This window comes from Bacteroides sp. AF29-11 (genome assembly GCF_003602895.1).
Classification (GTDB): Bacteria; Bacteroidota; Bacteroidia; order Bacteroidales; family Bacteroidaceae; genus Bacteroides; species Bacteroides uniformis.
This window is the reverse complement of the sequence record NZ_QTLY01000005.1, coordinates 416-231,101: the sequence shown is the minus strand read 5'-3', so window position 1 is coordinate 231,101 and position 230,686 is coordinate 416. Positions and strand designations below refer to the sequence as shown.

192 protein-coding genes, 3 tRNA genes, 1 other RNA gene and 3 pseudogenes (1 of these 199 only partly in view) are annotated in these 230,686 nt (G+C 47.5%); 128 read left to right on the top strand and 71 right to left on the bottom strand.

Annotation, left to right across the window (positions count from 1 at the left end; genetic code table 11):
- Both DWZ03_RS10375 and DWZ03_RS10370 read right to left on the bottom strand, forming a co-directional pair.
- A protein-coding gene (locus DWZ03_RS10375; protein WP_120129894.1) for a heavy metal translocating P-type ATPase crosses the window boundary here: on the bottom strand, positions 1–1,440 show its 5' portion. The gene continues 777 nt to the left of window position 1, outside the view; only the first 1,440 of its 2,217 coding nucleotides appear in the window; the start codon lies at positions 1,438–1,440; its stop codon lies off the left edge, out of view.
- A gap of 81 nt (positions 1,441–1,521) precedes the next feature.
- Positions 1,522–2,094: a helix-turn-helix transcriptional regulator gene (locus tag DWZ03_RS10370; protein ID WP_229105993.1), complete on the bottom strand. Its 573-nt coding sequence runs from the start codon at positions 2,092–2,094 to the stop codon at positions 1,522–1,524.
- A gap of 289 nt (positions 2,095–2,383) precedes the next feature.
- Here DWZ03_RS10370 and DWZ03_RS10365 point away from each other — a divergent pair, with 289 nt between their 5' ends.
- From DWZ03_RS10365 to DWZ03_RS10335, 5 genes are all read left to right on the top strand, one after another.
- Positions 2,384–3,490 carry a hypothetical protein gene (locus tag DWZ03_RS10365; RefSeq protein ID WP_057318680.1) on the top strand — a complete coding sequence of 369 codons (1,107 nt, stop codon included), beginning with the start codon at positions 2,384–2,386 and terminating at the stop codon, positions 3,488–3,490.
- A 704-nt stretch (positions 3,491–4,194) separates the two neighbouring features.
- Positions 4,195–4,452, top strand: coding sequence for a hypothetical protein (locus tag DWZ03_RS10355; RefSeq protein ID WP_016274270.1), 258 nt, complete (start codon positions 4,195–4,197; stop codon positions 4,450–4,452).
- A gap of 546 nt (positions 4,453–4,998) precedes the next feature.
- Positions 4,999–5,352, top strand: coding sequence for a hypothetical protein (locus DWZ03_RS10345; protein ID WP_016274271.1), 354 nt, complete (start codon positions 4,999–5,001; stop codon positions 5,350–5,352).
- Between the two features lie 185 nt (positions 5,353–5,537).
- The gene (locus tag DWZ03_RS10340) at positions 5,538–6,539 is read left to right on the top strand and encodes a beta-ketoacyl-ACP synthase III (protein WP_016274272.1); all 1,002 of its coding nucleotides are present in this window, start codon (positions 5,538–5,540) and stop codon (positions 6,537–6,539) included.
- Positions 6,540–6,680: 141 nt separating this feature from the next.
- Positions 6,681–8,183: a glutamine synthetase family protein gene (locus DWZ03_RS10335; protein ID WP_005832480.1), complete on the top strand. Its 1,503-nt coding sequence runs from the start codon at positions 6,681–6,683 to the stop codon at positions 8,181–8,183.
- Between the two features lie 61 nt (positions 8,184–8,244).
- Here DWZ03_RS10335 and DWZ03_RS10330 read toward each other — a convergent pair whose 3' ends face one another.
- From DWZ03_RS10330 to rho, 7 genes are all read right to left on the bottom strand, one after another.
- A complete protein-coding gene (locus tag DWZ03_RS10330) occupies positions 8,245–9,939 on the bottom strand; it encodes a B12-binding domain-containing radical SAM protein (RefSeq protein ID WP_016274274.1) in 1,695 nt (564 codons plus the stop codon).
- Between the two features lie 460 nt (positions 9,940–10,399).
- Positions 10,400–10,473: transfer RNA gene (locus DWZ03_RS10325), tRNA-His, on the bottom strand.
- 90 nt (positions 10,474–10,563) lie between these two features.
- Positions 10,564–11,709: a CapA family protein gene (locus tag DWZ03_RS10320; RefSeq protein WP_005831561.1), complete on the bottom strand. Its 1,146-nt coding sequence runs from the start codon at positions 11,707–11,709 to the stop codon at positions 10,564–10,566.
- Positions 11,710–11,716: 7 nt separating this feature from the next.
- Positions 11,717–12,598 (bottom strand): bifunctional methylenetetrahydrofolate dehydrogenase/methenyltetrahydrofolate cyclohydrolase FolD, encoded by an 882-nt coding sequence (folD, locus tag DWZ03_RS10315; protein ID WP_005831560.1) that lies wholly within the window; start codon positions 12,596–12,598, stop codon positions 11,717–11,719.
- 11 nt (positions 12,599–12,609) lie between these two features.
- A complete protein-coding gene (ffh, locus tag DWZ03_RS10310) occupies positions 12,610–13,932 on the bottom strand; it encodes a signal recognition particle protein (RefSeq protein ID WP_005831559.1) in 1,323 nt (440 codons plus the stop codon).
- 193 nt (positions 13,933–14,125) lie between these two features.
- The gene (locus DWZ03_RS10305) at positions 14,126–15,592 is read right to left on the bottom strand and encodes a sulfatase (RefSeq protein WP_005831557.1); all 1,467 of its coding nucleotides are present in this window, start codon (positions 15,590–15,592) and stop codon (positions 14,126–14,128) included.
- A 133-nt stretch (positions 15,593–15,725) separates the two neighbouring features.
- Positions 15,726–17,771, bottom strand: coding sequence for a transcription termination factor Rho (rho, locus tag DWZ03_RS10300; RefSeq protein WP_120129892.1), 2,046 nt, complete (start codon positions 17,769–17,771; stop codon positions 15,726–15,728).
- Between the two features lie 292 nt (positions 17,772–18,063).
- Between rho and DWZ03_RS10295 the strand changes: the two genes are divergently transcribed.
- Entirely contained in the window at positions 18,064–18,897 is an 834-nt protein-coding gene (locus DWZ03_RS10295; protein ID WP_057253123.1) for a 4Fe-4S binding protein, read from the top strand.
- Between the two features lie 3 nt (positions 18,898–18,900).
- Here DWZ03_RS10295 and tilS read toward each other — a convergent pair whose 3' ends face one another.
- A complete protein-coding gene (gene tilS, locus DWZ03_RS10290) occupies positions 18,901–20,169 on the bottom strand; it encodes a tRNA lysidine(34) synthetase TilS (protein ID WP_005832470.1) in 1,269 nt (422 codons plus the stop codon).
- Positions 20,170–20,515: 346 nt separating this feature from the next.
- On the opposite strand from tilS, the gene feoB reads away from it, so the two are divergent.
- The 4 genes from feoB (at position 20,516) to DWZ03_RS10270 (ending at position 24,008) form a co-directional block, all read left to right on the top strand.
- Positions 20,516–22,987 (top strand): ferrous iron transport protein B, encoded by a 2,472-nt coding sequence (gene feoB / locus DWZ03_RS10285; protein WP_057282104.1) that lies wholly within the window; start codon positions 20,516–20,518, stop codon positions 22,985–22,987.
- The gene (locus tag DWZ03_RS20200; protein ID WP_369739527.1) at positions 22,987–23,202 is read left to right on the top strand and encodes a hypothetical protein; all 216 of its coding nucleotides are present in this window, start codon (positions 22,987–22,989) and stop codon (positions 23,200–23,202) included. Before feoB ends, DWZ03_RS20200 begins: the two co-directional genes overlap by 1 nt.
- Positions 23,203–23,270: 68 nt before the next feature.
- Positions 23,271–23,342, top strand: a tRNA-Cys gene (locus DWZ03_RS10275).
- Between the two features lie 129 nt (positions 23,343–23,471).
- Positions 23,472–24,008, top strand: a complete 537-nt coding sequence (locus DWZ03_RS10270) for a TlpA family protein disulfide reductase (RefSeq protein WP_005831535.1) — start codon at positions 23,472–23,474, stop codon at positions 24,006–24,008.
- 74 nt (positions 24,009–24,082) lie between these two features.
- Here the strand turns inward: DWZ03_RS10270 and DWZ03_RS10265 are convergent, their stop codons facing one another.
- The 7 genes from DWZ03_RS10265 to DWZ03_RS10235 form a co-directional block, all read right to left on the bottom strand.
- Positions 24,083–24,820, bottom strand: coding sequence for a class I SAM-dependent methyltransferase (locus tag DWZ03_RS10265; protein WP_016274284.1), 738 nt, complete (start codon positions 24,818–24,820; stop codon positions 24,083–24,085).
- On the bottom strand, positions 24,817–25,002 hold the full coding sequence (locus DWZ03_RS10260) for a hypothetical protein (protein WP_008664928.1): 186 nt from the start codon (positions 25,000–25,002) through the stop codon (positions 24,817–24,819). The genes DWZ03_RS10265 and DWZ03_RS10260 overlap by 4 nt, the downstream gene beginning before the upstream one ends.
- 29 nt (positions 25,003–25,031) lie before the next feature.
- On the bottom strand, positions 25,032–25,409 hold the full coding sequence (locus DWZ03_RS10255) for a VOC family protein (protein WP_025834860.1): 378 nt from the start codon (positions 25,407–25,409) through the stop codon (positions 25,032–25,034).
- Between the two features lie 49 nt (positions 25,410–25,458).
- Positions 25,459–26,604: a DUF4468 domain-containing protein gene (locus DWZ03_RS10250; protein WP_120129889.1), complete on the bottom strand. Its 1,146-nt coding sequence runs from the start codon at positions 26,602–26,604 to the stop codon at positions 25,459–25,461.
- Positions 26,605–26,643: 39 nt separating this feature from the next.
- Positions 26,644–27,378, bottom strand: coding sequence for an MBL fold metallo-hydrolase (locus tag DWZ03_RS10245; RefSeq protein WP_005831526.1), 735 nt, complete (start codon positions 27,376–27,378; stop codon positions 26,644–26,646).
- A gap of 82 nt (positions 27,379–27,460) precedes the next feature.
- Complete coding sequence (locus DWZ03_RS10240) at positions 27,461–28,165, bottom strand: pirin family protein (RefSeq protein ID WP_120129886.1); 705 nt, start codon at positions 28,163–28,165, stop codon at positions 27,461–27,463.
- Positions 28,166–28,264: 99 nt separating this feature from the next.
- Positions 28,265–29,266 (bottom strand): 2-hydroxyacid dehydrogenase, encoded by a 1,002-nt coding sequence (locus DWZ03_RS10235; RefSeq protein WP_005831522.1) that lies wholly within the window; start codon positions 29,264–29,266, stop codon positions 28,265–28,267.
- 235 nt (positions 29,267–29,501) lie between these two features.
- Here DWZ03_RS10235 and DWZ03_RS10230 point away from each other — a divergent pair, with 235 nt between their 5' ends.
- A complete protein-coding gene (locus tag DWZ03_RS10230) occupies positions 29,502–30,827 on the top strand; it encodes an OmpP1/FadL family transporter (protein WP_005831520.1) in 1,326 nt (441 codons plus the stop codon).
- A gap of 80 nt (positions 30,828–30,907) precedes the next feature.
- On the opposite strand, the gene DWZ03_RS10225 is transcribed toward DWZ03_RS10230, so the two are convergent.
- The 5 genes from DWZ03_RS10225 to DWZ03_RS10205 all read right to left on the bottom strand — a co-directional run bounded on the left by DWZ03_RS10225 (position 30,908) and on the right by DWZ03_RS10205 (position 39,507).
- On the bottom strand, positions 30,908–32,188 hold the full coding sequence (locus DWZ03_RS10225; RefSeq protein WP_009038185.1) for a hypothetical protein: 1,281 nt from the start codon (positions 32,186–32,188) through the stop codon (positions 30,908–30,910).
- 176 nt (positions 32,189–32,364) lie between these two features.
- Positions 32,365–33,492 carry a glycosyl hydrolase family 18 protein gene (locus tag DWZ03_RS10220; protein WP_061412175.1) on the bottom strand — a complete coding sequence of 376 codons (1,128 nt, stop codon included), beginning with the start codon at positions 33,490–33,492 and terminating at the stop codon, positions 32,365–32,367.
- A gap of 12 nt (positions 33,493–33,504) precedes the next feature.
- On the bottom strand, positions 33,505–34,440 hold the full coding sequence (locus DWZ03_RS10215) for a hypothetical protein (protein ID WP_016274291.1): 936 nt from the start codon (positions 34,438–34,440) through the stop codon (positions 33,505–33,507).
- A gap of 27 nt (positions 34,441–34,467) precedes the next feature.
- Positions 34,468–36,258 carry a RagB/SusD family nutrient uptake outer membrane protein gene (locus tag DWZ03_RS10210; protein ID WP_005832449.1) on the bottom strand — a complete coding sequence of 597 codons (1,791 nt, stop codon included), beginning with the start codon at positions 36,256–36,258 and terminating at the stop codon, positions 34,468–34,470.
- A 15-nt stretch (positions 36,259–36,273) separates the two neighbouring features.
- Entirely contained in the window at positions 36,274–39,507 is a 3,234-nt protein-coding gene (locus DWZ03_RS10205) for a SusC/RagA family TonB-linked outer membrane protein (RefSeq protein WP_016274293.1), read from the bottom strand.
- A 622-nt stretch (positions 39,508–40,129) separates the two neighbouring features.
- Between DWZ03_RS10205 and DWZ03_RS10200 the strand changes: the two genes are divergently transcribed.
- The 3 genes from DWZ03_RS10200 (at position 40,130) to queF (ending at position 42,066) form a co-directional block, all read left to right on the top strand.
- A complete protein-coding gene (locus tag DWZ03_RS10200) occupies positions 40,130–40,810 on the top strand; it encodes a queuosine precursor transporter (RefSeq protein ID WP_005831504.1) in 681 nt (226 codons plus the stop codon).
- 112 nt (positions 40,811–40,922) lie between these two features.
- Positions 40,923–41,579: a 7-cyano-7-deazaguanine synthase QueC gene (gene queC / locus DWZ03_RS10195; protein ID WP_035458131.1), complete on the top strand. Its 657-nt coding sequence runs from the start codon at positions 40,923–40,925 to the stop codon at positions 41,577–41,579.
- Between the two features lie 31 nt (positions 41,580–41,610).
- Complete coding sequence (queF, locus tag DWZ03_RS10190) at positions 41,611–42,066, top strand: preQ(1) synthase (protein ID WP_008664917.1); 456 nt, start codon at positions 41,611–41,613, stop codon at positions 42,064–42,066.
- 355 nt (positions 42,067–42,421) lie between these two features.
- Here the strand turns inward: queF and eno are convergent, their stop codons facing one another.
- Positions 42,422–43,702 (bottom strand): phosphopyruvate hydratase, encoded by a 1,281-nt coding sequence (eno, locus tag DWZ03_RS10185; protein WP_005831501.1) that lies wholly within the window; start codon positions 43,700–43,702, stop codon positions 42,422–42,424.
- 364 nt (positions 43,703–44,066) lie between these two features.
- Here eno and DWZ03_RS10180 point away from each other — a divergent pair, with 364 nt between their 5' ends.
- The 8 genes and pseudogenes from DWZ03_RS10180 (at position 44,067) to DWZ03_RS10145 (ending at position 54,762) form a co-directional block, all read left to right on the top strand.
- Positions 44,067–46,373 carry a TonB-dependent receptor gene (locus tag DWZ03_RS10180; RefSeq protein WP_243634955.1) on the top strand — a complete coding sequence of 769 codons (2,307 nt, stop codon included), beginning with the start codon at positions 44,067–44,069 and terminating at the stop codon, positions 46,371–46,373.
- 43 nt (positions 46,374–46,416) lie between these two features.
- Positions 46,417–47,820 carry a DUF4374 domain-containing protein gene (locus tag DWZ03_RS10175; RefSeq protein ID WP_005831492.1) on the top strand — a complete coding sequence of 468 codons (1,404 nt, stop codon included), beginning with the start codon at positions 46,417–46,419 and terminating at the stop codon, positions 47,818–47,820.
- 7 nt (positions 47,821–47,827) lie between these two features.
- Complete coding sequence (locus DWZ03_RS10170) at positions 47,828–49,021, top strand: PepSY-associated TM helix domain-containing protein (RefSeq protein WP_022402016.1); 1,194 nt, start codon at positions 47,828–47,830, stop codon at positions 49,019–49,021.
- Between the two features lie 197 nt (positions 49,022–49,218).
- Positions 49,219–49,809 (top strand): cytochrome c nitrite reductase small subunit, encoded by a 591-nt coding sequence (gene nrfH / locus DWZ03_RS10165; RefSeq protein WP_061412181.1) that lies wholly within the window; start codon positions 49,219–49,221, stop codon positions 49,807–49,809.
- Between the two features lie 21 nt (positions 49,810–49,830).
- Positions 49,831–51,312 (top strand): ammonia-forming cytochrome c nitrite reductase, encoded by a 1,482-nt coding sequence (gene nrfA, locus DWZ03_RS10160; RefSeq protein WP_120129881.1) that lies wholly within the window; start codon positions 49,831–49,833, stop codon positions 51,310–51,312.
- Positions 51,313–51,441: 129 nt separating this feature from the next.
- Complete coding sequence (locus DWZ03_RS10155) at positions 51,442–52,686, top strand: cytochrome c biogenesis protein ResB (RefSeq protein ID WP_005832426.1); 1,245 nt, start codon at positions 51,442–51,444, stop codon at positions 52,684–52,686.
- Positions 52,683–53,474 carry a cytochrome c biogenesis protein gene (locus tag DWZ03_RS10150; protein WP_009038192.1) on the top strand — a complete coding sequence of 264 codons (792 nt, stop codon included), beginning with the start codon at positions 52,683–52,685 and terminating at the stop codon, positions 53,472–53,474. Before DWZ03_RS10155 ends, DWZ03_RS10150 begins: the two co-directional genes overlap by 4 nt.
- Positions 53,475–53,481: 7 nt before the next feature.
- Positions 53,482–54,762: pseudogene (locus DWZ03_RS10145) on the top strand (alginate export family protein).
- Between the two features lies 1 nt (position 54,763).
- Here DWZ03_RS10145 and DWZ03_RS10140 read toward each other — a convergent pair.
- Together DWZ03_RS10140 and DWZ03_RS10135 are read right to left on the bottom strand one after the other, a co-directional pair.
- A complete protein-coding gene (locus tag DWZ03_RS10140; RefSeq protein WP_005832420.1) occupies positions 54,764–55,453 on the bottom strand; it encodes a Crp/Fnr family transcriptional regulator in 690 nt (229 codons plus the stop codon).
- A 52-nt stretch (positions 55,454–55,505) separates the two neighbouring features.
- A complete protein-coding gene (locus tag DWZ03_RS10135; RefSeq protein ID WP_120129878.1) occupies positions 55,506–56,144 on the bottom strand; it encodes a Crp/Fnr family transcriptional regulator in 639 nt (212 codons plus the stop codon).
- Positions 56,145–56,327: 183 nt separating this feature from the next.
- Between DWZ03_RS10135 and hcp the strand changes: the two genes are divergently transcribed.
- A complete protein-coding gene (gene hcp, locus DWZ03_RS10130; protein ID WP_005832415.1) occupies positions 56,328–57,977 on the top strand; it encodes a hydroxylamine reductase in 1,650 nt (549 codons plus the stop codon).
- A 35-nt stretch (positions 57,978–58,012) separates the two neighbouring features.
- Here the strand turns inward: hcp and DWZ03_RS10125 are convergent, their stop codons facing one another.
- Positions 58,013–58,888, bottom strand: a complete 876-nt coding sequence (locus DWZ03_RS10125; protein ID WP_005832412.1) for a PfkB family carbohydrate kinase — start codon at positions 58,886–58,888, stop codon at positions 58,013–58,015.
- 144 nt (positions 58,889–59,032) lie between these two features.
- On the opposite strand from DWZ03_RS10125, the gene DWZ03_RS10120 reads away from it, so the two are divergent.
- Both DWZ03_RS10120 and DWZ03_RS10115 read left to right on the top strand, forming a co-directional pair.
- Positions 59,033–60,091 carry an MBL fold metallo-hydrolase gene (locus DWZ03_RS10120; RefSeq protein ID WP_005832409.1) on the top strand — a complete coding sequence of 353 codons (1,059 nt, stop codon included), beginning with the start codon at positions 59,033–59,035 and terminating at the stop codon, positions 60,089–60,091.
- A gap of 75 nt (positions 60,092–60,166) precedes the next feature.
- Positions 60,167–61,000 carry a DNA-formamidopyrimidine glycosylase family protein gene (locus tag DWZ03_RS10115; protein WP_005832407.1) on the top strand — a complete coding sequence of 278 codons (834 nt, stop codon included), beginning with the start codon at positions 60,167–60,169 and terminating at the stop codon, positions 60,998–61,000.
- Between the two features lie 179 nt (positions 61,001–61,179).
- Here the strand turns inward: DWZ03_RS10115 and DWZ03_RS10110 are convergent, their stop codons facing one another.
- Together DWZ03_RS10110 and DWZ03_RS10105 are read right to left on the bottom strand one after the other, a co-directional pair.
- On the bottom strand, positions 61,180–61,755 hold the full coding sequence (locus DWZ03_RS10110; protein WP_008664890.1) for a DUF4251 domain-containing protein: 576 nt from the start codon (positions 61,753–61,755) through the stop codon (positions 61,180–61,182).
- A 125-nt stretch (positions 61,756–61,880) separates the two neighbouring features.
- The gene (locus DWZ03_RS10105; RefSeq protein WP_005832400.1) at positions 61,881–62,606 is read right to left on the bottom strand and encodes an RDD family protein; all 726 of its coding nucleotides are present in this window, start codon (positions 62,604–62,606) and stop codon (positions 61,881–61,883) included.
- Between the two features lie 100 nt (positions 62,607–62,706).
- On the opposite strand from DWZ03_RS10105, the gene DWZ03_RS10100 reads away from it, so the two are divergent.
- From DWZ03_RS10100 to DWZ03_RS10055, 10 genes and pseudogenes are all read left to right on the top strand, one after another.
- Complete coding sequence (locus DWZ03_RS10100; RefSeq protein WP_005832397.1) at positions 62,707–63,669, top strand: stage II sporulation protein M; 963 nt, start codon at positions 62,707–62,709, stop codon at positions 63,667–63,669.
- Positions 63,650–64,594: a hypothetical protein gene (locus tag DWZ03_RS10095; RefSeq protein ID WP_022402021.1), complete on the top strand. Its 945-nt coding sequence runs from the start codon at positions 63,650–63,652 to the stop codon at positions 64,592–64,594. Before DWZ03_RS10100 ends, DWZ03_RS10095 begins: the two co-directional genes overlap by 20 nt.
- Positions 64,595–64,603: 9 nt before the next feature.
- The gene (locus DWZ03_RS10090) at positions 64,604–65,218 is read left to right on the top strand and encodes a DUF4129 domain-containing protein (RefSeq protein ID WP_009038199.1); all 615 of its coding nucleotides are present in this window, start codon (positions 64,604–64,606) and stop codon (positions 65,216–65,218) included.
- Positions 65,215–66,438, top strand: coding sequence for a DUF4350 domain-containing protein (locus DWZ03_RS10085; protein ID WP_117866752.1), 1,224 nt, complete (start codon positions 65,215–65,217; stop codon positions 66,436–66,438). Before DWZ03_RS10090 ends, DWZ03_RS10085 begins: the two co-directional genes overlap by 4 nt.
- A gap of 11 nt (positions 66,439–66,449) precedes the next feature.
- Positions 66,450–67,424 (top strand): AAA family ATPase, encoded by a 975-nt coding sequence (locus tag DWZ03_RS10080; RefSeq protein ID WP_120129876.1) that lies wholly within the window; start codon positions 66,450–66,452, stop codon positions 67,422–67,424.
- Complete coding sequence (locus DWZ03_RS10075) at positions 67,421–68,731, top strand: DUF58 domain-containing protein (RefSeq protein ID WP_120129873.1); 1,311 nt, start codon at positions 67,421–67,423, stop codon at positions 68,729–68,731. The genes DWZ03_RS10080 and DWZ03_RS10075 overlap by 4 nt, the downstream gene beginning before the upstream one ends.
- A 156-nt stretch (positions 68,732–68,887) precedes the next feature.
- The gene (locus DWZ03_RS10070; protein ID WP_005831452.1) at positions 68,888–69,787 is read left to right on the top strand and encodes a helix-turn-helix domain-containing protein; all 900 of its coding nucleotides are present in this window, start codon (positions 68,888–68,890) and stop codon (positions 69,785–69,787) included.
- A gap of 44 nt (positions 69,788–69,831) precedes the next feature.
- Positions 69,832–70,614: a Cof-type HAD-IIB family hydrolase gene (locus tag DWZ03_RS10065; RefSeq protein WP_120129870.1), complete on the top strand. Its 783-nt coding sequence runs from the start codon at positions 69,832–69,834 to the stop codon at positions 70,612–70,614.
- A gap of 44 nt (positions 70,615–70,658) precedes the next feature.
- Positions 70,659–71,233: pseudogene (locus DWZ03_RS20195) on the top strand (Crp/Fnr family transcriptional regulator).
- Positions 71,234–71,295: 62 nt separating this feature from the next.
- Complete coding sequence (locus DWZ03_RS10055; RefSeq protein ID WP_120129868.1) at positions 71,296–71,718, top strand: GNAT family N-acetyltransferase; 423 nt, start codon at positions 71,296–71,298, stop codon at positions 71,716–71,718.
- 667 nt (positions 71,719–72,385) lie between these two features.
- On the opposite strand, the gene DWZ03_RS10045 is transcribed toward DWZ03_RS10055, so the two are convergent.
- A tRNA-Asp gene (locus DWZ03_RS10045) sits at positions 72,386–72,459 on the bottom strand.
- A 359-nt stretch (positions 72,460–72,818) separates the two neighbouring features.
- On the opposite strand from DWZ03_RS10045, the gene purU reads away from it, so the two are divergent.
- The 9 genes from purU to DWZ03_RS10000 all read left to right on the top strand — a co-directional run bounded on the left by purU (position 72,819) and on the right by DWZ03_RS10000 (position 80,737).
- Positions 72,819–73,676, top strand: a complete 858-nt coding sequence (gene purU, locus DWZ03_RS10040; protein WP_005831431.1) for a formyltetrahydrofolate deformylase — start codon at positions 72,819–72,821, stop codon at positions 73,674–73,676.
- 89 nt (positions 73,677–73,765) lie between these two features.
- Positions 73,766–74,356: an imidazole glycerol phosphate synthase subunit HisH gene (hisH, locus tag DWZ03_RS10035; RefSeq protein ID WP_120129865.1), complete on the top strand. Its 591-nt coding sequence runs from the start codon at positions 73,766–73,768 to the stop codon at positions 74,354–74,356.
- Positions 74,357–74,376: 20 nt separating this feature from the next.
- Positions 74,377–75,099 carry a 1-(5-phosphoribosyl)-5-[(5-phosphoribosylamino)methylideneamino]imidazole-4-carboxamide isomerase gene (gene hisA / locus DWZ03_RS10030; protein ID WP_005832375.1) on the top strand — a complete coding sequence of 241 codons (723 nt, stop codon included), beginning with the start codon at positions 74,377–74,379 and terminating at the stop codon, positions 75,097–75,099.
- A 42-nt stretch (positions 75,100–75,141) separates the two neighbouring features.
- A complete protein-coding gene (gene hisF / locus DWZ03_RS10025; RefSeq protein ID WP_005832373.1) occupies positions 75,142–75,897 on the top strand; it encodes an imidazole glycerol phosphate synthase subunit HisF in 756 nt (251 codons plus the stop codon).
- Between the two features lie 121 nt (positions 75,898–76,018).
- Positions 76,019–76,624: a bifunctional phosphoribosyl-AMP cyclohydrolase/phosphoribosyl-ATP diphosphatase HisIE gene (gene hisIE / locus DWZ03_RS10020; RefSeq protein ID WP_009038209.1), complete on the top strand. Its 606-nt coding sequence runs from the start codon at positions 76,019–76,021 to the stop codon at positions 76,622–76,624.
- 23 nt (positions 76,625–76,647) lie between these two features.
- The gene (locus tag DWZ03_RS10015) at positions 76,648–77,355 is read left to right on the top strand and encodes a cell division ATP-binding protein FtsE (protein WP_005831420.1); all 708 of its coding nucleotides are present in this window, start codon (positions 76,648–76,650) and stop codon (positions 77,353–77,355) included.
- Positions 77,356–77,478: 123 nt separating this feature from the next.
- Entirely contained in the window at positions 77,479–78,798 is a 1,320-nt protein-coding gene (locus DWZ03_RS10010; protein ID WP_005831418.1) for an aspartate kinase, read from the top strand.
- A 153-nt stretch (positions 78,799–78,951) separates the two neighbouring features.
- A complete protein-coding gene (gene lysA / locus DWZ03_RS10005) occupies positions 78,952–80,112 on the top strand; it encodes a diaminopimelate decarboxylase (RefSeq protein WP_005831416.1) in 1,161 nt (386 codons plus the stop codon).
- 142 nt (positions 80,113–80,254) lie between these two features.
- Positions 80,255–80,737 (top strand): ferritin, encoded by a 483-nt coding sequence (locus DWZ03_RS10000; protein WP_005831414.1) that lies wholly within the window; start codon positions 80,255–80,257, stop codon positions 80,735–80,737.
- A gap of 154 nt (positions 80,738–80,891) precedes the next feature.
- On the opposite strand, the gene kbl is transcribed toward DWZ03_RS10000, so the two are convergent.
- A complete protein-coding gene (gene kbl / locus DWZ03_RS09995; RefSeq protein WP_057282069.1) occupies positions 80,892–82,079 on the bottom strand; it encodes a glycine C-acetyltransferase in 1,188 nt (395 codons plus the stop codon).
- 153 nt (positions 82,080–82,232) lie between these two features.
- On the opposite strand from kbl, the gene DWZ03_RS09990 reads away from it, so the two are divergent.
- The 5 genes from DWZ03_RS09990 (at position 82,233) to DWZ03_RS09970 (ending at position 87,607) form a co-directional block, all read left to right on the top strand.
- Entirely contained in the window at positions 82,233–83,189 is a 957-nt protein-coding gene (locus DWZ03_RS09990; protein WP_005831407.1) for an NAD-dependent epimerase/dehydratase family protein, read from the top strand.
- Positions 83,190–83,209: 20 nt separating this feature from the next.
- Positions 83,210–84,058, top strand: a complete 849-nt coding sequence (locus tag DWZ03_RS09985; protein WP_044467695.1) for a DUF4348 domain-containing protein — start codon at positions 83,210–83,212, stop codon at positions 84,056–84,058.
- A gap of 17 nt (positions 84,059–84,075) precedes the next feature.
- The gene (murB, locus tag DWZ03_RS09980) at positions 84,076–85,062 is read left to right on the top strand and encodes a UDP-N-acetylmuramate dehydrogenase (RefSeq protein WP_005832367.1); all 987 of its coding nucleotides are present in this window, start codon (positions 84,076–84,078) and stop codon (positions 85,060–85,062) included.
- Positions 85,063–85,132: 70 nt separating this feature from the next.
- Positions 85,133–85,900, top strand: a complete 768-nt coding sequence (locus DWZ03_RS09975; protein ID WP_034529604.1) for an MBL fold metallo-hydrolase — start codon at positions 85,133–85,135, stop codon at positions 85,898–85,900.
- A gap of 72 nt (positions 85,901–85,972) precedes the next feature.
- Complete coding sequence (locus DWZ03_RS09970; RefSeq protein WP_005831393.1) at positions 85,973–87,607, top strand: DUF3352 domain-containing protein; 1,635 nt, start codon at positions 85,973–85,975, stop codon at positions 87,605–87,607.
- Between the two features lie 167 nt (positions 87,608–87,774).
- Here the strand turns inward: DWZ03_RS09970 and DWZ03_RS09965 are convergent, their stop codons facing one another.
- Entirely contained in the window at positions 87,775–88,143 is a 369-nt protein-coding gene (locus tag DWZ03_RS09965; RefSeq protein WP_005831391.1) for a DUF3127 domain-containing protein, read from the bottom strand.
- Between the two features lie 187 nt (positions 88,144–88,330).
- Here DWZ03_RS09965 and dnaN point away from each other — a divergent pair, with 187 nt between their 5' ends.
- From dnaN to DWZ03_RS09930, 7 genes are all read left to right on the top strand, one after another.
- Entirely contained in the window at positions 88,331–89,455 is a 1,125-nt protein-coding gene (dnaN, locus tag DWZ03_RS09960) for a DNA polymerase III subunit beta (RefSeq protein ID WP_005831387.1), read from the top strand.
- 138 nt (positions 89,456–89,593) lie between these two features.
- On the top strand, positions 89,594–90,364 hold the full coding sequence (locus DWZ03_RS09955; RefSeq protein ID WP_005831385.1) for a 3'-5' exonuclease: 771 nt from the start codon (positions 89,594–89,596) through the stop codon (positions 90,362–90,364).
- Entirely contained in the window at positions 90,365–91,594 is a 1,230-nt protein-coding gene (coaBC, locus tag DWZ03_RS09950) for a bifunctional phosphopantothenoylcysteine decarboxylase/phosphopantothenate--cysteine ligase CoaBC (RefSeq protein ID WP_005832361.1), read from the top strand.
- Positions 91,595–91,620: 26 nt separating this feature from the next.
- Entirely contained in the window at positions 91,621–93,291 is a 1,671-nt protein-coding gene (gene recN / locus DWZ03_RS09945; protein ID WP_120129862.1) for a DNA repair protein RecN, read from the top strand.
- A gap of 28 nt (positions 93,292–93,319) precedes the next feature.
- The gene (gene rlmB, locus DWZ03_RS09940; RefSeq protein WP_005831382.1) at positions 93,320–94,060 is read left to right on the top strand and encodes a 23S rRNA (guanosine(2251)-2'-O)-methyltransferase RlmB; all 741 of its coding nucleotides are present in this window, start codon (positions 93,320–93,322) and stop codon (positions 94,058–94,060) included.
- Between the two features lie 3 nt (positions 94,061–94,063).
- A complete protein-coding gene (locus tag DWZ03_RS09935; protein WP_120129859.1) occupies positions 94,064–95,767 on the top strand; it encodes a serine protease in 1,704 nt (567 codons plus the stop codon).
- Positions 95,768–95,993: 226 nt separating this feature from the next.
- Positions 95,994–96,368: a RidA family protein gene (locus DWZ03_RS09930; protein WP_005831379.1), complete on the top strand. Its 375-nt coding sequence runs from the start codon at positions 95,994–95,996 to the stop codon at positions 96,366–96,368.
- On the opposite strand, the gene DWZ03_RS09925 is transcribed toward DWZ03_RS09930, so the two are convergent.
- Positions 96,336–97,589, bottom strand: a complete 1,254-nt coding sequence (locus DWZ03_RS09925) for a bifunctional folylpolyglutamate synthase/dihydrofolate synthase (RefSeq protein ID WP_120129856.1) — start codon at positions 97,587–97,589, stop codon at positions 96,336–96,338. The two genes, DWZ03_RS09930 and DWZ03_RS09925, sit on opposite strands and share 33 nt — an antisense overlap.
- A 168-nt stretch (positions 97,590–97,757) precedes the next feature.
- Between DWZ03_RS09925 and DWZ03_RS09920 the strand changes: the two genes are divergently transcribed.
- Together DWZ03_RS09920 and DWZ03_RS09915 are read left to right on the top strand one after the other, a co-directional pair.
- On the top strand, positions 97,758–99,083 hold the full coding sequence (locus tag DWZ03_RS09920; protein WP_005831374.1) for a PhoH family protein: 1,326 nt from the start codon (positions 97,758–97,760) through the stop codon (positions 99,081–99,083).
- 184 nt (positions 99,084–99,267) lie between these two features.
- Positions 99,268–101,172: a polysaccharide biosynthesis protein gene (locus DWZ03_RS09915; protein ID WP_005831372.1), complete on the top strand. Its 1,905-nt coding sequence runs from the start codon at positions 99,268–99,270 to the stop codon at positions 101,170–101,172.
- A 93-nt stretch (positions 101,173–101,265) separates the two neighbouring features.
- On the opposite strand, the gene DWZ03_RS09910 is transcribed toward DWZ03_RS09915, so the two are convergent.
- The 3 genes from DWZ03_RS09910 to DWZ03_RS09900 form a co-directional block, all read right to left on the bottom strand.
- Positions 101,266–102,243, bottom strand: coding sequence for a dihydroorotate dehydrogenase-like protein (locus tag DWZ03_RS09910; protein WP_009038219.1), 978 nt, complete (start codon positions 102,241–102,243; stop codon positions 101,266–101,268).
- Positions 102,244–102,261: 18 nt separating this feature from the next.
- Positions 102,262–102,927, bottom strand: coding sequence for a YggS family pyridoxal phosphate-dependent enzyme (locus DWZ03_RS09905; RefSeq protein ID WP_120129853.1), 666 nt, complete (start codon positions 102,925–102,927; stop codon positions 102,262–102,264).
- 79 nt (positions 102,928–103,006) lie between these two features.
- The gene (locus DWZ03_RS09900) at positions 103,007–103,471 is read right to left on the bottom strand and encodes a DUF4494 domain-containing protein (RefSeq protein WP_005831367.1); all 465 of its coding nucleotides are present in this window, start codon (positions 103,469–103,471) and stop codon (positions 103,007–103,009) included.
- Positions 103,472–104,865: 1,394 nt separating this feature from the next.
- On the opposite strand from DWZ03_RS09900, the gene DWZ03_RS09890 reads away from it, so the two are divergent.
- The 16 genes from DWZ03_RS09890 (at position 104,866) to DWZ03_RS09815 (ending at position 122,840) form a co-directional block, all read left to right on the top strand.
- Positions 104,866–105,399, top strand: coding sequence for a UpxY family transcription antiterminator (locus DWZ03_RS09890; RefSeq protein WP_035448818.1), 534 nt, complete (start codon positions 104,866–104,868; stop codon positions 105,397–105,399).
- 49 nt (positions 105,400–105,448) lie between these two features.
- Positions 105,449–105,931, top strand: coding sequence for a UpxZ family transcription anti-terminator antagonist (locus tag DWZ03_RS09885; protein ID WP_120129847.1), 483 nt, complete (start codon positions 105,449–105,451; stop codon positions 105,929–105,931).
- Positions 105,932–105,980: 49 nt separating this feature from the next.
- Complete coding sequence (wecC, locus tag DWZ03_RS09880) at positions 105,981–107,186, top strand: UDP-N-acetyl-D-mannosamine dehydrogenase (RefSeq protein WP_120129845.1); 1,206 nt, start codon at positions 105,981–105,983, stop codon at positions 107,184–107,186.
- A gap of 15 nt (positions 107,187–107,201) precedes the next feature.
- On the top strand, positions 107,202–108,359 hold the full coding sequence (gene wecB, locus DWZ03_RS09875) for a non-hydrolyzing UDP-N-acetylglucosamine 2-epimerase (protein WP_120129842.1): 1,158 nt from the start codon (positions 107,202–107,204) through the stop codon (positions 108,357–108,359).
- Positions 108,356–109,543 carry an EpsG family protein gene (locus tag DWZ03_RS09870; protein WP_120129840.1) on the top strand — a complete coding sequence of 396 codons (1,188 nt, stop codon included), beginning with the start codon at positions 108,356–108,358 and terminating at the stop codon, positions 109,541–109,543. Before wecB ends, DWZ03_RS09870 begins: the two co-directional genes overlap by 4 nt.
- Positions 109,533–110,984, top strand: coding sequence for an oligosaccharide flippase family protein (locus tag DWZ03_RS09865; protein WP_120129837.1), 1,452 nt, complete (start codon positions 109,533–109,535; stop codon positions 110,982–110,984). The genes DWZ03_RS09870 and DWZ03_RS09865 overlap by 11 nt, the downstream gene beginning before the upstream one ends.
- Positions 110,984–112,081, top strand: coding sequence for a glycoside hydrolase family 99-like domain-containing protein (locus tag DWZ03_RS09860; RefSeq protein WP_120129834.1), 1,098 nt, complete (start codon positions 110,984–110,986; stop codon positions 112,079–112,081). Before DWZ03_RS09865 ends, DWZ03_RS09860 begins: the two co-directional genes overlap by 1 nt.
- A gap of 133 nt (positions 112,082–112,214) precedes the next feature.
- Positions 112,215–113,207 carry a glycosyltransferase gene (locus tag DWZ03_RS09855; protein WP_165859859.1) on the top strand — a complete coding sequence of 331 codons (993 nt, stop codon included), beginning with the start codon at positions 112,215–112,217 and terminating at the stop codon, positions 113,205–113,207.
- Between the two features lie 118 nt (positions 113,208–113,325).
- Positions 113,326–114,240 carry a glycosyltransferase family 4 protein gene (locus DWZ03_RS09850; protein ID WP_229122525.1) on the top strand — a complete coding sequence of 305 codons (915 nt, stop codon included), beginning with the start codon at positions 113,326–113,328 and terminating at the stop codon, positions 114,238–114,240.
- Positions 114,241–114,242: 2 nt separating this feature from the next.
- Positions 114,243–116,366 (top strand): bi-domain-containing oxidoreductase, encoded by a 2,124-nt coding sequence (locus DWZ03_RS09845; protein ID WP_120129826.1) that lies wholly within the window; start codon positions 114,243–114,245, stop codon positions 116,364–116,366.
- A 13-nt stretch (positions 116,367–116,379) separates the two neighbouring features.
- Complete coding sequence (locus DWZ03_RS09840; protein WP_120129992.1) at positions 116,380–118,251, top strand: alginate lyase family protein; 1,872 nt, start codon at positions 116,380–116,382, stop codon at positions 118,249–118,251.
- Between the two features lies 1 nt (position 118,252).
- Positions 118,253–119,470 (top strand): glycosyltransferase family 4 protein, encoded by a 1,218-nt coding sequence (locus DWZ03_RS09835; protein ID WP_120129823.1) that lies wholly within the window; start codon positions 118,253–118,255, stop codon positions 119,468–119,470.
- 84 nt (positions 119,471–119,554) lie between these two features.
- Complete coding sequence (locus DWZ03_RS09830; RefSeq protein WP_008664828.1) at positions 119,555–120,163, top strand: sugar transferase; 609 nt, start codon at positions 119,555–119,557, stop codon at positions 120,161–120,163.
- 9 nt (positions 120,164–120,172) lie between these two features.
- Positions 120,173–120,763: an acetyltransferase gene (locus DWZ03_RS09825; protein WP_120129821.1), complete on the top strand. Its 591-nt coding sequence runs from the start codon at positions 120,173–120,175 to the stop codon at positions 120,761–120,763.
- 13 nt (positions 120,764–120,776) lie between these two features.
- Positions 120,777–122,018, top strand: coding sequence for a DegT/DnrJ/EryC1/StrS family aminotransferase (locus DWZ03_RS09820; RefSeq protein WP_120129818.1), 1,242 nt, complete (start codon positions 120,777–120,779; stop codon positions 122,016–122,018).
- A 228-nt stretch (positions 122,019–122,246) separates the two neighbouring features.
- Entirely contained in the window at positions 122,247–122,840 is a 594-nt protein-coding gene (locus DWZ03_RS09815; RefSeq protein ID WP_005831322.1) for a master DNA invertase Mpi family serine-type recombinase, read from the top strand.
- Positions 122,841–122,903: 63 nt separating this feature from the next.
- Here the strand turns inward: DWZ03_RS09815 and DWZ03_RS09810 are convergent, their stop codons facing one another.
- Entirely contained in the window at positions 122,904–123,509 is a 606-nt protein-coding gene (locus DWZ03_RS09810) for an HdeD family acid-resistance protein (RefSeq protein WP_044468654.1), read from the bottom strand.
- 126 nt (positions 123,510–123,635) lie between these two features.
- Here DWZ03_RS09810 and tpx point away from each other — a divergent pair, with 126 nt between their 5' ends.
- Entirely contained in the window at positions 123,636–124,136 is a 501-nt protein-coding gene (gene tpx, locus DWZ03_RS09805; protein ID WP_005831317.1) for a thiol peroxidase, read from the top strand.
- Positions 124,137–124,226: 90 nt separating this feature from the next.
- On the opposite strand, the gene DWZ03_RS09800 is transcribed toward tpx, so the two are convergent.
- From DWZ03_RS09800 to DWZ03_RS09785, 4 genes are all read right to left on the bottom strand, one after another.
- Positions 124,227–124,865, bottom strand: a complete 639-nt coding sequence (locus DWZ03_RS09800; protein ID WP_005831315.1) for a DedA family protein — start codon at positions 124,863–124,865, stop codon at positions 124,227–124,229.
- Between the two features lie 28 nt (positions 124,866–124,893).
- The gene (locus DWZ03_RS09795; RefSeq protein ID WP_120129815.1) at positions 124,894–126,306 is read right to left on the bottom strand and encodes a tetratricopeptide repeat protein; all 1,413 of its coding nucleotides are present in this window, start codon (positions 126,304–126,306) and stop codon (positions 124,894–124,896) included.
- Between the two features lie 4 nt (positions 126,307–126,310).
- Positions 126,311–128,050 carry a glutamine--tRNA ligase/YqeY domain fusion protein gene (locus tag DWZ03_RS09790; RefSeq protein WP_117703160.1) on the bottom strand — a complete coding sequence of 580 codons (1,740 nt, stop codon included), beginning with the start codon at positions 128,048–128,050 and terminating at the stop codon, positions 126,311–126,313.
- 74 nt (positions 128,051–128,124) lie between these two features.
- Positions 128,125–128,943: a PstS family phosphate ABC transporter substrate-binding protein gene (locus DWZ03_RS09785; RefSeq protein ID WP_120129812.1), complete on the bottom strand. Its 819-nt coding sequence runs from the start codon at positions 128,941–128,943 to the stop codon at positions 128,125–128,127.
- Positions 128,944–129,200: 257 nt separating this feature from the next.
- On the opposite strand from DWZ03_RS09785, the gene pstC reads away from it, so the two are divergent.
- The 6 genes and pseudogenes from pstC to DWZ03_RS09755 all read left to right on the top strand — a co-directional run.
- Positions 129,201–130,385 carry a phosphate ABC transporter permease subunit PstC gene (gene pstC / locus DWZ03_RS09780; RefSeq protein WP_120129809.1) on the top strand — a complete coding sequence of 395 codons (1,185 nt, stop codon included), beginning with the start codon at positions 129,201–129,203 and terminating at the stop codon, positions 130,383–130,385.
- 12 nt (positions 130,386–130,397) lie between these two features.
- Complete coding sequence (gene pstA / locus DWZ03_RS09775) at positions 130,398–131,258, top strand: phosphate ABC transporter permease PstA (RefSeq protein ID WP_057089507.1); 861 nt, start codon at positions 130,398–130,400, stop codon at positions 131,256–131,258.
- A gap of 17 nt (positions 131,259–131,275) precedes the next feature.
- Complete coding sequence (gene pstB, locus DWZ03_RS09770; protein WP_055288615.1) at positions 131,276–132,031, top strand: phosphate ABC transporter ATP-binding protein PstB; 756 nt, start codon at positions 131,276–131,278, stop codon at positions 132,029–132,031.
- Positions 132,032–132,091: 60 nt separating this feature from the next.
- Positions 132,092–132,787: a phosphate signaling complex protein PhoU gene (gene phoU, locus DWZ03_RS09765; RefSeq protein WP_035448804.1), complete on the top strand. Its 696-nt coding sequence runs from the start codon at positions 132,092–132,094 to the stop codon at positions 132,785–132,787.
- Positions 132,788–133,139: 352 nt separating this feature from the next.
- Positions 133,140–133,742 (top strand): riboflavin synthase, encoded by a 603-nt coding sequence (locus tag DWZ03_RS09760; protein ID WP_005832292.1) that lies wholly within the window; start codon positions 133,140–133,142, stop codon positions 133,740–133,742.
- 12 nt (positions 133,743–133,754) lie between these two features.
- A pseudogene (locus tag DWZ03_RS09755) lies at positions 133,755–133,835 on the top strand (NAD(P)H nitroreductase); the annotation flags it as partial.
- A 136-nt stretch (positions 133,836–133,971) separates the two neighbouring features.
- Here DWZ03_RS09755 and DWZ03_RS09750 read toward each other — a convergent pair.
- Both DWZ03_RS09750 and rnpB read right to left on the bottom strand, forming a co-directional pair.
- Positions 133,972–135,291, bottom strand: coding sequence for a YihY/virulence factor BrkB family protein (locus DWZ03_RS09750; protein WP_005832288.1), 1,320 nt, complete (start codon positions 135,289–135,291; stop codon positions 133,972–133,974).
- 30 nt (positions 135,292–135,321) lie between these two features.
- Positions 135,322–135,735: RNase P RNA component class A (gene rnpB / locus DWZ03_RS09745), an RNA gene on the bottom strand.
- A 200-nt stretch (positions 135,736–135,935) separates the two neighbouring features.
- On the opposite strand from rnpB, the gene DWZ03_RS09740 reads away from it, so the two are divergent.
- From DWZ03_RS09740 to DWZ03_RS09695, 10 genes are all read left to right on the top strand, one after another.
- On the top strand, positions 135,936–137,141 hold the full coding sequence (locus DWZ03_RS09740) for an NlpC/P60 family protein (protein WP_044468207.1): 1,206 nt from the start codon (positions 135,936–135,938) through the stop codon (positions 137,139–137,141).
- Between the two features lie 130 nt (positions 137,142–137,271).
- Positions 137,272–138,444, top strand: coding sequence for a dipeptide epimerase (locus tag DWZ03_RS09735; protein WP_008664809.1), 1,173 nt, complete (start codon positions 137,272–137,274; stop codon positions 138,442–138,444).
- Entirely contained in the window at positions 138,441–139,775 is a 1,335-nt protein-coding gene (locus tag DWZ03_RS09730) for a transglutaminase-like domain-containing protein (protein ID WP_120129807.1), read from the top strand. The genes DWZ03_RS09735 and DWZ03_RS09730 overlap by 4 nt, the downstream gene beginning before the upstream one ends.
- A 347-nt stretch (positions 139,776–140,122) precedes the next feature.
- Positions 140,123–141,652, top strand: coding sequence for a Do family serine endopeptidase (locus tag DWZ03_RS09725; protein WP_035458138.1), 1,530 nt, complete (start codon positions 140,123–140,125; stop codon positions 141,650–141,652).
- Between the two features lie 192 nt (positions 141,653–141,844).
- A complete protein-coding gene (locus DWZ03_RS09720) occupies positions 141,845–142,705 on the top strand; it encodes an RNA polymerase sigma factor RpoD/SigA (protein ID WP_002561589.1) in 861 nt (286 codons plus the stop codon).
- Positions 142,706–142,825: 120 nt separating this feature from the next.
- Positions 142,826–143,224, top strand: coding sequence for a hypothetical protein (locus DWZ03_RS09715; protein WP_119957826.1), 399 nt, complete (start codon positions 142,826–142,828; stop codon positions 143,222–143,224).
- Positions 143,225–143,234: 10 nt separating this feature from the next.
- A complete protein-coding gene (locus DWZ03_RS09710; protein ID WP_120129804.1) occupies positions 143,235–144,449 on the top strand; it encodes a clostripain-related cysteine peptidase in 1,215 nt (404 codons plus the stop codon).
- Positions 144,450–144,627: 178 nt separating this feature from the next.
- Positions 144,628–147,105, top strand: a complete 2,478-nt coding sequence (locus DWZ03_RS09705) for an FAD-dependent oxidoreductase (RefSeq protein ID WP_120129801.1) — start codon at positions 144,628–144,630, stop codon at positions 147,103–147,105.
- 11 nt (positions 147,106–147,116) lie between these two features.
- The gene (locus DWZ03_RS09700) at positions 147,117–147,473 is read left to right on the top strand and encodes a MarR family transcriptional regulator (RefSeq protein ID WP_005831273.1); all 357 of its coding nucleotides are present in this window, start codon (positions 147,117–147,119) and stop codon (positions 147,471–147,473) included.
- Between the two features lie 423 nt (positions 147,474–147,896).
- A complete protein-coding gene (locus DWZ03_RS09695; RefSeq protein ID WP_229122489.1) occupies positions 147,897–150,806 on the top strand; it encodes a bifunctional fucokinase/fucose-1-phosphate guanylyltransferase in 2,910 nt (969 codons plus the stop codon).
- A gap of 6 nt (positions 150,807–150,812) precedes the next feature.
- On the opposite strand, the gene rlmH is transcribed toward DWZ03_RS09695, so the two are convergent.
- Positions 150,813–151,286, bottom strand: coding sequence for a 23S rRNA (pseudouridine(1915)-N(3))-methyltransferase RlmH (rlmH, locus tag DWZ03_RS09690; RefSeq protein ID WP_117601274.1), 474 nt, complete (start codon positions 151,284–151,286; stop codon positions 150,813–150,815).
- A 94-nt stretch (positions 151,287–151,380) separates the two neighbouring features.
- Here rlmH and DWZ03_RS09685 point away from each other — a divergent pair, with 94 nt between their 5' ends.
- The 9 genes from DWZ03_RS09685 (at position 151,381) to DWZ03_RS09645 (ending at position 158,316) form a co-directional block, all read left to right on the top strand.
- On the top strand, positions 151,381–151,773 hold the full coding sequence (locus DWZ03_RS09685; protein WP_119962138.1) for a DUF4783 domain-containing protein: 393 nt from the start codon (positions 151,381–151,383) through the stop codon (positions 151,771–151,773).
- Entirely contained in the window at positions 151,766–152,614 is an 849-nt protein-coding gene (gene nadC, locus DWZ03_RS09680; protein ID WP_117866338.1) for a carboxylating nicotinate-nucleotide diphosphorylase, read from the top strand. Before DWZ03_RS09685 ends, nadC begins: the two co-directional genes overlap by 8 nt.
- Positions 152,615–152,844: 230 nt before the next feature.
- Positions 152,845–153,555, top strand: a complete 711-nt coding sequence (locus tag DWZ03_RS09675) for a hypothetical protein (protein WP_117965814.1) — start codon at positions 152,845–152,847, stop codon at positions 153,553–153,555.
- A 6-nt stretch (positions 153,556–153,561) separates the two neighbouring features.
- Positions 153,562–154,266, top strand: a complete 705-nt coding sequence (locus DWZ03_RS09670) for a hypothetical protein (RefSeq protein WP_119962137.1) — start codon at positions 153,562–153,564, stop codon at positions 154,264–154,266.
- A gap of 50 nt (positions 154,267–154,316) precedes the next feature.
- Positions 154,317–154,925 carry an RNA polymerase sigma factor gene (locus DWZ03_RS09665; protein ID WP_117601269.1) on the top strand — a complete coding sequence of 203 codons (609 nt, stop codon included), beginning with the start codon at positions 154,317–154,319 and terminating at the stop codon, positions 154,923–154,925.
- On the top strand, positions 154,912–156,012 hold the full coding sequence (locus DWZ03_RS09660; RefSeq protein ID WP_120129796.1) for a porin family protein: 1,101 nt from the start codon (positions 154,912–154,914) through the stop codon (positions 156,010–156,012). The genes DWZ03_RS09665 and DWZ03_RS09660 overlap by 14 nt, the downstream gene beginning before the upstream one ends.
- Before the next feature lie 19 nt (positions 156,013–156,031).
- Positions 156,032–156,589 (top strand): DUF4943 family protein, encoded by a 558-nt coding sequence (locus DWZ03_RS09655; protein WP_009038260.1) that lies wholly within the window; start codon positions 156,032–156,034, stop codon positions 156,587–156,589.
- 35 nt (positions 156,590–156,624) lie between these two features.
- Positions 156,625–157,287, top strand: coding sequence for a DUF4858 domain-containing protein (locus tag DWZ03_RS09650; RefSeq protein WP_016274375.1), 663 nt, complete (start codon positions 156,625–156,627; stop codon positions 157,285–157,287).
- A gap of 78 nt (positions 157,288–157,365) precedes the next feature.
- Positions 157,366–158,316 carry an NAD(P)H-dependent flavin oxidoreductase gene (locus DWZ03_RS09645; protein ID WP_005831206.1) on the top strand — a complete coding sequence of 317 codons (951 nt, stop codon included), beginning with the start codon at positions 157,366–157,368 and terminating at the stop codon, positions 158,314–158,316.
- Positions 158,317–158,408: 92 nt separating this feature from the next.
- Here DWZ03_RS09645 and gadC read toward each other — a convergent pair whose 3' ends face one another.
- The 4 genes from gadC to DWZ03_RS09625 all read right to left on the bottom strand — a co-directional run bounded on the left by gadC (position 158,409) and on the right by DWZ03_RS09625 (position 163,476).
- Positions 158,409–159,995, bottom strand: coding sequence for a putative glutamine/gamma-aminobutyrate antiporter GadC (gene gadC, locus DWZ03_RS09640; protein WP_005832260.1), 1,587 nt, complete (start codon positions 159,993–159,995; stop codon positions 158,409–158,411).
- A gap of 103 nt (positions 159,996–160,098) precedes the next feature.
- The gene (locus DWZ03_RS09635) at positions 160,099–160,842 is read right to left on the bottom strand and encodes a potassium channel family protein (RefSeq protein ID WP_005832258.1); all 744 of its coding nucleotides are present in this window, start codon (positions 160,840–160,842) and stop codon (positions 160,099–160,101) included.
- A gap of 109 nt (positions 160,843–160,951) precedes the next feature.
- Positions 160,952–161,917: a glutaminase A gene (glsA, locus tag DWZ03_RS09630; protein WP_009038262.1), complete on the bottom strand. Its 966-nt coding sequence runs from the start codon at positions 161,915–161,917 to the stop codon at positions 160,952–160,954.
- A gap of 122 nt (positions 161,918–162,039) precedes the next feature.
- On the bottom strand, positions 162,040–163,476 hold the full coding sequence (locus tag DWZ03_RS09625; protein WP_005831197.1) for a glutamate decarboxylase: 1,437 nt from the start codon (positions 163,474–163,476) through the stop codon (positions 162,040–162,042).
- Between the two features lie 202 nt (positions 163,477–163,678).
- Here DWZ03_RS09625 and DWZ03_RS09620 point away from each other — a divergent pair, with 202 nt between their 5' ends.
- Complete coding sequence (locus DWZ03_RS09620) at positions 163,679–164,893, top strand: MFS transporter (RefSeq protein ID WP_120129794.1); 1,215 nt, start codon at positions 163,679–163,681, stop codon at positions 164,891–164,893.
- A gap of 47 nt (positions 164,894–164,940) precedes the next feature.
- Here DWZ03_RS09620 and ald read toward each other — a convergent pair whose 3' ends face one another.
- From ald to DWZ03_RS09590, 7 genes are all read right to left on the bottom strand, one after another.
- Positions 164,941–166,047, bottom strand: coding sequence for an alanine dehydrogenase (gene ald, locus DWZ03_RS09615; protein WP_016274378.1), 1,107 nt, complete (start codon positions 166,045–166,047; stop codon positions 164,941–164,943).
- 118 nt (positions 166,048–166,165) lie between these two features.
- Positions 166,166–167,167: a fimbrillin family protein gene (locus DWZ03_RS09610; protein WP_057089516.1), complete on the bottom strand. Its 1,002-nt coding sequence runs from the start codon at positions 167,165–167,167 to the stop codon at positions 166,166–166,168.
- 32 nt (positions 167,168–167,199) lie between these two features.
- Positions 167,200–169,479: a leucine-rich repeat domain-containing protein gene (locus DWZ03_RS09605; protein WP_057282086.1), complete on the bottom strand. Its 2,280-nt coding sequence runs from the start codon at positions 169,477–169,479 to the stop codon at positions 167,200–167,202.
- 87 nt (positions 169,480–169,566) lie between these two features.
- Positions 169,567–169,743, bottom strand: coding sequence for a hypothetical protein (locus tag DWZ03_RS20000; RefSeq protein ID WP_165859858.1), 177 nt, complete (start codon positions 169,741–169,743; stop codon positions 169,567–169,569).
- 53 nt (positions 169,744–169,796) lie between these two features.
- Entirely contained in the window at positions 169,797–171,857 is a 2,061-nt protein-coding gene (locus DWZ03_RS09600; RefSeq protein WP_165859857.1) for a leucine-rich repeat protein, read from the bottom strand.
- A gap of 225 nt (positions 171,858–172,082) precedes the next feature.
- Positions 172,083–173,645, bottom strand: a complete 1,563-nt coding sequence (locus DWZ03_RS09595) for an ATP-binding protein (protein ID WP_016274383.1) — start codon at positions 173,643–173,645, stop codon at positions 172,083–172,085.
- A gap of 119 nt (positions 173,646–173,764) precedes the next feature.
- Positions 173,765–175,561, bottom strand: a complete 1,797-nt coding sequence (locus DWZ03_RS09590) for an AraC family transcriptional regulator (RefSeq protein WP_022400816.1) — start codon at positions 175,559–175,561, stop codon at positions 173,765–173,767.
- A 78-nt stretch (positions 175,562–175,639) separates the two neighbouring features.
- On the opposite strand from DWZ03_RS09590, the gene DWZ03_RS09585 reads away from it, so the two are divergent.
- From DWZ03_RS09585 to DWZ03_RS09575, 3 genes are all read left to right on the top strand, one after another.
- Positions 175,640–177,358: a M23 family metallopeptidase gene (locus DWZ03_RS09585; protein WP_016274385.1), complete on the top strand. Its 1,719-nt coding sequence runs from the start codon at positions 175,640–175,642 to the stop codon at positions 177,356–177,358.
- 167 nt (positions 177,359–177,525) lie between these two features.
- Entirely contained in the window at positions 177,526–179,169 is a 1,644-nt protein-coding gene (locus DWZ03_RS09580; RefSeq protein ID WP_120129788.1) for a C69 family dipeptidase, read from the top strand.
- Between the two features lie 81 nt (positions 179,170–179,250).
- Positions 179,251–180,993, top strand: a complete 1,743-nt coding sequence (locus DWZ03_RS09575; RefSeq protein WP_057282089.1) for a phospho-sugar mutase — start codon at positions 179,251–179,253, stop codon at positions 180,991–180,993.
- Positions 180,994–181,282: 289 nt separating this feature from the next.
- Here DWZ03_RS09575 and nudC read toward each other — a convergent pair whose 3' ends face one another.
- Both nudC and DWZ03_RS09565 read right to left on the bottom strand, forming a co-directional pair.
- Entirely contained in the window at positions 181,283–182,089 is an 807-nt protein-coding gene (gene nudC / locus DWZ03_RS09570) for an NAD(+) diphosphatase (RefSeq protein WP_120129786.1), read from the bottom strand.
- A gap of 104 nt (positions 182,090–182,193) precedes the next feature.
- Positions 182,194–182,832: an HU family DNA-binding protein gene (locus DWZ03_RS09565; protein ID WP_022400812.1), complete on the bottom strand. Its 639-nt coding sequence runs from the start codon at positions 182,830–182,832 to the stop codon at positions 182,194–182,196.
- A 528-nt stretch (positions 182,833–183,360) separates the two neighbouring features.
- On the opposite strand from DWZ03_RS09565, the gene DWZ03_RS09560 reads away from it, so the two are divergent.
- The gene (locus DWZ03_RS09560; RefSeq protein WP_057282091.1) at positions 183,361–184,914 is read left to right on the top strand and encodes an AAA family ATPase; all 1,554 of its coding nucleotides are present in this window, start codon (positions 183,361–183,363) and stop codon (positions 184,912–184,914) included.
- A gap of 22 nt (positions 184,915–184,936) precedes the next feature.
- Positions 184,937–186,388: a hypothetical protein gene (locus DWZ03_RS09555; RefSeq protein ID WP_120129989.1), complete on the top strand. Its 1,452-nt coding sequence runs from the start codon at positions 184,937–184,939 to the stop codon at positions 186,386–186,388.
- On the opposite strand, the gene DWZ03_RS09550 is transcribed toward DWZ03_RS09555, so the two are convergent.
- The 6 genes from DWZ03_RS09550 to cdd all read right to left on the bottom strand — a co-directional run bounded on the left by DWZ03_RS09550 (position 186,385) and on the right by cdd (position 194,514).
- Positions 186,385–188,256, bottom strand: a complete 1,872-nt coding sequence (locus DWZ03_RS09550) for a TonB-dependent receptor (protein ID WP_394801234.1) — start codon at positions 188,254–188,256, stop codon at positions 186,385–186,387. The two genes, DWZ03_RS09555 and DWZ03_RS09550, sit on opposite strands and share 4 nt — an antisense overlap.
- A 153-nt stretch (positions 188,257–188,409) precedes the next feature.
- Positions 188,410–189,813, bottom strand: coding sequence for an aldo/keto reductase (locus DWZ03_RS09545; RefSeq protein WP_120129781.1), 1,404 nt, complete (start codon positions 189,811–189,813; stop codon positions 188,410–188,412).
- Positions 189,814–189,861: 48 nt separating this feature from the next.
- Positions 189,862–191,358 carry a 4Fe-4S binding protein gene (locus DWZ03_RS09540; RefSeq protein ID WP_120129778.1) on the bottom strand — a complete coding sequence of 499 codons (1,497 nt, stop codon included), beginning with the start codon at positions 191,356–191,358 and terminating at the stop codon, positions 189,862–189,864.
- Positions 191,359–191,390: 32 nt separating this feature from the next.
- Positions 191,391–191,930: a flavodoxin family protein gene (locus DWZ03_RS09535; protein WP_120129775.1), complete on the bottom strand. Its 540-nt coding sequence runs from the start codon at positions 191,928–191,930 to the stop codon at positions 191,391–191,393.
- Positions 191,931–192,035: 105 nt separating this feature from the next.
- Complete coding sequence (locus DWZ03_RS09530) at positions 192,036–193,673, bottom strand: ABC-F family ATP-binding cassette domain-containing protein (RefSeq protein WP_120129773.1); 1,638 nt, start codon at positions 193,671–193,673, stop codon at positions 192,036–192,038.
- Between the two features lie 358 nt (positions 193,674–194,031).
- Positions 194,032–194,514, bottom strand: coding sequence for a cytidine deaminase (gene cdd, locus DWZ03_RS09525; RefSeq protein WP_005831168.1), 483 nt, complete (start codon positions 194,512–194,514; stop codon positions 194,032–194,034).
- A 101-nt stretch (positions 194,515–194,615) separates the two neighbouring features.
- Between cdd and DWZ03_RS09520 the strand changes: the two genes are divergently transcribed.
- The 13 genes from DWZ03_RS09520 (at position 194,616) to DWZ03_RS09460 (ending at position 211,537) form a co-directional block, all read left to right on the top strand.
- Positions 194,616–195,539: a glucosaminidase domain-containing protein gene (locus tag DWZ03_RS09520; protein WP_120129770.1), complete on the top strand. Its 924-nt coding sequence runs from the start codon at positions 194,616–194,618 to the stop codon at positions 195,537–195,539.
- A gap of 143 nt (positions 195,540–195,682) precedes the next feature.
- On the top strand, positions 195,683–196,930 hold the full coding sequence (locus DWZ03_RS09515) for an efflux RND transporter periplasmic adaptor subunit (RefSeq protein ID WP_016274396.1): 1,248 nt from the start codon (positions 195,683–195,685) through the stop codon (positions 196,928–196,930).
- A complete protein-coding gene (locus tag DWZ03_RS09510) occupies positions 196,927–198,246 on the top strand; it encodes an ABC transporter permease (protein WP_120129767.1) in 1,320 nt (439 codons plus the stop codon). The genes DWZ03_RS09515 and DWZ03_RS09510 overlap by 4 nt, the downstream gene beginning before the upstream one ends.
- Positions 198,247–198,262: 16 nt before the next feature.
- Positions 198,263–199,558, top strand: coding sequence for an ABC transporter permease (locus DWZ03_RS09505; RefSeq protein ID WP_117866827.1), 1,296 nt, complete (start codon positions 198,263–198,265; stop codon positions 199,556–199,558).
- Positions 199,559–199,717: 159 nt separating this feature from the next.
- A complete protein-coding gene (locus DWZ03_RS09500; RefSeq protein WP_022400800.1) occupies positions 199,718–200,383 on the top strand; it encodes an ABC transporter ATP-binding protein in 666 nt (221 codons plus the stop codon).
- 51 nt (positions 200,384–200,434) lie between these two features.
- Positions 200,435–201,709 (top strand): ABC transporter permease, encoded by a 1,275-nt coding sequence (locus DWZ03_RS09495; protein WP_120129764.1) that lies wholly within the window; start codon positions 200,435–200,437, stop codon positions 201,707–201,709.
- A 13-nt stretch (positions 201,710–201,722) separates the two neighbouring features.
- The gene (locus DWZ03_RS09490; protein WP_016274401.1) at positions 201,723–202,985 is read left to right on the top strand and encodes an ABC transporter permease; all 1,263 of its coding nucleotides are present in this window, start codon (positions 201,723–201,725) and stop codon (positions 202,983–202,985) included.
- 147 nt (positions 202,986–203,132) lie between these two features.
- Positions 203,133–203,747 (top strand): GIN domain-containing protein, encoded by a 615-nt coding sequence (locus DWZ03_RS09485; protein WP_016274402.1) that lies wholly within the window; start codon positions 203,133–203,135, stop codon positions 203,745–203,747.
- Between the two features lies 1 nt (position 203,748).
- Entirely contained in the window at positions 203,749–205,047 is a 1,299-nt protein-coding gene (locus DWZ03_RS09480; protein WP_005831154.1) for an ABC transporter permease, read from the top strand.
- Between the two features lie 31 nt (positions 205,048–205,078).
- Complete coding sequence (locus DWZ03_RS09475) at positions 205,079–206,317, top strand: ABC transporter permease (RefSeq protein WP_057282098.1); 1,239 nt, start codon at positions 205,079–205,081, stop codon at positions 206,315–206,317.
- A gap of 6 nt (positions 206,318–206,323) precedes the next feature.
- On the top strand, positions 206,324–207,556 hold the full coding sequence (locus DWZ03_RS09470; RefSeq protein ID WP_120129761.1) for an ABC transporter permease: 1,233 nt from the start codon (positions 206,324–206,326) through the stop codon (positions 207,554–207,556).
- 36 nt (positions 207,557–207,592) lie between these two features.
- Positions 207,593–208,840 carry an ABC transporter permease gene (locus DWZ03_RS09465; protein ID WP_117681026.1) on the top strand — a complete coding sequence of 416 codons (1,248 nt, stop codon included), beginning with the start codon at positions 207,593–207,595 and terminating at the stop codon, positions 208,838–208,840.
- Positions 208,841–208,933: 93 nt separating this feature from the next.
- Positions 208,934–211,537, top strand: coding sequence for a PAS domain-containing sensor histidine kinase (locus DWZ03_RS09460; RefSeq protein WP_117878526.1), 2,604 nt, complete (start codon positions 208,934–208,936; stop codon positions 211,535–211,537).
- Here DWZ03_RS09460 and DWZ03_RS09455 read toward each other — a convergent pair whose 3' ends face one another.
- Positions 211,538–212,773, bottom strand: coding sequence for a fucose isomerase (locus tag DWZ03_RS09455; RefSeq protein ID WP_005831144.1), 1,236 nt, complete (start codon positions 212,771–212,773; stop codon positions 211,538–211,540).
- A gap of 262 nt (positions 212,774–213,035) precedes the next feature.
- Here DWZ03_RS09455 and DWZ03_RS09445 point away from each other — a divergent pair, with 262 nt between their 5' ends.
- The gene (locus DWZ03_RS09445) at positions 213,036–214,241 is read left to right on the top strand and encodes a pyridoxal phosphate-dependent aminotransferase (protein ID WP_120129759.1); all 1,206 of its coding nucleotides are present in this window, start codon (positions 213,036–213,038) and stop codon (positions 214,239–214,241) included.
- A gap of 10 nt (positions 214,242–214,251) precedes the next feature.
- A complete protein-coding gene (locus tag DWZ03_RS09440; protein WP_120129756.1) occupies positions 214,252–215,496 on the top strand; it encodes an ABC transporter permease in 1,245 nt (414 codons plus the stop codon).
- Between the two features lie 5 nt (positions 215,497–215,501).
- Here the strand turns inward: DWZ03_RS09440 and DWZ03_RS09435 are convergent, their stop codons facing one another.
- The 8 genes from DWZ03_RS09435 to DWZ03_RS09395 form a co-directional block, all read right to left on the bottom strand.
- Entirely contained in the window at positions 215,502–216,674 is a 1,173-nt protein-coding gene (locus DWZ03_RS09435; RefSeq protein ID WP_055288608.1) for a glycosyltransferase, read from the bottom strand.
- A 29-nt stretch (positions 216,675–216,703) separates the two neighbouring features.
- Positions 216,704–217,351: a dethiobiotin synthase gene (gene bioD, locus DWZ03_RS09430; protein WP_005831133.1), complete on the bottom strand. Its 648-nt coding sequence runs from the start codon at positions 217,349–217,351 to the stop codon at positions 216,704–216,706.
- A complete protein-coding gene (gene bioC, locus DWZ03_RS09425; RefSeq protein WP_120129753.1) occupies positions 217,351–218,127 on the bottom strand; it encodes a malonyl-ACP O-methyltransferase BioC in 777 nt (258 codons plus the stop codon). The genes bioD and bioC overlap by 1 nt, the downstream gene beginning before the upstream one ends.
- Complete coding sequence (locus DWZ03_RS09420) at positions 218,112–218,801, bottom strand: pimeloyl-ACP methyl esterase BioG family protein (RefSeq protein WP_120129750.1); 690 nt, start codon at positions 218,799–218,801, stop codon at positions 218,112–218,114. The genes bioC and DWZ03_RS09420 overlap by 16 nt, the downstream gene beginning before the upstream one ends.
- A 6-nt stretch (positions 218,802–218,807) precedes the next feature.
- Positions 218,808–219,998, bottom strand: a complete 1,191-nt coding sequence (locus DWZ03_RS09415) for an 8-amino-7-oxononanoate synthase (protein WP_119958271.1) — start codon at positions 219,996–219,998, stop codon at positions 218,808–218,810.
- A 34-nt stretch (positions 219,999–220,032) separates the two neighbouring features.
- Positions 220,033–222,267, bottom strand: coding sequence for an adenosylmethionine--8-amino-7-oxononanoate transaminase (bioA, locus tag DWZ03_RS09410; RefSeq protein WP_120129747.1), 2,235 nt, complete (start codon positions 222,265–222,267; stop codon positions 220,033–220,035).
- Positions 222,264–222,743: a hypothetical protein gene (locus tag DWZ03_RS09405; protein ID WP_057089547.1), complete on the bottom strand. Its 480-nt coding sequence runs from the start codon at positions 222,741–222,743 to the stop codon at positions 222,264–222,266. Before DWZ03_RS09405 ends, bioA begins: the two co-directional genes overlap by 4 nt.
- Positions 222,744–222,889: 146 nt before the next feature.
- Positions 222,890–224,911, bottom strand: a complete 2,022-nt coding sequence (locus DWZ03_RS09395) for an LruC domain-containing protein (protein ID WP_117749809.1) — start codon at positions 224,909–224,911, stop codon at positions 222,890–222,892.
- 536 nt (positions 224,912–225,447) lie between these two features.
- Here DWZ03_RS09395 and DWZ03_RS09390 point away from each other — a divergent pair.
- From DWZ03_RS09390 to DWZ03_RS09360, 7 genes are all read left to right on the top strand, one after another.
- Complete coding sequence (locus tag DWZ03_RS09390) at positions 225,448–225,885, top strand: hypothetical protein (protein WP_005831111.1); 438 nt, start codon at positions 225,448–225,450, stop codon at positions 225,883–225,885.
- A 320-nt stretch (positions 225,886–226,205) separates the two neighbouring features.
- On the top strand, positions 226,206–226,508 hold the full coding sequence (locus DWZ03_RS09380; protein ID WP_005831107.1) for a DUF4248 domain-containing protein: 303 nt from the start codon (positions 226,206–226,208) through the stop codon (positions 226,506–226,508).
- Between the two features lie 187 nt (positions 226,509–226,695).
- Entirely contained in the window at positions 226,696–227,352 is a 657-nt protein-coding gene (locus tag DWZ03_RS09375) for a hypothetical protein (protein ID WP_008664714.1), read from the top strand.
- Positions 227,342–228,721 carry a replicative DNA helicase gene (dnaB, locus tag DWZ03_RS09370; RefSeq protein WP_005837398.1) on the top strand — a complete coding sequence of 460 codons (1,380 nt, stop codon included), beginning with the start codon at positions 227,342–227,344 and terminating at the stop codon, positions 228,719–228,721. Before DWZ03_RS09375 ends, dnaB begins: the two co-directional genes overlap by 11 nt.
- A gap of 252 nt (positions 228,722–228,973) precedes the next feature.
- Complete coding sequence (locus DWZ03_RS09365; protein ID WP_005837397.1) at positions 228,974–229,486, top strand: HU family DNA-binding protein; 513 nt, start codon at positions 228,974–228,976, stop codon at positions 229,484–229,486.
- 156 nt (positions 229,487–229,642) lie between these two features.
- Positions 229,643–229,744, top strand: coding sequence for a smalltalk protein (locus DWZ03_RS19995; protein WP_005837396.1), 102 nt, complete (start codon positions 229,643–229,645; stop codon positions 229,742–229,744).
- A gap of 46 nt (positions 229,745–229,790) precedes the next feature.
- Positions 229,791–230,264: an N-acetylmuramoyl-L-alanine amidase gene (locus tag DWZ03_RS09360; protein ID WP_120129744.1), complete on the top strand. Its 474-nt coding sequence runs from the start codon at positions 229,791–229,793 to the stop codon at positions 230,262–230,264.
- The last annotated feature ends 422 nt before the right edge of the window (positions 230,265–230,686 follow it).

Sequence of the window (230,686 nt, the reverse complement as noted above, 5' to 3'; positions counted from 1 at the left end):
TTTTTCATTCTGCAAAGTATTGACTACGGCATCCGAAAGAGGATGTTCCGATAGCTTCTCTAAACTGTACAGTATTTTTCGGCTATGTTCAAAGCCGTTTTCCCATAGGCTTTCGACGACTACCGGATGCCCTGCTGTGATAGTCCCTGTTTTATCAAGAATTATCGTATCTATCTTTTGGGCAATCTCCAAGCTTTGGGCATCTTTAATTAAAATCCCTTTTTCAGCACCTTTTCCAATGCCTACCATGATGGCAGTGGGAGTAGACAAGCCTAATGCACAAGGGCAGGCAATTATCAATACAGTGACCATTGCCAACAATCCATTGGTGAAGCCGTTCGTTGGTGCTAAAAATATCCATGCAATAAAAGCTATAATTGAAATACTAATAATAGCCGGGACAAAGAATCGGGCTATTCTATCCACTAACTTTTGAACGGGAGCTTTGCTGCCTTGCGCATCCTGCACCATGCGGATGATTTGTGCCAGCATCGTGTCAGAACCTATTTTATCGGCAATAAACCGGAATGTCCCCTTTTGATTGATGGTTCCGGCAAATACCTTTTCGCCGGATTGCTTGTGCATGGGAACAGGCTCGCCATTCAACATACTTTCATCCACGTATGATTCTCCTGTAACAACCACGCCATCTACTGCAATGCGTTCTCCGGGTTTAACAAGAATTGTATCACCTTTTTGTACGGCTGTTATCGGAACGGTACGTTCATCAGAATCTACGATAATAATTACCGTCTTAGGTTGCAGCCCGATTAACTTTTTTATGGCAGATGAAGTATTTTGTTTAGCACGCTCTTCGAGTAACCGTCCCAATAAGATAAATGCAATGATAACACTTGCCGCTTCAAAATAAATATGCGGTTCAATCCCTCTTGACAACCAAAAATCAGGAAACAACAGATTAAAAACACTGAATGTATAGGCTATTCCGGTACTAACAGCTACAAGGGTGTCCATATTGGAAGTGCCATGCTTTAATTGCCGCCACGCATTGATATAAAACTCACGTCCCAAACCGAAAACCACAGGCGTGGCGAGAATCCAAAGTACATATTTTAAAGAGGATATATCTTCAAAAAACATACTGATAATCATAATTGGGAGAGATAACAGCAGGGCTGCCACTGTACGCCTTTTTATCTTCCGGTATCTTGTCAAGCGAATTTCTTCCGCTTTATCGGCTACGTCTTCGCCGGTATCAACCAGTAAATCATATCCTGCATCTTGTACGGCAGATTGCAGTGTTGCATCGGAACATACTTCCGGATTATATTCTACCTGTGCTACCGCAGTCGCATAATTCACTGTTGCTTGATATACTCCCGGCAAACCATTTAATGTTTTATCCACACGAGCCGCACATGAAGCGCAACTCATACCCAAAACCGGATATGTATTTTTTATGTTCTTACCTTTTCCCATATTGATGATTTTTATATGCTGCAAAGGTAGGATGCTTTTATCTTCCGGCTCTTACATAATTATGGATATGACTTATATCTTTCAGACTTCATCCAAAGGTTTCAACTTGTGTCCTTTTAAACGCTTGAACTGGCTTGGAGAAATACCAGTCATATTGCGGAATTGCGTACTTAAATGTGCTGCGCTTGAGTAATTAAGCTTATCGGCAATTTCGCTAATGGATAATTCATCATATACCAACAGTTCCTTTATACGTTCTATTTTCTGGATGATGTAGTATCTTTCTATACTTATGCCATTCACTTCGGAAAACAACTTGCTAAGGAAACTGTAATCGTGATGGCACTTATCCGTAAGATAATCAGACAGGTTTGTCTTGGACGAATTATCGTTATAATGCACTAATTCAATCACCGCAACTTTTATTTGTTCGATAATCCGCATCCGTTTATCATCTATCAACTCAAATCCGTATGCTTCAAGAACAGGCTTTATGGTAGCACGTTCCTCTGCATTTATCGGTTCTTGCAAAATAGCTGTCCCCAGTTCAACACTAAGTGGAGTAAACCCCATTCTTTTCAGTGCTTCTGTAACAACCATAATGCAACGGTTACAAACCATATTTTTAATGTGAATAGTATTGTTTTTCATCATATATCCATCGTTTCCGCAAAGTTAATAACAATACACTGCTTATCGTTTGGCAAGCTCTGAATATTCTCAATATTTAAGGCTTGCAATTTATTGATAGCGTTTATTGTTTCTTCATTTTTTGCAAATTTACGAATCGGGTAGTGCAACCTAATTGCAAAGTTGAGTAACCTAAAACTGGAGTATTTATATTAGGATTTTTTTATGCATAGAAAAAGTGGCTATGTTTTTACATAGTAAGATAGCCTGTTAATATTTTGAGATGTTGTATCTTTGTGAAAAAATTAATATAATGGGAAAAGGAGATAGAAAGACTCGTAAAGGAAAAAGATTTGTTGGCTCTAGCAGAAAGAGAACTAAACTTAATTGTTACGGGATAAATAAGAAGGAACAAAAAAAAATAATAGACTACCAGCAAGAAGCCGCTTATGCAATAAAACATAATATTGTTCCATATGGTGATATATTTGATTTTGAAGGTACTCCTAATGAAAAACAATATAAAGTTTTATATCTTTTTTGTAGAGAGAACCTAAATATTCACTACAGAAGAAAAAGTATATCACACACTTCATTCTTGTTTTCCAATGATTTTAGTATAAATGCGAAAGCACGAAAAAAAAACAATCAAAATGTAATCCTTATTAATATTGGACTAATTCAAAACTGCATAGATAAATATTTATATAATTATGCCTTGAATGATTTTATAACATCTAAAGAACCTTATTTAGTTGATAGGTTTGATAGTTCTCTAAGTTATTTGGCATTTCAAATAAATACTCAATTTACTTATTATCATGAATTAGCTCATTTATTTCAATTTTCAACTATTTCGAAAGAACAAGAGTTGCAAGAAATAGGTGGCGATGATAAATTTGATATTATAAAACATAAATTAGAAATTAATGCAGATACATATTCATCTATATGTATTTCAACCCATATATATCAGTATATTAATAAAACTTTTGGTAATGATATTAATCAAGATTTTGCCTCTAAAACAATAACTATATTTGGAGTATGTCTTTTAGAATACATTATAAATTTTACGAGTGAGTATGATTTGTATTTTGATAAATACTCCCATCCTCACCCTTTAATAAGATTGTTGAACATTATCTTAAATATAACTAATCATTTCTCCCAGATTCCTATATGGAGAGAGAAAGGAATTATACTTAATGTAAATTCTCTTTTTAGAGATATTATTGATTTTCATAAAGAGTTAGAAGACAATAAAGTATTTAAATCAGGTTTTTCAAACTTTATTTCCCAATATATTGTGAATATGGAAAAAATTGTATCATATACCTCTAAGATAATCCATTGGGATAATAGTGAATTTACTGATGCTATGTCTATTTGGAACAAACATGTAGAGACGTTAGATTAACAATTAGGTGTAAGGTGCAAGTATATATCTATATATATAGCTTGCACCTTACACCTAAGCTGAAATATTTATATTCAGACATTTGCGTAATTCAAAAGGAAGCTGTATCTTTGAACCGAAGTTTTAGGCAGACAATGAACAGCCAAAGGACGACAGATAAACGTCTTTTTTGAAACCTAAATTGTACCCCCTAAGGCATTGACATATTAATAAAGAGTTGAATTAAAGCGACATAAGGAGATAGGTTCATTACCCTGTCTCTCCGCTGAATTAACCGGGAAAAACCGGACAGTAAACATACAAGTCCCACAAATTCAATGATTTGTGGGGCTTTTTTTATCCCCTTGTGCCTGCCTTAAAGTATTTATCTATTAAAAACTTAATCCTACGAAGCAGGTCAGAAAACAACATAAAAAAGGCCATCTATCCCAGACAGCCAATCTTTTGTTAACCTTAAATCTAATACTATGAAAAACACATTACAAATGTACATGTTTTCCACTAACCTCCAAACCGGCAGCGGTTAATATTATATTATATAACAACCCTTAATGCTCATTAAGGCTTTATCAGCGAAAACGCAACGTGCATTTGCTCCCAACGCATCATCCGTTTGCCCGGTGTGCATTATGCATCCGGCACAGATGGATGATGCGTTCTGCAAATCCGTCACATCAACAGTCAATTCTAAAATAACCATTACAATGAAAGCAACCCCAAACAAAGGAATGAAACTCTCCGCTGAAGATGTCAGAGCCTGCCTTCAGCACCGCTTGCACCGTAGCTTGAACTATAGGTTCTACCTCGTGCTGTGCTCCCGCTACACCTTTCAGAGTCGCCTGAAAGGCGTGGAACGCTGCCGTCTCACGCCAGCCACGGTGCTGGGCTACTTCAAGGAGGAAGGGGAGGAGTTGGGGGTAGGAAGTAAATTGGTTAGTTCGGATGGAAAAATTCGTATATAATGCATAAGCCGCATCCGTCGAATATAATGAAAGGAGATGTGATGAACAATTACTAACTTATATTCGTGAGAATAGACTGATTGAGAAATATTAATAAAGTAAAGAACAAAAGATAACAAAATAGTATAGGACAGTTAAAGTACAAAGGACATTTCGGTAGCGTGGAATACGGTGAAGAAGACAATTGCTTGTTTGGCAAAGTTCTTGGTCTTAAAAAGGATTGTATTACCTATGAAGGTGAAATCATTAGTGAATTGAAAAGTGACTTTGAGGGTGCTATCCTTCATGGCATGGCAGCCGCCAACGTCTCTCCCATTCTAACTTTGCAACATGTTTTATTAATAAAAATATGCAAAATAGAGAATGTATTTCTAATACATTCTGATTATTTTAGTATATTATATATAGGGTGGTGGAGGATGAGGTGAGTCCCTCTTCCGCCACCTTATTTATTTCATTAATTTTTAGCCGATTCTAACTGTTTATTTGTATCCCCTTGGCTGGTCCCTTACCTTTGTCATGTTATCGAATTAAGAATAGACAAAGATGGAAAAAGAAATGAGCCCCATGACAACGGAGATACTGAAGAAAGGTTATCTCCTCTTCCCCATTCCCCGCCGGTATACACGGTTTGGTGTTTCTTTGTGGGATATGCCAGACCCGGATAATGGGAATGTAGACACGCATTGGACGTATGGCGGTTATGAGTATGTGAGTAATCAAAACTTCCATCCAACCGCCTGCGATGCTCCATTCGCTGGAAAAGGAAATGTGGCCGGTTGTGCGGCCAATCGTGCGTCATCGTTGCAGGTAGCGGATTTTTTGTTCTTTGTTTGCAGAAAGGTTATACGGAAGTACTCCTGCAGGGTTCGGATAGTAGTGAATCCCGTTGTGTTTTAAAGTGTTATTATTTGTAGACAGTTAATGTCTTTTTGTTGTCAGATTCATTGATTTCTATTCTCTTTTCGTATATTTGCGCCCATTAATTAAAGATTGTCACACGACTGTTCTGAAAAAAGTGTGATATTCTGATAACATATTTAAATAGGGTTATTCCTGATTTTACACTAAACTGGATAGGATTAATGGAGAATTTGAATGCAGTGATTACGGGAGTTGGAGGATATGTTCCGGACTATGTCTTGACTAATGATGAAATATCTAAAATGGTGGATACCAATGATGAATGGATTATGGGGCGCATTGGTATAAAGGAAAGACGCATTTTGCATGAGGAGGGGCTTGGAACTTCATATATGGCTCGTAAGGCTGTGAAACAACTGATGCAGCGCACAAAGACCAGCCCGAATGACATTGACTTGGTTATCGTAGCTACTACTACTCCCGATTATCACTTTCCTTCTACCGCATCCATCTTATGTGACAAATTGGGCCTGAACAATGCTTTTGCTTTTGATATGCAGGCTGTTTGCAGTGGATTTCTGTATGCAATGGAGGCGGGGGCGAATTTTATACGTTCCGGAAAATATAAGAAGGTTGTCATAGTAGGAGCTGATAAGATGTCATCGGTGATTGATTATACAGACCGCGCTACCTGTCCTATTTTTGGTGACGGTGCTGCCGCTTTCATGCTGGAACCCACCCGGGAGGATATGGGAGTAATGGATGCCGTATTGAGAACAGACGGGAAAGGTCTGCCCTTCTTACATATCAAAGCGGGAGGCTCCGTATGTGCTCCATCTTACTATACACTGGACAATCGGATGCATTATATTTATCAGGAAGGACGTACAGTCTTTAAATATGCTGTGGCCAATATGGCGGATGCTTGTGAGGCGGTCATGGAGAGGAATCACTTGGCGAAGGAGGACATTGACTGGGTGATTCCCCATCAGGCAAACATGCGTATAATTACTGCAGTTTCGCAACGCTTGGGAGTATCTCCCGAAAAGGTAATGGTCAATATAGAACGGTATGGAAATACAAGTGCCGGCACGCTTCCATTGTGTGTATGGGATTTCGAGGATAAGCTGAAAAAGGGGGATAAACTGATTTTTACAGCATTCGGAGCAGGATTTGCTTGGGGGGCTATTTACGTGAAGTGGGGATACGACGGAAAAGGTTGAGGCTCTCTGATAAGATTTAGGTTGTTTGTTTTTTTTCTGATACAACTTTTAGTATCTTTGCGAAACAGCAGTTTTTTATTGTGACAGAAAATTGCATGTGTTTTGTTAACCATATAGAAAACTAAAAACAATCAGCGTATTATGAACCAGGAATTATCCATGAGCCCCAATCTATTGGTGGCTGCCCTTCAAAAACCGGCTTCCGAATTTACGAAAGCAGACATTGTTTCCTATATAAAGGAGAACGACATTCGTATGGTGAACTTCATGTATCCTGCGGCAGACGGGAGACTGAAGACACTGAACTTTGTCATCAATAATGAAGCATACCTTGATGCCATACTTACATGTGGTGAACGCGTAGATGGTTCCAGCTTGTTTCCGTTTATAGAGGCCGGTAGCAGTGATTTGTATGTAGTGCCGCGTTTCCGGACCGCTTTTATAGACCCTTTTTCTGAATTGCCCACACTGTCAATGCTCTGTTCTTATTTCAATAAGGATGGTGAACCGCTGGAAAGTTCTCCGGAATATACCCTGCGTAAGGCATGTCAGGCATTCACTACGGTTACGGGGATGGAATTTCAGGCTATGGGAGAATTGGAATATTATGTCATTTCTGAAAATGACGGATTGTTTCCGGCTACCGACCAGCGTGGTTATCACGAATCGGCCCCTTATGCCAAGTTCAATGATTTCCGTACGGAATGTATGTCATATATTGCGCAGGCAGGCGGACAGATAAAGTATGGGCATTCTGAAGTCGGTAATTTTACGCTGGACGATAAGATTTATGAGCAGAATGAAATAGAGTTCCTGCCGGTGCGTGCCGAGGAGGCTGCTGACCAACTGGTGATAGCAAAATGGGTTATTCGTAATCTGGCTAGCCAGTATGGATATAACATTACTTTTGCACCGAAAATCACGGCAGGAAAAGCCGGTTCCGGATTGCATATACATATGCGTATCATGAAGGACGGGCAGAACCAGATGCTGAAAGATGGGGCACTCTCTGAAACAGCCCGTAAGGCCATTGCGGGCATGATGAAGCTGGCTTCTTCCATTACGGCTTTCGGTAATACAAATCCTACTTCCTATTTTCGTCTGGTTCCTCATCAGGAAGCACCGACCAACATTTGCTGGGGCGACCGCAACCGTTCGGTATTGGTACGCGTTCCGTTGGGCTGGTCGGCAAAAACGGATATGTGCATGTTGGCAAATCCGTTGGAGACCCCAAGTCATTATGATACTACACAGAAACAGACGGTGGAAATGCGTTCGCCTGACGGTTCGGCCGATTTGTATCAATTGATTGCCGGACTTGCTGTAGCTTGTCGTTATGGATTTGAGATAGACGATGCTTTAGGAATTGCAGAAAAAACATATGTCAATGTAAATATCCACAAGAAAGAAAATGAAGATAAGTTGAAACAACTGGAACAGCTTCCTGACAGTTGTGCCGCTTCTGCCGATTGTTTGGAAAGACAGCGTGCTGTCTTTGAGCAATATCATGTGTTCAGTCCTGCAATGGTTGATGGGGTTATTTCCAAACTGCGTTCTTACGAGGATAGAACCTTGCGTGCAGAGATACAAGACAGTCCGGAGGAGATGCTGAAACTGGTCGAGAAGTATTTCCACTGCGGATAGGAGAAGAAATGAGGGCATAACTCACCGCAGGTTACACAGATTGCTATAGAATTTCTGATAATCAAGAACTTTTATCTGTGTTAATCTGCGGTGATTGTGTATTTTGACACCTCTCCATTATTCCTTTGGCTTTGAATACTGGTTCTGCTTTTTGTATTTCCGATTCGAAGCCGAACCAATAACCATTTTGGGTATTGTCGTCAATGGGTAGAAAACATAAGCGGAGGCTTTCTTTGTAGTTTCCATAGATGACTTCCCAATATTCCGGTGGCATCTGGCGCTTGGTCTTGACTTTCTCTGCTGGTTTTTTCTTTAATGACATGCCTGCCTCTATCCAGGCAATGGTGACCATGATTTTATAGGCCGGATAATGCATACTGCAGAATTCATAGAGTACGAGGCCTCGCTTTTCCAGGCTCATGGGCTGGTCTATAAGATTTTTATCGATTAAAAATTCCAGAAAGCGACGTAGGAAGTCGTTGTCATCCAGAATCAGCTTGCGGGTGATGGCTTGCCAAGCAGTTGTGTTATAGAATCCATCCAGAAGACGTGACAGTTGCCGGGCTGTTTGAAGCTCGTTGACACTGATTTCATTTGTTTGAAGCACTTCATAAGGGGGGAGAGGAGAATATCGGATGCCTAGTTCTTCCGCTCTTCTTCTCATTTCTGTGCCGGGAAGTAACTTTAGGGATTCAAGTTGTATCTCGCCGGCATTGTATCCGGCAAGTGTACGCACATCTTCAAATATTTCGGATAGGCGGTATAGAGGCAAGCCGGCAATGAGGTCGGCGTGTGTTTCCATATTGGGTAGGGAACATAGGAAACGAAGACCTTGCAGTGAGTCCTCTAGGCTTCCCATCCGACGGCTTTTCTGGAGGACCGGTTCGCGCAGGCTTTGAATACCGGCCTCGAGATGGAGCAATCCTTTAGGTAGCTTTTTCAATTCATTTTTCAGCTCTTCGGATAATAGTGCAGGGTGTATTTCTAAGTGAAAGCATATGTCCGGGTTGAATTCCAGGAAAAGTTGCAGTAATTCTTTAGCACGGCGCGGATTATAATTAAAGGTCCGGTCGAGGACGCGTACGTTTTTTATTCCATGACTGTGGATAATTTGAAGGCGTTCACGGATACTTTCAATGGACAGTGTGCGCACCGGTTTTTCTTCACCGCTGACGCAGAATGCGCATGTGTTGAAACAGCCTCGGGTAGTCTCCAGTTGTACGAATGGTTTGCTCCAGTTGAAAAAACAGCTGTTTTCCGGTGGTACGAGCCGTGAAAAGTTAAGTACACGGGCTATGCCGTTGTCTATATATTGCTTTTGAGGATTCATATAGCAGAGTCCCGGAATACTGTTCCATTTTTCCGGCTGGTTCCAGCAAGACAGCCATTGGGGGAATGCTTCTTCTCCCTCTCCCCTGAATACACAGTCGATGAAAGGGTTTTTATGCAGAAAGTCTTCATTGTTTCCTAAGAATTCAGGTCCACCCAAGATGAAGTAGCTATTGGGAAGCAATGCTTTTAATCTCGCTGTGATGTGCAACAGTTGTTCGTGGTTGAACAACCATGTCGTTGCGGCAATGATGTCGGGTTGGTGCCGGTATATTTCGTCGACAATCATTCCTACGTTTTCATTGATGGTGGCAGATACGATTTCCCATTTTACGGAATTGTTCTTTGCTATTTGTGCGTGCAGTGCAGGGAGTGCCAACGAAGAGTGTGCATACGAGCTATTGAGGTCTATCCAGAGAATTTTCATATTTGATTGAATTTCATCTTTGCAAAGATAACTGATTTTGCTTTTCGTATAAACAAAAAGGGTTATATTTGCATGTCGGAAATCGAAAATAGTAGAGTTATTGGTATAGAATGTTTTTTGAAAGATGAAATATTCTTTTTGTATTCTTATTTCTATAAGGTGATAACGGGTTGTCTTATCACTGGCTTGATAAAGTAAGGAAGGAAGTACTATTAAGTGTGATTGATACAGAATGCAAAATATCGGAATAAGTTTCCAGCTATTTTGAACATTTTGAGAAAGTAAACTCTTTTGTACAAGGACTGGTTTAGGTAATTGATTCCTTCCTATGATGTAGGGATACTCTGTGAGGAGTATCCCTACAATTTTTTACATTGATTCCACGTTGCCTCCCTTTGGGGGATTGTTTGGACAATAACAAAAAAAGAGGAATATTCTTTCGAATTTCCTCTTCTTTGCGGGTGGCAGATGGGACTCGAACCCACGACATTCAGAACCACAATCTGACGCTCTAACCAACTGAACTACAGCCACCATGTTAGTGCATTTCTTAAATGCGGTGCAAAGATAGGGATAATCTTTAATATTGCAAAGAATGAGACGAAAATTTTTGAGATTTCTGCATTATTTTTTCTTCTCGTAGATACCTATATTGTGCTGCTGGAGCAGCTTTCGAGAGCTTTTGACAAAGATTTCCAGGTGTTTACGAGCTTCCGGCGTTAAATGTTCTGTAGGAAAACTGGCAGGATAAAGAATGTAATTTTTTTCTTTAGTAAGTTCCGGCCGGCCGGTCCAGACCAGATTATATCCACAATAGGAAACACGACAGTATGGAAAAGGCAGAGGATTGGAGTCTGGCAGGGGCGTCTGACTCTGACCGGTGTAAGAGGGACGGATGGGTTGGGGGAGAGGATGTTTCTCCAACTGCAAAGTGAAGATGAGGCCGCCGTCAGTGTTGGCCTTGCTCATATTGGAAATGAAGTTTCCCAAGGAGTAGACTATGATGTGCTGTTCGGTACCGTTGGTACGTAGTTCCATCGGTTGAATGACGTGAGGGTGTGAACCGATAATATGTGTTACGCCTTGTTGGAGCAACCAGTTGGCCAGTTCGCGTTGCTCACGGTTGGGAAGGGACTGATATTCCTCTCCCCAATGCATGCAGGCAATAATGGCATCCGGTTGGCGTGCCTTGGCACTTTGGATATCTTGCAGGATGGTATTCTTATCAATATAGTTTACGATATTGGGAGAGGTAGCCTTGATACCATTGGTGCCGTAAGTATAGTTGAGTAGGGCAATGCGAAAGCCGTTTCTGTTGATGAACAGGGGATAGCGTTGCCTGCGCTCCGACAGATTCTTGTAGGTGCCTGCGTAACGAATACCGGAGGAGTCAAGCAATTGTATGGTACGCTCCATTCCCTTTTTTCCACGGTCCAGACAGTGGTTGTTGGCTGTCAGTAAAATATCGAATCCGGCGTCCTTTATGGCCTGAAGATATTCATCGGGGGCGCTGAACATAGGATAGCCCCGATAGGGCCTGCCCCCCAATGTGACTTCCAGATTTCCTATGGCGAGGTCTGCCTGGGATATTTGCTCTTTTATGAGGGAGAAGCAGGAGGAGTAGTCATATTTTCCTTCAGATACATGTGCAGCGTCTATTTGTGCCTGGTGCTGCATCAGGTCGCCGACAAATAATAGCGTAATCCTTTCCTGCGAGGAAAGGGTTACGCTATACAGTAGGACAACAATGAAGACGGCGAGCGTTTTCATCGCCTTGTTATTGGTAGATTGCTTTCTTGCCGGCGAGCAATGTATTCTTCATAAGGGAAACGATGGTCATGGGACCTACGCCTCCCGGTACGGGGGTAATGAATGAACATTTGGGAGCTACTTCGTCGAATTTCACATCACCGGTCAACTTGAATCCGGATTTCTTGGAGGTATCGGGCACACGGGTAGTACCTACATCAATAACGACAGCGCCTTCCTTGACCATTTCCGCCTTAACAAAGTTCGGTTGTCCCAACGCAGCAATGATGATGTCCGCTTCCTGGCATTCCTTTACCAGGTCTTTGCTGCGGCTGTGGCATACGGTCACTGTGGCATCGCCGGGATAAGCCTTCTGCATCATCAGGGCAGCCATGGGTTTGCCGACAATGTTACTGCGTCCCAATACCACGCATTTCTTGCCTGAAGTCTCTATCTGATAGCGCTTCAGCAGTTCGAGGATACCGTTGGGAGTAGCGGATACATAGCAGGGAAGGCCAATGGACATCCGTCCCACGTTGATGGGATGAAAGCCGTCCACATCCTTGCGGTAGTCGATGGTTTCAATCACTTTCTGCTCGGAGATGTGCTTGGGCAAGGGAAGCTGTACGATGAAACCGTCCACATCCGCATCCTCGTTCAATTCGCGTACCTTGGCGAGCAGTTCCTTTTCGGTAACGTCTGCCTCGTAACGGATAAGTGAGGACTTGAATCCGCAAACTTCGCATGCTTTTACTTTGGCGGCAACGTAGGTTTCGCTACCTCCATCGTGTCCTACAAGAATGGCGGCCAGATGCGGGCGTTTACCCCCACGAGCCACTATCTCGGCTACTTCTGCTGCAATCTCTTGCTTTACTTGCTCTGAAATTGCTTTTCCATCAATCAGTGTCATAGGCTGTTATCTTATCTTTTAAGTTTCGGCATCATCTTACCCATCTTGCTGCCAGTGACCATCTTCATCATCTTGCGGGTCTGGTCAAACTGTTTCAGCAGGCGGTTTACTTCCTGAATATTCGTACCGCTACCTTTGGCAATGCGCTGGCGGCGTGAACCGTTCAGAATGGCCGGATTGCTGCGTTCTTCCGGAGTCATGGAGTAGATGATGGCTTCAATGCTCTTGAAGGCATTGTCGTCAATGTCTATATCCTTGATGGCTTTGCCTACGCCCGGTATCATGGAGGCAAGTTCCTTCAAGTTACCCATTTTCTTGATTTGTGCAATCTGGCTCAGGAAGTCGTTGAAGTCGAACTGGTTCTTGGCAATCTTCTTTTGCAGGCGTTTGGCTTCTTCCTCGTCATATTGTTCCTGTGCACGTTCCACCAAAGATACGATGTCACCCATACCGAGGATACGGTCGGCCATACGTGAGGGATGGAACTGGTCTATGGCATCCAGCTTTTCACCGGTACCTACAAACTTGATGGGCTTGTTTACCACCGAACGGATAGAAAGGGCGGCACCACCGCGGGTATCACCATCCAGTTTGGTCAATACTACACCATTGAAGTCGAGCCGTTCGTTGAATTCCTTAGCGGTGTTCACTGCATCCTGACCGGTCATTGAATCCACTACGAACAGAATCTCGTCCGGATTGATGGCCTTCTTGATGGCGGCAATCTCGTTCATCATCTCCTCATCCACTGCCAGACGACCGGCTGTATCGACAATTACAAGGTCGTAACCTTTGGCTTTGGCTTCTTGGATGGCATTTTGGGCAATGGCTACCGGATTTTTGCTGTCCGGTTCCGAGTACATCGGTACGTCAATCTGTTCAGCCAGTACACGCAACTGCTCGATAGCGGCAGGACGGTACACGTCACAAGCCACCAATAACGGCTTTTTGTTCTTCTTGCTCTTCAGCATGCGGGCCAGCTTTCCGGAGAAAGTTGTTTTACCGGAGCCTTGCAAACCGGACATTAGGATAATGGCAGGCTTGGAGTCGAGGTTTATTTCAGAAGTCTCGCCGCCCATGAGCTGGGTCAGTTCATCGTGTACGATTTTTACCATCAGCTGGCTGGGCTTAACGGCTGTCAGCACGTTTTGTCCCAAGGCTTTTTCCTTAACGGTATCGGTGAAGTTTTTGGCTACCTTATAGTTCACGTCGGCATCCAAAAGTGCCTTACGTACGTCTTTCAGGGTTTCCGCAACATTGATTTCGGTGATTTTGCCCTCACCTTTCAAAATTTTAAACGACCTTTCAAGTCTCTCGCTTAAATTATCGAACATAGTATCTAATTACAATTACTAAATTACAAATTACTCTTATTGAGGCGCAAAAGTACAAAAAATCCCTTTAACTGCCTTCTTTTGAAGCAGAATATTATTGAAGACTTGCAGCGGGATGGGCGAAAAGAATGGAAGTGCCGGTCAAGGCACTGATAATCATCTATATTATTCTGTTTTTTTTAGTTCTTTTTGCTTACTTTCTATTGATAATGTCTCTGGCGCAGGGTCCTTCGTGGTTGGGATATCCCGGTGCGTGGCTGCGCCATCTCTTGTCGGCTTCAACTTTCAGGCTTCGGTAGTCGTCCTGTGTGCGGCGGATGTAGTCGTCCAGCAGTGCCCGGTGCTCGGCCAGAATCTTTGAGTATTTGGGGTCATGGGCAAGGTTTCGTCTTTCTCCTTTATCCTTCAGCATATCATACAGTTCTTCCCCGTTGCCTTCCAGATAGTGTGTGTATTTGTATCTGGGACTGCGTATCATCCGTCCCGGGCTGACGGTCACTTCGTATTCACTGTGCCATTCGGAGGCTGCATAGGGGTGCTGTCTCTTTTGCTTCTCGCCTTTCAGGAAAGGGGCAAGGCTGATGCCGGGCTTGGAGGAAGGCACCGGAATGCCTGCCAGTTCACAGAGAGTGGGCAGCAGGTCGATAGTGGGTTGGGTCAGTAAATCTTCCACCGGTTTTTGACGGGGATGAATACCGGGACCGGCTATGATGAAGGGCACATTTGTCATTTCTTCGTAAAAGCTGACCTGCTTGGTTACCATGCGGTGTGACCCCATTCCGTCTCCGTGGTCTGCCAGTACAATGACAATTGTATTTTTGCCGGCGGGAGTGGAGTAGAGGGCTTCCAGTACACTCTCTATCTGTCTGGCCACTATCCGCGTGTAATGCTGGAAGGCGGCGACGTAGTGCCGGTAATTGTCCTCGTTCCAGTGGGCGGCTTGCATCATCCTCCGGTGGCTGCAGCAGATGTACTGAATGGGCAACGGAAGTTTTTCCCAGTCTTCCACTTCAAAGTTTTCGGGTAGTAGCGGGAGTGGGGTACTGATGGGGCTATCTATGTGCTCCCCTTTATTTTCGCCTACATATCCGCAGATATTGTGCGGGTTTTGGAAATCGGCTATGCAGATGAAAGGTTCTTGCGGCGGATTGCTGAGATAGGCCACGGCATCCTCGCAGGTTCCTACATCCAGAAAGCTGTCATTGTTGACGGGAAATTCGGGGTCGGTGAAGGGCTTGGCAACCGGTTCCTTGTGGCGGAATCCCCTTAGGGAACCCATGTCATGGGTTTTGCCAAAGTGGACGGCCTCATAACCGTTGGCGGTGAAGAGGCTTCCCAGGGTCGGAATGCTGTCGGGCAGCGGAGGATTGATGTGTTCGGCCGAGTTGGAACGTACATTGGTTTGATGCGGCATCAGTCCACTCCATAAGGCAGCGCGTGACGGTTGGCTGAGGGGGCATCCCACGTATGCGTTGGCAAATGTTACACCTTGGGAGGCAATTCGGTCTATAGGTGGAGTGCAGCTGGGGTCGGCACCGTATGCGCCTACTACCCGCTGGGTCAGATGGTCGCATTGGATAATAAGAAAATTGGGCGATTGCTGTGCCATTACCGGAAAGCTGCACAATGCCATTCCCATAAAAGAGTGAATCGTTTTCATCAGATTTGGATTTTATTTGTTCAAGGTTATTGTATGGTGGCAAATGTATGAAAAAACGGATATAAAAAAAGCTTCCACCTACGTTTATGAACGTAAATGGAAGCTTTTGTACAATATCTGTATGCAGTTGCTGTTAACTGTTCATGCTCATCAGGAATTCGTCGTTGTCTTTGGTCTTCTCCAGACGGTCTTTTACGAAGTCCATGGCTTCTATCGGATTCATGTCGGCAAGGTACTTGCGGAGAATCCACATGCGGTCCAGTGTCTGCTTGTCTTGCAGCAGGTCGTCGCGGCGGGTGCTGGAGGCAACGATGTTGACAGCCGGGAAGATACGCTTGTTGGACAAGTTGCGGTCGAGCTGCAACTCCATATTACCTGTACCCTTGAATTCTTCGAAGATAACCTCGTCCATCTTTGAGCCAGTGTCAATCAAGGCAGTGGCAAGGATGGTCAGTGAACCGCCGCCCTCGATGTTACGTGCTGCACCGAAGAAGCGTTTGGGCTTATGCAATGCGTTGGCATCCACACCACCGGAAAGCACTTTGCCGGAAGCCGGGGATACGGTGTTGTAGGCACGTGCCAGGCGGGTGATGGAGTCGAGGAAGATGACAACATCGTGTCCGCATTCCACCATGCGTTTTGCTTTTTCAAGGACGATGCCGGCAATCTTCACGTGGCGTTCTGCCGGTTCGTCGAAGGTAGAGGCGATTACTTCCGCATTGACGGTACGCGCCATGTCGGTAACTTCCTCCGGGCGTTCGTCGATGAGCAGCATAATCATGTAGACTTCCGGATGATTGGCGGCAATGGCGTTGGCTATGTCTTTCATCAAGATGGTCTTACCGGTTTTGGGCTGTGCCACAATCAAGGCACGCTGACCTTTGCCGATGGGGGAAAACAAGTCTACGACACGGGCCGACATAGAGTCGGAGTATCCGCCTTTGCAAAGCTTGAACTTCTCGTCCGGGAAGAGGGGGGTGAGGTGCTCGAACGGTACGCGGTCGCGTACGAAAGCCGGGTCACGTCCGTTTATTTTGGATACTTTTACCAGCGGGAAGTACTTTTCGCCTTCTTTCGGGGGACGGATTACGCCTTCTACCACATCACCGGTTTTCAGGCCGAACAATTTGATTTGTGATTGTGATACGTAAATATCGTCCGGTGAGGACAAATAGTTGTAATCGGAGGAACGGAGGAAGCCGTAGCCATCCTGCATGATTTCCAGTACACCGGTTCCGGTGAGGATGTCATCGAATTCGTACGTCTTCTCGCGTTCTATTACGGGTTTGCGTTCCGGAGCGGCGGGATAGTTCTCTCCGTTGTTATACGGTTGTGCAGGGCGCTGCTGCACGGGGCGCTGTTGGTTATAGCCACCGTTGCGGTTGTTATTGTTGTTGTTATTGTATGGGTTGTTGTTGTCGCGGGCGCGGAGGCGCGGGCGTTGTGGCTGTTGCGGTTCGGCTGGGGCAGCGGCAGGAGTGGGAGTGGGAGTGGCGGGAGTTTCTGCTTTGGTCGCTTCGAATTTGCCGATGAGTTCGGATGGCAATTCTATTTTTTCCGTAGGGAGGTCTTCAATGGGGATGAAGTCATCTGCCGCTTCGGCCAGGATAGGGCTTTCGTCCGGTACGATATTCTTTTCTGCTTTGGCTTCTGCCTGAGGTTCTGTTTTCGGAGCTTTAGCCTCGAAATTCAATTCCGGTTCGGCAACCTTCGGGGTTTCTGTTGCTTGGGGTGCAGCAGTCTCTTCCTTTACCTTGCGGGGGCGTCCCGGTTTGCGTTTGGGTACGGCGGCTTCTTTGGCTGGCGCCGGCGTTGCAGCTTCTATGGTCGGTTCTTGGGGTGCTTCCACAGTTTTGGGTTGTTCTTTCGCAGCCGGTGCTTCCTCTGTTTTGGCTTTGGTGAGGTCTCCGTTTTTATTGGCTGAGAACACTTTGTCGGCACCTTCCTTTTTTACGGTCTTTACAGTGACGCGCGAGCGTTTTTGCTTTTCCCCTTTACGCTCTTCCTTCAGCTTGTCGGCGGCAACTTTCTTGGTAGCGCCTGCGATAGCTTGTTCGTCAAGTATCTTGTAAACAAGTTCTTCTTTTTTGAGTGAGTCTGTTTTTTTTATACCCAGTTCTTGGGCAATAGTTTGTAGTTCCGACAAATTTTTGTCGTTCAGTTGAATGATGTTATACATACAGTATATATGTGAATGGTTTAAAATTTACTTTTATTGAAAGGCATAAGTGCACAGTTGCAGTTGTTGTAGGAAGCAACTTGGGCAAGTTTACCTTGTGATATATGATTTATATGGGATATTTATTATTGAACCGGAAATCTGATAAACAATTCTTGCCACAGCAAGAAGTCGCAGAATGTTTCAACGGTGCAAAGGTAATAAATATTTTTGGTTTCATAAACAAATCATCTTTTTTTTAAATTTAAAACTTTATCTTTGCTGTATTAACAACAACATGAAGGATTGGTTTATGAATATAGATGAAGTACAGTTGATAACTTTTTCACCTACTTGTACCTCTAAACAAGTGGGAGAGGCAATTGTTCACGGAACGGGAATTTCGTCTGTCTCCAAAGTGGACCTCACCTTGGAGGCGGCGGGTAAAAGGGAGGTACCTTCCCATGCTTTGGCGGTCATCACGGTGCCCGTATATGGCGGTCATGTGGCTCCTTTGGCATTGGAGCGGATGAAGGAGCTTCATGCTGACGGTGCACCTGCCGTGGTTGTGGTGGTTTACGGCAACCGGGCCTATGAGAAGGCTTTGGTGGAATTGGATGCTTTTGTCACGAAGTTGGGCTTCAAGGTAATTGCAGGCGCCACGTTTGTAGGCGAGCATTCTTATAGCAGTGAGAAATATCCGGTGGCGGCCGGACGTCCGGATGCGGACGACTTGGAGTATGCAAAGCTTTTTGGTGAAAAGATACGTGCTAAAATAGCAGCGGCCGAAGATATGGAGAAACTGTATGGGGTGGATGTGACCCGTATCCAGCGTCCGCGCCAGCCTTTCTTCCCGTTGCTCCGCTTTTTGCGCAGAGTCGTCAAGTTGCGTAAGAGTGGGGTGCCTATGCCCCGCACTCCGCAAGTAGATGCGGAACGTTGTACGCATTGCGGATATTGCGTGAAGCATTGTCCTGCAGGAGCCATTATAAAAGGAGACGAGTGTAATACGGTTGCAGAGAAATGCATCAAATGTTGTGCTTGTGTGAAAGGCTGTCCGCAGAAGGCGCGCACGTATGACACGCCGTTTGCCGTATTGCTTTCCGATTGCTTCAAGAAACAGAAGGAGGACAGAATCATTCTGTGATGGCTACTGGTCGATGGTTGATACGACCAACACTTTCCGGGTTTTTTCGTCTATTCTGAAACGGTTGTCCACCCGTTCTCCCACCAGCCAGATGATGTCATCTCCGCAGCAAAGCACCCATTGCCGTTCTTTGCGCAGAAGGGAGAACTTGCGGTCGGTCAGGTAGTCGCTTACCTTCTTCCGGCCTTTCATGCCGAAGGGCACGAAGCTGTCTCCCTGCCTGCAAAGGCGCAGTGATAGGGGATGCTGGAGTTTGTCGGCATCAAAGCAGGCGGTAGCTTTGTCGCGTGGAATCATGAAATCCGGTGCATAGGGATGCTCTTTCATTTCCAATAACGGCTTTACGGCTTCCTGTACGGGTTCTATCAACAACGAGCCGCGGTCTTTGATGACACGCCAGCCGGGGGTGGCAAAGACTTTGCCGGGCTGTCCGTCCAATGTCCGGCAGATGTCCCTTACTTGTGCGGCGTTGAATCCAAGCGGATGCAGAATTTCAAATAAGACCGTTTCCGGTGCCGCTTCTTGCCTCAGGGCGCCGATACTTATGCCTTCCGGTGTCTTGACTCGCAGTTTGGCTTCTTCTATACCTATATTATATATAGAGGCGGCATCGTCCAGATGCTCTGCCGTTTTGAGGATGCTTTCCTTGACGGAGGGGTTTATCTCCTGCATCATGGGAAGCAGGTTCAAGCGTATTTTGTTGCGGGTATATTCGTCCTGCAGATTGGTGCTGTCCGTCACGTAGGCTTGCCCGATACTTTCCAGATAACCGACGATTTCCTTTCTGTCCAGGCAGAGCAAGGGGCGGACTATATGTCCGTTTCGGGGGCGTATACCCCGCAATCCGTTGATGCCGGTACCGCGAATCAGATTGAGCAGCAATGTCTCTACACTGTCATCTTGATGGTGGGCGACGGCAATGACAGCTGCACTGCATGCTTCCCTTGTTTTTTCGAACCACGCGTAGCGCAATTCCCTTGCAGCCATTTCGATGGAGATATGCCGTTCCTTTGCTTCCTGCTCCGTGTTGAAGTGGACGGTGTGCAGCGTCACCCGGTGCTCCAGGCAGAGCTGGCGTACAAAGTGCTCGTCGCGGTCGGATTCCGCTCCGCGCAGATGGAAGTTGCAATGGGCGGCTTCGCATGTGTATCCCAGGCTGAGGAGCAGGCGCAGCAACGCCACGGAGTCCGCCCCGCCGCTCAGTGCCACAAGTATCTTGTCGTCCAGCGAGAAGAGCTTGTGGCGCTCGATGTATTGTACTACCTTCTGCATATTCAACTATAGAGTGGTGCAAAGATAGTGCAAACGATTTTTATTGCCATATCTGCAAGTATCTATTTTCAGAATCTCTATCGGCTAAGGTCGTATTTGCTAAAAGCTAATCTTACCACAGCTGTGTTTTATGCATACCACACCTTTGTTCTTTTCTTACCACAGCTGTGGTAAGAAAAGAACAAAGGTGTGGTGAAGTTACGATTTAGTATCTCTGGAAGTAGTGTTTTGCCTTCTGGGCATTATTGTTTAGTGTCTCTTATTTAAAAACATTCTAAATTATTTGTGCCTTGCGGACATAAGTATTATCTTTGCCCCCAAAATAGAAAAGAAAGGCAGAAAGACTATGCGTTTGTCCGAATTGAATACCGGTGAAAAAGGTGTAATCGTAAAAGTGCTGGGACACGGTGGTTTCCGCAAACGGATTGTGGAAATGGGATTTATTAAAGGTAAAACAGTGGAGGTCTTGCTGAATGCCCCACTACGCGACCCTATCAAATACAAAGTAATGGGATATGAGATTTCTCTTCGTCGGCAGGAGGCTGAGATGATAGAGATTATCAGTGAGCAGGAAGCTAAGGAGCAGGCTGTGCAGCCCGATTACCACGAGGGGTTGGGCGAAAACATGCATCTGGGCGAAGATGAGCTGAAGCAACTGGCCCTCGGCAAACGCCGCACCATAAATGTGGCTTTGGTGGGAAATCCCAACTGTGGTAAAACTTCTCTTTTCAACATCGCTTCCGGTTCGCACGAGCATGTGGGCAATTACAGTGGCGTTACGGTAGATGCCAAGGAGGGGTATTTTGATTTCCAAGGTTACCACTTCCGTATTGTCGACCTTCCCGGAACCTATTCCCTCTCGGCCTACTCCCCTGAAGAAATCTATGTCCGCCGGCACATTATCAATGAAACGCCGGATATCATTATCAATGTTGTGGACTCTTCCAACCTGGAACGCAATCTCTATCTCACCACCCAGCTGATTGACATGAACGTGCGCATGGTGATTGCACTGAACATGTACGATGAGCTGGAAGCCAGTGGAAACACGCTGGACTATGTAAAGCTCAGCCAGTTGTTCGGAGTTCCGATGTTGCCTACGGTCAGCCGTAGCGGAAAAGGCATTGAACAGCTGTTCCATGTGATTATCAATATTTACGAAGGCGGCGACTTCCTCGACCATAAGGGCAGGATGCGCAGCGAGATATTGAGTGACCTTCGCAGCTGGCATCAGGAGTATGTTCCCGACCATGACTTCGGCAGCCATAAAGAAGAGATAGAACAGCCGCGTGGCTTCTACCGTCATATCCATATCAATCACGGTCCCGAGCTGGAACGTAGCATTGAGGAGGTGAAGCGCGTCATCAGCGTCAATGAGAACATCCGCCACAAATATTCCACGCGTTTCCTTGCCATCAAGTTGCTGGAGAACGACGAAGACTTGAAAAAGATTGTGGAGGAGTTGCCCAATGGAAAGGAGATTCTTGCTGTCCGCGACCGGGAAGAGGCACGGATTGCCGAGGTGGTGAACGAGGAGAGCGAGCAGGCCATCACCGATGCCAAGTATGGTTTTATAGCCGGTGCCCTGCGCGAGACCTATGTGGACAATCATCAGGATACGTCGCGGACCACTCAAATCATAGACTCAATCGTTACCCACCGCGTATGGGGCTATCCCATTTTTTTCCTTTTCCTTTATCTGATGTTCGAAGGAACCTTTGTGCTGGGCGACTATCCTATGCAGGGGATTGAATGGCTGGTAGGCGAATTGGGCGACCTGATACGCGACAACATGTCCGAAGGACCGCTGAAGGATCTTCTGGTGGATGGCATTGTCGGAGGTGTGGGAGGCGTCATTGTATTCCTGCCGAATATTCTGTTGCTCTATTTCTTCATTTCCTTGATGGAAGACTCGGGCTATATGGCACGTGCCGCTTTCATTATGGATAAGATTATGCATAAAATGGGGCTGCATGGAAAGTCTTTCATTCCGCTGATTATGGGCTTTGGGTGTAATGTGCCCGCCATTATGGCTTCGCGTACCATTGAGAACCGCAAGAGCCGTCTGGTGACGATGCTCATCAATCCGCTGATGTCGTGCAGCGCTCGTCTACCCATCTATTTATTGCTGGTAGGCGCCTTCTTCCCGAACAATGCGAGCTTTGTGCTGTTAGTAATCTATGCCATCGGCATTCTGTTGGCAGTGGTCATGGCACGTCTTTTCTGCCGCTTTCTGGTGAAAGGAGACGATACGCCGTTTGTCATGGAGCTGCCGCCTTATCGTATGCCGACGTCCAAGGCCATCTTCCGCCATACGTGGGAGAAGGGGGCGCAGTATCTCCGCAAGATGGGAGGCATCATTATGGTGGCATCCATCGTTATCTGGGCATTGGGATATTATCCCAACCACGATGAATATGAAAGTGTGACGGAACAGCAGGAGAATTCCTACATCGGCCGGATTGGTAAAGCCATGGAACCGGTCATCGAACCGTTGGGATTCGACTGGAAGCTGGGCATCGGCATCCTTTCCGGCGTGGGCGCCAAGGAGCTGGTGGTAAGCACGCTCGGAGTGCTTTATGCCGACGATGCCGAGGCAGATGCCGTAAGCTTGGGTGAACGCATTCCGATAACGCCCCTGGTGGCTTTCGGTTACATGGTGTTTGTGCTGATTTATTTTCCGTGCATCGCCACGTTGGCAGCCATTAAAGGGGAGTCGGGCAGTTGGAAGTGGGCCGTGTTTGCGGGGCTTTATACTACTGCGCTGGCCTGGCTGATGTCTTTCGCAATTTATCAGATAGGAGGTCTGTTTTTATGATGAATAGTTGGCAGGAGTGGGTAGTAGCCTTATTGTTGTTGCTCTGCGCTGTGCGGATTGGCATGAGTATTTATTCTTTTTCTCATCGGGTCAAAGAAAATGGTAATCCGTGTGATAGTTGTGCAAGTGGCTGTGAACTAAAGAATTTGTATGATAAGAAGCGTGCGGAGTGCAGTGGAGTGACGAAAAAAAAGAAGAAAAGTTGTTGCGGATAGTTGGTAGTTTCAAAAAAAGTGCTACCTTTGCATCCGCAAACGAGAAATAAAGAGTTCTTGTAAGAACCGGTACCTTGGATGAGTGGCTTAGTCAGCGGTCTGCAAAACCGTGTACGGCAGTTCGAATCTGCCAGGTACCTCGAAGAATAAAACTCCGAAACTGCTTTTTAAAAGTGTTTCGGAGTTTTTTGTTATAGGGAATTGTTTGCCCATTCTATAAAATATCATTCGCTGAATAGTTACAGCTTACTTATTAAAGATTGAATAAAATGAAAAAAGTTGGATTTCTGATTTTCTGTCTGTTTGCTATGTGCAGCATGGCAGGCAAGGCGCAGGATGTAGTGGCGGACAGTACCGGCTACATCGTTAAGGTAGGGGAGATGGCTCCAGATTTTACAGTGAAGCTGACGGATGGGAAAAGCATTACCCTTTCGGGACTTCGTGGGAAGGTGGTCATGTTGCAGTTTACCGCGAGCTGGTGTGGGGTATGCCGTAAGGAGATGCCTTTCATTGAGAAGGATATATGGCTGAAGCATAAGTCGAATCCGGATTTTATGCTGATTGGCATCGACCGTGACGAGCCGTTGGAGAAAGTGATTGCTTTTGGTAAGTCAACCGGAGTGACCTATCCTTTGGGTCTGGACCCGGGAGCGGATATATTTGCGAAGTATGCGCTTCGCAAGGCAGGTATCACACGCAATGTCCTGATTGATAAGGAAGGGCGTATTGTGAAGCTGACACGTTTGTATAACCCTGAAGAATTTGCTTCTCTGGTGAAGGAGATTGACGGAATGCTTTCTGAATAGCAGGCATAGGCAAGATATAAAAAAACGAAGTGCCCCCTAAAAGTTTTTGTCTAACCTTTAGGGGGCACTTCATTTTATGCTTGTCGGGACAGTTTGGCAAGATAGTCATAATGTGTACCCTCTTTCACCAGTTCTGCTTTGAAGCCGTTTTCGGCAGCATAGAGGCTCAGGGTCTGGAAGTCGATGTAGAGCCAGTCAAAGGAGTCGCCTTTGACATTCTTGTATTGCATCTGGAAGTCTACCTCTCCGTAGTAATCACCGGCAAGGTCGATAACAATACTGCCATCTTCCTCTTCGAACAGATAGCTCAGGTTGCTGGAATCCATTAAAACACAGCCTCCAGGCCGGAGCAGCAGCTTCATCTTCCGGAAAAAATCAGGCAGATTCTCCAACTTTCCGATAATGCCGGAACCGTTCATCAGCATCAGGATAGTATCGTATTCATCGGCAAACTGTTCATTGAACAGATTGGTTTGTGACACGCTACGCACACCTCGCTGCTTCATCACCTCCACGGAAAGCGGGGAAATGTCGATGGCATGGACCTCTTTTCCGGCTTCTTGCAGGGCAAGGCTATGGCAACCGCTGCCGGCACCCACATCCAGAATCTTTCCGGTTGCCATTTGCAGAGCAGTACGCTCCAGCAAGGGCATTTGCTTTTCTGTGCGGAACAGCTCTTCGACGGGAATTTCGTCCTCATCGAATTGTGAAGAGAACACGCGTAGGCGGTCGGCTTTATGCCGTTTGAAGTAATCGGCTATGGCTGCGCCCATCGGGTCCTTGTCGGCAGGCAATAAGGCTGTATTTATCATTTCTTATGTCTGTTAGCGCGTTTGCGGCGGATTTCTGCTTTCATTTTGGCTGAGGCGGAACCGTGTTGCCCGGTAATGTAGGTTTTCTTCTTGGCTTTGGTCTTTATCTTGTTTTCTTCTTTAGGTTTGTCCTTTTTGCCTTTGAAGACAATACCACCCATCATCGCTTCTTCTATACTCATATATTTCGTTGTTTTAATAAAGTAGAATATCATTTCTCCGGCAGTACCTCAATCCAATAGTCATCCGGGTCATTGATAAAGTACAGTCCCATTGCTGTGTTTTCGAAGCATACCCATCCGTTTTCCTTATGGTATTGGCGTATGGCGTCGTAATCGCCGGATACGCGGAAGCAGAGGTGGCTCTCGTTCTCTCCTAATTCGTAGGCTTGTGGGTGCTCCTTCAAGCAGGTCAGTTCCAGCAGGAAGCCGGTACTGCCGTCGGTCAGATAGACCAGAGTGAAAGAGCCGTCGGACGACTCTTTCCTATGATGTTCTTTCAGGCCCAGTGCCTTTTCGTAGAATGCGATGCTACGTTCCAGGTTGGTGACATTGATATTAAAATGGTCGAATTTACTTTTTATTTCCATTTGTTTATTTCTGATTTGATTATTTACAATTTACAGTCTGCGTGTGCGGTCATTTGACCATTGCTTTCAGAATTTCGCCTACATACGTGCGTGGCATACCTTCCATCGTTGCCGGTGAAGGCAGCTTCTTACATTCCAGAATGACCGTAGGCTCTGTCTGTCCCGTAGGATAGAAACGGATGGTATAGCTTTCTGCTTTTTCCATTTGTTCATACGGCTGGTCGGGCGACAGTATGCTGAATACAACTGGTTTGCCGTTGACTTTGCCCAAAGAACCTCCGGAGTTTGCTGTCATCATGGTCATGTTGAAAGGCTCTTGGCCGATGACGATAACCAATTTGCCTGCTCCGGTCTGGATGGCATCGGCTGATAATTGCTCGGGGGCTATGGTCGTATATTCTTGTTGCTGGCTCTTTTGGGCAGGAACCAGTGCGGCAGGTTTCTTGACTTGGGGCACTTCGATGACTTGGGCATTTCCCACGATGCCTTCGGATGCCTTTTCAGTAGCCTGGGCGGGTTCCACGGTAACTTGTTTCTTCGGGGTGATTACCGTCGGACCGGAATTGACGACAGCCTTCACCTCTTTCTTTTCTTCCTTCTTTTCTTCTACCGGAGCTTTGGCAGTGGTGGCGCTCAATGCTTCTGCTGCTCCCAGGCAAAGGTCATCAACGAAGTCTACGGTTTTTCTGCGCCACTTGGCAAGTCCGCGTACCAGTTTGGTCTTCGCCTTGTTCAAGGCATACTTGTCTACAATCCACTCCTCGGCGGTATATTTTTCTTTTCCTTCGCGGTAGTTAAACCGTATCTTTTCTACTTCGAGCACGCTCTTTTCGGGTTGGCAGGTCACAGTCAGCTGGTAAAGGATTTTGGTACGGTCTAATGACAGAGCCGTAGAACTGAATACAATCCATTCATCCCCGATACCTACAATTTGTCCTTTCTCTTTGTCTGAGAATACTACACGGCTGGTATTTTCATTCTCTTTCAGACGGGCATCCATCCAGCCGAGCAGACGTTCGTAGATTTCATCCTGAGACATGCCGGGGATGCTGAATTCTTTGGTGAATACCACTTTGCCGTCCACCTCGGGAACAGCACCGGCCAGATATTTACTGTCGTCCTTATCCTGCGCCTGCAGCATGGCCGGCAAACAAAGGCAAAACAGTGTAAAAAGAAGTTGTGTCAAATTTTTCATAATAGTATGTGTTTTAATTATTAATTTACGAATTATGGGCTACAAGTTGGGGAGTTCGAAACTTTCACCACGGTGTGCAATGCTCAGAAAGCGGCATCCCTTGCTCTCGGCAAACTGCCGGAAGGCGTTGCCTCCCTGATAATCTTCGCTGAAGTGCATCGGTACAAATATAGTGATTTTTATTCGTTCCACGAATTGTTCTGCTCCACGCATATAATCTTTTCCGATACGGCTGTCCACCGGAAACATGGCTACATCTACGGCAGGTGCAGTTTGCTGCAGCTCTCTCACTTCGGCCAGAAAGTCACCTTCGGCCTTGCGTATTTCCTGCGGAGTAGATTCCTCGCTCCAGTGCCAGTTGTTCAGGTCACCGGCATGGAACAGCCGTCTGCCCTGCAGGTCTATCAGGAAGGAGATACCCACATCGGTAGAACCGAAGGCCTGGATACGGATATGTTCGTCTTCGTAGGTGTCGCCCTTATTGATGTAGGTGGCATCTTCCGCTGAAGCGCGGCGGTGCTTCAGGATGTCTTTGGAGAATATGTAGCGGATGTCGGGCCGCAGTTTTTTCCATGAAAGAACTTCGCGATTGAAGTGGTCGGGATGGAAATGCGAGCATAGTACGTAGAGTACGCCCGGCTTTTCCAAGAGATAGTCGTGCACGATACCTTTATTGAAAACCTCTTCCGAGGAATCTTTATAGTAATCGATAATGACCGTCACTCCGTCCGCTTCAATCGCGAAGCCGCTATGGTAGATGTAATCAAGTTTCATTTACGGATTGAATTATAGCGCAATATTACAAAAAACGCTACACAAACTTCCGGTTTAAGCTGTTATTTTATGCAAAAGCACGCTACATCGGTACTTCTATGAAGAGAATGTGAGAGTCTTTCAATGTTTCCAGCTCAAAACTGCCGGTTTCGTATACTCCCATTCCGTCACGGCGTGAGAGTATTGTGCCGTCCACTTTGACTTCACCTTCCATTACGAAGATGTATGCACCGGAATGCGATTGGTGCATGTGGTAGTCAATCTTCTTTCCGGCTTCTATTTCACCGATAGAGAACCAGGTCTGTTGTAGCAGTCTGGCAGGAGCATCGCCGTCAGGGGATACTATTAGTGCCATTTCATTTTTGCGCAGGAGTGGACGTACGTCGAAGTCCTGGTATGCGGGTGGTGTGTTCAGCTTTTCGGGCATCACCCAGATTTGCAGGAATTCTACCGCTTCAGTGTCACTGCCGTTCATTTCGCTGTGGTAGATGCCGGTGCCGGCGCTCATGGTTTGTATATCTCCCGGAATGATGATGCGGCTGTTCTGATGATTGTCCCCATGTTTCAGTTTCCCTTTCAGGGGAATGGAGATGATTTCCATATTTTTATGAGGATGTGTGCCGAAGCCCTTTCCCGGAGCCACACGGTCGTCGTTCAGTACACGCAAGGCGCCGAAATTCATCCGGCGGGGATTGTAATACTCGTCGAAACTGAAGGTGTGGTGGCTGTCAAGCCAATCATATAGGGAATGACCTCTGCTGTCTGATTTGTCTATAACTTTTTTCATAATTTATTCCTTTTCTTAAAATGGTTTATGTACTAGTAACGCTTTGGAAAGCTATAAAGTTTAAAAACCGATGTCTAAGAATTTATAAATGAGTGGGGACTATGCCTTGACCTCGTTCTCCAGTGGCTTATGGTTCATAAAATCTTTGATGTTCTGCAAGGTTGTCGAAGCAATGTTTGCCAGTGCCTCGCGTGTGAAAAAGGCCTGGTGCGAAGTGACGATGACATTATTGAAGGACAGTAGCCGCGCCAGGGTATCGTCATCAATGATTTTGTCCGATTGGTCTTCATAGAAGTATTCGCTTTCCTCTTCGTACACATCCAGGCCGGCAGAGCCGATTTTCTTGTTTTTTAGTCCTTCAATCAGGGCGTTGGTATGGATGAGTTGTCCACGTCCGGTATTGATAATCATTACTCCGTCCTTCATTTTACTGATGGAATAGTCGTTGATGAGATATTTGGTCTGTTCAGTCAGCGGGCAGTGCAGGGAGATGATATCCGAATTGTGATATAGCTCATCCAGGCTGGTATATACCACTTGATGTTCACGGGCGAAATTATAGTCGGGATAGAGGTCGTAGGCAAGAATATTCATGCCGAATCCACGCAGGATACATATCAGTTTCTTGGCTATTTTTCCCGTGCCGATGATGCCTGCAGTTTTTCCGTACATGTCGAAGCCCAGAAGTCCGTGCAGCGAGAAGTTTCCGTCTCGTGTCCGCCAGGTGGCACGTGGAATTTTACGGTTGAGGGATAACATCAGGGCAACGGTATATTCTGCTACGGCATAAGGGGAGTAAGCTGGGACACGCACTACGGTAATGCCACGGTCGGCAGCTGCCTTTAAATCTACATTGTTGTAGCCGGCGCAGCGCAACGCCAATAATTTCACGCCGTTGTCTGCCATCAGACGGATAACTTCGGTATCGGCCGTGTCGTTCACGAAAATACAGACTGCATCTACTCCTTGGGTTAAAATAACGTTGTGCTTGTTAAGATGCCCTTTATAGTAGCGGAGCTCAAAACCATATTCCTTGTTTTTTTCGTTGAAAGACGCTTCATCATAAGGTTTGCTGCCAAAAAATGCGATAGTGTATGCCATGGGATTTGTTGTTTTTTAAAATGTTACATAATTATAGGGAGATAACAAGTGGAAAGTTGATATGGTTCAGTGGCCGGAAGGATTCATAAAATGATAATTATTTCTATTTGTTTCATCAGAAACTATTTGGTATTTCAATTAAAGTTCTATATTAGGATAACTTTATGCACAAAATTCTTTTTCATGTGCAATATTATTGTACCTTTGCGCCCGAAAACAATTAAAAAAGATTTAGATGAGAAAATTTTCGTTGATTGGCATTGCGATGTTAATCGTTTCAATTCCAACTTTTGCGGGTGGTATCCTAACAAATACAAATCAGCATGTATCTTTTCTTAGAATGTTAGCGCGTGGTGCTTCCATTGATATTGACGGTGTCTATTCTAATCCGGCCGGTTTGGCCTTCTTGCCGGAAGATGGTCTCTATTTGTCTTTGAATGGACAAAGTGCTTATCAGACCCGTAACATAAAAGCGACATTTCCCTTGTTTATTGAAGATGGGAATACACGTTATTATAAAGGAAAAGCTTCTGCTCCTTTCATTCCTAGTTTTCAAGGTGCATATAAAAAAGGAGACTGGACTATTTCCGGTAGCTTTGCTGTTGTAGGTGGTGGCGGTAAGGCATCGTTTGATGATGGTTTGGGTATGTTCGATTCAATGGTGATGGGACAAGTCCATACTATTTCGGGTGGTCAAATCACTCCCAATATGTATTCTATCAATAGTGCAATGGATGGAAGCCAGTTTATTTATGGTGTGCAATTGGGGTTGTCGTATCAAGTTAATGATTGGTTAGGTGTGTTTGCCGGTGGACGTATGAATTATTTTACCGGTGGGTATGAAGGATTTCTGACTGCAACAGCACACAGTAATATTCCTACTTATGGTGGCATGGAATTGGTTGGTATCGATTTAGACTGCGACCAGACCGGCTGGGGATTGACCCCTATCTTGGGAGCTGATGTGAAGTTGGGCAAATGGAATATTGGGTTGAAGTACGAGTTTATGACAAGTCTTAATCTCGAAAATAAAACCAAAAAAGCTGAAGTGCGTGCAATGGGAACTGCTATGGGAGATGAAGGGAATCCTTTGGCTGACTATAAGGATGGTGTGAATACTCCGAGTGATATCCCTGCATTATTGACTGCAGCTGTTGGTTATGAATTCCTTCCTACGCTTCGTGCAACGCTGGAATATCACCATTTTTTTGATAAAGCGGCAGGGATGGCCAATGATAAGCAGAAAGCGTTGAAGCATGGCACACATGAAATTTTGATTGGTGCAGAATGGGATATAGCTAAACAGCTGACCATCAGTGGTGGTTATCAGCGTACAGATTATGGCTTGGCTGATGATTTTCAGAGTGATATAAGTTTTTCATGTGACTCTTATTCACTGGGGTTTGGTGCTGCCATCAAAATGACAAAGCATTTGACTATGAATATAGCCTATTTTTGGACAAACTATGATGATTATACAAAGAAGATAAGTGAAACCACCAAGAATGTTTATAGCCGTACTAATAAAGTGTTTGGTCTTGGTGTTGACTATAAGTTCTGATTTCACAATCCTACCTTTATATATTAAGAAGCCGTCTCAAATATCGATTTGAGGCGGCTTCTTTCTTATTTTATATTGGATTAGAAAGAATACTGTACAAGCAGGTTCATACGGTTGGCATGGTTGGTGGAATTGTCGAAGTTGGTGCGCCAGCCACGCAGATATTCAGCGCCTACCTGCATGTTCGGGGTTACGTTCCAGAATACGTTGGCTACGAAATACTGTCCGTAGCGGTAGGTACTTGGCAGGTCGTTGGGATAACCGTCTTCAGAGTAAAGGCGGGACATGCTGTAAGTGCTTGAAAGGAATACCTTTGGAGAAATGTTATATTGTAGACCTGCATACCAGCCCAGCATGGGCAATGCCTGCATTTTGCCTTCCTTTTCGGGATTGGGGACAATATCGACGTTCAGATTACTGATGTCATTCAGGTATTGCCCGATACCTTTACCATAGTTGATTTGTCCGAATGCCTGCCATTTTTTACCGAGGTTAAAGGTCGTTGAGGCTTGTACACCGTATCCGGTGACGCTGGAAGCCTTGTCCCTTTCCGTGCTGGTATATGTCATGCTGCGGATGATACCTCCTACACGCAGATGACTGCTGCTGTTCCAACTGTATTGTGCCGAAGCTGTGAAGTCCGGCATGCGTTGCTGGGCAATTTCGAATTGGCTGCTTGTTGTGCCGTCAACGGCAGGCGCCTCGATGGAAGCTTGGAAACGAAAGTCTTTCAGCCCTTTATAAGTATATGACAATTGTGTAGCGCGGTAGAACGTGGCACCGTTGGGCCCCTGGAAGTCAATGGTGGAGGGGAGGGCGCCTAAGTCCATGAAACCGCCGTAAGTATATCCCACCGTTATATTTCGGAATGACATATAAGCATTCCGTAGCTGGAATGTTTTGTCTCCTCCTCGGAAATTTCCGGCTGTATAGACTGTGAAGTCACCCAATAGCCGGGTGTGTCCGACTAATTTCAGAAAGATAGTGGCCGTACTGGCATCCATTTGAAATTGATTTTTGATTTTACTAATGCTTGGAATGTTGGCAGGAACAAAGTCAATATCATCCACAATACCTCCAAAATCATACTCGCCGGTGGCACGGACATACCCTCCGATACCCAGGGCGAATTTGCCTTGTTTGTCCATCAATAGGAAGCGGGGAGCTTTCGGGTCATGGATGTAAGGCAATTGTGACTCATTCATGATGCGGATAATCTCGTCGCCCGCTTTGTCGATGGTAACTATGACAATGCCGTTGGGGGCTTCGTCATCGATGATCTCTTTTTTTTGTGCATGGATAGTGGACAAGGGAAGTCCGGCTACGCACAACAGAAACATTGCTTTTAAGATTGTTTTCATTTAAGTTAGGTTTTGATGAATGTGCTTTCAACAACTTAAATGAAAAAAGGTTTTGTAGTCTTGGAGGAAGAAAGGAGGTTATTCCGTCAGTATTCTTGCCTTGAATGAAGATCGTATGCAAAATTACCCTTACCCTAATTTCCGGAATAACCTCCTGAGGATGTGTGTTAAGTTACTTATTTTTTCATGACGGCATTCCATAGCGCTTTGCGTAGGGTTCCCATGGTGTCGTCACCTTCATAATCCCAGAACATCATGCCTTTCATGCCGTTTTTTAATATCCATTCACCTTTGGCGGCAATACTGCGGGGATTGTCGTAGCCACAGTAGAAACTGCCGTTTTTGGTGACATAGGGGACATTGCCTTCGGCATCCCAATTATCGATGACATAGCCGTCGTCTTTGCTCAAGTTGAGAATATCCCGATAATTGATACTGCCGCCGGAATTGAAATCTGCCCTTCCATAGAATGGAATCCCCAATACTAATTTGTTGGCAGCTACACCTGCATTCAGGTATTCGTCTACGGAACGCTGGCAGTCCCAGTAATTACTAGGCTTGTTCAATGCTGATTGATGCTGGGGGGCACCAACCAGATCATAGGCCATGATATTGACGAAATCTACATACGGGTCTACAGCCTTTACATCAATATATTTGTAGCCTTCGCCTTGGGGACGCTTGTCCATGCAATAACCTGCATAGGTCAATAGGGTGGACTGCCCCAACGCTGCACGCAGGTCTTTCATCAATAGGGTGAAGTTTTCCACATCTACCAACTCGTCATAGGCATTGCTGCCGAAGGTCATACCGGGAAATTCCCAGTCAATGTCAATACCGTCTATGCCCTCACTCGAAACAAAGGCTTTGCAGTCTTGTGCGAATTGCTTGCGCATTTCCGGACTCTTCGCCAGGGCGGAGAAACCTCCGTCCTGGGAATTGTCAGTATTGGAAACGCTATTGGTAAAAGAGAGTAATATCTTCACATGTGGATACTGGCTCTTTATTTTCTTTACCTTATCAAAACGGGATTTATCACCTTGCAGGCCAAACTTTTCATAAATTCCGTTTTTAACATATAATTCTGCAAAAGCGTAGTTTATGTGGGTCAGGTATTTGGCATCGGGTATGGATGTGCCATAATAAGTGACGTAGCCCAATGCAACCCGGCCTGCAACCTGCTCGGCCATTTCGGTCTCGTTGTCTTCATTTCCCGGAGCTGGCAGTCCGGGCATGTAGTCGTCATTGTGACATGCGGCTACTAGAAAGACAGTAGCTATTATAAATAGCAGTTTCCTTTTCATAGAGAGTGCATATTATTCAGAATCGGTTTCTGCTTCAGTCTTGAAATAAGCATACCAGCCGCTGTCGTCCCAATCCACACCACCGCTATACTTGCCGGGATGATAGATTGTGATATAGTTCTCATCCAGTGTCAGCAGCCAAAATTTGTTGCTGCCTACGCTTTGTCCGTTGTCGTCATAATTTCCTCCGATGGTGGGGATACTTGTTATCAGTTCACCCAGTACTCCGTCTTCCGGTTTTTCGTGTGTGAAGGAGAAAGTACCTTCTGCCTTCAGGTTTCCGCTGGCATCATAGGTTTTCATCTTGTTTCCGTCGAATTCGAATACCATGGACTGGTCTCCCGCTTCGGCGGCAGTGACATTGGCCCACCAGGCAAAATTTGATTCGGGAGTATAGCCTGCACTGGTATATTTCCAGCCTCCATGAGCCCCCATATTGCAGACGGAACCCCAGCTGACTTCACGGAATTTCCAGGTCTTCTTGGCAGATTTGTCACTCTTGTCGGTTGCACCGGTGAAGTAAGTGGACCAATCGTCGAATACATTGGTCACAGTCACTACAACCGGATCTGTCTTGATAATCTGATTGGCGGAAATGCCCATATAGTAGATGGAATAGTCCGCATTGGACTCCATGATGACCGTAGCGTTGTCCGTGACCAGAGTCTTACTTTGTTTACTTCCTTCGCCCCCCCATTCTATGTGCCATGAACCGCCAATGTCCGGGCGGGAGTTTTTCAGGGCTATATACTGGTCGCCTTCCACTACTCCGTCTTGGTTGGGGAAGGGTTGGGTAATGGATATGGCGGCTTGTAATGCCTCTTTGGTTATGGGTGTACCGGCATCAGTCACATATTTGTCTCGCAAGTCTTCGTCTTCGATAGGATCGCATGCAGTAACGATGAAGGCTGAAGCAAGCATTGCTATCAATATTTTTGTTACTTTCATATTGTCTTTATTTATAGGTTAATACTCTTACATATTGTTCCAATCCGAGAACTGGGCAGATGCATCCCAGCCTGGATTCTGCTCAAGGACTCCATTGGAGATGTCGATTTCGTCTTGCGGAATGGGCCAGTAGCCTTGGGTTGCTTGTAGGCGTTTCTTATAGTCGAATTTTACCATCGGTACCACCGTAGCGGCATTTATTATATTGAACCCGGTCTGTTTGTTGAGTATGTCACCGGCTTCCTCAAGCGAAGGACCCGACCAGCGAAGGATATCCCACCAGCGGATGGACTCGAATGCAAGTTCCCAGCGGCGTTCCTGCTTGATGGCTTCCAGGGAGTAGGCCACCGGAGCCAAGTGGGAGCGGGCACGTACCTTGTTCAGACCCGTAGCGTCTTGTTTCAGCTCGGACTGCATGAGCAGGACGTCGGCAAAACGGATATGAATCAAGTCGGCAATTTGGAGTAGCTGTTGGGATGTCTGCGAAGATATTCCGGGGAACATCTGCTTGCCGAAAGGTTCGATTTTGCCTTCATTGTAGGAATTGATATTGATGTATTTTTTCTGGAAATAGCCGGTTTGTTCATAGTAACGATAGGATACGGTATATTCCGGTTCACCCTCGTCCATGGTGCAGTCCATCAGCACATTGCCGGCAACATTCGGATCAAGTGCTTTGTACGACCATATGGAACCGGTCAGACGGGGATCCTCCTTGTAACCGTCCGTATAGGTCTGCTTGGCGGCCCAGTCTTTCCATTCGTTGACCATAGCCGGAGATACGGGGCCAGCTCCCCAACCGGTGCCGAAGGGATAACTGTCTTTGTTGGAATAGTTGTCGGCAGACGGTGAATAGAATTGCGCGCATGTGTTGGAGAACCAGGTATAGGTCCAGTCGGATTTCAGGTTATGCTTGTTGGCGAATAAAGTTTCGTCGGAACTGTTTCCTTCCCATTTCAGGTTATGGTTGATAACGTATTGGTAACGGAACCCTTCGGTATTGTCTTCGGTAGCATCGTTGGTGTAGGCCCAGATGTTGCGTTGGTCGGACACCAGTTTATGACCGGAGTTGTTTACACAGTCATCTATCCAAGAGATGACCTCCTCTTTGGTAGTTCCGTTGGGAAGCTCGGTTTTTTCGTAGCGTCCGGTATAGAAAAGGAATACACGTGCCATCATGGCTTCGGCAGCATATTTTGTAGCGTGTCCGGTCATGTCTGAGCCTTTCGGATAAATCTTTGCCGGCATCATTTCGATAGCGTTTTTCAAGTCGGCTGCAATCTGGGCGTAGATTTCGTCTACGGATGCACGCGGCAGGTTGGTACTTTCCAGTGTGGTGCGTAAAGGAACTCCGCCAAAGACTTGTGCCAGCTCATAATAAGCCATGGCACGCAGGAAGTAGGACTCACCGAAAAGTCGGTTACGTTCGCTCTCGCTGGACCATGATTTCACATTCTCCATTGTGTTGATGGCATTGTTGGCACGGTTGATAAGGGTGTAGCAACGGTCCCAGATGCCGGCAAATGTATTCAGATTGCCACTGTACATAAGGAAGTTGGTGGCACAGTTGTTGGAGTAGGAGAGGTTGCCTCCCAGACAGTCGTCACCTGCCAACTGGGCAATGTAATACTGGGAAGAGGTTTCAGGACTTTCAAACAACAGATGGGCGTATATGGCCGTCACCATCTCTTGGGCATCCTTTTCTGTCTCCGGGAAGTTGGCGGTTGTCTTTTCGGTCAGAAGTTCCGAATCGAGGAAGTTTTCGCATCCTGAAAGAAGAATCAGTATTGCTGATGCTATGAATAATATCTTTTTCATAATTTCTTCGGTTAATTAGAATTTTACATTTAAGCCTATCATATAGGTACGTGCACTGGGGTAGTAGCCCAGGTCGATGCCTGATGCCCAACCATAATCGTCGCCGCCGTAACCGATTTCCGGGTCCATACCGGAATAGCCGGTGAAGGTAAAGAGGTTCTGTGCGGTCAGATATAGGCGCAGCTGTTGTACCGGTAACTTCTTGAATGCTTTCTTGAAGTCGAATCCCACAGTGATGTTCTTTATCTTGAGATAGTCTCCATCTTCGATATAAATGTCTGATACTCTGTTCCAGTTGGAGCTGGAAGCGCTGGACAGTCTCGGGAACTTGTCGGACGTACCTTCGCCGTGCCAGCGTTGGAATATCTCTGCTGTATAGTTATTCAAGGGTGAGGAGGAGAAGTCACGATAACACTTCAGAATCTGCTGGCCGAATGCGCCGTAAGTAGTGATTGAGAAGTCAATGGCCTTCCAGCTGGCATTCAGGGAAAGTCCCATTGTCAGGTCGGGATTCGGGTTACCTATCATAGTACGGTCATTGGCATCGAGCGTACCGCTATTGTCGGTGTCTGCCCAGATTACGTCACCCGGCTGTGTCTTGTCGCCGTTCAGTTTCGGACCTTTGTAGTTGTCTATCTGTTCCTGGTTCTGGAATATGCCGTTACTCTTGTAGCCGTAGAAGTAGCCGATGGGTTTGCCTACTTCAGCACGGAAGCACTCTTCGGCTCCTTCCCACAGAACGCTGCCGCTACCGTGGATGATTCCGTCTTTGTTGGCAATCTTGGTCACTTCATTCTTGTTGTGAGCAAGGGTCAGGTTGGCTCCATATTGGAAATCCTTTCCGATGTTGTCGTTCCAGTGGAGTCCTACTTCAATACCCGTGTTTTTTACATTACCGCCATTGACGGACACTGCATTGGCACCGAAGGAAGAGAGTACCGGAGCCGTAACCAGCCAGTCTCTGGTATTTTTGTTATACCAGTCGAATTCAAAGCCCAGGCGGTTGTTCAAGAAGCGTGCATCGATACCGAAATTCAATTGCTCCTGTGTTTCCCAGGTAAGGTCCGGGTTGGTCAGTCGGTAGGCGTATGAACCGGTACTGATGAGGTCCATGGAGTCGCCGAACGTATAACCGCCATATCCGTTGTTGGAAGTTATCAGTGAAAGATATTGGAAAGTAGATACATTACAGTTACCGTTTTGCCCCCAGGAAGCGCGTAGCTTTAAGAAGTCCAGCCATTTGATTCCTGACATGAAGGACTCGTTGCTGATAACCCATCCTGCGGATACTGAAGGGAAGTATCCCCAGCGGTGTCCGCGGGCAAAAGTGGAGGAACCGTCCGCACGCATGATGACAGAAGCCATGTATTTCTCCTGGTAGTTGTAGTTGACGCGTCCGAAGAAGGAAGCGATGGAACCTTCCCCGTTAGGCTTGCCAGTCAAGGAGGACACACTGTTGGCGGTCAATGGAACATTGGACAAATAAGCGTGCTTGAAATCATAGAAGTTTGAGCCTATGGCTGAACCGCTCATTTCTTCTCCCATACCCCATTTTTCAATACTCTGACCTACCAGGACGTCGATGTTATGGTCATCGATATTGAAGATGTAGTTGGCTGTATTGTCCCATGACCAACGGTTATACATGGACATGGATTGGGTTACCTTGTCTTCTGCGTTGTTGAGTGACGCACTCAGATAATCGAATCTCGGCAAATAGGAACGATAACTGGAGGCTCCCATGATGTAACCGAACTGGCTCTTGATACGCAGGTTCTTGATGGGTTGCAGTTCTGCATAGAAGCTGCTCTGCATGTAATGGGACTTGCTTAGGTTCTGGTTCATATAGTAGTCCAGATAAGCTATCGGGTTTTTATTGGCTCCGTTGGAGATATCCCATTTGTAGTTGTCCTTTTCCTGGTCTGCGTAGAGGTAGTAGTCTCCGTCTGAATTGTAAGGGTGCATCAACGGGCTCATGATGAGCATATTGTGCACTCCGTTCCAATAAATGCCGCCGGTTCCGAATGAACCTTGTGTTTGCGAATATTTGTAGTTGATGGTTTCGCCCACTTTCAGGAAGTCAAGATTGCCTTTTTTCATGACTACGTGGTCCGAGTTGACGCGGAAGTTGTAGCGGTTCATTTCTGGAAATTCGCCGGGAACTCCCATGGTGGCTTCTTGGTTGGTGTATGAAATACCTATGGCATATCTGGAACGGTCTGTTCCTCCGGTGATGTTGACTGCGTGGTTCTGTACCAATGCATCTTCATTCAGTACTTCCTTCAGCCAGTTTGTCCCTTTCCATGTTCCGTTCTGTATGGCCTGCAAATCCCTTTCCGGAATATAGGTCGCCCAGTTGTACGGACTCAATCCGTCCATTACACGGCCTTCATCCTGCATCATCATGTACTCTTGGGCATTGAGGATAGTAGGGATTTTGTAGAGGTTCTGCACGCCGACATAGCCGTCGTAACTGACTTCGGCAACGCCGGTTTTACCTCGTTTGGTGGTAATCAGGATAACGCCGTTGGCAGCACGCGCACCATAGATGGCGGCAGAAGCGGCATCCTTCAAGACGTCCAAAGATTCAATGTCACTCGGGTTCAGCCCGTCGATGCTACCGTTGGCAACTCCATCTACCACATAAAGCGGGGAGAAGGTTCCGGTAGTACCGATACCGCGGATATTCACCTTAAAGCCCGAACCCAGGAAGCCGTTGTTCTGTGTGATGTTGACACCCGGTGACTGGCTCTGCAAAGCGCCCAGGGCATCCACAGTGTTCAGCTTGGCTATGTCTTCCCCTTTCACTTGTACAGTGGCGCCGGTGACAAGTTTCTTTTTCTGTACACCGTAACCGACAACAACTACTTCATCCAGTAGTTCGGAATCTTCTGTAAGGGTGATTTTCATGTTGGCATCTGCTTTGGCTTCCTGCGTCTTATAACCGATGTAGGAAATGACCAGGGTGGCACCTCTTTTTACGTTTAGCGAGAATTTACCGTATAAGTCGGTAGTAACTCCATTGGTAGTACCTTTTTCCAAGATACTTGCTCCGATGATAGGCTCTCCATTCTGGTCGACAATGATACCGCGGGCTGTTTGTGCCTGCATCTGTTCTGTCACTCCGAATGAATTTTCCGAATAGGTCTCTATTGCCATGATTTTGCTGCTTCCTATAAATAGGGAGGCGATGGCAATTGCTGTGAGGATTTTGTTGTTCGATGTTCCTCGTTTACGATTTTCATTCATAATAGATGTTTTTTGTTTAAGCTAATGGATCTCAAAATAAATAGGTTGAATAGAAGATGACACTAATAGTGTCTTGGGGCTTTCGGGTAAATCATAGGCATTCATTGTTTTTCTAAGGTTACTATATATAATATGGTATATTCTTGGTTAATATCAATGTGCTTTCCAGAGCTTCCGGATTGTTGTTATCAAATATAATCCTAATTTTCATTATTTAAAATATAGAATCGTATGTATTAAAATATGTTGTCCATTATTTTATTTGCTTAAGAAATTTGCGTGAATGAAATCTTGTTTGAGAGCAAACTTGGTTGCATGTTTTTGATTTTGTGCTAAAATCAGTTAATATATTGATTTTTATGCTATTGGTTTATGTTTTTTAAAACTATTGTAAATAATATTCTTGGTTTGGGAAATCTTATTTAAGTCTCGTTAACTAAATATGCACTGTCTGTAATTACTTCGAATAAAAAAAAGGAGCTTTGTCTTGCTTGAGTTTTAGTTAAAATATATGTTGTTTGTTCATTTGCAAAACTTGTTGTACCTTTGCAACCGGATTTAAAATGTATGATGCCGTGAATAGCGGTCGTGTATTCTAGAACACCACGTAAAAAACAGGAGTATGAAACAAAAAGTATCTGTACCTTTTATGTTGCTGGGCATTCTGTTCAATGTATGCCTGATTGCAGCCAATCTTCTTGAGACTAAAGTTATCCAGGTTTTTGGTATTACCGTAACAGCCGGATTGCTGGTCTTCCCGATTTCTTATATTATCAACGATTGCATTGCCGAGGTTTGGGGCTTTCGTAAAGCCCGCCTGATTATCTGGAGCGGTTTTGCCATGAACTTTTTTGTGGTAATGCTGGGACTGATAGCCGTGGCGTTGCCTGCCGCCCCTTTCTGGGATGGTGCCGCGCATTTCAATTTTGTTTTTGGAATGGCGCCCCGTATTGTCATAGCCAGTCTGACGGCATTCTTGGTGGGCTCTTTTCTGAATGCCTACGTAATGAGCCGCATGAAACTGGCAAGCAACGGGCGTAATTTCTCCGCACGTGCCATTTGGTCGACGGTGGTTGGTGAGACGGCAGACTCGTTGATTTTCTTTCCGGTGGCGTTCGGAGGAATCATTGCATGGCGGGAGTTGCTGGTGATGATGTGTATCCAGATTCTGCTGAAGTCCATGTACGAGGTATTGATACTGCCTGTGACTATCCGTGTGGTAAAAGCTATTAAGCGGATAGACGGTAGTGATGTCTATGATGAAGGCATCTCCTATAAAGTATGGAAAATAGGCGATATTTAAAGCCCCTTACCCGTAGTGAGGGGAAATCAGTTATTATGTCAAACAAATAATTAGCAATGCCCTCTCTGTTTCCCTCCCTACGGGGGAGGGAAACAGAGAGGCTTTTAACAAGATGAATAGGGACACTGCTTTGGTGGTATTCAGTGGCGGGCAGGACTCGACCACTTGCCTCTTTTGGGCAAAACGTGAATTTAAGAAAGTGTATGCGCTGAGTTTTCTGTATGGACAGAAACATCAGAAGGAAGTGGACTTGGCGAGGGCCATTGCCCGTAAGGCAGGTGTGGAGTTCGAAGTAATGGATGTTTCCTTTATCGGCCGGCTGGGACGTAACTCATTGACAGATGCCGGCATGGAGATGGACCAGGAGAAGCCGGCAGACAGCTTTCCGAATACTTTTGTGCCGGGACGCAATCTGTTTTTCCTGAGTATAGCCGCCGTCTACGCCCGCGAGCGGGGGATTAATCATATTGTGACGGGGGTGTCGCAGACCGATTTCAGCGGTTATCCCGATTGCCGGGATGCTTTCATCAAGTCGCTTAACGTGACGCTGAACCTGGCTATGGACGAGCAATTCGTACTGCACACACCACTGATGTGGATTGACAAAGCGGAGACCTGGGCGCTGGCAGACGAGCTTGGAGTGCTCGAACTTATACGTCACGAAACGCTGACTTGTTATAACGGTATCCCGGGAGACGGTTGTGGACACTGCCCGGCATGCACGTTGCGCAGAGAAGGATTGGAAAAGTTTTTGGCTTCTACTAAATGAGGCACACTTGTATCACTAAAAATATATGGCTATGACAGAATTGAAAGACCAACTTTCCCTTTTGGGGAGAAAGACAGAATACCGTCAGGACTATGCCCCCGAAGTATTGGAGGCATTTGATAACAAGCATCCCGGCAATGACTACTGGGTGCGTTTCAACTGCCCCGAATTCACCAGCCTCTGTCCCATCACGGGGCAACCGGACTTTGCGGAAATCCGTATTTGCTATATCCCCGATGTCAAGATGGTAGAGAGCAAGAGTTTGAAACTCTACTTGTTCAGCTTCCGCAATCATGGTGCTTTCCACGAGGATTGCGTGAACATCATAATGAAAGACCTCATTCATTTGATGAACCCTAAGTATATTGAGGTGACGGGTATCTTCACCCCGCGCGGAGGCATCTCCATTTATCCGTATGCCAATTACGGACGTCCCGGCACGAAGTTCGAGCAGATGGCGGAGCATCGTTTGATGAACCGTGAATGAGGACTGTTTTTGAAGGCCTCCGTAAATAATAAAGGGAAGCTTTGGGAGCAAATGATTGTTGCGCCGCTATATTTTATATTCTTGCTTACTAAAAACTATTCGTCCGACATATGTTTAATTATCGTCCGACAGCTATCGGACGATAATTAAACATATGTCGGACGATAATGTATCGACTGTCGGACGAATAGTCTTTAGTCAATGAAACATTAACCTGCTACCATCTTGGAAAGAATCTTTCCTATAGAGGATAGTAGGGGATGACTTTTGCAAAGATATAGACGATTCTTTAATAAAAATAGCGCCTTTTCCCAAAGACGCTATTCCCTCTTTATGACTTATTCACTACAAAGGGTTATTTTATTCTTTTGTAGCCATAGACAGCAAGGTTACCCAGTTCTTCTTCGATGCGCAATAGTTGGTTGTACTTCGCCATGCGGTCGGAGCGGCTCAGAGAACCGGTCTTGATTTGTCCGCTGTTGGTGGCAACGGCAATGTCTGCAATGGTGGCGTCCTCGGTTTCGCCGGAACGGTGAGAAGTCACTGTGGTATAACCGTGGCGGTGTGCCATTTCGATAGCATCCAGCGTTTCACTGAGTGAACCGATTTGATTGACTTTGATAAGGATGGAATTGGCGCAGCCCATGGCAATACCTTTTTCAAGGAATTCCACGTTAGTCACGAACAGGTCGTCGCCAACCAGCTGGCAACGGTTGCCGATGCGTTCGGTCAACTTCTTCCAGCCTTCCCAGTCGTTTTCGCTCATGCCATCCTCGATGGAGTCAATCGGGTAGTTATTAATCAAATCTTCCAAGTAAGCTATTTGTTCGTCGGCAGTACGTTTTTTACCATTTTCGCCTTCAAAGATGGAGTAGTCATAGATACCGTTCTTAAAGAACTCGGATGAGGCACAGTCCATACCGATTTTCACATCCTTGCCCGGTTCGTAGCCGGCAGCCTTGATGGCGCTCATGATGGAGTCCAGCGCATCTTCTGTTCCTGCCAGTGCCGGTGCAAAACCGCCTTCGTCGCCTACAGCAGTGCTGAGGCCGCGGTCGTGCAACACTTTTTTCAAGGCGTGGAATACTTCGGCTCCCATGCGCAGGCCTTCACGGAAGGAAGAGGCGCCTACCGGCCGAATCATAAATTCTTGGAAAGCGATAGGAGCGTCGCTGTGTGAACCTCCATTGATGATATTCATCATCGGGACCGGCATTACGTAGGTATTTACTCCACCGATATATCTGTATAAAGGTATATCGAGATAATTGGCGGCGGCTTTGGCTACTGCCAGTGAGACACCCAGAATGGCGTTGGCACCCAGCTTGGATTTGGTAGGCGTGCCGTCCAACTCAAGCATCTTGTGGTCGATGGTACGCTGTTCCAGTGACGACCAGCCAATCAGTGCCGGTGCGATTATCTTGTTGACGTTTTCTACTGCTTTTAGTGTACCTTTACCACCGTAGCGTTGCTTGTCGCCATCGCGAAGTTCCAGCGCTTCGTGCTCGCCGGTAGAAGCACCGGAAGGCACTGCTGCGCGTCCCATAACACCGCATTCCAGAATAACGTCCACTTCTACTGTGGGATTGCCGCGTGAATCAAGGATTTCACGGGCTACAATCTTTTCAATTTTCATACTTAAACTTTAATAATTTATTGTCCGTTGTCTTGTTTTAATTTGCAGCAAAGGTCGTACAAAAAGGCATATTGGGCAATACCTATAAATAGGGGTTTTTCATTTCCCGGCTCCTCTTTTTTTAGATTTATTATTGATAATACCTATCAATGGTGATTGCATAATATGATATATACGATAAATCCACTCCATATAATTACCTACAATAAGCGATTGCACAGCTGGCTGTTAATAATGACCTTTGCACCGGTTTACTAACAACATTATAATTATTATAAAATTGAAAGCATATACACTTAAATTCTCGCTGCTGTTTTTCCTTCTGTTGGCTTCTCTGTCTGTACATGCGCAGAGGAGAGGAGGGATGATTTCGGGTAGAATCATTTCTACGGAAAAAGAAACGGTGGATTTTGCGACTGTTTATCTGAAAGGGACGAGTTATGGAGGAACCACGAATCAGGAAGGCCTCTATCACATCAAGGCGCCTGCCGGCGACTATACGCTGGTGGTGTCTGCCGTAGGTTATACAAAGGTGGAGAAAAAGGTGAAACTGGTCAATGATGAGCGGATGAAGCTGAACATAACCATCGCTCCCGAAACGCAACAGCTGGACGAGGTGACTATCGTTTCTACCGGAGTAAGCCGGGTGAAGAGGTCGGCATTCAATGCTGTGGCAGTCGATACAAAGGAACTCCAGAACACCACGAAGAATCTGAGCGATGCCTTGACCAAGGCTCCGGGCATGAAACTCCGTGAGTCGGGTGGGGTAGGTTCGGACATGCAGTTGATGCTGGACGGTTTTAGCGGAAAGCACGTCAAGGTGTTCATTGACGGTGTGCCGCAGGAAGGTGTGGGAAGCTCCTTCAGCCTGAACAATATTCCGGTGAGCTTTGCCGACCGTATAGAGGTATATAAGGGTGTAGTTCCCGTGGGCTTCGGTACGGATGCCATTGGCGGTGTCATCAATATTGTTACCAACAAGAAACGCCGGAACTGGTTCCTGGATGCTTCTTATTCTTACGGCTCGTTCAATACCCACCGCTCATACGTTAACTTCGGACAGACTTTCAAGAACGGTTTCAGCTATGAAATCAATGCCTTTCAAAACTACTCGGACAACGATTATCATGTAGATGCGCCGGTAAAGGATTTTGAGACGGGCAGTTTCAACGAAAGTGAGAAGGTGCGCGTGAAGCATTTCAATGATACTTACCACAACGAAGCCATTGTGGCCAAAGCGGGTATTGTGGACAAAAGTTGGGCAGACCGGCTGATGTTCGGTTTCACCTATTCGCACATGTACAAGGACATACAGACCGGTGTACGCCAGAAGACAGTCTTCGGAGAAAAGCACCGCTTCGGCCATTCACTAATGCCTTCGATGGAATACAGCAAACGCAACTTGATAATCAAGGGGCTGGATATGGTGTTGACAGCCAACTACAATCGCAATGCCACTACGAATGTGGATACTGCCCGCTATGAATACAACTGGCTTGGTGAGAAACATCCGCTGAACAGTCCCGGCGAACAGTCCCGCCAGTATTCCCGTGCCGATAATGACAATTGGAACGGTACATTGACCTTGAATTACCGCATTGCCAGAGTCCACATGCTGACTTTCAATCATGTGTTGAGTACATTCCAGCGTGATAATACTTCACTGTTGGCGGTGGAAGAACAGACGGATGCCATTGCCAAGCAGACCCGCAAGAATATCTCCGGTTTGTCATACCGCCTGATGCCTTCCGAAAAGTGGAACTTCTCGGCATTCGGCAAATACTACCGCCAGTATGTGGCAGGACCTATGGCCGAGGATGATACCGGTAGTAATTATGTACGCACCAGCCGTACGGTAGACTCTTGGGGATATGGTGCTGCCGGAACCTACTTCATCCTGCCCGGTTTGCAGGCGAAGCTCTCTTATGAAAAAGCTTACCGCCTGCCCACTATCGAAGAGATGTTTGGTGACGAAGACCTGGAGAGTGGAGACATCGGCATCCGTCCCGAGAAAAGTGACAACATCAACTTGAACCTGAGTTATTCCCGGAGTTTTGGAAAACATTCTGTCTACGTGGAAGGCGGTGTGGTATACCGCAATACGAAGGATTATATCCAGCGCAATATCCAGGACTTGAGCGGAGGAAAAGAAGGGGCCACTTATACCAACTACGGCAAGGTGCTGACGAAGGGATACAATGTATCGGCACGCTATGGCTTCGGACGCTGGCTGAGTGTGGGCGGCAACTTCACGCAGATGAATGTGCGTGACAATGAGAAGATGCAAATCGGCAGTACCGGCAACTCTGTGGAAAATCTCGGTTACAAGGCACGCATTCCCAATGTGCCCTATCAGTTTGCTGATTTTGACGTAAACTTCTATTGGCGCGACCTCTGGAAGAAAGGGAATATACTGTCCGTGACTTACGACAACCAGTACATGCACAGCTTCTCCTACTATTCGCAGGCCATCGGTAGCAAGAACAAGGATTTCATGGTACCCGACCAGTTCTCCCATAACCTGACATTGAGCTATAGTCTGAAGAATGGCCGCTATAATATCTCGTTTGAATGCCGCAACTTCACGAACGAGGATTTGTACGACAACTTCAGCCTTCAGAAAGCCGGGCGTGCGTTCTATGGCAAGATACGTGTACATTTTGGTGATTAATAAATATAATGGTTTTAATAGGTGTAATTAATAAGAAGAACAAATGAAGAAGAATTATCTTTTGTCCGGCCTCTTGGCAATGGCAATGACCGGAATGGCTTTAATTTCTTGTACAGACACAGACGAACCGGGTTCCGGCTCCGGTTCCGGTTCAAAGGGTAACTATGTGATAGCTGCCACGGCTACAGTTTCAGGTAGCTCCGTTCCTGTCCTGCTGACAGCCGAGTCACTGGAAAGCGGTGAAATTACTGCTGCCGGCAATGGCCTTGTGAACGATGGGGCTACTTACTGGGTGTTCTACGGAAACAAATATCTGTATGCCTTGAACTATCACCAGGGAAATGCAGGCACTACCCAGTCGTTCATTATGAATACAAACGGTGAACTGGAAAAACGTAGCCAGGAGTATAACGTCAATCGTTTCACTACCTACGGCTATTATGACCAATTTATAATGACGACTTCTACCGGCGACGGCCCTACGGAACTGAATGATGCAAATGGATATACTCCCCAATCTTTTTTGATTTCCTATCTGGATGTCGAGAAACAGACTTATACAAAGAACTCGGTAACAAAGGATACTCCATTTCTTGCCGAAAATTTCCTTGAAAATGGTGAATACGTAACACTGGCCGGTATAGAACAAGTGGGCAGTAAGGTTTATGCAGCAGCCATTCCCATGGGGCTTAGCCAGTATGGTTGCATGCAGAAGAACGAAGACGGTAGCTACAAGTGGGTGCTTTCCGGTAATGAGGATTTAATAAAGACAGAATCCGGCGGGCAGGGTAGCGGTGCCTATGAGAAGGACGAATTGCAATGGACCCAGTATCCTAATGAATGCCATATCGCTATCTTTGGTGATCAGACACTGAATTCTCATAAGGTCATCACTACAGACAAAATCAGTTATGCTGCCGGACGTAACCGTTCACAGTACTACCAGATGAACTGGCTTGCCGACGACGGCTATGTATATGTATTTTCTCCGAGCTATGCCAAGACCATGAGTGATTCGCGTCAGCAGACTACATTGCCTGCTGGAGTTGTACGCATCGATACCAAAGCAGAAGAATTTGATGCCGCTTATTACTATAATCTTGAAGAGAAAGCCAATGGCGCCTCTTTCTTGCGGACTTGGTATATTTCAGGTAATTATTTCCTGCTGCTGATGTATGATAAGGCAATTACGGCATCAGACAAGGTTGCCAACCAACTTGCCGTCTTCAATGCCTCCACTGGAGCTTTGACTTATGTGAACGGCCTTCCAAGCGATGTCTCTGGCTTTGGTAATACCCCGTACATGGAAAATGGCAACGCATATGTGGCAGTCACTACCTCTTCCGGCTATCCTGCCATCTATAAGGTAGACCCTGCCAATGCAACAGCTACCAAAGGTCTGGTTGTCAATGCAACCCAACTGAACGGTGTAGGTAAACTGGAATAAAGCTCCTATGAAGAAAGTTTTTCGTAAGATACATTTATGGCTTTCAGTCCCCTTCGGGCTACTGATTACCCTTATCTGTTTTTCCGGAGCCATGCTGGTATTCGAGACGGAGGTGATGGAGCTCTGCCACCGCGACCTCTACTATGTGGAGAAAGTCGGGCCGGCACCGCTTCCCATGGGCAAGGTGGCCGAAAAAGTGGCCGCTACTCTGCCGGATAGTGTTTCTGTGACGGGTGTCACAGCCTCGTCTGCTCCGGAGCGTGCCTGGCAGGTGAACCTTTCCAAACCTCGTCGTGCTTCCGTCTATGTAGACCAGTATACGGGTGAGATAAAGGGCAAGTATGAGCGTGCGCCGTTTTTCACGACCATGTTCCGCCTGCATCGCTGGTTGCTGGACAGCATGAAGCCCGATGGAGGCATCTTCTGGGGGAAAATGATTGTGGGCACTGCCACGCTGATGTTTGTCTTTGTCCTGATATCGGGCATTGTCATCTGGTGGCCCCGTACAAAAAAGGCTTTGAAGAACAGTTTGAAGATTGTTTCCGGTAAGGGTTGGCGTCGGTTCTGCTATGACCTGCATGTGGCAGGCGGTATGTACACGCTGGTTCTTCTGTTGGTAATGGCGCTTACGGGACTGTCATGGTCTTTCTCCTGGTACCGCACCGGCTTCTACAAAGTTTTCGGAGTGGAAACCACGCAAGGGGGTGGAGGACATGGTGCTTCGGCACAAACTGCTGCCCAGGGAGGAGAACGGGCTCAAGGCCGGTCTGGTGGCAGACCGGGAGGTGAGCATCGTGAAAGAAATTCTTTCTCTCCTTTTACAAGCTGGCAGAAGGTTTACGAAGAACTGAAGGAACTCAATCCTGATTATAAACAGATTACCGTGTTCAAAGGCTCTGCTACGGTTTCTTTCAATCGGTTGGGCAACCAGCGTGCTGCCGACCGCTATACGTTCAATCCCCGTAGCGGTGAAATCACCGGGGCTACCTTATATAAGGATGCCGACGCTTCAGGAAAAATCCGTGGCTGGATATTCTCCGTTCATGTAGGCAGTTGGGGAGGGCTGACCACCCGCATATTGAGTTTCCTTGCCGCTTTGGTAGGGGCCAGCTTGCCGCTGACGGGCTATTATCTTTGGATTCGCAGATTGATTCGGAAGGGCAGTAGGAAAGCGAACATACAATTAAAGAAAGTTGCTTAGAAAAAGCAGGCAGTTTTATAAAAGGATGAAGATGTCCACAAGATGCGCAGGCGTGCGTGTTTTGTGGACGTTTTCATATAGGTATGTCTGGAGAATGAATGCTTTATTAAAAATACTGAAAAATAAATGGAAAAATGTAATCATGATTACACTTTTTTAGATTGTAACTGCCTATTTTTGCTGAAAATATTCATTTTATGGCGAAGCTACCAATCATAAGTAAACTATTTCCGTCCTACAGATGGAAAGTAACGGCACTCATTGTATGCGGTGTCCTCGTCGGCGGCGGAGGCTTGTTTATGTATCTTCTCCGGGCGCACACTTATCTGGGAGATGACCCTGCGGCATGTGTCAACTGCCACATCATGGCTCCTTATTATGCAACCTGGATGCACAGTTCCCACAGCCGGGATGCCACTTGTAACGATTGCCATGTCCCTCATGAGAATATAGTAAAGAAATGGGCTTTCAAAGGCATGGACGGCATGAAGCACGTGGGTGCCTTTCTCACTAAAAGCGAACCGCAGGCTATCCAAGCCGAGGCAGCAAGTGCGCAGGTCATTATGAATAATTGCATCCGTTGCCATACGCAACTGACCAACGAGTTTGTGGATGCTGGTAAAATAGACTACATGATGACCCTCACCGGCGACGGAAAGGCATGCTGGGATTGCCACCGCGACGTGCCTCATGGTGGAATGAACAGTCTTTCGTCTACACCCGCTGCATTGGTACCCTATCCGGAATCTCCCGTGCCGGAGTGGTTGCAGAAACTGATAAAGGAATAATAACAATAAATCTTCATAGATATGGAAAAGAGATTAAAATCGTGGCAAGGATGGCTGTTGTTCGGTGGTTCAATGGTCGTTGTATTTGTCTTGGGGCTATGTGTTTCTGCCTTGATGGAGCGCAGGGCCGAGCTGGCAAGTGTATTCAATAACCGCAAAACAGTGATTGAGGGAATTGAGGCACGCAACGAAGTCTTTAAGAGTGATTTCCCCCGTGAGTATCAGACATGGACTGAAACTGCCAAGACCGACTTCCAGAGTGAATTCAATGGAAATGTGGCTGTGGATGTATTGGAACAGCGTCCCGAGATGGTAGTGCTCTGGGCGGGATATGCCTTCTCCAAGGACTATTCCACTCCGCGCGGACATATGCATGCCATCGAGGACATTACGGCAACTCTTCGTACCGGTGCGCCTGCCACTGCTACGGATGGCCCGCAGCCTTCTACTTGCTGGACTTGCAAGAGCCCCGATGTGCCCCGCATGATGGAAGCTATCGGTGTGGATGCTTTCTATAACAATAAGTGGGGCGCTTTGGGCGATGAAATTGTAAACCCGATTGGTTGTGCCGACTGCCACGAACCGGAAAACATGAACCTGCATATCAGCCGTCCGGCTCTGATAGAAGCTTTTGAACGTCAGGGCAAGGATATTACCGAGGCCACTCCGCAGGAGATGCGCTCGCTGGTATGTGCACAGTGCCACGTGGAATATTACTTCAAGGGTGACGGCAAGTACCTGACTTTCCCCTGGGACAAAGGTTTTACGGTGGAAGACATGGAAGCCTATTATGATGAGGCCGGTTTCTACGACTATATACATAAGTTGAGCCGTACCCCCATCCTGAAAGCGCAACACCCCGATTTTGAAATAGCCCGGATGGGCATTCACGGTCAGCGTGGCGTATCGTGTGCGGACTGCCACATGCCCTATAAGAGTGAAGGTGGCGTGAAGTTCAGCGACCACCATATACAAAGTCCGTTGGCTATGATAGACCGTACCTGCCAAACCTGCCATCGCGAAAGTGAGGAGACTTTGCGCAACAATGTCTACGAACGCCAGCGCAAGGCCAATGAAATCCGCAACCGCCTTGAACAGGAACTTGCCAAAGCTCATATCGAAGCTAAATTTGCCTGGGACAAGGGAGCTACGGAAGAGCAGATGAAAGAAGTGCTGGCACTGATTCGCCAGGCGCAATGGCGTTGGGACTTCGGTGTGGCATCTCACGGAGGTGCTTTCCATGCACCACAGGAAATCCAGCGTGTCTTGTCTCACGGCTTGGATAGAGCTATGCAGGCGCGTTTGGCTGTCTCCAAAGTGCTGGCAAAGCATGGATATACGGACAATGTTCCCATGCCGGATATCTCTACCAAAGACAAGGCGCAGGAATATATCGGCCTCGATATGGATGCCGAAAGAGCTGCAAAGGACAAATTCTTGAAGACTACCGTACCGGCTTGGTTGGAAAAAGCCAAAGCCAACAACCGGTTAGCACTAAAATAAATTTATTTACGATTGGACGATTTACGATGTACGATTGGGATTACTCCCCGATATGTACATCCCGGATTGACTCTATCAACAATCTAACTCCAATCGTACATCGTACATCGTCAAATCGTAAATCAGAAGATGTGGAAGAAACCGTGGAGGTATAAGGAAGGTTTTATCTGTGGGGCAGGACTGTTCGTCACGGGCTTGCTGTTGCAGTGGAGCGTTGGAGATATTCGTTGGGGCTTGTTTGCGTGGCCGGTCAATGTCATCGTTCTGGTGTTGTTCCTGCTATTGTTGGCATGCATGCATGGATTTCGTAGACGGGTGTACTGTTTCGGATGGCTCAGTCATTATACGGCTGCAGTTTCTTCCCTGGTATGTGTGGCGGTTGTCACTGTCGTTATGGGATTGGTGCGGCAGGTTCCTTCTACCCAGCCTTCGGCAGATGTCATCGGCTTTTCGAAGATGCTTTCTTTCTGGCCGTTCGTGTTGCTTTATATCTGGCTGGTTACTGTCTTGGGACTGACCATTCTCCGTGTATGTATTCCTTTAAAATTGCGTAAGATTCCTTTTCTGCTGAATCATGTCGGCTTGTTTGTCGCCCTCTTGACGGCAACGCTGGGCAATGCAGATATGCAACGACTGAGAATGATTACCCAATTGGGCAAGACTGAATGGCGTGCCACGAATGAGGATGGCAAGCTGACGGAGCTTCCGCTTGCCATTGAACTGAAAGAATTCACCATACATGAATACCCTCCCAAGCTGATGCTGATAAATAATGAGACCGGGCAGGCACTGCCGAAGGATGTGCCGGAACATTTGCTGTTGGAAGAGAAGGTAGAACGGGGGAGGTTGCTGGATTGGGACATCTCTATCCTTCAATCCATTCCGATGGCTGCCTCTGTAGCTGCGGAAGATACCTTGAAGTTTACCGAATTCCATTCGATGGGAGCTACCTATGCTGTTTATCTGAAGGCGGTGAATGCTACCTCCGGACAGTCGAAGGAGGGATGGGTGAGTTGCGGTAGTTTCATGTTTCCTTATAAGGCATTGCGCTTGTCGGAACAGACCAGTCTGGTGATGCCCGAACGTGAGCCGCAGCGATTTGTTTCTGCTGTAACGGTTTATACGCAGTCAGGAGAGGTAGTGGAAGACACAATCGAAGTGAACCGTCCTTTGAAGATATTCGGATGGAACATTTATCAATTAAGCTATGACGAAACGAAAGGACGGTGGAGTGATGTCAGTGTTTTTGAACTGGTACGCGATCCCTGGCTTCCGGCTGTATATGCCGGCATCATAATGATGGTGCTGGGGGCAGTCTGCTTGTTTGTCAATGCACCGAAAGGAACAGAAGAAAGAAAGGAGGAGACGGTATGAGTTGGGATTATTTTGCTCTGTTTGCCATTGTCGCTTTACTTTTCTGGGGATTGGGAGCTTTCGCTGCATGGCGTGGTAAACGTCCGGTAGTGGTATACACTTTGACTTGTCTGGGCTTGGCTGTCTTTTTCAGCTTCATTGTCGGCATGTGGATTTCTTTGGAGCGTCCTCCGATGCGGACGATGGGGGAGACGCGTTTGTGGTATTCATTCTTTCTTCCATTGGCAGGAATCATCACTTACAGTCGTTGGAGGTACAAATGGATTCTCGGTTTCAGTTCCGTCTTGTCCTTGGTGTTTGTCTGCATCAATATTTTTAGGCCCGAAATACACAACAAGACGTTGATGCCCGCTTTGCAGAGTCCGTGGTTCACTCCTCATGTCATTGTCTATATGTTTGCCTATGCCATGCTGGGTGCCGCTACGGTGATGGCTGTCTACCTGCTGTGGTTCAAGAAAAAAGGAATTGAACGGCATGAGATGGCTTTGTGCGATAATCTGACTTATGTAGGACTTGCCTTCATGACACTGGGTATGCTGTCCGGTGCTGTCTGGGCGAAAGCTGCTTGGGGACACTATTGGGCATGGGATCCCAAGGAGACTTGGGCGGCGGCTACCTGGTTCTCCTATCTGGCATATATCCATTTCCGATTGGGATGCCCCGCGGCCTATCGTAAGGCACTGTTTGGCTTGCTTGTATCTTTTCTGTTGTTGCAAATGTGTTGGTATGGCATCAATTACTTGCCCTCGGCACAAGGAGTGAGTGTACATACGTATAACTTAAATTAAAATACTTATGAAAACAGTTTATTTGGCATTAGGCTTATTGCTGTTGCCCGGAATGTTGTGGGCACAAGGTTCGGAGAAAGAGAACGAATTCACCATGTCGATGCAAATCAGACCCCGTGCAGAATACCGTAACGGAGCACAGTTACCACGTTTCGAGGGAGACAAGGCTGCTTCATTTATCAACAACCGTGCACGTCTTTCCATGGAGTATAAACGTTCGGATTTGAGTATGAAGATTTCGGCCCAACATGTAGGCGTATAAGGGCAGGACCCGCAGATAGACACTAACGGGCGTTTCATTATGAACGAAGCATGGGCAAAACTCAACTTTGGTGCCGGTTTCTTTGCACAACTGGGGCGCCAGACCTTGTCTTATGACGACGAACGTATTTTGGGAGGGCTGGACTGGAATGTGGCCGGTCGCTATCACGATGCATTGAAGTTGGGCTATGCCAAGAATGCCCACCAACTGCATTTCATTCTTGCCTTCAACCAGAACAAGGAAAAGGCAAAAGGCGGTACCTATTATTATGACGGTGCACAACCTTATAAGAATATGCAGACCCTTTGGTATCATTATGCGGCGCAAACCCCCAACCTTGATGTCTCTTTGTTATTCATGAATCTGGGCCTGGAAACCGGTGATGCAGAAACAGAAACTTCCCATACCCGCTATTTGCAGACGTTCGGTACTTACGTGACTTATCAACCGGAATCGGGAAACTGGCTGCCCGTGCAGGCTGCTTTCTATTACCAGACCGGAAAGAACAAGAATGCGCAGAGTGTATCTGCCTTTATGGTAAGCGTGAAGGCTGCCTATGCCATAGACAAGCAATGGAGTGTGAGCTTGGGTTATGATTATCTGAGTGGCAGTGACGGGAAAGGTGACAAGTTCAAAGCATTCGATCCTCTTTACGGAACACATCATAAGTTCTATGGAGCGATGGACTATTTCTATGCTTCTGCTTGGCAGGGAGTAGCTCCCGGTTTGCAGGATGCCCAGTTGGGTGTTAACTTCAAGACATCCAAGCAGGTGAGTATGCAACTGAATTATCACTATTTTGCTACTGCTGCCAAGCTGGATGATGTAAAAAAGGGATTGGGTTCGGAGATGGACTATCAGCTTGACTGGAATGTGATGAAGGACGTGAAGCTTTCTGCCGGTTACTCCATTATGCGGGGTACGAAGTCTATGGACGTGGTGAAAGGCGGCGACCATAAACGCTGGCAGGATTGGGGCTGGGTATCTGTCAACATCAATCCGAGAATCTTGTTTGTAAAATGGTAGTTTAGATATACTCTTTCAGAGCTGCTTCATTCAATACCTCAATTTTCTTACCCGTCATTAGGATAATACCTTCTTTGGTCATCTTATTGATTTCCTTTGAAAGTGCCGGGCGGGTTACATTGAGGTATTCTGCCAGCTCAGATTGGGTATGCGCAATGGTGATGCTGGTAGAGTTGGAAATTCTGTTTTCAAACAGATAGACGACAAACCTTTCGCGGACTGTTTTGCGGGAAAGGGTTTTTAATCGCGAAACCGTGCAGGCATTGCAATTTCCCGTTATGCAAAGGAAGTTGTGCAGCACTTTGGGATCCTGGCTGATAAGCTTGAAGGTGGATTCTTTGGTGGCAGTGAATAGGATACAGTCTTCAATGGCAGTAAAAGTTGCCGGCAGTGTGGTGTTGCTGCCGAAGAGATGGGGAGTGGCAAAGGCCCGGGGGGCAACGATGTATTCTACCATAACTTTATTGCCCAGACCGTCTATAATATCTACACGCAATTTACCTTCCAATAGTATATATAGCTTCTTGCAGGGGGTGCCTTGCCGGGCAACTATATCTTTCTTGTCTATAGAATAGACTGAATATTCCAGTTTCTCAAGCAGCGATTGCTTGATATTATGTGGCAAATCCCTTAGTAGAGGGATTTGGAACAACAACTGTTCGTACTTTTCATCCAGTAGAATCTTTTCCATAGCTTTTTATTCTTGGACAAAGGTAAGAATAATATATAAGTGCGGACGTTTTTTATAAATACTTTTGGGCGGAGACTGCATTTATCCGCATTTCCTTCTCTTCCATTCGGATGCACCCTTCGCTTGCCAGTTCCGATAAGGCACGTGCCAGCGAGGGACGCGCCACTCCCAGTATTTGTGCCACTTCCTGCTGGTTGAGTATCGTGCCATGCATGCGTAGATAGTTCAGTATACGCGATTTCAGACTTTGTAGGGCAAAGGCATTTAGCTTTTTGGAGAGAAATAGGGTTCTGTCCGATACCAGTTGCAGAAAGTTGCGCATCACAGCGGGGTGTTGATGCAGGAATTCCAGGAAAATGTTCTTGTTTATAACGAGTATCTCACATTTCTCTTTAGCTTCGATATTTACCGGGAAGCGGTTTTCGGAGGCAAAGACAAAAGCCGGGGCAAGCAGTTGCGGGGCTTTCAGCGTTTCGATGGTGAGTTGCTTCCCCTCCGCACTGACCATTTGGGTACGCACACTGCCGTTGCACAATATGAATAGAGAACGATATGCTTCTCCCTGCATGGCAATGAAGTCAGCAGGTTTGTATTGCCTGTGTGCATGTTCGGGTGCCAGGATGAGGGATAATAATTCTTCTTCTGTTATGCCTTGAAAAGGAGGCATTTTCAATAATGTATGGATTTCCATTCTCTTTTTTACTTTTTTGTGATTCGATGTAACATTCGTGACAGTTTTCGCGTTGTAGAACTCTCATCTTTGCACAAAGATAATGCAAACCGAAAGTAATAGAAAATAAGCTTGCTTATTTTTATTGCTAAGGTGCCGCTTCTTTTATGGAAAGATAATGTAAACTTTTAAATGAATAGGAATATGGAACCAAACATGTTTTGTTATCAATGTCAGGAGACAGCCAAAGGAACCGGCTGTATATTGAAAGGTGTATGTGGAAAAGAAAGTCATACGGCTCAAGCTATGGACTTGTTACTGTTTGTAGTCAGGGGTATCTCTGTTGTTGCCGATACATTACGCAAGGCAGATTCTCCAGTCTCTGAAGAAGTGAATATTTTTGTGACGGATGCTTTGTTTTGTACTATCACGAATGCGAATTTCGATGATGAAAGCATCTTGAAACGGGTGGATAGGGGACTTGCTTTGCGTAATGGATTGATTCAAGAGGCCAAGCACAACAAAGTATTCCTACCCCAAGTAGATGAACTGACTTGGCAGGGAACGCGTGACGACTATGCCGAGAAAGCGAAGACAGTAGGTGTTCTGCGTGAACAGAATGAAGACCTCCGTTCGTTGAAAGAATTGCTTGTCTATGGTTTGAAAGGTATGGCAGCTTATCTGGAGCATGCTATGCGCTTGGGATTCAATGATGATACAGTTCATGTTTTCATGCAGCGTGCACTGGCTACCATTGCGGTTGAGTCTCTATCGGCAGAGGAATGGGTGAAGCTGGTTCTCGAAGCTGGTGAGTTCGGAGTAAAGACAATGGCTCTACTGGATGCTGCCAATACCGGTACTTACGGTAATCCCGAAATTACAAAGGTGAATATCGGTGTGAAGAATCGTCCGGGAATTTTGATTAGCGGCCATGACTTGAAGGATATGGAAGAATTATTGAGACAGACAGAAGGTACGGGGATAGACGTCTATACACATGGTGAAATGCTGCCTGCCCACTATTATCCTGCTTTCAAGAAATATTCTCATTTTGTAGGCAACTATGGCAATGCCTGGTGGAAACAGCGTGAAGAATTCACTTCCTTCAACGGACCGATTCTGTTTACCACCAACTGCATCGTTCCTCCTTTGGCTAATGCAGTGTATAAAGAGCGTATGTTCATCACCAACTCTACCGGTTATCCGGGTTGCAAGTATATTGATAAGGATGCGGAAGGCAGGAAAGACTTCTCTGAAATCATAGAGATTGCCAAACAATGCCAGCCGCCGGTGGAGATAGAGCATGGAGAGATTATCGGTGGTTTTGCCCATAACCAGGTACTGCAACTGGCAGACAAGGTGGTAGATGCCGTGAAGACCGGAGCCATACGCCGCTTTATCGTAATGGCAGGCTGTGACGGACGTATGAAGAGCCGCGATTACTATACGGAGTTTGCCAAAGCCTTGCCGCAAGATACCGTTATCCTGACCGCAGGTTGTGCCAAATACCGCTATAATAAACTTGGTTTGGGAGACATCAACGGCATTCCCCGTGTATTGGATGCCGGACAGTGCAATGACAGTTATTCACTGGCCGTGATAGCCATGAAGCTGAAAGAAGTATTCCGGCTGAATGACATCAACGAACTTCCCATTGTCTACAACATAGCATGGTACGAACAGAAGGCGGTTATTGTATTGTTGGCATTACTGAGTCTCGGGGTGAAGGATATTCACTTAGGCCCCACATTGCCCGCTTTCCTTTCTCCGAATGTTGTGAAGGTACTGGTTGATATGTTTCATATCGCAGGTATCGGTAGTGTGGAAGATGATTTGAAAAAATTCGGATTATAAATAAAGATGGTAGGGTGTTATATCACCCTATCACTTTATCCTTTTATCACGTTATTTATCGCTTCTTCCGTTCCGCAGAATGGCCCGTGTGATTGTAGTTTTATGGTGCACATGGCGGCAGCAAAGCATCCCGCTTCCCGGTGGGATGCACCTTTGTTGCGCATATACAGATACCCCACCATATAGGTGTCTCCACATCCTGTTGCATCTGTAATCTGAAGGGCAGGATAGGCGGGGATTTCGTGAAATTCTCCTTGGGCATATATCAGCGAACCTTTATCTCCCAGGGTCAGCAGCACTTCCTTGACGCCCCAGTCTGCAATCAGCAATGCGGCTTCGTGCGGTTCACTGCATCCGGTCAGTACTTCCATTTCAGCTTCGTTGGCTTTCAGAATATGGATATACTTCAATGCTTCTTTCTTTTCCGGCCAGTCTACTGCCAGCACTTTTTCATTATCCACTTTGCGGAGAAATCCCTGCACATCTACCGAGAGGAGTCCCTTTCCGGACAAGAACTTGATGACCTCCAAAGAGAAGTCGTCGGCAAGCAGACTGCCCAAGTGGATAATCCGTGCATCGGTATCTTTCAAACCTTCCACGGTGAAAGGGTCTGCTTTTGCCGTGACACGTTGTGTACGTTCGTTCTGGTTTTCTCCATAAATATTCTCGAAACAGACGGAATGTGTGCTGTGCAAGGCTTTGACGGAAATACCTTCTTTCCGAATGTCTTCCACAATGCCCATGTCAGTATCAGCCAAAGCTGTTACCAATAAAAAATCGTTAGCATTCAAGTGCTTGATGGCATGTGCGAAGTAGAAGGAGGTGCCTCCCGGCATATATATGGTATTTTTAGGGGTTACGACTTTATCTTGGGTAATATAACCGATGCAACATAGACTGTGTGTGTTCATTTCTTTGTTGGCTTTTTATTGCTTTATTGTATTGATTCCGTAAATTGGGCGCGAAGATAGTGATTTAATAACAATTCGACTATATTTGCAGCTGTAAATGTAGCCTCATTGAATATGAATTCATTAAAAACGAAAAGAGTACGTATGATAGTTGGCATTATAGTGGGTATTGTGGCTGTTGCGGTCATAGTGGGATTCGTTTTTGTCAATCAGCCGAGTTTCGGGAGGGCTCCTCAAGGAGAACGGTTGGAGAGGATTAAGAAGTCGCCTCATTACAAAGACGGAGAATTCCGGAATCTGCACAGTACGATGATGATGACTTCCCAAAAGGGACGTTTGGGAGCTTTCTGGGGATTCTTGTTTAAGCAAGAAACCGATTTACGTCCTGAAAAAGAGATTCCGGTTATAAAGACGGACCTCAGCAAGATAAGCAAGGACGAGAATGTATTGGTATGGTTCGGACATTCATCCTATTTTATCCAGATAGACGGAAAGCGTATACTGGTAGACCCCGTATTTTGTGGGGCTTCTCCGGTTTCGTTTGTAAACAAGCCGTTCAAGGGGGCAGATGCCTACAAGCCTGCCGATATGCCGGAGATTGACTATCTGGTGATATCACATGACCATTGGGATCATCTGGATTATGAAACGGTGATGCAGCTGAAAAATCGGGTAGATAAGGTGGTCTGTCCTTTGGGGGTAGGTGAACATTTCGAGTATTGGGGATTTGAGAAATCATCCCTGGTTGAGCTGGATTGGTTTGAAGATACTGTACTGGATAAGGGATTTCTGCTTCATTGCTTGCCCGCCCGGCATTTTTCGGGCCGCTCGTTGAAAGCGAATCAGGCACTATGGGCCTCTTTCCTTATCGAAACCCCTTCGCAGAAGATTTATATGGGCGGTGATAGTGGATATGATACGCATTTTGCCGAAATAGGCAAGCAATATCCTGGCATTGACCTTGCCATATTGGAGAATGGGCAGTATAACGAAGATTGGAAATATATCCATACCATGCCCCAATATTTGGGACAAGTGGCCAGGGACTTGAATGCGGAAAAGATTCTGACTGTCCATCATTCCAAATATGCTTTGGCTAGACACCGCTGGGACGAACCGTTGAAGAATGCCATGAATCTGAAAGAGAAAGACTCTTTGAACGTGTTGATGCCTATTATAGGGGAAGTGGTCCGGTTAAAATAATGAACGATATTGATTAGCTATTGACGAGTTATTAACGGAAATATATATCCCTATCGAAAATAAAAGTAAGATAATATGTTGGAATTACCCGAAGTTATCACCCTGAGCAAACAAGTGAACAACGCCTTGAGCGGTAAAACAATCACGCAGGTATTCAATGCCACCAAACCGCATAAGTTTACGTTCTATAACGGCAATCCGTCGGAGTATGGTAAACTGCTCGTAGGCAAAACCATCCTTTCATCCGAAGGATATGGCATGTTTGTCAATTTCAATCTTTCGGATAATGTGATCATGAATATAGGCGACGGAGTCAGTGTCCGTTATTACAATGCGGGAGATAAGATTCCTGCCAATTACCAGTTGTTGCTGACGTTTAATGATGATTCATTCCTTGTCTTCACGGTTGTAATGTATGGTTTTATCAATGTTTATCCTGATAGCTATATCGACAATAAGTACTATAAATTGAGTCGGGAAAGCATTTCGCCGTTGAGCGATAAATACACCGAAGCGGAATTTGAGAAACTCGTTGCCGAAGCAAAGAAGACCCTCTCTGCTAAAGCTCTATTAGCAACCAATCAGCGTATTCCCGGTGTAGGTAACGGCGTAACGCAGGATATTCTGTTCAATGCACGGATAAATCCCAAACAGAAAGTGCTACTTCTGTCGGATAATCAGAAAGACGTTCTTTTTAATGCTCTAAAAGAAACATTGGTGGATATGACGTTCGAGGGCGGACGCGATACGCAAACAGATCTTTATGGCAACGCCGGAGGTTACAAAACCATTCTTTCTGCCAAAACATGGAAGAATCCTTGTCTCCGTTGTGGCAGTACCATCATAAAAGAGGCTTATATGGGTGGTTCAGTATATTATTGCCCAACGTGTCAACAGATAAAAGAATAAATGTCCACATTCTGTTAGCTCCCTTTATGTACGATGCAAGGAATTAATATTCTGTATAACAGTTTATTAATTCCTTGTATCGCATTTTGTTAATATCGTGTCTACACGATATTCGTATCCTGCGAACACGATATGAATATCTTCTTTTCTTTATACTTTGTACGGACAAAAGGGGTGTTTTATAAAGCCCGCCCTTTGTAAACGTTTGACTGGGACAATGGAACCAGGACTCCGTTCAGCGTCAGGGTATTCGAATTGAAGTTCGGGCTGATTCTTGCCGATGCATTATTGCCGCCGTTGGTCAGTGTGATATACACTTGTGCGGATATTCCGATGCCTTGTACGCTGAAGCTGCAATTCACGTTTCCCTTTTTGTCGGTCGTGATTTTCATTTCCTTTCTGCTGCCGTCCACTGTGATGCCGCCTATTCCGTTGGGGCCTGCAAGGGCATTGTTGGCAGCTATTTGTACGGATGCGTGTTCACCGTCCATCAGAACGAAGTTTGTTGTCGATGAAACAAATGCGCTCCGTCCTCTCTTGAACACCAGCTGGTCTGCTTCCAATACAAACTTGCCCTCTTTCAATGCCTGGACGGCAATGGCATAGTTCCTTTCATTTTCCGCTTTTTCGCGTGCTTTCTGGGCTTCGCGTTGGGCTTTACGCTCTGCTTGGCGTGTTTCGCTGCTACTCTGTGCATACATCAGGGTCGATGCACTTACCAACACCAGTGTGATTAATGTAATGATTCGTTTCATAATTGTTCTTTGTTATTTAGTTAAGACCTTCTGGTTAATTAACAAATGAAAAACCAAAAAGATGCAGCTTGAATCTTAAATAAGCGTAAGACTTAACACTTCTTTGGTTTTGTTGGAAGTTCGTATTAAATTTCTTCCAAGGCATAATACTGGTAATCCCGGAGAATGGTCTGAAGAAAGTTTTCCGGGTTACTGTCATGAGGAGTGATGGAGAGAAGTTCCTGCACTTTTTTCGCAAGGGAGGCAATGCGGCGTGTACGGTCTTTCTTACCCGATTGCAGGGTCCGGGTAATGACGTTGATTTGCTCCAATGACAAGTCGGAAGCTTGTGGATAGGTAGGTCGGTAGTCTTTGGTCAGGTAGTCGAACTCATCGAGGCTGACGTGTATCTTGCGGTAATTCTTTTCCTTGATTACCATGGTGCCGGCGGCAAGGTCTCCCATTCGCTGGCTGTTTTTGGTCAAAAGGACGACCAGAAGTCCCAGACCACCGGTCACCGGTCCGTCGATAGGGAAGAGAAGCCATCGGAGCAGGTACGAGCCTATGCCGGGCGTGGAGCCGTCTGCCTTTACGACACGAATGTTCATCAGCCGCTTGCCGAAACTTTGTCCCTGGTTGAACATTTCGCAGAGAAATGCATAAAGCAAGACTGGCAGGTAGACAATGGTAAAAAAGAAAAGCATCGTGAAATCAGAGGGTAGATGAATCCGTGAAAACAAGGCCAAAGTAGAAAATACATAGAATCCGAGCAGAATATAATCTATGGCCAGTGCAATGAGCCGCTCACCGATACTGGCAGGCGTTTGACTGATGCGGACAAATTGTCCGGTGATAATTGTAGATTCTGCCATTCCTGATAAAACATTTTTAGTATTTCATTGCAAATATATCATTATTCTCTTATTTTTGTTACCTATTTCAGACAAAACTTCTCTGAAATAGTCATGGGGTATGAAAGAAGTGACGTTTATCCGGCAGAACATCGAAAAATGGAAACGAGCAGAAACAATGGTGGAGCAGGCGGAAAGTCTGTCTCCCGATGAACTTGCCGACGCATATACGGAGCTTACGGCAGATCTGGCTTTTGCCCAAACGCATTTCCCCGCTTCCCGCATCACTATCTATCTGAACAATCTTGCCTCGGCATTGCACAACCGCATTTATAGAAACAAGCGCGAGAAATGGTCAAGAATTATCACCTACTGGACCCGTGAAGTGCCTTCGGCCATGCACGATGCACGCCGTGAGCTGGTGGCTTCCTTCATTATATTTGTGGTCAGCGCATTGATAGGAGTGGTATCCGCTGCCGGAGACCCCGATTTTGTGCGTTTGATTTTAGGAAACTCCTATGTGGATATGACTTTGAACAATATCGCTAATGGTGAACCTATGGCTGTATATAACGGTTCCTCCGAGTTCCCCATGTTTCTGAGTATCACGCTGAACAATATCATGGTCTCCTTCAACTGCTTTGCCATGGGGTTGCTGACCAGTTTTGGCACCGGATACATGCTCCTTAACAATGGTATCATGATAGGGGCTTTCCAAACCTTCTTTTATCAGCACGACTTGCTTTGGGAGTCCTTCCTTGCCATTTGGCTGCACGGGACACTCGAAATCTGGGCGATTATTGTAGCCGGTGCCGCCGGTCTTGCCCTGGGCAACGGATGGCTCTTTCCCGGAACCTATTCAAGGCTGGAATCTTTCAAACGGGGAGCCAAAAAAGGACTGAAAATAGTGGTGGGTACGGTACCCGTATTCATCATGGCAGGATTTATAGAAGGATTCGTTACCCGCCATACCGAACTTCCGGATGCTTTGAGGTTCGGCTTTATTCTACTCTCTTTGTCGTTTATCTTTTTTTATTATATTTATTTACCTAACAGAAAGAAGCATGGAAGCACAGAAACCTAAAATCGCACTGTATGTACAACGTTCTTTTGGAGAGAAACTAACTGCTACCTTTGATTTTATCAAAGAGAATTGGAAGCCGTTGATGAAATTCACCACATATCTGATGTTGCCGCTTTGTCTGCTTCAGGGACTGAGCTTGAACGGGCTGATGAGCGGTACAATGGCTCTGGGTGATATGACCGGAGGCTCGTTCGACTCTTCTGTTGTCGGAGCGTCCATCATGGCACTGGTGACTTATTACAGTCTGTATGCCGTTCTCTATCTGCTAGGAACTGTCATGCTGACCTCTTTGGTCTACGCATTGGTCCGTACTTACAATGAACGGGAAAAACGCTTGGAGGGAGTGACGTTAGGGATGCTGAAGCCCTTGTTGTTCCGTAATGTCAGAAGGGTATTTCTGATAATGATTGTCGGTGTGCTTTTGGTGCTGTTTGTAGGGCTTATTGTTGGTTTTATAGCCACCGTCATTCCGTTCATGGCGATTGCGTTCTTGTTCGTTCTGCTCGTTGTGGTGGTGTCTGTGCCACTTGCTATTTGGGCTCCAGTCTATCTGTTCGAAGATATCTATATCATAGATGCCTTGAAGAAGGCCTACCGACTGGGTTTCGCTACCTGGGGAGGTATCGTACTGATTTCCATTGTTATGGGATTCATCGCCGCCATCTTGCAGGGAGTGACGATGATTCCATGGTATATCGGGACTATTGTGAAATATATCTTTGCAATGACTGATGCAGGTGGCGGTGCCACTGTATCGGCAGCCTATAGCTTTGTGCTTTATCTGCTGGCGGTGGTCCAGGCATTCGGCGTTTATATGTCCATGATTTTCTCATTGCTGGGACTGGCTTATCAATACGGTCATGCTTCGGAAAAGATAGATTATGTGATGGTGGAGAGTGATATTGACAATTTTGATAAACTCTGATAACGGACTATGAATATGGCTCCGGCTGATACACTGGTTTGTGATACTGCACAGGTTGCCGCTTGGCAGTCTGACCCGGCGTTTGCTTACAGTCGTGAGTTGATAGCTCCCGAAATTAATGTACTTGAGTGGTTCAGCAGATGGTTCGGCAAGCTGCTGGACAAGATATTCGGGAATACGTTGGTGGCAGAATATTCGGAAGTCGTATTGATATGCATTGCCGTTCTTATCCTGGTATTGGTCATTTGGTTTGTGTACAAGAAGCGTCCGGAACTGTTCATGCGTTCGCGCAAGAGTACCCTGCCCTATACAGTGGGGGAGGATACCATCTATGGAGTGGATTTTGCGGAAAGAATTGCCGATGCGCTTGCCCGGACGGATTATCGGGAGGCGGTGCGTTTGCTCTATCTGCAGACGCTGAAACAGCTCAGCGATGGAAAACGTATAGACTGGCAGTTATATAAAACGCCTACACAATATATCTATGAAGTCCGTCTGCCAGCTTTCCGCCAAATGACCAACCATTTTCTACGAGTACGTTACGGAAATTTTGAAGCGACCGAAACTTTGTTCCATGCGATGCGGGATTTGCAGAAAGAAGTGGAGAAAGGAGGGGCGGCATGAAGGGGAACCATTGGTTTATAGCCGGTATCATTGTTTTTCTGGTGTTGATGTTTGCGATAGAGTGCCGTCTGCCAAAGAAGTTTGTCTGGAACCCTACGTTCAGCCATTATGACAAGCAACCGTTCGGCTGTGCCGTGTTCGATAGCCTGCTGTCTTCATCGTTGCCGAAGGGATATTCGTTGTCGAGAAAGACTTTTTATGAACTGGAGCAGGAAGATACGACGCTCCGCCGCGGAATACTGGTTGTTACCGATAACCTGCATTTGACGGATGTAGATGTGGAGGCGATGTTGAAGATGGCGGGACGGGGAGACCGGATTATGCTGGCGGGGAGCTCTTTCAGCCGTATTTTGAAAGATACGCTGGGATTTGAGTGCAGCTATTCCTATTTCAGTCCGTCGGCTTTGAAAAAATATGCCACTGCATTGCTTTCGAAAGACAGTTTGTGCTGGGTGGGGGATTCGGCGGTTTATCCGCAGCAGACTTTCTGTTTCTATCCCCAACTTTGTCAGTCTTATTTCTTTGCAGATTCCATTTCTAGTAAAGTGTTGGCGGAAAAAACTGTTACCGGAGAAGCTGCTCATCCGGTTGCCATGTCGGTTTCTTGGGGAAAAGGGGAAGTTATACTGGCTTCCACTCCCCTGCTTTTTACGAACTATGGTGTGCTGGATGGGAAGAATGCGGCTTATCTTTTTCGTATATTGTCCCAGATGGGTGGATTTCCCATTGTCCGTACCGAAGGCTATATGAAAGAAACAGCCCAGGTACAGATGTCTCCTTTTCGCTATTTCCTTTCGCAGCCGCCGCTTCGCTGGGCATTGTACTTGAGTATGGTTTCCATCCTGCTCTTTATGATATTTACAGCCCGCAGGAAGCAGCGCGCCATTCCGGTTATCCGCGAACCGGAAAATAAGTCTTTGGAGTTTGCAGAGTTGATAGGTACTCTTTATTATCAGAAGAAGGACCATGCTGACTTAGTCCGCAAGAAATATCTCTATTTTGCGGAGGAACTGAGGAGGGAAATACAAGTGGATGTGGAGGAAGTGGCAGAGGATGAGCGCTCTTTCGGCAGGATTGCCCGGAAGACGGGTATGGAAGCGGGGGAAATAGCCGCGTTCATCCGCGAGGTGAGGCCGGTGGTGTACGGAGGGCGCAGTATCTCTGAGGAAGAGATGAAACGGCTTATTGATAGAATGAATGAAATAATCAATCATATATAAAGAAGATATTTATGGAAGAGAACACAGAAAAACGGGTGGACTTGACTCTCTTTTCCGAGAAGATACAAGCGTTGAAGGACCGGATTGCTACGGTCATAGTGGGGCAGGAGCAGATAGTGGACCTGGTACTGACGGCTGTCCTGGCAAACGGTCATGTGTTGCTGGAGGGAGTGCCGGGGGTGGCAAAGACACTGCTTGCCCGTCTGGTGGCACGCTTGATTAAGGCGGACTTCAGCCGCATTCAGTTTACTCCGGACTTGATGCCGAGTGACGTGTTGGGTACTACGGTCTTCAACATGAAAACCAATGACTTTGACTTTCATCAAGGACCGGTGTTTGCCGACCTCGTGCTGGTGGACGAGATAAACCGCGCTCCCGCCAAGACGCAGGCAGCCTTGTTCGAGGTTATGGAAGAACGGCAGGTCAGCATTGACGGTACCACGCATCAGATGGGAGAACTCTATACGATTCTGGCAACCCAGAATCCGGTGGAGCAGGAGGGGACTTATAAGTTGCCTGAAGCGCAACTGGACCGCTTCCTGATGAAAATAACCATGGGATATCCCTCATTGGAGGAGGAGGTGGACATCCTGGAGCGCCACCACGCCAATGCTTCGTTGGTGAAGTTGGAGAGCCTGGCGCCCGTGCTCACAAAAGAAGAACTGCTTTCGTTGCGCAGGCTGATGGAACACGTGTTTGTAGACCGCACGCTGCTTCAGTACATCGCGTTGATTGTACAGCAGACGCGTACCAGCAAGGCTGTATATTTAGGAGCTTCTCCGCGTGCGTCCGTGGCAATGATGCAGGCCTCCAAGGCATATGCACTGTTGCAGGGACGTGACTTTGTGACACCGGAGGATATTAAGTTCGTTGCTCCGTATGTGCTTCAGCATCGCTTGATATTGACAGCGGAAGCCGAGATGGAAGGCTATTTGCCGGTAAAGGTGACGCAACGTCTGATTGATAAGGTGGAAGTGCCGAAATGAGATTAGGCCGCCGATTCTATATTGCTCTTGTTCTGATAGTCCTGCTGATGGGTATCGGGTACGTCTTTGCTCCATTCTTTGCAATCGGGCAGTGGGCGCTTTTTGTTTTGGCGGTGTCGGCGCTGGTGGATGGGGTGATGCTCTATCGCATTCGCGGCATCCGGGCATTCCGCCAGTGTGCTACCCGCTTCTCCAACGGAGATGAGAACACCGTGAACATACGTGTGGAGAGCAGTTATCCGCATCCGGTGGCTGTGGAAGTGGTGGATGAGATTCCTTTTGCATTCCAGTTGCGGAATATTGATTTCCGGATGAGGCTCCAGGCGAATGAGGGCAGGACGATTACGTATCATCTGCGTCCCACGCGGCGGGGGATTTACTCTTTCGGACGGATTCGGGTGTTTGTGGCAGGCAGAATGGGATTGCTTTCCCGCAGATATACTTGCGATGCTCCGCTGGATGTCAAGGTATATCCGTCCTATCTGATGCTCCATCGGTATGAGTTGCTTGCTATCAGCGACAACTTGACGGAATTGGGCATCAAACGTATCCGCAGGGTGGGGCATCATACGGAGTTCGAACAGATAAAGGAGTATGTGAAAGGCGACGATTACCGCACGATAAACTGGAAAGCAAGCGCCCGGAGGCACGAACTTATGGTAAATGTCTATCAAGACGAGCGTTCCCAGCAAATCTATAACGTGATAGACAAGGGGCGGATTATGCAGCAGGCATTTCGCGGGATGACCTTGCTGGACTATGCTATTAATGCCTCCCTGGTTCTTTCGTACGTTGTCATGCGGAAGGAGGATAAAGCCGGACTGGTAACGTTTAATGAGCACTTTGATACATTTATCCCCGCCTCCCGACAGCCCGGACAAATGCAGGCGTTATTGGAGAACCTTTACAGCCAGCAGACTACTTTTGGGGAGACCGACTTTTCCTCATTGTGCGTACATTTGAACAAGCGCGTCAACAAACGCAGTCTTTTGGTGCTGTATACCAATATTTCCGGCATCGGCAGCTTGAATCGCCAGTTGGCTTATTTGCAGCAGTTGAACCGCCAGCACCGGTTGCTGGTCATCTTCTTCGAAGATGCCGCTCTGAAAGAGTACGTCGCCACTCCTGCGAGGGATACGGAAGGGTATTACCGCCATGTCATTGCCGAGAAATTTGTATTCGAGAAACGGCTGATAGTCTCCACCTTGAAGCAGCACGGCATCAGTTCTGTGCTGACTACACCGGAAAATCTTTCTGTGGACGTGATAAACAAGTATCTGGAGATGAAGTCACGTAGCCAGATATAAAAACAGTAACTAAGGTTATATAATCCGTAATAAGGGTAGTGAAGATGTCTGGATTTTCCTCTAATTTTGTAATTGGTATATTGTGAAGGTGTGGAAAACATATCCTTAAGATTTTATATATCTGAAGTTACAATAATGAGAATGACTTTATAGGTGATGAAAGACAATACATTGGACATAAAGACCGTATGTGAATGTAACCGGTGCCTGGGATGTAAAACGTTGCATCCTCAGGTAAGCATTATTAATCTGGAAAATCCTAGTGTGTATCAGGATGCTGTGAAGTTTGAATTCTATGCCATCCTACTGATTGAGGACTGTGAAGGGGATTGTGACTGCTGCGGACGGAAATATTATGATTATTCCAATGCTACGATGGTATTTCTTACTCCCGGCGAGATATTCCGGATGAACAAGAACAATACGCTTCCGGACAAAGGTTGGCTGCTGGCATTTCATCCCGATTTATTGCTTTGTACTACGTTAAAGAATCATATCGACAACTATACTTTCTTTTTCTACCGCAAGGAGGAGGCGTTGCATCTGTCACAGCGCGAAACGGCCAAAGTGACGTGTTGCCTTGAGAATATTGATGATGAACTTCATCATTCCATTGATACGCATAGCAATACCATCCTGTCCCGTCACATCGAATTGCTGCTGGATTATTGCTCACGTTACTATGAGCGGCAATTCATCACCCGTGAGAATAAGAACAAGATGATTCTGGGGAAAATGGAAGGGATATTGGACGAGTATATCACTTCCGGAAAGTTGCAGGAGGGGAAGCTGCCCACTTCCGGATGCTGTGCCGAAAAACTGAATCTTTCGACGGCTTACTTTGATGATTTGCTGAGGTTTGAGACGGGTAAGACATTGGCTGAATACTTCCAGTTCAAATGCTTGTACACGGCCAAGAAAATGTTATCGGAAGGCGGTAATACACCTGCTGCCGTAGCGCGTCGGCTGGGCTATCCGAGTGTGCAATATTTCAGTCTGGTGTTTAAGAAAGCAACGGGAGTTGCACCGAATGAATATAGATATTCACAAAATTGAGATGATGCAGATAGAATGAATTTATTAGACCAAAATATTTTATAATGGAGACCAAAGCTATATTTTTAGATGTAGACGGAACATTGGTGAGTTTCGACACTCACCGCGTTCCGCAGTCGGCTATCGAAGCGTTGCAGCAAGTTCATGAATCCGGTATAAAAATCATAATAGCAACTGGGAGGGCGTTTACCGATCTTCACGAGCTTGAAGAGATTCCATACGATGCAGTGATAGCTTTGAATGGGTCCGATTGTGTACTGAGAGATGGCACTCCTATATCTCGTAAACAGATTCCCGAAAAGGATTTTCAGAGGGTACTGGTATTGGCTCAACATTATGGGTTTGCTCTGGCTATCGAAACAAATAAAGGTATTTTTGTCAACGAACTCAATCCGACCGTCATCGAATTGGCCAGGTTGGTCAATCACCCTACACCGCCAGTGGCAGACATTGAAAAGGAGTTTATGGGAGGCGAATGTTGTCAGTTATGTATATATTGTGATGAAGAAATGGAAAAAGAAGTTATGGCACAACTTTCCGGACTTTCTGTTTCCAGATGGAACCCTTTCTTTGCGGATGTCAATGTGGCGGGAGTAAACAAGGCTATGGGTATCAATGAATTTGCTTCCTATTATGGATTTGATGTTTCAGGAACCATCGCTTTTGGTGATGGTGGGAATGATATTTCCATGATTCGTGCAGCCGGGATGGGAATAGCTATGGGAGGAGCTTCCGAGGCTGTGAAAAGCGTTGCCGATTATATAACGGAGACAGTGGATGAGCATGGTATCCGGAACGCTCTGGTTCGTTTCGGTATTCTGGAATAAAAATCGGCTATCAAAACTGATGAAAACTATAGTCTGTAAATATTATGCTTTTAGAAAAATTACTTAAAGGAGCTAATTTTAGCATCAATATTTTTAATTTGGAGGAATCTAAGTTGTTTGACCAATATTTTGAGCGGATATTGATTAGTAAAGATACATTATTGATTAAGGAAGGAGAAATAGAAAGATATAGTTATTTCGTTTTTGATGGGATGTTGCGTTTTTGGCTTTTGAATCATAAAGGGGAAAAGCAAATTTTTTGGTTTTGTAAAGAAGGTACGTTTTCAATGTCGAACATATCTTTTACCTTACAAACAAGATTTACATTTAATGTGTAGACAATTATAGATAGCGTTATTTACCGAATAGACAAGAGGCGAGTAGATGAACTGTATACAGCTATTCCTAAGGTGAAAACTGTATTTGAAGATTTGATATACTACTGAATAAACTCTTGAAAAGAAATATCGACTTGATTAAATATTCTCCTGAATAGTATTATCTACAGATGATTGAAGAATATGGTATTACATTAAACTATATACCACTCAAAGATATAGCTTCTTGTTTGGGTATCACGCCGCAAGCACTAAGCAAAATCCGTAAACGTATTTTTTAACTTGGGTTCAGTGCATTATGTATAAGTTCCGAACTTTGCGGTTTTAAATAGCAATTACAATTATGATTAGAAAAATTAAAGTTACGGATTATCCACGTTTGATAGAAATTTGGGAAAGTGCAGTTTTGAGTACACATTATTTTCTTAAAGAGGAAGATTTTTTATACTATAAGGAACAGCTTCCGGTATATTTTCAGTATGTCACTCTATTCGGATTTGAACAGGAGGGAATCTTAATCGGATTTATGGGAATTGCAGAAGGAAATCTTGAAATGTTGTTTATTGACAATAATTATCGAGGCACAGGAATTGGGAAAAAACTGGTTACTTATGCCATAAATCATTTGCAGGTAACGAAAGTCGATGTGAACGAGCAGAATATTCAAGCTGTCGGTTTTTATAAATATATAGGCTTTAACGTATACAAAAGGTCTGATTTGGACGGAGAAGGTAAAGAATATCCTATTTTACACATGCAGTTGTAGTTCGTAAGTCAGACCCCGATTTTAAAAATCATCATTTTTGCCAGCACTACTTTTTCTTCTCATATTCGGCTTTAACTATCTGACAGCAAGAATTTAACCACGTGTTTTTTTTCTGTTTTTCGTTTATAATAAATAACATTTGTTAATGTCTATTTCGGGCTTATTTTCCGTTTTCTTTGTGCAAATATGGTGATTAAGGGGCGAACTCCGTTGTCTATAGTGCCGGAAGTATGGCTTTTGCTCCCCGTATATGGGCACTTTTTCCCTTCATGTCCTGTGTGTAATGCAGAGAAGCTTGGCGCATAATTCCCGAAACCTTATTACAAAACTTCGTCCCACGCATGTGTGCTCGCCGGTTTGCCTGCGTGAACCGTTGAGCCCACGTGCGTGGGACGAGGGTTTACATGAACCTTCATAATAAAAAGCATGGGACATACGTGGATTCTGCCTATACCTTCTTCCAGTTTTGTCCCTATCCGGAGGACGGTCTGCCCATTCATTGCTGCTCAGTTTCTTATTCTTGTGATGTAAGTCTGAGAAAGCTGAAACTCGAAAATTGCTTATGCACCGGATATTTCGGGTCCCCATTCTTGCCGGAGCGAGAAAAAGAAAAAGCTCTGAAATCCTTGAATTTCAGAGCTTTGCTTTAATTTGCTATTTGCTTTCGCGGTGCGTACGGGACTCGAACCCGTGACCCCATGCGTGACAGGCATGTATTCTAACCAACTGAACTAACGCACCATTATTTCATTCTTTCGTTGCTATCTCTCTTGATTGCGGTTGCAAAGGTAGGCATTTCTTTGATATCTGCAATAGCTATGGCGAACTTTTTTCCAAGCGTTTTGTGCTGTATTTGCTTTATATCCTCATATTGAGAAGATTGGAAAAATAAGAGAAAAGTAAATTTAACAACTGTTTAGAAATTCGTTTATGCACTGTTTTATTCTTGATATGAAAACCTTTCCTGGAGAAAACGAAACATTTCGGAGCTTGTTTTAAACTTCTTGCTCGAAAAGTTCGTTGTTTTGCAATAAATCGTTATTTTTGCGAACTCAAAACGAGAATGTTGTAATTTGAAAAATGATAAAAAACATTTTAGGATGATGAAAACAGCCAAACTGTTGCTACACTGCCCTGACAAACCAGGCATATTGGCAGAAGTAACAGACTTTATAACGGTGAATAAAGGTAATATTATCTATTTGGATCAGTATGTAGACCATGTAGAGAATATCTTTTTTATGCGTATTGAATGGGAATTGAAAGATTTTCTGGTGCCTCAGGAAAAGATTGAGGATTATTTTGCCACTTTGTATGCACAGAAATATGAGATGAATTTCCGTCTCTATTTCTCCGATACAAAACCGCGTATGGCTATCTTTGTTTCAAAGATGTCCCATTGCTTGTTCGACTTGTTGGCGCGTTACACCGCTGGTGAGTGGAATGTGGAGATACCTCTTATTATAAGCAATCATCCCGATTTGCAGCACGTGGCCGAGCGTTTCGGTATTCCTTTCCATCTTTTCCCCATTACCAAAGAGACAAAGGAGGAACAAGAGAAGAAGGAAATGGAGTTACTGGCAAAGCATAAGATAACTTTCATAGTGCTGGCGCGCTACATGCAGGTCATTTCCGAGCAAATGATAAACGCTTATCCCAATAGGATAATCAACATTCATCACTCTTTCCTTCCGGCATTTGTGGGAGCGAAGCCCTATCATGCTGCGTTTGAACGTGGAGTGAAGATTATTGGAGCTACCAGCCACTATGTTACCACAGAGTTGGATGCCGGTCCCATCATAGAGCAGGATGTGGTGCGTATTACACACAAGGACACTGTGCAGGATTTGGTGAACAAGGGTAAGGACTTGGAAAAGATTGTGCTTTCTCGTGCTGTTCAGAAGCATATTGAACGCAAGGTGTTGGCATATAAGAACAAAACGGTAATATTTAATTAGTTGATAGTTGATAATTGATAGTTGATGGTGGGGAACTTGTCATTACCTTTCAATTATTACCTTTCAATGGTCAATTCTCAATTAAAAAAATGAAAGTTGCAGTTATCAAATATAATGCAGGCAATATCCGCTCGGTGGATTATGCTTTGAAGCGCTTGGGGATAGAGGCGGTGATTACGGCGGATGAGGCTGTGCTGCGTGCTGCCGATAAGGTTATCTTTCCCGGTGTGGGAGAGGCGGAAACTACGATGAACTTTTTGCGTGCCGGTGGTATGGATCGGCTGATAAAAGAGTTGCGTCAGCCGGTGCTGGGCATTTGCCTGGGCATGCAGTTGATGTGCCGCCACTCTGAAGAGGGAGACGTGGATTGCCTGGGGATTTTTGATACTGACGTAAAACGTTTCATTTCGCAGAGGCACGAGGATAAAGTACCTCATATGGGATGGAATACCATTGCCCGGACGAATAGCGGACTTTTTAAAGGCTTTACTAAAGAAGAGTTTGTCTATTTCGTACATAGTTTCTATGTGCCAGTCAATGATTGTATGGCAGCCGTGACGGATTACATTCATCCGTTCAGTGCCGCTTTGCATAAAGACAATTACTACGCCACACAGTTCCATCCGGAAAAGAGTGGAAGTGTGGGAGAGCGTATTTTGCGGAATTTCCTGGAACTGTAAATCGTCAAATCGTAAATAAAATGATAGAACTGATTCCCGCTATTGACATTATTGACGGAAAATGTGTACGCCTTTCCCAAGGCGATTATGACAGCAAGAAGGTGTACAACGAAAATCCCGTGGAAGTGGCCCTGGAGCTGGAGGCTCATGGTATCCGTAGACTTCATGTGGTCGATTTGGACGGTGCGGCTTCCCATCATGTGGTAAACTACCGCACGTTGGAACAGATAGCTGTGCGTACGTCTCTTATTATTGATTTTGGAGGTGGGGTGAAGAGTGATGAAGATTTGGTGATAGCTTTTGAGAACGGTGCGCAGATGGTGACCGGCGGCAGCATTGCTGTGAAGAATCCCGAATTGTTCTGTAAGTGGCTTCAAATGTATGGCTCCGAGAAGATTATTCTTGGTGCTGATGTGAAAGAGCATAAAATAGCCGTCAATGGTTGGAAGGATGAGAGTGGCTGCGAACTGTTTCCGTTCTTGAAAGACTATGTAGAGAAGGGGGTCCGTAAGGTTATCTGTACTGATATCAGTTGTGACGGAATGCTGCAAGGACCATCGATAGCGCTGTATAAGGAGATACTGGAGCATCATCCAGAACTCTATCTGATAGCCAGTGGAGGCGTAAGCTGTGCCGATGATATACGCCAGCTGGAAGCCGCCGGCATACCTGCCGTTATTTTCGGTAAGGCTCTGTACGAAGGCCGCATCACCTTCAAAGAGTTGGAAAACTTTGTTAGTTGAAAGGTGAAAATTAATCACTTATAACTTATAACTCAAACCGCCGTGTTAGCAAAAAGAATCATTCCTTGCCTCGACATTAAAGATGGGCAGACCGTGAAAGGTACCAATTTCGTGAACCTCCGCCAGGCGGGCGACCCGGTAGAACTGGCGCGTGCTTATAGTGAGCAGGGTGCCGACGAACTGGTTTTTCTCGACATCACAGCCAGTTTTGAAGGCCGTAAGACTTTCACTGAATTGGTGAAACGCATAGCTGCGAATATCAGCATTCCTTTTACAGTAGGTGGAGGCATTCATGAACTGGGTGACGTGGATAGGCTACTGCATGCAGGTGCCGATAAAATCTCCATCAATTCCTCTGCTATCCGCCGTCCCGGATTGATAGACGAGATTGCGAAGAACTTCGGTTCTCAGGTTTGTGTACTGGCAGTTGATGCCAAACAGACAGAGAAGGGATGGCGGTGCTACTTGAACGGTGGTCGTGTGGAAACGGATAAGGAACTGTTTGCGTGGACAAAAGAAGCCCAGGAACGTGGTGCGGGCGAGATATTGTTCACCAGCATGAATCACGACGGTGTCAAGACCGGTTATGCCAATGAAGCGCTTTCCAGCCTTGCCGACGGATTGTCCATCCCCATCATTGCATCGGGAGGGGCAGGTGCCAAAGAACATTTTCGTGACGTCTTTTTGCAGGGAAAAGCTGATGCTGCCCTGGCAGCCAGTGTTTTTCATTTCGGAGAAATCAAAATTCCCGAATTAAAATCGTATCTTTGTGCCCAAGGAATTGCGATGAGAAGATGAAGGTGAGTTTACGATTGGACGATTTACGATTTACGATTGGGATTACTCAAGCAAATCATAAGTCTCCAGTCACTTAAAGTAATATCAATCGTAAATAGTAAATAGCTAAATCGTAAATAGAATGGATTTTGACAAGATGAACGGACTCGTTCCGGCGATTATACAAGATGCAGATACCGCTAAGGTGCTGATGCTTGGCTTCATGAACAAGGAGGCTTATGACAAGACGGTGGAAACTGGAAAGGTGACTTTCTTCAGCCGTACCAAGAACCGCCTTTGGACGAAAGGCGAGGAGAGTGGCAACTTCCTGAATGTGGTTTCCATGAAGGAAGACTGTGACCGGGATACGTTACTGGTGCAGGTACATCCCGTAGGCCCGGTTTGCCATACCGGTACAGATACTTGCTGGGGTGAGAAGAACGAACAGCCGGTTATGTTTCTAAAGCTTCTTCAGGATTTCATCTGTAAGCGTTATGATGAAATGCCCGAAGGTTCCTATACGACCAGTCTTTTCCAGTCCGGTATCAACAAAATGGCACAGAAGGTAGGCGAAGAGGCTGTGGAAACCGTCATTGAGGCTTGCAACGGTACGGACGAACGCCTGATTTATGAAGGAGCTGATTTGTTGTATCACCTCATCGTGCTGCTCACATCCAAAGGATACCGCATTGAAGACCTTGCGCGTGAATTGGAGGAACGTCACAGTGCGACGTGGAAGAAACATTAAGTAATTAAAAATTAATAATTAAAATGGGGGTGGGCGAGGCGCTGATAAGATATACGGACGTAGAGATACACCAGCAGGAGTTGTGCGTACTGAACGATGTGAATTTGGAACTTCACAAAGGGGAGTTCGTGTACCTGGTAGGTAAAGTGGGCTCCGGCAAGACGAGCCTGCTCAAGACTTTCTATGGCGAACTGGATATTGCATCGGGCGAGGCTGAAGTATTGGGGTATGACATGCTCCATATTAAGCGTAAGCACATCCCGCAGTTGCGCCGCAAGCTGGGAATCGTATTCCAGGACTTCCAGTTGCTGACAGACCGTACGGTGTACGACAACCTTGAATTTGTTCTCCGTGCTACCGGTTGGAAGAGCAAAGGGGAGATTAAGGACAAAATAGAAGAGGTGTTGAACCTGGTGGGGATGAGCAACAAAGGATATAAGCTGCCTAATGAACTGTCGGGTGGTGAGCAACAGCGCATTGTGATTGCGCGTGCAGTGCTCAACTCTCCGGAGATAATCCTTGCGGATGAGCCTACCGGAAACCTGGATTCGGAAACCGGACATGCCATTGCAGAACTTCTGCACGGCATCAGTGAAGCCGGCGCACTGGTGGTGATGACCACGCACAACCTGCAGCTGCTGCGAGAGTTTCCCGGCAAGGTGTACCGGTGCGCAGACCATCTGATGACTGATGTTACAGCAGAATACGCCCCTGCAATAACCAATGATTAGTAGTTAAGTAGTTATCTCTAACTACTGATTCTTATAAAGAACAGAAATTAACGATAAAGCTCCGCAGCTGCCTACTTGTAGCTCGTAGCTTGTAACTATAAACTAATTAATACAGGAACGAAAATGAAAGTTTTAAAGTTTGGAGGTACTTCAGTAGGTTCGGCTCAGCGAATGAAGGAAGTGGCCAAATTGATTACCGATGGTGAACGTAAGATTGTGGTTCTCTCTGCCATGTCGGGTACCACAAACACATTGGTTGAGATTTCGGACTATCTGTACAAGAAGAATCCGGAAGGTGCCAACGAGATTATCAACAAGCTGGAAAGTAAATATCGCCAGCACATTGATGAACTCTTTGCTACTCCGGAGTATAAACAGAAAGGCCTGGAACTCATCAAATCACATTTTGACTATATCCGTTCTTATACCAAAGACCTCTTCACTCTGTTTGAGGAGAAAGTGGTGTTGGCTCAGGGCGAGTTGATTTCCACCGCCATGATGAACTACTATCTGCAGGAATGCGGCGTGAAGTCTGTGTTGCTTCCGGCTTTAGAATACATGCGTACGGACAAGAATGCCGAGCCCGATCCGGTCTATATCAAGGACAAGCTCCAGGTTCAGCTGGAACTGCATCCGGATGCTGAGATTTATATCACTCAGGGGTACATCTGCCGCAACGCCTACGGCGAGATAGACAATCTGCAGCGTGGCGGAAGCGACTATACGGCTTCGCTGATTGGTGCTGCCATCAACGCTTCCGAAATCCAGATTTGGACGGATATCGACGGCATGCACAACAACGACCCCCGTATTGTGGACAAGACTGCGCCGGTGCGTCATCTGCATTTCGAAGAGGCCGCCGAGCTGGCATACTTCGGTGCCAAGATTCTGCACCCTACCTGCATCCAGCCTGCCAAGTATGCCAATATCCCCGTCCGTCTGCTCAATACGATGGACCCCACTGCTCCGGGTACGCTGATTTCCAACGATACGGAGAAGGGTAAGATTAAGGCGGTGGCTGCCAAGGACAACATTACGGCCATCAAGATAAAATCCAGCCGCATGTTGCTTGCTCACGGATTCTTGCGTAAGGTTTTCGAGATATTCGAGAGCTACCAGACTTCCATCGATATGATTTGTACTTCAGAAGTGGGTGTGTCCGTATCTATCGATAATGTGAAGCATCTCAATGAAATTCTGGATGACTTGAAGAAGTATGGCACAGTGACGGTGGACAAGGACATGTGCATCATCTGCGTGGTGGGCGACCTCGAATGGGAAAACGTCGGTTTCGAAGCCAAGGCATTGGATGCCATGCGCGACATACCGGTACGTATGATTTCTTTCGGTGGTAGCAACTATAATATCTCTTTCCTCATCCGCGAGTGCGACAAGAAGGCAGCGTTGCAGTCACTCAGTGATGCGCTGTTCAATGAGGAATAACTCTTGATATTTTTCAGACGCAGATTACACAGATGACGCAGATTCTTTTTGCTTCCTATTTGTGTAATCTGCGTCATCTGCATCTGAAAAATTATTTGTAGACACCTCTTTCATCTTCCTTTTTTTAAACTAAACAAAGATTACGATTATTATATGAAAGGAACATTCCCTATCCATAAATTCCGCGAATTGCGTACTCCCTTCTATTACTACGACACAAAGGTCTTGCGCGACACACTTTCGTGCATCCGTACGGAAGCTGCCCGATATGGCAACTATTCGGTGCATTATGCTGTGAAGGCCAATGCCAATCCCAAGGTGCTTGCCATTATCCGCGAGAACGGCTTGGGTGCCGACTGTGTAAGTGGCGGTGAAATCCGTGCAGCCATCAAGGCAGGTTTTCCCACTGGCAAGATTGTTTTTGCAGGGGTGGGCAAGGCTGATTGGGAAATCAATCTGGGGCTGGATTATGACATTTTCTGCTTTAATGTGGAGTCTGTCCCCGAGCTGGAGATTATCAACGAGCTGGCTGCCGCTAAGGGTAAGGTGGCCAATGTGGCTTTCCGTATCAATCCCAATGTAGGTGCCCATACCCATGCCAATATTACCACTGGGCTGGCCGAAAACAAGTTTGGTATCAGCATGCAGGATATGGACCATGTGATAGACATTGCGCAGAATATGAAGAACCTGAGATTCATCGGACTGCATTTCCACATCGGTTCCCAAATATTGGATATGGGCGATTTCGTGGCTTTGTGTAACCGCGTCAACGAATTGCAGGATAAGCTGGAAGCTCGCCATATCCGCATCGAGCACGTCAATGTGGGGGGCGGACTCGGCATTGACTACGGTCACCCCAACCGTCAGCCGATACCCGACTTCAAAAGCTACTTCGAGACTTACAACAGCCATCTGAAACTCCGTCCCCACCAGACGCTCCACTTCGAGCTGGGACGTGCGGTAGTGGGACAATGCGGTTCATTGATTTCGCAGGTGCTTTATGTGAAGCAGGGCACCAACAAGCAGTTTGCCATCCTGGATGCCGGCATGACGGATTTGATTCGTCCGGCACTCTACCAAGCGTTCCATAAGATAGAGAATATCACTTCGGATGCGCCGGTTCAGGCTTATGATGTCGTAGGGCCCATCTGCGAGTCTTCTGATGTATTCGGTAAGGCTATTGATTTGAATGGGGTGAAGCGTGGCGACCTTATCGCCCTCCGTTCGGCAGGGGCTTATGGCGAAATTATGGCTTCGGGCTATAACTGCCGTGAGCTGCCTCAAGGATATACGTCGGACGAGCTGGTATAGAGAGGCTGGAGATGCGTTGCATGAATGGCGAAGCATTTATTATACCAAGGCTTCTGTTTTTATATAAAAAATGTTATTGCGTGAACAACTTTTAAGGTTTCTTGTTACTTTTGTAATGATTTCAATTTAAATAAATACGATTATGATTACAGAAAAATTACAGAATGCAATTAATGAGCAGATTACGGCTGAGATGTGGTCTTCCAACCTTTATCTGGCAATGTCTTTCTATATGGAGAAAGAAGGTTATAACGGCATGGCTTCCTGGTTGAAGAAGCAGGCTTCTGAAGAAAAAGCTCATGCTTGCGAAATGGCTTCTTATATCATCAAGCGTGGCGGTAAGGCCAAACTGGACAAGATTGATGTTGTTCCCAATGACTTCGGTACTCCACTGGAAGTGTTCGAGCAGGTAGCCCAGCACGAACGCCGTGTTTCCAAAATGATTGATGAATTGGTAGATGTTGCCTCTGCCGAAAAAGATAAGGCTACACAAGACTTCCTTTGGGGATTCGTGCGCGAGCAGGTAGAAGAAGAAGCTACTGCCGACGGCATTGTAGATATGATAAAGAAAGCCGGTGATGCCGGAATCTTCTTCGTTGACTCAAAACTGGGAGAACGCAGATAAGAGAGAAACTAAAAAAATCCCGCGGCTAATTTTAGTCGCGGGATTTTTTTTAGTTATGAGTTATAAGTTGTGAGTTATTTGTTGATGAAGGGCTTATATCCGCAAGGGAAAGCACAAGCAAATAACTTATAACTCATCACTCATCACTCATCACTCATTTCAGCACTCCCAGCTCTTTCCCCACCTTAATAAATGCAGCGATACATTTGTCCAGATGCTCCTTTTCGTGTCCGGCAGAGATTTGTACGCGGATGCGTGCCTGGTCTTTGGGCACTACGGGGTAGTAGAAACCGGTGACGTAGATGCCTTCTTCCTGCATGCGGGCGGCATAAATCTGGGAGAGTTTGGCATCATACAGCATGACGGCGCAGATGGCGCTTTGTGTCGGCTTGATGTCGAAACCGGCGGCGGTCATCTTGTCGCGGAAGTAGTTCACGTTTTCCAGCAGTTTGTCATGCAGGGCATTGCTCTCTTTGAGCATCTTGAATACCTCGAGGCTGGCGCCGATGATGCCCGGAGCCAATGAGTTGGAGAAGAGGTACGGACGGCTGCGTTGGCGTAGCAGGTCGATGATTTCCTTGCGTCCGGTAGTGAATCCTCCCAAAGCGCCGCCAAAGGCTTTGCCCAAGGTTCCGGTATAGATGTCCACGCGTCCGTAGGTGCCGTATTGTTCGCTTACGCCGTGTCCCGTAGGGCCTACCACGCCGGCGGAGTGTGATTCGTCCACCATGACCAGCGCGTCGTATTTCTCGGCAAGGTCGCAAATCCGGTCCATCGGGGCAACGTTGCCGTCCATGGAAAATACCCCGTCTGTAACCACGATACGGAAACGCTGTGCCTGGGCTTCCTGCAGGCATCTTTCCAGGTCGGCCATGTCGGCATTGGCGTAGCGATAGCGTTTGGCTTTGCAGAGGCGTACGCCGTCAATGATGGAAGCATGGTTTAGGGAGTCCGAGATGATGGCGTCTTCCTCGGTGAAGAGGGGCTCGAACACACCGCCATTGGCGTCGAAACAAGCGGCGTAGAGAATGGTGTCTTCAGTCTTGAAGTAGTCGGAGATGGCTGCTTCCAGCTCCTTGTGGATGTCCTGCGTTCCGCAGATGAAGCGTACGGACGACATGCCGTATCCGCGGCGTTCCATAATCTGCTGGGCGGCGGCAATCAGCCGCGGGTGGTTGGACAGTCCCAGGTAATTGTTGGCACAGAAGTTCAGCACCTCTTTGCCTTTTACGCTGATGGCAGCTTGTTGTGCACTCTCAATCAGTCGCTCTTCCTTGTAGAGTCCGGCTTCTTTTATTTCAGCAAGTGTCTTGCTGAGATGGTCTTTCATTTTACCGTACATAGCATTTTATTTTTTAGGTAATACGTTGTCATTACATTTCCCACAAAGAACATCATTTTTCTTGGAATAAACAATATCAATATGGCAGAAATATGAAAAAAAAGTATGTATATTTGCACCATATATAATAACGAAACCTTATAAATAACTCGTATGAAGAATATTTTGGTAATTGGAGCTACCGGACAGATTGGGTCGGAACTCACGCTGGAGTTGCGCAAACGTTATGGCGATGACCATGTTGTGGCAGGATACATTCCGAGTGCTATGCCCAAGGGAGAATTGAAAGCATCCGGCCCTTCGGCCATTGCCGACGTGACAGACCGTCAGTCCATCGAGGTGGTGGCACGTCAGTTCAAGATTGATACTATCTACAACCTGGCTGCCTTGCTCTCGGTAGTTGCCGAAAGCCGTCCGGCCATGGCTTGGAAAATCGGTATCGACGGGTTGTGGAATGTACTGGAAGTGGCACGTGAGTACAATTGTGCCGTGTTTACTCCGAGTTCCATCGGTTCGTTCGGCGAAGCTACGCCTCATGTGAAGACACCGCAGGACACTATCCAGCGTCCGCGTACCATGTATGGGGTGACAAAAGTGACGACTGAATTGTTGAGTGACTATTACTATACAAAATATGGTGTGGATACACGCTCGGTACGTTTTCCGGGAATCATTTCGAACGTGACCCCTCCGGGTGGCGGCACTACGGACTATGCGGTGGATATCTTCTACTCTGCCGTGAAGGGAGAAAAATTCGTATGTCCGGTGAAGGCCGGCACGTATATGGATATGATGTATATGCCCGACGCACTGAACGCGGCCATCTCGCTGATGGAAGCGGCACCGGCAAGGCTGAAGCACCGCAACGCCTTCAACATCGCCTCCATGAGTTTTGACCCAGAACAGATTTATCAGGAAATTAAGAAGCATATGCCTGATTTTGAGATGGCATACGAGATTGATCCGCTGAAGCAGGCCATTGCCGACAGCTGGCCCGACTCTCTGGATGACTCTTGTGCACGCGAGGAATGGGACTGGATGCCGCAGTACGACCTGGAGTCCATGACCGTAGACATGCTTGAGAAATTAAGGGCTAAATTAAACAAGTGACCGTAAGCGGTCCGTAAAGAATGAAAAAACTTTTATTGGGATTTTTGTTACTCGCCTTTTTGATTTCGTGTGGAAACAAAAAGGCGAAAATGGATCCCTTTGCTACCATTACGGAAATGGTGGATTCGGCCGGTCACAAGGCCGATACGCTGCTGGAAGCAGAAGTGAAGGAAGAACCGAAGCCGATGGAGGCAGACGAGCTGTTTGATGATTTTATCTTCAATTATGCTTCGGATGATGCTCTGCAAAGGCAGAGGACGGTATTTCCTTTGCCCTATTATGACCGTGACACTCCGCTGAAGATAGAGGCGGACTTCTGGAAGCACGATTATCTGTTTACCAAGCAGAACTATTACACCTTGCTTTTTGATAAGGAAGAGGATATGGACATGGTGGGCGATACTACGCTGACATCGGTACAAGTGGAGTGGATTTTCTTGAAAACGCGTATGATGAAGCGTTATTATTTTGAGAAGAAGCGGGGAATGTGGATGCTCGAAGCCATCAACCTGCGCGAGATGGAGAAAGGCGAAAATGAGGACTTCGTGGAATTCTATACCCGTTTTGTGACGGACAGTGTCTATCAGAGCAAGCATATCAGCCATCCGCTACAATTCATCACCATAGACCCTGACGACGAGTTCTCTATCCTGGAAACCACTTTGGATGTGGACCAGTGGTATGCCTTCCGTCCGGTAATGCCTGCCGACAGACTGTCTAATATCAATTACGGACAGAAGAATGAGGACTTGTCGGACACCAAAATACTGAAGGTAAATGGCATAGGCAACGGATACTCCAATATCTTCTATTTCCGCAAACGCAGTAAGGGATGGGAGCTGTACAAATATGAAGACACGAGCATTTAAAATAAAGGAGGAAAGGTTTGAGGAAGATACCCAATACATTTGGAATTGACGTTACTGCTGCAAGATTTCTGGAATACGGCTCGGAGGATGAACTGCGGGAGCTGATTGCAGCAGGACAGGTCGTTGCGCCCTGGCTGCATATCGGTGGAGGGAGCAACCTGCTCTTTATTAAGGATTATGAAGGCACGGTGCTGCATTCACGTATCGGTGGCCTGGAGGTGACGTCAGAGGATGAGGAGCACGTGTGGGTGCGTGTGGGTGCTGGTGTGGTATGGGACGATTTTGTGGCTTGGTGTGTGAAACGACATTGGTATGGTGCCGAGAACCTTTCGCTGATACCGGGTGAGGTCGGGGCAAGTGCAGTACAGAATATCGGTGCTTATGGTGTGGAAGTAAAGGACCTGATAACATCCGTGGAAACCATAAATATGGCAAGGGAGAAGCGTATCTACGGGGTGGATGAATGCGGCTACTCCTACAGAAAGAGCTTGTTTAAGCAACCGGAGATGAAGGCCGTGTTTGTGACTTACGTGAACTTCTGCTTGAGTAAACGGGAACATTATACATTGGATTACGGTACTATCCGGCAGGAGCTGGAGAAATATCCGGTGCTGAATCTGGAAACTTTGCGCCGCGTGATTATAGACATCCGTCAAAGCAAGTTGCCCGACCCGAAGGTGCTGGGCAATGCGGGTAGTTTTTTTATGAACCCCATCGTGCCGCGTCGGCAGTTCGAGTCTTTGCAACGGGAATATCCGGATATGCCCCACTATGATGTGGATGCCGGCCGGGTAAAGATACCGGCTGCCTGGATGATAGACCGGTGTGGCTGGAAAGGGAAGGCGCTGGGGCCTGCTGCGGTGCACGGCCGGCAGGCGTTGGTACTGGTGAACTCGGGTGGTGCCACGGGAGCGGATATTGTTGCTCTTTCGGATGCCGTGCGGGCTTCTGTCCGCGAGAAATTCGGCATTGACATTCACCCGGAAGTTTGTTTGATAAAATAGTAAGAGAGTTTTGACGCACCCAAACATCGTTGTATATAACCTGATTTTAGAAATTTATTTGATTTAGTCAATGGGAAAACTCAGAATACTAGGAAGCGGAACTTCGACCGGAGTGCCTGAGATAGGCTGTACTTGTCCGGTCTGCACTTCCACTGACCCGCGGGACAACCGCTTGCGTGCGTCATCCCTGCTGCATACGGATGATGCGGTGATATTGATAGATTGTGGCCCTGACTTCAGGGAACAGATGCTGCGCGCCTCTTCTTTTGAGAAGATAGACGGCGTACTGGTGACACACGAACACTATGACCATGTGGGCGGTCTGGATGATTTGCGCCCGTTCGGCCGTTTTGCCGATATCCCTATCTATTCCGATGCCTACACTGCTGCCCATCTGCGGGCAAGGATGCCTTACTGCTTTGTCGATAAAGTATATCCGGGAGTTCCGCGTATCTATCTGCAGGAAGTGGAGGCGGGGCAGGCGTTCCACATCAACCGGACGGAGGTGCTGCCTTTACGGGTGATGCACGGTAGGCTTCCCATCCTGGGCTACCGCATTGGCGGCCGGCTGGGATATATCACGGATATGCACATGATGCCTGAGGAATCTTATGAACAATTGAAGGGCTTGGACGTTTTGGTAATGAATGCTTTACGGCCAAAGCCGCATCCTACGCACCAGAGTATTTCGGAGGCGTTGGAGGCTGCCGGACGTATTGGTGCCAAAGAGACCTATTTTATCCATATGAGCCATCATGCAGGGCTTCATGCCGACATCGAAAAGCTGTTGCCACCCCATGTACACTTTGCCTACGATGGACTTGAAATAGATTTCTAAACTTTTTGAAACATTTGTTTTGTTTTATTAGTAGAAAATGCTATTTTTGCCAAAAGTTGATGAATAAATGCCATGAAACTCCGACTCCTCATACAGATAGCTGTCGTTGTGTCCATAGTGCTGCTATGTACCGGTTTTGGCGTGTATTCCTTCCTGCGGTTGAATTCGGTGGAGAACCGGCAGGATTTCAATCTTTATACTTTGGTGCCTCAAGATGCCACAGCCATACTCGAAACTGACCGTATGGCAGACCTCGTGGAAGATATCAATGAACTGAATTGCAGCAAAGACAATCATTTTCTATACGTATCGGAGCTTTTTGTTTACTTGAAGAAATATTTGTATACTTTGGTGGAGGATACTCCGCATGGACTGAGTAAACAGATGAACAAGATGCTGATTAGCTTTCACGAGCCGGATACACCGATGAACCAAGTATTGTATTGCAGTTTGGGTTCGGGTGATTATGAGTTGGTGGAATCTTTTGTGGAGAAGTACTGCTCCAGTTCGTTTCCTTCCAAGTATTTCGATTACAAGGGAGAGGAGATACGTATCTATCCCATGGCAGACGGTCGTTTCCTGGCTGCCTACTTCACTCCCGATTTTCTGGTTGTAAGTTTCCAGAAGCGTTTGATAGAACATGTGATTGATGCGCGGCGCAGCAAAAAGTCCCTGATGAACCTCCCTTCTTTCCGCACTATGTACGCGGGCAAGCAGAGTAACGTGGCTGCCACGGTCTATGTGCGTATGAAAGGAGTGGATATGGGGAAGCCTACGGACGGTATCCGTTCGCAGACGCAGCTGGGCAGTTGGGCGGAGTTTGACATGAAGTTCAATGAAGATGCCATTTATTGCTCCGGCATCAGCCATGGGTCGGATTCCACACAGACGTTTATCAATGCCTTGCGGGTGCAGCAGCCGGTAGAGGACGGATTTTCCGGGGCTCTGCTTCCGTCTTCCACTTTTTTTTACGATCGCTGGGCAATGTCTGACAGAAATTCCTGGTTTGGCTTTACTGCCAGTCAGGAGTATGCCAAGGCCACCTATTCAGACTATATCAAGCAGCGCGACGAGGAGTGGATTGCTTACTTGAATGAGCATGCGGGCGAGAGCGTGATGTCTTGCTTGTTCCAGTCTAAAGACACGTTGGACAAGCTGCCTTGCGCCGTGATGTGTATCCCTCTCAAGGATGAACTGGCAGCGGAACGCCGCTTGCAGTCTCTGCTTTACAGTACCCCCAAGGAAGAGGATGCTCCGCTTATGCCGAAGGTGGTTTCAAATAATTCGTTGTATCCCAAAGCAAGGAAGTTCCCTAAATATGTGTTGCCCCGTAACACGCTGCTCACCCAGCTGACGGGCATCACGGAGTCTGCCCTTTATACCTTTGCCTGTTTCTATCGGGGTAGTCTGTTGCTGGCTCCCGATGCACTGAGCCTTTCGGCCTATATTGAGGCGGTGGAGAGTGGAGATGTGTTAGACGGAACACCGGTGTACGAAGAGGGTATAGGCAGTCTTTCACCCATATATAATTTTGTGATGATGGTGGATATGGAGATGATGCTGAGCCAGCCTGAAACGTATGTGCGTCTGATACCGAACTTCTTCTTCCGTCAATCCAACTTCTTCCGTCATTTCATGCTTGCAGTACAATTCACTTGTACAGAAGGGGTGGTTTATCCGAATATCGTATTGCTTTATAAAGGGTGATTAATCGGTCATTCTGTAGAGTGCTGAGGGAAAATAAGCACGAGGAAAGTCAAAATACACACTCACCACAGATTGCACAGATTAAAACAGCTAAAAATTCTTGATTATCAAAATTCTAGAATGAACTGTGTTAATCTGTGCAATCTGTGGTGAATTATAACATATTCTTAGAACGGCAGGTCATCCTTTGCATCCCCTGCGAGGAATTCCGGTGCGGCAGTGGGAGCCGGCGGTGGAACGGGAGCGCCCGGAGCGGGTGCGGCAGTGCTTACGCGTTCTACCTTCCATGCGCGAATACTGTTGAACCAACGGTCTTGCCATTGGCGTGCGTCTACATCAAAAGATACTGTCAGCTCTTCGCCCATCTGAATATTGAACTGTTCGATTTTGTCCGCTCCAAATACGTCAAAACACATTTTGCGCGGATATTGGCCATGGTCTTCAATCACATATTCTTGTGATTTCCATTCGTTACCTGACTTGGAAACTCCGCCTCTGGGCTGGAGTATAGCGATGATTTTTCCTGTAAATTCCATTGTTTTCTTTTTAAATGATGCGGCGAAGTTACAATTTTTTAGGAATATGAGACGAATATTCGGCTGTTTTTTCTTGCTATTTCTTTGTCGTAGGGAATTCTTTTTTTAACTTTGTCCGTCAGTTTGAAAAAGATAAAAACGGTTTCTAAGACGTTAGCAAAATAAAAAACTTAAATATACAGAAGATATGAAATTTATCGTTTCGAGTACTGCGCTCTCCAGTCATTTGCAGGCTATCAGCCGTGTGATTAATTCGAAGAATGCGTTGCCTATTTTGGATTGTTTCCTCTTTGAACTGCAAGACGGAACCTTGTCTGCAACTGTTTCCGACAGTGAAACGACGATGGTCACTACGGTCGAAGTGAATGAAAGTGATATGGACGGCCGTTTTGCCGTCACAGCCAAAACCCTTTTGGACGCTTTGAAGGAAATTCCCGAACAACCGTTGACTTTTGAAATCAATACGGATTCCCTTGAAATCACGGTACAGTATCAGAACGGTAAATACAGCCTGATGGGGCAGAATGCGGACGAGTTCCCGCAGTCTGCCATGTTGGGTGACAATGCCGTACGTGTGGAAATGGATGCACAAGTGTTGCTGGGTGGTATCAACCGTGCCGTGTTTGCTACGGCTGATGACGAGCTTCGTCCCGTGATGAACGGTATCTATTTCGATATCACAACGGAGGACATCACGATGGTGGCATCAGACGGTCATAAGCTGGTGCGCTGCAAGACACTGGCTGCCAAAGGTAACGAACGTGCCGCCTTTATCCTGCCCAAGAAGCCGGCTTCGCTGATGAAGAATCTGCTGCCGAAAGAACAAGGCATGGTGACTATCGAGTTCGACGAACGCAACGCTGTGTTCACATTGGAAAGCTACCGCATGGTGTGCCGTCTCATCGAAGGACGCTATCCCAACTACAACTCTGTGATTCCGCAGAACAACCCTTATAAAGTGACGGTAGACCGTCTGCAACTGCTCGGTGCTTTGCGCCGCGTGTCTATCTTCTCTTCGCAGGCAAGCAGCCTTATCAAGCTCCGTATGCAGGAGAATCTGATTGTCATCTCCGCACAGGACATCGACTTCTCTACATCGGCCGAAGAAACACTGGTTTGCCAATATGCGGGCAATCCGATGAGCATCGGTTTCAAGTCCACTTTCCTGATTGACATTCTGAATAACATTTCTGCCGATGAAATCGTTATCGAACTGGCAGATCCTTCACGTGCAGGTGTCATTATTCCGGTAGAGCAGGAAGAGAACGAAGACTTGCTGATGCTGCTGATGCCGATGATGCTGAATGACTGATGAATATTAGCAATCGGATTATGAGCTACGAGCTACAAGTGGCTGCGCAATTATGCCGCACGGTACTTGTAGCTCGTGGCTTGTAAGTTAAACTTATAATTTATAGCTCATAGCCAGAGCTTATAAAACGAAAAAACAATGAAATTGAATCTGAAAAATCCGATAGTCTTTTTTGATTTGGAGACTACGGGTACCAATATCAACTCAGACCGAATTGTCGAAATCTGTTACCTCAAGGTATATCCCAACGGGAATGAGGAGTCCAAAACCATGCGTATCAACCCCGAAATGCCCATTCCTGCCGAAGCATCTGCCGTTCATGGCATCTACGATGCCGATATAGCCGACTGCCCCACATTCAAGGAAGTGGCGCGCAACATTGCCAATGACATTGAAGGATGCGACTTGGCGGGCTTCAACTCCAACCGTTTTGATATCCCCGTCCTGGCGGAAGAGTTCCTTCGTGCCGGTGTGGACATTGACATGAGCCGCCGCAAGTTTGTGGACGTGCAGGTCATTTTCCACAAGATGGAGCAACGCACGCTGTCTGCTGCCTATAAATTCTATTGCGGCAAGAATTTGGAAGACGCCCATACGGCAGAGGCTGATACACGTGCCACCTACGAAGTGCTGATGTCGCAGTTGGACCGCTATCCGGAGTTGCAGAATGACGTGGCTTTCCTTGCCGACTATTCCAGCTTCAACAAGAATGTGGACTTTGCCGGTCGTATGGTCTACGATGACAAAGGTGTGGAAGTATTCAACTTCGGCAAGTACAAGGGCATGTCGGTATCCGATGTCCTGAAGCGCGATCCCGGCTATTACAGCTGGATTCTGAACAGTGATTTTACCCTGAATACCAAAGCCACGCTGACCAAGATACGTCTGCGTGAAATGACTCAGAAATAAATGGCAAATATACTGAAAGGGAAGAAAATAGTATTGGGCATTACGGGCAGCATTGCCGCCTATAAAGCATGCTATATTATTCGCGGACTGATTAAGCGTGGTGCAGAGGTGCAGGTGGTCATTACGCCTGCCGGAAAAGAATTTATTACCCCTATCACGCTCTCTGCCCTGACCAGCAAACCGGTTATCAGTGAGTTCTTTGCCCAACGCGATGGCACCTGGAACAGCCATGTGGACCTCGGTCTGTGGGCAGATGCCATGCTGATAGCCCCGGCTACGGCTTCCACCATCGGCAAGATGGCGAATGGCGTGGCAGACAATATGCTGATTACCACCTATCTTTCCGCCAAAGCTCCGGTGTTTGTGGCGCCTGCCATGGACCTGGACATGTATGCCCATCCTTCCACCCAAAAGAATCTGGATACACTCCGCTCTTATGGAAACCACATCATAGAACCTGCTACGGGAGAACTCGCCAGCCATCTGGTGGGGAAAGGCCGTATGGAGGAGCCGGAGAATATCATCCGCCACCTGGAAATGTACTTTGCTGCCAAAGATGGCGACCTGGTGGGCAAGACAGTGATGATAACCGCAGGACCTACTTATGAGAAGATAGACCCGGTGCGCTTCATCGGCAACTATTCTTCCGGCAAGATGGGACTTGCCCTGGCAGATGAATGTACCGCCAGAGGGGCCAAGGTGATACTGATTGCCGGTCCGGTGCAGCAAGGCACTTACTTCCCGATGCACCAGTACCATGCGGTAGAGTCGGCGCAGGAGATGTTCGAGGCTGCATCCGCCGCCTTTGTCCATGCCGATGCCGCCATCTTGACGGCTGCCGTGGCAGACTACACCCCCGAACAAGTGGCGGATGAGAAAATCAAGCGTGAAAAGACCGGGGAGATGAGTTTGAACTTGAAACCTACTCGCGACATAGCCGCTTTCTTAGGCAATCTGAAGAACGATACAGAGCACCAACGGCGCCTCCTCGTAGGCTTTGCCCTTGAGACTCATAACGAGCAGATGAATGCGGAAGACAAGCTCAACCGCAAGAATCTGGACTTCATCGTGCTGAACTCCCTGAACGACAAGGGAGCCGGTTTTCGTTGCGATACCAATAAAATCAGTATCATAGACCACCAGGGAAAGACGGACTACCCCTTGAAGTCCAAAGCCGAAGTGGCTGCCGACATCGTAGACCGTCTGGTGAAAGATTTAAATAGTAAATAGTAAATCGTCAAATCGTCAATATCCTTATGTTGCGTTCGCTTTACATACAGAATTATGCGCTTATTGAAAAGCTCGATATCAGCTTCAGCAGCGGTTTCTCGGTGATAACGGGTGAGACCGGTGCTGGAAAATCCATTATTCTGGGTGCCATCGGTCTGCTGCTGGGACAGCGTGCCGATGTGAAAGCCATTCGTGTAGGAGCTTCGAAGTGCATTATCGAGGCCCGTTTTGATATTTCCGCTTACGGTATGCAGCCTTTCTTTGAGGAGAATGAGTTGGAGTACGAGGAAGAATGCATCCTGCGCCGCGAGGTGTCCGCTTCGGGCAAGAGCCGGGCATTCATCAATGACACGCCTGCTTCATTGGCTCAGATGAAGGAGCTGGGAGAACAGCTGATTGACGTGCATTCCCAGCATCAGAACCTATTGCTGAACAAGGAAGGATTTCAGTTGAATGTACTGGACATCTTGTCGCATAACGAAGAGGCCTTGTCTGCTTACCAGCATATCTTCGGAGCATGGAAGCAGGCACAGCAGGATTTGGAGGCCCTTGTTGCCCGTGCCAATCAGGATAAGTCGGACGAAGACTATATCCGTTTCCAACTGGAACAGTTGGAAGAGGCACACTTGTCTGCCGGTGAGCAGGAGGAGCTGGAGCAAGAGGCAGATACGCTGAGTCATGCGGAAGAGATAAAGGCCGGACTCTATCGGGTAGGGCAGACGCTCTACTCGGACGAAGGAGGCTTGTTGTCCGGGCTGAAGGAATGCCTGAATACGATGCTCGGCCTGCAGAGGGTTTATCCGGTTGCCGGGGAACTTGCCGAACGCATGGAAAGCGCTTATATCGAGTTGAAGGATATTTCGCAGGAAGTGTCGGGTAAGGAGGATGAAATAGAGTTCAACCCCGAACGTCTGGATGAAGTGAACGAACGTCTGAACTTGATTTATACGCTCCAACAGAAGCACCGCGTTTCCACTGTCGGTGAACTTCTGGCGCTGACGGATGAATACGCCGCCAAACTCTCCGCCATCACTTCGTCCGACGAGCACATCGAGGAACTGAAAGCGCGTTGCGACGCTTTATATAATAAGGTGAAAAAGCAGGCTGCCGTCCTCACCAAGGCGCGTACTGCCGCTGCCCGTGAAGTGGAGAAGCAGATGGCTGCGCGGCTGGTTCCGTTGGGCATGCCCAATGTCCGTTTCCAGGTAGAGATAGGTGCCCGCAAAGAGCCGGGCATACACGGGGCGGATACTGTGAACTTCTTGTTTTCCGCGAATAAGAACGGGGCATTGCAAAGCGTCTCCTCCGTAGCTTCGGGTGGTGAAATAGCCCGCGTCATGCTCTCCATCAAAGCAATGATAGCCGGTGCCGTCAAGCTTCCTACTATTGTATTCGACGAAATAGATACCGGAGTCTCCGGCGAGATAGCCGACCGCATGGCGGATATCATGCAGGAGATGGGCGAGCAGGACCGCCAGGTAATCAGTATCACCCATCTGCCCCAGATTGCTGCCCGCGGACGCGCCCATTATAAGGTGTACAAGCAGGACAACGAGACGGAAACAAACAGTCACATCCGTCGTCTGACCGACGATGAACGCGTGGAAGAAATAGCCCATATGCTGAGTGGTGCTAAGCTGACCGAAGCCGCACTGAACAATGCCAGAGCATTGCTGGAAGTATCAAATAGTAAATAGTAAATCGTCAAATAGTAAATACCCATATATGGTTGATAACAGTGAAATGATTTTCGGCGTTCGTGCCGTGATAGAAGCCATTCAGGCAGGAAAAGAGATAGACAAGATATTGGTAAAGAAGGACATTCAGAGTGATTTGTCAAAAGAGCTGTTCGCTGTCTTGAAAGGGACTTTGATACCGGTACAGCGCGTTCCGGTGGAACGCATCAACCGCGTGACGCGTAAGAATCACCAGGGAGTGATTGCCTTCATCTCTTCAGTCACTTACCAGAAGACGGAGGACTTGGTACCTTTCCTTTTCGAGCAGGGCAAGAATCCTCTGTTTGTGATGCTCGACGGCATCACGGATGTCCGCAATTTCGGCGCCATTGCCCGTACTTGCGAGTGTGCGGCGGTAGATGCCGTGATTATCCCTGCACGGAACAGTGTATCAGTCAACGCAGATGCCATGAAAACTTCGGCAGGAGCCTTGCACACTTTGCCCGTTTGCCGCGAACACAGCCTGAAAGAGACCCTGCAATTCCTCAAGAATAGTGGTTTCCATATCGTGGCAGCCACGGAGAAAGGCGATTACGACTATACCAAAGCCGACTATACCGGTCCGATGTGCATCATTATGGGTGCCGAAGACAAGGGGGTGTCCTATGACAACCTGGCGTTGTGTGACGAGTGGGTGAAAATTCCCATGTTGGGAACCATCGAGTCCCTCAATGTTTCCGTTGCAGCCGGCATTTTGATTTATGAAGCGGTAAAACAAAGAACCAACTAAGATATGAAAAAGAAATTGCTGTTGATGCTCACTCTCTGTTTATTGGCTCAGTGGAGTGTGGCACAAGCCCCGAAGTGGGTAGACAAAGCCAAACGTGCCGTTTTTTCGGTGGTGACCTACGACCAGGACGATAAGATACTGAATACTGGAAACGGCTTTTTTGTCACTGAAGATGGCGTTGCGCTTTCTGACTACACCTTGTTCAAAGGTGCCCGGCGCGCCGTTGTGATGAGCTCGGACGGGGCACAGATGCCGGTGGAGGCCATTATGGGAGCTGATGACATGTACGATGTTGTCAAGTTCCGTGTCGGCATCCCCGGAAAGAAAGTCACGGCACTCACTTTGGCTGCTGTGGCTCCGGCCGTCGGTGCGGATGTATATCTGCTGCCTTATTCCACCCAGAAGGACCGTTCCTTCACTGCCGGGAAAGTAAAGGAAGCTGATAAGATTTCCGGTAACTATTCCTATTATACACTTGATATGCGTTTGAAGGACAAGATGGTGAGTTGTCCGCTGATGACTGTGGACGGGCAGGTCTTCGGCCTTGCGCAGAAGTCCTCCGGACAAGACACGGCTACCATCTGCTATGCCATTGATGCCAATTTCGCCATGTCGCAGAATATCTCCGCATTGTCTTATGGAGATATGTCATTGAAGGGCATCGGTATTAAGAAGGCATTGCCCGATACCGAAGAGCAGGCTTTGGTGTTCCTCTACATGGCTTCTTCCCAACTGTCTCCGGAGAAGTATATGGAGACTCTGAACGATTTCATTGCACAATATCCTGCCAGTGCCGACGGTTATCTGCGCCGTGCTTCCCAGCATCTGTTCATGTCCCGTGAAGATGCTTCCATGGATAAGGTCGCCGCAGATATGGATAAGGCTTTGGAGGTTGCCGCAAAGAAAGATGATGTGTATTACAACCGGGCCAAGATAATCTATAATTATGCATTGGGCAAGCCCGAGAAAGTTTATAAGGACTGGTCGCTCGACAAGGCTCTGGACGAGGTACGGAAAGCGATAGCCATTGACGAGCTTCCGGTTTATGTCCAGTTGGAGGGTGACATCCAGTTTGCCAAGCAGGACTATCCGTCGGCATTTACCAGCTATGATAAAGTGAATAAGACCATTCTGGCCTCTCCGGCTACCTTCTTCAGTGCTGCCAAGACCAAGGAACTGATGCAGGCACCTGCCGAAGAGGTACTGGCTCTGATGGACAGTTGTGTGGCCCGCTTTACCCAGCCCTATACGGAGGAAGCCGCCCCTTATTTGTTGGAGCGTGCCCAAGCCCGTATGAATGCAGACCAGGCGCGTAATGCCATGCTGGATTATGACGCCTATTACAATGCCGTGAACGGTAAAGTGAACGACATGTTCTACTATTACCGTGAGCAGGCTGCTTTGAAGGCCAAGCAGTACCAGCGTGCGCTGGACGATATGGCGAAAGCCATCGAACTGAATCCGGAGGATTTGACTTACCGTGCCGAACTGGCAGTGGTGAATCTTCGCGTGGGACGTTACGAAGAGGCGTTGAATGTGCTGAAGACTGCTCTGGAGAAAGACCCTAAGTATGCCGAGGCCTACCGTCTGATGGGTATCGCCCAGCTGCAGATGAAGAAGGACAAGGAAGCTTGTGCCAGCTTTGCCAAGGCAAAGGAATTGGGTGACCCCAATGTGGATGCTTTGATTGAGAAGCATTGCAAGTAAAGGGATGGGATAGAATAAAGGCTCTGCTTTCGCAAGCAGAGCCTCTGTTTTGGGGAACTCCCCCGTGTTAAATGAGTTAAGTCTAGGTATAACAGGTTATGAGTGAAATTACGTTGTTTTATTTATAAAATGCGTGGATTTCCGGAATACTGCATATACTTCGGATTTTTTTTATTTCAAAAAAGAAAATAGACTCGATTATTAATAAAAACAAACTTTGACAATCATGAAGAAAGTGATTTGCAGCCAGAAGGCACCGGGCGCCATAGGCCCTTATAGCCAGGCTATCGAAGCCGGCGGAATGGTATTTGTATCAGGTCAGTTGCCTATTGACGCAGCTACCGGAGTGATGGCTGAAGGTGCGGAAGCGCAAGCTCGCCAGTCCTTGGAGAATATAAAGCATATCCTGGAAGAGGCAGGGCTGGGTATGGCGAATATTGTGAAGACAACTGTTTTCCTGGCAGACATGTCCTTGTTCGCTGATATGAACAAGGTATATGCCACTTATTTTGACGGTGCTTTCCCGGCACGTTCGGCTGTGGCAGTGAAGGCGTTGCCCAAAGATGCCTTAGTAGAGATTGAGTGCATCGCGGTTCGCTAACAAGTCGGCCACAATGAAACTGCTGCCTCCCACGAAGATGAAATCTTCCGGGAGGCTTTTTTCTTGTGCGGCCCGCACGGCGGCAGGTACATCAGGATAGCAATGTCCTTCCAGACCTGCTGCTTCGGCAAGCTCCTGTAGTTCGCTTTCGGGCAATGCTCGCTTCACGCTGGCTTTGGTGAAGTAGTAGGTCGCTTCCCGGGGCAGCAGGGCCAGTACCCCCCGTATATCCTTGTCATTCACCATGCCTATGATGATGTGTAGTTGGCGGTAAGCCTGCTGTTTCAGTTGTTCTGTAATGTAGGTGATGCCTCCCACATTGTGGCCGGTGTCACAAATCAGGGTGGGTGAGTCCTGCAGTTTTTGCCAGCGTCCCATCAAGCCCGTCAGTTCCACCACACGGGCAAAGCCACTGCGCACTGCTTGTCCGTCCAGCCGGTAGCCGGCTTCTTTCAGTAGCGGGAGGGCGGTGAGTACGGTCCGGGCATTTTTCTGCTGGTAGAGCCCTTTCAGTTCGTATTCTATTCCGGGATAGTCTTCACGGTCATTCTCCTCGGCAAAGTAGATGGGAGCACCCGTTGTCTGTGCTTTTTCCAGAAATACCGGTTTCGTTTCGGGAGTGGTCTCGCCGATTACAACGGGGATACCGCTTTTAATGATTCCTGCCTTCTCTCCTGCGATTTTTGCCAAGGTGTCCCCCAGGAATTGGGTATGGTCAAAACTGATGTTGGTGATGATGCATACATCCGGACGGATGATATTGGTACAGTCCAGGCGTCCACCTAGTCCCACCTCGATTACGGCTACATCCACCTTTTCATCGGCAAAGTAGCGGAAGGCCATGGCGGTGGTCAGCTCAAAGAAAGAGGGATGGAGGGGTTCGAAGAAGCCACGTTCCTGCTCTACAAAACGGATGACGTATTCCTCGGGTATAGGCTGTCCGTTAATCCGGATGCGCTCCCGGAAATCCACCAGATGGGGCGAGGTATAGAGCCCGACCCTGTATCCTGCCTCTTGCAGTATGGCGGCAAGCGTATGCGAGCAGGAACCCTTTCCATTGGTACCGGCCACATGAATGCTGCGGAAACTGCGGTGGGGATGTCCGAAATGTTCGTCCAGGGTCAGAGTATTTTCCAACCCCTCCTTGTATGCTGAGCCGCCCACCTGCTGAAACATGGGCACACTGTTATATAAGTAAGTTAAAGTGTTCTGATAATCCATCTTTTATAATATTTAACGGAGAAGCAATCCTTTCTCCCTATTAATTTGTTATCTTTAAAAGCGACAAAGATAATGCAGACCGGACGCAATCAAGCTTGCTTGAAATTGCTTGCAGTGTAACTTATCTTAAGCTTATGCAAAGGTATTAACAATTTAAATCTAACGTGTATGGGAGCTAAGAAAAATTTTGTGATTGATACGAATGTGATTCTTCACGATTATAACTGTTTGAAGAATTTTCAAGAGAATGACATTTATCTTCCCATCGTAGTCCTTGAAGAACTGGACAAATTCAAGAAAGGTAATGAGCAGATTAATTTCAATGCGCGTGAGTTCGTCCGTGAGCTTGATTTGATTACCGATGACAATCTGTTCACCAAAGGGGCGCCATTGGGAGAGGGCTTGGGCCGTCTGTTTGTGGTGGCAGGCATGGTGGACTCTCCCCGAGTACGTGATTCCTTTCCCGAACGCATCCCCGACCATCAGATTCTGTCGGTAGTGGACTGGCTTTCCACCAAAAAGCCTAAAATGAAAACCATCCTTGTCACGAAAGACGTGAATCTGCGCATGAAGGCGCGTTCCATCGGTCTGCTGTGCGAAGACTACATCAATGATAAGGTAATCAATGTGGATATATTCGAAAAGTCGAATGAAGTGTTCGAGGGTATTGACCCTGCGCTGATAGATCGCATTTATTCTTCCAAAGAAGGACTGGACATCAACGAGTTCGATTTTAAGGACATCATTCGTCCCAACGAATGTTTTGTGCTGAAGAGTGACCGCAGCAGTGTGCTTGCGCGTTATAATCCCTTTGCCCATTCGATTTGCCGGGTCCACAAGACAAAGAATTATGGCATTGAGCCGCGCAATGCCGAGCAGAGCTTTGCTTTTGAGGTGCTGAACGACCCGAACATCAAGTTGGTTGCCCTGACCGGCAAGGCGGGAACCGGCAAGACCCTGCTGGCATTGGCCGCCGCATTGGGAAAACTTACCGACTACAAGCAGATTCTCCTGGCACGTCCCATCGTGGCCCTATCCAATAAAGACCTTGGATTCCTTCCCGGTGATGCCAATGAGAAAGTGGCTCCTTACATGCAGCCTTTGTTCGATAATTTGAATGTAATCAAGCATCAGTTCGCTGCCAATTCCTCTGAAGTGAAACGCTTGGAGGATATGCAAAAAAGTGAACAATTGGTCATCGAGGCATTAGCCTTTATCCGCGGGCGCAGTTTGAGCGAGACCTACTGTATTATTGATGAAGCCCAAAACCTGACTCCGCATGAGATTAAGACCATCATCACCCGTGCCGGTGAAGGCACAAAAATGGTGTTTACCGGTGATATTCAGCAGATAGACCAACCCTATCTGGACAGTCAGTCCAATGGGCTTGTTTATATGATAGACCGTATGAGGGACCAGAACTTGTTTGCCCATGTCAATCTGGTGAAAGGAGAACGTAGCCAGTTGAGCGAGTTGGCAAGTAATCTGATGTAGCGGATACCGCATTTTCCGGGGTAAAACTATTTCTATCCCGCTTTCCGACTGTTAAAACGGGGGAGGCGGGATGGTTTCTTTATAGACGATAAATAGTTGTTATAACATTTTTTTATCGATTTATTGTCTGTTTTGCCTAAAATAGTGTATCTTTGCCTCGCCTAAAACAAAACTGTCAAGCGAAATGAAGCGAAATTTTTTTCATCGGTATCTTTCCGCGAAAGTGCTTCCGATATGGACTATTCTATTAATTGACGTATTTATCATCGTCATATCCAGTCTGTTGGCCTATGCTCTCCGATATGATTTCAGAAGCATTTTTTTGGAATCCTCTACCATTGACAAGACCATTTTATGGACGGTTGTTGTCAACTTGATTTTCTTCCGTGTTTTCCGTACGTATTCCAATGTGTTGCGCTTTTCTTCCTTTGTGGATATCATGCGCATTTTTGTGTCATTGACGGTGTCGTATGCACTGCTGATGATAACAAGCGTCCTGACGGAAAGCTATTTGGAGTTCAACCTGGCTCCGGTCAGCGTGCTGTTCATGTCCTATATCATCAGCTTTGCCATGATGGCATGCTCCCGTGTGATTGTCAAGACTTTCTTCGAGGCGCTGAACTTCGACGGCACCCACAGTGCCAATGTGTTTATTTACGGTGCCAAGGAAGCCGGGGTCAACATTGCCAAGGCATTGCGTGTCAATCTGCGCAACCACTACCGTCTGCGCGGATTCATTGCGGACGAACCTGAGCTTATCAACAAGGTGATGATGGGTGTCAGGGTGTTCCCCAACGATGATACGCTGATTGATGTGCTGAACGACCGCGATGTGCAGACCATCATCATTTCTCCTGCCAAGATGGAGGAACTGAAGAAGTCCGACATGGCTGACCGCCTGCTGGTGCACAACATCAAACTGATGACCGCGCCTCCTTTGAGCGAGTGGAACGGTCAGGCGCTGAGCCGCACACAGTTGAAGGAAATTCAGATTGAGGACCTGCTTCAGCGCAATCCTATTGAGATAGATATCCATAAGGTTGCCTCTCATCTGGAGGGCAAGCGTGTGATGATTACGGGCGCCGCCGGCTCCATCGGCAGTGAAATCATGCGCCAGGTGGCTTCGTTCAATCCCTATAAACTTATTTTAGTGGACCAGGCCGAGACCCCTCTGCACGACATCCGTCTGGAACTTCAGGACCGTTGGCGCGACATCGATGCCGAGACCATCATAGCCGACATCTCCAATGCCACGCGCATGGAGGATATCTTCAGGGAGTTCAAGCCCCAGTATATTTTCCATGCGGCCGCCTACAAGCATGTGCCGATGATGGAGGACAACGTTTCCGAGTCCATCCAGGTGAACGTATTCGGCACGCGCACCGTTGCCGATCTTGCCGTGAAATACGGTGCCGAGAAGTTTGTGATGATTTCTACGGACAAGGCTGTTAACCCTACAAACGTGATGGGCTGTTCCAAGCGTATTTGCGAGATTTATGTGCAGTCTCTTGCGAAGAAGTTGCAGAAGGAGGGAGGCCATGCCACTCAGTTCATCACTACGCGTTTCGGCAATGTGCTGGGTTCCAACGGTTCTGTCATTCCCCGTTTCCGCGACCAGATTCAGCGTGGCGGCCCGGTGACAGTGACCCATCCTGAGATAATCCGTTACTTCATGACCATTCCCGAAGCTTGCCGCCTTGTTCTTGAGGCCGGCAGTATGGGCAACGGCGGTGAAATCTACATCTTCGACATGGGTAAGCCGGTGAAGATTGTGGATCTTGCTAAGCGTATGATCAGCCTTTCCGGACGTACGGATGTGAAGATTGAATTTACCGGTCTCCGTCATGGCGAGAAGCTCTACGAGGAACTCTTGAATGTGAAGGAGCTTACAAAGCCCACCTATCATGAGAAGATTATGATTGCCACGGTGCGTGAGTATGACTATGACGAGGTGAAGGAGCGTATCCAGAAGCTGATTGATGTAAGTTACACTTATGACCAGATGAAAATTGTTGCTGCCATGAAGGATATTGTTCCGGAGTTCGTGAGCAAGAATTCCTGCTTTGAGGCGCTGGATAAGAAGAAATAAAAAGATAGCGGTATAGTATAAATGAAAGGGTGATAACGTCATTGTAGTGTTATCACCCTTTCAATTTTATTGTCTTCTTGTCAGCCTTTTGTCTCATTCATGTGAAGAGAAGTATTTCAAGAACTGTGTACGTTCGAAAGTATTGACTCCCTTCGGGTCGTTTACGTTCAGAATACCTTTGAACTGGCTGATGGTTTCCATACCTTTGCGGTCCATCCACAAGTTGAGGAAGCGGATGTATTCTTCAATGATGGTAGCTGAATTCTGATAAAGCACACTGCATATCTCTACGGCCGAAGCACCTGCTAATATTGCCTTGACAACGCCTTCGGGCGAGTGGATACCACCGGAAGCGGCATAGTCCAGCTTGTTTACGGCTGCCGAAGCGATGCCTATCCAGCGCAGGGCTTTAGACAAATCGGCTTCGTTGCTGAATACGTTGCCGGATACTTGTATCATTTTCTCAATGTTGATGTCCGGCTGGTAGAAGCGGTTGAACAGCACTACTGCGGCGGCGCCGTTGGCGTACAGTTGGTCTATCAGAGCTATCGGATTGGTCAGGTTGTCGCCCAGCTTCATGATGACGGGTATCTTGACCGTCTTCTTGATGTGGCTCAGAATGTCGATGTGGCGTTGCTCGAAGGTTCCATATGTATACTGTACATCCGTCTGCAGTGCAAGGATATTGATTTCCAGTGCGTCTGCACCGGCTTCTTCTATTTTGGCGGCAAATTCCACCCAGTCGGCATTCTGATAGCAGTTGATGCTGGCTATGATGGGGATATTGCAAACCTTTTTGCTTTCCTTAATCAGGTTCAGATATTCACCCAGCTTATGTTCGCGGATATATCCTACAAGGTAGTCACTGCCTTCGGGGTACATGTTCGGGTCTCCCATCCAGTCAGCCTCCATCATGATTTGCTCTTCAAAGAGTGATTTTAGCACAATGGCACCTGCGCCGGCCTCAGATAGTTTTTGGTTCTTGGCGGCGCTGTCCGTCAGTCCGGAGCTGCTGACGATAATGGGGTTTCTGAGTTTCAGCCCTGCAAAAGTAGTTTCTAATGTTGCCATGATAATGATTTTTTATGGTTAATAGTTTCTTTCTCCAAAAATCTTGCTTCCTACACGTATCAAGGTGCTCCCGGCTGCAATGGCCTCGTGGTAATCGTGAGACATTCCCATGGACAGTTCCCGGAATGACTCTGCATCGGCAAACCACTTGGCTTTCACTTCATTGAAGAAGCTACTTAAAGAACAAAACTCTGTTTTGATTTGTTCGTCATTGTCCGTATTTGTGGCCATGCCCATCAATCCGCATATCCGGATATGCTTGAGCTCTCTCCATTCACCAGCTGCCAGCATTTCCCGGCATTCGTCAAAGCTGAATCCAAACTTGGTCTCTTCCCGGGCAATGTGCAGCTGCAGCAGGCAGTTGACGGTTTTTTCGGCTTTGGCAGCCTGCTTGTTCACTTCGGCCAACAGCTTGTAGGAGTCTATGCCATGAATCAGCGCTACGTAAGGAACGATATATTTTATTTTGTTTGTTTGCAGATGCCCGATGAAATGCCATTCTATGTCTTTGGGCAGACTTTCGTATTTGGCGGTCATTTCCTGCACCTTACTTTCTCCGAACACACGCTGGCCGGCACGATACGCTTCTTCTATCGCCTCGTTGGGGTGAAATTTGGAAACAGCCACCAGCCGTACCTTTTCAGGCAGTTCGCTCAGTACTTGTTTTAAATTCTCTGCAATCATCGTTTTTTTGAGTTATGAGTTATGAGTTATAAGTTATGGGTCACAATAATAATTCATAACTTATAACTCATCACTTAAATTAAACTTCCGGTTTGTCGTCGGGCTCTGCACTGTACGGATATACATCCATAATGGCGGTTTCCGCTACAGATGCTATCTGATAGTCGGCCATTGTGCCTTTCATGCCCTCATCCAGTTTCTTCACTGCATCACGCAAGTCGGCAGCCTGCACCAATACCTGGGTAGAGGTTTTCTTTTCCGCACCGCTTTTCTCGTCCAGTGTGATGAAAACCAGTTTACATTTAAACCAGCGGTCGGCAGCTTCCTCTTCGCTGGGGAACAATTCGCTATAGTTGGCACGTTTGATGTCCGATACGGTGAACTCTCCCGAAATGAACGGCGTCATCTCTTCGATGATGCGTGCTTCCGCTTCCGTAAAACTGAGGGCATCCACCAGGTACGGTTCGGTCACCTTCTTGTTCATTCCATTTTCCATTGTTTTCTCGTAACGGATCTTACATTCAAACCATGTATGCATTGCCATAATTTTCTGTTTTTAATTATTGATTTATTGTTAGTTAAGCTGCTTTATGCGTGCCTATGCCCGCCGAAAGCAGTGCAAAGATAGCCAAAAACTAAATGGATATAAAAAGTTGCCTTGCATTTTACGTGAAAATTTTATTGGAGAACCGGTACGGTACGTATGGGCATAAAAAAAGGAGTACCGCTGTACTCCAACCTTTGTTAACCTTAAATCTAATACTATGAAAAACACATTGCAAAGGTACGGACTTTTTCGACATTTGCAAGAGTAACGGGGTATAAAGTGTGTATTTGTAACACTTATTATATATTATGCCTTTGTACTACATCTTTTTTAAAACTTGAGGTGTGTTGCTGAAACATAAATTTGCATCTGCTTTGCTTCCACACTTCCACCCATCTCCTGTATCTCCCTATTCATCGGCATTTACCCTGCGGTGGAAGCAATCTGAAAAGGTGGAAGCAAAATTTGCTTCCACCTGCCAAAAACGCCTGAGTTTTGCCGTAACTTATTATCCTTTACCATAATACCGCGCGTGGGTTACATAAATCGGTCAGTGTAGTTTTCCTGCATTTTCGAGTTTGCCCGACTATGAATAGTGGAGTCTAATGTCTTTTAAGTTGCTGTACAATACGTTTGCACCTTGTGCGCAATAGGCGTGGGCTACGTACTTCATCTGTAAAAGCCTTGGAGTTAGTGACGCCTAACGGCCATGAACAACCCTGCTTATGGTCGTTAAACGATTGCTTCATGGCCATTAGCAGAGCTGTTCATGGCCGTTAGGCGTTATTAATTCCCTATGCAACAGTGGACAAACAAAGGGCGAAAAGTAAAGTAATGTTTGTGTTTTAGATAGAAATCCATGGGCTTTCACTCTCTCCATAGGTTATGGAAGTGGGCTTTTATTTCACTTGCGTTCTGTGCGATAAATTCCCATTTATCAGTAGGTATATTTACGAAACTTCAATAATGCATTTATGAGGGTAAGATGTTGGAATGTAGAATGATATATTGGAAATGATGAGGTGTTTTTTAAACGTTCGTTTAATAAACGTCTATTTTTAAGAAAATAAGTAGAGGTATAAAAGTTAAAAAGGAACAGAACTTTAAGATGTTAAATATTAGATGTATACTACTAGATTTCAATATATTAAGATGAGACAAAAAACACTTAGGAAATATTTTTATTAAACATTTTGTTAGTTCAAAAAATACGGCTTATCTTTGCGTTTATTAAACGAACGTTTATTGGACACTTCTATGAGTCTAATATCTTCTTTAATAGCTTATTATCATTGCAAAAGTGTACAATACGGTTTGGGTGGGAAAATGTCTCGTTCAAACCGCGAAGCGCACCCGGAACTGAGCTAATTCATTCGAAAGAAAATTTCTAAGTGACTGAACAACAGAAATATTGGTTTGCGGCTCGCACCCGTGACAAGCAGGAATTCACAGTCCGGAAATCTTTGGACCGACTTAAATCGGAAGAGCATTTGGAGCTTGACTATTATCTTCCCACGCGTTTTGTCATTTCTCAATTGAAGTATCGTCGTAAGCGTAGCGAAGTTCCAGTAATCCGCAATCTGGTATTTGTTCATTCCACCAAGCAGACAGCCTGCGATATTTCCAACATCTATAATGTCCCCCTTTTTTATATGAAGGACCTTTCCACGCATTCTATGCTGGTGGTGCCGGATAAGCAAATGGAGGACTTTATGTTCGTAATGGATTTGAATCCTGACGGTGTCAGCCTTGATAGCGAAATTCTTACTGTTGGGCATAAAGTAAAAGTTATCAAAGGCGAACTCAGCGGTATTGAAGGTGAGGTTGCCATCGAAGCCAATAAAACATACGTCGTTATCCGTATTAAAGATCTTTTGACGGCAAGTGTCAAAGTCCCCAAATCCTATCTGAAAATAATCGGGTGACTTCTAAATAAGTATAATCTTATATTTATTTTAATCATATATCATAATAATGAATGATTTAACTTCCCGTGCTCTTGAGCTTCAGCATGCAGCTCATGAGCTGATGTATCTTGGTATGGACGGCGAGCCGGTCTATTCCGACGCTTTTTGCCGGTTGAATAAGGAAGTGCTTGTTAAGTCCGATTCTCTTTTTTCTGCTCAAAGTTCCGATGTTGAAGAGGAGGCGAATTTGTGTCTGGCTCTTTTGATGGGGTATAATGCTACCATTTATGATGATGGGGATAAGGAGCAAAAGAAACAAACGATATTGAATCGGATTTGTCATGTTTTGGAACATCTGCCGGTTTCTTTGCTTAAAGTTCGTTTGTTAACTTATTGTTATGGGGAAATTTATGAGGAAGTTTTGCTTCAAGAAGCCTATGCAATTATTGAAGGTTGGAACAAAGATAATTTGACTTCGGGACAAACTGAAATCATCGAAGAATTGAAAAATATCGAAGAGAATCCATACCCGTTTGAGGAAGTAGAATAGGATTTGAGTGTGATAAGGAAATCATAAAAAATAGATAACTTTTATTGATATGAAAGCATGTTTTATGGGGTTGGGTTATATTGGCCTGCCTACTGCGATTATTGCTGCTAAACACGGAATTCAGATTATCGGGGTTGATATTAATCCCAAAGTTGTAGAAATGACTAATCAGGGTAAATTGCATATCATTGAACCTGGTATGCAGGAGCTTCTTCAAGAAGTTGTTACTACCGGTCAGTTGAAGGCTTCTACAACTCCGGAAGTGAGTGATGCCTATTTTATGGTGGTGCCTACTCCTTTTAAGGGAAATCATGAGCCTGATATTTCTTACGTGGAAGCTGCTACCCGTGCCGTAATACCTTTGTTGAAAGAGGGGGATTTGTATGTCATAGAATCTACATCACCAGTAGGTACTACTGATAAAATGTGTGATTTGATATTTGGATTACGTCCGGAATTGAGTGATAAAATTTATATTGCTTATTGTCCGGAGCGTGTTCTTCCTGGGAACGTCATTTATGAGTTAGTTCATAATGATCGAGTTATTGGAGGTCTGAATGAATCCTCTACAGATAAGGCCATTGAGTTTTATAGTAAGTTTGTACAAGGAACGCTCCATCGCACTAATTGTAAAACGGCAGAAATGTGTAAACTGACAGAAAACTCCTCCCGTGATGTACAGATAGCTTTTGCCAATGAACTCTCTCTGATTTGTGACAAAGCAGGAATCAATGTCTGGGAATTGATAAACTTGGCGAACAAACATCCTCGTGTGAATATCCTTCAACCAGGTTGTGGTGTTGGAGGACATTGTATAGCGGTTGATCCTTATTTCATTACGGCAGAATTTCCCATGGAATCTAAAATCATATCTACTGCCCGTGAAATCAATAACTATAAAGCATTCTGGTGTGCAGAGAAAGTACAGAATGCTATGTTGAAGTTTGAATTGGAATATCATCGTAAACCTACCATTGCCATGATGGGACTGGCCTTTAAACCCGATATTGATGATTTGCGTGAGGCTCCTGCCAAATATATTACTACCAAAGTGATGCAAAGCTGTAATAATGCGGATATCTTAGTAGTGGAACCTAATGTGCAGGAACACAATGTGTTTAAACTTACAGACTATAAAGAAGCCTATGAGAAGGCTGATATCGTCGTTTTTCTGGTTGCTCATTCTGTATTTAAATCTTTGCCACATAATGACCGGAAAGTAATTCTTGACTTTTGCGGAATCTATAAGAAATAATTAATCCCCTATAGTATGAAGAAAATTATGCTGGTTTTCGGGACTCGCCCCGAAGCCATAAAGATGGCTCCTTTGGTGAAAGAATTTCAAAAATCTCCAGAGAAGTTCAAGACAATAGTATGCGTTACCGGTCAACATCGCGAAATGCTTGATCAAGTGTTACATATATTTGATATTACTCCTGACTATGATTTGAATATTATGAAACAAGGGCAGGATTTATATGATGTGACAGCCCGTGTTTTGACGGGGATGCGGGATGTCTTGAAAGAGGCACAGCCGGATGTTGTTTTGGTTCATGGTGATACAACCACTTCTACGGCTTCGGCATTGGCTGCTTTTTATCAGCAGATTCCGGTGGGGCATGTAGAGGCGGGACTTCGTACTCATAATATTTATAGTCCTTGGCCAGAGGAGATGAATCGGCTGATAACAGGACGCATTACTACTTATCATTTTTCTCCCACACCGTTAAGCCGACAGAATCTGTTGGATGAAGGGGTAGAGGAATCTTCTATTATTGTGACTGGAAATACGGTAATAGATGCACTCTATATGGTTATAAATAAAATAAAGAGCGATAAAAGGCTTGATGAAGAATTGAAAGGTGTTTTAAGAGCTTCCGGTTATGATATCAACCGTTTGCAGGAGGGAAAGAATTTGGTTTTGATAACAGGTCATCGTCGTGAAAATTTCGGTGACGGATTCATGTCTATGTGTAAGGCTATTCAGGCTCTTACAAAACGATATCCCGATGTTGACTTTGTTTATCCGATGCATTTGAATCCCAATGTTCGCAAACCCATTCATGAAGTATTTGGTGAGGATTTATCCAATTTAGGAAATATGTTTTTTATAGAGCCTTTGGAGTATCTCTCTTTTGTTTATTTGATGGAGAAATCTACTATTGTTCTGACAGACAGTGGTGGTATTCAGGAAGAAGCTCCCGGACTTGGTAAACCAGTACTCGTGATGCGTGATACGACGGAACGCCCGGAGGCTTTGGAAGCTGGTACGGTGAAGTTGGTGGGAACAAATTATGATAAGATTGTAAATGAGGTCTCTGCTTTGCTGGATGATGAGGCGCATTATGAGGAAATGAGTAAGGCGGTAAATCCTTATGGGGATGGGAAGGCTTGTGCCCGTATTGTAAATATGTTTATACTGAAATGATATATGTTGTAGCCTTTATCCTGATTCTCTATAGTTGGATACTCGTTGATTTGAAACATTATAGAAAGCTTTCTTCTGTATGTATATGTGTAATAATCGTATTTTTGATCTTAATTGCCGGATTAAGATATAGAGTTGGAGGTGATTCTTTACATTATATAGATACATATACTTCAATGCCTACATGGAAAAATTGGGAATTTTTTAGTTTTGATGAAGGATATGGTCCATTATGGTATTTATTTTGTGCGATATCTAAAACGTTAGGTGCTGATTTTGTATACCTTCAATTATTACATGCTATAATAGTAAATCTTACTTTTTTGTATGTATTTAAGAAGCGAAGTGTAAATGTAATATCTTGTTTTCTGATATATTTTCTAATATATTATATTTATTATAATATGGAGATATTACGTGAGGCATTAGCTGTTTGTATTTTTTGTTTTAATATTTCTAATCTTATAGAAAAAAGATATTTTAGATACTATTTAGGATGTCTTTTTTCTATAGGTTTTCATTTTTCAGCATTGGTGTTGTTAGTTTTTCCTTTGCTGAATTACTTATTAAAGGCAAAATATGCCAACTGGTTATTAGGAATAGGGGGAGGAATTGTTCTGCTCGTTTTTTTTTATATCCTACCTAATCACTATATGATTTTTATGGATTTTATGCCTATTATAGGATTGAAATTGAAATCTTATTCTACATTGGAAATGAATAATGTATTGGGTATTATGTATTATGCAATTTCTTTTGTGGCATTTTTGGGTTTTTATTTGATTGCAAATAAAAATGGATTTATGAGTAAGCAGGATAATTGTATAATGAAGATGTTACTTCTGTTTTTGTTTTTAGGAGCAATGAATCAAGGATTAATGAGAATCGCAAATTATTTGATTCCATTTGCAATTCCATATGTAGTAAATGTTGGCTATTCTTTGATTACAATGGAAAAATTTGCTTATAATAAAATATTATTTATAGGGTGTTTCGCTTTTTTGATATTTCAAAAAAGTTATTATTATTTGGCTGATACTTCTCATTTAGCAGTTCATACAAGACAATATGAGTTATGGTATCCTTATGAATCAGTCTTTAAGCCTATTAAACATACTCATAGAGAGTTGATTTTCTATAATGCGATGTATAATCAATCTGTAATAAGAACAAGTGGAGAATAATAGTATTAAAAAAAATATTATTTATAGTGCTATCTTGACAACAAGTAATTATGTAATACAGTTAGTTACTTTTCCGTATTTATCTCGTATATTGGGGGTAGAAAATATTGGAATAGTAAATTTTGTAGATGGAGTTGTAAATTATTTCATAATGATTTCAATGTTGGGATTGAATATATTAGGTATTCGTGAAGTGGCTAAAGCCTCTAATGATATTAGTAAAAGGAATAGTATATTCTCCGTTTTGTTTTCTATAAATTTGTGTTTCACTATTATTGTAACTTTAATATATATTAGTTTGATATATTTGGTACCACAATTTTATGAAAAACGTGATTTGTTGTTATTAGGTATATTTAAATTGTTGTTCAACTTGTTTTTAATAGAATGGTTTTACAAAGGAATTGAAAACTTTAAATATATAACTGCACGCACTTTAGTATTGAGGATTATTTATCTTTTTTCGTTGTTTATTTTTGTGAAAAATCGTAATGATATATATGTTTATTATATCATAACAGTTTTGCTCGTTGTTTTTAATGCTGTTGTGAACTGGATTTATTCGCAAAGATTTGTATTATATAGTTGGGCACATGTTAGAACATTTAAATTATATATAAAACCCTATATCTATCTAGGTTTTTATTTGATATTAACCTCTGCTTATACTACATTTAATGTTATATATTTGGGATTCGTTTCTTCTGAAAGGGAGGTTGGTTATTATGTGACAGCACTAAAGATATATATAATAATGTTGGGATTATTTACTTCTTTGACAAATGTGATGATGCCTCGTATGTCAGCTTTGTTGTCTAATGGTAGTGTAATCGAATTTAGAAAGAAAATAAATGCTACATATTGGTTGTTTTTTTCGGTTAGCATACCTCTTGTATTTGCAATCATACCATTGTCTGATGCTATTATAGCTATTATTGCAGGAAATGGATATGAAGGGGCTGTATTACCTATGCAATTGATTGTTCCTTTGATACTGATAGTTGGAATAGCTCAAGTGTTCGTGTCTCAAATTCTTATACCTCTTAAAAGAGATGCTGTTATTTTAAAAATAGCTGTAGTTGGGGCAGTTGTAGGATTATCATTTAATTTGACTTTAGTAAGTAATTTAGCTTCTGTAGGTACGGCAATTACATTATTGTGCTCTGAACTTTCGGTTACTATTTTTCTTTTTTGCTATATGTTCCGGCATAGATTGTTATTTATACCTATTAATAGTATAAAATTGAATGTGTTTTATTCAATTCCATATTGGATTATTGTTGTTCTTCTGAAGGGAATATTGACTGATAATTGGCAAATATTATTATTATCTTTTGTTCTTTGCTGTATGTATTTTTTGTTGTCTCAGTTTTTCTTTATTAAGAATCCATGGATTGTATCTTTTGTTCAAAATTATATTAAGTATAAAAATAGTAAGTGATGACAAATAGAACTCATGTTATTGCATTTTATTTACCACAATTTCATCCGACAAAAGACAATGATAGATGGTGGGGGAAAGGATTTACCGAGTGGACTAATGTAGGAAAAGCTCGTTCGTTATATCCAGGACATTATCAACCTAGAGTGCCAGCTGATTTGGGATATTATGATTTGAGATTGCCTGAAGTTAGAAAAGAACAAGCAGTTCTTGCTCGAAAAGCTGGAATTGAAGCTTTTTGCTATTATCATTATTGGTTTGGAGAAGGAAAGCAAGAGCTTGATTATCCATTTAAGGAGGTTCTAAGGCTTAATGAGCCAGATTTTCCTTTTTGCTTGTGTTGGGCTAATGAATCATGGCATGCAAAATTTTGGAATAAAGATGGAACTTGTCAGAAGAATTTGCTAATAGAACAGCGGTATCTAGGGGTAGAGGATTATATACTTCATTTTAAATCTTTGTTGCCTGCTTTTAAAGATAAACGTTACTTTAAGATAGATGGTAAGCCGGTATTTATGATATATAGGCCTTTTGAGTTTCTTGATGTAGCCAATTTTATATCTGTGTGGAAAGATTTTGCAAAAAAAAATGATATAGGTGATATTTATTTTATTGCCCAAGCAACAATACGCTCAGATATAGATAAAATGCTTTCATTAGGTTTCAATGCTGTTAATTATGTGGGACTATGGGAATGGAAGACTGATAATCTTTTTTTGAATAAACTTAAAAGACGTTTCTGCTCTGATATATTAAAAATTCCATATATCCATAAATATTCGGATATGGTAAGAAAAATGTCTTTGATGAATCGTGAATATGAAGATGTAAAGGTCTTTCCAACAATAATACCTAATTGGGATCATACTCCAAGAAGTGGTACTGGTGGATATATTTTGCATGGTTCAACTCCAGATTTATTTCGAAAGCATGTTAATTCGATTTTATATAATATGAAAAATAAGCCTCAAGAACAGAAATATGTTTTTTTGAAGTCTTGGAATGAATGGGGAGAAGGAAATTATATGGAGCCTGATTTGAAGTATGGTTTAGAATACATAAATGTTTTATCGCAAGAGTTGAAAAATGAAAAGTAAAGTGATATTGACAATGATATATGATATCAAGTTATTTCCACCAGTGATATCTATATGTAATATATTGTCGGAGTTAAATTATGAAATCGTGTATATTGGTGGTTGTTCGGACATGAATACAGAAAAAGTATTGATGGAAAGAAATCATGTACGATTTTACAAAACACCGTTATATGGTGGAAATGGAATGCAACGGATAATTCAACAGTGGAAATATCGTAGATATGTATTAGAAATGCTGAAAAATGAATATGTAAAAGAGACTACATATTTGTGGCTTTTGCATTCTGAAACAGTTAGCTTATTTTCAGCTTATTTGGATAAGTATGATGTGATATCTCATTTATTTGAATTTAAGAACCCCACTCAAAAAATAGCATATAGATTATTGAATCCTTGTTATCCGTTTGAGAAAAATTTGAAAAAATCAAAGAAAGTTATTTGCTGTGAATATAATAGAGCGCATATAACGAAATCTATTTATGATTTGGATAAAGTCCCTTATATTCTGCCTAATAAACCATATAATGGCAATGTTCAAATAGCCCAATCTTTACCATTTTCAATTCAAGAAATAATATCTAAATATAGAAATAAAAAGATAATATTGTATCAAGGGGTATTTATTCCTGAGAGAAGAGTTGATTATTTTGTTAGAGCAGTTAATTCTCTACCTGATGATTATATTTTGTTTTTGATGGGAGGTGAAAATCCTTTTTATAATGAACTTAGAGATAAATGTCAAAGCGAGAGAATTGTTTTTCTTCCTTTCTTACCTCCTCCTTTACATTTGGAAATTACGAAATTGGCGCATATTGGTATATTGGTATATGTTGTGGATGGCGAACCTATAAATAGGGCAATTAATGTTTTATATTGCGCGCCTAATAAATTATATGAATATTCAATGTTTGGTATTCCTATGATTTCAAATAATTTGCCTGCTTTGAATTTTATTTTTTCAAAATTTGAAGCGGGTATTTGTACTGATATTTTGTTAGAGAAAAATGTATGTGAGGCAATCCTTGAAATTGACAGAAATTATGAATCATATTCAAAGGCTTCAGTGCAGTTGTATAATAGTGTTGATATGTTAGACATTGTAAAAGGAATATTGAGGGAGTGAAGTAAATGGTGATTGGAACATTTATTAGAACGTAATTATGAAAATATGTTTCTTTTGTAAAATATCAGATAAGAGCAAATTGTTTCTTGTAGAATTTTATAATCAGGATATTAACATCTTGAAAAAGATAGATTCTAATTTGACAATAGCTACTAAATATCGTGAAATAGATTGGAGTGCAGATGTTATTTTTGTTTGGTGGTGGACATATGCTTTTTTCCCAGTATTTATCTCAAGACTGTTGAGGAAAAAACTTGTAATCACAGGAACTTTTAATTATAAGTGCCCAATGGCTGCTTCGGATTACTATAGAAGACCCTTATTAGAAAAGCTATTGATTAAGTATTCTATTAAATATGCGAATGTCAATATTCTAGTTTCAAAAAATGAATATGAACAAATTTATAAAGATTGGAATCTTAAAAATATGATATATTCTCCACATTGTATAGACATTATAAAATATTCAAGAGGGACATATTGCAACAGAAGGAATGAATTGTTTACTATTTGTTGGACGGGTAAAGAAAATGTAAAACGAAAATGCTTGTATGAAATTATAGATTCAATTGAATTATTGAAAGACAAGTTGGATATACATCTTAATATTGCAGGACATGAGGGGGACGCTTTTAATGAAGTGAAACAATATATATCAGGAAAAGGACTAAATGCTTATATTGATATTTTAGGTTCAATTTCCGAGGATGAAAAATTAACTTATCTGAAAAATTGCCGTTTTTATTTACAGCCATCTCGCTACGAAGGTTTTGGACTAGCTATTGCGGAGGCTATGAGTTGTGGGGCTGTGGTTATAACAACAGATGTTGGAGAAGTTCTAAATGTTGTTGGAGATGTGGGGGTAATAATAAAGGATACATTGCCGCAGACTATTGCTAATGCTATAGAGGAGCATTGGAATGATGATTTGGAGAGTATTAGTATCGCAGCTCATGATAGGATTGAATCATTGTTTTCAATGACAAGAAGAGAAAAAGATATAATGAATGTTGTAACAAAATATAAGGGATAACTATGAAGCAAATAATTCAAGATATGAAATTAGGGAGGACTGTACTTGAAGAAGTTCCGGTTCCTCAGGTAAAATCAGGTTATGTCTTGGTTAAAACATCTTGTTCTTTAGTGTCTTTAGGGACAGAACGTATGCTTGTCGAGTTTGGAAAGGCAAATTTGATAGACAAGGCTCGTCAACAGCCTGATAAAGTAAAGCAAGTACTTGATAAGATAAAGACAGATGGTTTGCAACCTACATTGGAGGCGGTTTTTAATAAACTGGGACAACCGTTGCCTTTAGGGTACTGTAATTCCGGTGTAGTGGTTGCTGTAGGAAATGGAGTTACAGAATTTAAGGTGGGCGATCGTGTGGCATCTAATGGACAACATGCCGAGTATGTTTGTGTACCTAAAAACTTGGTAGCTAAAATACCGGAAAATGTTTCGGATGAAGAAGCTGCTTTTACTGTAATTGGGTCTATAGGTTTGCAGGGTATTCGTTTGCTGAATCCGCAATTGGGAGAAACTGTTGTTGTAATCGGGTTAGGTTTGATTGGATTGATAACAGCGCAATTATTGAAAGCGAATGGGTGTAGAGTCATAGGAATTGATTTTGATGAAGAAAAGGTGGAATTGGCCCGTACTAAAGGAGTGATAGGGGTAAATCCTGCTAAAGGAACAGATTCTGTAAAATATGTGCTTGAAGAAACATATTCACATGGGGCTGATGCTGTATTGATTACTGCTTCTGCTAAAACAGATGAAGTGATTCACCAGGCGGCTGAGATGTCAAGGAAAAGAGGTCGTATTGTGCTTGTAGGTGTAATAGGATTGGATATTCGTAGGGATGATTTTTATAAAAAGGAGTTATCATTCCAAGTTTCTTGTTCCTATGGTCCGGGACGTTATGATGAAGATTACGAAAATAAAGGAATAGATTATCCGTTACCTTTTGTACGCTGGACAGAAAAAAGAAATTTCGAGACTGTTTTGCAGGCAATATCCATGGGGAATATTGATGTGAAATCATTGATTACTGAAGAAGTGGATTTGAAGGATTATGAAAAGATATATGGGGACATGCGTAAACATGGTTCTATCGCTTCTATCTTGAAATATCCCGTTGATGCAAAACGAAATACGATAGTTGAGGTTGCTTCTGCTGACTTTTCAGCAACAAAAGGACAAATAGGCATTATTGGCGCCGGAAACTTTACATCGGCAACGATGTTGCCTGCTTTGACGAAAGCAGGAGCGCATATTCGGTACATTGCGAGTGCGCAAGGTTTGTCTGCTAAAGTTCTGGCTCAAAAGGCTGGTGCCATGAAAGCAACTTCTGATTACAAGGAAATCTTGAAAGATGAGGCTGTGGATTTGGTAATGATTACAACCCGTCATAATCTTCATGCTTCAATGGTGTTGGATGCATTGCAAGCAGAGAAACATGTGTTTGTGGAGAAGCCGTTGTGCTTGAATCAAACGGAATTGAATGAGATTACTGAAACTTATCGGGAAGCACAAAAGAATGGAGTAACATTAACTGTGGGGTATAACCGACGTTTTTCTCCTTTCGCGGTGAAAATGAAACAGCTTTCCGGAAGCGGAGTGAAAAATATTGTGGCAACTATGAATGCCGGATTTATACCGTCTGAAGTATGGGTGCATGATTTGAAAGTGGGAGGAGGACGTATTATTGGTGAGGCTTGCCATTTTATTGATTTATGCTCATTTTTCGCAGACAGTAAGGTTGTTGCCGTATGTATGAATGCAATGGGGGAAAATCCTGAAGAGAATACGGATAATGCGAGTATTTTGCTAAGATATGAGAATGGGGCGAATGCCGTGATAAACTATTTTGCTAATGGTAGCAAGTCTTATTCGAAAGAGAGAATAGAGATCTATACACAAGAAAAGACGCTGGTTCTTGACAATTGGAGAGAACTGAAAGGGTATGGTTGCAAAGGATTCTCTAAAATGAAAAAAGGCATGGATAAAGGACATACTACCCAATTTGTTTTATTGAATGATAGAATACAAAACGGAGGAGAAGCTTTAATTCCATTTGACTCTATTGTAAATACAGCCAAGGCATCGTTTGCTTGTATCGATAGCTTGAAGCAGAACAAGTGGATTGAGATTGAATAATTCTGTGTTCCTTATGAATAAACTTCTTCTTTATTTTCAGTTATTTCATAACATGGGAATAAAGTACTTTTTGTTTCGTATCCAGTATGAAATACGCTGTAAAGGGGGAATGTTGAAAAGAGCATACCCTATTTCTTGGGAGGATAAAGAATATTTGTCATTGGCGGATTGGAGAAAGCACGCAAAACCCTTTTTCTTTTCAAGTAGAAAGAGCGTGAAATTGACCCATACTGATAGTAGGGTACTTTCAGAGAGAGTCAATAGAATGAAGCGCGGTGAATATTGCTTCTTTTCTGCCGTTTGGTACAACCTTGGAACGGATTATGACTGGCTGACAAACCCTGATACGAACTATAAATATAATGCGAATGTACACTGGACGACAGTAGAGGATATTGTGCCTGAAGCAGGGGATATAAAGTATGTATGGGAAAAGTCCCGTTTTTCTTTTCTCTATGACATTATCCGCTATGATCAAAAGTCTGGTGAAAATCATGCGTCTTTTGTATTTTCTCAAATAGAGGACTGGATTCATAAAAACCCACTTAATTGTGGACCTAATTATAAATGTAGTCAGGAAATATCTTTGCGTGTATTGAATTGGTTATTCGCACTTTATTATTATAAAGATTCGGTTGAATTGACGGAAGATGTTTTTAGGTTAATCATCCAGTCTGTTTATTGGCAAATAAAGCATGTACGTGCAAATATAAATTTTTCCCGGATTGCAGTGCGTAATAATCATGCAATAACAGAAACGTTGGCGTTGTATCTGGTAGGTCTGTTATTTCCTCAGTTTCCAGAATCTGGAGAGTGGAAAAAGAAAGGAAAGAAATGGTTTGAGGAAGAGATAAAATACCAAGTGGCAGAAGATGGTACTTATCTGCAATTCAGTATGAATTATCATCGGGTAGTGGTTCAGCTTTTGACATGGGCCATTACTCTGGCAGACAGAAATGGGGAGCGGTTTTGTGATGAAGTATATAAACGTGCTTATCAGTCTGTGAATTTTTTGTATCAGTGCCAGGATGATTCGACCGGTTGGTTATCCAATTATGGTTCGAATGATGGAGCTTTGTTTTTTAAACTTAATGATTGCGATTATCGTGATTATCGTCCTCAACTCGATGCATTATATTATTTGCTTACTTCCGAACATTTGTATGATCGGCAATATGAGGATAGAGAATGGTATTTGTGCGAGTGGAAAGCAAACCGACAGATGTATCCACCAATAAAAAAACAGTTTGGTTGCATTTCTTTTGATAAGGGAGGATATTATTGTATTCGTGAAAAGGATACTTTTTCTTTTATCAGATGTGGAAGACATAAGGACCGACCTGCGCATGCGGATAATCTGCATTTGGATATTTGGTATCAAGGAGAGAATTGTTTGTTTGATGGGGGTAGTTATAAATACAATACAACAGAGAAGTTACTTCGATATTTTATGGGTACGGAATCTCATAATACAATAATGCTTGAAGGACATGACCAAATGTTGAAAGGAGATCGATTTATTTGGTATAATTGGTCGCAAGCAGAGTGGAGTTCGTTGAAAGAAACAGAGGATACTTACATATTTGAAGGAAAAGTTTCTTGTTTTACTTATCTGAATAAGGAAATAAAACATTATAGAAAGATTGTAAAATGGAAAAACACATGTAAGTGGGAGATAGAAGATTGTATAGATGGTAACCCAAAAAATATGAATATGCGTCAATTATGGCATACAAATAAGGATAATCTTAGTTTGGAATCAAACGGTGAAACTATTGATACAGAACAATTATGTTCTAATTATTATGGTCAAACGACTAAATGTAGGCAAATCGAATTTCAGACTAAAAATAGCTCGATAAAAACAATCCTTCAATTTATATAAAATGAAAGTGCTTTATTTCCATCAACATTTTACCATTCCCACCCAAGCGGGGGGGACACGTTCTTATGAATTGGCAAAACATCTGATTGCCAGAGGTCATTCTGTTTGCGTGGTTTGTGGTGAAACGGTCAAGCTAGATTTGCCGAATACAACGATGAAAAATGTTCATAGAGGAATGGTCGATGGTATAGATGTGATTCAGATAGCTTTACCTTACTCAAATAAGGATGGTATCGCCAAAAGAGCATGGACTTTCGTGAAGTTTGGATGGAAAGGTATTCAAATAGCATTGAAAGAAGATTATGATTTGTTGTTTGCAACTTCTACTCCTTTGACAGCCGGTATTCCAGGCATAGTAATGAAGTTGTTCCGGAAGAAAAAATTTATTTTTGAAGTTCGTGACTTGTGGCCTGAATTACCTAAGGCCTTAGGTATGAAGAATCCTTTTTTATTGTGGGGGATGAATATTTTGGAGTGGTTGAGTTATCATTGCGCGGATGCTTGTGTTGGTCTTTCTCCTGGAATTTGTGAAGGAATTAAAAGAAGGAGCCAGCCGGGCAAGCGTATTTCGATGATTCCGAACGGGTGTGATTTGAAGATATTCAAGCCATCTTCACGTGATAATCTTTCGTTGGAGGGCATTTCCAAAACAGATAAAGTAGCGGTTTTTACTGGTGCACATGGAATTGCCAATGGTTTGGATGCAGTGTTGGATGCTGCTGCAGTGCTGAAGGCAAAGCAACGGACGGATATTGTGTTGGCATTTATAGGAGACGGTAAAATGAAACCGCATTTGATGGAACGAGCTCGAAAAGAACAATTGGATAATTGTCGTTTTTATAATCCGATGCCTAAGAAAGAACTAAATAAAGTTGTTGCATCAGCAGATTTGGGTTTGATGGTATTAGCTGATGTTCCGGCTTTTTACTATGGAACTTCACCTAATAAGTTTTTTGATTATATATCTTCAGGATTGGCTGTCTTAAACAATTATCCAGGTTGGCTTGCTGATATGATTCAAGAAAATAAGTTAGGGATTGTTGTTCCTCCTAAGGATGCAAATGCTTTTGCCGAAGGCTTGATTTCTTTATTGGACGATGATACATACAGAACAGGATGTGGGCAGAGGGCTAGGGCATTTGCAGAAGCTAATTTCTCAAGAAAATCATTAGCGGATAAGTTCGTTTCATTCTTGGAGGAAGTAATTTCTTTAAAATGAAGATTTTTATCGTCTTGTTATCGAAGAATAGTTTTTTTTAAGGATATTAGATACGACTTCATATTGGTACATAATTATTAGAGCATGTATTCTCATTTTCTTAAGAGAGTGATTGACTTCCTTCTCGTGTTTTGCATATTGGCTTTGATTTGGCCGATACTGTTTCTTGTCGCTTTTTGGTTGCATTTTGCCAATAAGGGCTCCGGAGTCTTTTTCACTCAGGAGCGTCCAGGGAAGGATGGAAAGATTTTTAAAGTTATCAAGTTTAAGACCATGACCGATGAACGGGATGCAGAGGGAAATTTATTGCCTGATGCTGTACGTTTGACAAAAGTTGGAAGTTTTGTACGTTCTACTTCGATCGATGAGCTTCCACAACTGATTAATGTATTGAAAGGGGATATGGCTTTGATAGGTCCCCGTCCTTTATTGCCTCAATACTTACCGCTTTATAGTAAAGAACAAGCTCGTCGTCATGAAGTCCGTCCGGGGATTACGGGTTGGGCGCAAGTTAACGGGCGCAATGCTATCAGTTGGTCAAAGAAATTTAAACTGGATGTGTGGTATGTAGATCATTGTTCTTTTCTACTTGATTTGAAAATTGTTTTTATGACAATAAGAAAGGTATTTATAAGGGAAGGTATCAGCTCTGATACTTCGGCTACGATGGAAGTCTTTACTGGAAATAACTAATATCAAAACATGTATTTATATGGTGCCAGTGGTCATGCCAAAGTGATCATTGATATATTGCGTGCAAATCATGAACCGATTGAAGCGTTGTTTGATGATAATGAGGAAATTCATAGTCTTTTTGACTATCCCGTATTACGTCCGTCGAAGGTCTGCGGACCATTGATAATCAGTATTGGGAATAATGGTATTCGCAGGAAGATTGCCAAGGAGTTAAAGGTTGAATATGGCAAAGCTTTTCATCCTTCTGCAATTATATCTGAAGAAACTGAGATAAGAGAAGGCTCGGTAGTTATGCAGGGGGCAATTGTGCAGTCGGATGTTTGTATTGGCAGCCATTGTATTATCAATACCGGTGCTTCGGTGGATCATGAATGTCTGATTGCTGATTATGTGCATATTTCTCCCCATTGTACGCTTTGTGGCAATGTGCAAGTTGGCGAGGGGACATGGATTGGTGCCGGCAGTGTTGTTATTCCGGGTGTTAAGATAGGGAAGTGGAGTATTATAGGTGCTGGTTCCGTTGTTACAAAGGATATTCCGGATGGTGTGTTGGCTGTAGGGAATAGGTGTAAGATTATCAAGAATATAGTTTTGTAAATTACGTAATTTTATGGATAAGAGAATATATCTTTGCCTCGCCCACATGAGCGGCAAGGAGATGGGCTTCATACAAGAAGCCTTTGATACCAACTGGGTTGTTCCGCTCGGCCCGAACGTGAATGCCTTCGAGCAGGATTTGGAATGTTTTGTGGGGCAGAATAAAAAGGTGGTGGCTTTGAGTGCGGGCACTGCGGCCGTACATCTGGCCCTGCTTGCTTGCGGAGTTAGTCAGGGTGATGAAGTGATAGTACAGAGCTTTACCTTTTGTGCCTCTTCCCATCCGGTGACCTACCTCGGTGCCACTCCGGTATTTGTGGATTCTGAGGCTGATACATGGAACATGGACCCGGTACTTCTGGAGCAGGCTATCAGGGATCGTATCAACAAGACCGGTCGGAAACCCAAAGCAATTGTTCCGGTAGCTTTGTATGGAATGCCCTACAGGATAGACCAAATCATGTCAGTGGCAGATAAATATGGTATTCCGGTCATAGAGGATGCCGCCGAAGGCTTTGGAAGCAAGTTTGACGGGCAAGTCCTCGGAACTTTTGGCAAATATGGTGTGCTTTCTTTCAATGGCAACAAGATGATAACCACCAGCGGTGGCGGTGCTTTGATTTGCCCTGATGAAGAGTATAAGCGTGAGATAATGTTCTATGCTACCCAGGCCCGTGAGTCCTATCCCTACTACCAGCATGAGCGTATAGGCTATAATTATAGGATGAGTAACATTTGTGCGGGAATCGGCCGCGGTCAGATGACGGTGGTGGATGAGCATATAGCGCACCATAAGCATCTGTGCGGTCTGTATCGTAAGTTGTTGGCCGATGTGGAGGGAATCACGCTTCATGAGAATCCTTCCGGACGTTATGACAGCAATTATTGGCTGAACACGGTACTGCTTGACGGGAATCTGCATGTGAGAGGTGAGGAGGATGCCTACCGTGAGACAGTAAAAGGCGCCGTAGGTGGTGCCGCCGGTGTTACGCATGAGTCAGTGAGTGCCCATACTTCTTGTGAGCCTAACCGTAATGTAGAGGCCATGCGTGTTTGCTTGGACAGAGCCGGTATCGAGAGCCGTCCCTTATGGAAGCCCATGCACCTCCAGCCGGTTTATTCGGCTAATCCTGCCTATGTGAATGGTGTCAGTGAGGGCTTGTTCAAACGTGGTCTTTGCTTGCCGAGTGGTCCTTATGTGACGGATGAGGATGTGAGATACATAGTGAATGAAATGAAGGAGAGTATACTATGAAACTACATAGTATCAATTTTTTATGAACTAATTTCAGAAAACAGCTTCAGTGGGGCTGTTTTCTTTGTTTATAGGCATATTTGAGATGGGTACCGAGAATCTTCTCTGACTTCGGGGGATATCCATAATGTGATCTTCTGTGCTAGAGAGCCATAGTTGTGTGTTGCCACTCTTATTTGAATAACCGTTCTTTGGCGGTGAATAATAACCAATAAACGTTTATCAATTATGGCAGTAGTAGCTTATTTAAGAGTAAGTACAGAAAAACAGTTTTTAGAGAATCAGCGCGAGGAAATTATACGCTTTGCGGAGAAGAACGGGTTGAGCATCGACAGATGGTACATGGAGACGGTCAGCGGAAAAGTGAGTAGCAAAGAGCGTAAACTGGCGGGCTTGTTGGACCGGATGAAACCGGGAGACTCCTTGATTATAACGGAGATTTCGCGGCTTAGCCGGACACTGCTGGAGATAATGACCATTCTTAACTCCTGCATCAAAAGGGGAGTGGTACTGTACAGTACCAAAGAGGGGTATGTGTTTCAGAATGACATCAACAGCAAAGTGCTGGGATTTGCTTTTGGACTGATGGCCGAGATAGAGCGTAATCTGATTTCCATGCGTACCAAAGAAGCCTTGGAACGACGGAGGAAAGAAGGAAAACATCTGGGCAGGAAGAAAGGGGACACACCCAAAATGAAGATACTCTATGCGAACAAGAGGAAACTTGTAAGGGAGCACCAAAGAGGAGAGTCGTGTGCCGAACTTGCCCGGCAGATGGGAGTGTCACGGACTACGATGTTCCGTTTTCTGAGACGTTATTGAGCAATTCGGCTAAACGAAGGTGTCAAAGGTGGGATTCCTTTTGACACACTTCGTGTGGGCTACTTATTCGGCCGATACTTCTTTCTCTTTCTTTTCCTTCCACTCTTTCCCGCGCTTGTGCAGGTTTTTCAGCTCGAATGACAGCATGATACGGAAGAAACCTATAATCAGGAATGCAAACGAAATCATGTACACGGCGTAAAGGGCGCCTACTGCCGGTTGCCACAAGATGATGAGCGAGCAGATGACGGCAAGAATACCGAAAGCAACATACCATCCCCAGTCTCTTGTCCCGTATCTTTTGAGGTCCATGGCATAGCCTACGGATGAGAAGCCGCGGAACATCAGCCAGAAGGCAATGATGAATGGAATGACTTCCATGCTGAGCATCGGGTAGGCTATCAGGTAGAATCCCAGAATCATGTCGATGATGCCTCCAGCCAGATACCATCCCCAACTGGATACCCTTCTACGGTTACTTACTGCAAAGGATATTTCCAGCAGACCGCTGAACAACATGGAGACGCTGAACAGAATGCTCAATACCGCATACCCGCTGAGAGGGGAGAACATCAGGCTTATAGCCACTATTACATAAAGAATACCAAGAATGAGTGAAATCCACCAATTCTTTACTTCCTGCTGAAGTTCGTCAAAAATAGTTTTCATGTGAATTTAATTTTTTAAGTGATTATCATTAATTCGTCTGTAGAATAACAGTTTATCCGGAAAAAAGTTTCGGGTGAACTTTTTCTGTATGTAATTTGTTATGTATACATATAATTTGATAAAACTATGGCTACAACAAAATTTAAAGGACAACCGGTAAAGGTTATCGGTGAATTTATAAAGGTGGGCTCTGTTGCCCCCGATTTCGAATTGGTAAAAACAGATTTGTCTTCATTCTCTTTGAAGGAACTGAACGGGAAGAATGTTATTTTGAATATTTTCCCCAGCCTTGACACTGGTGTGTGCGCTACTTCTGTACGTAAGTTCAACAAACTGGCTGCCGGCCTGCCCGATACGGTAGTGTTGGCAATCTCCAAGGATTTACCTTTTGCACATGCACGTTTCTGTACAACGGAGGGTATTGAGAATGTGATTCCTTTGTCTGATTTCCGTTTCTCCGATTTTGATGAAAACTACGGGGTACGCATGGCCGACGGACCGCTTGCAGGTCTATTGGCGCGTTCGGTAGTGGTTATCGGTAAGGATGGTAAGATTGCCTATACGGAATTGGTACCTGAAATTACGCAAGAACCAGATTATGATAAAGCTATTGCAGCTGTAAAGTAGAAAGTTTGGATTTGGGATAAACAATAAAAAGCGGTGGACAGAATTTATCATGCTGTCCACCGCTTTTTTATTATCATGCCGTTTTCTTTTTTATTTCTTCTTCATGCCTTTATAGATGAAGAATGCCACGATGAGTACACCGATGCCGATAAATACATAACCTATCTCATGGCTGTATTCCGTTACTTTGGCAAGCAGCTGTTCCTCGTTCTCGATGCCGGGTACTGTGGACAAGTAATATCCGATGAAAGCCAGGATGGAATTCCAAAGGCCCGCACCCAGGGTAGTGTACAGCAAGAAAGTTCCCAGTTTCATGCGTGCCAGACCGGCAGGGATGGATATCAACTGGCGTACGGCAGGTATCAGGCGGCCGACAAAGGTTGATACGGCTCCATGCTTGTCAAAATATTCTTCCGCATGCTGCACTTTGGCTTCGTCGATGAGGCACATGTGCCCGAAACGGCTGTTGGCAAACTTGTAAATGATGGGGCGTCCCAGCCATTTTGCCAGATAGTAGTTTATCAAGGCTCCGATATTTGCCCCTATGGTTGCAAACAATACCACCAGATATATATTCATGTTGTCATTGTTGGCGGCTTTCCAAGCGGCAGGAGGGACTACAACTTCCGAAGGGAAGGGGATAAACGAACTTTCAATGGCCATCAATAAAGTGATGGTCCAGTAATTGAGGTGGTCGAGACACCATTGGATAAAGGCTACTGATTCCATTTGCTAGATTAGTGGTATATAATTACTGTTATTGTAATGCATTGAAAATATTCTTCATCACTAGGGCCAGCTCTTCCTGATTATCTTCTTGTAGTATCTGCTGTAATCTATCCAACTCTTCCAGCCTGAACGGATGTTCGCACAGCTGGTTGTACTTCATGAAGTTCTCTTTGTCTTTGAGCAGCATATACAGAGAGGTCAGCCTTTCGTTGATACCTTCAAAGTCCGGCTCCATCTCTTTGACATGTTCAAAGGCCAGCTTGGCATAGCTCAGTTGTCCTATCTCCATGCTACACATGCCTATTTCGTGCCAGGTATCCGCATAGGGGGCATACTCTAAGGCTTTGGCCCATTTTTTCACACCTTTCTCATACTCACCTTCTTCCATGTAGATGCGCCCCTCAATCAAGTACGGGTCTATCTCTTCGGGTGCCAGGTCGTATGCTTTTTTACAATACTGGTGTGCTTTGCGTTTCTTTCCCATCTTGTGCAGGCATAGGGCTGCATTGGCATAAAGAGAAGGCAAGGCGAAGTCATGGCTGTCTTCGGCCGTTATGGCTTTTTCCAGATAGTCGTATCCTTCTTTCCATTCTCCTTTGGAGGCTTTGTTCAGACCGATGAAGGTGTTGATGAAACCGTGGGAGACAAGATGGAATTTTTCGGCCTGCAGGTAGTTCTCCATGGCACTTTCCTCATTTCCCAATTGGAAGAAGGAATGTCCTTTCATCAGGTAGGCATCGGCAAACTCGTCATCGGCCACCGTGGCATAGTCGCATGCTTCGATTGCTTTGTCGAACATCTGCTGGTCAAAGTAGCAACGGGCCAGTCCAAACCAGTAAGGAGCCGAATACGGATTCTTGTCAATCAGCTTATTGAAGAAGAAGGTGGCTTTTTCAAACAGTCCCTGGGCGTAGTAACAGTCGCCGGTGACGGCAAGGTAGGCTTCTTCTTCGGCATATTTTTCGAGTCCGCGCGTCAGCCATGTCAATGCTTTTTCCGGGAATCCCATGTCAATGTACATATAGGATACATCGACGATGTTGGCCAGGTCGTCCTTATCGTCTATGCTGTCGAGTATCGCTTCTGCTTCTGCTTCTTTGCCTTCGCCCAACAGTAGGTTGGCTTTCAGCACTTTCACTTCGGAAGATTCTTCGGCAATCCGTTCCAATATATCTTTGGCTTGCTCTTTATGCTGGGTGTCGAGGAACAAGTATGCCTGTTCCACCAGCAGAGCCGTATTATCCGGATGTATTCCCAAGCCATACTCTACGACCTCGGTAGCCATGGCATATTTATGATGCACGGCATACCAGTCTGCGAGGTCGGCTAAGTCGTCTGCGTCCAGATAGATGGTTCTGTTCTCTGCTTTGGCAGCTTCATATTGTTCTGCCATTTCTTGCAGTTCTTTGTCTCTTCCGGACAGCAGGTTTTTTTTACTCATATTCTTATTTATTGATTTTACCCCAAACGTCTTTCAGACCTACAGTACGGTTGAATACCATTTTTTCTGGCGTAGAATCTTTGTCAACATTAAAATAACCGATACGTTGGAACTGCAGGTAGGAGAGGGGCTGCATGCCGGCAGCGTACTTCTCGATGTAGCAGCAGGGCAGCACATTCAGGGAGTCGGGGTTGATCATTTCTTTCATGGCTGTCAGTGCGTCGCAGTTCTTCGCTTCGCGGATGGCGGCAAGCTCATCGCGCGGGTTCTCCACTTTCCACAGACGGTCGTAGAGACGTACTTCTGCTTCGAGGCAGTGGGCACAACTTACCCAATGGATGGTGCCTTTCACCTTACGGTTGGCTCCGGGCAGACCGCTCTTGGTATCAGGGTCATATTCGCAATATACTTCGGTGATTTCACCGGCGTCGTTCTTCTTGCAGCCGGTACACTTCACGATGTACGCGTTCTTCAGACGTACCTCTTGTCCCGGTGTCATGCGGAAATATTTCTTCGGAGCATTTTCCATGAAGTCGTCGCGCTCCATCCAAAGTTCGCGGCTGAATTCGATGACGTGGTTGCCTTCTTCGGGATGTTCGGGGTTGTTGACGGCTTCCATCTCTTCCACTTGCCCTTCGGGATAGTTGGTGATGATAAGCTTCACCGGATTCAGTACGGCAGATACGCGGGTGGCGCGGTCGTTCAAGTCCTCGCGCACGGCGCTTTCCAGCAGGGCGAATTCATTGAGCGCATCGTAGGTTGTATATCCTATTTTGTCGATGAACTTATGAATGGACTCCGGAGAGTATCCCCTACGGCGGAAACCGCAGATAGTCGGCATACGGGGGTCGTCCCAACCGTTTACCAAGCCTTCCTTGACTAGAGTCAGCAGGTTGCGCTTGCTCATCAGCGTATAGCTGAGGTTCAGTTTGTTGAACTCATACTGATGGGGGCGGTTATCGTCGAGGTCTTTGCCTTCCTTCACCCAGTCCACGAAGAGATCGTAGAGTGGACGGTGGGGCACAAACTCCAGTGTGCAGAGCGAGTGTGTCACGCCTTCGAAGAAGTCGCTTTGCCCGTGGGCGAAGTCGTACATCGGATAAGCCTTCCAAGTGGTGCCCGTGCGATGGTGCGGATGCTTCACTACGCGGTAGATGATAGGGTCGCGGAAGTGCATGTTGGGGCTTGCCATGTCTATCTTGGCACGGAGCACCATGGCACCTTCCTCAATCTCGCCGCTGTTCATCTTCTGGAACAAATCCAGTGTTTCTTCGATAGGACGGTTGCGGTAGGGACTTTCCACACCGGGCTGGGTGGGAGTTCCTTTCTGGGCGGCAATCTGCTCGGAAGTCTGTTCGTCGATGTATGCCTTGCCCTCTTTGATGAGGCGGATAGCGAAGTCCCACAATTGCTGGAAATAGTCGGAAGCGTAATATTCGTTACCCCATTTGTAGCCCAGCCACTGGATGTCTTCCTTGATGGCTTCTACATATTCCACATCTTCTTTGGTGGGATTGGTGTCATCGAAACGTAGGTTGCAGACACCGCCGTGTGCGGCGGCAATACCGAAATCAAGGCAGATGGCCTTGGCGTGTCCGATGTGGAGGTAACCGTTTGGTTCGGGCGGGAAGCGTGTCTGTACTTTTCCCCCGTTTTTACCCTCTTTCAAATCGTTTTCTACTATTTGCTCAATGAAGTTCAAGCTCTTTTTTTCGCTTGTTTCTTCGCTCTTTATTTCTGCCATAATGTTACTATTTTCGTATCGTGGGGACAAAGATAGGGTAAAAAAATGAAGAATGAAGAATGAAGAATGAAGATTTATTCTTTATGTACCGGGATATATCCGCTCTCTTTGATGATTTTCTGTCCTGCGGCAGACAAGATGAAATCGAGCAGAGGGGCTACGACCGAGGCGTTTTTTCGGTTATAATAATAGTATAGCGGGCGTACTATCGGATAAGTCTTATTGATGGCATTCTCCAGCGTGGGAGCGGCATAATGCTGCCCGTCGTATGAAACGGCGAGTGTCTTGATACGCGGTGATACATAGGCTAGACCCACATATCCGATGGCTCCGCGAGTTTGGCTGACGGATTGGATAATGGCTCCCGTGGCAGGCATGGAGAGACTGCTGCTCATGTAGTTCTTGTTTTTCAGTACGCTTTCCTTGAAGAACTCGTAGGTACCGGAGGAAGTCTCGCGGGAGTAGACTACGATTTTGCGGTCGTCTCCGCCCACTTGCTGCCAGTTGGTGACTTTGCCCCGGAAGATATCTTCCAGTTGTTGGCGGGTCAGTTGTGTCACCGGGTTAGAGGGGTGGACCACTACGGCAAGGGCATCGTAGGCGATGGGAACTTCTGCCAAGTCTTCTCCGGCGGCTTTGGCCTTCATCTTTTCGCTGAACTTGATGGCGCGGGAAGCCATGGCGATGTCCGTGGTCTGGTCCAGCAGGGCTGAAATACCGACACCGGTTCCGCCGCCGGTCACGGTGACACGGGCAGAGGGGTTCAGGGTCATAAAGCGTTCGGCGGTCTGCTGCGCTATGGGGAGCACGGTATCGCTGCCTTTGATGCGTTGCGCCTGCATGCCAGTGGTGGCTGTCAGTGCGAGGAGTAGAAGTAATTCTCTTGTCTTCATAAAACACATGATGCAAATAGGGTAAACAGATAATGCAATTGGGGCAAACACATGATGTAAACCGATGGTATGCATCATGTAATCTGGCTCAACGCATGATGCAAATTAAGGCAATGGATATTACAAATGTGTTACATGGGGTGTACTTTAAGTCGTTGTAACAGTTTTGTAACACCTTTGAAACATTTCTTTCAAACGTTAGTCACACTGCCTTAACATCCGGCCCGTTCCTTTGCATACAGAAATCAATAGGCAACATGAAAAAGATTTTTGAGAAGATTGTAGAAGGTATACTGGCTTGTAGCGGCTTTGTGACGAGTCTTACCATCGTACTTATCGTCGTGTTCCTCTTTTCCGAAGCGCTGGGCTTGTTCAGCAGCAAGGTGATAGAAGAAGGGTATGTATTGGCCTTGAATAAGGAGAACCGGGTGAGCGAACTGACTCCGGCACAGATAAAGGATGTCTTTGATGAAGAGCTGACAAACTGGAACGAAGTGGGGGGGGAGGACCTTCCTATCCGCCTTTTCCGTTTGGAGGACATCACACTGTATTATACGGAAGAGCAGTTGGGCGCTTCCTACGAAAATGCAGGTGCCTGCATTACGGAGCTGGTGGAGCGTACGCCTGGCATTATAGCCTTTGTACCGCAGCAGTTCATTGTCCGTCCGGACTCGGTGCATCTGCTGAAAGACAACACCATTTCGGTGAAGGACGTCTTTGCCGGTGCCGAATGGTTTCCCACGGCAACACCTGCTGCGCAGTTCGGCTTTTTGCCGCTCATTACGGGGACGCTGTGGGTCAGTCTGTTTGCCATCCTCTTTGCATTGCCGTTTGGTCTGTCGGTGGCAATCTATATGTCGGAGGTAGCCAATTCCCGGGTAAGGAATCTGCTGAAGCCCATCATTGAGTTGCTGAGTGGCATACCGTCGGTGGTCTACGGCTTTTTCGGCTTAATTGTCATTGTGCCGTTTTTGCAGCAGGTGTTCAACTTGCCGGTAGGCGAGAGCGGGCTGGCGGGCAGTATTGTGCTTGCCATTATGGCGTTGCCCACCATCATAACGGTGACAGAAGACGCGATGAGGAATTGTCCCCGCGCCATGCGCGAAGCCAGCTTGGCACTGGGAGCATCGCAATGGCAAACTATATATAAGGTGGTGATTCCTTACTCCATTTCGGGCATCACCTCCGGGGTGGTGTTAGGCATCGGCCGTGCGGTGGGCGAGACGATGGCTGTGCTGATGGTGACAGGCAACGCCGCCGTCATTCCCCATACCATCTTGGAACCGCTGCGCACCATTCCGGCAACGATTGCCGCCGAACTGGGCGAGGCGCCTGCCGGCGGACCTCACTACGAAGCATTGTTCCTGCTGGGTGTTGTGCTGTTCTTCATCAGTTTATTGATAAACTTCACGGTGGAAGCGGTTTCGCCAAGACGAAAATAAAAGAAGATAGATATGGTTAATAGGAAGCATCTTTCGCAAAACATGGCATTCGGCTTGTTCCGTCTGTTGAGCCTGAGTGTGGTGGGGATTCTTTTTGCAATCCTCGGTTTCATTATATATAAAGGTATAGGAGTCATCGATTGGGAGTTCCTCACTACAGCTCCTACCAACGGTATGACTGCCGGCGGAATCCTTCCTGCCATTGTAGGTACGTTCTGTTTGATGGCGGGTAGTGCCTTGTTTGCTTTTCCGGTGGGAGTGATGAGCGGCATTTATATGAATGAGTATGTGCCGAAAGGCTGGGTAGTACGCTTCATACGGATGATGACGAATAATCTGAGCGGCATCCCTTCCATCGTGTTCGGTCTGTTCGGCATGGCACTGTTCGTCAACTATATGGATTTTGGAGACAGCATCCTGGCAGGTTCGTTGACACTGGGCTTGCTGAGTCTGCCTTTGGTTATCCGCACCACGGAAGAAGCACTGAAAGCCATCCCCGACAGCATGCGCGAAGGAAGCCGCGCGTTGGGAGCCACCAAGCTCCAGACCATCTGGCATGTCATCCTGCCGATGGGAATGCCCAATATCATCACCGGACTGATTCTGGCGCTGGGGCGCGTTTCGGGCGAGACGGCACCCATCCTTTTCACCTGTGCCGCCTACTTCCTGCCGCAACTGCCGACCGGTATCTTCGACCAGTGCATGGCGCTTCCTTATCACCTCTATGTCATCTCTACCAGCGGTACGGATATGGAAGCGCAGCTTCCCATCGCTTATGGCACAGCATTGGTGCTGATACTGATTATCCTCCTGGTGAATCTGTTGGCAAACGCCCTGCGGAAATACTTTGAGAAGAAGATTAAGACGAATTGAAAACATATACAATAGGTATGAAGAACAAGATAGAAACCCGTGACGTGAACTTCTGGTATGGCGATTTCCATGCCCTGAAAGGCATCAGCATGGACATTGAGGAGAAGTCTGTGATAGCCTTCATCGGCCCCTCGGGCTGTGGAAAGTCTACCTTCCTGCGCCTGCTGAACCGCATGAACGATTTGATTCCCGACACCCGTCTGACCGGCGAGATACGCATTGACGGACAAGACATCTATGGAAAAGGAGTGCAAGTGGACGAACTCCGCAAGAACGTAGGCATGGTGTTCCAGCGGCCCAATCCTTTCCCCAAAAGCATCTTCGAGAACGTTGCCTACGGACTTCGTGTGAATGGCATCACCGATAACGCCTTCATCCGTCAGCGGGTGGAAGAAACCTTGAAAGGCGCCGCCCTTTGGGACGAGGTGAAGGACAAGCTGAAAGTCTCCGCCTACGCCCTCTCCGGCGGTCAGCAGCAACGCCTCTGCATAGCCCGTGCCATGGCGGTGTCTCCTTCGGTCCTGCTGATGGACGAGCCGGCATCCGCCCTCGACCCCATCTCCACCGCCAAGGTGGAAGAGCTTATCCACGAGTTGAAGAAGCAGTACACTATCGTCATCGTCACCCACAACATGCAGCAGGCAGCGCGTGTCAGTGATAATACGGCTTTCTTCTATATGGGGCGGATGGTGGAGTTTGGAGATACCCGGAAGATATTTACGAATCCCGATAAGGTGGAGACGCAGAACTACATCACGGGACGTTTCGGGTAGCGGATTGTTCCATACAAGCAAAAATAAGTTGTACAAAAGTAATTTTAAAATAGAAACATTATGGTGAAGTTTATCGAATCTGAACTCGTCTTGCTGAAAAAGGAAATAGACGAAATGTGGACCCTGGTATATAATCAGCTCGACCGTGCAGGTGATGCCGTGCTTACGCTGGACCGGGAACTGGCCCAGCAGGTATTGGTGCGCGAACGTCGCGTCAATGCTTTCGAACTGAAAATAGACAGCGACGTGGAGGATATCATTGCCCTTTACAACCCCGTTGCCATCGACCTGCGCTTTGTGCTTGCCATGCTCAAAATCAATACGAATCTGGAGCGTCTGGGCGACTTTGCAGAAGGCATCGCCCGCTTTGCCCTCAACTGCCATGAACCGGCATTGGATACTGAGCTGGTCAAGCAACTTCGTCTCGAAGAGATGATAGCCCAGGTGCTCTCCATGCTCGAGCTTGCCAAGCAGGCACTTCAGGAGGAGAGCCAGGAACTGGCTACCGCCGTGTTTGCCAAGGACAATATGCTGGACGAAATCAATGCGGAGGCCACTGCCATTCTTGCCGACTACATCAGCCGGCATCCGGAGAGTGCACTCTCTTGTCTGAATCTGGTGAGCGTGTTCCGCAAATTGGAGCGTTCCGGCGACCACATCACGAATATTGCCGAAGAAATAGTGTTCTTTATCGACGCAAAAGTGTTAAAACATAGTGGGCGGACAGACGAACACTACTTAAATGATAAGAAATAAACAAAATTTTAGGATAATTTCAGTGTTTCATGGAAAATAGCCTTATATTTGTCCATTGAAAACGATTGCAGGTGTAGAAAAATGCTTTGAAATGATAATAAACTTAAATGATTTCTCAAAAAGATGTTATAAGACATGTTTTTTAATTTGGTTAGTATCACGAAAAGCGCCTATATTTGCATCGTTATCCTGAAAACAATCTTTTTACCTTAAAAAAAAACTAATACCTATTGAAAACTGAAAAAGGAGGCTTTGTGAAAAGCTTCCTTTTTTTTGTACCTATACGAAGGGCTTTTTGTATCTTTGCGCATATTAATAATAAATCGCGTATAACCTAAAAGTATATAGAACCATGTTTTCCGGAATAGTAGAAGAATGTGCCACATTGGTGGCGATGGTCAAAGACCAGGAGAATGTACATTTTACTTTCAAGTGTTCATTCGTCAGTGAATTAAAAATAGACCAGAGTGTGTCTCACAACGGTGTTTGCCTGACGGTAGTCAGTCTGACAGATGATACCTATACCGTGACGGCCATGAAGGAAACGCTGGACCGTTCCAATCTTGGCTTGTTGCAGGTGGGAGATGAAGTGAATGTGGAGCGTAGTATGATGATGAACGGCCGGCTGGATGGCCATATCGTTCAAGGACATGTGGACCAGACTGCCACTTGCATCGATATAAAGGATGCGGAAGGAAGCTATTACTTTACTTTCCGGTATGCTTTTGACAAGGAGATGGCAAAGCGCGGCTACATCACGGTAGACAAAGGCTCGGTAACGGTCAATGGTGTCAGCCTGACCGTGTGCAATCCCACCGACGATACTTTCCAGGTGGCCATTATTCCTTACACCTTTGAGCATACCAATTTCCATGCTTTCAAAGTGGGCAGTGTGGTGAATCTGGAGTTCGATATCATTGGTAAGTACATCAGCCGCATGATACAATATAAATAAGGTAACGGCACTATGGACGATTTCCTGCAATTAGTGGCATCCCGTCAGAGTGACCGTGCCTATGATATGACTCGTGCCGTGGAGCCTGAGAAATATCGGTGATTTACTTTTTAGACACAGATGACGCAGATGACGCGGATTTTTTTAATATTCCAATCCGCGTCATCCGCGTCTAAAAAATAATCAAAAAGAAAGCAGATACGGAGTTTCCGGAAAGACTTCCGCGTGCTTACAAATCCTTCAGCAGCACCTTGCTTGCATTCTTGTAGTATTCCTCCCGTGCCTTCAGCAATGCTCCCCATTGGTTGTTGAATTCATTTTCCTTATCAATTTTGAAATCTTCTGAGCCGTGCGTGTCCAGTTTGTCCAGTAGGAGGGCCACATTCATTTTGTTGATATCCATGGAAGGCTGGTAAGCGATGTCTTCACTCTTTTCATCGGTCACCACTTCATGTAGGAGGTTGATTTCCTGCAATTCATAAAGGGTTTCGTGTGTCAGCCGGATGGGAATCTGGCACTCTTCGGATATCTCTTCGGCTGTATAGGGCTGGGCGTCTTGTTCAAAGCGCTTGGCTATGAGAGACATTATCAGGATGGAGATAAAATCGCGGTAGCGCCGGCTGATATTGCGCGCATCCTTGTCGAAGCTGAAGTTCCGGATATTCTGTCCGGCGTAGGTCAGTTCGGCACCGAATAGGCAGATGGTCCAGGATACCTGCAACCATAGCAGAAACATCGGAAGGGCGGCAAAACTACCATAGATGGCATTGTAACGGGAAACCCACAACTGGCTGCTGATGTAAAGGAATTGGAATGCCTGGTGTGCCGTACCTGCCAGAATACCGGATATGAGTGCGTGTTTCAGCTTGACCTTTGTATTCGGCATAAAGACGTACAGTGCTGTAAACATGAACCAGGTCAGCACGAAGGGGATGAGGCGCACCATAAACTTGCCGACGGGAGCCAGCAGGGTAAAGTCTTCGAGGTTCTTCACCATCGTACTCATGAAGATGGAAAGACCACCGGACACCACCAGCAGAATGGGCATCAGCAGAAGCATAGAGAAGTAATCCGTTATTTTGCGGTACATGCTGCGCGCCTTTTTCACCTGCCAGATGCGGTTGAAGGTGATTTCCATATTGTTGATTAGATTCAGGACTGTCCACAGCAACATAATCAGACCCACTCCGATGAATATTCCACTCTTGGTCTGAGACAAATACGAATTCACGAATTGCAGGATGACTTCCGTGGTTTCCGTAGGACCGCCGAAACCGTTGACAATCTGGCTTTCCATCAGATTATCGAATCCGAAACCGCGGGCTATGGCAAACAAAATGGCAAGAATAGGCACGATGGCAAGCAGCGTACTGTAAGTCAGCGCCGAGGCTTTGTTTACTATCCGGTCTTTGGTGAAGCGGTTGATGCAAAGATAAATCGTCTTGATGATATTGTATACGGAAAAGGTCGTTCGCGTGACTTCATCTTCCGTAATACGCCAGATGTCGTAGGTGAGGAATTTCCAAAGGGCAGCAATACGCTTGTTCATGCTATTATCTCGATTATCCATTGTCAATAAAAAAGCAGTCAGTCTGTAAGCCGGGTTCTGTTCTTCTGTTTCTGAAAAAGCCTAATTAGGAATTATCCATTCTTCATTATCCATTCTCCATTAAAGAAGTGTCTGTCATTTATCTGAGCCGCATGTCACCATACAAGCTTTAGCGGTCTACCCTCCGACATGGAGCGAGCAACTCTCATAACGTCGGTTTACATGACCTTACAACTCCCAAGACGCACAGCCCTTGTGTCGCCACAAGACTGGTAGGCTCTTACCCCACCTTCTCACCCTTACCGTAGCCCAAGGGCGACGGCGGTTATTTTCTTCTACGTTACTCTACCCTCACGGACAGCTTTCTGTTAGGAAGTGGGACGCTCTGTGTTGCCCGGACTTTCCTCATACGCACGAGGCGCAAGCGACAGACCGACCAACTGCTTTATAGGGTACAAAGATACGGAATATTAATGAAGAATGAAGAATGAAGGATGAAGAATTTGTTGTGCAGTGTGCGGATGCAGTACGGATGAATCCTTCATTCTTCATTCTTTACTCTTAATTATCTTAAAAACATGTATCTATTTCGGAATAAATTCGTAGCTTTGCTATTAGTAATAACCCCCAAATCCTTTTGGCCAATGAAAAAGTTATCCTCTCTTTTTTCTTTATTTCTGTTAATCCCGCTTTTTGCTGTCGCTTCGGAAGTGGGTGACCGTACAATACCTGCAGAAGTGGCGCAACTCGCTGACAGTTTGAAACAAAAGTTTGCACCGGACAAGCGCGTGGCTTTGTTCGATGTGGATTACTCTTTCTCCGGAAAGAATGTGATGTTGCGTGGTGTCACCACTTCGGCAGAGGCAAAGACGGCTTTGCTGGATGGTTTGGCAAAGAAAGGATATGCGGTGATGGATTGTCTGCAAGTGCTTCCGGATGAGGCCGGACTTGAAGGCAAGACGTATGGCATTGTCAATGTGTCTGTGTGCAATCTTCGGGTAGCCCCGGATTTCTCTTCAGAAATGATGACGCAAGGCTTGATGGGTATGCCGGTGCGGGTGTTGCAGCGCGACGGCTGGTACCGTATCCAGACACCGGACAACTACATTGCATGGGTACACCGAGTAGGCATACATCCCGTCACGCGGGAAGAGCTGACCGCTTGGAACAATGCAGAGAAAATAGTGGTGACTTCGCATTATGGCTTTGTCTACTCACAGCCCAGCCAGGCATCGCAGACCGTCTCTGATGTTGCTGCCGGAAACCGCCTGAAGTGGGAGGGGACAAAAGGTGCCTTTTATAAGGTGGCTTATCCCGACGGCCGCCAGGGATATATCTCCAAATCCATCTCTATGCCTGAGAAGAAATGGCGGGCAGCCTTGAAGCAGGACGCAGCCAGCATTATAGCTACGGCGCATAGCATGATGGGCATCCCTTATCTTTGGGCTGGCACTTCCTCCAAAGGGGTGGATTGTAGCGGCTTCATGCGCACCGTTCTTTTCATGCACGACATCATCATTCCGCGGGATGCTTCCCAGCAGGCATACGTGGGCGAGCATATCGATATCGCTCCTGATTTCAGTAACCTCCAGCCGGGCGATTTGATTTTCTTCGGGCGCAAGGCGACGCCGGAACGCAAGGAACGTGTGGTACATGTCGGCATGTATATCGGCAACAAGCGTTTCATCCATTCGCAAGGCGATGTGCGCGTCAATAGCTTCAGCCCCGACGACGAGCTGTTCGATGAATACAACCTCGGTAGACTGTTGTTCGCTACGCGCGTGTTACCTTATATAAATAAGGAGGCGTCGCTCAATACAACGAAAACGAATCCATTTTATTCAATGTAATAATGTGCTAATGTGCCAATATGCCAATGACCTCGGCGTGACGGTGCAAACATGACGTAGTATATATATAGCGCAGCCCATTGGCATATTGGCACATTAGCATATTGGCACATTTAATACACACACAATTATGTCAAACAGAAGAGATTTCCTGAAAACCGCCGCTTTTGCCGCACTCGGCTCAGGCATGGCAATCAATCATGTATTTGCCGGAGGAAATGACGCTCCTTCCTTGTTCAACGTGAACAGTAGGGCAGGTGTAACCCCCAAAATGAAACTGCGTTTCTTCCCCTATGAACTGAAATTGCGCCATGTCTTTACAGTGGCCACCTACTCGCGTACTACCACTCCCGACGTTCAAGTCGAGATAGAATATGATGGCATTATCGGTTATGGTGAAGCCTCCATGCCCCCGTACCTGCAACACGAATTAGGCACGATGGACAGTGTACTGGCTTTTCTGAAGAAGGTGCAGGATGTCATCGGCCAATTCTCAGACCCCTTTCAGCTGGAAGATATACTGGCTTATATAGACAGCCTCTCGGCAGGGGATTCCGCTGCTAAAACTGCTGTGGACATCGCCTTGCACGACCTTGTGGGCAAACTGTTGCAAGCCCCTTGGTATAAGATATGGGGGTTGGACAAGGAAAAGACTCCCTCTACAACTTTCACCATCGGTATTGATACGGCCGACGTGGTGCGTGAAAAGACGAAAGAGTGTGCCGACCAGTTCAATATCCTTAAAGTGAAGCTGGGGCGGGAGAACGACAAGGAAATGATAGAGACCATCCGTTCGGTGACGGACCTTCCGATTGCCATTGATGCCAACCAGGGTTGGAAGGACAAACATCATGCGCTCGATATGATACATTGGCTGCACGAAAAAGGAATTGTCATGATAGAGCAACCGATGCCCAAGGAACAACTGGACGATATTGCATGGGTCACCCAGCAAAGCCCGTTGCCCATATTTGCCGATGAGTCCATTCAGCGTCTGAAGGATGTGGCAGGCTTGAAGGGTGCCTTTACGGGCATCAACATCAAGCTGATGAAGTGTACCGGCATGCGCGAAGCCTGGAAGATGGTGACTTTGGCACGTGCATTGGACATGAAAGTGATGGTAGGATGTATGACCGAGACCTCTTGTGCCATTACCGCTGCCTCCCAATTCTCTCCGGCAGTGGACTTTGCCGACTTGGACGGTAGTCTGCTGATTGCGAACGACCGTTTCAAGGGTATGGAGGTTGTGAAAGGCAAGATAACGTTGCCCGATTTGCCGGGTATTGGAGTGGTGAAGTTATGAGAAAGCTATTGTATACCGTTGCTCTGTTTGTGATGGCTTCTGCATGCAGCACGAAGCCCGAGAGCAAGCCCTATAATTGGGAGGACGACCTGTACCAACGTCTGCTTACGGATTTCTGTATGACGGAATCCCAGGTGAAGGACTATATCCGCAAGTATATTCCCGACGTGACCGATGAGCAGATGCGCCAGTGGGAAGCCTCCAAAGCTTTGGAGTGCATGATGCTGGATGGAGAGAAACGCTATTTCCGCAATGCCGGACCTAATCTGTTTCGTGTGGACTCCACTTGCTATGACATCAAGATAGCCAAGGAAGGCACTTTGCCGAGTGGCAGCGAGAAAGTGAATATGGAGAACCTGCCCGAAATCATTTCTGCTGTGAAGAAAGAGGGCAAGGCCATTGTTGCGCCGAAGCGCATGCGCGTCACCTACACGTTGACCGTAGATACCAATGCCGTGCCTGCCGGGAAAATCATCCGTTGCTGGTTACCCTATCCCCGTCAGGACCAGGCCCGGCAGCAGGATGTCAAGTTCATTTCGGCCAGCGAACCGCAATACACCTTTTCGTCGCCCGAGTGCCGTCACAGTACATTGTACATGGAGAAACGTGCTGTCGAAGGCGAACCGACCGTATTCTCCGAAACCTTTGAGTTTACCGCCAACGGTGAATGGCATAATCTGAAGCCGGAAGACGTGCAGCCCTATGATACGACAACCGCCCTTTATAAGGAATATACTGCCGAGCGTGAGAAGCATATCGTCTTTTCCCCACGCTTGCGCGAACTTGCTGCCAAATTGACAGCCGGTGAAACCAACCCCTACTTGAAAACCAAACGTATCTTCCGTTGGGTGAATGACAACTTCCCGTGGGCTTCTGCACGCGAATATTCCACCATTGAGAATATCCCGGAATATGTGTTGGACAACCGTCACGGAGACTGTGGCCAAGTCAGCCTGCTGTTCATTACGCTTTGCCGCATCAGTGGAATTCCCGCACATTTCCAGAGCGGCTTTATGATGCATCCCCGTGCATGGAATCTGCACGATTGGGCAGAAGTCTACTTCGAGGGTGTGGGTTGGGTGCCTGTCGACCAGTCATTCGGCATTCCTGCCTTTGCTCGCAATGCCGACGAAGAATATTTCTTCCTGGGTGGTATAGACTCTTGGCGCATGATTGTGAACACTGATTACGGCATGCCGCTACAGCCCGAAAAGCAGTATCCCCGCAGCGAGACCGTCGACTTCCAGCGTGGCGAGGTGGAGTGGGAGGGAGGTAACCTCTACTTCCCGCAGTGGGACTACCACATGGACATTGATTACTTGAATTATTAAGGTACTATCTGCCCTCTAAAAACAGATGATGCGTTCAGCCCGAACACATCATCTGTTTGGTATAAACGCATCATCTGTTTACCCCAAATGCATCATCCGTTTCGGCCGCAACGGGTGATGTGTCTTTTTATGCCCTATCTGTCAGTTCTTTAACAGTCAGCAATCGTACATAAATGCTAATTTGTCAGTCTTTGCCGTTAACCGCTGTTAAGCCCTAAATATCCTCTGTTAAAAGAGAACAAAAAAGAGTGACAAGCGGAATAACTGAACGTTTTTTGTCGTTATTTTAACGTCGTAATGTTAAACGAAACTTGAATATTAACAATTTAAAGAATAGGAAGAATAGTATGAAACAGACAACAAAAAACATCCTTGGAGTTGCGGCTATCGTGCTCCTGAGCTCTGGAGTGGCTGGATTGACCACTTATAAGATGCTGAATAAGGAAAAGCCTGCCGCATTCAGCGAGTTGTTCCAACAGAACCCCAATAATCTGCTACCGGCGGCTTTCCATGCAACGGATGCCCAGCCTGTGGATTTGACACAAGCAGCGGAGAGTTCGCTCCATGCTGTAGTGCATATACGTGCCACTCAGTTGAGTAAGACCCAGACGGTGCAAGAACAGCCGGATATTTTTGACTTCTTCTTTGGAGACGGTCGTGGACGCCAGCGCCAGATACAGACCCAGCCGCGTGTAGGTTTCGGTTCGGGTGTCATCATCTCCAAAGACGGATATATTGTGACGAACAATCACGTGGTGGAAGGTGCTGATGAAATCACTGTGAAACTGAATGACGACCGTGAGCTGAAAGGACGCATCATCGGTACTGACCCCAGCACGGACTTGGCATTGATTAAGATTGAAGGGGATGACTTCCCGACAATTCCGGTTGGTGACTCCGACCAGTTGAAGGTGGGAGAATGGGTATTGGCGGTAGGTAATCCGTTCAACCTGAACTCTACCGTAACAGCTGGTATCGTCAGTGCAAAAGCCCGTTCCATTGGCTCTTCTGCCTCCAACGGACAAGCTGCAAACATCCAGTCTTTCATTCAGACGGATGCTGCCATCAACCAAGGTAATAGTGGTGGTGCGTTGGTGAATGCCAAAGGCGAGCTGGTTGGTATCAATGCCATGCTTTACTCACCCACGGGTGCTTATTCCGGCTATGGTTTTGCCATCCCTACCAGCATTATGACAAAGGTGGTAGCCGACTTGAAACAGTTTGGTACCGTGCAACGCGCGCTTCTTGGTATCAAGGGTAGTGATTTGAGCACAGACCTGCAGATGGACGAACGCTGGACCGAAGAACTGAAGAAGAAGGCCGACGAACTTGGCGTGAAAGAGGGTATCTATGTGGCCGAAGTTGTTGAAGGTGGTTCCGCTGCCGGCGTCTTGAAGGAAAACGATGTAATCATAGCATTGAACGGCAAGAAGATTCACAAGTTCTCGGATTTGCAGGAAATGCTGGCAAAACACCGTCCGGGCGACAAAGTGAAGGTAACGGTGGTTCGTGACAAGAAGGAAAAGGAATTCGAAATCACGCTGAAGAATGAGCAAGGCACTACGAAGGTAGTGAAGGATGCCGGAATGGAAATCTTGGGTGCAGCCTTCAAGCCCGTATCTTCCGAGCTGAAGAAGCAGTTGAACCTGGGGTACGGTCTGGAAGTTACCGGGGTTACCAATGGTAAGATGGCCGATGCAGGTATTCGCAAGGGCTTCATCATTCTGAAAGCCAACGGAGTGCCGATGAAGACGGTGGACGATTTGGAAAAGGCGATGAAAGAGGCAAGAAAGTCTCCTGAGCAAGGTTTGTTCATCACCGGTATGTTCCCGTCAGGAAAACGTGCAATGTATGCCGTTGATTTGACTCAAGAATAAAAAATAAGGATAGTTAGGTAAGAAGATTGTAATATTAGCTAACAATAGCGAAAAGGGGGTGTCGGTACAATACATACCGGCATCCTTTTTGTTATATAGGATAAGATATAAATAAGGTGAAAAAGTTAGGATGAGATTATTGTAACAAAATAATTTGTCGTACCTTTGCAACCCAAATCTGTATTAGTAAGAATGAGACAACTTAAAATTACAAAAAGTATCACTAACAGAGAGAGCGCTTCTCTTGACAAGTATTTGCAGGAAATCGGTCGCGAAGACCTCATTACTGTTGAAGAGGAAGTGGAGCTCGCTCAGCGCATCCGCAAGGGTGACCGTGTTGCACTGGAGAAATTGACACGTGCCAATCTGCGTTTCGTTGTATCTGTGGCCAAGCAGTACCAAAACCAAGGTTTGAGTTTGCCCGACTTGATTAACGAGGGTAATTTAGGACTGATCAAGGCTGCCGAAAAGTTCGATGAAACACGTGGTTTCAAGTTCATCAGTTATGCAGTATGGTGGATACGTCAGTCCATTCTGCAGGCTTTGGCAGAGCAGTCGCGTATTGTACGTCTTCCGTTGAACCAGGTGGGTTCGCTGAATAAAATCAGCAAGGCCTTTTCCAAGTTCGAGCAGGAAAACGAACGTCGTCCGTCTCCCGAAGAGCTTGCCGATGAACTGGAAATCCCTGTTGACAAAATCTCTGATACGCTGAAGGTGTCAGGCCGTCATATCTCGGTAGACGCACCTTTCGTAGAGGGAGAGGACAACAGCTTGCTCGATGTGTTGGTCAACGATGACTCCCCTATGGCTGACCGCTCTTTGGTGAACGAGTCTCTTGCGAGGGAAATTGATAGAGCTCTTTCTACGTTAACCGATAGGGAAAAAGAAATCATACAGATGTTTTTCGGTATCGGACAGCAGGAAATGACATTAGAGGAAATCGGCGACAAATTCGGCTTGACCCGTGAGCGTGTGCGTCAGATTAAGGAAAAAGCAATCAGAAGATTAAGACAAAGTAATCGTAGTAAATTGCTCAAATCTTATTTGGGATAAATAAGAAATATCAGTTTCCGACAAATAGAAGGAATTAAAAACCGTACGTCTTTAGTAGGCGTGCGGTTTTTTTTATATCTTTGCCCCATTGATAATTCATAACTTATAACTCATAACTCAATGAAATACGTTCGTATACTTTGTGCCGTAGCTTTGGTTTTTGCGTTGTGTTCGGCTTTTACAATGAAAGATAAGGAAAAGGTTGTATATGCTTTTGGGGTGGCGGCTTCTTTCAATGACTCCATCGTATATTATACAGACATCCAGGTATTGGACAGCGTAGAGCTGGATAAGAATGGATTCTTGCCCAAGCGTGATTTATACACTTACCAGCTCAAGAACTATCTGGAGTACAATCTGAAGAAGCCGGACTATACTTGTATGATTTATTTCTCTGAAAACAGGAAAAAGTTAGAAAAAGAGGCTGTAAAGGTAAAAGGTAAGTATAAGAAGAGTAAGAATATGGTTTTGCAGGTGGTGAAGCCTGAAGCTTTCACATTTGCAAAACCGCAGGAATAAGATTTCAAGTATGAAAACAAAACTATATCTTCTTTTTTTCTTCGTTTTCCCCTTGTTCATGTCGGCGTGTCGTGGTGATGACCCGATACCTGATCCTCCGGTTGATGGGAAACGTACTGTGCTGGTATATATGGCAGCGGATAATAGTATAAATCCATTGGCTAGCTTTACGGATGGGGATTTGGAGGAATTGAAAGCTGGGATGGCTTCAATTGATAATACATCTGATATGCATTTATTGGTGTATATAGATACGGGATTTCCTCGTTTGATTGAAATTGAAAATAAAGGTGGTACTGTTGTTGAAACAATAGTCAAAGAATACGAAGATAGAAATTCGTGCGGAGTCGCTGAGACGCAAGAGGTATTCAATGATGTGTTTGGGAATTCTTTATATAAAGCGGAAAGTTATGGTTTGATTTATTGGTCGCATGGGGAAGGATGGATACCTACTCCATTGCCTTCTACTCGCTGGATAGGAAATGATAAGACTGGAGGAGGGCATTATATGAATATTGAGGACTTGAAGTTAGTATTACAGAACGCTCCTCATTTTGATTTTATTATGTTTGATGCTTGCTTTATGCAGTCGGTGGAAGTCGCGTATGAGTTGCGTGATTGTTGCGATTACTATATTGGTTTCCCTGCTGAGAATCCAGGTCCTGGTGCTGCCTATGATAGAATGTTTCCATTTATATTTCAGAAAGGTGCAGCGGTAGAAATGGCTATTGGGACTTTTGCTGCTTATGATGAAATTTATACTGGAAAAATAGGAAGTAATAGCAATTGGACAATGGGCACTGCTATAGATGTGCTGAAATCTTCTGAGCTTGAGAACTTAGCTGCTGCTACAGCAAATGCTTTGTCGGGAGTGACAGCAGATAGAGAAGTTCTTCGGTCATCGGTCTTTGATTATGATCAGCGTAAAGTAGGATCGTCTTATTATGTAGGCTATTATGATTTCGTAGAAATGATGGAAAAACTTGTTGTGGATGAAGTTGTCTTGGATGAATGGAAGCAAGCATATGATGCAGCTTCTGTCTGTTGGAAAAAAACGCCAATGATTTATTCGATGTCTGTTGGTATGTTCTCCATGAAGCGGGCAAATGGGGTTAGCCATTATATACCTTCCACTGCCACTTCTGCTGCTGCTCAAGCTGCTAATGCCGCTTATCGTTCTACTTCATGGTATAGTGCTGTCGGTCTTGCTCGGCTTGGTTGGTAAGCTTATAAAAACTTGCATACTGAACGGATTATTATAGGTGTAAAAACTTGTAATAATCCGTTTTTTTATGCCTATTCTTATTAAAAATGAGTCTTTTAATAATATTTTCCTTTGGAAATTATGTTTTATTGAAAATAACTCTTTTCTTTGCATCATCAAACTTAAAAAACGAAGAATTATGAAATATGTAATCATTGGCGGTGTAGCAGGTGGAGCCACGGCAGCCGCCCGACTGAGAAGAGTGGACGAAATGGCTGAAATCCTTTTATTGGAGAAAGGCCCTTACATCTCGTATGCTAATTGTGGTTTACCTTATTATATAGGTGGAGTGATAGCAGAGCGCGAGAAGCTGTTGGTACAGACACCCGAATCTTTCGGCAAGCGCTTCCGCATTGATGTGCGTGTGCAGAATGAAGTAATCGCCATCCATCCCAAAAACAAGACCGTTACCATACGCAATGCGGAAGGCAAGGAGTACGATGAAAGCTATGACAAACTTTTGCTTTCTCCCGGTGCTAACCCCGTGAAGCCCCCCTTGGAAGGCATTAATTCCGAAGGCATCTTCACGTTGCGCAATGTAGAAGATACCGACCATATCAAGGCTTATATCTCGGACAAGCAGGTGAAACGCGCCGTGGTGGTAGGTGCCGGTTTCATCGGATTGGAAATGGCGGAGAACCTGCATCATGCCGGTGTTCATGTGTCTGTAGTCGAAATGGGTAATCAGGTGATGGCGCCTATCGACTTCTCTATGGCGGCACCTATTCATCAGCATCTGTTGCAGAAAGGTGTCTCCCTCTATCTGGAAGAAGGCGTAACCCACTTCAAGCGTACGGACAACGGAATCACCGTATTCCTGAAAAGCGGAAAGGCCATTCCTGCCGATATGGTGTTACTCTCCATCGGTGTGCGTCCTGCCACTGCATTGGCGCAACAAGCCGGCTTGAAACTGGGCGAGATGGGCGGTATCTGGGTAGACGAACACTTGGAGACTTCCGAAAAAGACATCTATGCTGTGGGCGATGCCATCGAATATCCTCATCCGCTGACCGGAAAGCCCTGGCTCAATTATCTGGCAAATCCTGCCAACCGCCAGGGACGTATCGTTGCTGATAATATGGTGTTTGGCAATACTGTTTCCTACGAAGGAGCTATCGGCACCTCCATTGCCAAAGTATTCGACATGACGGTAGCCTCTACGGGCCTTGCAGCCAAACGCTTGAAGCAGTGGGGCATGGAATATCAAAGCTCGGTGACTCACTCGGCATCTCATGCCGGTTACTATCCGGATGCCCTACCTTTGACCTTGAAACTGACTTTCCATCCCAAAACCGGTAAACTCTATGGTGCGCAATGTATCGGTTACGAGGGAGTGGACAAGCGAATCGACCAGATTGCCGGACTCATCAAGCGGGGTGGCACAGTCTACGACTTGATGGAGACGGAGCACACGTATGCACCTCCTTTCTCCTCGGCCAAAGACCCCATCGCTATTGGTGGCTATGCAGCATCGAACATTATCAGCGGTGCTATGCCCGTCATCTCTTGGCGCGAGCTGGTAGAAGAGAAGGATAAAGTGATGCTGATAGATACCCGTACGCCCGAGGAGTTCTCTTTCGGCACCATTCCGGGAGCTGTCAATATCCCGTTGGACGAAATGCGCGAGCATCTGGCAGAGATACCTACGGACAAGCCGGTAGTGCTTTTCTGTGCTGTGGGTCTGCGCGGTTATCTGTCCCTGCGCATCTTGATGGGACGCGGTTATCGCAATGTGCGCAATCTGATAGGTGGTTATAAGACCTACTCCACGGCAACAGCACCTCTACCGTCTCCATCTGTTCCGGCAGGCGGCGACTCTTCTTCCGCTTCTTCGGCCAGCCCTGCTGACGACGACGTTCCCGCAGCGGCATCTGTCTCCAGAAAGGAACCGCTGAAGATAAACGCTTGCGGCTTGCAATGTCCGGGCCCCATCATGCAGGTGAAGAAGGCGATGGATAGCATTGCTGAGGGTGAGCGTGTGGAGATTGTGGCTACCGATGCCGGTTTTGCCCGCGACGCTTCTGCCTGGTGCGATACAACGGGAAATAAATTGATAGAGAAGCATGACGAGAAAGGACGCTATACGGTAGTCATTGAAAAAGGTGCTCCGGCTTGTACATCCGTTTCCAATGTTCCCGTAACTGGGGGTAGGGGAAAGACGCTGATTTTGTTCAGTGACGACCTGGACAAAGCGCTGGCAACCTTCGTATTGGCAAACGGAGCAGCGGCAACGGGACAGAAAGTAACCATTTTCTTCACCTTCTGGGGACTGAACGTCTTGAAGAAAGTGCAGAAACCCAGTGTGCAGAAAGACTTCTTCGGCAAGATGTTCGGCATGATGCTGCCGTCCAGCTCTTTGAAACTGAAGTTGTCGCAGATGAATATGTTTGGCATGGGCAGCCGCATGATGCGCTTCTTGATGAAGCGCAAGGGAGTGGATTCTCTGGAGTCGTTGCGCTCGCAGGCATTGGCGCAGGGAGTGGAATTCATCGCTTGCCAGATGTCTATGGATATGATGGGCATTCGGCACGAAGAACTTCTGGATGAAGTAACCATCGGCGGCGTGGCTACCTATATGGAACGTGCGGACAAGGCAAATGTGAATTTATTTATATAGGAGGACGAGATATGGAGACTTTATGTAAAATCCGTGATGTTTATCGGGCTATTGCCGAGTTCGAGGTACAGTTTACGCAGATGTACGATTTGTCGCTGAATGAAGGAATGCTGTTGTGCACGCTGCTCAATACTCCTAAGCTTACCTCCAGTGAGATAGCCGAGGCACTGGGTTTGTCTGCCTCCAACACTTCAAAGGTCATTCGCTCTGTCGAGGGAAAGAAGCTCATTACCCGTCTGATAGGTAAGGAAGATAAGCGTCAGATGCGTTTTTCTCTTACGACAGAAGGCAAGAACCGGATTTCGGATATTAAGAATGCTACTTTCGAATTGTCGGGGTTGTTGCAGCAGGTCGTTAGCCTCGTATAGTTTTGTGTAAAAGCGAATTAATATCGTGTTTGCAGGAAGTTAATATCCTGCGGACACGATATTTGTTTTTTGTAGGACACGTTATTAACTTCTTGCACGACATGTTGTTAGTATCGTGTATTGCATGCTATAAATTGTTTGTATCTGTTCGTGTGTATTTCTATCTTTTATTACTGAGAAATTTACTAAGAATCTTTAATAATGTCTCTTTCGACAATTTCTTAACTCTTAATCAATTCTTTTCTCTGTTTTAAAAATGAACTTGATTGGAAAAGCCATTCTTTATGAATCGCCTATATACTCAGTCGTATTTCCGTAAAGGAACACAAGCTTGATACCAAAGAAATAAATTGAAACTTTCTATGTCAATTGCCTAATATTATTTTACTTTGCTGTCAAATAGTAAGCAATACAGCGATTGATATGCAGAAATTATTGTCTTTGCCGCCTAATCTGGTGTCGGCATTCTATGAACTGGAAAATGTAGACCGTACGGAATGGTTTTGTACTTCCGACCCGGTGGGAATGAAACTTGGCTCGGGTGGGGGAACTACCTGGCTCTTGAGAGAATGGCAGAAGGAACGGGATAGGAAGTATTGGGCGGAGGAGCGTATTCCAACAGAAAAGTGCATTCCAACAGAGAAAAGCATTCCAATAGAGAAGCGTATTCTGCTGCATGCCGGAGGACAAAGCCGTCGTTTACCGGGATATGCACCGTCGGGCAAGATATTGACCCCGATTCCGGTGTTTCGCTGGGCGCGTGGACAAAAACTGGGACAGAATTTATTATCCCTTCAACTCCCACTTTACGAAAAGATAATGGAGCGGGCTCCCGAAAGACTGCGTACGCTGATTGCCAGTGGTGACGTATATATCCGTGCGGAAAAGCCGCTTCAAGAGATTCCCGATGCAGATGTGGTGTGCTATGGACTGTGGGTAGACCCGTTGCTCGCCACACATCATGGTGTGTTTATCTCGGACCGGAATCAACCGGAATCCTTGGATTTCATGCTTCAGAAACCCTCTCTGGAAGAATTGGAAAACCTCTCCAAGACACATCTCTTTTTAATGGATATCGGCATCTGGCTATTGAGCGACCGGGCCGTTGACTTGCTGATGAAACGTTCGCAGAAGGCAGATGGGGCTTTGGACGTGGATACGCCATATTCCGACTTGAAATACTATGACTTGTATGCTGACTTTGGCTTGTCCTTAGGAAATCATCCCCGTATTGAGGATGAAGAGCTGAATAGCCTCTCCGTCGCCATATTGCCTTTGCCCGGAGGCGAATTCTACCATTATGGAACAAGCCGCGAACTGTTGTCTTCAACCGTCACCTTACAGAATAAGGTCTACGACCAGCGCCAGATTATGCACCGGAAGTTGAAGCCCAATCCGGCCATCTTTGTGCAGAATGCAGAAGTGCATCTCCCCCTTACTCCGAAGAACGACAGTCTTTGGATTGAAAACAGCTTTGTTGGAGCTTCTTGGCGGCTGGGGGCACGGCAGATTATCACGGGTGTTCCCAAGAATGACTGGAGGCTGACCATTCCAGACGGTATCTGCATTGATATAGTTCCGCTTGCCGACCAGCGCTGGGCAGTACGCCCCTATGGTTTTGACGATACTTTTAAGGGGGATATTCGGGATGAAAAGACACTGTTCCTTGGGATGTCGTTTTCGGAATGGCTGGTCGAACGGGAATTGTCGGTGGAAGACATCACCGGCAGAAAAGAGGACCTGCAGGCTGCTGCCATCTTCCCGGTTGTGGAAGATAAAGAGCAGATGGGGACAGTGCTTCGATGGATGGTTTCCGAACCGGGCTTGACGGAAGGAAAGGCTGTCTGGCTGGAAAGTCGTCGGTTGTCCGCCGACGAAATTTCAGCACAAGCCGACTTGCGTCTGCTGTATGCACAGCGGGAGAGCTTCTGCAAAGGAAACTGGGAAGTGCTGGCACGCAACCATGCAAAGAGTGTATTCTATCAACTCGACTTGATGGATGTGGCCGGTAAATTCCATAAATTCGGCATTGACAAGCCGGAAGTGTTGCCGACAGATGCCTCGCTGATGCAGCGTATCCATAACCGGATGCTGCGTGCACAGATTGAGAAGCTGGACGGAAGGGACTTCAAGGCAGACGAGCAGGCCGCATTCAGCTTGTTGCGCGAAGGATTGCTGACCGATTTGTATGAACGCAAGAGCAGTCCTCGCCTGAATGTGTATAGTGACCAGATTGTATGGGGGCGTAGCCCCGTACGCATAGATATGGCGGGAGGATGGACGGACACTCCGCCTTACTCCTTGTTTGCCGGTGGGAGTGTGGTGAATATTGCCATTGAACTGAACGGGCAGCCGCCTTTACAAGTGTACATCAAACCTTGCGCGGAGCATCGCATCGTGTTGCGCTCCATTGATATGGGAGCCATGGAGGTGGTGAATACTTTTGAGGAATTGCAATCCTATTGCATGATAGGTTCCCCCTTTTCCATTCCCAAAGCAGCATTGGCGCTGGCCGGGTTTGTTCCGGCTTTTTCAGAAACGGCTTATCCTTCGCTGGAAAAACAACTGGAAGCCTTCGGCACAGGTATAGAGATTACATTGCTTTCTGCCATACCTGCAGGTTCCGGTCTGGGCACAAGCTCCATTTTGGCTTCTACTGTCTTGGGTTCATTGAGTGACTTTTGCGGACTGATGTGGGATAAGAACGAAATATGCCGCCGTACGCTTGCCCTGGAACAGTTGCTGACGACCGGTGGCGGTTGGCAAGACCAATACGGTGGGGTATTGCAAGGCATCAAACTGTTGCAGACGGAGGCTGGATTTGCCCAGCAGCCATTGGTACGCTGGTTGCCCGAGCATTTGTTTACCCATCCGGAATACCGCGATTGCCATCTGCTGTATTATACGGGCATTACGCGTACAGCCAAGGGCATCCTTGCAGAAATAGTACGCTCCATGTTCCTCAACTCTTCCCTGCACCTGGGGTTATTAGAAGAGATGAAAGCACATGCCTTGGATATGGCCGAAGCCATTCAACGGAATGACTTCAAGAGTTTCGGAACACTGGTAGGCAAGACATGGATGCAGAAGAAGGCACTGGACAGTGGAACAAATCCTCCTGCCGTAGAGGACATCATCTGTCAGATAAAAGACTATACCTTAGGATATAAACTGCCGGGAGCCGGTGGGGGAGGCTATCTGTATATGGTGGCTAAGGATCCGCAGGCAGCCCTGCGCATCCGTGAGACCTTGACGCTGAATGTACCGAATCCGAGAGCCAGGTTCGTAGAAATGTCACTCTCGGATAAGGGATTCCAGGTGTCGCGGAGCTGAAATTCATTATTCATGATGATACGGCCCCCCATTTAGTATGTTCATTGCCCTGTAGAGTTGTTCCACAAAAATGAGGCGTACCATCTGATGGGAAAAGGTCATGCGTGAGAGGGACATCTTCTCGTGTGCCGCTTCGTATACTTTTTGAGAGAATCCGTAAGGGCCTCCGATAATAAATACCAGCCGTTTGTTTACGGTATTCATCTTGCGCTTCATATAGTCTGCAAACTCTATGGAGCGCATCTCTTTTCCACCTTCGTCCAGCAGTACGACCACATCTCCCGGCTGGAGAGCTTTCAGTATCAGTTCCCCTTCTTTTTCCTTCTGAACTTCCATAGAGAGGCTTTTGGTGTTTTTCAGTTCGGGGATGACTTCCATCTCGAATGAGAGATAGCGCTTGGTGCGTTGCACATAGTCGTTGATGGCTGTTATAAAGTGTTGTTCTACAGTCCGTCCTACGACGAGCAGAGTAGTTTTCATACTGGTTCTGTTTTGATTAGCGCACAAATTTAGCATTTTTTTATTGTATTTTGAGACAAATGCTTACCTTTGCCTATCATAAATACTTGTGAAAATGAAAAAACGGGTAGTCTTTTTGTTGACCGGTCTCTTCATTTGGACGTCTGTGCTGCTGGCCCAGAACGTTCCCGAGGGAGTGATTGGGGCCTTCAAGGAAGGAAGCTCTCAGGAACTCAACAAGTATCTGGGTGACAAGGTCGATTTAATCATTCAGAATAAGTCGACCCACGCCGACAAGCGGACGGCAGAGGGCACAATGGCTGCTTTCTTCTCCAACCACAAGGTTGGCAGTTTTAATGTGAACCATCAGGGGAAACGTGATGAGTCTGGTTTCGTCATTGGTACCTTGACGACCGCAAATGGAAACTTTCGGGTGAATTGTTTCTTCAGAAAAGTACAGAACAAATATGTTATACATCAAATAAGGATAGATAAAACAGATGAATAAGGAAGAAGAATTGATTGACAGGCTGATAGACCTGGCTTTCGCCGAAGATATAGGCGATGGAGACCATACAACCCTTTCATGCATTCCTGCTACGGCAATGGGCAAGTCCAAACTGCTGATAAAAGAACCGGGCATACTGGCCGGTATCGAGATAGCCAAGGAGGTGTTCCGTCGTTTCGACCCTACCATGAAGGTGGAAGTGTTTATTAATGACGGTACAGCCGTAAAGCCGGGTGATGTGGCCATGATTGTGGAAGGCAAGATACAGTCTTTGTTGCAAACGGAGCGTCTGATGCTGAACATCATGCAGCGCATGAGTGGCATTGCCACCATGACACATAAGTATGCCGAGCAATTGAAAGGTACGAATACCCGTGTACTCGATACCCGCAAGACTACTCCGGGCATGCGTATCCTCGAGAAAATGGCGGTGAAAATCGGTGGCGGTGTAAACCACCGTATCGGCTTGTTCGACATGATTTTGCTGAAAGACAACCATGTGGACTTTGCGGGAGGCATTGACAAGGCCATCAACCGTGCGAAGGAATATTGCAAGGAAAAAGGTAAGGACCTCAAGATAGAAATAGAAGTGCGCAACTTCGACGAATTGCAGCAAGTACTCGACCTGGGTGGCGTAGACCGTATCATGTTTGACAACTTCACCCCGGCAATGACAAAGAAAGCTGTGGAGATGGTAGGTGGCCGCTATGAAACGGAATCTTCCGGTGGCATCACGTTTGATACGCTCCGCGACTATGCCGAATGCGGTGTAGACTTTATTTCCGTAGGAGCTTTGACTCACTCTGTGAAAGGATTGGACATGAGCTTTAAAGCATGTTGATAAAGGCGGAAAGCATTATTGCAGAATAATAAGGAAAGCCTCTCATAAAGAATGCTGCATTACGGCAGATTTATGAGAGGCTTTCTATTGGTAACTAGCAAAGTAGTGGCTCTTGGAAAAACAGAAGGTGTATTGGGGTGAAACAGATGGTCTGTTTGGGACGGATAGATGATGCGTTTGGCTATAACGGATGATGTGTTTCATAGTAATGGATAATAGTGTAGGAAGATATGAAAAACATAACATGGAATAAAGTAAAAACAACTGTCAAAGATTGGCAAGTGGGAGACTACATCCGGCAGACTTCCATTGTGGTGATTGGCGTACTGATTACTTTTGTCGGTAGTGAGTTGGTTACTCAAAACTCCGAGAAAAAGGATATTCAAGCCACCATGTCGCTGATTAGGGATGAACTGAAAAGTAACCGGGAAAATTATAAGAGTATCGTTTCAGAGTTTAGAGAGGATGAACGTCTTTCCAGCTTATTGGTGGAGCATGACTTAAAGCATCGGACGATACCGGAAGATTCATTGATACAGTTCCGCTTTCTTATGGGGCATATCCGCAGTTTTTATTATAGTCAGAATGCATTGGATATACTTAAAAACTCCATGTTGATGCAGAAGATTTCAGATAAAGAGCTACTGTTGCAGTTGACCGGAATCTATGAGGTATTGGATGGATTTAAGGCAACTATGAATGGCTATTACGATATGAAGGACGAAATTATGGTTCCTTTCCATTTGGCATTGACTGACGAACAGACGGACCAGATAAATCGTGGAGGATATGAGGCGTGGGATATTTACTTGTCGGACAGGTCGGTACGGAACTTTGTCAGGGTAGCGCAGAACTATTTCACGCCGGACTATGTAGAACGTGTGGGAAAACGTATAGACGAGGCAATACAAGCGCTTGAAAAGAAGTATCATTTAGAATAAAAAGATATGGGAAAGATAAACTTTAATAGGCTGAACCATACGGTAAAAAGTTGGCACATAGGTGATTATTTCCGTCAGTTCAGTATTGTGGCTGCGGGTATCATTGTCACTTTCTGGGGAAGTGACCGGATTACCGAGAATGCCCGTCAAAAGGAAGTGCGTGCTACGATGCAGTTGGTAACGGAAGAGTTGGAATATAATAGGCAGGAGCTCCGTAATATAAAGCACTTGTTGGATATTGACATACACATGAGTCTGTTGTTGAGGGAACATGATATGGATGTATCCAAGATACCGACAGATACTCTGTGGAAGTATGGCAAGCTTTTCAATAATATGGATGAATTCTCTTATAGGACAGATGCGCTGGACGTGCTGAAAGGTTCTTCATTGATGCAGTATATACCGGACAAACGTATGTTGCAGGATGTATTGCAGACTTATTTTGAGTTGGGCAGGAAACAAAAGGATGTCAGTGATTACTATGCAACGAAAACAGATGCTCTTATGAGTGCTGCCATGTCCAGGGAGTTGGCGAATGTTTTTGACGGTGGCGACAGTCTTCGGGACCAGGCCTTGTTTCTTGTGCAGTATAAGAAATTTATCAATTACGTCAACATGGTTCCCGGTTTTCTGTATTGGCATGAATTTGATGAATTGGATGAGATGCTGGACAAGCAAATACAGGCTTTGAGAGCCAAATATAAATAATCTCCGTTCTTTAACTTCTTTTTAGAATTAATTCAGCAGCATTTTCCGCAATGCTGCGTCTAACTAACAAACGACGCGAAGAGGCGTCCGTAAAACGAGCACTGACATTGGAAAATGAGATAGAACTGATTGAGGGCTGCCGGGCAGGAAAGGATTCCGCCCGAAAGGAATTATACACCCTCTACTCCAAGCAGATGCTGGCGGTATGTTACCGCTATACGGGCGATGTCGATGCGGCCCATGACGTATTGCACGATGGCTTCATCAAAATTTTCACCCACTTCACCTTCCGTGGCGAATGTGCATTGGGTACCTGGGTGACAAGGGTAATGGTGACGCAGGCGATAGACTACCTGCGGAAACAGCAACGTTTCAGCCAACTGGTGGTGAATGAGGAACAATTGCCCGACATTCCGGATGAAGCGGGCATTGCCGAAACCGGAGGCCGTATTTCCGAAGAAATGCTGATGGCGTTCGTGGCGGAACTTCCCGATGGATGCCGTACTGTATTCAACTTATACGTCTTTGAGGAGAAATCGCACAAGGAAATAGCCGAAATCCTCCACATCAAAGAGCATTCGTCTACCTCGCAGTTGCATCGTGCCAAGTGTTTGTTAATAAAAAGAATTAAAGAATATACTGAATATGAGAGAAAATGATGAAATAACCGGTTTATTCCGCAGTCGTCTTGCCGGCGCAGAGATGACAGTGCGGGAGGACTTCTGGGAAGGGTTGCAACGTGACTTGCCGTCACCGGTTGCCGCAAAAGGCAGGAGGCAGCTTTTTCTTTCTCCGAGGTTTCACCGCGTAGCCGCAGCCGCCTCTGTTGTATTTGTACTGGGAGCTGCTTCTGCCGCTTTCTGGTATTTCTCTCCGAAAGAGGAAATCAAGGAGGCCTTTACACAAGTGGCGGCCATGACGCCGGAAGGTAACTTGAACGGGGATGTGGTGCAGGAAAGTTTTCCCTCTATCCATCAGGCCAACCCCATGGCACAAAAGCCCGGTACACAGCATCCCGCCAACGGCATTCCGGCAGGATTGACGGCGCAGGCCGATGAGGATGAATCCATGTCTGTCCATGTTTCCATCCGGATTACCCAACGGGTGTACGGAAACCAGCAGCAGCCGGGAAACGGTTATTACAGTAACGGAACTCCGGCCGGAAACGGGAACTACCATTCAAATCCTGGCCATAAGGATGCTGATATAGATAGAATGCTGCCATCTTCTGAGGAAGAACCGGCAAAGTCTGTGGCTGTATCGCCATCTAAGCCCCGTAATTGGGCATTGAAAGCAGGCATCGGCACTTCCCTGCCGAAAGGGAATTTCCATATGCCGTTCACGGCCGGGGTAAGCGTGGAACGTTGTTTGAACAAGCATTTCTCCTTGGAAGCCGGTCTTCAGTATAATTGCTTGGATGGTGACCATACGTTGCATACGCTGGGAATTCCGGTAAGGCTGAACATGATGCTGGCCAGTACGCCGAAAGTGGATTTCTATGCTATGGTAGGTGGAGTAGCCGAGAAATGCATTGCAGGTGCTCCGGACAATGGTTTCGGTGCAGAGCCGGTACAGTTGTCGGTTGCTGCCGGAGTAGGGGTACGCTATAAAATGAACAACCGTTTTGCCTTGTTTGCAGAGCCGTCTGTATCCCATCATTTCGATACGGACTCGCAGACAAGAACCTTGCGTACGGAACGGCCCACCAATCTGAATCTGTTGTGCGGCGTGCGCATGACTTATTAATCTTAAATACCATACAAATATGAAGACTCTATACAATAAATTACATATATTCGGGCAGACTATGCTGCTCGTATTCTTTACTCTTTCTGTTCTCTCTTTGGGCTCTTGCAGCAAAGAAACGTTGGACTACAACCATCCGGATGTAGACTTGTTTGTCAAGCAGTTGAAGGCTGGCAAATATTCTACCCAAAGTCCGGATGGATTGAGTAACATGCCCAAGTTCACTTCCGAAGATATAGAGGAATTGCTGAAGTATGCCGAGGACTTGACGGTCATTCCCTCTTTCCCCCTGGCTCCGGTATCCTATTCGGCAGGTGGCAAGCTGCGTTTGGGCGAATGCATCCTGTGGACGGTAGAGACTATCCGCCTCGGGAACAATGCTTCGATGGGATGCAAGATGGTACATACGGATGCGGAGAATTATGAAGGTATCTATTTCCTTTCGGACGAAGAGGTGCTGGATGCCGCTTCGCGCTACCGCCGCTGGTGGGAAACCCGTAAGTATCCACGGACTATGTGGACGATTGATCCCTGCTATGACGAACCGCTTTGTGGCAGCGGATATATGTGGTGGTGAAATGTTTTTAGGGATTAAGTAATCAAAACTGTCAGGTGAAGATATCTATACTTGTTTGGGGGCTGCTCTGTGCAGTAGCCTTCCCTTGCTATGCCCAAAACTGGACCCCTCAGGACTCGTTGAGGCTGAACCGGTTGCTGAAGGGCGAGGGGGAGGTAAAACTGAATCCGGAGGTATTGCAGGAATTGGAAATGAACAATTCTCTGGGTACTCCGAAAGCGGTGATGGACAAGTCGTGGATGGATTTTGATAATTCATTGCCCGTCATGCCGAAAGCGCCCGAGAAAAAAGTGGTGCTTACCTTACGTCCTTATACAGCCAATACCAAATATAATTGGGACCCCATTTATCAGAAAAAAATCAAGGTAGACAAGGATACTTGGCGAGGAGATGAATTCTATGCACTTAAGATTCTGATGATTCCTACGAACTGGGCTAAACATCCGTTTGATGCCGGTCCGCGTGAGACGGTGGAGCAGATTGAAGCAACCGGTTTGCGTTACCGGGTGACGGAGCGGGCCAATAATATGGCTGTGGGCGGTTGGCAGGGTGCCAGTGGCGGTGGAATTTCCGGTTTAGACCTGATGACACCTTTTACCCGTGAGTTTTGGAATTTCAAAGGCCGCAAGCGCCGTGCCCGTACGCTGGAAGTATTGAAGGCGTATGGAGATTCGATAACTGTTTTGGAACAACAGTAATTTATCACTTTTTGTCAAATTTTGAACTTTCTTTCTCCTCTTCTTGTTTTCATTAGTAAACCTTTAAAAAAAGTAATAATGAACAGAGTGACTTCTCTATTTGGAATAAGATATCCGATAATTCAAGGTGGTATGGTGTGGTGTAGCGGCTGGAGACTTGCTGCTGCTGTAAGCAATGCGGGAGGGCTGGGCTTGCTCGGCGCAGGTTCGATGCATCCCGAAACGTTGCGGGAGCATATCAGGAAATGCCGTGAGGCTACGCATCATGCTTTTGGTGTGAATATTCCCTTGATGTATCCCCAGATAGAAGAGATAATGCAGATTGTGGCCGACGAGGGAGTGAAGATTGTATTTACATCTGCCGGCAGCCCGAAGAAATGGACTGGTTGGTTGCACGAACGTGGCATCACGGTGGTGCATGTTGTTTCGTCCTCGCGTTTTGCCGTGAAGGCAGAAGAGGCGGGTGTTGATGCAATAGTTGCCGAAGGCTTCGAAGCCGGTGGGCACAATGGGAGGGAGGAGACTACCACCCTGTGCCTGATACCAGCTGTACGTGCAGTTACTACACTTCCGCTGATTGCCGCCGGTGGCATTGCAACGGGTGAGGCCATGCTGGCTGCCCGGGTGCTGGGTGCGGAAGGTGTGCAGATTGGTACACGCTTTGCCTTGACGGCAGAGAGTTCTGCAAACGAGGTATTTAAGGATTACTGCTTGCATTTGGAAGAAGGGGATACCCGTCTGCTTTTGAAGAAATTGGCTCCGGTGCGTCTGGTGCGCAATAACTTTCGCAGCGCCGTAGAGGCTGCTGAGGCTGTGGGAGCTTCAGAGGAAGAACTTCGTATCCTTTTAGGGCGTGGCCGTGCCAAACGTGGTATTTTTGAAGGTGACTTGGAAGAAGGGGAACTGGAAATAGGGCAGGTATCTGCCTTGCTGCATGGAAAGGGAGTGCAGTCTGTGGCGTCGGTCATGCAAGAGTTGGTGGAGGAGAGCAGAAGGGCGTGGGAGAGAATGCAGGAATTGGATTTCTGAATATTCCCTCTTCTGGTATCATATAACAATAAAAAAGGAATATTCCCGGTGATTTCGGGGATATTCCTTTTTTAGTTTCAACTTATAACCTTTTATCCTTTGGGGATATTGGTTGTGTCTTTTGCCGTATTTCCACTTGTGGCGGAATTACTTGTGCCATTGCTGCTGGCAGTGGCGCTACCGGTAGCCATATTTGTTGCACTTTTACCGGCTGTCTGCACAGCAGGTTGCTCTTCCCAATGGAACGGTTCAAAGCTACTGTTCGGGTCAACCCAGGACGGTTTCTTGGAAGCATAAATAATGAATGGGGCAATGACTACAATCAGCGCACCGATGATGAGCACGGAGAACCATACAGTGTTGCTGCCTGTTGAAATCTGGCTGGGTGGGATAAAGCTCAATACGAATGCCAGCAATGACCCGCAGAAACCAAGACCACCGATGAGCCACATCAATCCGTTGCCATTCTTGCCGATACGGAACGGACGGTTCAGCTTCTTCATCTTATAACGCAGCACGATGGCTCCGGAGAACATCAGCATATACATGATAAGATAGAGGACTACGGTCAACTGTGACAGAATCTGGTAGAAACTCTGTACGGAAGGCATGACTACGAACAGAAGGCTCAGTACGGTTACTGCACCGCCTTGTACATAAAGGATGTTCTTCTGTACACCCAGTTTGTTTGTCTTCTGGAAGAACGGAGGCATGTAGCCTGCTTTTCCTACGGCAAAGATACCTTTGGACGGACCGGCAACCCATGTCAATACACCTGCCAGCACCCCGAATGCCAGAGCAATGGCGATGATGGGTGACAGCCAGGAGGCGCGGATGTAATGGAAATAGTTATCGAAGCCTACAAGCAGACTCTGTGTCAGACTGATGTCTTTGGCCGGGATGATGATGCCCAGTGAGAAAGTACCGAGCACGAAGATGATAACCGTAATGGCCGCACCGATGAACACTGCCTTCGGATAATTCTTGGAGGGATTGTTCACGTCTTTTACGTGGATACCGCCCATTTCCATACCGGCATAGAAGAGGAAGATACTGGCAGCAAGCACCACGTTGTCGAAGTTCGTCAAGTCGGGGAAGAAGCTGCTGTGGAAATCCAGGTTGGAGTGTCCGCCGGTGGCAAGGTAGATAATACCCAGGATAATCAGCAGTGCGGCAGGGATAATAGTCCCGACCAGGCCGCCGACCTTTGCCACTTTACCTACCCAGCTCATGCCCTTCATGGAGATGAACGTAGCCAGCCAGTAGATGATGAGGACAACAACGAGCGAGTAATACTTGTTATTGGCCAGTGACATGTCGTGTACGTCGTTCATGCCGATGAAAGCAATGGATACGGCACCGAATGTCAATACGGTAGGATACCAGATTGTACTTTCAATCCATTGTACCCAGATGGCAAGGAAGCCCAGTTTTTTTCCGTAGGCTTCGCCCACCCAGCGGAACACACCGCCTTGCTTGTCTTGAAACATGGCAGCCAGTTCCGCGGCGACAAGTGACGTCGGAATCAGAAAAACAATGGCTGCAAATAAGTAGTAGAAGGCCGAACTCATTCCGTACACGGCCTCGGCAGGAAGTCCACGTAGGGATACTACTGCCGTCACATTCATGATTGCCAGGGTAAATACACCCAGCTTCACTGTTTGTTTAATATTTGCCATAAGTTAAGGTTTTAGATGAAAAATATATTCAAAATCAGCGTCTATAACAACACTTGGGGAGAGTTGTTCCCAACGGATAAGTGAAAGTTCCGGTTTTAACTATTCAGGAAGCGTCGGCTTTGGGCGCGGGCTTCTGTGCAACTTTCTTGTAGAACTCTTCTTTTTCCTTATTGCGCCGTTCGACCAGGCTCGTTACATACACTGTAAAGATAGGGAACATCATCATGCCCAGCGCAGCCAGCAGTACGGACAGTACCCGTCCGGTGGGAGTGACTGCTATGATATTGGAACCCACCGTCGTCACATCCATAAATGCCCACCATAAGGCGTCTCCATATCCTTTAACTAAAGGATTGGGACCATGCTCCATGACATAAAAGGCTAGACTGGAAAAATAGACAGTGGCCAGCAACATGGTAAGGTAGGAAACGAACAGTCCCGATGCGCGGTTGTACGTCAGCCAACCCACCACGATAGCCATGGCGTAACCACCCCGCACCAATGGGATGAAACGCAGCATATAGGTTATCTCGGGTGAGAAAGTCCATCCCATATAGGCAATGATGTTTTGATAGGGTATAGCTACCAGCAGGAAAATGAAATGCGTGGCCACGTAGTGACCCTTCTTCTCTGCCAGGAACCATTCCAATACAAAATCTGCCAGGAACAGGGCGCATATCCACAACTGTACTTTCATGTAGACCGACTGTTCGTAAAAGGGGATCCCCTTGAACGTGTCGACAGAGATGCTGATAACTAAAAATAGCGACAGTATCAATATAATGACATGCAGTATGCCATAGATACCTTTTTCCCGCAATACAAATTCTGATAGAGCCATTTTCATGATGAAGTCCATTATAAAGTCATAAGTTATGAGTTATAAGTCATTTGCTGATTACGGTGCCTACCAACAAATAACTCATAACCTATAACTCATAACTAAAAAGAGAAACTTATTCTGTAATCGTTACGTTATCACCGTTGAATACACCCAGGCCGAGCTTGTTCATGATGAACTTGATTGCCGATTGGGCCTTTACGGAGTTTCCCGCTTCGTCTAGGGGAGGAGCGAAGGCCGATACTCCCATGACACCGGGCAATACGGCCATTACACCACCGCCTACACCGCTTTTGGCCGGTATGCCGGCGGTGTACATCCAGTCGCCCGAATGCTCGTAGAAGCCTACGGTAGAAATCATCGACGTGATTTTCGGTGCCAGGCTGGCTTCGAACACCGTTTGTTTGGTGACGGGGTTCACGCCGTTATTGGCGATGGTTCCTGCGGCAATGCCCAGTTGCTGGGCCGTGATGCCGAGAGAACACTGGCGAGTATAGAGGTCGAGAGCCATGTCCGGATTATCGTAGATGCGGTTGTAGTTTTTCAGCAGCCAGGCAATGGAGCGGTTGTTGAAGTTGGTAGCCGTTTCCGATTTGTACAGTTCGTCGATGAGTTGTGGGGCAGAGCCGCACAGCTCAGTGACATTCTGTACAATGGCATCCCATTTTTTGTCGGAGTTTCCCACTGGCTGCACCATGGAACAGGCGGAAATGGCACCGGCATTTACCAATGGAGTGGAAGGGTGGTCGTTTTCCAGCAAGATGGCGATGATGGAGTTGAACGGTAGTCCCGTGGCATCGGCACCTATCATGTCCAGCACTTTCTGCGCACCGTATTGGCGCAGGATAAGGATGGCTGTGTGTACCTTCGAGACGGACTCTATACCGAAACGATAGTCTGTGTCACCTATATTGATGGTCTGCCCGTTCATCAGGCAGATGCTGAGTCCGAATAGTTTGGAGTCTATGTTGGCAAGGTAGGGAATATAATCCGCATTCTTGCCTCCTGTGCTGCCCTTCACCTCATTGTAGGCTTCTTGGGCAACCTCCTTTATTTGTGAAATTGATATTTTCTTTTCCATAAACACGTTGTGATGTACGATTAGACGATGTACGATTTACGATTGAAATTACTCCTTTAAACGTAGTCCGTATCAAGAGAAACTCTAATCGTACATCGTAAATCGTTTAATCGTAAATTAATTTATTTTTTATGAGTACGGCATCCGTGGTTGAATATTTTGGTTTCCACCGGCAGGTTCTTTTCCTGTGCCATACGGGTAGGAGTCGGGTAATCCAGTTTCTCCAGCTCCGTGATGGCATTCTTGATGTCACCCAGCAGCATGTCTGCCATGTCGCGGCTGAATCCTTGGCGAACAACGACGCGCATTACGACGTAGTCTTCCAGCTTTGAAGGCAGTGTATAGGCGGGTACCATCCAACCGTGTTGTGACAGCTTGTCCTGCAGGTCATACAGAGTCCATTTGGCAGCTCTTGCATATTCCGGTTTCAAATACCAGATAAACAGCGGGTTCACAACCTCGTCGGAATAGTTTACGAACGGAGCCATCTTGCCGATTTCGTCATGGATATACTTGGCGATGGTCAGAGAGTTGTACTGTACTTCCTTGTAACCCTGGAATCCCAAACGGATGAACTGGTAATATTGACCCAGAATCTGTGCGGCAGGACGGGAGAAGTTCAGGCCTACCTGAGTAATGTTGGCACCGAGGTAGTTTACGCTGAATGACATTTCTTCGGGCAGATATTCCTTGCCTTTCCAGCAAACCCAGCCCAGACCCGGATAAACCAGACCGAATTTGTGTCCGCTGACGCTGATGGAGAGTACCCACTTCAGACGGAAGTCCCATTTCTTTTCGGGATAGAGGAACGGGAGGATGAAACCGCCGCTGGCGGCATCTACGTGGATAGGAATGTCGTAGCCGGTCTTCGCATTGTAGGCATCGAGGGCTTTGTCGAGGGCTTCGACGTCATCGTTCAGTCCTGTCCATGTAACGCCTTGGATAGGCACGATACAGATGGTGTTCTCATCACACATCTTCAAGGCTTCTTCGGGGTCGAGCGTGGTCTTGTCCAGTGTCAAAGGCACTTCACGCATTTCAATCTGCCACAATTGGGCGAATTTTTCCCATACCACCTGGAAACCGGTTGAAATAACGAAGTTGGGTTTGTCGAACGGTTTGCCTTGTGCCTGACGTTTCTTGCGCCAGCGCAACCAGGCTGCCACACCACCCAGCATACATGCCTCCGAGGAACCGATGGCAAGTGCGCCGGTTTTCCAGGTTTCTTTTTCAGGAGAGTTCCAGAGGTTGGCCACGATGTTGATACATTTACCGTTCATTACGGCGATGCGCGGATATTCGGTCTCGTCAATGTAGTTGATGTTGATGGCTTCGTTCATCAGCTTGGTTGCATATTCGTCCATATAGGTAGTGACGAATGTAGCCAGATTCAAGCGAGGCTGCGTTTGGGCGAAGGTCTCGTCTTTCACCATCTGATAGGCGATTTCCGGGGTAGTAGGTCCGTCGGGAATCTTTTCTACGGGTGAGGGTTGTAACATACGGTTTGAACCGAATACTTCAGTTTTTGCATCTCCTTTTCTGAAATTCAAATCTTCCATATTAATAATTTTTTTAAAGGTTTAGGCGGCGGGGCTTTTCCCCGTCGAATTTCCCACAACAACGGGGTTTGCGGATGAAAGTTCCGGGGTTTTGCATTATTTGGCGTTTATTAAAGGGCAGCGTAGTAAAATCTTAAAAAACGAACATTCTGAAGGTAGGTTTGTTGTTCCCACATTATTCATTTAATTAATATACTACTATATGAAAATCAATACCGGAAGGGGTACAATCCCCCTTATCACGCTTGTCGGCATTTGGTCAGTCTCTGCATTGACTTCCTTGCCGGGATTGGCCGTATCACCTATTTTGGGACAACTTACTACCATTTTTCCACATGCCACAGAACTGGATATACAGATGCTTACCTCCCTGCCTTCGCTGCTGATAATTCCTTTTGTGCTGTTGGCGGGCAAGCTGGCCGAGAAACGTGACTTTGTGCGTCTGCTGAAAGCGGGGCTTTGGATGTTTGCCACCAGTGGGGTACTTTATCTTTTTTCGGATAAAATGTGGCAGTTGATGGTGGTCAGCGCTTTGCTTGGCATCGGTTCGGGGGTGATTATTCCGTTGTCCACCGGTCTGGTTTCACGCTATTTCACGGGGGAGTATAGGGTAAAGCAGTTTGGTTACAGTTCTGCCATCACCAATGTGACGCTGGTTGTGGCAACGGCGGTGACTGGGTATCTGGCAGAGGTAAACTGGCACTTGCCTTTCGTGGTATATCTGCTTCCGTTGGTTTCTCTGCTGCTTGTCGGGTATTTGAAGGGAGATACCGGTCAGCCGCAGAAAACAGAAGATACGGCTACCGTTGTTCCGGAGGAATCCAAGCGTGCGATTCCCGGTAAATACGGCATCCATGTCCGCCATCTGCTACAGTTGATGCTGTTTTATGGCGTCACTACGTATGTAGTGCTGGCGGTTACTTTTGACTTGCCTTTTTTGATGGAGGCCCATCACTTCTCCAGCGGAAATTCCGGATTGATGATCTCCTTATTCTTCCTTGCCATTATGGCTCCGGGTTTCTTCCTGGGGCATATCGTGAAGTGGATGGGGAAACACACAAAGTTTTACAGCCTTTTGTCCATTGCAGCGGGTTTGCTTTTGATATGGATTTCGCCTAAAGAATGGCTGATAATACCGGGATGTATGTTGGTTGGTTTGGGATATGGTGTCATTCAACCGCTGATTTATGACGAGACAGTAGATACGGCTATACCGGAAAAAACAACTTTGGCACTGGCCTTTGTAATGGTAATGAATTATCTGGCGATTCTATTGTCCCCGTTCATTACAGACTTCTTTCAGACCTTGTTCCACACTAATTCCAAGGAATTTCCGTTTATTTTCAACCTCTGCATCACACTGCTCGCTATGTGGTGGGAGTATGCGAGGAAGAAGGATTCTTTGTTTGGAGATTGAGGGTGTCAAAACGGTTGATGGCACACAGATGAGACACCCTCTATAACTTATAACTCAATCGCCTCATATTTCAGCCCGAAGACATCGGCTACAGCTCTGTATGTTACCTTGCCTTCCACTACGTTCAATCCCAACGCCAGAGCCGGATCGTCCTTGCAGGCTTGTCTCCAGCCTTTGCATGCCAGGGCAACGGTGTAGGGCAGGGTGGCATTTGTCAGTGCCATGGTGGAGGTGAAGGGTACGGCGCCGGGGATATTGGCAACGGCGTAGTGTACAATTCCGTCCACAATGTAGGTAGGGTCGCTGTGCGTGGTGGGGTGGGAGGTTTCGAAACATCCGCCTTGGTCGATGGCAACGTCTACGAGTACGGTGCCGGGCTTCATCATTTTCAGCATTTCTTTGGTGATGAGATGAGGCGCTTTGTCACCGGGGATAAGGACAGACCCTATTACGAGGTCTATTGTAGGTAATTCCATTTTGATATTGTGAAGGGAAGAATAGAGTGTTTTTACATTCTTGGGCATCACTTCACTGAGGTAGCGCAGGCGGGGAAGGTTGATGTCGGCAATCAGTACCTCGGCACCCATTCCGGCAGCTATTTGTGCGGCATTGGTGCCCACAATGCCGCCGCCCAGGATAAGTACGCGTGCGGGGCGTACACCCGTCACGCCACCCATCAGTTTCCCTTTGCCGCCTTGGGGTTTTTCGAGGAAGCGTGCTCCTACCTGGGTGGCCATGCGTCCCGCCACTTCGCTCATGGGGGTAAGCAGCGGAAGTGAGCGGTCTTCTTTCTCTACCGTTTCGTAGGCGATGCAGACGGCGCCGCTTGCTATCATGGCTTCGGTCAGCAATTTATCGGCAGCGAAGTGGAAATAGGTGAATACCACTTGTTCCTTTTTTATCAGTTTGTACTCCGGTGCGATGGGCTCCTTTACCTTGACAATCATGTCGGCTATGGCATACGTGTCTTCAATGGTTGGCAACATTTGTGCACCTACGGCGATGTAATCATCGTCAGAGAAACCGCTGTTTGCGCCTGCCGAGGCTTGCACATACACCGTATGACCGCGTTTCACCAACTCGGCTACTCCGGCAGGGGTCATTCCTACACGGTTCTCGTTGTTCTTGATTTCTTTAGGTACTCCGATAATCATAACCTTAAAGTTTTTATTGAGGGGTTAAACATGGCGCAAGATACAAAAATGGAGGGTACAGTGTCTCCGTACCCTCCATGTTTAAGAACAGTTTTCGTTCTCAGTTATTCATTGTCCATCAGTTTCCAATGTCCATGCCTGCATCCCCTTCTATTTCATCTGTGTCCCATGCGGCGATGGTAATCCCTTTCAGCGTCAGCCCGGCCTTGTTCAGGCTGAGGTCGAAGTTGTAGGTTTTGTTGGCCTCGGTAGTGAGGTTTTCGCTGGAACTCATAGCCAGATAGTAGGTGTAGGTGTTGCTGCCGGAGGTGACTTTTACGAATTGGGAGCTATTGGTGAATGCCTGACCCGGCAGCACGATGGCGCGGTAGGTGGTGGCACCTGCAACGCTGTGGGCGTAGGTGGTGATGGAGGTGGTAGATGCAGCTGCAGCGTCGGTGGCAGCGGCATCATTAGCCTTTGTTACTTTGCCGTCTGCCAGATTCCACGTGCCGCTGAGGGCGAAGCCTGCGGAGCAGAGCAGTTCTACCTTGTCGATGGCGGGCAGGGAGGAGTAGCCGTTTCCTGCGGAGAGGGTGACGGTGATTTGGCTCATGCAGTGCTTCATGCTGATGCTTGCGTTGTTCGTTGCCACGGTGGTGCATTTGCCCCACAGCAGGTCGGAGGCTTCGTAGTCGGCGGCGGCGGTGCTGCTGTTGTTCTGGTCGGGCTTGATGCTGACGTTGGGCACGGTGTAGGTGTCGGTGGCGGTGTTGGTATAGGGATAGTAGGCGTAGAGGGTGTGCTGGTCGGTGACGTTCTGCCAGTAGAGGGGTTCGTCGGTGAAGCTGCCGTTTACCCATTTGGTGTTCTTGGGGTCGAGGGAGGCGCTGATGGGGGATTCATCGTTGGCACCCGTTTTGTGGGCGATGTAGAGGCCCAGTGCGTCGTCATCATCGAACTCGGTGGCGCCGATGGCGGCGCGGCTGATGGGGATATTGGTGCCGGTGGTGGTGAGCGAGAGCTTCACGTTGATGGGCTTGGTGATGTCCACTGTCTGGTCTGAATCGTTGTTACAGGCGGTGACCAGCAGGCCGAGGGTGGCTGCGAGGAGCAGCGTTTGGATACTTCTTGTTTTCATATTTGGTCTATTTATTTGTTGTTAATAATAAGTTACTTATCGGTTACTTTTGTGTAATTCTCGGGGTTTGTCAGCTCCGTAATGGTGGCTTCGGCAAGTGAAGGGCTTCCCTTGTAGTTATAGTATATGTTCGCCCAAGTCATCTTTCCCCAGGTGCGGCACTGGGTGATTTGATCGTCCTCGAGTGCGGTAACTCCGGTGAGGAAGAGGTTCTCGGGGGAGAAATTATAATTTCCGAGACCGTTTTGGGTGTCGTAGGTGGGGAGAGCGAAGCTGTTTTCGGTACCGGTGCCGCTAAGGACGATGCTCTTCAGGCCGGTGCAACCAAAGAAAGCATCTTCTCTGATGTCGGTGACTTGTGGCAGGTAGATGCTTGCCAGTTTCCCGCATCCGACGAAAGCTCCGATTCCTATATTGGTGACTTTTGGCAGGTCAATGCTTGCCAGGGCGGTGCAATCCTGGAAGGCTCTTTCTCCGATTCCGATGGCTTGTGGCAGGTCGATACTTGTCAGGCCGGTGCAACTCCAAAAAGCACTGACTCCGATGTCGGTGACTTGTGGCAGGTCGATACTTGTCAGGGCGGTGCAATTCCAGAAAGCATTTTCTCCGATGTCGGTGGCTTGTGACAGGTCAATATTTGTCAGGCTGGTACAATTCACAAAAGTACCATTTCCTATTTTGGTGACTTGTGACAGGTCGATGCTTGTCAGGCCGGTACAACCCTGAAGAGTATTATATCCTATTTTGGTGACTTGTGGCAGGTTGATGCTTGTCAGGCCGGTGCATTTATTGAAAGCATTATATCCTATTTTGGTGGCTTGTGGCAGGTTGATGCTTTGCAGAGTACTATTGCCGTTGGTGAAGAGATACCAATTCGTAGGCACTTCCTTCACCGGCTCCATATAGAGGTTTTGTACGTAATTATGGCTGCTGCCCAGCAATCCTAACAGCTCGCTCTGGTCCATGCCTTCCGGTACAGAACCGCTGATGAAGAGTTTGGAGACGAGGGTAGGGGGAGAAGAGCTTCCGGCGGCATTTATCGCTTCCAGCCTGCTCTTTACGGCATTGTAGGACGCTTCCGTCCCATCCAGCAGGAGGATGTTTTCCGGTGCTGTGCCTTTTATGTCGGTACTTCCGTCCGACACTTGCAGGTACTTGCCGGGGAGATAGAATCGGTTGCCGGTGGTGCCGCCGGTGACGCTGCCGGTCTCGCTGCTGCTGCCGATTGAGCCTCCGGCGCTATATACCTTGTCCGTAAGAAAAGAGAGGGTACCGTTTCCTCCGGCTTCGCTGCAAGTAGGTCCATTAGGGGGGAGGTAGTCTGGGCTGTATTGGTGGTAAGTGGGTATCATCAACGCCCGATGCACCGCCGCACCGTCCCGGCTCAAGGTGGTGACGGAACGGGTGTCGGTGAGCTTGTCAACAAACAGATAGGAGTGTATCCCGTCAGTAGAATTGCTCACAATGGGTGCCTCTCTCAGCGCCGTCACTCCGCCTGTGTAGGCGCAGAATACGGCTTTGGCAGGTGCTTTCAGCAGGACGGCGGCGGATGCGGTGGAGAAGATGTCCACTTTCACCAGGGCGCGTTGCATCTGTAGGGGGATGGGGTCGGCGGTGGGCTGGGGTATGCGGACGGCGAGGCCGGAGGTGCGCAGCTGTTCCCAGTAGGCGTAGTTCTCGGGGGTGAAGGCTTGGGGCAGCTGGAAGGTGAAGGCTTCGCCCGTCTGCAGGGCGTAGCTGCCTCCGCTGTTGCCGTCGCTGCCGGTATATGTCAATGCCTCCAGTGGCTGCATCTCTATGGCGGGGGAGATGGCGGCGAAGTAGTAGGCGGCGGCGTCTTTCTCCCAGCGGAGGAGGTTGGCAGGGTCGGTGGGCTGCCAAGTGGCGGAGGTGACGGCTTGCGTGCCGCCGTCGGTGCTGACGGAGGTGCAGGTGTAGTTGGCGTGGCTGTAGCGGACTTCGGCGGACGAGCCGTCTGCTGCCGACGACGACCTTACGGGCACGGTCATGAATACGGTGATGGTGGTTCCTACTTTGGGGAAGCCGGTTTCCGTGGCGGGTGTGCCGGTGGTTCCGTCGGCGCGTGTCTGCCCTCCTCCTTCTCCGGCCATGGGCGACTGCTGTTCCACGCTTGTGGCGATGCAGCCTATCTGTATGGGTTGGCCTATGAGGGAGGCTGTGGCTTCACTGTCGGCACCGGGCAGGGGGGCGGTGTCGGGGCAGATGTCGTCTGTGCAGGCGCAGGGCGGCAGCAGGGCAAGCAGCAGGGTGGGGAGCAGTAGCGTCCGGCGGAGGTGGTTCCTTGTTTTCATTCGTTGGGTGTCTTTTTTAGGGTTTCGTATAAGTAGGGCCGTTCGGGGTGGGGGTGCGCACCCTTATGGGGGTAGGGCCGTGGGGTGTTATCCCAACGGGTTTTCGCCGTACTTGCCCAGTTGCCGGGCTGTTTCGCGGGCTATCTCGGTGATGCCCAGTGTGCGGGGTTGTGTCTTGGCACGGAGGTAGAAGTCGTCCGTGCGCTCGGTCAGGGCGTTGTCGTAGGCCACGAGACTGATGAACTTTTCAAAGGTTGTTGCCATGGGGTTTTGAATTATGAGTTATGAATTTTGAGTTATGGGTTATGGGGTTGGGGTTATTGGGGGGAGTCCTTGAGCCAGTGGCCGCTATAGTTGGCGGTGTCTGTCAGGCTGGCAGGATTATCCGCAGTCAGGTTGTAGTGGATGGCTTTCCAGGTGACACTACCCCAGGATTGGCATGTGGCGGCATTTCCTTCTGCCTTGAACATCTCTTCGGTGACATCGGTGAGGAAGAGGAGGGTGGCGGAGGTGCCTGCGAATGCACCATCACCAACGGTGGGCAGGAAGAAGCCAAATTGGTCGTTGGTGCCGCTGAGGACGACTTCTTCGAGGGCGGAGCAGTCGTAGAATGCGCAGACTCCTATGCTTGTCACTGCTTTGGGTATGCTGATTTCTGTCAAGCTGCTACAATACTGGAATGCGTAGCTTCCTATGCTTGTCGCTGCTTTCGGTATGTTGATTTCCTTCAGACTTCCACAGTAGTTGAATGCGCTTTGGCCTATCTCTGTCACTGTCTCCGGCAGTTGGATGCTCGTCAGATTCGCGCAGCTTTGGAATGTCCTCTCTCCTATCTTCGTTACTCCCGTGGGGATGCTGATTTCTGTCAGGCTGCTACAGTCGACGAATGCGTATTCTCCTATTTCTGTCACTCCGTCCGGCAGTTGGATGTTTGTTAGCTGGCGGCAATTAATGAATGCGTACTTTCCTATCTTTGTCACTTTCTTTGGCAGTTGAATGCTCTTTAGTGTCGTGCAGCTTTGGAATGCGCGCTCTCCTATACTTGTTATCCCTTCGGGGAGTATCACCTCTTGAAGTGCGGTATTTGTGTTATCCCCCGTTTTGCAAAATCCCTCCGGTATGGTTGTCGCCCCGCTTGCGGTGATGTAGAGGTGGCTGACCTTGAAGTATTTATTACCATTACTACCACCGATCATCTGCTCTTTCAAATTCGCCAAGTCCTGGTCGCTAATCTCCCCCGTAATCATTACCTTGATGGGGCTGTCTTGGCCGGCGCTTGCCAGTGCAGTCTTCAGTGCAGACCCATCTGCCAGCAGGCTTCCCGCTGTTTCGTTCTCCACTGTTACGAAGCTTTCTGCTTCCGTCGCCTCCACCAGTGTCGGGCTTTGCCATCCGGTGGACGTTACGCTCAATGCGCTCACCCCTGCTTTGTTTACTTTCAGTTTCAGCTCGTGGCAGGTATTGGCTTGGGTGGTGATGTCGTTGGTGGGGAGGTACTTATAGATGTCGTTTCCGATGTGGATGCTTATCATCAGTCGGTCTGCGGCAAAGGTCTGCCCCGGCAGCATCAGGGCGTAGTATGCCGACGAGGTATTGCCGTTCTTCAGCAGGCGGACATCGGTAGGGGTGGAGGCTTCGCCGTCGTGATTATGGATGACGGGCTCTCCGTCGGTATTCATGGTGAAGTAGGCTTTCGCTTGCTTGAGGTGTACGGTGGCCGTCTGCAGCTGTTCGGCGGTGATGCCGTCGCCCGGCAGCAGGTTGACGCATAGCTGCGCCATGCTGTGCTTCAGCAGCAGATTGATGGAAGAGGATGTGGCGGAATGTGTACCGCTGTAGTGCAGCAGGTCGGTGATGTGCCATTTATCGGCGGCAGCGGTATATTGCTTGCCGTCCCAGGCATTCAGGGTGCTCCCTGCGGCGGTGTTGGTTTCGTAGTCGGAGGGCATGTCGTAAACGGCAGGGGAGGAGGAAGAATAAGCGGGTCCCCACCAGGCGGTGAGGGTGTGGTTGCCGCTCCCTTGCCAGTAGGCGCGCTCGGTCTTGGTGGAACTCCAGCTGCTGTTGTTGCCGTCGTATAGGTAGGTGCCGGCAGATTGGGCGCTTCCGGCGGTGAGGGCTACGTGCAGCTTTTCGTCATCTCTGAAGCTATGGCCGGATGCCACGCCGGGCACGGCATTGGCGGCACGGGTGTTTCCTCCTTCTATGCTTACGGTTCCCAGCGTCAGCGCTTGTCCGTTTCCCCGGTTTTCGTCCTGCCCGGTCAGTTCGTTGGTGCATCCTGCCAGTATCAGCAGGCATATCATGGTACCTATGGCTGCCGTGATGGCGGTCAGTGTGCGCAGCGTTTCCCATCCCTGTGAGGTCAGTCGTTTCATGATGCAGTTCTCCATTTGGGTTGTTATAGGTTTTATTAATGTTCCTTTGCAAATGTGTCTGCAAAGTTGTTAATAATGGTATAAACTGCCTAATTTTACCCCTCGGTGCTTGTCCTGCATTGTCGCCTTGTTGTCCTGAATTGTCGCACCCCCTCTCAGAAGTGCTTCCGGAGGGGGTGCGAAGGGAAGTGCGGAGGATGAAAATCCGTCCTTATGGGGAGGAAGTCATGCTTTTATCAGCCACCTTTCTATGTTGCGCGTCCGGGCGCTGAAGTTCACGCCTATCCTGAACAGTGGGCGACCGTCGGCTTCGAAGGGTTGCGCGTAGTGTTTTTCGTCAATCTGCCGCAGCGCTTCTTCGGCAGTGCCTTCGAACTTGAACTCCATGATGTAGATGTAGCGGTCTGTCTTCAGCACGAGGTCCACACGTCCCTCGGAGGTGTGATATTCCACTTGGGTATAGAATCCCACCAGCTTGAAGACAATGAAAAGCACGTTCTGGTAGTGCAGTTCGCGGTCGCCGACAAGTTCGTAGGGGGTGTCGGCAAAGAAACTTTGCAGGCGGCGGAAGAAGGCATCGGGCTGTCCGGATTCTATCTCACGTACAAACTTCTGTATCTCGAACGGTGCCTCTATCTTGTTGAAGCGGGTGTAGAACGGCATCAGGAACTTGACGAACCCTTCTTCCACTTCCCGGTTGGGGAAGCCGAGGCGGTAGAGTCCGAACCTTGGGTCGTACTCCTTAATCGTGAGGTATCCGCTTTGGAAGATGACGGGCAGTGGGTCTTCGTCGCCATAGATGCTGTTCAGCACGTCGGCGTAGGTTTCTGCATGGGCCATCTCCTCCAGGTTGTAGTGGTTGCGTTTCAGCAGTTCCACCAGATAGGTGGGGGTGCCCGTCTCGAACCAATAGCTGCCGAACTCCTGCTTGTCGAAGGTGTTGAGCAGGCTGAAAGGGTTGTAGATTCCGATGGAGTTGTGTGTGAAGTGGTAACCGTCGTAATCTTTCTGCAAGCGTTGGCAGGTTTCCTCGTAGGTCATGTTTTGCGCCTGCGCCAGCAGCCGGATGCTTGGGGCGAATTCTTGGCGCAGCTCTTCGTCGGTGACACCGCAAAGGGCAAGGTATCGCCGGTCCATGGAGATGTCGTTCAGGTTGTTGAGGTCGCTGAACACGCTGACCTTGCCGAACTTGGTGACCCCCGTCAGCAGGGCAAACTGGATGCATCCGTCCATGGTTTTCAGTACGCCGTAGAAGGGTTTCAAGGTGTTGCGGAACTCGTTCTGCAGCGCTTTGTTGCCGATGGCTTGCAGCATGGGCTTGTCGTATTCGTCGATGAGGATGGCCACACGTTGCCCCGTCTGCTCGCAGGCACGCCTGACCACTCCGGCGAAGCGAAGGGCAAGCGTGCTTTCCGCCATTCCCGTGCCATAAAGCTGTTCCCATTCTGTCACAGCTTTTTCCAGCTGTTTGTCCAAGCTGTCCGGGGTGTCATACTTCCCTATATTCAGGTCGATGTGCAGCACGGGGCGTTTTATCCAGTCTTTCTCCAGCTTCTCCATCGCCAGCCCTTCAAAGAGTTCCTTCTTTCCCTGGAAGTAGGCTTCGAGGGTGGAGATGAGCAGGCTCTTGCCGAAGCGCCGGGGGCGGCTTAGGAAGTAGTAGCTGCCCGTCTTTACCAGCCGGTAGACAAGGGCGGTCTTGTCGACGTAGAAATAGCCGCCTTTGCGCATCTTCTCGAAGTTCTGTATGCCGATGGGGTAGATTTTGTTGCTCTGTATGGGTTCCATATTTCCGGTTCTCCTTTCTTATATATCACTTTTCTTATATATTACCTGTAACTTTCTTATATATTACTTGCAACGCACAAATATACGAATAGTTCTTGTAACTGACGGCCTGCAATCTGTTAAACTATAGGCTCTGTGCATGGTTCTGCGGACTTGTCCGGCAAAGTCTCCCGGTACTGCACGGGTGTCATGCCAAGCAGTTTGTTGAACGCCACATAGTAGGTGTTGCGGCTCTTGAAGCCCGAAGCGGTGGCTATGGCATCTATGGAATACATTCTGTTGTCTTTCAGCATCGATATGGAGTGCTCCACGCGCAGGCGGTTGATGTAGTCGCTGAAGCCGTCGGCACCGGCATATTCGCGCAAGAACGGGTTGAGGCGGTTCTTGCTCAAGGCCGTTATCTTCATCAGGTCTTCGCGGTTGAAGTCGGGGTTTAGGAAGGGCAGGTCGGTGAGCAGGGCATCTTCCATCTGCATGAACCGGCGGCGGTTGTCTTCATCGTCGGCAGCGGAGGGGGAAGTGTTGGCTTGAGCGGCAGGCGGCTCTTCGTTAGGGGCATCTTCCGGGTGAAGCGGCTGCCGGCGGTATGCCTTGCGCAGTTCTTCTTTCTGTGCCAGAAGCTCTTCTATCTGGCGGGCGGCTATCTGGTTGCGTTCGCGGGTGCGGCGCAGGTGGAGGTGCTTTTCCCATAGCAGGATGGCGAGCAGGATGGCGATGAAGCTGGTGGTGATGAACAGTACGCGTTGCCGTGCCAGCTTGTGTTGGGCTTCGCGTATCTGCGCATCCTTTTCCTGGGTTTGGTAGATGATGGCGAATTCGTGTGCCTGGCCGGCCTTTTCGCGGGCATAGATGCTGTCGGTCAGCATGGTGATGCGCTGTTGGTAGCTGTCGGCCAGTTCCGGACGTTTCAGTCCGCGGTAGGTGCGGGCATAGCGGTCCAGCAGAATCAGGTGGCCGTAGTTGAAGGTATCGGCCGGTTCGGCCAGGGCGGAAGAGGCGTCAAGAAGTTGCAGCACTTTATGGTACTGACGCGTACCCAGCAGGTAGGGGACGATTTCTGTTTGTCCTGCCTGCGATTGTGCAAAGCCGGTGCTTTGGTATTTCCGGGCGGTTTCGGCGGCTTTTTCGCTTTGTCCGTTTTGTAGGTAGTACCAGGCAAGTTTGGAGTAGAGGTAACCGTATTGCTGGTCTATGTATCCGGGCGGCGGTCCGGGCAGCAGGCTCATGCGGCTGATAACGTCGAGACGCTTCTCGCAGAGGGCAATGGCTTCGTCCAAACGCTCGTTTTCGGCCAGATAGGCGGACAAGTCGCCGTAGGAGGTGGATAGTTGGGCCAGTTCGCGCACATTGTCCGTGCCTTGCAGCAGTTCGATGGAACGGTACATGTACCGGAACGCTTTGTCGTCGAGCTTCATGCCTTGATACATGCGGCCCAAAGTGAACAGCAGTTCGCTTTCTTTGGCCTTCTGTCCTTGCTCCTGTGCCAGCTCGATGGCTTCGGTACAGATGCGGATGCCTTCTTCGTATTTGTTCAGGCGGTCGAGGGCGGTGGCGAGCTGCGTGAGGACTTGCAGTTTCCGGAGAGGAGTGTGCTGCACGGAGTCGCTTTGCAGGGCGCGGCGGATGTACCGCTCCTTGAGGTGGTACATACCTTGACGTTCGTAGACTGTGCCGCGCAGCATGTCGATGCGGAATTGCGGCAGGTGGGGAAGACGGCGGGCTTCGGCTTCGTCCAGCAGTGACAGAGCGCTGTCGGGCAGGGTGTAATAGATGCTGCGGATATGCTGTTCGGTCAGCAGGCTGTCGGGCAGGGAAGCGGAGGTTTTGTATCGGTTAGGGGTGCTTGCGGTGGAAAATAGGCTTATGGTGAGTGCCAGAGCAAGATAGAGGGGACGGAAGTAATGTATTTTCTCCATTGTTTATTTTCTCTTTTGTATGGCAAAGATAGGGATTATTTTTATCTTTGCCTGCGTTTATCATAAGAAGTTACTGCAATGAATATATACATAAAATCTGTCATTTTGTCTTTTTTCTTTATATCTGTCGGGGCTCGGGCACAAGAGGCTTCCTTCACTCCGCCTTTTGATTTTCCCATCATTTTCTCCGGTAACTTTGGCGAGATACGTGCCAACCATTTTCATGGCGGACTGGATTTCAAGACCGGTGGCGCCATAGGCAAACCGGTACGTGCGCTGGCGGACGGATATATTTCGCGTATCCGTGTCACCCACGGCTCGGGCTATGTGCTCGATGTGGTGTATGATAACGGCTATACCGCCATCTACCGTCATCTTAGCGCCTTTGTGGGTGAAGTGGCAAAGCGAGTGAAGGCTCTTCAGTACGAAAAGGAAAGCTGGGAAGTAGAGATAATTCCCGAGCCTGCTCCCGTGTCAGATGAGGGAGACGATAGAGATAGAGGCAGTAATAATCTCGGGGTGCATATCTTGGGCGAATATCCCGTGAAAGCCGGTCAGATAATAGCTTTAAGCGGAAACACCGGATACTCTTTCGGTCCGCACCTGCATCTGGATATGATAGAGACGGCTACGGACGAATATATAGACCCACTGCCTTTCTTCATGGACAAAGTGAAGGACAAGACTGCCCCGCGTGCCGAAGGTATCATGTTGTTTCCTCAGCCGGGCAAAGGAGTGGTGGAAGGTAAGCAGACGCGACGGGCTTTTCCGGCACATCCTACGAAACCCATTACCGCCTGGGGATTGATTGGTGCAGGCATCCGTGCTTATGATTATATGGACGGAGTGCAGAATAAATATGGCGTGAAGACGGTGATTCTCGAAGTGGACGGCGAGGAAGTCTTCCGCAGTACGGTAGACCGCTTTGCGTACGAAGAAAACCGCTATATCAATTCGTGGACACACGGCCAGTATATGAAGTCTTTCATCGAGCCGGGAAACCACTTACGCATGCTGCATGCATCCAACGGTAACCGTGGACTGGTGGACATCAACGAAGAACGCCCTTACCGGTTTGTCTATACGCTGAGCGATGCGCTGGGAAATACCTCCAAGGTCTGCTTCACGGTGCAGGGGCAGAAGACGACAATTGCTCCGGTGGAACATCGTGAGAAATACGCCCTCAAGTGGGACAAGGTGAACTATCTGCAGGAACCGGGGTTAGAATTGGTCATTCCGAAAGGAATGCTCTACGATAACGTCCTGTTGAACTATTCCGTGCGGGCTGATAGCGGTGATATAGCTTTCACCTATCAGTTGAACGATACCCGCATTCCGATGCACGATGCCTGCGATTTGCGTATCGGCTTGCGCCGGCGTCCGGTAGAGGATATGACCAAATATTATGTGGCGGGCGTAACGGCGCGCGGTGGAAAATACCGCATCGGCGGTAAGTATGAGGATGGTGTCATGAAAGTGCGTATACGGGATTTGGGGACTTATACCGTGGCAGTGGATACGGTTCCGCCGGTGATAACTCCCGTGAACCAAGCTCAGTGGGGACGTACGGGAAAAATCATCTTCAAGGCCAAGGACAAGGAAACCGGCATCAACACCTATCGGGGTACGATTGACGGAAAATATGCCTTGTTTGGAAAGCCCAACTCCATCAGTGGTAACCTGGTGTGCGAGCTCGACCCGAAACATGTGGAGAAAGGCGGCAAGCATGTGGTGGAGATGACGGTGACGGATGGCTGTGGCAACTGTACCACCGAACAGTTTGAATTTGTATGGTAAAGCCTCTCCCCCGACCCCTCCCCCGTAGGGAGGGGAGGTCGGAAGTTACTTTTGCTATATATAGTGTAATAAATAAGTGTAATAAAAATATGTGTAACAAGCTATCATTTTCTTCTCCCCTCTCTTTCGGAGAGGGGACGGGGGTGAGGCCTTAATTTATTAGAAGTATGAAAAGTAAAAGACTGACTCTTTCCGTCTTGTTTGTTGTGGCAGCCGTGGCGAATGCACTGGCCTGCACCAATCTTATCGTGGGCAAGAACGCCTCCGCGGACGGTTCTACCATCGTTTCTTATTCTGCCGATTCCTATGGCTTGTTCGGCGAGCTATATCATTATCCTGCCGGCATGCATAAGAAAGGCACGCTGATTGACATACACGAGTGGGATACCGGCAAATACCTCGGGCAGATAGCGCAGGCCCGTCAGACGTACAATGTCATCGGCAATATGAACGAATTCCAGCTCACTATCGGTGAAACGACATTCGGCGGACGCCCCGAACTGGTAGACACTACCGGTATTATCGACTACGGTAGCTTGATTTATCTCGGACTGCAACGTTCACGTACTGCTCGCGAGGCTATCAAGGTGATGACGGAATTGGTGCAGGAATACGGCTATTACAGCGGTGGCGAGTCCTTTACCATTGCCGACCCCAACGAGATATGGATTATGGAGATGATTGGCAAGGGACCCGGTGTGCGCGGTGCCGTATGGGTGGCTGTCCGCGTGCCCGATGATTGTATCTCCGCTCATGCCAACCAGAGCCGCATTCATCAGTTCAACATGAACGACAAGGAGAACTGTATGTACTCCCCCGATGTCATCTCCTTTGCACGCGAGAAGGGCTATTTTGACGGTGTGAACAAGGATTTCAGCTTTGCCAATGCCTATGCTCCGCTCGATTTCGGTGCCCGTCGCTATTGCGAGGCACGCGTATGGAGCTATTTCAATATGTTTACCGACCGCGGCAACGAGTTCTTACCTTATATATTAGGTGAGACGAACACTCCGATGCCTCTGTTTGTGAAGCCCAACCGCAAGGTTTCCGTGCAGGATGTGAAGAACGCCATGCGCGACCATTATGAAGGTACTCCTCTCGACATCAGCAAAGATTTCGGCGCAGGCCCGTATCATACCCCGTACCGCCTTTCTCCACTCTCTTTCAAAGTGGGCGACCGGGAATATTTCAATGAGCGTCCCATCTCCACCCAGCAGAGTGGTTTCGTATTCGTGGCACAGATGCGTTCCGAGTTGCCCGACCCTATCGGTGGAGTATTGTGGTTCGGCACAGATGATGCCAACATGACGGTATTTACGCCCGTATATTGCTGTACGGACAAGGTTCCCGTATGCTATACCCGCGTGGATGGCGCCGATTACATCACTTTCTCCTGGAACTCCGCTTTCTGGATTTTCAATTGGGTGGCCAATATGGTTTATCCCCGTTATGACTTGATGATGGGCGACGTGCGTGCCACTCAGACAGAGTTGGAGACAACCTTCAACGAAGCGCAGGAAGGCGTTGAGGCTGCTGCTGCCAAACTGCTGGAAAAAGACCCTGCCAAAGCAAAGGCATTCCTTACCAACTATACGAACATGACTGCCCAAAGCACTTTCGATACTTGGAAACGTCTTGGCGAGTTTCTTGTCGTAAAGTATAATGACGGCGTTGTCAAACGTATGAAAAACGGTCAATTCGAACGTAATTCCATCGGCCAGCCGGCAGGCGTAATCCGCCCGGGATACCCGAGGGAGTTCCTTGAAGAGTATGTTAAGCAGACGGGAGACAGATATAAAATGCCTGAATAAAATTAGGATATTTGAACTTATTCTTCTACATTTGTGTCTTACAAAAAAGTTTATATTAACCCTTAAAACAATAACAGTCTTATGGAAAATCAGGAACTGATTAAGCAGGTGACTGAGAAAGCCGAAAAATGGCTTACCCCGGCATATGATGCCGAAACTCAGGCAGAAGTGAAACGCATGTTGGAAAATCCAGATAAAACCGAATTGATAGACAGTTTTTACAAAGACCTGGAGTTTGGAACGGGTGGTCTGCGTGGCATCATGGGTGCCGGTACAAACCGCATGAACATCTACACCGTAGGTGCCGCAACACAGGGCTTGTCCAACTATCTGAACAAATGTTTTGCCGGAAAGAAGGATATTTCCGTTGTTGTGGGGCACGACTGCCGCAACAATAGCGACAAGTTCGCAAAGATTTCTGCCGACATCTTCTCTGCAAACGGCATCAAGGTATATCTTTTTGATGACCTTCGTCCTACGCCCGAAGTTTCATTTGCCATTCGCCACTTCGGCTGCCAGAGCGGTATCAACATTACAGCCAGCCACAACCCCAGAGAATACAACGGCTACAAGGCTTATTGGGATGACGGTGCGCAGGTGCTCGCTCCGCACGATACAGCCATCATAGACGAGGTAAATAAGGTGACGGTGGCCGACATCAAGTTCAACGGCAACAAGGACTTGATTCAGATTATCGGCAAGGAAGTGGATAAGGTTTATCTGGACATGGTTCACTCCATCTCCATCGACCCCGAAGTCATCCGTCGCCAGAAAGACCTCAGCATTGTGTATACTCCGCTTCATGGCGCAGGCCGCGTGCTCATTCCGGATTCATTGAAGGAGTGGGGATTTGAGAATATCAACTGCGTGCCCGAACAGATGGTGAAGGACGGCAATTTCCCGACAGTGGTTTCTCCGAATCCCGAAAATGCCGAAGCCCTTTCCATGGCCATTGCGCTGGCTAAGAAGATTGACGCTGACATCGTAATGGCAAGTGACCCGGATGCCGACCGTGTCGGTATGGCCTGCAAGGACGATAAGGGCGAGTGGGTGCTTATCAATGGTAACCAGACTTGTCTCATCTTCTTGTACTACATCATCAAGAACCGTATTGCAATGGGTAAGATGCAGCCGAACGACTTCATCGTGAAGACCATCGTGACCACCGAACTCATCAAGGCTGTGGCAGACAAGAACAAGATTGAAATGCGCGACTGCTACACCGGCTTCAAGTGGATTGCCCGCGAAATCCGTCTGAGTGAAGGTAAGCAGCAGTATATCGGTGGTGGTGAAGAAAGCTATGGCTTCCTGGCCGAAGACTTTGTCCGTGATAAAGACGCGGTTTCTGCCTGCTCTTTGCTGGCCGAAATCTGTGCTTGGGCCAAAGACCAGGGCAAGACACTCTATGACGTATTGATGGAAATCTATGTAGAATATGGATTCTCTAAGGAAACCACCGTGAACGTGGTGAAACCCGGTAAGAGTGGTGCCGAGGAAATCAAGGCGATGATGGATAACTTCCGTGCCAATCCTCCGAAGGAAATCGGTGGTTCGGCTGTCAGCCTGATTAAGGATTACAAGACGCTGGAACTGACTGATGCCCAGGGCAACGTAAGCAAGCTGGATATGCCCGAGACATCCAATGTACTTCAATATTTCACTGTAGACGGCACGAAGATTTCTGTCCGTCCTTCCGGTACGGAACCGAAGATTAAGTTCTATATCGAGGTGAAGGGCGAGATGGGTTGTCCGAAATGCTATGCCAGCGCCGATGCCGAAGCTGAGAAGAAAGTGGAGGCAGTGCGCAAGTCACTCGGCATTTGATAGGAAAGAGGAAAAAATGTGTATATAGTGTTCGGAGAGGCGTAACCCGTGAGGGCTGCGCCTCTTCCTTTTGCTTCTGTGTTGAAAGAAAACTTAAATAAAGACTTAAACCCGATGGTTGATGAACAAAACGTTTGCAGGGAAGTTTAGTATATGCAGATTGCGGTTACACACCGATTGGTTGATGTGAATGAGAGTCGTTTCATTCGTAGTTGTTCGTTTGTGAGTGTGTGTTTTCCGCAATTTGCTTTTTTAAATTTCTTCCCCCCTCTTTTTAATTCTTTAATTTTTAATTGTTCTCCATCCACCAGTCTATCAGCCTTCTTGCGATACTCAGCTTTCGTGGAATTTCGGGCAGGTTGTCTTTGGAATAGAAGGCGGCAGCGGTTAGCTCATCTTCCTGCAGTTTTATCTCCCCGCTTTCGTAGTTGGCAATGAAACCCACCATCAATCCGCTGGGGTAGGGCCAGGGCTGGTTGCTGAAGTAGGTGATGTTCTTTACCTTCAGCCCCGTTTCTTCAAAAACTTCCCGTTCTACACATTCTTCCAGTGTCTCGCCGGCTTCGAGGAAGCCTGCCACCAGTCCGTAGAAGGTTCCTCGGAAGTTCCGGGCATGCACCAGCAGGATTTCGTCTCCTTTGCGTATCAGTACAATGATGGCGGTGGAAACGGGAGGGTACATCTCATTGCCGCAGTTGGGACACTTCTTCATGATGGGGGTCTGGTGCTCCATGGCGGTGCCACACACGGGGCAGAAGCGGCTGTGCTCGTCCCAATAGAGTATCTGGAAGGCCTTTCCTGCAGAACGGTACTCGTCCGGCGAGATGTAGTCGTACGATGCGCGCAGGCCTATCATGACCCATTCATCGGTTTCGGCCACGGGCTGTTCCAAAGCAAATGCACGTACTTGCTTGCCGTTGGGTGGGAACACTTCGTGTATATTACTTCCGGCTTCCGGTGTCAGAGGAGGCTCTATACTGACGGGTACGCTGTATTTTATTTCTCCTTTGTCTGTATATCCTTTTTTCAGCAGCAGTTGGTCTTTGAAGAAGACGAACCACTGCGTGCAGGGTTGGGGTTCTGTTGATTTTTCCATTGTTTGTTGTTTTATTATTTTGGGGGGATGAACACGAAAATACAAAGGCACAGAGATTCTTTTCAAATTAATTTCTATGTCTCTGTGTCTCTGTGCTTGCCCCCCTAAATTTCGTTTGCTGTGTCTTTTTCTTGTCGCACATAGACCGTTGACCTTCCCATTCCGCGGCGGCGCAGGAACCCTTGCCGGATGAATTTGTTCAGCTCGTCTATGGCGGCATGTCTGGTTAGTCCGCTCAATTGGATGTATTCGTTCTTGTTGATGCATACATTCTGCTTGAGGAACAGTTCCAGTTCGGCTTTTCTTGTTGCTTCGGTGGTCTCTACTACTTTTTTCGATTTCTTGGTAGTGGAGTGTACACGTTCCAACGTCATTTTCTTCTTGATGTTGTTGCGGAACGTGCTGCTGATGCGCAGGTGTACGTTTTGGAATTGGACGGATTCGGAGCGGATTTTCTTTTTCTCGTCGTCGGTCTCGCGCAGGCATTTCAGTGAAGTGCTGAAGAATCCGAGTTCTCCCAGCTCCACGATGTTTCCGTTGGCCAGCAAATCGCACAACTCGTCAATGCAGGCATCCAATGCTGCCCCTATCACATTCTTGGGCAGATGTTGGAAAGTTGCGATATGTTCCACAAACTCCTTTTGGGTATAAGTCCTTTTCGGGCAGATACGTGCATGGAGTGATTTCTTGTCTTCTTTCCCGTCGGGCGAAGGCGTTTCGTAAAGGTCGTAATACGCGCTCATAAGATATTTATTTTTGTTTATAGCGATAAACAGTTCTCGTCGCTTCGGGGAATTATTTTTGTCGCTAAGCGGATTAATTTTCTTCTTCCTAAAAACTAATCGTCCGACAACTGTTGCATTATCGTCCAACAGTTGTTTAATTATCGTCCGACAGCTGTCGGACGAAACAGAAATGGGTATGGGACGATTATTTCTTAGTGAACAAAGGTATAAAATATTGTGATACGAAGGGTAGTGTTTGGGGAGGAAAGTTTTAGTTTTCGGCAAAAGAGGGGGGATTGTTAAATCCCCAATAATAGGGACTGACCCGATGAAGGACTGGTCACTTACCTGGGGACAATTTGTCTCCAGGTAGAAATGGTAATAGATATAGGAAATGAAAGCAAATCACAACGTGTGTGCGTGTCTGTGTGTATTTGTTTTCCAAAGATAGTGAATCTTAATAAGACTCTCTCTGATTTCCCTACTATTTTGTATCTTTACACACTTTTCTTTATACATGAGTACTGACTAGAAATAAATCATATTGTGGAAATAACCCAACGCATTCGTCTCCTCCTTTCCGAAATGAACCGGGGAGTATACGAAAAAGAAACTGAAATAAACCTCTCCCTGCTGGCAGCTCTGGCAGGCGAGAGCATTCTGCTCCTGGGACCTCCGGGAGTAGCCAAGTCAATGGTAGCCAGGCGGCTAAAGTCGGCTTTTACAGATGCCCGTGCCTTTGAATACCTGATGTCCCGCTTCTCTACGCCCGACGAGATTTTCGGTCCTGTCAGCATTAGCCGACTGAAAGAATCCGACAAGTATGAACGTGCCATCGACGGCTATCTGCCCACAGCCGATGTCGTGTTTCTGGACGAAATATGGAAAGCAGGCCCTGCCATACAGAACACTCTGCTGACCGTCATCAACGAGAAACTTTTCCGCAATGGCGACAAGGAACTGCATCTCCCCCTCAAACTGCTCGTAGCTGCCAGCAACGAACTGCCCGCTCAAGGCGAGGGACTAGAAGCCCTATGGGACCGTTTCCTTATCCGCATTCTCTGCACCTGCGTCAAGCAGGAAGAATCTTTCTACAAAATGCTGCTGGACGATTCTGCCGACCATCCGGAAACGACTGCTTGCGAATGGCAAATCTCCGACCGCGAGTATGCCGAATGGCAAGCTGAGATACGCCGCGTAACCTTGCCTCTCGATGTTCTTTCCTGCATCACAGCCATTCGCCACGGACTGACAAGCGTAGAGATGCAAGACTCCGACCTGCGCCGCAATGTCTACGTCAGCGACCGCCGCTGGAAGAACATCGTGAAGCTGCTCAAGACCTCCGCCTTCGTCCACGGCCGCACGGAAGTCTCCATGACCGACCTGCTTCCCGTCTACCACTGCCTATGGAGTGAGCCTGATGAGAGCGTTGCCATCCGTGACATCGTTATCCGTGCCTTATTCGTGTCCCACACAAAACAGATTGCCGGTATCGCCTCCTCGCTGAAATCCGATTTGAAAGTCAGCCGTGTGCGCGAAGCCCTCGACAAAGCCCGCCTTGCCGGCGACCGTAGGGACGATGACCTGCTGATAACGGAACATTTCTACTACCAGGTGGAGAAACATGGTACGGGCAACACCTACATCTTTATCGTGGACTACAAAAATCTGAAGGAGTATAGCACCAAAGATGCCCCCACCTTGGGTGTAATGTATGCCGACCCCCTCAATCCCAAGCGTACAATCATCCGTGCCTTTGCCGACACCAGTGCCATGAAAGAGGAAGGCACCGAACGCGTCACCCTCTACCGCGACGACAAGCATCTCTACATCAACGGTGTGTGCTTCCCCATGCGGCGTCTGCAACGGGGCGAGGAGCAACAACTCTGGCTGGGAAACCTCTCCGTCACCGACCGTGATTACGAGACGGAACTGGATACCGCCGCCACCAGCATAGACCGGCTGGTAAGAGATTTGTCCGACAACCTTTTCGTCTCCGAAGAGGATAAAAAGAGCGTAGCTCAATACGTCTCCATCGTCCGCAAGGAGATAGCCTGGGCGCGTGTGGACATGCGCAAACTGAGATATGGAGACGAATAATCCTCCAGTAACCAAGAAGAAGATGAACACCACCGTCACCCGATATGACACCGCCTTCTATGTGCAGGCACTGGACCGTTTCGTTGCCACCGGAGAGTGCGCAGAGACGGATACCGAGCCCTTGTATGCCTATCTACTCTCTGTGATGAACGACTCCATGGTCAAGGTGCAGGTGCTGGGCGATGAGGTCTGTGCACGTATCTTTTACGACACCATGATTCAGTTCATCCAATTGAACTTGGAGAAGGAGAGGTACCACCTCCGGAAAAGCCAGTCGGAACGGACCGGGATGAAACTCGTGCTGGAATGGTCCATGGCAAAGCGGAAAGACGGCTGGCAAGCCTTGCTCCAGCAGATTTCCGACAAATACCGGGAGTACGGCTTCGACTCCCGTTTCTACCGCAGCCACTTCGGTACAGAAGGAGGATATGCGGACGATGAAGTCTGGGAGAAAATGGTGGACGACTGGGAAAACGCCTTCCAACTGAAGATGCACGAAGAAAAGGAGAAAGAGATTGCTTTCCGCAAAGATGCCCTCGAGCGCAGGCTCCGTTCCAATCTGAAAGACATCCCCGAGTACATCCGCCAGAACCGGGTGGATAAGGACGAATTCTTCCAGACCTGGGGCATGATGAGCGGCTTGTGGAATACTGTCGACTTTGAGCGTATACGGAAAATCGTGCGCATCCAGCGCTCTTGCCCCGAGATAGTGAAAGTGGCCCGCAAGATGGGGCGTATGGCAGACGACGAAGGACGTGAGCAAATCCGCGTTGCCGAGGGAAACGTCTACAAAATGGAGCACTCCTCCAAATGTGACATCCTGGGCATCAGTACCGGCAACGACCTCAATGCTCTGCTTCCCATTGAGCTTGCCCATTCCGCTGACAGTGAACTGGAAGATTTGTTCGTCTACAAATACCTTACTCGCAAGCTCCAGACCTTCCGTTATAAATCGGAAATCATGCAGCCTGCCCGGCGCATCGAAACCAAGCCTGCCCGTCCCAAAGGTCCGATGATTGTCTGTCTAGACACCTCGGGAAGCATGGCTGGCAAGCCGGAGAAGATTGCCCACTCCCTGCTGATAAAGCTCCTGGAGATAGCCGACCGTCAACGGCGGAACTGCTTTCTGATAGCCTTTTCCGTCTCCATTCATCCGATTGACGTAAGGAAAGAGCGGGCAAGGCTGCTCGAATTTTTCTCAAAGACAGCTTGCGGGGATACAGATGCCACCCGCATGCTGGAAGCCACGTTCCGCCTGCTCAAAGAAGGCAAGGAGTATATGAATGCCGATGTGCTTTGGGTCAGCGACTTCAAGATTCCTCATTCTTCACCTGTCTTTATGGAGGAGATTCGCCGTTGTCGGGAAGCCGGTACACACTTCTACGGTCTGCAGATTGGCATCACGGACAATGAGTGGGCACCATTCTTCGACCATATCTATCGAGTAGAATATACTCCTTCGCAACAGTATTAAAAGTTGATATTTACGCCTCCCATCACCGTGGCTTTCGGCATGGGGAAGCCTGCATTGATTTCATAGCGTTGCGCCAGCAGGTTTTCGCCCTTGACAAAGACGTCGGCAAAACTGCACAGACGGTAGTTGGCACGCAGGTTCCAGAGTACGAAGCTTTCCTGCTTCTCCTTGCCCGGGGTGACTGAGGTATGAAGCCCCTTCACGTATTGTATACCGGTAGACAGACTCCAACGTCCTTGCGTAAAGTCCGCACCGGCATAGAGTTTGTGCTCGGGAGCCGCCAGTACCGGATTCTCCATGTGCAGCCAGCTATAATTGGCATTCATCTGCCAGTGGCGGTTGATGCGGTATCCGAGGTTGGTTTCCACGCCCCAGTTCTCTATCTCGCCGGAGTTGACGTTCTTGCGCAGGGCAGGGTCCGTCATGATGATGTTGTCCCCGTTGATGTAGTAGAGGTTCACCCCATAGGACATGGCCCCTCCCAAAAGCTGCCCCGTAAAGGAGAGTTCATAGTTCATCAGGCTCTCCGCTTTCAAATCGGGGTTCTGTGGAGGGAACATGTACATCTCCCGGATGGTGGGGTTACGGAATCCTTTGCTCACCATTGCTTTCAGTTCTGCCTGCCGCGGCAGATGGAAAGCCAGTCCCCCTTGGGGAATCCATTCCGTGCCTACGTGCGAATGGTGGTCTATGCGGACACCGGCGTCCAGTGAAAGCCAGCTGTTGATGTCCTGCCTGAAATCCACATAGCCTGCAAATTCATCCATCTGCTTGTCCACGCCGGGGATGCGGTCACCAATCTGCTGTCCGGGTTTTGCCTCGTCGATGGCGACAACCTTGTTCCAGGACTCTCCGCCGAAGTGCTGGTAATCGAAACCTACGGTCAGGCGGTTGCCGGTGAAGAGCGTGGCGCTTTGATACCACGATATGCCCAGCATCCGGTCCTTGGAGTTGAAGTGCGACTTCTGGGGCTCTCCTCCGGGATGGTAGCCGTCATTAATCCTGTGCCGGCCCCAGTTGTAGAAGAAGCTCACGGCGCCGGAAGTGCGGTCGTAACGATTTTCCAGTGCGAAGGAGGTCATGCCGCGTGTGATGCGCGAGTCGTTGTCTATATACGGATTGTCGGCTTCGCCGGGATTGGAGGCGTTGAAGCGGGTGATGTTCACGTCGCCCCACAGCTTCCAGGTGTCGCTGAAGTCGTATCCCAGTTTGGCATAGCCGCCATACTGCTCAAATCCCATGTCGTCACGGTGTCCGTCGGTACGGTTGTACGAGCCGGTCACCACGCTGCTGAAACGCCCTTTCCTCACGCGGTTGGAGACTTCCGTCTGCAGGGTGTTGTAGGAACCGTATCCTATCTGCGCATTGGTTTTCACCCCGTCCTCCTGCATCTTGCGGGTGACGATGTTGATAACCCCGCCCATTGCATTGGACCCGTAGAGGACGGAGGCGGGACCGCGCAGCACTTCCACCCGTTCGGTCATCATGCTCTGGTAGGCGTCGGCGATGGGATGCCCCATCAAGCCCATGTATTGCGGGTGTCCGTCTATCAGCACCAGCAGGTTGGTTGTAGGTCCTCCGGCTGCGTTTACTCCGGCGCCTATACCGCGCAGGCTCATGCCTCCTGCGGCTCCCGTGGATACGCCGTAGCCCATGATGCCGCGGCTTGTGGTGAAAAGTCCGGGCACCTGCTCGGTCAGTGCAGGCAGGATGGAGGGCTGGTAGGTCTGTTCCAGTTGCCGGCGGCCCACTACGGAGATGGTCATTGGCAGGTGGCGGATGTCTGTTTCATTTCTTGTCCCGGTCACCACGACTTCATCAAGCTTGTAACTTTTTAGCCGGAGGCTGTCGGCAGGTGCGGACAGCATACTACCCGGAAGGGCGATACTTATTAAAATTGCGGTTAAAATCTTTTTATTCATCGTTTATCTATGGTTCTTTTTGCAAAGTTATACAACAAGAAGAATCTGTATATGATTGGTAATCCTTAAAATGGACAACCGGGGTTAAAGATAAGTCCGTTAAAGGGTTTCCTGCTTCAGCGCTTCCACAAACCGGTCTATCTCCTGCAGTTTTGCCGGGATGTCGATGCCTTGCGGACAGTGCGGGTTACATTGACCGCAACCGGTGCAGCGGTTGGCTTGGCGGAGACGGGGAACACTGCGGTCATAGCCTATCAGGAAGGCGCGGCGTGCCTCGCGGTAATTCTCGTCTTGGCTGTTCTGCGGCACGTTGCCCTCATTGATGCAGCGGTTGTAGTGCAGCAAGATGGCTGGAATATCCAGTCCATAGGGGCACGGCATACAGTATTTGCAGTCGTTGCACGGCACGGTGGGGTATTGCAGCATTCGCTGGGCGGTATCTTCCAGTAGGGTAAACTCCTCTTCCGTACATGGAACAAGCGGGGAGAAGGTACGCAGGTTGTCTTGCAGATGCTCCATGTACGTCATTCCGCTCAGTACGGTCAGCACATCGGGGAAAGTACCTGCAAATCGGAAGGCCCAGGAAGCCACGCTCTCCTGCGGGCGGCGTTGTTTCAGACGTGCCATCAAGTGGTCGTTTAGGCGGGATAGGCGTCCGCCCAGCAACGGCTCCATGATAACGGCGGGAATGTTGCGCTTCACCAGCTCGGCATATAGGTATTCGGCATCCGTGTTGCGGGTATTCACTTCTTTGGCATGCCGCCAGTCTACGTAGTTCAGTTGGATTTGTACGAAGTTCCATTTCAGTTCGTCATGGCGAGAGAGCAGGTCGTCAAAGACTTCGATATCTCCATGATAGGAGAATCCGAGGTTGCGAATACGTCCGGCTTCGCGCTCTTTCAGCAGGAAGTCCAGCATGCCATTGTCCAGATAGCGGGAACGGAGGGCTTCCATGCCGCCCATGCCGATGCCGTGCAGCAGGAGGTAGTCGATGTAGTCCACTTGCAGGTCGCGGAAGGAGCGGTGATACATGGCAAGGGACTCTTCGCGGCTGTGCGTGCTGGGACTGAAGTTGGACAGCTTTGTGGCAAGGAAGAATTTCTCCCGTGGGTGGCGTTTCAAGGCAATGCCCGTGGCGCGCTCCGACAGACCTTGCACATAGGCGGGGGAGGTGTCGAAATAGTTCACTCCGTGGGCAATGGCATAGTCTATCAGGTCGTTCACGGCTTCCTGGTCTATTTCGTCTCCATTCCCGTCGGCGCGTTTCCGGGTGGGCCATCGCATGCATCCGTATCCCAGCAGGGAAACCCGGTCGCCCGTGTTGGGATTGGTACGGTAGGTCATCTTGTCGGTTGGTATCTCGCCCAGCGCGGCCGATTTGCTCTCCCCGTTGTTCTTGTTGCCCGAACAGCCGTACAGGGCTGCTGCCGAGGCAAGCGTTCCTGCACCGGCGAGTTTGAAGAAATCGCGGCGGTTTATCTTGTTCTTATTGTCTTCTTTCATTGTGATAGGACTGAAATTATAAATGGATATTTGGATGATAAAGCTGCTTCAGATAGTTCTGTGCATCACATGGCCTTCCACATAAATGGCACTGAACGGACGCGACGGACAAAGGTTCTCGCATGCTCCGCATCCGATACAGCGTTCGGCGTTGACTACTGGTATCTTGATGGAGGCTTCGTCTTCCGGGTCTGAAGGAACCATCTGTATGGCACCGGCCGGACAATGGCGGGCACAGTTCCCGCATTCCATCTTGTCTGTGATGCAGATGCAATTCTCCTTAATCCATACGGCATGACCGATTTGGACGGCCGATTTCTCGGCGAGGCTTGTCAGATGGATGGCATCGGTAGGACACACCTCCGCACACTTGGCGCATTCGGGGCGGCAGTAACCGCGTTCGTAGGACATTTCCGGCTGCATCAGTTTTGTCAAGTCCGAAGAAGGACGGAGCACTTGGTTGGGGCATACCGATACGCAGAGCTGGCAGGCTGTGCAGTGTTGTGCAAAGTGGCGGGCGCTCAGTGAGCCCGGAGGAGTGATGGGAGTGGCGCGCTCGGGGATTTTTTTGTCCTCGATGATAGCCAGTCCACCGTCCACTTTCTTCTCCTGCGCCTTGAGGGCTGCCGTAGCAGCAAACACGGCAGTTGTAGAGAGAAATGCGCGGCGGGCGTCGTTTACCTGCTCCGGTGCCACGGAGGTTTCCTGGGAGACAGCAGCGGAGGCCGGCTTGCGGCGTGTGTAAGTGATGGCACCTTTCCTGCACTTGTTGATACAGTCCATACATGCCACGCAACGACTGTAATCTATTTCGTGTGCCTTGATGTTGATGCACGATGCCTTGCAGTTGCGGGCACAAAGTCCGCAGTTGTTGCACTTCTTTGTGTCAATCACCGGTTTCAGCAAGGAATACTTCGAGAGGAAACCAAGCACTGTACCTACCGGACAGATGGTGTTGCAATAGGTACGTCCGCCCCGCCATGCCAGCACGATGAGGACCACCAGAGTGACCGTGGCAATCAGCAGGGTAGGGAGACTCTTCATCCATACATCCGTTTCATAGAAGGCATAGCTGTCAGCACGTTCGGCCAGGTAGGCCAGTCCGTTGTTTGCCCACTGGTAGAGTGGGGAGAAAAGGCTGGAAACGATGCGCCCGTATGAGCTGTAAGGGGCCAGCAGCACGACAAAAGAGTTCAGTCCGCCGATAATGGCAAGTACGAATACTCCCAGCACACCGTAGCGTAGCCATTTCAGTGCGGACGAGTAGCGGAAACGGTTTTTCTTCCGTTTGGCGGAGAGCCAGGAAACAATGTCCTGGAATACTCCCAACGGGCAGATGACGGAGCAGTAGATGCGTCCGAATACCAAGGTCAGCACTGCAAGAAACAGTACTACACCGATGTTCAGTGCCAGCACGGCCGGCAGGAATTGTATCTTCGCCATCCATCCGAACCAGGCATGCAGTGTTCCCGTGAAGTCGAGGAACAACAGCGTGATGAGTGCGAAGAAGATGACGGCAAGGGTCAGTCTGATGGTACGTAGCATAAATGTATTGTATAGCGGTTAGTATTCGTTCTTTATACCTTTTTTCCCATCTCGTAGGCTTCGTGCATGGAAGGCTTGTCGTTTATCTCGCCCACCTTCCAGGCACCCACGCCATAAATGGTGCCGCATTCTTTGGGCTCTTCCAGGCAGTCGAGGAAGCCACGGAAACCATCGATGGTACGTTCCATCATGGGGACACTTTCTTCGGCGGCGGCGATGATGAAGTAGAACTCCTTGTTCTTTATTTCAAGGTAGCGTGCACAACAACGGTCAATCAGTGTCTTCATCTGCGCGCTCATGGTGTAGAAGTATACGGGAGTTGCCATGACGATGACGTCGGCGACAATCATCTTTTCCACCACTTCGGCGGCATCGTCCTTTTGTGGGCAGGGTTTGCCGTACATGCTGCATACGCTACATCCCGTGCAGTAGTTGATGTGCTTGTCTTTCAGGAAAATTTTTTCTACTTGATGTCCGGCTTCTGCGGCACCGCGCATGAATTCGTTGCACAAGAGGTCAGAGTTTCCATTCCTGCGGGGACTGGAGGAGAGGATTAATACTTTTTTGCTCATATTCGTTGTTCGTTAATTAGTAAATGATTACGTGCTACAAAAATAGGCCGGTTTTATGAGAACGGCAGTATACAAATTACGGTTGTTGTTACCTAAATTACTGATTCATTCCAAAAGTATCTCCCGTTCGATGCCGGTGTCTTTCAGAAATTCCCGGTCGTGGCTGATGGCAATTACGGTGCCGGCGTAGTCGCGTATCGTTGCCGTTATTATTTCTATGCTCTCGATGTCCAGATTGTTGGTGGGTTCGTCCAAAATGAACATGTCCGGGGTATTGTCGGCAATCATCAGGCAGCAGAAGGAAAGACGCATCTTTTCGCCGCCACTCAGTTTGCTGCACGGCTTGTTCCACACGTCGCGGGGAAAGAGATAGCGGTTGAGGATGGTTTTCACTTCATGTTCCGGCAGGTGGCGGTGGTTGAAAGCTTCTGCTTGTTGGAGTACGCTGCGCTCATTACGGACGAGGGAGTATTCTTGGTCCAGATAGACGGAGGTGAAGCCGGCACGCTCCATCACTCCGTCGGTGGGGTGCAATTCGCCCATGATGAGTTTCAGCAGGGTTGTTTTTCCACTGCCGTTTTTTCCTTTCAGGCTGAGGCGGTCGCCGCTTCTTAGCTGGAAGGTGAGGGGAGAAGCCCAGAGACTCTTTGCAGCCGTCTCCGTGTGGGGTGTTTCTACGGGGGAGGCTGTATGGTCGGGATAATGGAAGTTGACGTTCCTTGCCGTAATCAGAATCTTGCCCGTATGCAGATGGGAGGTGTTGAAGTCTGTTTTCAGCTTGTCCGTCTGCGACAGTAAACTTTTGATGCCTGCCATTTCCGTCTGCAGCTTTTCCGCTTTCTCCGCATGTATGCTGCTGAGTCTGCTACTGCTGTTTTCCGCATTGTTTTTCAGTGCTCCCATCATGATGCGGGGAATCCCCTTTTTAATGGAGTTTTTTTCTCCCCGCACATTCTGTTTGGCCTTCCGTTCTTCTACTTCGCGTGCCACTTTGCGTACAAGGCGCAGGGCTTTCTGCTTCTCTTCTAGTTGTTGGGTGAGGGCGTTTTGTTGCAGGGTCTTCTGTTTTTTGTAGAAGTCGTAGTTTCCGCTGTAATACGTCAATCCCTGGGAGGAGAGTTCGCAGATGGCAGGCAACTGATTCAGTAGTGTGCGGTCGTGACTGATGACGAGCACGGTAGCCGATGTCCGTCGTATCAAGTTATACAGACGTTCCCGTCCATCCGCGTCCAGATAGTTGGTCGGTTCGTCCAGCAGGATGGCTGTTGGGTTGTGCAACTCCATGCCTGCCAGGAAGATGCGGGTCTTTTCGCCGCCGCTAAGTCCTTCCATCGGACGGGAGAGTGTGATACCGTCCAGTCCCCAGCTGTCGAGAGAAGCCTGGGCGCGTTCTTCCACGTTCCAGTCATCATTGAGCGTATTGAAGTGCTTTTCGGTAGCGTCACCGCTTAGGATGGCATGCAGGGCAGATAGCTTGTGGCTGATTCCCAAAGCTTGTGCTATTGTCTGCCGGTCGTATTGTCCGAAGTGCTGGGGCACGTAGTACAGATGTTCGGGGCGTAGCACCGTTCCCGAACTTGGTGACAAGTCTCCTGCCAAAATGCGCATGAGGGTAGACTTGCCGCAACCGTTATTTCCGGTCAGGGCTATTTTATCTTCGGAGTTGATACTCAAGTGGAGGTGTGAAAACAAGATTTCCTTATCTGCATGGATATAGCTAAGGTCTTTAATGATAAAGCTCATAAGTTTCTACTGTGTTTTTAGAAGTAAGAATGATAGGGGAGATGCAAGCATTCCCCGAAATTGAAATTCTCGAAGGGGAGGGGTACGGACAAACACAGCATTGGCTAAACATCTATATAGGTGATGCTCAGCGTTCAGTCTGAAAAAGCATGTTGATAGTGATGTTTACCGAAACGTGTTGTCTTTAGTCGGATATTCTCATCGGTGGAATTAATTGGTTAGTGGGTGCAAAGGTAATGATTTCCACTGAATAACAAAGGTTTTTTGCGATATTAATATCGTGTCGTCAAGAAGTTAATATCGTGTTTGCAAGAAATTAACTTCCTGCAGACACGATGTTAATACTTTATTGGTACTGTTACTTCATGGCCGAAGCATCGAACGAGAGTGGCAGTAATTCTCCCACATTCTTCAGCTCGTAGATTCCCTTTTTGCCATATAGCAACACCCTCATGGGATGCTTGAAGCGCTTCTCCGTTTCGAGCATCACTTGCCGGCAGGCGCCGCAGGGAGGGATGGGAGACTCCAGGAATTCGTTGTGCTCGTTGCGTGCGGCAATGGCGAGGGTGGTTACCGCCTGGTCGGGATGTTGGGAGTTGGCATAGAATAGGGTGGTACGTTCTGCACACAGCCCGGAAGGATAGGCGGCGTTTTCCTGGTTGGTGCCGGTCACTACAATACCGTTTGCCAGTCTGGCCGCAGCTCCTACCGAGAAGTGGGAGTAAGGGGCATAGCTGCGGTTGGTAGCCTCGCGGGCGGCATCCATCAGTTCGCGGTCGGCGGCATCCAGTTCTTCATAGTCGTATATCTTGACGGCGATTTCGATATTTAATTCTTTCATAAGGCAAAGGGTTATATTGTAATTAATGTTACAAAGATAGAAAAGAGATTGGTTATTTCAATTCTTTTACGGACTTTTGTGCAGAACTCAACATTTTAAGCATGAAACGGATTTTCAGACTGACTGCTATCATAGCATTTCTTTTTATTTCCATTACAACAGTGCAGGCACAACGCCGGAATGCCCGCTACAATGAGTATATCAAACAGTATGCCCCCCTTGCCGTGGAGCAGATGCAGCGTCATAAGATACCTGCCAGCATCACGCTGGCCCAAGGGCTGTTGGAGAGCGGTGCCGGATACAGCGCGCTGGCGCGCAAGAGCAACAACCACTTCGGCATCAAGTGCGGAGGCAACTGGCGCGGACGGACAGTGAGGCATGATGACGATGCCCGCAATGAATGTTTCCGCGCTTATCGCAATCCGAAAGACTCTTATGAAGACCATTCCGATTTCTTGAAAAGGGGAGCACGTTATGCTTTTCTTTTCAAACTGAAGATTACGGACTATAAGGGTTGGGCGCGCGGCTTGAAGAAGGCTGGCTATGCTACCGACCCGTCGTATGCCAACCGACTGATAACCATTATCGAGGATTATGAACTGTATAAGTACGACAGCCGTGGCATGAGCAAGCGCGATGCCCGCAGCTGGGAGAAGGAACTGAAAAAGAAGCCTTGGCTGGCCAATCCGCATCAGGTGTACATTGCCAACGATATAGCTTATGTAGTGGCACGCGACGGAGACACCTTCCAGGTGTTGGGCAAGGAGTTTGACATCAGCTGGAAGAAGCTGGTGAAATACAACGACCTCCATAAAGAATATACACTGGAGGCGGGAGACATTATTTACTTGAAAGAAAAGCGCAAGAAAGCCGCCAAACCCCATACCGTCTACATAGTGAAAGACGGTGATTCCATGCATACCATTTCCCAAAAGTACGGCATTCGTCTGAAGAACCTTTATAAGATGAATCGTAAGGATGCGGAATACGTGCCGGAGATTGGCGACAGATTGAGATTAAGATAAAGAAGCTATCCGAAAATGTACAGGGTGTCCGAAAACGGACACCCTTCTTTTTTGTCTTTTCGCTTACTTTCAGGGGGTTATGATTTTGGCATGGATTTAGTATATATTAAGCGTTATGTTCGCAAACAATAAAATTTAAAGATATGGATAGAGAAATTCCGAAAGAAGTGCGTAATAAAGAACGCAATAAGAAAATCATCCGCTACGGTGCTATCGGCGTGGCAGGTATCGTAGTGGTCAGTGTACTCATTTCATTGATGCGTACGGGAGTGAAGGAGAAAGACCTCGTTTTCTCCCAAGTGGGTAAAGGCACGATTGAAGTCAGCGTTAGCGCCTCCGGCAAGGTAGTCCCGGCATTCGAGGAAATTATCAACTCGCCCATCAATACCCGCATTTTGGAAGTGTACAGAAAAGGTGGCGACAGCGTGGATGTAGGTACCCCCATCCTGAAACTGGACTTGCAGAGTGCCGAGACCGACTACAAAAAGATGCTGGATGAAGAGCAGATGCGCAGCTACAAGCTGAAACAGCTGAAACTTGACAACCAGACCAAGCTGACCGACCTTCAGATGAAAATCAAAGTCTCCGCCATGAAGCTGGACCGCATGAAGGTGGAGCTGCGTAACGAGCAGTACCTTGATAGCCTCGGTTCGGGCACCACCGACAAAGTGCGCCAAGCCGAACTGAGCTACAACGTGGCACAACTGGAATACGAGCAATTGCAGCAGCAGTATGCCAACGAGAAGGAAGTGCTGGCTGCGGAATACCAAGTGCAGGAGCTGGATTTCAGCATGTTCCAAAAGACACTGGCCGAAACCAAACGTACGCTCGACGATGCGCAGGTGCGTTCGCCCCGGAAGGCCATCCTTACTTATATCAACAATCAGATTGGTGCCCAGGTTCCCGAAGGCTCACAGATTGCCGTCATCTCCGACTTGAGTCACTTCAAGGTGGAAGGCGAGATTGCCGATACTTACGGTGACCGTGTGGCTGCCGGTGGCAAGGCCATTGTGAAGATTGGCAGCGAAAAGCTGGAAGGTTCCGTAAGCAGTGTTACTCCGCTTTCAAAGAATGGCGTCATCTCCTTTACCGTGCAGTTGAATGAGGACAACAACCGCCGACTGCGTTCCGGTCTGAAAACCGACGTCTATGTGATGAATGCAGTGAAGGAAGACGTGATGCGCATAGCCAATGCCAGCTATTATGTGGGACGTGGGGAGTATGAACTTTTTGTACGCAATTCCGACAAGGAAATTGTAAAGCGCAAGGTGCAGCTGGGCGATTCCAACTTTGAGTTTGTAGAAGTGGTCAGTGGCTTGCAACCGGGTGATGAAGTGGTGGTGAGCGATATGAGTAACTATAAGAACAAGAATAAGTTGAAGCTAAAATGATAAAGGTTTACTTGAAACAAGCCTGGGAGCTGTTGAAGCAGAATAAACTGTTCAGCATGCTCTACATTGTGGGTACGGGGCTGGCCATTGCCATGACAATGATTATGGCGGTGGTGTATTATGTGAAGATTGCGCCCGTCTATCCGGAGGTAAACCGCATGAATACGCTTTACCTCAGCAATTCAAAATTCACGCAGGGAAATGGCAACAATACCAGGACCATGCAATGGGCTGTTTCCTACAAGGCGCTGCAAGACTGGTTCTATCCCGTAGAGAATGCTCTTGTCGTTTCGGCCGAGCTGCATAATGACTTGTCGGAAAACAGTTATATACAGCCTGCCGACCGTAGCGGTGATTTTCCGGTTATGGTAAAGTTGACAGACCCTGCTTTTTTCAAGATATATTCTTTCCAATTCCTGGAAGGCAGTCCATTCACGGCATCCGACCTGGCAAGTGGCATTTCCACTGCTGTCGTTACCGATGATTTGGCACGCCGCTTGTTCGGTACGACGGAAGAGGTAGTAGGACGCTCGTTCAGCCTGAACTATATCGACTACCGGGTTTGTGGAGTGGTGCGTAGCGCCAGTTACCTCACCTCCAAATCCTATGCACAGCTTTACGTACCTTATACGGTGTCGCCCGATTACAGCAGTCCTAAATACAACCTTCCCTATCTGGGAGCTTTCAACGCTACCTTTCTGGTGAAGGACGGTAAGCAGGGAGATGCTCTGCGGGCTGAGATAAAGGAAATCTGCCGTAAGGAGAATCTTATGCATCCCGATGAATGGCAAGTGGATTTTTGGGAGCAGCCCACCTCCCATCTGTTGAGTGTCTTTAAGACTTATGCAGGTATGGAGTTTGACCTTTGGGCCACAGTGCGCCACTTCCTGCTTGTCCTGCTCGTATTGCTATTGGTGCCTGCCCTGAATCTGAGTGGCATGATATCGAGCCGTATGGAGGGACGCCTGGCAGAGATGGGGGTGCGGAAGTCGTTTGGAGCCGGACGTAAGATACTGCTTTCACAAGTGATGTGGGAAAACCTGCTGTTGACTGCACAGGGTGGAGCATTGGGCTTGCTGCTGGCATGGCTGGCACTTTACACGGGACGCGAGTGGATATTTACGGTACTCGACAGTTGGCCGGGCATGGTGCCCGAAGGAGTGGATGTCCGCGTATCGGGTGAGATGCTGTTTGCTCCGTTGGTTTTTCTCGCAGCATTGGTGCTGTGTGTCGTACTGAATCTGTTGTCGGCCCTTATACCGGCGTGGTATTCCTTGCGGAAACCGATTGTGAACTCACTGAATGAAAAACGATAAGACACGGGAGGTTGGTATGTTTAAGTTAATATGGAAGAATCTTTGGGCGCGCCGCCGCAAGAACGGATGGTTGTTGGCCGAATTGATATTGGTGAGTATCATCAGTTGGGTTGTATTGGACCCGGTGATTGTGGTCACGCACGACCGTAATATCCCGTTGGGCTATGATGCGGAGCGGCTTTGCCTCATTTCATTGGGCGCATTGCAGCCCCAGGCACCGGGATACGACGCCGAAGCGCAGGACTCTGCTACGTTGGTGGACAACTATTATAATCTGGTGCGTTATGTCAAGGACTTTGACGGTGTGGAATCGGCCACTCCCGTGCTGGGATTCTGTTATCCCAATTCTTCGGGAAGTTCGAATAGTCAATTGTTTGCCGAAGGGGATACGATTCCCTTATCTATTATGATGATACAATTTCTGCCTCATACAAACTTTTTTGATACGTATGGTTTCCGTTCCGGTAAGGGGCGGACACCCGGACAGCTGTCCGACTACGCCTATGCCCCGAATGACATTGTACTGACGGAGAATGCTGCCGAACAGTTGTTTCATACCAAAGACGCGCATGGCAAACGCTGTGTAAGCAGAGACCATGGAGATACCTTGTACATGCCGGTTGTCGGTACGATAGGAGCCATGAAGATGTATAGCGAGTGGCGTCCCGTCCCCGTTGCATTTATGCCGATGCTTACCATCGATACAAGTTATATCCCTGAAAGTGCCCATATCTTGGTACGCCTCAAAGAAGGTGTCAGCATGGAGCGTTTTCTGCACGATTTCCGTCCCTGGATGGTGAAGGAGATGAGGCGGGGCAATCTGTTTGCCCGCAGTGTCCGTTCCTATGAGCAGATTATAACGGAGAGCGAAGCCAGCAATTCCACACCGATTTACCGTCGTAATCTGGCGATGGCGGCTTTCTTCCTGGTGAATCTTTGCCTGGGTGTCATCGGTACCTTCTGGTTGCAGACACGTACGAGGCGCGAGGAAGTGGGAGTGATGCTGTCGTTCGGAGCTACACGCAGCGACATTGTCCGCCTGCTGATGGGCGAAGGCACGGTATTGACCGTGGTCGCTTCACTGACTGGTTTTCTGCTCTATTTGCAATATGCACTGAAAGAAGGGCTGGCCAAAGGGCAGAATTGGGTGGAGAGCACAGAGAGCTATTGGGTGTCGGATTTCACCTCGCATTATCTGCTCGTGTCGCTCGTCATCTTTCTGATACTGCTGGTGGTAGTGTTGGTGGGAATCTATATCCCGGCGCGCAACATCAGCCGCATTCCACCTACGGAAGCTCTGCGTGACGAATAGATGAAAACGGACAAGGTGTTCATTTTCGGACACCTTACTGCATGTATAAATAGCAGATAATCAATAATAAACGGTTTTGGCACAACTTTTGACCTCTTGAAGCAGAAATTGTGCGGAATAGAAACGGAACAGAATAATAACAATTAAATACTTACCATTATGATTAAGTTAACTGGCATCAACAAGATTTATCGTACAAACGAGATTGAAACCGTGGCATTGGAAAATGTAAACCTCGAAGTGAACAAGGGAGAATTTCTCAGTATCATGGGACCCTCCGGTTGTGGAAAATCTACGTTGCTGAACATTATGGGTTTACTGGATGCACCTACCAGCGGCACCATCGAAATAGCCGGTACGAAAGTGGACGGCATGAAGGACAAGGAGCTGGCTGCTTTCCGTAACCGGAAGTTGGGTTTTGTGTTCCAGTCTTTCCATCTGATTAATTCGCTGAATGTGCTGGATAATGTGGAGTTGCCTTTGCTCTATAGAAAGGTGTCTGCCAAGGAACGTCGTCATCTGGCGGAAGAGGTATTGAAGAAGGTCGGTTTGAGCCACCGCATGCGCCACATGCCTACACAGCTTTCCGGCGGTCAGTGCCAGCGTGTAGCCATTGCCCGTGCCATTATCGGCAACCCGGAGATAATCCTCGCCGATGAGCCCACCGGTAACCTGGACTCCAAGATGGGTGCCGAAGTCATGGAACTGTTGCATCAACTGAACAAGGAAGACGGACGTACCATCGTGATGGTGACCCACAATGAAGAGCAGGCCAAACAGACCTCACGCACCGTCCGCTTCTTCGACGGACGTCAGGTGGAATAATTACTGCTTAGTCAACTGTCAACTATTAATTATCAACTATCAATTAATGAAATGCAAACCGTAAGACAAGCTTTTACTATCTTGAAGCAGAATCCGCTGCTGAGTACAATTTCCATACTGGGTACGGCATTTGCCATTACCATGATTATGGCTATTGTGATTATCTGGCAAACGAAGTATGCCGATTTGGAACCGGAAGTGAACCGTAGCCGGTGCCTTTACTTTTCTGCCATGCATATAAGCAGCAAGACAGAGGAAGGGGTACAAAACTATAATACTCCTTCACCGGCATTTATGAAAGAATGTATACAGCCGCTGTCCGAAGTGGAAGCTTGTACTGCTTTTGCTCCGGCCGGTGCCGCTTTGGTGTCTCTTACAGATGGCAGCAACCGGGTGAAAGTGGACGCCATGCAGACCGATCAGGGTTTCTGGAAGGTATTCAGCCTGCAGTTCATGGCAGGACACGGTTTTGGCGAAGAGGACCGTGCGGGAGGTACAAAAGCAGTTGTGGTTTGTGCTTCTGTAGCACGGAAACTGTTTGGTACGACGGATGCGGTGGGGCAGCAATTGTTGTTGAACCGCGAACCGGCACGTGTGGTAGGAGTGGTAAAGGATGTTTCTGTCACCGCAAAGGATGCTTACGCACAGGTATGGAGCATGTATCCGGCAGATAAGTTGGAAGTGACTTCGGTATGGAGCTACGGCGGTGGTGTTCATATTGCTGTGCTGGCACGTACATCCGACGATTTCCCGACCATTCGTCAAGGTATTGCCAAACGGGTAGAGGCTGTCAATGCAGGATTGGGAGACATGCAGATAGACATCATGGAGCAACCGGACGACATTGTGGCGCATGTGAACCATGTATGGTCCAATGTAGGGCCGGATGTGACGATGCTATACCTGCAATATGCCATTGCATTGTTCATCATTCTGTTGGTGCCGTCGCTCAATTTGTGCGGACTGAGTAACAGCCGGATGCAGCAGCGCACTTCGGAGCTTGGAGTACGTAAGGCCTTCGGAGGAACGTGCGGTGTATTGATACGCCAAATTCTGAATGAGAATCTGGTGCTGACACTGCTTGGAGGTGTGGTAGGACTGTTGTTCAGCTACGTAGCTGTATGGGGAATGCGTACCTGGCTCTTTACCAATAGCCAGAATATCGGTACGGCCGGTGACTTTAGCTTGAGTATGGAGGCATTGTTCAGTCCTTGGGTATTCCTGCTGGCTTTTACTTTCTGTGTGGTCATCAATACGCTTAGTGCCGGACTGCCTGCATGGATGGCGGCAAGACGGACAATTGTAGATTCACTGAACGATAAATAAAACAAGAAGTATTATGAAATTCATTGTACACAACTTACGCATGATATGGGCACGCCTGAGCAATAGTGGGTGGGTTTTGGCCGAACTCTTTTTGGTATTCATCGTGATGTGGTTTCTTTGCGATTCTCTGGGATGTATGAAATATACTTTCTATCGTCCGTTGGGATATGATATCGACCATGTTTATCGTCTTACTACGGTCCGGGGAGGCGAGAGTCGTGATACGACATTGCTCGATGCCGACAAATACCTGAATATCCTGAAAAGGTTGGAACAAGAACCTACCGTAGAGGCTGCCTCGTTGAGTTATTGGAGCTTGCCTATGAGTGGCGCGAATAGTTATAACTCGCTGGCTGTACAAGATACCATCGGGGTGGGCGGGCGTATGATTTATGCTACCGGTGGATATACCCGGGTTTTCCATATGCAGGAGGAACAAGGGCGGACTTTTGCCGCTTTGCCTATCGGTATCAATAATGTGATGTTGAGCCAGGCTATTGCCGATGCTTTCAAGAAGCGGCTGCCGGAATTTTCGCTCAACACACCGTTGACATGGCGTGGAGATACGGTGAATACGGTTACTCAAGGTGGCATTGTCGGCAGCTTCCGCGATTATCGCTATGGCGATGACGCTCATTGGATTTTTATGCGCCTGGGCGAGCAGCTTATGCGTGAGGAATTCGGTGATCAGCAGGCGCAGATTGTTTTCCGTGTAAAGCCTGCTGCCGACGGGCCGGACTACCGGGAACAATTTCTCCGCGAGATAGCGCCGAGGCTGGACACGGACAATATATTTGTTGCCGACGCGGAACCTTACACGCAAATGCAGGCACAGTTCGAAGTGCTGTATGGAGATACGGACAAGGTGAACAGTCAGACAATAGTGGTACTGTTCCTCTTGGGAAATGTCTTCTTGGGACTGATAGGAACTTTCTGGGTTCGTACGCGCCGTCGTCGCTCGGAAATAGCCTTGCGGTTGGCGATGGGCAGTACCAAGCAGCAGGTCTTTTCCCTTCTTATGGGTGAGGGGTTACTGCTGTTGGCGTTGGTTACTCTGCCTGCCATGCTGATATGTTACAACGTAGGCATTGGCGAGTTCACCATTGGACGTACCGCATTGATTGCCACCTGGCCGGTGGAGTGGAGCATGATACGCTTCCTGATAGGCTCGCTGGCAGCTTGGCTGTTGATAGCGCTGATGGTGATGATGGGCATTTGGTATCCGGCACGGCAAGCCATGAAGATAGAGCCGGCAGAGGCGCTGCATGAAGAATAAGAAAATAATATCAACGATAAAAAAAGAACGTATCGTCTGTTTGTATCAAACACATCACTTGTTTGGGGCAAATACATCATCCGTTCGTACTAAACACATTATCTGTTTTTTTTGAGTAAGTAATCATCGTAATAAATAAGTAAGAATATGAAGACAAATATTATAGGTGTTATCATCGCATTGGCATTGGCATTTGCAGGCGTAATTTGTGCATGGGGACAAGATAACAAAGTGAGTGAAGTGCGTAAGGTGGAGGCTTTCTCATCCATTAGGATAACTTCTGTGGGTACGGTTTACTTCACACAGAGCGACAGCTACTCCCTACAGATTGAAGGACGGGAGAAGTACGTGAAGAATACGGAGAGCACAGTGAAGGACGGCCATCTCACCATCGGCTTCAAGAATAAGAAGATGCGCAACCAAAATGACGGTGTCACCATCCGTCTCTCGGCTCCGGACTTAGAGATGGTGGAATTTATCGGTGTGGGTGAATTCAACTGTGAGGAACCCTTGAAGCTGGATAAGCTGGAGTTTGAAGTGAAAGGTGTGGGTGATGTGCATGTGAAGGATTTGACTTGCCGCGACCTGCGGGTGGCTTTGCGGGGTGTGGGTAGTGCCGACATCCATGTAGTTTGCGATTATCTCTCTGCCAAGGTGGGGGGAGTCGGCGAAATTACTCTGAGCGGAACTGCCGGGCATGCTGACATTTCTAAAGGAGGCATAGGCGGGGTAAATACTGGTAATTTGAAAATAGGCCGTTAAGATGATAAAGCAATACTTCACACAAGCCTGGGCACAGTTGCGGCAGCAACCGATGATTAGTGCCGTCAGCATAGCCGGTACGGCACTTGCCATCTTCCTCATCATGCTGGTGGTGATGATGCAGCAGGTGAAGGTAGCTCCGTTTGCTCCGGAGAGCAACCGCGACCGCTTTCTACATGTGCATTATATGAGCATCACCAACAAAAGCTGGGGAGAGGGAAACAGTTCCAACGGACCGATGGGAATAAAGACTGCGCTTGAGTGCTTCAAATCGCTGAAGACTCCCGAAGCAGTAACGATTTATACCTGTATGGTCATTTCTACCCCCGTGAATCTGCCGGGACAACCTGCAACGGGTATCGACCTGTTGCAGACAGATGATACTTTCTGGCGTGTGTTTGATTTCTCTTTTGTTGCCGGGAAACCTTATGACCAGGCTACATTCGATGCCGGACTACCCGTAGCGGTAATTACGGAAAGTGTAGCGCGCAGGTTATTCCAGACAACGGAGGCTGTTGGTCGCGAATTCCTTTTGAACCATGCTCCTTATACAGTGTCCGGCGTAGTGAAGGATGTTTCTACTTTGGCCAACACTGCCTATGCGCAGGTATGGGTGCCCTATACTTCTACTGAGATAACGAAAAGCACATGGAGTGATGAGCATATGGGGATGATGAGCGTTACCATTCTGGCGAAAAGCCGTGATGATTTTCCCGCTATTCGTGAGGAGACGGAACGCCGCCGTCAGGAGTACGACACTGTAATTGGCGAGAATGGTTATTCGTTGATTTACCGTAACCGTCCTTATGACCAGGAGAAAAATGCCGCAGGAATGGCTGCCAACATCGAACCGGACGTGGACCAGGCACGCAGGCAGCGTCTCATTATCTTCATCATTCTACTGATTGTTCCTGCCATCAACCTCAGCTCGATGACGCAGAGCCGTCTGCGCCAGCGTGTGGCAGAGATTGGTGTGCGCCGGGCATTCGGTTCAACGAGACTGGAACTGATGGGGCAAATCATTGCAGAAAATCTGGTGGTGACATTGCTGGCAGGGGTGATGGGATTGTTGCTGAGTGTAGCATTCGCTTATTTGGGAAATACACTGCTGTTTGCGCAGGAATTCAGCCAGACGCTGAGTCCTCCGGCAGTGGATGCAAGCATATTGCTGCATGGCTCCACCTTTGGCTGGGCGTTGTTGTTCTGCTTTGTGCTGAACTTACTAAGTTCCGGTATTCCCGCATGGCGTGCATCAAGAATAGGGATTGTAAATGCATTGGGCGGACGTTTGCATAAATAACTCCATCACAAAACATTAATCATTGAAGAAAATGACTAAGAAACTTCTTACACAGATAAAGAATGAATGGCTCTCAAACCTATGGTTGGTGTTGGAGTTATTGGTAGTGAGTGTAGTGATGTGGTACGTGGTAGACTATCTCTACACGCGCGCCGCCACCTATCTGGAGCCGAGAGGCTTTAATATAGAGCACTGCTACCTTATAGAGTTGGGGGAACTGACACCCAAAAGTCCCGACTACATAGCCGGGCATACCTCTCAGCAGACCCACGATGACATAGCCGAGTTGTTGGAGCGTCTGCGTCGTCGGCCGGAGATAGAAGCGGTCAGCCTTTCGCAGAATTCGTATCCTTACAACGGAAGCAATTCAGGCGCTGAAGTAAGCTATGACACTTTGCGTTCTCCCGGTTGGACCATCCGCAGGTTAGTGACACCGGACTTTCCCCGTGTATTCCGCTATCGGGGCACGCGTGGCGAGACACCCGAACAATTGGCTGAAATGTTGGAGCGCGGGGAGTTTATGGCTTCGGATAACCTCTACCGGAAATACGACTGCCGGATGACAGATCTCGTAGGCCAGCGGTTCTATCTTTTTGGTGATACTACGAAGACCTACCGGCTGGGTGCTGCACTGCAAAATGTACGCTATCACGATTATGACCAGGCGCGAAGCTCATATTCCATGATGGTGAAGCAGAGTTTCTACTATATCGGTCTCGAACTTTGTGTCCGCGTCCGTGAAGGGCAGGACAATGACTTCATTGAGAGGCTGAAGGCAGACAGTGAGAGCCAGTTCCGCATAGGCAATATCTTCATTTCGGAGATACGTTCTTTCAAGGATATTCGTCGCAACTACCAGCAGGCATGGACCAATGACATCCGTAACTATGTGATGGGTATGGGATTCCTGCTGCTGAACATTTTCCTCGGCTTGCTCGGAACATTCTGGTTCCGTACGCAGCAACGCCGTTCGGAGATAGCACTGCACAAAGCGCATGGAGCGACAGACCGTGCCATCTTCAGCCGGCTGCTTAGTGAAGGGATATTGTTGTTGGCAATTGTCACCCCCGTTGCATTGCTCATCGATTATAATCTTGCACACCTGGAGTTGAATTCCTGGAGGAACGGTACGACGTTGGAGTGGGACCGCCTGCTGCTCTGTGCTGCCATCAGCTTTGTGCTGATTACCCTAATGATTGTCATCGGTATAGGTATTCCCGCCCGCAAGGCGATGAAGGTGCAGCCTGCCGAAGCATTGCACGATGAATAGAAAGCTATGGAACAAATTTTAGCTCTTATCCGCCAGAATCCCTTTTTCAGTGCTGTTTCCGTCATCGGTACGGCAGTGAGTATAACCTTTGTCATGGTCATTTACATGGTGTATGACATCCAGACGGCTGACTTGGCTCCCGAGTCGCACCGCAGTAGCATGGTATATTCTTCTTATGGATACTCTTACCGCAAGTCCGACCACAGCAATTCCAATACGGGCATGTCTTATCGGGCTGTCAACGCTATTTTTGCAGAACTTCCGGGTGCGGAACTTGTCACCTATCTGGGACCTACCTATCTTAGATACTGTGGGGATTCGCCCGTGCGGGGAATGCGCCGTACGGTTCGTCAGGTGGATTTGAACTATTGGCGTGTCTACGATATCCCTCTTGTGGCGGGCCGTCTTTTCAGTACCGAAGAGTTCGATGCTTGCCGGGATGTCGTGGTTATAGGCGAACAGCTTGCTCGCGAAGCTTTCGGGTCTGCCGAAGCAGCCATTGGCAAAAATTATTTTGTCAACTTTCGCCCTAAGCGCATTGTCGGGGTCACCAAGGATGTGAGCTCTCTGTTCACATTTGCCTATGGAGAGTTGTGGATGCCTTATTCCACCCGGGATTCCGGTCTGGGCAGTGAAGGGCTACGGGGAGATTTCGAGGCTGTGGCCCTTGTCAAGCCCGGTGTTGGCAGAGAGGAACTCAAGCGGCAGATAGAACAGTCGCTTGCCCGCTTCAATGAGACACTGGTCGAATATGAACTGGAACTTCCCGATCTCAGCACTTATACGGAACGGCAGTTCTTCCGTAATGACACGATGAGTCCTGCCGTAACCTGCATCATCCTGGGTTTGATATTGCTTATTGTGCCCGCTATCAATGTCAGCGGACTTATATCTTCGCAAATGTCCCGTCGCATGGCTGAGCTTGCGGTAAGGAAAGCATACGGCGCCAGCCGTTCTACCTTGATGGTGCAGTTGCTCCGCGAGAACCTGGCCTTGGCATTTGCCGGCGCATTGCTCGGTTTTCTCTTTTCGTGCATATTCCTATGGCTGGGTAAGGACTGGATGCTTGGCGATGGTGCTCCCGGAACGAATTTTGATGTAAGCGTCTGGCTCTTCCTCCGTCCTGCGGTTTTCGTGGCTGTATTGGTGGTGTGTCTGTTGTTCAACCTGCTTTCTGTGTTTATTCCTGCCTGGCATGCCACCCGTCGCCCTATAGCCGAGGTTCTTGGCGGAGAATGAGCGGATAAACGAATCCCAATTAAAACAGTAACGAGTATGATACATTCTATTTTACACCAGATATGGAACCAGCGCCGCAGTAACGGTTGGCTGTTTGCCGAGCTGTTGATTGTATTTACATTGATGTGGTATTGTGTGGATGTACTCTATGGCTTTGCCCATGCAGAACGGCAGCCTAAGGGGTATGATTTGGAGCATGTCTATAAGATAAGGATTTCCTGCAATCCCACACAGATAGTGCCGTGCACGTCGGAAGACAGCCTGCAGACCTTCTGGTTCAAGCCGATGGAGGAAGTGCTCCGGCGTATTAGGCAATATCCTGCAGTGGAAAGTGCTGCCACGTGGCTGGGTACCGATACTTATACCCGCGGGCGTGTTTACCAGGGGTATACGACGGACAGCGTGCATGTTGTCGAGACTACAGTGCGCTATGTGTCTCCCGAATATTTCGACGTCATGCGCATTCCGCTGTTGCAGGGGAATGTCTCGGATTGGAATTCCACTGCCAGTCCTCTGCCTGCCGTGGTGACCCGTGATTTGGCAGACAGTCTTTTTCAGACAAGTGCCAGGGCGGTGGGCCGCGAGTTTCTGGATTATTACAGCGGAGGTCTCCGTTACCGTGTCTCTGCAGTCTGTGCTTTGCAGAAGACGGATGACTATGCCCGTTACGGACCTTTTGTCCTGACTCCTTTCCCCGGTTGGTTCTATGAGGACCAGTACCTCCCGTTCATCTCCCTACGGATACGTCCGGAGGCGGATACGGATAATTTTGCAGCCCGTTTTTATCAGGATATGATGTCGCAGCTGCAGGTCGCTCCATTCTATCTTTTCGACATACAGAGCTATAAGGACCAGAAGATAGAGCGGGATGCTGCCGAAGGAATCACCCCGTATATCCGCAGCGCAAGGCTCATTGTGATATTCTTTGTTTTCAATGTATTCATCGGGCTGATGGGAACTTTTTGGTTCCGTACCCGCCATCGCCGCAGCGAGATTGCTTTGCGCATGGCCATGGGCAGCAGCCGCGGAAGAATACGCTGGCAATTGCTGGGTGAAGGGTTGCTGCTGTTGGCACTTGCTTCCATCCCCGCTTTGATGATATGTATCAATATGGTTATGGCAGATGTCACTTTTACGGAAGCCACGGATGCCACTTGGGGGAGATTTGTCATATGCGTTTCTATTGTCTGGATATTGATGGCATTGATGGTGATTGCAGGAATCTGGTATCCGGCTTCACGGGCCATGAAGGTACAGCCTGCCGAAGCATTGCACGATGAGTGAGTTTTTTTTGAATAATCTGTGCTCATTCTCAATATAACTTGTATATTTGCGTGACGAATAAGAGTTTTGCGTTGAGTATACAAAATCTATATTATGATGAAACGCCTTTTCTTTCCATTGCTTGCAGGCTTGTTGTGGTTGATGTCGGGAACACTTTCGGCTACGGAACGTACGTACAATGTACTTTTCATACAGTCCTATACAAAAAATACTCCTTGGCACAGCCTTCTGACAGAAAATTTGGAGAACGGACTGGACAAGGGGGGAGTTAAAGCCAATATCACTACTGAATATCTGAATGCCGATTACTGGTCTTTCGCTTCCGAGTGCTTCATCATGCGCCGCATCTGCGAGCGTGCCAGGCAACGGAAAACGGACTTGATTGTGACCTCCAGCGATGAGGCTTTCTTCACATTGACCCATTGCGGTGATTCCCTGCCTTATCAGATACCGGTAGTGGTTTCGGGTATCAAATACCCGGATGAGAGGGTCTTTGAAAGAATGCCCAACGTCTCCGGCTATGTTTCGAAAACGGATTTCGATGTCTTGCTGGATGCGGCTGTCCGCATGTTTCCTTCCCGCAGGGAGTTGGTCTGTCTGTCCGACAGCAGTTTCCTGAGCCTTAAAGGGGTTAAGGCTGTGGAGGAATCCTGGGAACGCATAAAGAGCAACTATCCGGAGCATGAGTTGAAAGTGCTGAATGTGCAGGCCAAGTCCTTGAACTCTATCATCACTTCCATTTGCTATGACTACAATGCCTACAAGCATATTGTCATTGCTCCCAAATGGATTCCCTTTCTTTCCTTGAAGTTGAAGGCCCCCGTGTTTACCAGCCAGAACCTGGCTATGACGAACGGTGTTCTGTGTGTGTATGATGCCGTTCCCGGAGAGGATGCTTTTGCTGCCGGCCGGCAGGCTGCAAGTATTTTGAAGGGCAAGTCACCCGCCTCATTGGAAGTAAAGGACTTTGGGGGCAAGTTGCTGTTCGATTACAAACAGTTGCAGTTTTTCCGTGTGGACACGAACCGTGCGGAGAGCAAGGGCATCATTTTGAATATACCGTTGATGGAGCGTTACCGTGTCTGGTTCATTCTGTTCTATTCGCTGATTGTCGGGGCATTGGTGCTGCTGGTTGCCTGGCTTTTCCGTGCCAACCGCAGGGAGTCGCGTAAGCGCATACATGCCCAGACCCGCTTGTTGATACAGCACCGCCTGGTGGAGCAGCGCGACGAGTTCGACAATATCTTCTGTTCCATTCGCGACGGCTTGATTACGTATGATACCGACCTGCGCATCCATTTTGTCAACCGTCCGTTGTTACAGATGTTGGGACTTTCTTCCGAAACCTATACGTCCCGTTTCTATGAAGGGCAGATGGCCGGCTCCATTTTCAGGATTTACATGAATGGAGAAAACATCCTGCAGGACTTGTTGAAGAAAGTACGTACCGGAAAGAGACCTATTTCTATTCCGGAGAAAGCCTTCATGCAGGAAAACCATCAGGGAACGTATTTCCCCGTTTCCGGCGAGGTAGTACCTATCTTTGCCAATGAAAAGATGACGGGAATGGCGATTGTATGCCGCAATATCTCCGAAGAAGAGATGCAGAGACGCTTCTTCAATATGGCGGTGGAGGAAAGCTCCATTTATCCGTGGCAGTACAACATGCATATGAACCGTTTCCATTTCCCGGGTGGATTGCTGCGCCGTTTCGGGTATACCGATGATACGGACTTGCTGGCACGTGATGAGATGGACACCCTTATACATCCGGAAGACTTGCTGCATACGCGCAGGAATTTTGATGCCATTCTGTTGGGCAATGAAATCAATTCACGGATGAGTTTCCGGTTGAAGAGTGCGGATGGGAGCTATGAATGGTGGGAGTTCCGCAGTACCGCTTATGACGGACTGACGGTTGATACCCCATACATGGTATTGGGAGTATGCCAGAGCATCCAGCGTTACAAGGATACGGAAGAGGCCTTGATTGCCGCACGTGACCGTGCCTTGCAGGCCGACAAGCTCAAATCTGCGTTCCTTGCCAATATGAGCCATGAGATACGTACCCCTCTGAATGCCATTGTCGGTTTCTCGGATTTATTGAAGGACTTGGACGCTTTTTCTCCGGAAGAGGTAAAGCAGTTCGTCGAAACAATCAACATCAACTGTACATTGCTGCTGGCGTTGATAAACGATATTCTGGACCTCTCGCGCATAGAATCGGGCACGATGGACTTTAAGTTCGGAGCATTCAACCTGGCGTTTATCATGCAGGAGGTCCATGAATCCCAGCGTCTGAGTATGCCTCGGGATGTAGAGCTGCGTATAGAGATTCCGGAAGGGGAAGACAAATTGGTCATCACCGATTCCGTCCGCTTGAAGCAGGTCGTGAACAACCTGATAAACAATGCCAAGAAATTCACGGTAACGGGCAGCATCACCTTCGGCTACGTCACGAACCGGGAAGGATATACCACCATCTTTGTCGAAGACACGGGAAGCGGTATCTCCGAAGACGCCCAGAAACATATCTTCGAACGCTTCTACAAAGAAGACAGCTTTACGCAGGGCGCCGGTTTGGGGCTGAGCATTTGCCAGACCATCGTAGACCGCCTGCATGGTTCTATCTCGGTCTCCTCAGAGTTGGGAAAAGGAACGCGTTTCGAGGTGGTGATACCGGATGCGAACGAATAATCATTCAATCCGTTTGCAGGCATTGGCTTGCAGGAACTCTTCCAATATATCTTCGTAATTGCCATACAGCATGATGTGGTGATTGCCCAGCGGTGTCTTGAGGAAATAGTCGGCAGGGGAGTTCATCTTTATCCGCACTTGGGTGCGGCACATATTGATGTAGTTTGTATTCTCAACAAGCGTGCCGGTGCTCAGGTAATATTCGTCCAGGCTTTCGCTTCCGCATTTTACGATGGTTACATCTCCCGTCGGCAGGATTCCCTGAATACCGATGCCGCTTTCCGTCTCAAAGTGGTTGCGTATGATGAACTGCTCCGTTTGTGCGATGCCGATGGTGCAGTGTGCCAATATGATTTCATTGGTACGGGCATTTATCATGGAAGGATTGGCCATGAAGGAGTTTTTCCCCGTCAGCACTTTTACGGCCAGCATGGTGAAGACGGATTGCAAATCGCCTTCACATCCGGCAATGATTCCTTCGTCGTTCAGCAAGGCAAGGGCAAGGCAGCCGGTGGTTCCCGTTTGGTCTATCAGGCGGAAGCAGCTGAGGGTAATGGCGCTCAGTCGCTCTTCCTCTACAATCCTCTTGATGGCTCGATACAGCCGCATGGCTTTTATCATGTCTTCGGGGCTTGCCTCTCGGCAGGCAAGCGCTTTTCCTGCCAGTCCGGCGCATGCTTCGCCCACCTCGTCGTCCGTTATCTGTCCGTAGTATTCATAAATGCGGTCCAATGAGACGTCTGTGTACTCGATACCCCAGCGGCGTTTGGCAAGCAGATAATCCACATTGCTGGCAACGAGCCAGCTGGACGGAGTGCCCATTACGCCGATGCGCATACCGAAAAGGCTGCGTTGTGCCACGAAATTGCTGTGCAGGACAAAAATACGCTTGATGGTCTCGGGTAGCTCTCCGTGAAGAATCTCGCTTTTCATTCCCCGGCCGCGCAGCCAGGAAGATATTTCAAGAGCGGCAGCCAGTGAATTCTGCATGCCGTCTGCCAAGAGGATGGCGGGGCGGGGAAGGGATTCGAAATGCTGGATTACCAGCCGTTCCACACCTCCGGTGGCAATGAATATAATACTGAAGTCATCGGGTGATAACTTGTCTATGTCTTTGTAATCAATGAAGTTGACGGTAAAGTATTTTTCCAATTCAGTCAATATCACTTCGTGGGAGCTACGGACTGATGCTTGTTTATGCAGTATGGAAGCAAAAGTTATAAGGTTGATGACCATGGTGTTATTTACTATTTGACTATTTACTATTTACAATTGATTCTACTTGGCTCGTTTGCTTTTTCAAAGATACAAGTTTCTGTTTACATATCATAGAGTTTTTACGATAGATAAGTTTTTTAAAGTTTTTATGGTCCTGCCTTCCTTTTGGTTTCAAATAATTCGCTACATTTGCAACTTTAATGATAAAGTGATAGCAATATCACCTATAAATACTCTATTAAATAGTAAATCATAAATCGTCAAATAGTAAATAAACCTCATGCCAACAATATCTATTCGCGGAATGGAGATGCCCGCATCTCCTATCAGAAAACTGGCTCCTCTGGCAGATGCTGCCAAGCAGAGGGGTATACATGTATTTCACCTGAACATCGGTCAACCCGACCTGCCTACTCCGGAAGTCGCGATTGAAGCGATACGGAACATCGACCGGAAAGTTCTGGAATACAGTCCCAGTGCGGGATATCGCAGTTACCGCGAGAAGTTGGTGGGTTACTATGCAAAGTACAATATCAATCTGACTGCAGACGACATCATCATCACTTCCGGCGGCTCGGAGGCGGTGTTGTTCTCTTTCCTGGCTTGCCTCAATCCGGGGGATGAAATCATTGTTCCCGAGCCGGCCTATGCCAATTATATGGCGTTTGCCATCTCTGCCGGAGCCAAGATACGCACCATTGCCACGACCATCGAAGAGGGTTTCTCGTTGCCCAAGGTAGAGAAGTTCGAGGAGTTGATTAACGAGCGCACGCGTGCTATTTTGATTTGCAATCCCAACAATCCTACGGGTTACCTCTATACACGCCGTGAAATGAACCAGATTCGCGACCTTGTGAAGAAGTACGATTTGTTCCTCTTCTCGGACGAGGTGTACCGTGAATTTATTTATACGGGTTCTCCCTATATCTCTGCCTGCCATCTGGAGGGCATTGAGAACAATGTGGTGCTGATTGATTCCGTGTCCAAGCGCTATTCGGAGTGCGGCATCCGCATCGGTGCCCTGATAACGAAGAACAAGGAAATCCGGGATGCTGTCATGAAGTTCTGCCAGGCGCGTCTCAGTCCTCCGTTGATAGGCCAGATTGCCGCAGAAGCATCGCTGGATGCCGATGAGGATTATCTGCGCGACACATACGATGAATATGTAGAACGCCGTAAATGCTTGATTGACGGATTGAACCGTATACCGGGCGTATATTCGCCCATCCCGATGGGAGCATTCTATACGGTGGCAAAGCTTCCGGTAGATGATTCGGACAAGTTCTGTGCCTGGTGTCTGTCGGAGTTCGAATACGAGGGACAGACGGTATTCATGGCGCCTGCGTCCGGATTCTATACTACGTCGGGTTCCGGTCGCAACGAAGTGCGTATCGCATACGTACTGAAGAAAGACGACTTGAACCGCGCCTTGTTTGTATTGCAAAAAGCATTGGAAGCCTATCCGGGAAGAGAAATGAAGGATTAGGGATTAATTTATGAACTTATCTCGCTTTATAGCGTTGCGCATTTATCGCAACTCGGAGCCGGGCAAGCAAGTTTCCCGTCCGGCTGTCCTTATTGCCATGGTGGGTATTGCTCTCGGACTGGCGGTGATGATTATTGCCGTGTCCGTCATTGTTGGCTTCAAGAGCGAGGTAAGGGATAAAATCGTGGGTTTCGGTGCCCATATCCAGATAGGCAACCTGGATGCTGCACGCTCTTATGAGACGCGCCCGGTGGTGGTGGGCGACAGCATGATAGCTGCGCTTTCCGATTATCCCGAAGTGAAGCATGTACAACGCTACTCCACCAAGCCGGGGATGATAAAGACCGCCGATGCTTTTCAGGGAATGGTGCTGAAAGGTGTGGGGCAGGAGTATGATAGCACCTTCTTCCACCGCCATCTGCTGGAGGGGGAGTTTCCGCAATTCAGCGATTCCGCTTCGTCCAACCGCGTAGTCATCTCAAAGTCTCTTGCCAACAAGCTGCAATTGAAACTTGGTGACAAGATAGACACCTACTTCATCCAGGACGATGTGCGTGCTCGCCGCTTGAAGATTGTAGGTATCTACCAAACCAACTTCTCCGAATACGACAACCTATTCCTGCTTACCGACCTCTATCTGGTGAATCGCCTGAACAACTGGGAGCCGGACCAGGTGAGCGGTGTGGAGCTGGAAATACGCGATTATGACAAGCTGGAAGAAACCACCTATGAGATAGCTGTCGATACGGACGAGAATCCCGACCGCTATGGTGCCGAGTATTGCGTCCGTAATGTAGAGCAGCTCAATCCCCAAATCTTTGCCTGGCTGGGCATCTTGGATGTCAACATCTGGGTCATTCTCATTCTGATGATTGGGGTGGCGGGTTTCACCATGGTATCCGGCCTGCTGATTATCATCATAGAGCGTACCTCCATGATAGGCGTGCTGAAGTCTTTGGGAGCCAATAACTTTACCATCCGTAAAGTCTTCCTTTGGTTTTCGGTCTTCCTCATTGGGAAAGGCATGCTTTGGGGGAACATAATCGGCCTTGCGTTCTATTTCGTGCAGCGCTGGTCCGGCTTGTTCAAGCTCGACCCTGAAACCTATTACATGGCTACTGTTCCGGTATCTTTCAATATCTGGCTGTTCCTGCTGCTGAATGCCGGCACATTGCTGGCTTCGGTCCTGATGTTGCTGGGCCCATCATTCCTGATTACACGCATCCATCCGGCAACTTCCATCCGTTACGAATAAGAGAATCACTTTCTCAGAAAACCGCTTTTCTTGCGGAACAGACAGTACCATTTCCAACGTAAAGACTGTATCGGCTGCAATAGGTCGAAAGCCGGTAGTGTGAAGTAATATCTGCGCTGTTCTTCCAGGTCGTGGGCAGTCTTGTTGACAATGACTGCCTGCATGGTGAAACGGAACAGGAACAAAAGAAAAGCGACGCCTGCTGCCAGCCAGTGGAAGTGCAGAATGCCGATGACCATCGCGGCTATCCAGGATGCGTGGAATGCCAGGCGGGTCAGGGTCTCAAAACCGGCCAGCCAGCGTTGCATTCCATGATACAGCCGTGCTGTGGAGGCGTAGCCTATTTTCTCTTCTTTCCAGTCCTTGGTACGCAGAAGCGGCTGCATGCGCACAATGGCATTGGCATCCGTTTCTACCCGCGTGTTCTCCGGGGTAGCCACGTGGTTGATGAACAAATCGTCGTCTCCCCGTTGCAGGTTGAGGTGTGCGGAGAATCCTTTCTGTTGGTAGAAGAGTTCCTTCCGGTAGGCCAGGTTACGCCCGATGCCCATGTAGGGGCTGCCTGCCAGGGCAAATCCCAGATAGCGCATGGAAGTGAACAGATTGTCGAATGCCGCCCGTTTGTGCAGCCAGCCTTTGCCGCGTTCGTAGCCGCTGTATCCCAGCACCACTTGGGTACGTGATGTGAAGTTGCGTGCCATCAGTCGCAGCCATTGGTTGCTTTGGGGCATGCAGTTGGCATTGGTGAACACCAGCCAGTCATATTTGCTGGCCTTGATTCCAAGCGTTACGGCCAGCTTCTTGCGGCTGATGTAACGGGAGGAATCGGGTACGAAGCTGTGGTAGAGATGGGGATATTTCTCCTCGAGGATGGTCAGGTAATCCTCGCTCTCATCGGTGTTGCCGTCGTTAATGACGATGACTTCAAATTGGGGATAGTCCTGCTCCAGCACGGCGCCCAGGTTGCGGCGCAGATTCTCGGATTCCTCGCGGGCGCAGATGATGACGGATATGGGGGGCAGTTCCTGGGTGAAGTGCGTGTCTCCCTGCTTCACGGCACGGCTGCGCGCATGAATACGGTTGTAGAGACAGAGGTAGTAGATAATTTGAATAAGGAACAGACCACCCGCCGTAGCGAGTACGATAATTTCAGTTGAATCTAATGTAAATGCTTCCATGTGCAGTAGGACGTTTATGTGCTGCAAATTTACACAATTTCCGGCACTACCTCAAACTTTGTTCCGGGAAAGTGCTTGGACAAATACTGCTTGATGTATTTCATCGTGTCTTCCTGGATAGTCTTGTCCTCTACCGTGGGATAGAGGTTGTAGAGTACCGTATCGAGCGCGATGTCCCGGTTCTTGATGGCTTCGAAGCTCAGCAGGGTGTGGTTGATGCTGCCCAGCTTTCCGGAGGTGACAAAGATAAGCGGGTACTGCTTCTCCGCAATGTAGTCTATCGTCAGGAAATCTTCGGTAAGGGGAACCATCAGACCGCCGGCGCCTTCTACGAGCACGGTATCATAGCGATGGGAAAGTTCCCTGGTGGCACGCTCTATTTTTCCGAAGTCTATCGGGCGCTTGTCTATGCGGGCGGCGAGGTGGGGAGAGCAGGGATAGGAGAATATCTCGGGCATGGTCAGCCCCTCTTTGTCTTCCGGCAGGTAGCCAGTTCCGGTGAGGCGGCGGTGCAGGTCGATGTCCTCGGAATGGCCGGTGTTGCCGGTCTGGATGAACTTTTGGGTGATGACGCGCAGGCCGCGTTGCATAAGCTCACGGGCATACCAGGCGGTGCAATAGCTTTTTCCGGCATCTGTATCAATGCCGCTGATGAAGTAGATGTTTTTTGTTTCCATTATTTTGTCTTTTTTCGTGCGATGATATAAATAGGGTGATAGGTCAGGCTTACGTTGCCTGCGGCATCACTGAACCGGATTGTGTATTCTTCACAGAAGGATTGCAGGCGGCTACGCGTCCACATCCTTTTTTCCGTACCCGTGACTCCGGTTTGCTTCAGATGCTTCAGCACTGCCTGGGGAGTGGGGAAGGGCAGGGATATCACTTCTTCTTCGGCATGGAGAATATCGAAGCGGGGAGACAGCAGGGCTTGCAGCTCCTCAACGGAGAGATAGTCCAGCCCGTGCCCAGTCAGTTGGCGTATTTCGTGCATGTTTGTGGCGCCGAAGGTGCTGAAGGCAAGCAGGCCGTCTGCCACCAGTGCTTGGTGGCAGCGGGTGAAGAAAGCACCTGGGTCGTTGAACCATTGCAGGGTGGAGCACGAGGTTATCAGGTCGGTTTCTCCGGGGAAGTCGATGGCTTCGGCATCACCGGGGACGAATTGCACGGTAGTGCCGTCGCAAAGTTCCTTGACGCACTCCTCCATTTCCCGGCACAAGTCGTTCAGCAGCAGAGCTTCCGGTTGCAAGGTGTGGAGGAGGATACGTGAGTAGCTTCCCGTTCCGCAGCCAAACTCTACGACACGGCGGAAACGTGTGTATGGTTCCTTTATGAGCTGCATCATCTTCTCGGCGACTTGTTGCTGCACGCGGGCCTCCCGGGTATAGGTATTCCGGGCTTTGGCAAAGCGGGCGGCTATCAGTTGTTTGTCCATCGGGTTCAGTGGCTTGTCCATAGGTCTTGCAGGTAATGTCTGAATAACTCTTCCTGGTAGTGGGCATCCTCCGTTTGCAGCACGGGGGTGCCGAGTGTTTCCCAGGCTTGCAGCTGGTTGGCTGGCGGAATGATGCGGTCGTTGCCTCCCGCTACTGCCTGCTGCCAATGGAAGGTGGCAGCAGGCAGTGTGTGGTACATCTTCTCAATCTCCGTCAACTCATCTCTCAACTCTTCCAGCGGACGGCGGGGAGTGATTTCCAGGAAAGCTTTGAAGGCTGCTCCGTTGGCGCACATGCGGCGGAGGAATTTGTGCAGTGAAGCCCCGGTCAGTCCGTCCAATGTCCCGTGGTAGATGGCGGGTAGAATACCCATATGCTGGTCTATGGGGTAGGGCGTTCCGTTGATGGCGATACTGTTTGCCATATGGATACCTTTGCCGGACGTACCTGGCGATGAGAGCTGTGGCACGGTCTGCGAAGCCGCCCATACCCCCATAGACCAGCCGATGAGGTTGATTTCGCGGTATTCTTCCAGTCCGGAGGCGTCAAAATCCAGTGTGCGGTAGTCATAGCACACCATGAAGTCGCTGGCTGCCGGACGATACATTTTGAAAGGCGTCTCATCGGCTCCCCAGCCGGCAAAGAACAGCAATAGCCGGGGATGATGCTCGTGTATAATGTAACTTTGTTTCATCTGTTTTTAGAATCGTATAGCGTTAGTATTCCTCTCTTCCTTTAGGGGAATAAGGGGTATCAGTTCTCCAATCTCATCTTCCCGTATGTCTGCTGTCAGCGAGAAGCGGATACGTGATGTCCCTTCGGGCACCGTGGGCGGGCGTACCGGCAGTGCATAAAAGCCATGCCTCTGCAGCAACTCTGCGCACAGCACGGTGTCGGCACTGGGGCCGATAATCAGTGGGACGATATGGCTTGCGCTGGGGCATCCGTACCCCTTGGCTTGTAATGCTTCGCGCAGTGTCCGGCTGATTCTTGCCAGATGCTCGCGGTGGTCCTGCATTCTGGCAAGTTTCCGTACGATAAACAGTGTCCAGGCAATACTTGTCGGAGGCAATGCCGTGGTGAAGATGAGGGTTCGCATCCGGTTGACGAGATACTCGCGTATCGTCCGGCAGCAGGCGATGTATGCGCCGGCAGACGCCGCTGCCTTGCCGAAGGTGCCCACGAGGAAATCTATATCCCGGATGCATCCGGTTTCTTCGGCGCAGCCCAGACCGCGCGGTCCCCTTACGCCGAATGCATGGGCTTCGTCCACATAGAGCAGTACGTTGGAGTATCTTTTTTTCAAACGCACCAATGCCGTGAGGTCGGCTTGGTCACCGTCCATGCTGAAGATGCTTTCTGTGACGATAATCAATTGCCGGAATGTTGCATGGTGTTGTTCCAGCAGGCGTTCCAGTTGTACCAGGTCGTTGTGGCGGAAGCGGATGCAGCGTGCGGTGGATAGGCGGATGCCGTCGATGATGCTGGCATGCACCAGCTTGTCTGCCAGTATCAGGGTTTGTGCATCGCTCACGGCGGGTAGAATCCCCATATTGGCATGATAGCCGCTATTGAGCACCAGTGCTGTCTCTGTGCCGAAAAGTGTAGCGAGTTCCGTCTCCAGCTCTTCGTAAATCCCGAAGTTCCCCGTCAGCAGGCGGGAGGAGGAGGAAGTCGGCAGGAAGGTGTCCGGTGTCAGTGTCTGCAGGAATTCTTCCTTCAGCTGGCGGTCGGCAGCCAGACCCAGATAGTCGTTGGACGAAAGGTTCAGCATATGCCGGCCATCGGCTACAACCGTGCGTCCCTCGTGTGTCAGTTGCGGCAGGCGGCGCAGGTTGCTGTGTTCTTTCAATGTTTGCAGCTCTTGCTGCATATAGTTAGTTACGTTCATAAATTCTTGATATAATAATTTTCCCTTTATCCTCTCAATTCATTTCCTGTATAATTTTCATCAACCCTCCCGTCAGTTTCCTCAACTGTTCCGGCTCTATAATGAACGGAGGCATCAGGTATACCAATCTTCCGAACGGGCGTACCCAGATTCCCTCCTCAACGAAGCGTTTTTGCATCCACGCCATGTCTACGGGTTCTTTTGTCTCAATCACCCCGATGGCTCCCAGCACACGTACATCCGTCACTTGCGGTAATCGGCGTGCCGGTTCAAGCTCTTCTTGCAGTTGCCGGCTGATGCGAGTCACCTTGCCTTGCCAGTCGTATTCGGGCGAGGTCAGCAGCTTCACCGAAGCGCATGCCACGGCGCATGCCAGTGGATTCCCCATAAAGGTGGGTCCGTGCATAAACACCTCCGGTGTATGGTTGGAGATGGTATCCGCCACTTCGTTCGTCGTCAGTACGGCAGACAGCGTCATGTATCCGCCCGTTATGGCCTTTCCTATGCACATGATGTCCGGTTCTACACCCGCGTGCTCCCAGGCAAAGAGTTTTCCCGTCCGTCCGAAGCCCGTGGCTATCTCATCGAATATCAGCAGCAGGCCATGTTCCTTGCATATCTGTGCCGCTTCGCGCAGGTACTGGGGGTGGTAGAACCACATGCCGCCAGCGCCCTGCACCACAGGTTCGAGGATAAGCGCTGCCAGTTCCTCGTGATGCTCCTCTACCAGTTTCCGCAGTTCCACCGTATCCCGTTCATCCCATTCGCCATGGAAGCGTGAGCGCGGCTGCGGCACGAAATAGCGCACCGGCAATGATGCCCCGAACAGCGAATGCATGCCCGTCACCGGGTCGCAGACAGACATGGCATTCCATGTATCCCCGTGATAGCCCGAACGGATAGTCACAAAATTGTTCTTCTTCGCCTTTCCCTTGCCATACCAGTACTGCACGGCCATTTTCAAGGCTACCTCTACTGCCACCGAGCCCGAGTCGGCATAGAATATCTTCTGCATGGACGGCGGGACGAGCGGTAGCAGCAACTGGCCCAGTTCAATGGCAGGGTCGTGTGTCAGCCCTCCGAACATCACATGCGACATCTTGCCCAGCTGTTCCTCTGCCGCCCGGTTCAGTGTAGGGTGGTTGTACCCGTGGACGGCGCACCACCACGACGACATTCCCTCTACGAGTGTTTCTCCGCTTTCCAGGGTGATGGTGGCGCCTTCGGCATGCTTCACCTTATACACCGGTAGCGGGTTGGTGGTGGAGGTATAGGGGTGCCATAGGTGCTCTCTGTCGAACTGCGAGCCGCAGAACCGGTATTCGGCATCTTCTATCAGTACCTTGTCTTCCGACACTTTCGAGCCGAGCGTTGTCAGCAGGTCGCCCACGATGGCGGAGTTGATGCCGATGTGTAGCGCTTGCTTTACGGCCTCCTTGCTCAGTTGCGAGCGTCCTCCGGCAAAGCGGAGGAAAGCTGTCGGGTTGATGAAGCGGAAGAGGGCGATGGTGGTCAGTATTTCCTCCTCGCTGAGTGGTGCCTGCCGTTCCAGCGGTGTGCCGGGGATGGGGCTCAGGAGGTTGATGGGGATGGACTGTACTTCCAGCTCGCGCAGTGTGAAGGCGAATTCGATGCGTTGCTCCATGCTCTCGCCCATGCCGATGATGCCGCCGCTGCAGATGTCCATGCCTACATTGCGGGCGGCTTGCAGGGTGCGCAGCTTCTCTTCCTGCGTGTGCGTGCTGCACAGTTGGGGAAAGTAGGAGGGGGCTGTCTCCAGGTTGCAGTGATAGCGGGTGATGCCTGCGTCGTGCAGTGCCCGCATTTCGTCTTCGTTGAGCAGTCCCAGTGATGCGCACAACTGGATGGACGAGTGCCGGCGCATGTGCCGGGCGGCTTCGCACAGTTTCTCCATGTTTCTGGAGGAGGGCTTCCGTCCACTGGTCACCAGCGAGAAACGTGCCACGCCCTGGGCTTCATTATGCCGGGCATGCCGCAGGCATTCTTCTTTGTCCACCAGGTCGTACACGTCTGCCTGGGTTTTGTAGTGCGACGACTGTGCACACCACTTGCAGTTTTCCGGGCATCGTCCGGACTTGGCATTAATGATGGAGCACATGTCAAACTCCTCCGAGGCCAGGCCCCGGGTTATCTCGTGGGCAGCTTCGTATAGCGCTTCCTTGTCGGGTTGCACAGCCAGCCATTCGGCTTCTTCCTTACTGATGTGGCTGCCGCGCAGCACTTGTTCCTTCAACTTCTGTAGGGTCATATCTTTCTTGGGTTAAGTTCGTGGATAAAGACAGAGGTACGGATTGCCGGGGCGGTGCAGCTCGTCATTCTGCTGCATGGCTTCCGGTAATCCGTACCTCTTGTTCTCTTTTGTTTCAGGCTATATGTGTCTTGTCCGCCCGTATTCCCGCAGGGGCGGATGAATTGTGTTTCAAAAAGAATGTGCCGGTTCGTTCCCAGCTCCGTGAGGATACTTGTCAGGGCGCTGCTGCTACCCAGCGGAATGCCGGTGTCGGTTTCTCTTCCTTCCGTTTCCCCTTTCCAGGCACTCTCTTCCCCGCATCCGGCATGTCCGGCGGTTCCCGCAGCCTTCTGTTTGGACAGAGAGCTGTCTGCCACGCTTTTGCGCAGGCAACCGATAGTGACACACCGTCCTATGCTGGCAAATGCAGCGTAGGCTTTTCTGCTCCAGCGGCGGAAGCGGATGGTAGGTGCGGCGGGTGATGTATTCCTCATGTTTTTTTTCAGCCTGATGCGGTTTTGTTTCCTTTTAGCGGATGCAAATGTAGAAAAAATAATTTCATAACGGTAATGGTCATGCATGAAAAAGCCGCGCAATAGTTGCATTTGCGCGGCTCTTCTTTAAGCAATGTCGTAGGATTTCACTCTTTGGACGACTGGTAGTAGAGATACCAGTCATTATTGGTGGCACCATTGGACTCTACCCATTTGGCGAAATCGGGATACTCCAGGTCGATGCGTACGGTTTCCTTTGCCGGAGTGAACCGGATGGGGCCTTCCGTGCCGGTTGTGGCCGGCAGCATGATGGCGAATGGATATTTGCCGTCCTTGTTGATGTAGTAGGCATCGTCTTCGGCTCCGATTTGCTCTGCGTTGGCTTTACCGGTCGCTTTCTTCTTGGGCAGATGCACTTCTGTCCGGTTGTCGGCTCCGGCTGTATACTGGGCAATGATGAACGGATTCAAGTCGCTCTCCAGATTCTTCTTAGGCAATGTGTTGTCTGCAAATGTACGGGTTACGGTAAATTCGTTGCCCTGCACAGACTTTGCATCGGGGAATAGGATGACAGAAGAGGTCTCTGTTTCATCGACTGCTCCGGCAGGCAGTTCTATGCTGCCTCGCAGGCTGGCCACATATTGCACGGCAAATGCGTTGGAGTATGTGGCGGCACCACTTTGCTGTACGGGTACAAAGGTGTCTTCCACCTTCAGCACATAATTGTTGCTGTTGAATGAAATGGCCCGTTTGTGTTCGATAATCACGTCGTTCAAGTCATAGTCACCGCCATTGGGCCAGATGTCTTCGTAGGCATACGTGCGGTAGGTTGTTTCGGAGCTCGTCACCGTAGGCTCTTCCGGGTCTATGACCGGACGGTCCGGGTCTTGAATGGCTTCATTGGGGTTGGCATCGATACAGAACAGTATGTCTTCGTAGCTGGTATCATCGCCATCTTCTACTCCGTAGACTACCGTGCCGTTGCTGGTGGAGAGGGAGATAAAGCGAGCTTGTTGGCCTGCATATATCTTGTTCCATTCTTTATTGGAATATATATAATTTATAGAGTAGTCGATACCTTTATTGGGGGTATATCCATTGGGGATGATGAAATATCCTATGGTATATCCTGCCGGGAATTTGGTGGAGACATTACCGTTTTCGTCCTGATACAGAAGTTGTATTTTTGTATTCTTCTGTATGGGAGCGTCATATCGGGAATATTTGTTACCACTTCCAGACCATCCGGTATACGGGTCGTCTCCTGCAATGGATGCATTGGGAATGATAATGAATTTGTCTACCTTGTCAGGGCTGTTGGGAATTTCATTGGTCTTGTAGTAATAATAGCCGATGGAAGTCAGGTAACCGGCACGTTCGGTCAGGAAGGTCAGATACAGTTCTGCATCGGTAATCGTTACGTGTTGTCCCTGGTTGTTGATATATGCTTGGGCAATGGTGGTGTTCACATGCTTTGTATCGCTCACCAAAGCTCTGTTGTCCAGATTGCTGGGTTTGCTGTCATAACCTTTCCACAGTGTGTGTTGTAACTGCTTTAAAGTTCCGTCATTGAAATTTCCCGTAGTTACAATGTCATTATTATCAATAATCTCACCGTGAGATTGTCCCCATCCAACGATGGAGTATACCCGTTCCTTCCTATCCTTTAGGTCGATAGTCAGGTTGGATTTTGCACGTGTCATGGCAGTTGAGCGGGTGTTGGCATTATTTTCGGTCATATCTACCACCACTTTGCCATTTTCCACATCTGCTTCCACATACATGGGGGCTCCCCAGCTTTGTGAGATGATATATACCTTTTCTGTCGCTTTGGGCAGTTCTACGTTGCCGGTGAAGCGTCCGTCTGCATCTGCAAAGATTTTAAAAACCGCTTCGCCGTTGATGGAGTAGAGGTTGTTTGTCTGATAGGTGATGGGGTCTTCTGTAAACACCTCTATTAATGCGCCTCCTGCGATTTTTCCATAATTCACGTCAAAAGCTACCTGGGCTGTTGTTGCAAAGTCAAAGTATTCGCTCTCCGGCTTTAGTTCTGTTTTTCCACGTTCGGGATTGTATAGGTCTTTTTCGGTACATCCCGTGAATATGCTGCAGGCAATTGCTGAAATGAGGGTTGCAGCACTAACTTTCGTCATAAGTCTAACTTTCATATTTTTATTGTTGTAGATTGCTTGCTTGTTTGTCTTATGAACGCTGTCTATATCACAACCGCCACCTACTTCACAGACGAGTTGTAGATACTACATTTTCTCGAGCGCTTTTTTCATGTTGCAAATATAAACATAGTATTTATAATCTACAACTTTTGGGGTTTAAAAACACTTTTGGTGGGTTAAAAAGTTGTATAAAGTGAATTGATACTAATTGGATGAATCGAATGGTGCGGGCATAAAAAAAAGGCTATCTATCCCAGACAGCCAATCTTTTGTTAACCTTAAATCTAATACTATGAAAAACACATTGCAAAGGTACGTGTTTTCTTATAATCTCCAAATTTGCAGTAGATAATATCATGTTTTATAACAAGACTTAATGGTCATTAAGAACTTTATCTGCAATATTCATCGTACATTTGCTCCTGATATATCATCCGTTTGCCTTTTATGCATTATGCATTCGGTGCAGACGGATGATGTGTTTTCGTGAACTTATATACAGACAAACAACTATAAAACATACATTTATAATGAAATCAATCCAGAACAAAGGAATAAACCTCACCGCAGAAGACCTCAAAAATCGAATCGCTGACAGAAAAGAACGATATGCCAAGCAGCAGGTACGACGCGAGAAATTGGAACAAACCATGGAGAACACCCGCAATGACATCGAGCAACTGGAGTATACCCTTGCACAGATGGAACGTACCGCCAAGCGCTCCCGCAATGCTGCCGCACAGCCTTCCCGTTTTGTCCCCCGCGAGCGTATCGCTAGCTTCTTTGCCCGTGTTTCCCGTTTTTTCGACCACCTTCAGCACCGCTTGCACCGTAGCTTGAACTATACTTGGTTCTGCCTTGTGCTATGCTCCCGATATACTTTTCAGAGCCGCCTGAAAAGCGTGGAACGCTGCTGTCTTACACCGGCCACGGTGCTGGGGTACTTCAAGAGGGAGAGGGAGATGTAACCAGTGACTTCGCTCTTATGGTAGAAGCAGCCTTAGGGATTAGTGCGGAACTTCTCGTTAATAGGCAGGCGAGATATAATATGGCTGTCTCTCTTAAAGAAAAATCGCTGACCGATAAGTTGCATGAAATACGCAAAATGTGTGCTTCCCTATTATAGTATGAAAGTGTTGCTTTTATCAATAAGACAGTGAGGGTGTGTCATCAACCGTTTTGACACATTCATTTTTCTTGAGCAAGTTTTCTTATTGCCACTCGAACTTTCCCAGTTTTCCCTCCCATTCTAACTTTGCAACATGTTTTATTAATAAATATATGCAAAATGATAAAAGAACAAAGTTTTGAATGGCTGCTCGAGGGATGCCATCGCATTGCAGATGTGGCAGTGGCCTATTACCCAAACTACGCGTATGCCTGCTCGGCCGTAAAGGCCCTGCGCCGTTCCATTGCGGAACACGCTTGCCTGCTGAAGGATCTGACGGACCAGGGCTATACCGCCAGGACTGCCCACCTCACCCCCGTACAGATAGGCATCCTCCTGAGCTACTGGGGGATGCCCGACCACGTGAAGGATATGACCGTGAAAAATCCGTATCTTCTGGTCTCTAAAAAATATGCGAAATAGAGAATGTATTTCTAATACATTCTGATTATTTTAGTATATTATTATATAGGGTGGTGGAGGATGAGGTGAACCCCTCTCTCGCCACCTTATGTATTTCATTAATTTTTAGCCGATTCTAACTGCTTATTTGTATCCCCCTGGCTGGTCCCTTACCTTTGTCGCATTATCGAATTAAGAATAGACAAAAATGGAAAAAGAAATGAGCCCCATGACAACGGAGATGCTGAAGAAAGGCTATCTCCTCTTCCCCAAAGCCTTGTTTGAGGAACAAATGAATATGAAAACCGGAGAGAAAGCCGCCGATGCCTTCGAAGCCTTTGTCTTTGTGCTGACACACGTCAACTACAGCACGGTGACCTGCAACGTCAGGGGACACCTTTTCGACTGTGTACGTGGCGAGTCCGTACTTTCCCTGGCCCGCTGGATGGAGATATTGGGGTGGCCCCGCAACCGTACGCGCTACTTCTTCAACAAGATGTTCGACGCCGGCATCGTGGAGCGGGTGGCCAACCCCTACGTGATGCACATCCGTATCCCCGATTATGATTTCCTTACTGGCAATGCCCGTCCTAAAGCAGCCCCGCGGAAGAAGAAGGCAGCGCCGGTGGCTGGGGTGGGAGAGGACTTCTGCATCTTCTGGGAAAAGTTTCATGACATCACCGAGCATCCCAAGGTAAACATCGGCCGGGCCCGTCGCGAATGGAAAAAATTGACGGCAGGCGAGAAACAGCGGGCACTGGACAACATCGACGAATATTACGACCATCTGAACAACCAAAAATATTGTAAACAAGCCGCCACCTATCTGGCGGACAAATCTTTTGAAAATGAATATGATGACTGAAACTACTTTTTCCCACGACAGTGACCTCGAAGAAGCTGTCATCGGTGCCTGCATGATAGAGCGCGCTGCCATGCCTCTGGTGGCGGACAAACTTCGTCCCGAGATGTTCTACGAGGAGAAGAATCTGGAAATTTTTGCCGCCCTGCAATCGATGTATCGCAGCGCAAAGTCCATAGATACCATCACGCTGAAGAACGAACTGGCAGCCCGTGGCAAACTCGATGCCGTGGGCGGGCCTTACGAACTGTTACGCATCAGCTCGAAGGTCAGCTCCAGTGCTCATCTGGAGTATCATGCGCTCATCCTTAGGCAATTGCACACGCGGCGTATCATGCGTACGGGATTCCAGCAACTGCTGGCGTTCAGTGCCGACGAGTCGATGGATATTGACGACATCCTGGTGGAAGCCCATCGACTGCTGGAGGGGCTGGAGGACGAGAGCGGCGTAGCCGACCACCTTCGCTCCATAGACCGGCTGATGGACGACACGCTGGCCGAGGTGGAGCAGCGTATGGAGCACGGATGCAACGGCATTACGGGTATCCCTACGGGTTTTGACGCTCTGGACCACGTTACGGCGGGCTGGCAGCGCGGCGACTTGAACATCCTTGCTGCCCGTCCGTCGGTGGGGAAGACGGCCTTTGCCCTCCACCTGGCCCGTGCCGCTGCCATGGCGGGGCGTCATGTGGTGGTCTTCAGCCTCGAAATGCAAGGCGAGCGCCTGGGAGACCGCTGGCTGCTTGCAGCTACGGAGGGGGTAGACCCGCAACACCTGCGTAGCGGTCAGCTCACACCCGGCGAGGTGAGGCAGGTGCATGAGGCGTCTGCCGAGTTGTCGCGGTTGCCCATACTGATAGACGACCATCCGATGACGAGCATGGACCGCGTGCGTTCTTCCGCCCGCCTGCTGAAGAGCAAGAATCGCTGTGACATGGTGATTGTGGACTATCTGCAACTATGTGACATGAGGAGTGACCAGAAAAACCGCAACCGCGAGCAGGAAGTGGCGCAGGCAAGCCGCAAGGCAAAGCTGCTGGCCAAGGAGCTGGATATCCCCGTACTGCTGCTGAGTCAGCTGAACCGGGCGAGCGACGGTAGCATAGACCATCGCCCCACCCTGAGCAACCTGCGCGAGAGCGGCGCCATAGAGCAGGATGCGGATATGGTAATGCTGCTTTGCCGCCCTGCCCTCTACGGCAAGACCGTCGATAAGAAGAGTACTTATCCCACCGATGGCCTGGGTATCGTCATCATAGCCAAGCACCGTAATGGCAAAACCGGTGAAGTCTATTTCCATCATAACCAAAGCATGACAAAACTGGTGGACTACATACCACCATTGGAGTGGCTGACGAGGAATGCAAAGTGATGGATGGAAATTTATAGAATACAGAGACACAAAGACACGGAGATTTTTCTTATTGCTTGAAAAACTCTGTGTCTCCGTGTTTTTTGTAGTAAAAAAAATGGCAAAACACTTGACTTCCGCTTCTTAATGTTGTATCTTTGTAATGTGCTTAAGAAAAGGAATAATCATTGATTCGGGCGCCCTATCCCTTCCCTTACCCACTTCTCTCTTATAACTCATTTTTCTTAACTTAAACCTTAACTTTTTAAATTTATGGATGTAATTGTAGAGCGCTTCCAGCGCCGTAAAATCGTGAGCAACCCGGCTTCGCCCATGTTGTACTATCTCCGTCAGAAACCCAAGACCTGCGGCACCGTGGACATCGATGTCCTTGCCGCCTCCATTCAGAAAAACTGTGCCATGACGAAGGGCGACGTGAAGCACGTCATCGAAGCCCTGGTGGAGGAGATTCAAGGCAACCTTGCCAACGGCGACAAGGTGAAGCTGAACCAGCTGGGCACTTTCCACATGACGTTCCGCTGTCCCGGCATGGAGGCCTCGGACAAATGTACGGTGCGCAATATCTCGAAGGTGAATATCCGCTTTATCCCCGACAAGGAGCTGAAGCTGGTGAACGGCAGTACCGCCGTGACCCGCAGCCCGGCGAATGTGGGCTTTGTGCTCGACAAGCCCGAGGAGGGCGGCTCCGGTGGCGGCAATCAAGGCGGTGGTTCCGGAGGCGGCTCCGGCGACGACGGCGACCAGGGCGAAAATCCGCTGGGATAAAGAAGGAATGATTAAGGGTTAGTGATTAATGGTTAATGAACACAAGCAAATCGCTTATCGCTAATCAATCCCTAATGATTAACCATTAATCATTAGCCCTTAATCCTTAATCACTAATCCTTAACCATTAATTCTTAACTATTAATCCTTAATTTTATGAGTACAAAATCATCTGTTTGGGATAAGATTCTGAAAGTGATAATCGCTGTAGCCTCCGCGCTTATTGGTGCCCTGAGCGCCCATGCCATGACAGTGTAGCGGGTTTCCTTCACTTTTAATTTTTAATTTCTAATTTTTAATTCTCATGAGATTCATCAATCTTATCGTCGTCCATTGTTCCGCCACCCGCTGCGACCGCTGCTATACGGAGCACGACTTGACGACAGACCACCTGCGCCGGGGCTTCTCCGGCGCAGGTTATCATTTTTATATCCGCAAGAACGGTGACATCAAGTCCCTGCGTCCCTTGTCCCTGCCTGGTGCCCATGTCCGGGGTTGGAATGCAGGTAGCATCGGTGTCTGCTACGAAGGCGGGCTTGACGAGTGCGGTCGCCCTGCCGATACACGCACCCTTTTTCAAAAGCACTCCCTGCGTGTGCTTGTGTTGCTGCTGCTGAAGGATTATCCCGGTTCCCGGCTTTGCGGTCACCGCGACCTGAGCCCCGACCTGAACCATAACGGGGAGATAGAGCCGGAAGAGTGGGTGAAACAATGTCCCTGCTTTGATGCGGCGACTATACTGACAGAACCGTCACCACCCAATCCGGCATGCTTATAAAATGTTTTTATTCTCTTTCTTCGTGCTCTTCGCGCGCACGTATATATATAATGTATAGTTATTTTCTCTCTTTTTCCTTTCTTCAAAATTGTTCATGCGAAATGCATTTATGAATCAGTAAGTTACAAAAAAGTTTCATTTTTATTAAAAAAAATGATAGATATGTTTGGCTTGTATTGTTAAATCCTATACCTTTGCACCCGCTTTCCAAGAGAAGGAAAGTGGTAAGATTGAAATACTGAAACAGAAGTGTGGAAGGTGACACAGAGAAATAAAAAGAGATAAAAATATTTTTCGAAAAACATTTGGAACTTATTAATAATTCTCCTTATCTTTGCAGTCCGACTCGCAAAGAAAAAGAACTTTTCTTGTTTTGCTTTTCTTATCCTTGTTTAAAGGATTTGAAAATACAGGAAAAAGAA

What these genes read in the sequence shown, in the direction of transcription:
- DWZ03_RS09480 (WP_005831154.1), top strand. Translation starts at nt 203,749, where the DNA reads ATGATAAAGCAATACTTCACACAAGCCTGGGCACAGTTGCGGCAGCAA.
- DWZ03_RS09725 (WP_035458138.1), top strand. Translation starts at nt 140,123, where the DNA reads ATGAAACAGACAACAAAAAACATCCTTGGAGTTGCGGCTATCGTGCTC.
- DWZ03_RS09810 (WP_044468654.1), bottom strand. Translation starts at nt 123,509, where the DNA reads ATGAAAACTATTTTTGACGAACTTCAGCAGGAAGTAAAGAATTGGTGG.
- DWZ03_RS09435 (WP_055288608.1), bottom strand. Translation starts at nt 216,674, where the DNA reads ATGGAAGCATTTACATTAGATTCAACTGAAATTATCGTACTCGCTACG.
- DWZ03_RS09710 (WP_120129804.1), top strand. Translation starts at nt 143,235, where the DNA reads ATGAAAACAAAACTATATCTTCTTTTTTTCTTCGTTTTCCCCTTGTTC.
- DWZ03_RS10090 (WP_009038199.1), top strand. Translation starts at nt 64,604, where the DNA reads ATGAATATGGCTCCGGCTGATACACTGGTTTGTGATACTGCACAGGTT.
- rlmB (WP_005831382.1), top strand. Translation starts at nt 93,320, where the DNA reads ATGGTTGATAACAGTGAAATGATTTTCGGCGTTCGTGCCGTGATAGAA.
- cdd (WP_005831168.1), bottom strand. Translation starts at nt 194,514, where the DNA reads ATGAAAGAATTAAATATCGAAATCGCCGTCAAGATATACGACTATGAA.
- DWZ03_RS09675 (WP_117965814.1), top strand. Translation starts at nt 152,845, where the DNA reads ATGAAAAACATAACATGGAATAAAGTAAAAACAACTGTCAAAGATTGG.
- rho (WP_120129892.1), bottom strand. Translation starts at nt 17,771, where the DNA reads ATGTATAACATCATTCAACTGAACGACAAAAATTTGTCGGAACTACAA.
- DWZ03_RS09800 (WP_005831315.1), bottom strand. Translation starts at nt 124,865, where the DNA reads ATGGAATCAGTAGCCTTTATCCAATGGTGTCTCGACCACCTCAATTAC.
- DWZ03_RS10200 (WP_005831504.1), top strand. Translation starts at nt 40,130, where the DNA reads ATGAAACAAAAAGTATCTGTACCTTTTATGTTGCTGGGCATTCTGTTC.
- DWZ03_RS09790 (WP_117703160.1), bottom strand. Translation starts at nt 128,050, where the DNA reads ATGGCAGAAATAAAGAGCGAAGAAACAAGCGAAAAAAAGAGCTTGAAC.
- DWZ03_RS09845 (WP_120129826.1), top strand. Translation starts at nt 114,243, where the DNA reads ATGAAGCAAATAATTCAAGATATGAAATTAGGGAGGACTGTACTTGAA.
- DWZ03_RS10170 (WP_022402016.1), top strand. Translation starts at nt 47,828, where the DNA reads ATGAAGAAAGTTTTTCGTAAGATACATTTATGGCTTTCAGTCCCCTTC.
- DWZ03_RS09420 (WP_120129750.1), bottom strand. Translation starts at nt 218,801, where the DNA reads ATGAAACAAAGTTACATTATACACGAGCATCATCCCCGGCTATTGCTG.
- DWZ03_RS09395 (WP_117749809.1), bottom strand. Translation starts at nt 224,911, where the DNA reads ATGAAAGTTAGACTTATGACGAAAGTTAGTGCTGCAACCCTCATTTCA.
- DWZ03_RS09795 (WP_120129815.1), bottom strand. Translation starts at nt 126,306, where the DNA reads ATGAGTAAAAAAAACCTGCTGTCCGGAAGAGACAAAGAACTGCAAGAA.
- DWZ03_RS10365 (WP_057318680.1), top strand. Translation starts at nt 2,384, where the DNA reads ATGGGAAAAGGAGATAGAAAGACTCGTAAAGGAAAAAGATTTGTTGGC.
- DWZ03_RS10055 (WP_120129868.1), top strand. Translation starts at nt 71,296, where the DNA reads ATGATTAGAAAAATTAAAGTTACGGATTATCCACGTTTGATAGAAATT.
- tpx (WP_005831317.1), top strand. Translation starts at nt 123,636, where the DNA reads ATGGCTACAACAAAATTTAAAGGACAACCGGTAAAGGTTATCGGTGAA.
- DWZ03_RS09555 (WP_120129989.1), top strand. Translation starts at nt 184,937, where the DNA reads ATGAACACCACCGTCACCCGATATGACACCGCCTTCTATGTGCAGGCA.
- queC (WP_035458131.1), top strand. Translation starts at nt 40,923, where the DNA reads ATGAATAGGGACACTGCTTTGGTGGTATTCAGTGGCGGGCAGGACTCG.
- DWZ03_RS09645 (WP_005831206.1), top strand. Translation starts at nt 157,366, where the DNA reads ATGAACAGAGTGACTTCTCTATTTGGAATAAGATATCCGATAATTCAA.
- DWZ03_RS10070 (WP_005831452.1), top strand. Translation starts at nt 68,888, where the DNA reads ATGAAAGACAATACATTGGACATAAAGACCGTATGTGAATGTAACCGG.
- hisIE (WP_009038209.1), top strand. Translation starts at nt 76,019, where the DNA reads ATGGATTTTGACAAGATGAACGGACTCGTTCCGGCGATTATACAAGAT.
- dnaB (WP_005837398.1), top strand. Translation starts at nt 227,342, where the DNA reads ATGATGACTGAAACTACTTTTTCCCACGACAGTGACCTCGAAGAAGCT.
- glsA (WP_009038262.1), bottom strand. Translation starts at nt 161,917, where the DNA reads ATGGAAAAGAAAATATCAATTTCACAAATAAAGGAGGTTGCCCAAGAA.
- DWZ03_RS09455 (WP_005831144.1), bottom strand. Translation starts at nt 212,773, where the DNA reads ATGGTCATCAACCTTATAACTTTTGCTTCCATACTGCATAAACAAGCA.
- DWZ03_RS09915 (WP_005831372.1), top strand. Translation starts at nt 99,268, where the DNA reads ATGAAGCGAAATTTTTTTCATCGGTATCTTTCCGCGAAAGTGCTTCCG.
- DWZ03_RS09465 (WP_117681026.1), top strand. Translation starts at nt 207,593, where the DNA reads ATGATACATTCTATTTTACACCAGATATGGAACCAGCGCCGCAGTAAC.
- DWZ03_RS09550 (WP_394801234.1), bottom strand. Translation starts at nt 188,256, where the DNA reads ATGCTGTCCGCACCTGCCGACAGCCTCCGGCTAAAAAGTTACAAGCTT.
- DWZ03_RS10335 (WP_005832480.1), top strand. Translation starts at nt 6,681, where the DNA reads ATGAACCAGGAATTATCCATGAGCCCCAATCTATTGGTGGCTGCCCTT.
- DWZ03_RS10270 (WP_005831535.1), top strand. Translation starts at nt 23,472, where the DNA reads ATGAAAAAAGTTGGATTTCTGATTTTCTGTCTGTTTGCTATGTGCAGC.
- DWZ03_RS09735 (WP_008664809.1), top strand. Translation starts at nt 137,272, where the DNA reads ATGTCAAACAGAAGAGATTTCCTGAAAACCGCCGCTTTTGCCGCACTC.
- DWZ03_RS09910 (WP_009038219.1), bottom strand. Translation starts at nt 102,243, where the DNA reads ATGGCAACATTAGAAACTACTTTTGCAGGGCTGAAACTCAGAAACCCC.
- DWZ03_RS10330 (WP_016274274.1), bottom strand. Translation starts at nt 9,939, where the DNA reads ATGAAAATTCTCTGGATAGACCTCAATAGCTCGTATGCACACTCTTCG.
- DWZ03_RS09885 (WP_120129847.1), top strand. Translation starts at nt 105,449, where the DNA reads ATGAATGATTTAACTTCCCGTGCTCTTGAGCTTCAGCATGCAGCTCAT.
- DWZ03_RS09360 (WP_120129744.1), top strand. Translation starts at nt 229,791, where the DNA reads ATGAGATTCATCAATCTTATCGTCGTCCATTGTTCCGCCACCCGCTGC.
- DWZ03_RS09415 (WP_119958271.1), bottom strand. Translation starts at nt 219,998, where the DNA reads ATGAACGTAACTAACTATATGCAGCAAGAGCTGCAAACATTGAAAGAA.
- DWZ03_RS09695 (WP_229122489.1), top strand. Translation starts at nt 147,897, where the DNA reads ATGCAGAAATTATTGTCTTTGCCGCCTAATCTGGTGTCGGCATTCTAT.
- DWZ03_RS09605 (WP_057282086.1), bottom strand. Translation starts at nt 169,479, where the DNA reads ATGAAAACAAGGAACCACCTCCGCCGGACGCTACTGCTCCCCACCCTG.
- DWZ03_RS09580 (WP_120129788.1), top strand. Translation starts at nt 177,526, where the DNA reads ATGAAAAGTAAAAGACTGACTCTTTCCGTCTTGTTTGTTGTGGCAGCC.
- DWZ03_RS10345 (WP_016274271.1), top strand. Translation starts at nt 4,999, where the DNA reads ATGGAAAAAGAAATGAGCCCCATGACAACGGAGATACTGAAGAAAGGT.
- DWZ03_RS09475 (WP_057282098.1), top strand. Translation starts at nt 205,079, where the DNA reads ATGACTAAGAAACTTCTTACACAGATAAAGAATGAATGGCTCTCAAAC.
- coaBC (WP_005832361.1), top strand. Translation starts at nt 90,365, where the DNA reads ATGGCAAATATACTGAAAGGGAAGAAAATAGTATTGGGCATTACGGGC.
- DWZ03_RS09785 (WP_120129812.1), bottom strand. Translation starts at nt 128,943, where the DNA reads ATGAAGACAAGAGAATTACTTCTACTCCTCGCACTGACAGCCACCACT.
- DWZ03_RS10260 (WP_008664928.1), bottom strand. Translation starts at nt 25,002, where the DNA reads ATGAGTATAGAAGAAGCGATGATGGGTGGTATTGTCTTCAAAGGCAAA.
- DWZ03_RS10295 (WP_057253123.1), top strand. Translation starts at nt 18,064, where the DNA reads ATGAATATAGATGAAGTACAGTTGATAACTTTTTCACCTACTTGTACC.
- DWZ03_RS09390 (WP_005831111.1), top strand. Translation starts at nt 225,448, where the DNA reads ATGAAATCAATCCAGAACAAAGGAATAAACCTCACCGCAGAAGACCTC.
- DWZ03_RS10110 (WP_008664890.1), bottom strand. Translation starts at nt 61,755, where the DNA reads ATGAAACGAATCATTACATTAATCACACTGGTGTTGGTAAGTGCATCG.
- DWZ03_RS10015 (WP_005831420.1), top strand. Translation starts at nt 76,648, where the DNA reads ATGGGGGTGGGCGAGGCGCTGATAAGATATACGGACGTAGAGATACAC.
- DWZ03_RS09530 (WP_120129773.1), bottom strand. Translation starts at nt 193,673, where the DNA reads ATGAGCTTTATCATTAAAGACCTTAGCTATATCCATGCAGATAAGGAA.
- pstC (WP_120129809.1), top strand. Translation starts at nt 129,201, where the DNA reads ATGAAAAAGATTTTTGAGAAGATTGTAGAAGGTATACTGGCTTGTAGC.
- DWZ03_RS09815 (WP_005831322.1), top strand. Translation starts at nt 122,247, where the DNA reads ATGGCAGTAGTAGCTTATTTAAGAGTAAGTACAGAAAAACAGTTTTTA.
- hisA (WP_005832375.1), top strand. Translation starts at nt 74,377, where the DNA reads ATGATAGAACTGATTCCCGCTATTGACATTATTGACGGAAAATGTGTA.
- DWZ03_RS09545 (WP_120129781.1), bottom strand. Translation starts at nt 189,813, where the DNA reads ATGAAAGAAGACAATAAGAACAAGATAAACCGCCGCGATTTCTTCAAA.
- DWZ03_RS09715 (WP_119957826.1), top strand. Translation starts at nt 142,826, where the DNA reads ATGAAATACGTTCGTATACTTTGTGCCGTAGCTTTGGTTTTTGCGTTG.
- DWZ03_RS09700 (WP_005831273.1), top strand. Translation starts at nt 147,117, where the DNA reads ATGGAGACTTTATGTAAAATCCGTGATGTTTATCGGGCTATTGCCGAG.
- eno (WP_005831501.1), bottom strand. Translation starts at nt 43,702, where the DNA reads ATGAAAATTGAAAAGATTGTAGCCCGTGAAATCCTTGATTCACGCGGC.
- DWZ03_RS09975 (WP_034529604.1), top strand. Translation starts at nt 85,133, where the DNA reads ATGGGAAAACTCAGAATACTAGGAAGCGGAACTTCGACCGGAGTGCCT.
- DWZ03_RS09575 (WP_057282089.1), top strand. Translation starts at nt 179,251, where the DNA reads ATGGAAAATCAGGAACTGATTAAGCAGGTGACTGAGAAAGCCGAAAAA.
- DWZ03_RS09635 (WP_005832258.1), bottom strand. Translation starts at nt 160,842, where the DNA reads ATGAAAATGGCTCTATCAGAATTTGTATTGCGGGAAAAAGGTATCTAT.
- DWZ03_RS10370 (WP_229105993.1), bottom strand. Translation starts at nt 2,094, where the DNA reads ATGATGAAAAACAATACTATTCACATTAAAAATATGGTTTGTAACCGT.
- DWZ03_RS09855 (WP_165859859.1), top strand. Translation starts at nt 112,215, where the DNA reads ATGGAAAGAAATCATGTACGATTTTACAAAACACCGTTATATGGTGGA.
- nudC (WP_120129786.1), bottom strand. Translation starts at nt 182,089, where the DNA reads ATGGAAAAATCAACAGAACCCCAACCCTGCACGCAGTGGTTCGTCTTC.
- DWZ03_RS09405 (WP_057089547.1), bottom strand. Translation starts at nt 222,743, where the DNA reads ATGAGGAATACATCACCCGCCGCACCTACCATCCGCTTCCGCCGCTGG.
- DWZ03_RS09585 (WP_016274385.1), top strand. Translation starts at nt 175,640, where the DNA reads ATGAATATATACATAAAATCTGTCATTTTGTCTTTTTTCTTTATATCT.
- DWZ03_RS09595 (WP_016274383.1), bottom strand. Translation starts at nt 173,645, where the DNA reads ATGGAACCCATACAGAGCAACAAAATCTACCCCATCGGCATACAGAAC.
- DWZ03_RS09610 (WP_057089516.1), bottom strand. Translation starts at nt 167,167, where the DNA reads ATGAAAACAAGAAGTATCCAAACGCTGCTCCTCGCAGCCACCCTCGGC.
- DWZ03_RS10205 (WP_016274293.1), bottom strand. Translation starts at nt 39,507, where the DNA reads ATGAATGAAAATCGTAAACGAGGAACATCGAACAACAAAATCCTCACA.
- DWZ03_RS09490 (WP_016274401.1), top strand. Translation starts at nt 201,723, where the DNA reads ATGAAATTCATTGTACACAACTTACGCATGATATGGGCACGCCTGAGC.
- purU (WP_005831431.1), top strand. Translation starts at nt 72,819, where the DNA reads ATGATGAAAACAGCCAAACTGTTGCTACACTGCCCTGACAAACCAGGC.
- wecC (WP_120129845.1), top strand. Translation starts at nt 105,981, where the DNA reads ATGAAAGCATGTTTTATGGGGTTGGGTTATATTGGCCTGCCTACTGCG.
- DWZ03_RS10085 (WP_117866752.1), top strand. Translation starts at nt 65,215, where the DNA reads ATGAAGGGGAACCATTGGTTTATAGCCGGTATCATTGTTTTTCTGGTG.
- DWZ03_RS10150 (WP_009038192.1), top strand. Translation starts at nt 52,683, where the DNA reads ATGAGTTGGGATTATTTTGCTCTGTTTGCCATTGTCGCTTTACTTTTC.
- hisH (WP_120129865.1), top strand. Translation starts at nt 73,766, where the DNA reads ATGAAAGTTGCAGTTATCAAATATAATGCAGGCAATATCCGCTCGGTG.
- phoU (WP_035448804.1), top strand. Translation starts at nt 132,092, where the DNA reads ATGGTGAAGTTTATCGAATCTGAACTCGTCTTGCTGAAAAAGGAAATA.
- ald (WP_016274378.1), bottom strand. Translation starts at nt 166,047, where the DNA reads ATGATTATCGGAGTACCTAAAGAAATCAAGAACAACGAGAACCGTGTA.
- pstA (WP_057089507.1), top strand. Translation starts at nt 130,398, where the DNA reads ATGGTTAATAGGAAGCATCTTTCGCAAAACATGGCATTCGGCTTGTTC.
- DWZ03_RS09835 (WP_120129823.1), top strand. Translation starts at nt 118,253, where the DNA reads ATGAAAGTGCTTTATTTCCATCAACATTTTACCATTCCCACCCAAGCG.
- DWZ03_RS10320 (WP_005831561.1), bottom strand. Translation starts at nt 11,709, where the DNA reads ATGAAAACGCTCGCCGTCTTCATTGTTGTCCTACTGTATAGCGTAACC.
- DWZ03_RS09600 (WP_165859857.1), bottom strand. Translation starts at nt 171,857, where the DNA reads ATGAAACGACTGACCTCACAGGGATGGGAAACGCTGCGCACACTGACC.
- DWZ03_RS09900 (WP_005831367.1), bottom strand. Translation starts at nt 103,471, where the DNA reads ATGGCAATGCATACATGGTTTGAATGTAAGATCCGTTACGAGAAAACA.
- DWZ03_RS09870 (WP_120129840.1), top strand. Translation starts at nt 108,356, where the DNA reads ATGATATATGTTGTAGCCTTTATCCTGATTCTCTATAGTTGGATACTC.
- DWZ03_RS09505 (WP_117866827.1), top strand. Translation starts at nt 198,263, where the DNA reads ATGTTTAAGTTAATATGGAAGAATCTTTGGGCGCGCCGCCGCAAGAAC.
- DWZ03_RS09520 (WP_120129770.1), top strand. Translation starts at nt 194,616, where the DNA reads ATGAAACGGATTTTCAGACTGACTGCTATCATAGCATTTCTTTTTATT.
- DWZ03_RS09920 (WP_005831374.1), top strand. Translation starts at nt 97,758, where the DNA reads ATGGGAGCTAAGAAAAATTTTGTGATTGATACGAATGTGATTCTTCAC.
- DWZ03_RS10095 (WP_022402021.1), top strand. Translation starts at nt 63,650, where the DNA reads ATGGAAGCACAGAAACCTAAAATCGCACTGTATGTACAACGTTCTTTT.
- DWZ03_RS09990 (WP_005831407.1), top strand. Translation starts at nt 82,233, where the DNA reads ATGAAGAATATTTTGGTAATTGGAGCTACCGGACAGATTGGGTCGGAA.
- DWZ03_RS09705 (WP_120129801.1), top strand. Translation starts at nt 144,628, where the DNA reads ATGAAATATGTAATCATTGGCGGTGTAGCAGGTGGAGCCACGGCAGCC.
- DWZ03_RS09515 (WP_016274396.1), top strand. Translation starts at nt 195,683, where the DNA reads ATGGATAGAGAAATTCCGAAAGAAGTGCGTAATAAAGAACGCAATAAG.
- folD (WP_005831560.1), bottom strand. Translation starts at nt 12,598, where the DNA reads ATGACACTGATTGATGGAAAAGCAATTTCAGAGCAAGTAAAGCAAGAG.
- DWZ03_RS09540 (WP_120129778.1), bottom strand. Translation starts at nt 191,358, where the DNA reads ATGCTACGTACCATCAGACTGACCCTTGCCGTCATCTTCTTCGCACTC.
- DWZ03_RS10115 (WP_005832407.1), top strand. Translation starts at nt 60,167, where the DNA reads ATGTTGGAATTACCCGAAGTTATCACCCTGAGCAAACAAGTGAACAAC.
- DWZ03_RS09535 (WP_120129775.1), bottom strand. Translation starts at nt 191,930, where the DNA reads ATGAGCAAAAAAGTATTAATCCTCTCCTCCAGTCCCCGCAGGAATGGA.
- DWZ03_RS09660 (WP_120129796.1), top strand. Translation starts at nt 154,912, where the DNA reads ATGAGAGAAAATGATGAAATAACCGGTTTATTCCGCAGTCGTCTTGCC.
- DWZ03_RS09905 (WP_120129853.1), bottom strand. Translation starts at nt 102,927, where the DNA reads ATGATTGCAGAGAATTTAAAACAAGTACTGAGCGAACTGCCTGAAAAG.
- DWZ03_RS09460 (WP_117878526.1), top strand. Translation starts at nt 208,934, where the DNA reads ATGATGAAACGCCTTTTCTTTCCATTGCTTGCAGGCTTGTTGTGGTTG.
- DWZ03_RS09740 (WP_044468207.1), top strand. Translation starts at nt 135,936, where the DNA reads ATGAAAAAGTTATCCTCTCTTTTTTCTTTATTTCTGTTAATCCCGCTT.
- DWZ03_RS10120 (WP_005832409.1), top strand. Translation starts at nt 59,033, where the DNA reads ATGATAGTTGGCATTATAGTGGGTATTGTGGCTGTTGCGGTCATAGTG.
- DWZ03_RS10305 (WP_005831557.1), bottom strand. Translation starts at nt 15,592, where the DNA reads ATGAAAACGATTCACTCTTTTATGGGAATGGCATTGTGCAGCTTTCCG.
- bioA (WP_120129747.1), bottom strand. Translation starts at nt 222,267, where the DNA reads ATGACCCTACAGAAGTTGAAGGAACAAGTGCTGCGCGGCAGCCACATC.
- DWZ03_RS10180 (WP_243634955.1), top strand. Translation starts at nt 44,067, where the DNA reads ATGATTTCGGGTAGAATCATTTCTACGGAAAAAGAAACGGTGGATTTT.
- DWZ03_RS10010 (WP_005831418.1), top strand. Translation starts at nt 77,479, where the DNA reads ATGAAAGTTTTAAAGTTTGGAGGTACTTCAGTAGGTTCGGCTCAGCGA.
- DWZ03_RS09925 (WP_120129856.1), bottom strand. Translation starts at nt 97,589, where the DNA reads ATGGATTATCAGAACACTTTAACTTACTTATATAACAGTGTGCCCATG.
- DWZ03_RS20000 (WP_165859858.1), bottom strand. Translation starts at nt 169,743, where the DNA reads ATGGCAACAACCTTTGAAAAGTTCATCAGTCTCGTGGCCTACGACAAC.
- tilS (WP_005832470.1), bottom strand. Translation starts at nt 20,169, where the DNA reads ATGCAGAAGGTAGTACAATACATCGAGCGCCACAAGCTCTTCTCGCTG.
- DWZ03_RS09510 (WP_120129767.1), top strand. Translation starts at nt 196,927, where the DNA reads ATGATAAAGGTTTACTTGAAACAAGCCTGGGAGCTGTTGAAGCAGAAT.
- DWZ03_RS09380 (WP_005831107.1), top strand. Translation starts at nt 226,206, where the DNA reads ATGATAAAAGAACAAAGTTTTGAATGGCTGCTCGAGGGATGCCATCGC.
- DWZ03_RS09485 (WP_016274402.1), top strand. Translation starts at nt 203,133, where the DNA reads ATGAAGACAAATATTATAGGTGTTATCATCGCATTGGCATTGGCATTT.
- DWZ03_RS10250 (WP_120129889.1), bottom strand. Translation starts at nt 26,604, where the DNA reads ATGAAAAATTTGACACAACTTCTTTTTACACTGTTTTGCCTTTGTTTG.
- DWZ03_RS09670 (WP_119962137.1), top strand. Translation starts at nt 153,562, where the DNA reads ATGGGAAAGATAAACTTTAATAGGCTGAACCATACGGTAAAAAGTTGG.
- DWZ03_RS09495 (WP_120129764.1), top strand. Translation starts at nt 200,435, where the DNA reads ATGCAAACCGTAAGACAAGCTTTTACTATCTTGAAGCAGAATCCGCTG.
- nrfA (WP_120129881.1), top strand. Translation starts at nt 49,831, where the DNA reads ATGGAAAAGAGATTAAAATCGTGGCAAGGATGGCTGTTGTTCGGTGGT.
- DWZ03_RS10265 (WP_016274284.1), bottom strand. Translation starts at nt 24,820, where the DNA reads ATGATAAATACAGCCTTATTGCCTGCCGACAAGGACCCGATGGGCGCA.
- DWZ03_RS09830 (WP_008664828.1), top strand. Translation starts at nt 119,555, where the DNA reads ATGTATTCTCATTTTCTTAAGAGAGTGATTGACTTCCTTCTCGTGTTT.
- DWZ03_RS10125 (WP_005832412.1), bottom strand. Translation starts at nt 58,888, where the DNA reads ATGAACACACACAGTCTATGTTGCATCGGTTATATTACCCAAGATAAA.
- DWZ03_RS09470 (WP_120129761.1), top strand. Translation starts at nt 206,324, where the DNA reads ATGGAACAAATTTTAGCTCTTATCCGCCAGAATCCCTTTTTCAGTGCT.
- kbl (WP_057282069.1), bottom strand. Translation starts at nt 82,079, where the DNA reads ATGTACGGTAAAATGAAAGACCATCTCAGCAAGACACTTGCTGAAATA.
- DWZ03_RS10175 (WP_005831492.1), top strand. Translation starts at nt 46,417, where the DNA reads ATGAAGAAGAATTATCTTTTGTCCGGCCTCTTGGCAATGGCAATGACC.
- nrfH (WP_061412181.1), top strand. Translation starts at nt 49,219, where the DNA reads ATGGCGAAGCTACCAATCATAAGTAAACTATTTCCGTCCTACAGATGG.
- DWZ03_RS10135 (WP_120129878.1), bottom strand. Translation starts at nt 56,144, where the DNA reads ATGGAAATCCATACATTATTGAAAATGCCTCCTTTTCAAGGCATAACA.
- DWZ03_RS09590 (WP_022400816.1), bottom strand. Translation starts at nt 175,561, where the DNA reads ATGGAGAAAATACATTACTTCCGTCCCCTCTATCTTGCTCTGGCACTC.
- DWZ03_RS09625 (WP_005831197.1), bottom strand. Translation starts at nt 163,476, where the DNA reads ATGGAAGATTTGAATTTCAGAAAAGGAGATGCAAAAACTGAAGTATTC.
- DWZ03_RS10140 (WP_005832420.1), bottom strand. Translation starts at nt 55,453, where the DNA reads ATGGAAAAGATTCTACTGGATGAAAAGTACGAACAGTTGTTGTTCCAA.
- DWZ03_RS10240 (WP_120129886.1), bottom strand. Translation starts at nt 28,165, where the DNA reads ATGAAAAAAGTTATAGACAAATCAGACAGCAGAGGTCATTCCCTATAT.
- recN (WP_120129862.1), top strand. Translation starts at nt 91,621, where the DNA reads ATGTTGCGTTCGCTTTACATACAGAATTATGCGCTTATTGAAAAGCTC.
- DWZ03_RS09985 (WP_044467695.1), top strand. Translation starts at nt 83,210, where the DNA reads ATGAAAAAACTTTTATTGGGATTTTTGTTACTCGCCTTTTTGATTTCG.
- DWZ03_RS10080 (WP_120129876.1), top strand. Translation starts at nt 66,450, where the DNA reads ATGGAAGAGAACACAGAAAAACGGGTGGACTTGACTCTCTTTTCCGAG.
- DWZ03_RS09860 (WP_120129834.1), top strand. Translation starts at nt 110,984, where the DNA reads ATGACAAATAGAACTCATGTTATTGCATTTTATTTACCACAATTTCAT.
- DWZ03_RS09685 (WP_119962138.1), top strand. Translation starts at nt 151,381, where the DNA reads ATGAAAAAACGGGTAGTCTTTTTGTTGACCGGTCTCTTCATTTGGACG.
- hcp (WP_005832415.1), top strand. Translation starts at nt 56,328, where the DNA reads ATGGAACCAAACATGTTTTGTTATCAATGTCAGGAGACAGCCAAAGGA.
- DWZ03_RS09365 (WP_005837397.1), top strand. Translation starts at nt 228,974, where the DNA reads ATGGATGTAATTGTAGAGCGCTTCCAGCGCCGTAAAATCGTGAGCAAC.
- DWZ03_RS09930 (WP_005831379.1), top strand. Translation starts at nt 95,994, where the DNA reads ATGAAGAAAGTGATTTGCAGCCAGAAGGCACCGGGCGCCATAGGCCCT.
- wecB (WP_120129842.1), top strand. Translation starts at nt 107,202, where the DNA reads ATGAAGAAAATTATGCTGGTTTTCGGGACTCGCCCCGAAGCCATAAAG.
- DWZ03_RS10340 (WP_016274272.1), top strand. Translation starts at nt 5,538, where the DNA reads ATGGAGAATTTGAATGCAGTGATTACGGGAGTTGGAGGATATGTTCCG.
- nadC (WP_117866338.1), top strand. Translation starts at nt 151,766, where the DNA reads ATGAATAAGGAAGAAGAATTGATTGACAGGCTGATAGACCTGGCTTTC.
- DWZ03_RS10105 (WP_005832400.1), bottom strand. Translation starts at nt 62,606, where the DNA reads ATGGCAGAATCTACAATTATCACCGGACAATTTGTCCGCATCAGTCAA.
- DWZ03_RS09730 (WP_120129807.1), top strand. Translation starts at nt 138,441, where the DNA reads ATGAGAAAGCTATTGTATACCGTTGCTCTGTTTGTGATGGCTTCTGCA.
- DWZ03_RS09965 (WP_005831391.1), bottom strand. Translation starts at nt 88,143, where the DNA reads ATGGAATTTACAGGAAAAATCATCGCTATACTCCAGCCCAGAGGCGGA.
- DWZ03_RS10155 (WP_005832426.1), top strand. Translation starts at nt 51,442, where the DNA reads ATGTGGAAGAAACCGTGGAGGTATAAGGAAGGTTTTATCTGTGGGGCA.
- DWZ03_RS10225 (WP_009038185.1), bottom strand. Translation starts at nt 32,188, where the DNA reads ATGAAAACAATCTTAAAAGCAATGTTTCTGTTGTGCGTAGCCGGACTT.
- queF (WP_008664917.1), top strand. Translation starts at nt 41,611, where the DNA reads ATGACAGAATTGAAAGACCAACTTTCCCTTTTGGGGAGAAAGACAGAA.
- DWZ03_RS09955 (WP_005831385.1), top strand. Translation starts at nt 89,594, where the DNA reads ATGAAATTGAATCTGAAAAATCCGATAGTCTTTTTTGATTTGGAGACT.
- DWZ03_RS09665 (WP_117601269.1), top strand. Translation starts at nt 154,317, where the DNA reads ATGCTGCGTCTAACTAACAAACGACGCGAAGAGGCGTCCGTAAAACGA.
- DWZ03_RS09655 (WP_009038260.1), top strand. Translation starts at nt 156,032, where the DNA reads ATGAAGACTCTATACAATAAATTACATATATTCGGGCAGACTATGCTG.
- feoB (WP_057282104.1), top strand. Translation starts at nt 20,516, where the DNA reads ATGCGTTTGTCCGAATTGAATACCGGTGAAAAAGGTGTAATCGTAAAA.
- DWZ03_RS09375 (WP_008664714.1), top strand. Translation starts at nt 226,696, where the DNA reads ATGGAAAAAGAAATGAGCCCCATGACAACGGAGATGCTGAAGAAAGGC.
- DWZ03_RS09970 (WP_005831393.1), top strand. Translation starts at nt 85,973, where the DNA reads ATGAAACTCCGACTCCTCATACAGATAGCTGTCGTTGTGTCCATAGTG.
- dnaN (WP_005831387.1), top strand. Translation starts at nt 88,331, where the DNA reads ATGAAATTTATCGTTTCGAGTACTGCGCTCTCCAGTCATTTGCAGGCT.
- DWZ03_RS10255 (WP_025834860.1), bottom strand. Translation starts at nt 25,409, where the DNA reads ATGGAAATAAAAAGTAAATTCGACCATTTTAATATCAATGTCACCAAC.
- DWZ03_RS20200 (WP_369739527.1), top strand. Translation starts at nt 22,987, where the DNA reads ATGAATAGTTGGCAGGAGTGGGTAGTAGCCTTATTGTTGTTGCTCTGC.
- DWZ03_RS09720 (WP_002561589.1), top strand. Translation starts at nt 141,845, where the DNA reads ATGAGACAACTTAAAATTACAAAAAGTATCACTAACAGAGAGAGCGCT.
- lysA (WP_005831416.1), top strand. Translation starts at nt 78,952, where the DNA reads ATGAAAGGAACATTCCCTATCCATAAATTCCGCGAATTGCGTACTCCC.
- gadC (WP_005832260.1), bottom strand. Translation starts at nt 159,995, where the DNA reads ATGGCAAATATTAAACAAACAGTGAAGCTGGGTGTATTTACCCTGGCA.
- DWZ03_RS09750 (WP_005832288.1), bottom strand. Translation starts at nt 135,291, where the DNA reads ATGAACAAGCGTATTGCTGCCCTTTGGAAATTCCTCACCTACGACATC.
- ffh (WP_005831559.1), bottom strand. Translation starts at nt 13,932, where the DNA reads ATGTTCGATAATTTAAGCGAGAGACTTGAAAGGTCGTTTAAAATTTTG.
- DWZ03_RS09935 (WP_120129859.1), top strand. Translation starts at nt 94,064, where the DNA reads ATGAAAAAGAAATTGCTGTTGATGCTCACTCTCTGTTTATTGGCTCAG.
- DWZ03_RS10355 (WP_016274270.1), top strand. Translation starts at nt 4,195, where the DNA reads ATGAAAGCAACCCCAAACAAAGGAATGAAACTCTCCGCTGAAGATGTC.
- DWZ03_RS10065 (WP_120129870.1), top strand. Translation starts at nt 69,832, where the DNA reads ATGGAGACCAAAGCTATATTTTTAGATGTAGACGGAACATTGGTGAGT.
- DWZ03_RS10075 (WP_120129873.1), top strand. Translation starts at nt 67,421, where the DNA reads ATGAGATTAGGCCGCCGATTCTATATTGCTCTTGTTCTGATAGTCCTG.
- DWZ03_RS09760 (WP_005832292.1), top strand. Translation starts at nt 133,140, where the DNA reads ATGTTTTCCGGAATAGTAGAAGAATGTGCCACATTGGTGGCGATGGTC.
- DWZ03_RS19995 (WP_005837396.1), top strand. Translation starts at nt 229,643, where the DNA reads ATGAGTACAAAATCATCTGTTTGGGATAAGATTCTGAAAGTGATAATC.
- DWZ03_RS09565 (WP_022400812.1), bottom strand. Translation starts at nt 182,832, where the DNA reads ATGAGCGCGTATTACGACCTTTACGAAACGCCTTCGCCCGACGGGAAA.
- rlmH (WP_117601274.1), bottom strand. Translation starts at nt 151,286, where the DNA reads ATGAAAACTACTCTGCTCGTCGTAGGACGGACTGTAGAACAACACTTT.
- DWZ03_RS10235 (WP_005831522.1), bottom strand. Translation starts at nt 29,266, where the DNA reads ATGGCATACACTATCGCATTTTTTGGCAGCAAACCTTATGATGAAGCG.
- DWZ03_RS09820 (WP_120129818.1), top strand. Translation starts at nt 120,777, where the DNA reads ATGGATAAGAGAATATATCTTTGCCTCGCCCACATGAGCGGCAAGGAG.
- DWZ03_RS09445 (WP_120129759.1), top strand. Translation starts at nt 213,036, where the DNA reads ATGCCAACAATATCTATTCGCGGAATGGAGATGCCCGCATCTCCTATC.
- DWZ03_RS10100 (WP_005832397.1), top strand. Translation starts at nt 62,707, where the DNA reads ATGAAAGAAGTGACGTTTATCCGGCAGAACATCGAAAAATGGAAACGA.
- bioC (WP_120129753.1), bottom strand. Translation starts at nt 218,127, where the DNA reads ATGGACAAGCCACTGAACCCGATGGACAAACAACTGATAGCCGCCCGC.
- DWZ03_RS09500 (WP_022400800.1), top strand. Translation starts at nt 199,718, where the DNA reads ATGATTAAGTTAACTGGCATCAACAAGATTTATCGTACAAACGAGATT.
- pstB (WP_055288615.1), top strand. Translation starts at nt 131,276, where the DNA reads ATGAAGAACAAGATAGAAACCCGTGACGTGAACTTCTGGTATGGCGAT.
- DWZ03_RS10215 (WP_016274291.1), bottom strand. Translation starts at nt 34,440, where the DNA reads ATGAAAGTAACAAAAATATTGATAGCAATGCTTGCTTCAGCCTTCATC.
- DWZ03_RS09440 (WP_120129756.1), top strand. Translation starts at nt 214,252, where the DNA reads ATGAACTTATCTCGCTTTATAGCGTTGCGCATTTATCGCAACTCGGAG.
- DWZ03_RS09620 (WP_120129794.1), top strand. Translation starts at nt 163,679, where the DNA reads ATGAAAATCAATACCGGAAGGGGTACAATCCCCCTTATCACGCTTGTC.
- DWZ03_RS09840 (WP_120129992.1), top strand. Translation starts at nt 116,380, where the DNA reads ATGAATAAACTTCTTCTTTATTTTCAGTTATTTCATAACATGGGAATA.
- bioD (WP_005831133.1), bottom strand. Translation starts at nt 217,351, where the DNA reads ATGGAAACAAAAAACATCTACTTCATCAGCGGCATTGATACAGATGCC.
- DWZ03_RS10245 (WP_005831526.1), bottom strand. Translation starts at nt 27,378, where the DNA reads ATGAAACTTGATTACATCTACCATAGCGGCTTCGCGATTGAAGCGGAC.
- DWZ03_RS10230 (WP_005831520.1), top strand. Translation starts at nt 29,502, where the DNA reads ATGAGAAAATTTTCGTTGATTGGCATTGCGATGTTAATCGTTTCAATT.
- DWZ03_RS10220 (WP_061412175.1), bottom strand. Translation starts at nt 33,492, where the DNA reads ATGAAAAGGAAACTGCTATTTATAATAGCTACTGTCTTTCTAGTAGCC.
- DWZ03_RS09825 (WP_120129821.1), top strand. Translation starts at nt 120,173, where the DNA reads ATGTATTTATATGGTGCCAGTGGTCATGCCAAAGTGATCATTGATATA.
- DWZ03_RS10000 (WP_005831414.1), top strand. Translation starts at nt 80,255, where the DNA reads ATGATTACAGAAAAATTACAGAATGCAATTAATGAGCAGATTACGGCT.
- DWZ03_RS10210 (WP_005832449.1), bottom strand. Translation starts at nt 36,258, where the DNA reads ATGAAAAAGATATTATTCATAGCATCAGCAATACTGATTCTTCTTTCA.